Genomic DNA, 223,597 nt, shown 5'->3' with positions numbered 1-223,597 from the left:
CCGGGCTACGTCGGGTTCGACCAGGGCGGCCTGCTGACCGAAGCCGTCACGAAGAAGCCGCATTGCGTGCTGCTGCTCGACGAAATCGAGAAGGCGCATCCGGACATCTTCAACGTGCTGCTGCAGGTGATGGACCACGGCACGCTGACGGACAACAACGGCCGCAAGGCGGATTTCCGCAACGTCATCATCATCATGACGACGAACGCGGGCGCCGAGTCGATGCAGAAGGCGACGATCGGTTTCACGACGCGCCGCGAAACGGGCGACGAGATGACCGACATCAAGCGCCTGTTCACGCCGGAGTTCCGCAACCGCCTGGATGCGATCATCAGCTTCCGCTCGCTCGATGAGGAAATCATCATGCGTGTGGTCGACAAGTTCCTGATTCAGCTCGAGGAACAGCTGCACGAGAAGAAGGTTGACGCGCTCTTCACCGACGCGTTGCGCAAGCATCTCGCGAAGCACGGCTTCGACCCGCTGATGGGCGCGCGGCCGATGCAGCGGCTGATCCAGGACACGATCCGGCGCGCGCTGGCCGACGAACTGCTGTTCGGCAAGCTCGTCAACGGCGGTCATGTGACCGTCGACGTCGACGAAAGCGACAAGGTGCAGTTGTCGTTCGACAAGCTGGCGAATCCGCCGCACAAGCCGAACGAAGAGACGGTCGAAGTCGAGTAAGCGATCATTCGTTGTTCATGCGAACGGCGCGGGAAGTTCTCCGCGCCGTTTCGTTTTATCCGGCGCCGGCGGCGCGATGGTGGTGCAGGGGAGTGGTAACGCAGTGACACAACAACAACGGTCGTTCGACGATATCGTCGCGCGCGAACAAGGGTTGCGCCACGCGCTGACGTCGGGGCAGATGGCGATGATCGCGATCGGCGGCGCGATCGGCACGGGGCTGTTCCTCGGCAGTGGGTTCGCGATCGGGCTCGCCGGCCCGAGCGTGCTGGTTTCCTATGCGATCGGCGCGCTGATCGCGCTGCTGCTGATGGGCGCGCTCGCGGAAATGACCGCCGCGCATCCGACGGCCGGCTCGTTCGGCGCGTATGCCGAGCATTACGTCGGCCCGCTCGCGGGCTTCCTGGTGCGCTATGCGTACTGGTTCGCGGTCGTGTTCGCGATCGGCACCGAGATCAGCGCGATCGCCGTGTTCATGAAGTACTGGTTCCCGGCCGTGCCCGGCTGGTACTGGGTGATCGGCTTCTCCGCGCTGCTGATCGCGGTGAACCTCGCCAGCGTCACGCTGTACGGGACGGTCGAATACGCGTTCTCGTTGCTGAAGATCGCGGCGATCGTCGTGTTCATCGTGCTCGGCGCGTTTCTCGTGTGGTCGGCGCCGGCCGCATCGGGCATTGGTTTCGCGAACTACACCGCGCACGGCGGCTTCATGCCGAAGGGGCCTTGGGGTACCTGGGTCGCGGTGATCGTCGCGATTTTCAGCTACATGAGCATCGAAGCCGTCGCGATCGCGGCCGGCGAGGCGCGCGATCCGCAGCACGCGGTCGCGCGCGCCTTCCGCTCGACCGTGTTCCGGCTCGTGCTGTTCTACCTGCTGACGCTGTCGCTGATGCTGGCGATCGTGCCGTGGACGCAGGCCGGCACCGACGAAAGCCCGTTCGTGAAGGTGATGGCCGCGACGCACGTGCCGTATGCGGCGGGCGTGATCAACTTCGTGCTGCTGATCGCGGCGCTGTCGGCGATGAACAGCCAGCTCTACGTGACGACGCGGATGATGTTCAGTCTGTCGCGCGCGCGCCTCGCGCCGGCGGTATTCGGCCGGCTGGGCGCGAACGGCGTGCCGCGCGCCGCGCTATGGATTTCGACGAGCGGCGTCGCGGTGGCCGCCGTGCTGGTTGCGCTGGCGCCCGACACCGCGTTCACGGTGATGATGGCGATCGCGATGTTCGGCGCGCTGTTTACGTGGCTGATGATCTTCGTCACGCACCTGCGCTTCCGTTCGAAGTATCGGGGCCCTACGCTCGCGTTCCGGATGTGGGGGCACCCGTTCGGCAGCCTGCTCGGCGCGGCGCTCGTCGCGGCGATCCTGCTGACGACCGCTTTCACGCGCGAATTCCGGATGACGATGGTGGTCGGCATCGTATTCGTCGTGCTGCTGACGCTCGCTTACGCGCTGCATTACCGGCATCAACACGCGCGCTGACCGCGCGGCCCCGTTTTTCGTGCTGCGTGGCTCAGTGGCGGCCGGTGCTGCCGAAGCCGCCTTCGCCGCGATCGCTCTCGGCGAATTCGTGGACGATGTTGAACTGCGCCTGCACGACCGGCACGATCACGAGCTGCGCGAGCCGTTCGAACGGGTTCAGCACGAATTCGGTCTGGCCGCGGTTCCACGTCGAGACCATCAACTGACCCTGATAGTCGGAGTCGATCAGGCCGACGAGATTGCCGAGCACGATCCCGTGCTTGTGGCCGAGGCCCGAGCGCGGCAGGATCAGCGCCGCATAGCCGGGATCGGCGAGGTGGATCGCGAGGCCCGTCGGCACGAGCGTGGTTTCGCCCGGCTTCAGCGTGACCGGGGCGTCGAGGCACGCGCGCAGGTCGAGGCCGGCGCTGCCGGCGGTCGCGTAGGCGGGCAGGTAGTCGCGCATGCGCGCGTCGAGAATCTTCAGGTCGAGTTTCATGCGGTCGTCGAATCGGTCGGGAAGGGCGCGGCGGCCAGTGCCGCCGCGCGGGATCAGATCAGGCGGTTGTCGGGCAAGCGCTTCGCGATTTCCGCGACGAGCGCATGCGCGAGTTCGTCCTTGGGCGCGCGCGGCAGGCGCGTGAGGCCGGCGGCCTCGAACAGCACGACTTCGTTGTCGTCGCGCCCGAACGTCAGCGGGCCGAGGTTGCCGACGAGCAGCGGCACGTTCTTGCGCTTGCGCTTCTCGTCGCCGTGCACGTCGAGGTCGCCGCTTTCGGCCGCGAAGCCGACGCAGAACGGCGCATCGGGCAGCGCCGCGACCGACGCGAGGATGTCGGGGTTCTCGACGAACGCGAGCGCCGGCATCTTGCGGTCGGCCGTCTTCTTCATCTTGTGCTCGGCCGGCTGGTCGACGCGCCAGTCGGCGACCGCCGCCACCGCGATGAAGATGTCGGCATCGGCCACCGCCTGCATCACCGCGTCGTACATTTGCTGCGCGGTCTGCACGTCCTGGCGGGTCACGCCCCACGGCGTGTCGAGCGCGACCGGCCCGGCGACGAGATGCACGTCGGCGCCCGCCTGCTGCGCGGCGCGCGCGAGCGCGAAGCCCATCTTGCCGCTGGAGCGGTTCGTCAGGCCGCGGACCGGGTCGAGCGGCTCGAACGTCGGGCCGGCCGTGATCAGCACGCGCCGGTGCGCGAGCACCTTCGGCGCGAAGTGCGCGACGATCGCTTCATAGATCGCCTCGGGCTCGAGCATGCGGCCGTCGCCGACTTCGCCGCATGCCTGCGCGCCCGAGTCCGGGCCGAGCACCGATACGCCGTCCGCGCGCAGTTGCGCGGCGTTGCGTTGCGTGGCCGGGTTCTGCCACATCTGGCGGTTCATCGCGGGCACGACGAGCAGCGGGCAGTCGCGTGCGACGCACAGCGTCGACAGCAGGTCGTCGGCGAACCCGTGCGCGAGCTTCGCGAGGAAATCCGTCGACGCGGGCGCGATCACGATCGCGTCGGCTTCGCGCGACAGGTCGATGTGCGCCATGTTGTTGTCGATGCGCGCGTCCCACTGGCTCGTATAGACGGGCCGCCCCGACAGCGCCTGCATCGTGACGGGCGTGATGAACTGGGTGGCGGCGTCGGTCATCGCGACCTGCACGGTCGCGCCGGCCTTCACGAGCAGCCGCGTGAGTTCGGCGATCTTGTAGCAGGCGATGCCGCCCGTCAGGCCGAGAACGAGGTGTTTTCCTGCGAGTTCTGCGTGTGCCAACTCAGGCCTCCTGGGGTCAAACGGAACGGCCGGCGCGAAGCCGGCCGTCGACACGGAGTATGCGCGCTCAGCGCGAGCCGCGCACGCGCCGCAGCTCGTCGTAGACCAGCAGCACCGCGCCCACCGTGATCGCGGAATCGGCGAGGTTGAACGCCGGGAAGTGCCACGCGCCGAGATGGAAATCGAGGAAGTCGATCACGTGACCGTAGACGAGCCGGTCGATCACGTTGCCGAGCGCGCCGCCGAGGATCAGCGCGAGCGACAGGCTGAACAGGCGTTGCTGGCCGTGACGGCGCAGCAGGAAGCAGATCACGAGCGTCGCACCGATGCCGAGCGCGGTGAACGCCCAGCGCTGCCAGCCGCTCGCGGCCGACAGGAAGCCGAACGCGGCGCCGCGGTTGTACACCAGCACGAGATTGAAGAACGACGTCAGCGCATGCTGCGCGCCGTACGCGAACGTTTTCAGGATCGCGATCTTCGACAACTGGTCGAACAGGATCACGATCAGCGAAATGCCGAGCCAGGGCGCGAGCGCGCCGCTGGCCGGTTTCGACAGGGTCTTCGCCATATTTATGCAGCGCTCCGGATTTCGCCGTTTTCAAACAGGTTCGAGAAGCAGCGGCCGCACAGCGTCGGATGATCGGCGTGCGCGCCGACATCTTCGCGGTAGTGCCAGCAGCGTTCGCACTTCTGGTACTTCGACGCGGCCACGTCGACGCTTTCCTGCGCGTCGTCGTCGACCTTGACGACCGTCGCGGCCGACGTGATCAGCACGAACTTCAGATCGTCGCCGAGGCTCGTCAGCGCGTCGTAGCGCGCGCCGCTCGCATGCACGGCCACTTCGGCCTGCAGCGACGAACCGATGCGGTTCGCGGTGCGCGCTTCCTCGAGCGCCTTCGTCACGTTGCCGCGCACGTCGCGCAGCAGCGCCCACTTCTCGATCAGCGCGGCCGCGCCGGCAACTTCCGGATACGCATAGTAGGTCTCCGTGAAGATCGTGTCGCTCGCCGGCTGGAACACCTTCCACGCTTCTTCCGCCGTGAACGACAGGAACGGCGCGAGCACGCGCAGCAGGCCTTGCGTCAGGTGGTACAGCGCCGTTTGCGCGGAACGGCGCGCGCGCGAATCGGCGGCGCTCGTGTACAGGCGATCCTTCAGCACGTCGAGGTAGAAGCCGCCGAGATCCTCCGAGCAGTACGTCTGCAGCTTCGCGACGACCGGGTGGAACTCGTACTTCTCGTAGTGGCCGAGCAGTTCCGTCTGCAGTTGCTGCGAGAACGCGACCGCGTAGCGGTCGATCTCGAGCCATTCGTCGACCGGCACCGCGTGCTGCGCGAAGTCGAAATCCGACAGGTTCGCGAGCAGGAAGCGCAGCGTGTTGCGGATGCGGCGATAGCCTTCGGTCACGCGCTTCAGGATTTCCTCGGAAATCGCGAGTTCGCCCGAATAGTCGGTCGACGCGATCCACAGACGGATGATTTCCGCGCCGAGGCGGTTCGCGACTTCATGCGGGTCGATGCCGTTGCCGAGCGACTTGCTCATCTTGCGGCCTTCGCCGTCGACCGTGAAGCCGTGCGTGAGCAGGCCCTTGTACGGCGCGCGGCCGTCGAGCATCGATGCCGTGAGCAGCGACGAGTGGAACCAGCCGCGGTGCTGGTCGGAGCCTTCGAGGTACAGGTCGGCCGGGAACTGCAGCTGATCCTTGTGCGAGCCGCGCAGCACGTGCCAGTGCGTCGTGCCCGAGTCGAACCACACGTCGAGCGTGTCGCGGTTCTTTTCGTACAGGTTCGCGTCGTCGCCGATCAGCTCGCGCGGGTCGAGCGATTGCCATGCTTCGATGCCCGACTGCTCGACGCGCTTCGCGACTTCCTCGAGCAGCTCGAGCGTGCGCGGGTGCAGCTCGCCGGTTTCCTTGTGCACGAAGAACGCCATCGGCACGCCCCACTGGCGCTGGCGCGACAGCGTCCAGTCGGGACGGTTCGCGATCATGCTGAACAGGCGCTGCTTGCCCCACGACGGGTAGAACGCGGTCGCGTCGACGCCTTCGAGCGCCGTCTCGCGCAGCGTCTTGCCGCCGTCGCGCGGCGCCACGTCCATGCCGGCGAACCATTGCGACGTCGCGCGGTAGATGATCGGCGTCTTGTGGCGCCAGCAGTGCATGTAGCTGTGCGTGTACTTCTCGCTGCGCAGCAGCGAGCCGGCCGCGTTCAGCGCGTCGACGATCTTCGGGTTCGCGTCCCAGATCGACAGGCCGCCGAACAGCGGCAGCGACTCGATGTAGCGGCCGTCGCCCATCACCGGGTTGATGATGTCGGAATCGGTCATCCCGTGCGCCTTGCACGACTGGAAGTCCTCGATGCCGTACGCGGGCGACGAGTGCACGACGCCCGTACCCGTATCGGTCGTCACGTAGTCGCCGAGGTAGACGGGCGCGGTGCGCTGGTAGCCGGGGTGGGCCGACGCGAGCGGGTGGTGGAAGCGCAGGTTCGCGAGCTTCACGCCGGGCGCGGTCGCGACGACGCGGCCGGTCAGCTTGAAGTCGGCCATGCAGGCTTCGACGCGCTCCTGCGCGATGATCAGCAGCCCGCGCTCGGTGTCGACGAGCGCGTAGACGATTTCCGGGTGGAGGTTCAGCGCCTGGTTGGCGGGGATCGTCCACGGCGTGGTGGTCCAGATCACGATGCCGCCTTCGGCGCGCGGCAGCGCCGGCAGGCCGAACGCGTGCGCGGTCTTTTCCGGCTCCGCGAACGCGAACATCACGTCGATCGTCGGGTCGGTGCGGTCCTTGTACTCGACCTCCGCTTCCGCGAGCGCCGAGCCGCAGTCGAAGCACCAGTTCACCGGCTTCAGCCCGCGATACACGTAGCCCTTCTCGATGATCTTGCCGAGCGCGCGGATCTCTTCCGCCTCGTTCACGAAGTTCATCGTCTTGTACGGGTTGGCCCAGTCGCCGAGCACGCCCAGGCGCTTGAAGCCGACCTTCTGCTTCTCGATCTGCTCGGTCGCGTACGCGCGCGCCTTGCTCATCACTTCGGCCGCCGGCAGCGACTTGCCGAACTGCTTCTCGATCTGGATTTCGATCGGCATGCCGTGGCAGTCCCAGCCCGGCACGTACGGCGCGTCGAAGCCGGCCATGTTGCGCGACTTGACGACGATGTCCTTCAGGATCTTGTTGACCGCGTGGCCGAGGTGGATGTCGCCGTTCGCATACGGCGGGCCGTCGTGCAGGATGAACTTCGGCCGGCCCTTGCTGGCCGCGCGGATCTTGTCGTAGATGCCGCGCTCTTCCCACTCCTTGACCCACTGCGGCTCGCGCTTGGGCAGGTCGCCGCGCATCGGGAACGGCGTGTCGAGCAGGTTGACCGGATACTTGGCCTGCGGTTTCGAATCGGCTTTCTTGTTGCTCATGATGGGATCGCTATCTAAATCGGGGGACGCTCGGGCGTCGTGAATCGGGTAGGCGCGCGAGCAGGCGCGCGAGGGTGCGGCGCCAGGGCGCCGCCGTCCGGATCAGCTAATTCGGTCGGTGGCCGACGTCGCGAAGCCCGTCGCCCGGCTGCCCGGCGCACGGTCGCGCTCGACGAAGTACGCGCGCGCGTTCGCGACGTCCAGCGCGATCGCGCGCGACAGCGCCTCGAGATCGTCGAACTTCGCCTCGTCGCGCAGCTTCTTCAGGAATTCGACACGGATCAGCTTGCCGTACGCGTCGCCGTGCCAGTCGAGCAGGTGGACTTCGAGCAGCACGCGGCCCGAATCGTCGACGGTCGGACGCAGCCCGAGGCTCGCGACGCCCGGCAGCGGCTCGGGGCCGAGGCCGTGCACCTGCACGACGAAGATGCCCGCGAGCGCCGGCCGCTTGTGCGCGATCGGCAGGTTCAGCGTCGGGAAGCCGAGATCGCGGCCGAGCTTCAGCCCGTGCGCGACGTGGCCGCTGATCGCATAGCCGTGGCCGAGCGCCTGTGCGGCCGCGTCGAGATCGCCCGCGGCGAGCGACGCGCGCACGCCGGAGCTGGAAATGCGCGTGCCGTCGCTGCCGGCCACCGTGCCCATCTGCTCGACCTCGAAGCCGTGCTGCTCGCCGGCCGCCTTCAGCGTATCGAAGGTGCCCGCGCGCTTCGCGCCGTAGCAGAAATCGTCGCCGACCATCATCCAGCGCGTGTGCAGGCCGTTCACCAGCGTGCGCTCGACGAACGCCTGCGGCGACTGGCTCGCGAACGTGTGGTTGAAGTGCTCGACGACGACGCGGTCGACACCGTGCTCGCGCAGCGCCTCGAGCTTGTCGCGCAGCATCGCGATGCGCGGCGGCGCGCCGGCCGGATTGAAGAATTCGCGCGGGTGCGGCTCGAACGTCATCACGCACACGGGCAGGCCGCGCGCGTCCGCCGCCGCGCGCACGCGCGCGAGCAGGGCCTGGTGGCCGCGATGGACACCGTCGAAGTTGCCGATCGTCAGCGCGCACGGGGCGCGGCTCTCGGCGTTGGGCAGGCCGCGGAAGACTTTCACGATAGCGGATGCAGCGTCGGGGAATGAGCGGTGGAATGCCGCAAAGCAGAAGATTATAAACGTTCGGGCGGGCCGACGGCCGAGAAGGCGGGAAACGCGAGGGCGAATGGTAAAATTCGCGGATGAAAAAACTCGTGATCCTGATTTCCGGTCGCGGCAGCAACATGGAGGCCATCGTCCGCGCGTGCGCGCAGGAACGCTGGCCGGCCGAGATTGCCGCCGTGATCGCCAACCGGCCCGATGCGGCCGGACTGGCTTTTGCCGCGTCGCACGGGGCGGCGACGGCGGTGGTCGACCACCGGTCGTTCGACGGCCGCGACAGCTTCGACGCGGCGCTCGCCGCCGAGATCGACCGTTTCTCGCCCGATCTCGTCGTCCTCGCCGGCTTCATGCGCATCCTGACGCCCGCATTCGTCAGACGATACGAAGGCCGGCTGCTCAACATCCATCCGTCGCTGCTGCCGAGCTTCAAGGGCATCCACACGCACCAGCAGGCGCTCGACGCCGGCGTCGCGCTGCATGGCGCGAGCGTGCATTTCGTCATTCCGGAGCTCGACAGCGGCGCGATCGTCGCGCAGGGCGCGGTGCCCGTGCGCGCCGGCGACGACGCGGCCGCGCTCGCGCGGCGTGTGCTGGCTGTCGAGCATGTGCTGTATCCGCGTGCGGTGCGCTGGTTCGTCGAGGGGCGGCTGCGCCTCGAGAACGGCCGCGCAGTGGTGGCGCCCGACGAGGCGCGCTGGATTTTCGCGGATCAACCGCATACCGAAACGAGTGAGGGCGTATGAAGCTGCACGGATTCCTGATCGGCCAGACCGAGACTTTGCTGGCCGAGGTGCTGAAATTCGCCGGCCCCGCCGACGCGACGACGAGCCGGTTCTTCCGTGCGCACCCGAAGCTCGGGCATGCGGAGCGCGGCGTGATCGCCGAGGCCGTGTTCGCGGTGCTGCGCCGGAAGATGGAGTTTTCGCATCTGGCCGAGAGCGGCACCGGCACGCCCGCGCGGCGCCTCACGCTGCTGGGCCTGATGCAGACGGTCGGTCGCAATGCGCTGAAGCCGTTCCTGTCCGACACCGAGTCGGCATGGCTCGAACACGTGTCGAAGATCGATCCGGCGAGCCTGCCGGTGCGCATTCGCACGAACCTGCCCGACTGGATTCACCAGGCGCTGTCGGCCCGTTTCGACGCCGAGGAGCTCGCGCAACTCGCCGCCGCGCTGAACTACCCGGCGCCGCTCGACCTGCGTGCCAACGCGCAGAAGGCGACCCGCGACCAGGTGATCGACGCGCTGCGCGCGAGCGGCATCGATGCGGGCGCGACGCCGTTCGCGCCGTTCGGCGTGCGCGTGGTCGGCAAGCCGGCGCTGACGCGCCTGAAGCTGTTCGAGGAAGGCGCGATCGAGGTGCAGGACGAAGGCAGCCAGCTGCTGTGCTCGCTGGTCGCGCCGCGGCGCGGCGAAATGGTCGTCGATTTCTGCGCGGGCGCGGGCGGCAAGACGCTCGCGCTCGGCGCGATGATGCGCTCGACGGGGCGCCTCTATGCGTTCGACGTGTCGGAGAAGCGCCTCGCGAAGCTGAAGCCGCGCCTCGCGCGCAGCGGGCTGTCGAACGTGAACCCGGTGCTGATCGACAGCGAGCACGACGCGAAGATCAAGCGGCTCGCCGGCAAGATCGACCGCGTGCTGGTCGACGCGCCGTGCAGCGGCCTCGGCACGCTGCGCCGTAATCCCGACCTGAAGTGGCGCCAGACGCGCACCGCGATCGACGAGCTGACGCCGAAGCAGGCGTCGATCCTCGCGAGCGCCGCGCGCCTCGTGAAGAAGGGCGGCCGGCTCGTCTACGCGACCTGCAGCGTGCTCGATGCCGAGAACGAGCGCATCGTCGAACAGTTCCTCGCCGATCATCCCGAGTTCGTGCTGGTGCCGGCGCAGAAGGTGCTGGCCGACCAGCGCGTCGAACTCGAGACGGGCGACTACCTGTCGCTGTGGCCGCACCGTCACGCGACGGACGGCTTCTTCGCCGCGGTGCTCGAACGCCGCGCCGCGCAGTAACGGCTGGCCGGACGGACGATGGAGAGTCTGCAGAGCCGCCTGCTGTCGCGCCGGCTGGCATCGGTGATTCGCGATTTCCACCAGCCGGTGATGATCTGGCAGGCGGCGATTCTCGTCGGTGCGCTGTGTCTCGCGTGGGTGGCCGCGCGCTTCGTGCACGCTCGGATCGATGCGCGGCGCCGGGCGGCCGGACGCGCGCCGGGCGCGGGCGCGCAAAGCCTGAAGCGTGCGTTGTTTCCGTTATTCGGCGGCGTGTTCGTCGGCGGCGCGCAGCTCGCGTTCGAGCCGTTCATGTCGACGTCGCTGCTGTCGCTCGCGCTCGTGCCGCTGTTCGGCATCGGGCTGATCTACGTGCTGTTCTTCTTCGCGCGGCGCGTGTTCGCGCGCGACGGCCACACGCACGCGTGGCTGTCGGTCGTCGAGAAGATCGTGTCGACCGTCGTGTGGGCCGCGATGGTGATGACCGTGCTCGGCATCCAGCGCGACGTGCTCGGCTGGCTCGACAGCGTGCAGTTCCGGGTCGCGACCGCGCACCTCACGCTGCTGTCGGTGATCTCCGGCGCGCTGTGGGTGTGCGTGACGCTGATGGTCGCGATGTGGCTCGGCTCGGTGCTCGAGGATCGCCTGTCGCGCGCGAGCACGCTCGATGCGAACCTGAAGGTCGTGCTGTCGCGGGTCGGCCGCGCGCTGCTCGTGTTCGCGGCGATCCTGATCGGGTTGTCGCTCGTCGGCATCGACGTGACGGTGCTCGGCGTGTTCGGCGGCGCGGTGGGCGTCGGCCTCGGGTTCGGGCTGCAGAAGATCGCGAGCAACTACGTGTCGGGCTTCATCATCCTGCTCGACCGCTCGCTGCGGCTCGGCGATGCGATCAGCGTCGGCGGGCTGCAGGGCGTCGTCACGCAGATCCGCACGCGCTACACGGTCGTGCGCGGCCTCGACGGCAACGAGACGCTGATCCCGAACGAGAAGCTGATCACCGACGTCGTGCAGAACCAGTCGTCGTACCTGACGCGCGGCTACGCGAAGGTCGCGGTGCAGGTCGCCTACACGAGCGACGTCGAGCAGGCACTCGCATTGCTTGCCGAAGCCGCGAAGGACGTGCCGCGCGTGCTGGCCGAGCCGGCGCCGACGCCGTACCTCGCGAGTTTCGGCGCGGACGGGATCGACCTGGAGCTGGGCTTCTGGATCGAGGATGCGGCGAAAGGCACGTCGGGCGTGCGTTCGAGCGTGAACCGCAACATCTGGCGGCTGTTCGGCGAGCACGGGATTTCCATTCCGTTTCCGCAGCGCGAAGTGCGCGTGGTCGGGCTGCCGGACGGCTTTCCCGCGGCCGGCGTGGCGGCCGGGCGCGATCCGGCTGCCGCCAACGGTGCGCTGGACGCTCGCGCGCCGGCGGCGTAGCGCTCGGGGCCGGTCAATCGTACCGATTTCGCGGTCGAAACCGGATCGCGGGCCTTTCCCAGTCCGCCCATGGACCGCGCGGATTGCGTGAGGGCAAGAAAATGTTCATTTTTTACAAAGACTTGGAACGGTTGAAGTAAAATTCTGGTCTACACGCGGTATGCTTTCATTCTTCTGACGCCAACGGGCGTCGCTCTCATCACAGGTAACTGCCTTGTTGAATTCCCTGCTCGATTTTCTTTCCCACGGGCTCCTGCATTTTTCGTGGTGGCAGGTCGCGTTGTTCGCGCTCGCCGTCACGCACGTCACGATCATCGGCGTGACGGTCTACCTGCACCGCTGCCAGGCGCACCGCGCGCTGGAGCTGCATCCGATCGCGAGCCACTTCTTCCGCCTGTGGCTGTGGATGACCACCGGCATGCTGACCGGCCAGTGGGCCGCGATTCACCGTAAGCACCACGCGAAGTGCGAGACCGAGGAAGATCCGCACAGCCCGCAGACGCGCGGCATCTGGAAGGTGTTCCTCGAGGGCGCCGAGCTGTATCGCGCGGAAGCGAAGAACGAAGAGACGATGCGCAAGTTCAGCCACGGCACGCCGAACGACTGGATCGAACGCAACGTCTACTCGAAGTACCCGATTCTCGGCGTGAGCCTGATGATGGTCATCGACGTCGCGCTGTTCGGCGTGCTCGGCCTGACCGTGTGGGCCGTGCAGATGGTGTGGATTCCGTTCTGGGCGGCGGGCGTCGTCAACGGCTTCGGTCACTTCTGGGGCTATCGCAACTTCAACTCGGCCGACGCGAGCACGAACCTGTTCCCGTGGGGCATCGTGATCGGCGGCGAGGAACTGCACAACAACCACCATACGTTCGCGACGTCGGCGAAGCTGTCGAACAAGTGGTACGAGTTCGACATCGGCTGGATGTACATCCGCATCATGTCGGCATTCGGTCTCGCGAAGGTGAAGAAGGTCGCGCCCACGCCGCGTCTGAACAAGCCTAAGACGGTGCTCGACCAGGAAACGCTGCAGGCCGTGCTGTCGAACCGCTACGAAGTGATGGCGCGCTACGGCAAGGCCGTCAAGCGTGCCTACCGCCAGGAGCTTGCGCACCTGAAGGAACTCGGTTCGAGCGAGAAGTACCAGCTGATGCGCAGCGCGCGCAAGTGGTTCCACAAGGACGCCGACGGCCTCGACGAGCCGCAGAAGAAGCTGCTGCCGGAAATCTTCGCGAACAGCCAGAAGCTGCATACGTACTTCCAGCTGCGCCAGGATCTCGCCGCGATCTGGGACCGTTCGACCGCGTCGCGCGAACAGCTTCTCGCGCAATTACAGGATTGGTGTCATCGCGCAGAACAAAGCGGCATCAAGGCGCTGCAGGAATTCGCGACGCGCCTGCGCCGCTACGCCTGATTCGAAATCGATTAGAATCTCAGGACGTCACAAACCCCGCGTTGGCGGGGTTTTTTCATTTGGGCGGCTGGTTTTTGCAGGATGGCCCAGGCGCCGGAATTGGTGTGAAGTTTGGGCGCCGCGTCAGGGCCGAAAAACCGCTCACGCCGACCGCGAAGCATGGGACCCAAGTAAGCGCTGAAGCGCCAACTTGGGCCGACCGCGTAGCATGGGGCCCAAGTAAGCGCTGAAGCGCTAACTTGGGCCGACCGCGTAGCATGGGGCCCAAGTAAGCGCTGAAGCGCTAACTTGGGCCGACAGGAGATATGGAGATGCAATCGACGATCAAATCCGTCGAGTACGACCGGCCGGTGTCGGCAGGCACCGTCTGTAGCGTCGGGCAAGCATGGGCCAAGGTGCCCGATGCGCCGTCCGCCGAGGAGCGCGCTGCGCTGAAGGCGCGCATCAAGGCATTGCTCACCCGTGAAAAGGCCGTGCTCGTCGCCCACTACTACGTGGATGCCGAACTGCAGGAACTGGCCGACGAAACGGGCGGCTGCGTGGCGGATTCGCTCGAAATGGCTCGCTTCGGCCGCGATCACGACGCGCAGACGCTGGTCGTCGCCGGCGTGCGCTTCATGGGCGAGACCGCGAAGATCCTGAGCCCGAACAAGCGAATCCTGATGCCCGATCTCGACGCGACCTGTTCGCTCGACCTCGGCTGCCCGGTCGACGAATTCTCGGCGTTCTGCGATGCGCATCCGGACCGTACCGTGGTCGTCTACGCGAACACCAGCGCGGCCGTGAAGGCGCGCGCGGACTGGATGGTCACGTCGTCCATCGGCCTCGAAATCGTGGCCGACCTGCACGCGCGCGGCGAAAAGATCATCTGGGCGCCGGACCGCCATCTCGGCAGCTATATCCAGAAGAAAACCGGCGCCGACATGCTGCTGTGGCAAGGCTCGTGCCTCGTCCACGACGAGTTCAAGGGCATCGAGCTCGACCTGCTGCGCGCCGAATATCCGGACGCGAAGGTGCTCGTGCATCCGGAATCGCCGGAAAACGTCGTCGCGCAGGCCGACGTCGTCGGCTCGACCACGCAGCTGATCGACGCGGCCGTCAAGTTCGACGCGAAGCGCTTCATCGTCGCGACCGACCTCGGCATCCTGCACAAGATGCAGCTTGCCGCGCCCGGCAAGACTTTCATCGCCGCGCCGACGGCCGGCAACAGCGCGACCTGCAAGAGCTGCGCGCACTGCCCGTGGATGGCGATGAACGGCCTCGCGAACCTCGCCGACGTGCTCGAGCGCGGTCACAACGAGATCTTCGTCGATCCCGCGATCGGCGAACGCGCGCGCTTGCCGATCGACCGGATGCTCGAATTCGCGGCCGCGCACAAGAAGCGCGTGCAGGCGAGCGGCGACCTGCAGCGCGACCAGCAGCTGTTCGCGAACGTGGGGGCCGCATGAGCAACGCCGTCTCCCCGCTGTTCGACGCCGTCCGCGCCCAATACGGGGCGGCATTCGACGAAGCGATCGCGCGCAACGTGGCCGACGCGATCGCCGAGGACGTCGGTGCCGGCGACCAGACCGGGCGGCTCGTGCCGGCCGCCGAGCGCCGCCGTGCGCGGATCATCGTGCGCGAGGAAGCCGTGCTGTGCGGCGTGCCGTGGTTCGAGGCCGTGATCGCGCGGATCGATCCGTCGATCGTCGTGCAATGGCGCTATCGCGAAGGCGACCGGATGATGCCCGATTCGGCCGTGTGCGAACTCGAGGGGCCGGCGCGCGCGTTGCTGACGGCCGAGCGCAACGGGCTGAACTTCCTGCAGCTGCTGTCGGGCGTCGCGACGGCGACGCGCCGTTACGTCGATCGTGTCGAAGGTACGCGCGCGAAGATCCTCGATACGCGCAAGACGCTGCCGGGGCTGCGGCTCGCGCAGAAGTACGCGGTCCGGGTGGGCGGCGGCGAGAACCAGCGTCTCGCGCTGTACGACGGCATCCTGATCAAGGAGAACCACATCGCGGCGGCAGGCGGCGTCGGTGAAGCCCTCGATGCGGCGTTCGCGCTCGAATCGGGCGTGCCGGTGCAGATCGAAGTCGAGACGCTTGCGCAGCTCGACACGGCACTCGCGCATGGCGCGCAATCGGTGCTGCTCGACAACTTCACGCTGGACATGATGCGCGAAGCGGTACGCGTCGCGGCCGGCAAGGCCGTGCTCGAAGTGTCCGGGGGCGTCAATTTCGATACGGTGCGCACGTTCGCGGAGACGGGCGTCGATCGCATCTCGATCGGCGCGCTGACGAAGGACGTGCGGGCGACGGACTATTCGATGCGGATCGTCGACTGACCGATTCGCGTCCGATCGGACAAAAAGGCCGTTGGCGCGCAAACGCCAACGGCCTTTTTCTTGTGCGGCCGCAGCCGGGAAGGGCGGCGCGCCGCTCAGCGGCGCGAGCGCGGCGTGAGCACGCTCGGCAGCGCCTTCGGCAGCGTATGCGGCCAGTCGCGGCTGTAGTGCAGCCCGCGGCTTTCGCGGCGCGAGTACGCGCTCTTCACGATCAGCGTTGCCACGTCGACGAGGTTGCGCAGTTCGAGCAGATCGCGCGTCACGCGGAAGTTCGCGTAGTACTCGTGGATTTCGTCGCGCAGCAGCGACAGCCGGTGCTTCGCGCGTTCGAGACGCTTGTCGGTGCGCACGATGCCGACGTAGTTCCACATCAGGCGGCGCAATTCGTCCCAGTTGTGCGCCACGACGACTTCCTCGTCCGCGTCCGACACGCGGCTTTCGTCCCAGGCGGGCAGCGCGGCCGGCGTGTCGGCGTCGAAGCCGGCGGCCTCGATCGCCCCGGCTGCTGCGCGGCCGATCACGAGACATTCGAGCAGCGAGTTGCTCGCGAGCCGGTTCGCGCCGTGCAGCCCCGTGTACGACGTTTCGCCGACCGCATACAGGCCGGCGAGATCGGTGCGGCCCGCGAGATCGGTGACGACGCCGCCGCACGTATAGTGCGCGGCCGGCACGACGGGGATCGGCTGTTTCGCGATGTCGATGCCGAATTCGAGGCAGCGCGCATGGATCGTCGGGAAGTGCTCGCGCAGGAATGCTTCCGGCTGATGGCTGATGTCGAGATACACGCAGTCGATCCCGCGCTTCTTGATCTCGAAGTCGATCGCGCGTGCGACGATGTCGCGCGGCGCGAGTTCGGCGCGTGGATCGTGCGAGGGCATGAAGCGCGTACCGTCGGGCAGCTTCAGCAGGCCGCCTTCGCCGCGCACGGCTTCCGAAATCAGGAACGATTTCGCGTACGGATGGAACAGGCAGGTGGGGTGGAACTGGATGAATTCCATGTTCGACACGCGGCAGCCGGCACGCCATGCCATCGCGATGCCGTCGCCGGTCGCGGTATCGGGGTTCGTCGTGTACAGGTAGACCTTGCCCGCGCCACCGGTGGCGAGTACCGTGTGCGGCGCCTCGATCGTGATCGTGCGGTCGTTGTCGACGTCGAGCGCATACAGGCCGTGACAGCGGCGGCCGGGCAGCCCGAGCCGGTCCGACGTGATCAGGTCGATCGCGTGGTGGTTTTCGAGGAACGTGATGTTCGGATGCTGGCGCGCCCGCTCCGACAGTGTCGCGAGCACCGCATGGCCGGTCGCATCGGCCGCATGGATGATCCGGCGGTGGCTGTGACCGCCTTCGCGCGTCAAGTGAAAGCCGAGTTCGGCCGCGTCGTCCTTCGTGAACGGCACGCCTTGCGAGATCAGCCATTCGATCGCTTCGCGGCCGTGCTCGACGATGTAGCGCGTCGCGCCTTCGTCGCACAGGCCGCCACCGGCGACCAGCGTGTCGTCGACGTGGTTCTCGATGCTGTCCGCCGAGTCGAGGACCGCTGCGATGCCGCCCTGCGCGTTATCGCTCGCCCCCTCCATCATCGAACGTTTCGCGATCAGCGCGACACGTCGCGTGCTGGCCAGATTGAGTGCGACCGACAGCCCTGCCAGGCCGCTGCCGACGATCGCCACGTCGAATTTCATGCTGCATCTCCATCGTTACGCTTTTTGATCTTGCGTTCCGTCGGCTGTCGCCGCGGAAAGGGGAGAGCATACCGCGTCGGGGGCCCGCGCGTGCGCGCAAAACAAAAAGCCCCGCATGTGCGGGGCTTTTCGGTCACCGTCAAGCTGGCAGAAACCGGAGATTACTTGATCTTGGTTTCTTTGTATTCCACATGCTTGCGGACGACGGGATCGAACTTCTTGATCGCCATCTTTTCCGGCATGTTGCGCTTGTTCTTCGTGGTCGTGTAGAAGTGACCCGTACCAGCGGTCGACTCGAGCTTGATCTTGTCGCGGGCGCCTTTTGCCATGATTGTGCTCCTTGGGCTTAGGCTTCGCCGCGTGCGCGCAGGTCAGCGAGCACGGAATCGATGCCGTTCTTGTCGATCAGGCGCAGGCCGGCGTTCGAGACGCGCAGACGCACCCAGCGGTTTTCGCTCTCCACCCAGAACCGGCGGTTTTGCAGGTTCGGCAGGAAGCGGCGCTTCGTCTTGTTGTTGGCGTGGGAAACGTTGTTGCCGCTCATCGGCGCTTTCCCAGTTACTTGGCATACGCGTGCCATGAGAGCACTCCTAATACGCTAAATTCGGGGTTCGATCGCCGGTGAAGGTTCCATCGCACCGCCACGTGATCCATGGCTGCACTCAGAACGCCGTAGCCCTTACAGACAAGGCCCTTCGATGGCTAGAACTGGTTGGAAAAAAGACAGACGGCGATTCTAGCAGAAAAAGTTCAGAAAAATCAAACCTAATTTCGCTTCGCCGTTGCGGCGCCCTGGGACGGGCTGCCGCGCCACAGTCTACAGCCAACCAGCCCGCGCGAACGAGAAAGTATCGCTGACGCCGACGACGACGTGATCGAGCAGCCGCACGTCGACGAGCTCGAGCGCGTCTTTCAGCACGCGCGTCAGGCGGCGGTCTTCCGCGCTCGGCTGCACCGCGCCCGACGGATGGTTGTGCGCGACGATCAGCGCCGCGGCGTTCTGTTGCATCGCGCGGCGCACGATCTCGCGCGGATAGACGGCCATCCGCGTGAGCGAGCCGCGCGCGAGTTCCTCCATGTCGATCATGCGGTTGCGGGCGTCCAGATAGACCGCGACGAATACTTCGTGCGGGAGCGTGCCGATCTTCATTCGCAGGCAATCCTCGACGGCGCCGGGCGAATCGATCTGCATGCCGTCCCGTGCCTTCTCCTCCAGCATGCGCCGGGCGATCTCGGTGACCGCGACCAGCCGCGCGGAGCGCGCGGGGCCGATGCCGGGGTGTGCCTCGAAATCGTCGGCGCCCGCTTCGAGCAATCCGCGCAGCGACTTGTACTGCTTGATCAGATCGCGGGCGATGACGAATACGTCGTGACCGGGCTTGCCCGTGCCGAGCAGCAGCGCGATCAGTTCGTCGTCGGTCAGCGCGGCCGGCCCGCGTTCCAGCAGCCGCTCGCGCGGCCGCTCCGGCCGCCAGTCGCCCGGGCGGCGCCTGCGCCGGTTGATCGGGATGACGCGGGCGGGCGGATCGGCCGGCGCATCGGTGGTGTCGCGGCATTGGGCCGACGGCAGGATGAGGCGGGGTGACAGCATGGTCTGAACTCCATTGGCGGCGGGCGGCGTGCGCGACGTCGTCGCACTTTCCGCCTTGCACGCTCAGGTGACTTACAATATTGGCTTTGCGCCGGGCCATTCGGCCGTAGCGGGCGCCGACCGAACGAGTAATTCATGAGCCTCATCGATCTATCCGAAGTGAAGCCCGGTTCCCACGTCACGTTGCATTACCGGCTGGCACTGGCCGACGGCGCCGACATCGTCAACACCTTCTCGGACAAGCCGGCCACGCTGTTGCTGGGCGCGGGGCAACTGGCGCCGTCGCTGGAACAGATTCTGCTCGGGCTCAGGGTCGGCGACCACTCGACTTTTCAGCTAGCGCCCGATCAGGGGTTCGGCCCCCGCAATCCCGACATGCTTCAGCGCGTGACGCTGTCGACGCTGCGCGAGAACGGGATGGTCGGCGACGATTTCACGCCGGGCGAGCTCATCGAGTTCAACGCACCGGATGGCGGCCGCTACGCGGGGGTGCTGAAGGAAGTCAGCGAGACCTCGGCGCTGTTCGACTTCAATCATCCGCTCGCGGGCCAGGCGCTCACGTTCGAAGTGAAAATCATCGGAATCCTGTAATCATGAGTACCACCGATACGCTGTCCGCGCAGACCGTCGCCGCCGACGCCGAAATCCTGCTGGCCCAGCCGCGCGGTTTCTGCGCGGGCGTCGACCGCGCGATCGAGATCGTCGAGCGCGCCATCGCGATGCACGGTGCGCCGATCTACGTGCGTCACGAAATCGTCCACAACAAGTACGTGGTCGAGGATCTGAAGAAGAAGGGCGCGATCTTCGTCGAGGAACTCGAGGAAGTGCCGGCCGGCAACACCGTGATCTTCAGTGCGCACGGCGTGTCGAAAGCCGTGCGCGACGAGGCGGACGTGCGCGGGTTGCGCATTTACGACGCAACCTGCCCGCTCGTCACGAAGGTGCACGTCGAAGTGGCGAAGATGCGCCAGGACGGCGTCGACATCGTCATGATCGGACACAAGGGCCATCCCGAGGTCGAAGGCACGATGGGCCAGGTCGAGCGGGGCATGCATCTCGTCGAAAGCGTCGAGGACGTGCAGAAGCTCGAGCTCGCCGATCCCGAGCGCATCGCGCTCGTCACGCAGACGACGCTGTCCGTCGACGACGCGGCCGAGATCATCGGCGCGCTGAAGGCGAAGTATCCGAAGATCCGCGAGCCGAAGAAGCAGGACATCTGCTACGCGACGCAGAACCGGCAGGATGCGGTGAAGTTCATGGCGCCGCAGTGCGACGTCGTGATCGTGGTCGGCAGTCCGAACAGCTCGAACTCGAGCCGGCTGCGCGAAGTGGCCGAAAAGCGCGGGGTGGCCGCGTACATGGTCGATGCGCCGGATCAGATCGATCCGGCATGGGTTGCCGGCAAGCGCCGCATCGGCGTGACGGCCGGCGCGTCGGCGCCCGAAGTGCTCGCCCAGGCCGTGATCGCGCGGCTGCGCGAGCTCGGCGTGCGCAACGTCCGCGCACTCGAGGGCATCGAGGAAAACGTGTCGTTTCCGCTGCCGCGCGGGTTGAACCTGCCGCCCGCGGCCTGATTGCCGCATCGCACCCAGCGGAATACCGAAGCGCGCCCGTCGGCGCGCTTTTTTTGTGCCTAGAAATTCACATCGCAACCGTTATTCCCAAGCATGGTGCAACCCGGTTGCTCCGGGCGCGCCCAATCGTGTCTCAAAATTGGTTGCAATGCAGGAAAACCCCATCGAATCAGGATTATTGGCGTCCTATAAATGGAGTTACAATGCGCCCGTTTTCAAGCCGGAATGGCTTTGAAACGGGTTTTGGCAAGGCGCGGGAGACCATTCGATGCATGTGAAGTTGGCTTACGCCGTGTCCGTCGCCGCACCGGTTGCAATGTTTGCCGGCTGCAGCAAAAAGAGCGACGGCGGGGCGGCCAGGGAGGCTGCGGTGTACGCGGCACCGGCGGCCACCGGCGTGCGCGTCGCCGGAACCGGACCTGCGGCGCCATCGGCGCGCCGTATCGCGCAACTGGGCAGGGACAAGGAAAACGGGGCACGTTTGACGATCGAGGAAATCAACACGCATGGCCTGGCGATCGGGCCGGCAGCGGGCATGCAGGTTGTAGCGCGGCAAGTGGCGGGTCCACGGATGGCGGACGATCGCGGCGCTGCCGGTAGCGTGCCGAAGCCATTGTCTCCCCTTCAATTCGATTCGACGAAACAGCGCGCTGCCGCGACCGACCGTGTCGCGGCGCGCAGCCTGGTTCGTACGATGGATTCCGATGCAGTCCTGACGAAAGTCGGGCGCGCCCGTCGCAACGCCTTCCCGGGCGACGCGGCGCGGAATCCGATCCGTCCTGGCGCGATGCTTGCATGGCACTGGACGGGCCAAGGCACGGATGCCGGGAAACCGGATGACGGCCGTCTCGGCATGCTGCCCCACGACTTCAAGGAGGCCACGAACACCGTCCTCGACGTCGTGACGATTTAGCGACGGGACTCATGACGGCACCGGAACAGTGCGGTGCCGTTTTTGTATCCGCTCCGGCGGCAGGTCCGGCCGTACAGGCCGGGCGGCGCGCGCCGGGACGATCCACCCTTACCGGTATCGACTAGTACCCGCAGTGCCGCCGAGAAGGCGCGATTCCTCGCTTACCCGCGGGGCGCAACGTCCTCCGGCAGCACGGGCCAAGGAGCTTTAAATGGATATTTTCGTCCAGCAGGTTCTCAACGGGCTGGTGCTCGGCAGTGTGTACGCCATCATCGCGTTGGGATACACGATGGTGTACGGCATTCTCGGCATCATCAACTTCGCGCACGGCGACGTGCTGATGATCGGCGCGATGGTCGCGCTGTCGGCCATCACCGTGCTGCAGAACCACTTTCCCGGACTCGGCAACGTCGCGACGCTGACGATCGGCCTGGGCATCGCCGCGGTCGTCTGCGCGTTCGTCGGCTTCACGATCGAGCGCGTCGCGTACCGGCCGCTGCGCCGCGCGCCGCGCCTCGCCCCGCTGATCACCGCGATCGGCGTGTCGATCCTGCTGCAGACGGCCGCGATGATCATCTGGTCGCGCAACCCGCTGCCGTTCCCGCAATTGCTGCCGACCGACCCGATCAACGTGATCAAGGCCACCGACACGACGCCCGGCGCCGTGATCTCGGTCACCGAAATCGTGATCATCGCGGTGGCGTTCATCGTGATGGGCGGCCTGCTGCTGCTCGTGCACAAGACCAAGCTCGGCCGCGCGATGCGCGCGATCGCCGAAAGCCCGAATACGGCAAGCCTGATGGGCGTGAACCCGAACTTCGTGATCTCCGCCACGTTCATGATCGGCTCCGCGCTCGCCGCGCTGGCCGGCGTGATGATCGCGTCCGAATACGGCAACGTGCACTTCTACATGGGCTTCATCCCCGGCATGAAGGCGTTCACGGCCGCGGTGCTCGGCGGGATCGGCAACCTCGGCGGCGCGATGGTCGGCGGCGTGCTGCTCGGCCTGATCGAGCAGCTCGGGGCCGGCTACATCGGCAACCTCACGGGCGGCGTGTTCGGCAGCAACTACCAGGACGTGTTCGCCTTCGTCGTGCTGATCATCGTGCTGGTGTTCCGTCCGTCGGGCCTGCTGGGCGAACGTGTCGCGGACCGCGCGTAACGGAAGGGGAGCAAACAACATGACATCCATTCAACCGATCGAATCGTCGACGTCGCTCGTCGAAGAGCGCAACACCGCCAAGACCGTCGTCATCGGCCTGCTCACTGCCGTCCTCGTGATCGCCGCGCCGATCGTGATCGGCTCGGCCGGCGGCAACTACTGGGTCCGCGTGCTCGACTTCGCAATGCTGTACGTGATGCTCGCGCTGGGCCTGAACGTGGTGGTGGGCTTCGCCGGCCTGCTCGACCTCGGCTACATCGCGTTCTACGCGGTGGGCGCCTATACGGCCGCGCTGCTGAGCTCGCCGCACCTGACCTCGCAGTTCGAGTGGATCGCGGCGCTCGCGCCGAACGGGCTGCACGTGCCGTTCCTGATCATCGTGCCGATCGCGATGGCGCTCGCGGCGACCTTCGGGATCCTGCTCGGTGCGCCGACGCTGCGCCTGCGCGGCGACTACCTGGCGATCGTCACGCTCGGCTTCGGTGAAATCGTCCGGATCTTCATGAACAACCTCGACCGTCCGGTGAACATCACCAACGGCCCGAAGGGGATCACGGGCATCGATCCGGTGCACGTCGGCGGCTTCAACCTGTCGCAGACGCACTCGCTGTTCGGCTTCCAGCTGCCGTCGGTGTACATGTACTACTACCTGTTCGTGCTCTGCTCGCTGCTGGTGATCTGGGTGTGTACGCGTCTGCAGCACTCGCGTATCGGCCGTGCGTGGGCCGCGATCCGCGAAGACGAGATCGCCGCGAAGGCGATGGGCATCAACACCCGTAACGTGAAGCTGCTCGCGTTCGCGATGGGCGCGTCGTTCGGCGGCCTGTCGGGCTCGATGTTCGGCGCGTTCCAGGGTTTCGTGTCGCCCGAGTCGTTCACGTTCTGGGAATCGATCGTCGTGCTCGCCTGCGTGGTGCTGGGCGGCATGGGCCACATCCCGGGCGTGATCCTGGGTGCGGTGCTGCTCGCGATTTTCCCGGAATTCCTGCGCTCGACGATGAGCCCGCTGCAGCATGCGCTGTTCGGTCATGACATCGTCGATACGGAAGTGATCCGTCAGGCGCTGTACGGCCTCGCGATGGTCATCATCATGCTGTACCGCTCGGAAGGCCTGTGGCCCGCGCCGAAGCATGAGGACAAGATCGCGAAACTGGCGAAGCGCAACAGCAAGAAGCCGGTGCGCGCTTAACCTACGGACAAGGGGATAACCACATGAGCGACAAGCAAATCCGACTGTCCGTCTCGGGCGTGAACAAGCGCTTCGGCGGGCTGCAGGCGCTGTCCGACGTCGGCCTGCAGATCAAGGAAGGCGAGATCTACGGGCTGATCGGCCCGAACGGCGCCGGCAAGACCACGTTCTTCAACGTGATCACGGGCCTCTACACGCCGGACTCCGGCGACTTCAAGCTGGACGGCCAGAACTACACGCCGACGGCCGTGCACCAGGTGGCCAAGGCCGGCATCGCGCGCACGTTCCAGAACATCCGCCTGTTCGGCGGGATGACGGCGCTCGAGAACGTGATGGTGGGCCGCCACGTGCGCACCAAGCACGGGCTGCTCGGCGCGGTGTTCCAGACGCCGGCCGAACGCCAGGAAGAGCGCGAGATCAAGGAACGCGCGATCGAGCTGCTCGACTACGTCGGCGTGCTGCAGTACGCCGACTACACGTCGCGCAACCTGTCGTACGGTCACCAGCGTCGTCTGGAAATCGCCCGTGCACTGGCCACCGACCCGAAGCTGCTCGCGCTCGACGAGCCGGCAGCCGGGATGAACGCGACCGAGAAGGTCGAACTCACGCGCCTGCTCGACAAGATCCGCTCGGACGGCCGCACGATTCTGCTGATCGAGCACGACGTGAAGCTCGTGATGGGGCTGTGCAACCGGATGACGGTGCTCGATTACGGCAAGGTGATCGCCGAGGGTCTGCCGCAGGACGTGCAGAAGAATCCGAAGGTGATTGAGGCATATCTCGGCGCAGGGGTGCACTGATGGCAGCGGCAATGTTGAAAATCAAGGGCTTGCAGGTCAACTACGGCGGCATTCAGGCCGTCAAGGGCGTTGACATGGAAGTCCGTCAGGGCGAGCTCGTGACGCTGATCGGTGCGAACGGCGCCGGCAAGACCACGACGATGAAGGCGATCACGGGCCTGAAGCCGTACTCGGCGGGCGACATCGAGTACGACGGCACGTCGATCAAGGGCATCCCGCCGCACGAGCTGCTCAAGCGCGGCCTGGCGATGGTGCCGGAAGGCCGCGGGATCTTCGCGCGGATGTCGATCATCGAGAACATGCAGATGGGCGCGTACCTGCGCAACGACAACGAGCAGATCAAGAAGGACGTCGACCGGATGTTCGGCTTCTTCCCGCGCCTGAAGGAGCGGGCGACGCAGCTCGCGGGCACGCTGTCGGGCGGCGAGCAGCAGATGCTGGCGATGTCGCGCGCGATTCTGTCGAAGCCGAAGCTGCTGCTGCTCGACGAGCCGTCGATGGGTCTGTCGCCGATCATGGTCGAGAAGATCTTCGAAGTGGTGCGCGAGATCTCGAAGGAGGGCATCACGGTGCTGCTGGTCGAGCAGAACGCACGCCTCGCGCTGCAGGCGGCCGACCGCGGCTACGTGATGGATTCGGGCATGGTCACGATGGAAGGCGACGCGAAGCAGATGCTCGACGATCCTAAGGTGCGCGCCGCGTATCTGGGCGAGTAAGCGATCGAATGAACGGGGCCCGGCCGCGCATGGCGCAGCCGGGCTGTCGAAAAGCCGTCACGGGAAACCGTGGCGGTTTTTTTTCGTGTGGCGGGATTCCGATCGTGCCGACCGACGCGCTCCGCGATCCGCTGCCGGACGCGGGGCCGATCGCGCGCCGAATCGCGCCGCGGCCGGCGGCGGTCTTACGCGGCCGGCAGCGTCTTGCCGAACGAGATGCGCTCCTCGACGCGATAGCCGAGCGCCGCATAGAAGCGGCATGCGTCGTCGTTGCCGGGCAGCACCTGCAGGTTGATCTTCAGGCAGCCGCGCGCGGCGAGCGCGCGTTCCGCATGCGCGATCAGCGCGCGGCCGACGCCGAGCCGGCGCGCGTCGTTCGCGACGCCGAACGAGTAGAGCCAGCCGCGATGTCCGTCGAAACCGGCCATCAGCGTGCCGACGACGCGCGCCCCGCACGTCGCGACGAAGAACAGTTCCGGCTGCGTCGCGAGCTTCAGCTCGATCGATCGCAGCGGATCGCGGTGCGGCGGCGCGCCGGCTTCGTCGTAATGCGGGAACGCGTCGCGCCATACCGCGAGCACGGCATCGGTGTCGGCGCGTTCGAACGGGCGGATAGCGACAGCATCGGCGACGGCATCCATCGCGGCGGTCTCCTTACAGCGTGTCGAGGATCGACCGCAGCATCGCCATCATCTGGTCGATCTCTTCGGTCGTCACGTTGAGCGCGGGCATGAAGCGCAGCAGGTTCGGCCGTGCGGCGTTCAGCAGCAGGCCGTCGGGCTGCATGTCGCGCGCCTTCTCGACGATCTGCGGGCCGATGTCCTTGCCGAGCAGCAGCGCGCGCAGCAGGCCTTCGCCGCGTTCGCCCTCGAAGCCGCGTTCCTCCGACAGCTCGAGCAGCTTGCGCTTCAGATACTCGCCGCGCGCACGCACGCCTTCGAGGAAGCCGGGCGCGACGAGCTGCGAGATCACCGAATAGCCGACCGCCGTCATCAGCGGGTTGCCGTTGTACGTGCCGCCCTGGTCGCCGGCCTCGAATACCGCGACGTCGGCCTTCGACAGCAGCGCGCCGAGCGGTGCGCCGCCGCCGATGCCCTTCGCGAGCGTCATGATGTCCGGCTCGATGCCGGACAGCTCGTACGCGAACAGCGTGCCCGCGCGGCCGCAGCCGCTCTGCACTTCGTCGACGATCAGCAGCAGGTTGTGCTGCTTCGTCAGCGCGCGCAGCGCCTGCATGAATTCGCGCGTCGCCGGGATCACGCCGCCTTCGCCCTGGATCGGCTCGAGCATGACGGCGACGGTCTTGTCGGTGATCAGCTTCTCGACCGAGTTGATGTCGTTCAGCTCGGCCTTCGGGAAGCCCGGCACCTGCGGCGCGTAGATCGTGTCCCAGCCCGGCTTGCCGCTGGCCGACATCGTCGCGAGCGTGCGGCCGTGGAAGCTGTGGTCGAACGTGATGATCTCGTACGCGCCGTCCTTGAACTTGCGGCCCCACTTGCGCGCGAGCTTGATCGCGCCTTCGTTCGCCTCGGCGCCGCTGTTCGTGAAGAACACCTTGTCGAACACGCTGTGCTGCGTGAGCAGGCCCGCGAGCTTCGCCATCGGCTCGTTGTAGAACGCCGGCGACGGGTTCAGCAGCTTTTCGGCCTGCGTCTTCAGCGCCTCGACGATGCCGTCGTTGCAGTGGCCGAGGCTGTTGACGGCCCAGCCCTGGATGAAGTCCAGATAGCGCTTGCCCGTGTGATCGTAGAGCCACGAACCCTTGCCGTGCGTAAACACGATGTCGGGGCGGTTCGTGATGTACATCAGCGAGTCGATCGGGTAATCGTTCAGGGGCATGGCAGCAGACTCCAGCGGGCGTTGAAAGGGAAACGGGCAATAAAAAAGCCACGGAAGGCCGTGGCTGGTGGGTCGAACAGCTTGTGCGTAACCGGTGAAGCGGAGGAGGGTTACGCGCGAGTCCGTGACGAGCCGGCGGCATCCGGGCGGAGCGGCGAGCGGCGACGTCGGAGAGCGGACAGGAAGCGGTTCATGTGCGCAAGCATAAGGCATCCCGCGCCCCACTGTAAACCGCCGCGATGCCACGGATGTGACACGGGCGGCGCGCAGCGGGGCGCGTTCAGGCGCCCGGCGCTCAGACCGGATGCGCGAGATCGGCGGCGCTCGTGAACGAGTCCGCGTAGAACTCGTCGGCCGGCAGCGCGTGGTGCTGCGTGAAATCGCGCTGCGCGGATTCGACCATCACGGGCGCGCCGCACGCGTACACCTGGTGGCCGGACAGATCGGGCAGGTCCTCGATCACCGCGCGATGGACGAAGCCCGTGCGGCCGGTCCACTGGTCGGCGTCGTCCGGTTCGGAGAGGACCGGCACGTACTTGAAGTTCGGGATCTCGCGCGCCCATTGCTCGGCGAGCTCGGCGAGGTAGATGTCCTTCTTGCGGCGCGCGCCCCAGTAGAGCGTCATCGGGCGCGTGATGCCCGAATGCTTCACGTGCTCGATGATCGCCTTGATCGGCGCGAAGCCGGTGCCCGACGCGAGCAGCACGATCGGCTTGTCGGAATCCTCGCGCAGGAAGAACGTGCCGAGCGGGCCTTCGAAGCGCAGGATGTCGCGCTCCTTCATCGCGCCGAACACGTGGTCGGTGAACTTGCCGCCCGGCATGTGGCGGATGTGCAGCTCGATCGGGCCTTCCTCGTGCGGCGCGTTCGCCATCGAGTAGCTGCGGCGCGAGCCGTCCTTCAGGATGAACTCGACGTACTGGCCCGCGAGGTACTGCAGGCGTTCGTTGGCAGGCAACTGCAGCTTCACCACCATCACGTCGTCCGCCTTGCGTTCGAGCGCGGCGATGCGGCACGGCAGCTTCTTGACCTGCACGCCGTCGACGCCGGCGATTTCACGCACGTCGATCTCGAGATCGCATTGCGCCTTCGAGCAGCACAGCAGCGCGAGGCCGCGCGTGCGTTCGTCGTTGGACAGCGCCGACGCGGCGTGCGGGCCCTGTTCGATCTGGCCCGACACGATCTGGCCCTTGCAGGAACCGCACGCGCCGTTCTTGCAGCCGTACGGCAGGTGGACGTTCTGGCGCAGCGCGGCCGCCAGCACGGTTTCGTCCGACTCGACCTGGAATTGCCGGCCGCTTTGCTTGAGAGTGACGTTGAATGCCATAGAACCAAACTAGAACAAAATGGGGGGACCGTGCATGTCGCGCACGGCAGCTACAATGCAAAACCGTTGCGCGTCGCGCAACGGCGGCTACTGAATCTCGCAACCAACATGATCGCGACACGAATCCTGCGCCGGCCGCGCGTATTGATCGTCGGCTGCGGCGACGTCGGCATGCGCTGCGTCGCGCAATGGCGTGACGCGCGCCCCGACCTGCGCATCCTCGCGCTGACGAGCCACCCGGCTCGCCGCAGCGAATTGCGCGCCGCGGGCGCGACGCCGATCGTCGGCGATCTCGATCGCCCGGCGACGCTCCGTCGCCTCGCGGGCGTCGCCCGCACGATCCTGCATCTCGCGCCGCCGCCATCCGACGGCCGCGACGACCGGCGCACGCGTGCGCTGATCGCCGCAACGTCCATGCCCGCGCGTCGGCCGTCTCCGACGGCACCGGCGGTCGGCCGGCTCCGACGGCTGCGCACCGTGGCGCGACAGGCCGGCGCGCCCGTTCGGGCAGCGCGTATTGTACCCGACGGTCTTCGCGCGCCGAGGCTCGTCTATGCCAGCACGACGGGCGTCTACGGCGACTGCGGCGGCGCGCGCATCGACGAAACGCACCCGCTGCGCCCCGCGAACCCGCGCGCGTTCCGGCGCGTGTCGGCCGAGCGGCAACTGCGTGCGGCGACGGTGCGCGGCGTGCTGTCCGCGCGCATCGTGCGCATTCCGGGCATCTACGCGGCGAACCGCCTGCCGGTTGCGCGGCTCGAGCGCGGCACGCCGGCGCTCGAGCCGGCCGACGACGTCTACACGAACCACATCCACGCGGACGATCTCGCGGCGATCCTGCGTCGTGCGGCCGAGCGCGGCAAGCCGGCGCGCGTCGTGCACGCGTCGGACGACACCGAACTGCGGATGGGAGAGTATTTCGACCGGGTCGCGCAGGCGCTGGGTCTGCCGAGGCCGCCGCGCGTGAGCCGCGCGGACGCCGAACGCCTGCTCGAGCCGACGCTGCTGTCCTTCATGCGCGAGTCGCGGCGCCTGTCCAACGCACGGCTCAAGGCCGAATTGTGCGTGACGTTGCGCTATCCGACCGTAGACGATTTCCTTCAAACGCTCGCGCCGGGCAGCGCGTCAGGTGAGCGCCGGTAACGCCTCGATCAGCAGGAAGCACAGCAGCGCACCGATCAGCGCGCCGATCAGGTTCGGGTGATATTTGTGCTTCAGATGCATCGTGGCCAGCAGCCCGCCGATCACGATGACGCCGATGACCGCGAACGCGATCATCACGGACGACAGTTCGAAAGAATGGTTGATGTTCATGATGTCTCCCCCTGCATCGCCGCTCTTGCAGCTTGTGATTTCAGTATAGCGGGGGAACCTGCGGCCGAGAGGCGGCCGGACACCGAACGGTCGTGCGGATTTTCCCTTACAGGGTTTCGACGGGATTGCGCAGCGCGGAAAGGTCGGCTTCGTCGAGCCAGCGCCATGCGCCGGGCGCGAGATCGGCCGGCAGCGTGAAGCCGCCGATGCTTTCGCGGTGCAGCAATTCGACGCGGTTGCTCGCTGCCGCGACCATCCGCTTGACCTGGTGGTACTTGCCTTCGAGGACGGTCAGCGCGAGCGTGTGCGGGGTGCGGGCGTCGGCGGCGACGGCCGCGATCGGCTTCGGCTCGCCATGCAGTTGCACGCCGGTGCGCAGCGCGTGCAGTTGCGTGTCGTCGAGCGGGTGGCGCACGGTCGCGACGTAGGTCTTCGGCACCTTCCGCTTCGGCGACGTGTACGCGTGCACGAACTGGCCGTCGTCCGACAGCAGCAGCAGGCCGGTCGTGTCCTGGTCGAGCCGCCCGACGCACTGCACGCCGCGCGCGACGAGCGGCGCCGGCAGCAGGCTGAAGACGCTCGCATGGTGCTGCGGATCGCGCGAACACTCGTAGCCGGCCGGCTTGTTGAGCGCGAGATACGCGCGCGCATGGAACGGCCATGCGGCCTCGTCGACCTCGAACACGAGGCCGTCGGTGTCGAAGGTGGCGTCCGGGTCGGTCGCGGCGGCGCCCGCGACGGCGACGCGGCCCGCCTCGATCAGGCCGCGGCACTGGCGGCGCGAGCCGAAGCCCTGGGTGTAGAGAATGCTTTCGAGATCCATAGCGCGCGCATTTTATCAAGCGGCGGCGTAGGGCCGGCATGAACGCGCATGCGCTGGTAAGCTGCCGGAACGCCGTGCGGTGCGCGGCGCCCGCCCATTCTTCACGGACAGTTCATGCGTTTCGATTCATTCCCGTTCGGCCGCCACGCGGCCGCCGTCATCGTCGCAGCAACCGTTTCGTCGGCCGCGTTCGCGCACGCGCATCTCGCGAAGAGCGACCCGGCGTCGGGCGCGATGCTGGCTGCCGCACCGGCCGCCGTCACGATCGACTTCACCGAGCCGCTGGAGCCCGCATTCAGCTCGATCGTCGTCGTCGACGCCGACGGCAAGACGGTGTCGAACGGCCGCGCGCGCATCGACGCGTCGAACCGCAAGCGCATGACGGTGCCGCTCGCGGCGCTCGCCACCGGCGCGTACACGGTGAAGTGGGTGGCCGTCGCGACCGACGGGCATCGCACGCAGGGCGCGTACGGCTTCGGCGTGAAGTGACGCAACGGGGGCGGCAGGCCTGTGCCAGGGTTGCTGCCCGCCTCTATCCGACAGGGAGTCTTCCGCATGAATCCGACGACGCTCGACGCACTCGCCGATTTCCCCCGTCAACTCGAAGCGCATTTCGCGGCCGTGCCCGACGGCTATGCGCGCTGGACGCCCGACGACTGGGCCGGCATACCGAGCGAGCATTTCTCGCCGCTCGGGCAGCTCTGCCACGTGCGCGACATCGAGATCGACGGCTATCACGTGCGGCTGCGGCGCATGCTCGACGAAGACCGGCCGCTGCTCGTGTCGATCGACGGCGACGCGCTCGCGGTTCAGCGGCGCTACGACGACGCGTATGCGTCCGACGTGCTCGCGGCGATCCGCGACGCACGGCGCGAGACGCTGGCGCTGCTGTCGCGCCTCACGCCCGAACAGTTCGAGCGTACCGGCGAATTCGACGGCTACGGCTCGCTGACCGTGCGCGGGCTCGTCCATTACCTGTGCAGCCACGACCAGCAGCATCTGGCCGGCATGCAGTGGCTGCTCGGCAAGATCGACGCGGCGCTGTACGCGCGCTGAGCCGGCCGCCGGCCGCGCGATCGACAGCGGAATCCGGCGTCGCCGTCGGTGCGGAAGACCTCCTTGCGCGGCTTCGACTGGATCGATTTTCTGGATAATCCATCCAGCCGCGGCCGGCTGATCGGCGGGGCGCGTGTGCCTACACTCCTAGCTTCGTTCAACGAAAAAAGGAGTCAACCGTGGCAACTCATACGCTCGCAGACAAGGTCGTCCTGATCGCAGGCGGTGCAAAGAATCTCGGCGGCCTGATCGCCCGGGACCTGGCGGGCCACGGCGCGAAGGCGGTGGCGATTCACTACAACAGCGCGGCGTCGCAGGCGCAGGCCGAGGAAACGGCCGCCGCGGTGCGCGCGGCCGGCGCGGAGGCCGCAACGTTCCAGGCGGACCTGACGACGGCGGCCGCGGTCGAGAAGCTGTTCGACGACGCGAAGCAGCGCTTCGGCAAGATCGACATCGCGATCAACACGGTCGGCAAGGTGCTGAAGAAGCCGTTCACCGAGATCAGCGAAGCCGAGTACGACGAGATGTTCGCGGTCAACAGCAAGTCGGCGTTCTTCTTCATCAAGGAAGCCGGGCGGCATCTCGAGGATCACGGCAAGCTCGTCACGCTCGTGACGTCGCTGCTCGGCGCGTTCACGCCGTTCTACGCGGCGTACGAAGGATCGAAGGCGCCGGTCGAGCACTTCACGCGCGCGGCGTCGAAGGAGTACGGCGCACGCGGCATTTCGGTGACGGCCGTCGGGCCGGGGCCGATGGACACGCCGTTCTTCTATCCGGCCGAAGGCGCCGACGCGGTCGCGTATCACAAGACGGCCGCCGCGCTGTCGCCGTTCAGCAAGACGGGGCTGACCGACATCGAGGACGTCGTGCCGTTCATCCGCCATCTCGTGACCGACGGCTGGTGGATCACGGGCCAGACGATCCTGATCAACGGCGGCTACACGACCAAGTAACCGGGGGCCGCTTGCGGCCGCGCGGCGCACCGCACTGGCGCGTTTGCGTGGACAATGGACGGGCGCGCGGCGGCGCGGTCGCGCGCCCGTTTTCTCCGTGCCGCCGAAGCCGGCCGCGATGCGCGGCGGCCGGCGGCGACCGCCGTTCGAACCCGGGTTTCCCGCCGATGGACAAGCTGGATCAGGTCAGGATCTTCCTGCAGGTTGCCGAGATGGGCAGCTTCATCAAGGCCGCGCATGCGCTCGACGTGCCGCGCGCGACCGTATCGGCGGCCGTCCTGCAGCTCGAGACGGCACTCGGCACACGGCTGCTGCACCGCACGACACGCCAGGTGCAGCTGACCGCCGACGGCGCGCTGCTGGTCGAACGCGGCCGGCGCCTGCTCGCGGAAGCCGACGACCTCGACCGCCTGTTCCGGCGCCGCGACCGCGACGTGGTCGGGCGGCTGAACGTCGACGTGCCAAGCCGGATCGCGCGCCGCGTCGTGGCGCCCGCGCTGCCGTCGCTGTTTCGCCGCCACCCGAAGCTGCAACTGTCGCTCGGCTCGACGGACCGCGCGATCGATCTCGTGCAGGAGGGCGTCGACTGCGCGATCCGCGTCGGGCGGCTCGCGGACAGCAGCCTCGTCGTGCGGCCGCTCGGGCAGTTCACGCTGATCAACTGCGCGAGCCCCGACTACCTGCGCGAATGCGGCGTGCCCGAGCATCCGGATGCGCTCGCGCGCGGGCACTGGGCGATCGGCTATGCGTCGCCGACGACGGGGCGCGAGCTCGGCTGGGAATACTGCGCCAACGGGCAGCGGCACGTGCTGACGCTGCCGAGCCGCGTGATCGTCAACAACGCCGAAACCTATATCGCCAGCTGTATCGCCGGAATGGGGCTGATCCAGATTCCGCGCTTCGACGTCGAGCATCTGCTGGCAAGCGGCGCGCTCGTCGACGTGATGCCCGGCCATCGCGCCGAGCCGATGGACGTGTCGGCCGTGTATCCGCACCGGCGGCACCGCTCCCGGCGGCTCAACGCGTTCGTCGAGTGGTTCGGGGAGTTGATGGCCGATGCATTGAACGGCGCGGGCGCGAGCAGCAGCGGCGATTGAAGGCGACAACGCGCGGGTTTCCGCGGGCCGTGCCGCCGTTCGTCGGCCCGTGCGCCGAGCGCGCCGCGGGCGCTCAGGCGGCGAAGTGCCGTGTGCGCCCGGTGGCCCGTACCGCGTCGATCAACGCGGCGCCGACGCCCGCGGGCTTCGACGCGAACGCGTAAAAGCGCGCGGCCGGCAGCGCCGGCAGGCCGTCTTGCGGCCCGCACGCGCGCAGGCCGTCGCGCAACTGGCTGCGCGCGAGCGCCGTGACCGCGAAGCCGGCGAGCGCGGCCGACATGCAGCCGGCCATGCTCGCGCTTTCGAACAGCACGCGAAACGGCCGTAGCGCCGCCGCGAGCGCGGAAACCGCGGCTTCCCGGTACACGCACGGCTCCGGAAACAGCGCGAGCGGCACGCGTTCCTCGGCGTCGAGCGCCGTATCGGCCGCGAACGCCCACACGAGCGGCTCTTCCCACAGCAGCTCGCCGGGCGTGTCGACCTGTCGGCATTGCTTGCCGAACACGACGTCGAGCCGGCCGAGCGATTGCTCCCGCAGCAGCGACGCGGTGATGCCGACCTTCAGTTCGATCGAGGTGTGCGAATGGTTGTCGCGGAACGTGCGCAGCACCTGCGGCAGCCACGTGCAGGCGAAATCCTCGGACGCCCCGACCCGCAGCGGCCCGTGCGCCGGCGCGCCGCGCAGCCGGGCGCGCACTTCGCGCTCCATGTCGACGATGTTGCGCGCGTACGCGTACAGCGTGTCGCCGGCCGGCGTCAGCGCGATCCGGCGGGTCGTGCGCGCGAGCAGCACGGTGCCGGCCGCCTGTTCGAGCCGCTTGATGTGGCCGCTGACGGCGGACGGCGTCAGCGCGAGGCGCTCCGCGGCCGGCGCGAACCCGCGGCTGTCGACGACTTCGAGAAACGTGCGCAGCAACGCGATGTCGAGCGCGGTCGAGGCGGGCGAGGGCGACGGTTCCATGGATCAATTCGACGCAATATATGAGTAATGAATGATGATACTCCGTGAATCGTGATGAAAGGCCGGCCTACCATCGTATGTTCAAGCCCCTTTGGCGGAGTACACGATGACGACCTATGCGCATGCGACGACCGCGTCGCTCGACATTGCCTATCTCGAATGGAACCCGCGCGGCGAACGCGTGGCCGTGCTGCTGCATGGCTGGCCGGACAGCCCGGTCGGCTGGGAGCCGGTGGCATCGGCGCTCGCCGCGCGCGGCTATCGCGTGCTGGCGCCCGCATTGCGCGGCTTCGCGCCGACGCGCTTTCGCGACGCGTCCGTGCCGCGCAGCGGCCAGCTCGCGGCGCTCGGGCGCGACCTGCTCGAATTCGTCGATGCGCTCGGTATCGAGCGGCCCGTGCTGGTCGGGCACGACTGGGGCGCTCGCGCGGCCGCGAACGCGTGCGGGTTGCAAGACGGTGTTGCATCCCAGCTCGTGATGCTGTCGGTCGGGTACGGCACCAACGATCCCGCTCAGCCGCTGTCACTGCAGCAGGCGCGCAACTACTGGTATCACTGGTTCATGGCGACGCCGCGCGGCGAGCAGGCGCTGCGCGACGATCGGCGCGCGTTCGCGCGCCTGATGTGGGATACGTGGTCGCCGCCGGGCTGGTATCGCGACAGCGATTTCGACGCAGCGGCCGTCGCGTTCGACGGGCCCGACTGGATCGACGTCGTGCTGCATTCGTATCGGCAGCGCTGGGGCTTCGCGCCGGGCACGCCGGCCTATGCCGACGACGACGCGCGGCTGAACCCGGCGCCCGTGCTGGCGGTCCCGACGCTCGTGCTGCATGGCGGCGCGGACGCCTGCAATCATCCGGACAGCTCGGCCGGGCGCGAGCGGTTCTTCGCCGGGCGCTACGCGCGGCAAGTGCTGGACGGCGTGGGGCACTTCCCGCAGCGGGAGGCACCGGCGGCGGTCGCGGACGCGATTCTCGGGTTCTGCGAGCCGGGTTGACGCGCGCCGGCCGGCCCGGCGCGCGAAGGATCAGCCGCCGACGCGCGGCGCGAGCAGGTCGGCGAGCCCGATGTTCCTGAACATTTCGCGGCGAATGCGATCGCCGACGCGGAACACTTCCTCGGCACCGTCCTGCGACGGATCGACGAACACGCGGTAGGGGCGCTTGCCGGCCGGCGCCGCGACGAGCTCGGCAATCGCCGTGGCGACGGCGCCGGCGTCGGCGTCCGCCGGCTCGAGCGCGGCGAGGCCCGTCAATGCCTGGTCGGCGACGCCCGCGTACGGCCCGCTGTCGTAGGCGGCCTGCACGGCGGTATCGGCCGGTTTGCCCGCGTGGAGAAAGTGATTCGTGCCGCGGGTGAACGCGCCCGGCACGACGATCGACGTTTCGATGCCCCAGCGGGCGAGTTCGGCCGCGTAGGACACCGCGAGCGAGTCCATCGCGGCTTTCGCGGCGAAGTAGGGCGCGAGGAACGGTGGGGTGCCGCCGCGCGCCGACGAGGACGACACCCACACGAGCAGGCCGCGGCCTTGACGGCGGAGGTGCGGCAGCGCCGCGCGGTTCACGCGCTGGGTCGACACGACGTTGACGTCGTAGAGCTGCGCGAGCTGTTCGGGCGTGAAGGCTTCGGCCGGCCCGAACACCATGTGGCCCGCGTTGTGGACGACGACGTCCAGACGGCCGTGGTCGGCGATCACGCGCTCGATTGCGGCATCGATCGATGCGTCGTCGCCGACGTCAAGTTCGATGGTGCGCAGATCGACGCCGTGTTCTTGCGCATAGGCGGCGACGGCGGCGGCGCGCGGCGCGTTGCGCCCGGCGAGCTCGCGCATCGACGCGTAGACCGTGTGACCGGCGCGGGCGAGCGCCTGGGCCGTCAGCAAGCCGAAGCCGCTGGACGCACCGGTGACGAGGACGACTTCCTTCATGAGCGATCTCCTGGCGAAAAGACGAATGGCCGCGAGCGGTCGGTCAGCACATGCCGCCGTTGGCGCGCAGGATCTGGCCGTTGATCCACGCGCCGTCGGGGCCGGCGAGGAATGCAACGACGCGCGCGATGTCGTCGGGCTGGCCGAGCCGCTCGAGCGGGTTCAGCTTCGCGAGCCGATCGACGAGTTCCGGACTCTTGCCCTGCAGAAACAACTCGGTCGCGACGGGCCCCGGCGCGACAGCGTTCACGCGGACGCCGCGCCCGCGCATTTCCTGCGCCAGCACCTGCGTGAGGCTTTCGACCGCCGCCTTGCTGGCGACGTACACGCCGTAAGTCGGCATGCGCATGCCGATCACGCTGGTCGACAGGTTGATGATGCGTCCACCGTCGCGCACCCGCCTGGCCGCTTCGCGGCAGACGTTGAACGTGCCTTTCACGTTGATCGCGAACGTTTCGTCGAACAGCGCATCGTCGCAGTCGGCGATGGCCGCCAGCTTCATCACGCCCGCGGAATTGACCACCACGTCCAGGCCGCCGAATGCGTCGTGGGCGCCGTCGAACAGCGCGGCCACGGCCGCCGGGTCGGCGACGTTCGCCTGCACCGCGACGGCATGGCCGCCGTCGGCGACGATCGCGTCGACCACTTCGCGGGCCGGGCCGGCGCTGCCGGCATAGTTGACGACGACCCGGAAGCCGTCCCGGGCGAGCTGGCGGGCGATTTCCGCGCCGATGCCGCGCGACGAACCCGTGACGAGGGCGACCTGTTCCGATGTGCTCATGTCCTGCTCCTGGTGAATGGGTGAATGCCGTTCGATCCGGCGACAGGACTACTGTAGGCTTCCTCGATCAATAAAAATAATGAATAATGATAAGTAGATGAATGACTAAAAGTATGTCTCATGGGATTCGACAGCAGGTTGCTCAGTGGTATCGGCGTGCTCTCGGCGGTGATCGAGGCTGGCACCTTCGCGCGGGCGGGCGAGGCGATGGGGCTGACGCAACCGGCGGTGAGCCGCGCGGTCGCGCGGCTGGAAGAGCGGGTCGGCATCCGGATCTTCAACCGGACGGCGCGCGCGATCACGCTGACCGACGAAGGGCGACGCTTTTACGAGGCGGTCGCGCCGCTGCTGGCCGGTATCGAGGAGGCGGCGCTCGACGCCGGCCAGGCGAAGGCGCGCGTGAGGGGGCGGCTGCGGGTCAACGTTGACGGCACGTTCGGCCACTACGTGCTGGCGCCGCGGATGGCGGAATTTCTCGACCGCTTTCCCGATCTGTCGGTCGAGATCAGCGTGCGGGACCGGATGGGCGACCTCGTCGCCGACGGCTTCGACGTGGCCGTGCGCTTCGGCATCCCGGAGCCGTCGTCGTATCGAGCGCGACTGCTGCTCGAGACGCGCGTGCTGACCTGCGCGTCGGCGGCCTACGTCGCGCGTCACGGCGAGCCGCGGCACCCTCGGGATCTCGCGGACGGTCACCGGTGCGTGCTGATCCGCGATCCGGTGACGGGGCGACCGTACGAATGGGAATTTCATCGCGGCAAGGAAGTCGTGCCGGTCGACGCCGCCGGCAGGCTGATGGTCAACGATACGGGCGGGCTGCTCGGCGCGTGCCTGGGCGGCGTCGGCATCGCGCAACTGCTCGAGCTCTATGCGCGGGACATCCTCGCCGAAGGGCGGTTGGTCCTGCTATTACCGGAATGGACCGACGAGACCTTCCCGCTTTACGCGTATCACCACGCGTCGAACCTCGTTGCCGCGAAGGTGAGGGTGTTTCTCGACTTCGTCCGCGAGTTGACGGGCTGAGGACGGCAGGCCGCTGTCGGTCACTCGACGCGGTGAGGAACGCGCGGCCAAAACAAAAAACCCGCGAAGCGGCGAGCTTGCGCGGGTTTCGACAGTGGCAGCACGGGATGCTGCGAAAGACTGGTGCCAGGGCCGGAATGAAATTATTCGCTGTGAGGCCCGTATTGTAAGGGGATTGCTTGGAGGGTGTTGTGGAGTTGCCCCCGGAGTTGCCCCCGCGCTGCCGGCGCAGCCACTATACGGACAGATCAAGGTCCATTCTTGCCTCGCCAGACGCGAAATTTTCTGGAGAGTTGGAGATAACGGCTCAACTCGGCCTGTCTGCCTTATCTGGCGGGGCTTTGGTCATCTCCAAGTGTATCTCCAACACACCTATTTTTCTGGAGATAAGTTTGGAGATAAGCGTCGAATGCATCGAGCCACGTCGACCAGCTCGGGAATTGCCCCGCCGTCTGGGACGCTGCGCGCAAAGAATTTCCCGTGCCGCCACTCCTCCGCGCGCAGAAACAGAAACGGGCCTTGCGGTCCGTGAAAAGTGAACTTGGTAGGAGAGGCGTTACGCCGCGTCGCGTACCCGCATGATTGTCTGGCGGCTCGTGCCGAATTGTCGGGCGAGCGCGGCCACGCTCGCCCCCGCGTCCAGCTCGCGCAGCACCTCCGCTCGCTGTTGGTCCGACAGGGCGGACGGCCGTCCCATCGCCTTGCCTTCTGCCTTAGCGCGAGCGATGCCGGCATGCGTTCGTTCGATCAGCAGATCGCGTTCGAACTCGGCCACCGCGTTCAACACCTGCATCGTCATCCGGCCGGCCGCACTCGTCAGATCGACGCCGCCCAAGGCGAGACAATGAACCCGGATACCGCGCTCGGCCAAACCCTCGACCGTGGCCCGCACATCCATTGCATTGCGGCCGAGCCGATCGAGCTTCGTCACGATCAGCACATCGCCTTCTTCCATCCGGTCAAGTAACTTTGCGAAGCCCGGCCGCTGATCGGCGCTCACGCTCCCTGAGATGCTTTCCGACACGACGCGGCGCTTGTCGACCGAGAAGCCGGCCGCCTCGATCTCGCGTAGCTGGTTCGCGGTGGTCTGGTCGGACGTGCTGACGCGGGCATAAGCGAAGGTTCGGGACATATCGGGCACTCAATCTGTACGAAATAGATGTCCGAATATAAACGCCTGTCCAAAATACTTCAACCCTTATTTTTGGACAGGGCGGAAAGGGGTTGTCCGAAAGGGATCGGTTTTGGACAGGCGCATTTGATTGGAGGCCGATTGCCTTCTGGTCGGTCGCTGGGACAGACAGGAAGTGCCACTATTCGAACTACAACAACCAACCCGTTTGAGTCCTTAGGCACTTCCTCGTGACGACGGCGGGTTTCAAGTCTCAAACGGTCGCTGCCTCCGATCGATTAGCATATGGCGATGTCGCCGTTGAAGCGGGCTGCAAATTCGCTCCGATTACGTCTAATATGAGGGCCTAGCAATGATCACAGAAGCCAAATTCAATCGACTCTCCATTGCGGTTCGTGATTTCGAAAAGTGCATAGAATTTGCGGAAGAAGCGAAAGGCCACTCTCAATCTAGCCTTGCATACGAAGCAATCGTCTTTGCCGCAATCGTGTGCTATTACAGGCCATTTTCGCCAAACGAAAGGGGGCCGGCTGAGGCGACCTCGAAGCTGGAGCTTGGTGACTTCGGAAACTTGACAGCGCCTGAGATTGAACTGCACGAAAAATGTAAGGAATTGCGTAACAAAGCGATTGCACATTCAGAATACAAGTACAACCCCACACGTCTTGATACGTCGAGCGGTGTCATAGCAACCATGCCGTTCTCGTTGGCCCAACATGAACCAAATTTGGCAGCCCTATCGACCTTGGCGAGAAAACTAGCCGAGGAGTGCCATCATATGCGAGCAGACTATGTTTGCAGTCGTCGAAATTCTGCCGGATTGGAGTCCGTTCCGGGCACGAATCCTGACGGGAAACGCACCTCTGCCCGCGCAAATTCGACGTAAGACATTTAGAGGAGGGTTTCGATGTTCGGCTGGAGCAAGCGTTCGGACCTACGGCTCAGGTGAGCGGCGCTTAATGGCCGAATTTGGTCCGATGCAAGATGGATGGCCGGTCCGCCACAAGTCGGGCGGCATCCGCCTCAGATCGACCCGCTGCAGCCGTTCGTCGCCGTCACAGCGTTGACCGATTTCACGTTCGAGCACTCATCGGTTGGCGCATCGGTGCCGACCTAACTCTGAAGGCTCCCGCGTCCTGCTGTCGAGCGAAGCAGTGTCTGGCTATACTCTTACTCGCGTACGTTGTTCGGCCTTGCTCGGGGGCGGAATGAATCGATCAAGTGATCCGTACTCGCGGTTAAATAGAATGCTCAATAATCGAGATACTGAGGAAGTGCGCAATGTTGCGAGAAGAACTTAGCAAGATTAAAAGTGCGATCGAAGTATCGCGTTCGGTTGTCTTGAAACTGCCGACAAGATTTGGTTTCAAAGAGCATGATATATACGATTTTAGCGGATTCCTGTCTTTTTTTGATTGGACGCTTAGTGATCGGCCGGTAAAAATAGATATGTCTGAGTGCAAAACGGCCAACTACCAAGCACTCTCCCTATTGGTTTTGTACGCATGGCAGCTTCGTTCCCAAGGTTGCCGCGTCTCGTTTGCCGAATCCGAGGACGGCGAAGGTCCTGGAGCGATGTGGCGCCTGATGGGCGCGAGGGGGCTATTTTCCGTCTTGCCGAATGAAACGCAACGGTTTAATGGTGCGAAGTTTAAGCCATTATTTGCCGTGCGCAACGCAGAAGATTTTAAGCTGGTTATAGAGTCGGCGGAATCGTACACAAAAGATTTTAATGTTGAATATGGCAGCACTCTTCGATATGTTCTTGGTGAGTTGCTTTATAACACCATGGAGCACGGGAAACGATATGCAGGAGAGGCTTTAAAAAATATCCGCATACCGTCGATTGTGCAGTTCACATGGTACAAAAAGAGAAACGAGATACACTTTATTATCGCGGATATTGGTATTGGTGTTAAAGCCCATCTCGAGCAGGCGTATCCAGGGCAGGAATCAGACGAGGCCGCGATAAAGTTAGCGACAAGGGCGAAGGTTTCTGGAACCTTCGGCAGAAACGATCCGTATCGCAATAAAGATAATGCGGGCATGGGTCTTTACATCTCGACGAATATCATAAGACGTCTAAATGCCGACATGTATGTCGTGTCTGGTAACGGGCTCGTGCATGTGTCTCCGCGAGACGTCACGGGACGAACGATGGCGCAGTCTTGGCCCGGCACGTTCGTTCTGGTTACTCTAAAAATTGAAGATAACCCGACGTTTTTCCTGCACAAGCTGATGCAAGAGTTTCGAGAGGCGGCGACAAAGGAGCAAAGTGCTGCTGACACTCAAGAGGCTGACGAACGCTTCTATTTGAGCATCTTCAATTATTTTGGTAGCTACGCCGAAGATAAGGAGGCGGCCATAAAGTTCCGCGATACGCGACTTTTTCCAGCCGTCGAGTCTGGGAAAATAATACTGGTAGATTTTGAGAGAGTTACAAGCTCACCTCATAGCTTCTTGAGCGCTTTGCTAGCGTCTCCGATAAAAGTAATGGGTCTTGCCGCTTTCAAACGAATCAAGATAGTAAATGCACCTCCAGAAATCCGCGAAACAATTGACTTTATTTTTGATGACAATACCTGACGCGTTTTGGGTGTACGTGCGCGCTCCTGCGGAAGGCTGATCCAGCTCGCACGTGTTATACCGATGCTGACATGAATTCGAGGGAGCGGCCGAAGCCGAACGCGGCCGGCCACTGCCCTGTGATGCACGACCGGTGCAGATCGAGCCACCTAGGTCGGCCAAGATTTTTGAATGCGGACGCTCAAGATCCACTCGATTGATAGGGTGAGCAGCCCGCGGACTGGATTCCGCATATTGCTCTCCCCTCGGCGACTGTAAGCCAGCGTTTTTCAACGGCGATTGCTCGGTGAAGCAGACGGTGACAGTTTGCACAGAGTAGAGCCAGGTCAGAGAGGCGCGTGATTCGGATGCCCGTACTTGACAGTGGAATGAGGTGATGGGCTTCGAAATGAGCCTCCTTAAGTGCCGTATTGGTAGAAGGCGGCGGAGCGCCACACATTTCGCAGAACAACTTCCCGCTGCCACGCCTTGATGACAATAGCCGCTCCCTCAACTTTGGTTCTCGCTCCCGGCGCGAATGTAACTCGGTGACTAAACGCCCCTCCGTGAACTCGGTATCGAGGACCAATGGTCCGGCGGACTCGGATGCAGTGAGGCCAGCGCGGATTAGGTTAGCCAGTGATTTCACCGCTGCGGATGATGCCCCAAACTCTGACCACACGGCACGATCTGTTTCTGACACGTTCCCTAACCCTTTGCCAGTTGCAATCTGCCGTAAATTTTGAAGTTTGAATGCCACACCATCTGGATTTCGAAAAGACTCCTTCCTTGATGCCTCTGCGTGATAAGGAAATCGACGAAGGACTTCGGATAGCGCCTTTACTCGTTCATCGGAGCTGGATGGAATCCTTCCATCCAGATCGAAGTAGAGATCAAGCGCGAGGATTGTCTCGTCGCGCGTCCATTTTGGATTCCCATGTCCGTGCGTGCGGGCCATAGCTACCGTGTCCTATATCGATAATTGGCGATCGTACTCGTTGTACCGGACATCCGATCATTGCTCAACCGGCGACCTCTCCCTGGCCGGTGGTCTGCTGGTCCCCTTGCCGGTTCGAATTTCCGCAACCGACCTGTTGCAGCCGCTGAGCTTTAAGGAAAGCTGGCACTCAACGTCATAGCTCAGCGGACGACAAAAAAGCGCAACTCCTTGGCCGAACAGTGACACCATGTATTACGGTCTTAGATAATCCGAGACAAATCTTTTATGGGGGCAGACCTTTCGATATAATTGCGGTACTTGTTAGCACCTAATCGAACACGGCTCTAGGAATCTGTGGGCGATGCAAGGAAAAAAGGCGGGGAATGCTCAGTCGTTGAGCATATTTCGTCGCGCTGACGAGAGGGTGCCGGGGATGTGCTACCAACACATCCCGCCGGCGATTTTTGGCTTGGCTGCCTGTTCCATAATTGGAGGAACCACAAGAGCCACCGCGCCTAGGAAACGCATAGCTCTTGTTAGGACGAATGATACCGCGCGCGGCGCGCCGTGCAAAGTAACTTTGCAAAGTTACTTTGCGCGTCTCCCCCGAACTTCATTGCGCCCGTACTTTGATAGTACGGCGTGGTTTATTGCTGCCGCTTTCCTCCTTCTTGCGGAACAGGCCATTTCTGAACAGAAAATGGCTCTTAAGATTCTTCGACTTATTGGTGTGCTGGATTGCGTCGGCGTCAAGAAAACGACGCTGTATCGCTGGATTCGTGAAGGCAAGTTTCCAGCGCCGGTCCAGTTAGGGGCCAGGAGCGTCGGCTGGCGCGCGCAAGACGTCCAGAACTGGGTCGAATCCCGCCAATCGACGCGGGAGCAAGCATGAGCGCGCCCTCCCTTATGATCGATCGCGGCGGCCCGTATGGTCGCGCTATGGGCGCGGCCGTCGGGGCGCGCGATGCCGCGTTCGTGCGTTGCCGCGACGCCCGCCTCCGCAAGCTCGCAGGAATCCTCGATGACATCGAGGGTTGCTTCTGGAATCGTGGCGATGACGCCGGGAAGGTCGTAGCGATCGCCGTCACGCTCGCCTCGACGCTCGCGCTCGAAGCCCCGCACCTGACGACAAAGCAACTTGGCACCGCCTGCGAGAAGTTCGTCCAGGCGATCGCGGCTGCTGAGCAGGATTCGGCGAACTATCGTCGTCGGCAGTATCGACAGCTGCGGAAGGCCTATCGTGCGCTTTACAACGACATTGATGCGCAGTGCACGGACGGGACGCGCCGCTTGCAAGTTAGTGCCCTGCTGCGCGGTGTCGCGCTCGGCCAATCACTGGCGCAGGGCAGCTCGCGACTGGATATCGAACAGCTTAAGCTGGCGACCGCCGTGCTCAAGGGGGAGGCCGCCTGATGCTCGCCCGAAGTCGCTTTGCACTAGGCAATATACGGCGTGGGCGTCGCGATTTGCGTCGTCCAGCATCGCGCGGTATCCTGTGCGCGTCGCTGAGACAACAGCGACCGGGATTTGCAGCCCGACAGTTCCAAGGCGGACGACCGCCGCAGTGCGGTTTTTTTACGTCCGTGTGCCTTCGCGCGCCTCTACGATCAATGGGTGGGCGACGGTGGGGAGGCTTCGGCCTGCCGGTTCCCTTGGACGCCGGTCTGCAAACCCTGCCGTCTGCCCGCCCACCCCAATTTGCAGTGGGGAGCGGGTTCAACCCGTCCAAGGAGGTCGCACCCAATGCGCCAGTCGTCGCACGCCCATACCGGGCAGCAATCCCACCTCATTCAATCCATCGTCCGCGCAGCACTGCGCGACGCAGCAACCGCCAGCACGTATCAAGACGCGCTCGACGCAACCGGCGCGGCATTGGCCGCGATTGCGGCGCTCGTCCGTGCGGAGGTGCGCCATGGCTGAGCTGCGCTGCAAGATTGGCGATCTGGCGATCGTCACGAAGTGCGATGCGCGCTCGCGTATCGGCATGCTGGTCGAGGTGGCATCGGCTCGTCCGACGCCCGATCACGATTGGCGTGTGCGGATCTTGGGCGGCCCCGTCACGGGGCGCAGTGTCTACGGTCGGCGGTCCGGCGATTTCACGCACGCAGCCGTCCACGACTGGAACCTCACGCCGATTCGCGGCGAAGCGGAGCTGGATTGCACGATCGACGTCGGGCAACTCCTCGCGTCGATTCTGGAGGTGCGCCATGTCTGAATTCCGCCTGCCGAACGAAGTCAAGATGATCGCCATGTGTGCGGCCCAGCAGTTCGCCCAGCTCGAAGCGCTATTCGATGCCGTCCGTTCGCATCTTGCGGAGGGCACCTACGAGCGGGCGCTCGTCGACATGGGGCAAAGCGTCGCGAGCCGGTATTCGGCCGAAATGCGCCGCACTGCGCAGCCGGAGGTGTGCCATGACTGATCAGCGCATCCGAACCGCGGTTGTCGACGGATTCGACAACGCACCGCCGTTGGATACCGGCGCACCGATTGAGCTGCAATTTGCCGTCGACCTGGGCGCGATCTGCGCTGACGCATGGCTCGACCTGAAAGGCGACGTGCGGCTGCACGACTACGCGGCGCATCAAGCCGCTGCGTTCGCGCGCGGCATGGAAGCCGCCATGCAGGACGCGGGCGACGTCGACGCGCACCGCGTGACGATCAGCCGCCAAGCGTTCGCGGCCGGCCTGATGGGGCGCGTGCAACAGCACCTGTTTGCGGCGCTCGGCCTCGTCACGCGCGAACCGCGCACGACGCACTGAGGGGCGGTCATGGCAAAGACGAACAAGAGTGCCGTGCAACCGCTCGCGTCGCACTTCGTGGCCGAGGTGAATCGCCCCGATCGCAACCGTATCGGCACGCGGATCAGTGACGCCATGGAGCTGCTGGACAGTCTGCATTGGGCGGCTGACAAGGCCATGTCCGATGACGACTATTGGCTTGTGCTGAGCCTGTTCCGCGCGTCCCTGCCGTCGATCGGCGCGGCGCTGGAGGCGGCCAACGACGCCCTTGGCGAGTCGCGGCTCGGCCGCAACGTCTACAGCAACGACGTCACGGCCGGTGGGGCGGTTCTGTCGGTGCCTCGCGCGGCCGGCTGACGCTGCGCCGCTAGGCATCGCCGCATCATTCAATTCTTCGCGCGTCGGGTAGCTGCTTTCCCGATATGGACTACTAATCGGGAGTCTGCCGACGCGCGTCCAGTGGGAACCTATGAGTAACGCACCCATGTCCGAATTCGAGCGGGCGAGAGTCGCGCTCGGCTATGTTCCGCCCGACGACCGCGACACGTGGCGTCAGGTGGGAATGGCGCTCAAGGCCGAGTTTGGCGAGGAGGGCTTCGCCCTCTGGAACGAATGGAGCCAAGGCGCGCAGAACTACAACGGCAAGGACGCGCGCGATGTGTGGAAGTCGTTCAAGGGCGGCAAAATCACCATCAACACGCTGTTCCACCTCGCCAAGGTCGGCGGGTTCGATCCGCGTGCGCATCGAGCGAAGCCGGTTGATCCAGCGGAGCGCGAGCGGCAGAAAGCCGAGCGCGCGGCCCGAGAAGCGGCCGAGCTGGCCGAACTGACCGAGAAACAGCAAACCGCGTCGGCGCTCGCCGAATCGATCTGGTCGGCGGCCGCGCCCGCGCCGGCCGATCACCCGTACCTCGTTCGCAAGCGCATTCCGGTCGACGCGCTGCGCGTCTATCGCGGCGGCTTGTGCATCGGCACGGCCGCATGCGACGGCGCCCTCGTCATCCCGGCGCGTGACGCGAACGGGAAGCTGTGGACGCTGGAGTTCGTCCTGACGGACGGCCAGAAACGCTATCTACCGAACGGCCGCAAGGCGGGCTGCTTCTCGTTGATCGGCGGCCCGCTATCTTCCGCGCCGTCCACGCTGCTGATTGGCGAGGGTTACGCTACGTGCGCGACGCTCGCGGCCGCGACCGGTTATCCGGCCGCCGTCGCGTTCGACGCCGGCAACCTGCACGCCGTGGCAACGGCACTGCGCGGCCAGTATCCGGACGTCCGCATCGTCGTATGTGCGGATGACGATCACACGACGAAGGGCAATCCGGGCGTGACGAAGGCCCGCGCGGCGGCCGAGGCCGTCGCCGGCATCGTGGCGGTGCCCGACTTCGGCTCGAACCGCCCGGCGGCCGGGACCGACTTCAACGACCTGGCTGCGCACGTCGGCCCGGATGCGGTGGCCGCCGCCGTGCGGGCAGCGCTCGCGCCGGCCGGCTCGGCTGACGTCGGCAAGGGCAAGGCCGCTCCAGCCGCCGCGAAGCCCGCCAAGCGCCCCAAAACGGCCCGCGCGCAGGACGGCAAGTCGCGGTTCGTCGTCGACGACAAGGGCGTGTGGTTTCACGGCTTCAACAATCAGGGCGATCCGCTCCCGCCGCATTGGGTCAGCACGCGGATCGACGTGATTGCGGAGACGCGAAACGAGATGAACAGCGAGTGGGGCTACCTGCTCGAATTCACCGACCGCGACGGCATCCTGAAACGGTGGGCGGTGCCGGCCGGCCTATTTGCCGGCGACGGCACGGAGTTGCGCCGCATGCTGCTCGATATGGGCGTGAAGCTCGGCGTCACGCAGATCGCCCGCACGCAGATCGCCAACTATATCCAGATGGCGCAGCCGGACGCGCGCGTGCGCTGCGTGCCGCGCGTCGGCTGGCATCACGGCGCGTTCGTGCTGCCCGATCGCGTCATCGGCACCGGCAAAGAGGCGCTGATCTATCAAGCCGACACGCCGATCCAGAGCCAATTCAAGGAGCGCGGCACGCTAGAGGACTGGCGACGCGAGGTCGCAGCCTACTGCGTCGGCAATAGCCGGCTGCTGTTCTGCGTCGCTACCGCCTTCGCTGGTCCGCTGCTGCACTTCTCCGGCCTTCAATCGGGCGGCTTTCACCTGCTAGGAACGACGTCGAAAGGCAAGTCGACGGGCGGCGTTATCGCCGCGTCCGTGTTCGGCTCGCCGGACTATGTGCGGAGCTGGAAGGCGACCGACAACGCGCTCGAAGCGGTCGCGACGCAGCATAGTGACGCGCTGCTGATCCTTGATGAAATCGGGCAGGTCGAGCCGCGTCTGGTCGGCGATGTGATTTACATGCTCGCGAACGAGTCGGGCAAGGCGCGCGCGTCGCGTAGCGGCTCGGCAAAGCCGGTTCTCACGTGGCGGCTGCTGTTCCTGTCGAACGGCGAAAAGAGCGTGTCCGCGCTGATGGCTGAGGGCAACAAGCCCATGAAAGGCGGTATCGAGGTGCGCTTGCCTGCGATTCCGGCCGAGGTCGGCGAAATGGGCGTCGTGGAGAAGCTGCACGGCTTTCCGACGCCGGCCGCGCTGATCGAGCATCTAGAGCGGCACGCCGGCATGCACTACGGCACGGCGGGGCCGGCCTTCATCGAGTGGGCGTCGTCGCAGGCCGGCGAGCTGGCCGAGCATCTGCGCATGCGCGTCGATGAGCTGGTCGGTCAATGGGTGCCGGACGGTTCGCATTCGCAGGTCGCGCGCGTCGCCAAGCGGTTCTGCCTCGTTGCGGTGGCCGGCGAGCTGGCGACGGCGCACGGGCTGACCGGTTGGCCGCAGGGCGAAGCGGTCGAGGCCGCGCGTCGCTGCTTCGAAGGCTGGCTCGAACTGCGCGGCGGCACGGGCAACTCGGACGAGGCCGAAGCCGTGCGGCAGGTGCTGCACTTCCTCGTCGCACACGGCGACAACCGTTTCGTGTGGATGAACCGCGCGCAGGACGACCATCGGCCGAACGCGCCGCATCGAGCGGGCTGGAAGCGACTTGTGAAACACGACAGGAGCAGCATCGCGATTGAGTCGAATCAAGCCTATTACGCGGAGTTCGGCGACAAGATGAGCGCCGAAGATGCGGAGTGCGTCGAGACGGAATACCTGATCGAGTCGACCGTGTTCCGTAAGGATGTGTGCGCCGGCTTCGATCACAAGATGGTCGCGAACGCGCTGATAAAGCGTGGTGTGCTGAGGCCCCGCACCGACGGCTATCCGTACCGACGTGAGCACATTCCGGGACATGGCCCGGCCATGGTCTACCGTGTGCTGCCGTCGATCTTCACGCTCGAACTGTGAAAGACGCCGCCGCCGTCCGGGAGGGCGGTGGCGGTCATTCCTTTGCGCGGCATTTTTCGCCCGTGCGTCAAAGTTACTTTGAGCGATACGCACCAGATGGAACTGGGCGGGCGGCTGCCGCGAATCTTGCCGCAGCCGTAACAATCCAGCCCGGTTTATCTCCAGTATCTCCAGCGTTCTCCAAATCGTTTGGAGACACACGAAGCCTTACCCCACAAGGCTTTGCGGCCGATTCAGGCGTTTATCTCCAAATCTCCAACTCGTTTTGCACTGAGCGGACGGGCATTGACCGACTGCATCAACCTTGAAGCCAAGCCGGGCGCGGCTCTCCGGGATTCCAAGGGCATTGACGACGTGTTTTCGAGGGAGGTGTCCGCGATGCGCCCCGATCGGGCATTGTTGCGCCTGCCGCAAGTGTCGGGGCGGGCGGAAAGCGGGGGACCCTGCGTCTAGGGCAAAGACGCGGGGGCTCACACCCGCGTGTTTTTCCTACTCCCGGCGCGCCTAAGGGGGGTCATATTCATACCGACATGCAGGGAGCCGGCAGTGCGATGCCAACTCTGAGAAATCGGTGGGAGGTGCGCAGCAAGGGGGTCATACGCGTGGCGGCACGGGTCTATCTTGCCGCCGCGATCGGAATGATTTCCGCCCCGGCTTTGAGCTTGTCGAGGTAGTCCGCCCACTGTTGCATCATCGAGCGTCGTGCCTTGATGAACTTTGTTCGGTTGTACGCCCGCCCAAGGCTGTCAGGGACCGTATGCGCTAGTTGGTGCTCGATCACTTCCGGCTTTTCCTCCAACTCTTCATGCAGGATCGTCCGTGCCATTGCCCGGAAGCCGTGACCGGTAATCTCGGTGCGAGTGTCGTAGCCGAGCCGACGAAGGGCTGCATTGATAGCGGCCTCGCTCATCGGCCGATTTCGGTCGCGAGCACCGGGGAATACGTAGACGCCTTCGCCGGTCAGGGCGTGAAGCTCGCGCAAAATCGTGACAGCCTGCGCGGCCAGGGGAACAAGGTGATCCGTTTTCGTTTTGTTGACGAAATAGCGCCATTCGCCTTTGTCGAGGTCGAATTGCGCCCATTCTGCCTTTCGCAACTCACCCGGCCTAACGAACAGCATGGGGGCTAGCTTGAGCGCGCAGAGAACCGGGAACGTGCCTGTGAAGCCGTCGAACGCGCGAAGCATCTCGCCCACTTTCTCCGGCTCAGTGATTGAGGCAAAGTGTGTTGTCTGCGCGGGCGGGATTGCATCTACCAGATCGCGGGCCGGATCGGCCTTGCAGTGCCCCTCTTTGATGCCGTAGCGGAATACCCGGCTAATCTCGCTGCGGATGCGATGGGCGGTAAATCTGGCTCCACGCCCGTCTACGCGCTTCAGCACGGCCAGTATCTCCGGGGCGTCGATTTCAGCGATAGGGCGCTTGCCGAGCCATGGGAATACATCGTTCTCCATGCGGGCGAGCGTCTTGGCATGCTGCGCTGGCTCCACGGTCGTCTTGCGCTCGGCCATCCAGCCACGGGCGACAACCTCAAACGAATGGGCCGCCGCGAGCAGGCTGGCCCTTTTTTCCGCCTTCTTCGCTTCACCCGGATCGATGCCGGCAGCGAGCTTTTCACGGGCTTCGTCGCGCTTCTTCCGTGCGGTCGCCAATGTAACTTCCGGGTAGACGCCGAGCGAGTAGCGCTTTTCCTTGCCCCCAAATCGGTATTTGAGGCGCCACCACTTGCCCCCGCTCGGGGCGACTTCCAGATAGAGGCCGCCTCCGTCGAACAGGCGCACGGGCTTGTCGGCAGGCTTGGCGTTCCGGATGGCTGTATCGGTTAATGGCACGGGGGCAACTCCTTACAGGTGAGGCAATTTCGGATGGGTTGCCCCCAATGTTGCCCCCGCTTGCCCCCGGCTGTCTACGCACCACACGGCACTTTGCCGGAATGAAAAAACCCGCGAAGCCTTGTGCTGTCGCGGGTTTTGGGACTTCCGGGAATTTCTCGGAACTATGTCATGGTGCCCAGGGCCGGAATCGAACCGGCACGCCTTGCGGCGGGGGATTTTGAGTCCCCTGCGTCTACCAATTTCACCACCTGGGCTTGATCCTGGCCGCGCATGGTCGTACGCGGCGAAACGCGAATTATGGCGGAAAACCGGATGCCGGGCAAGCTGCCCGGCATCCGCACGCAAGTCACTGGCTCAGGTAGACGAAGCGACCCTGCTTCACGACGCCCATCACGCTCGCGCGCTGATCGAGCCCGACGTGATCCTTGTCGCTCGTATTGACGACGCCGTTCGGCACGACGAGTTCGTGCGCGCGTTCGAGCTCGCGGCGCAGCGCCGTGCGGAACGCGGGCGTGCCGGGCTGCGCGGTTTTCAACGCACGGCCGACCGCATCGGCCAGGCGCGGGTACACGCCCGCCGCGTCGCCCGCGAACTGCGTGACCGTGCCGGCGCCGTACTTCGCCTCGTACGCGTCGACGAACGCGAGCGCGGCCTGGCGGGCCGGATGGTCGGCCGGCAGCGTGCGCGCGACGACGACCGGCTGGGTCGGGAACAGCGTCCCGTCGACGTCCTTGCCGCCCAGCTTGATGAATTCCGGCGTCGCGATCCCGTGGGTCTGGTAGACGGGCCCCTTGTAGCCGCGCTCGATCAGCGTGCGCTGCGGCAGCACGGCCGGCGTGCCCGAGCCCGCGATCAGGATCGCATCGGGCTTCGCCGCGATGAGCTTCAGCGCCTGGCCCGTGACGCTCGCGTCGGTGCGGTTGAAGCGCTCGGTCGCGACCACGCGAATCTTGCGCAGCTCCGCGAAGCGCGTGAATTCGTTGAGCCAGCTGTCGCCGTAGCTGTCGGCGAAGCCGATGAAGCCGACCGTCTTCACGCCGTGGTTGGCCATGTAGCGCGTCATCACGTCGGCCATCGCGCGGTCGCCCTGCGCCATCTTGAATGCCCAGGTCCGCGCGCCTTCCTGCGGCTCGACGATCGCGCCGGAGCCGACCAGCGTGATCATCGGCGTCTGCGCGGCGGCCACCGCGTCGAGCGCCGCGAGCGCGGCCGGCGTGATGTTCGGCCCGACCACGACGTCGACGTGATCCTCGTCGACCAGCTTGCGGATGTTGCGCACCGCGTTGCCCGGGTCGGACGCGTCGTCGAGCACCGTGACATGCACGGGCTGCCCGGCGATCGTCTTCGGCCACATCAGGATCGCGTTCTTGCTCGTGATGCCGATCGCGGCGGCCGGGCCGGTGGACGACAGGTCGACGCCGACCTTCAGGTCGGCATGCGCGGCCGCGCAGGCCAGCACGAGGGCGGCGCCGGCGGCGCGGCGCAACGAGGCGGGAAGCCGTGGCAGGGCGGGAAGCGTCATGCGGGAATCTCCGTCGGGCAGCAAAAAGGGGCGCGATATGCGCCCTGTGTTTATACACGCGGGCTCGAGAAAACGCCGGGACGCCCCGGGTTCTGCCGAGCCCCTCGGGGCCTGGGCGCGCTTACAGCTCGTACGATTCGGATTCGCCCTTGAGCGCCTGTTCGATCAGCTTGCGGTTCAGCGTCGGCGACAGCAGCTCGACCAGCGTATACACATAGCTGCGCAGGTAGGCGCCCTGCTTGAGCGCGACGCGCGTCACGTTGCTGCCGAACAGGTGGCCGACCGGAATCAGCCGCAGGCCGCGGTCGCGCTCGGGATTGAACGCGATGTCGGCCATGATGCCGACGCCGAGTCCGAGCTCGACATAGGTCTTGATCACGTCGGCGTCGATCGCCTCGAGCACGATGTCCGGCGACAGCCCGCGCAGCGCGAATGCATGGTTGATCTTCTTGCGGCCCGCGAACGCGTCGTCGTACGTGATCAGCGGGTACTGGGCGAGATCGTCCAGCGTGACCGGCTTGCGTTCGAGCAGCGGGTGGTCGGCCGGCACGACGGCCGCATGATGCCACTGGAAGCAGGGTAGCGACACGAGCTCCTTGTAGTCGGAGATCGCCTCGGTCGCGATCGCGAGATCGGCCTGGTCGTGAATCACCATCTCGGCCACCTGCGTCGGGCTGCCCTGCAGGATCGACAGGTGAACCTTCGGGAAGCGCTTCTTGAATTCGGCGATCGCGGCCGGCAGCGAGTAGCGGGCCTGCGTGTGGGTCGCCGCGATGGTCAGGTTGCCCTGATCCTGCGCCGCATAATCCTTCCCGACCCTTTTCAGGCTTTCCACTTCCTGCAGGATCCGCTCGACCGATGCAAGGATGATCCGCCCCGGCTCGGTGAGCGAGCGCACGCGCTTGCCGTGCCGCGTGAAGATTTCGACGCCCAGCTCGTCCTCGAGCTCGATGATCGCCTTCGATACCCCCGGCTGCGACGTGTAGAGCGCCTTGGCGGCTTCGGTGAGGTTGAAATTCTGCCGGACGGCCTCGCGCACGAAGCGAAATTGGTGCAGGTTCATTTATAACCCTTCCGCATATCAACAGAATTTTTTAGTCGTTTGAAATATAAGGCGAGTTTATTACGATTCACCGGAGTTTTTCAAATATGGATATCTGTTTTCGTCATTAGCAATCCAGCCGGCAGCGGTTGGCGGCGGTGACGACGGAACGGAGATTCGGGCGCGACGTGGCTAGGACGTCGCGCGGTCACCACGAAAACCCTGGGGTCCCCGAATGTATCAGTACGACCAATACGACCAGACGATCGTCGACGAACGCGTCGCGCAGTACCGCGATCAGGTGCGCCGCCGGCTGTCGGGCGAGTTGAGCGAAGACGAGTTCCGTCCGCTGCGTCTGCAGAACGGCCTGTACATGCAGCGCCACGCGTACATGCACCGCATCGCGATTCCGTACGGCAACCTGCGCAGCGACCAGTTGCGGATGCTCGCGCGCATCGCCCGCGAGCACGACCGCGGCTACGGCCACTTCTCGACGCGCTCGAACATCCAGTTCAACTGGATCCAGCTCGAGGACACGCCCGAGATCCTCGCGAAGCTCGCGTCGGTGCAGATGCATGGCATCCAGACGTCGGGCAACTGCATCCGCAACATCACGGCCGACCAGTTCGCTGGCGTCGCGCAGGACGAAGAGATCGATCCGCGCCCGTGGGCCGAGATCCTGCGCCAGTGGTCGACGTTCCATCCCGAATTCGCGTGGCTGCCGCGCAAGTTCAAGATCGCGGTGTCGGGTTCGAAGCATGACCGCGCGGCCGTGCAGATCCACGACCTCGGCGTGTACCTGAAGAAGAACGCGCAGGGCGAGGTGGTCGCGAGCATTCTCGCGGGCGGCGGCCTCGGCCGTACGCCGATCGTCGGCGCGGTGATCAAGGAAGACCTGCCGTGGCAGCACCTGCTCACCTACTGCGAAGCCGTGCTGCGCGTGTACAACCGCTATGGCCGCCGCGACAACCTTTACAAGGCGCGGATCAAGATCCTCGTGAAGGCGCTGTCGCCGGCGAAGTTCGCGCAGCAGGTCGAGGAAGAGTGGCAGCACCTGAAGGACGGCCCGTCGACGCTCACGCAGGCCGAACTCGACCGCGTGTCGCGGTACTTCCAGCCGCCCGTCTACGAGAAGCTGGCCGACACCGACGCGTCGTTCGAACAGCACCTGCTCGAGAACAAGGCGTTCGCGCGCTGGGTCGAGCGTAACGTCGCGCCGCACAAGGTGCCGGGCTATGCGGCCGTCACGCTGTCGCTGAAGGATCACCGCGTGGCGCCGGGCGACGCGACCGACGCGCAGATGGATCTGGTCGCCGACTGGGCCGACGCGTACTCGTTCGGCGAGCTGCGCGTGTCGCACGAGCAGAACCTGATTCTCGCGAACGTGAAGAAGCGCGACCTGTTCGCGCTGTGGGAAAAGGCGAAGGCGGCCGGTTTCGCGACGCCGAACATCGGCCTGCTGACCGACATCATCGCGTGCCCGGGCGGCGACTTCTGCTCGCTCGCGAACGCGAAGTCGATCCCGATCGCGCTGGCGATCCAGCAGCGTTTCGACGATCTCGACTACGTGTACGACCTCGGCGACCTGTCGCTGAACATTTCCGGTTGCATGAACTCGTGCGGTCACCACCACGTCGGCAACATCGGCATCCTCGGCGTCGACAAGGACGGCGCCGAGTGGTACCAGGTGTCGCTCGGCGGCGAGCAGGGCACGGGCCGCAACGGCGCGCGCCTCGGCCGCGTGATCGGGCCGTCGTTCTCGGCGGAAGAAGTGCCCGACGTGATCGCGAAGCTGATCGATACGTTCGTCGAGGCACGCATCGACGGCGAGCGCTTCGTCGATACGTACGATCGCATCGGCATCGCGCCGTTCAAGGAGCGCGTGTATGCGGCGCGCCAGGCAGTGAACGCGTAACCAACCGGGTAGAAGGAATTTGCAGATGGCTTCGATTATCAAGAACCGCGCAGTGATCGACGACGCATGGCAGGTCGTGCGCGCGGCGGAAGACGGTACGCTGCCCGCGGTCGACGCATTGCCGGCCGGCAAGGTGCTGGTGCCGTTCGCGTTGTGGCAGGCCGAGCGCGCGGCGCTCGTCGCCGCGAAGACGAAGGACGAACTCGGCGTGTGGCTCGCGTCGGATAGCGAACCGGCCGATCTCGTGGCCGACTTCGGCGCGATCTCGCTGATCGCCGTCGACTTCCCGCGCTTCGCGGACGGCCGCGGCTACAGCATCGCGCGCCTGCTGCGCGAGCGGCATGGCTGGACCGGCGAGCTGCGCGCGATCGGCGACGTGCTGCGCGACCAGTTGCTGTACATGTCGCGTTGCGGCTTCGACGCATTCGCGGTGCGGGCCGACAAGGACATCCACGACGCGCTGAACGCGTTCACGGAATTCACGCAGCGTTACCAGGGCGCGTTCGACGAGCCGGCGCCGCTGTTCCGCCGCCGCGCGGCCGCGGCCGACACCAAGGTGAGCGCATGAGCACCGCGACCGCCACCGCGCTGACGCCGGAACTCGCCGCGAAGGTCGAGCGCCTCGACGCGCTGCTCGCGCGCATCGGCGAGCGTCACGACAAGGTGAAGTTCGCGAGCAGCCTCGCCGCGGAAGACATGCTGCTCACGCACGCGATCCTGTCGAAGGGCGTGCCGATCGGCATCTTCTCGCTGAACACGGGCCGCCTGCACGCGGAAACGCTCGGCATGATCGACCGCGTGCGCGAGCGCTACGGCTACGAGATCGAGCAGTTCCACCCGCGGCAGGACGCGGTCGACCAGTATGTGGCCGAGCACGGCCTGAACGCGTTCTACGAGAGCGTCGAGCTGCGCAAGTCGTGCTGCCATATCCGCAAGGTCGAGCCGCTGAACCGCGCGCTGGCCGACGTCGGCGCGTGGGTGACGGGCCAGCGTCGCGAGCAGTCGGTCACGCGCGCGGAGCTGCACGAGGAAGAACAGGACGAAGCGCGCGGGATCGCGAAGTACAACCCGCTCGCCGACTGGACGGAAGCCGACGTGTGGGCGTACCTTGACGCGTTCGACGTGCCGGTCAACCCGCTGCATGCGCGCGGCTATCCGAGCATCGGCTGCGAGCCGTGCACGCGGGCGATCCGCCCCGGCGAGGACAGCCGCGCGGGCCGCTGGTGGTGGGAGTCGCGCGACACGAAGGAATGCGGGCTGCACGTCACGACGATCACGCCGATTCCCGCGAATGCCGACGCCGGCGCCGCGCACTGAAAGCCGACAAGAAACCGAATATTGCGCCGCCCGCGACAGCGGGCGGCACGAACCCAGAAGAGAAGGACTGAAATCATGAGCACGACGCTCGAGCAATCCGCCTTTGCCCCGCCCGCCGGCGCCGACAGCCGCATGGGCCACCTCGACTGGCTCGAAGCCGAGTCGATCCACATCCTGCGCGAACTCGTGGCCGAATGCAGCAAGCCGGCGCTGTTGTTCTCGGGCGGCAAGGATTCGGTCGTCGTGCTGCATCTGGCGCTGAAGGCGTTCGGCCTCGGCGCGAACCGCAAGACGACGCTGCCGTTCCCGCTCGTGCATATCGACACGGGCCACAACTACGAGGAAGTGATCGACTTCCGCGACCGCCGTGCGCAGGAGCTCGGCGCCGAGCTCGTGGTCGGCCACGTCGAGGATTCGATCAAGCGCGGCACGGTCGTGCTGCGCCGCGAGACCGATTCGCGCAATGCCGCGCAGGCCGTCACGCTGCTCGAGACGATCGAGCAGCACGGTTACACGGCGCTGATCGGCGGCGCGCGCCGCGACGAAGAGAAGGCGCGTGCGAAGGAGCGCATCTTCTCGTTCCGCGACGAATTCGGCCAGTGGGATCCGAAAGCCCAGCGCCCGGAACTGTGGAGCCTGTACAACGCGCGCCTGCACAAGGGCGAGCACCTGCGCGTGTTCCCGATCTCGAACTGGACCGAGCTCGACGTGTGGCAGTACATCGCGCGCGAAAACCTCGAACTGCCGTCGATCTACTACGCGCACCAGCGCGAGATCGTGCGCCGCAACGGGCTGCTCGTGCCGGTCACGCCGCTCACGCCGATGCGTGATGGCGAGACGAGCGAGCTCGCGCAGGTGCGCTTCCGCACGGTCGGCGACATCAGCTGCACGTGCCCGGTCGAGAGCGACGCGGACGACGTCGAGAAGATCATCGCCGAGACGGCGGTGACCGAGATCACCGAGCGCGGCGCGACCCGGATGGACGACCAGGCGTCCGAAGCCGCGATGGAACAGCGCAAGAAGCAAGGTTATTTCTGAAGCACACGAGGACATTCACATCATGAGCATCATCGAGAACACCGAAGACCTCGGCGTGCTGCGCTTCATCACCGCGGGCAGCGTCGACGACGGCAAGAGCACGCTGATCGGCCGCCTGCTGTACGACAGCAAGGCCGTGCTGTCCGACCAGCTGTCCGCGCTGTCGCGCGCGAAGAACAAGCGCACGGTCGGCGACGAGCTCGACCTCGCGCTGCTGACCGACGGCCTCGAAGCCGAGCGCGAGCAGGGCATCACGATCGACGTCGCGTACCGCTACTTCGCGACCGCGAAGCGCAAGTTCATCATCGCCGACACGCCGGGGCACGAGCAGTACACGCGCAACATGGTCACGGGCGCGTCGACCGCGCACGCGGCGATCATCCTGATCGACGCGACGCGCGTGACGATCGAGAACGGCGTCGCCGATCTGCTGCCGCAGACCAAGCGCCACAGCGCGATCGTCAAGCTGCTCGGGCTGCAGCACGTGATCGTCGCGATCAACAAGATGGACCTCGTCGACTACAGCGAGGCGCGCTTCAACGAGATCCGCGATGCGTACGTCGCGCTCGCGAAGCAGCTCGGCCTGACCGACGTGCGCTTCGTGCCGGTGTCGGCGCTCAAGGGCGACAACATCGTCGGCGCGAGCGAGCGCATGCCGTGGTACGCGGGCGAGCCGCTCCTCGACGTGCTCGAGTCGCTGCCGGTCGAGACGCAGGCGCATGACGCGCTGCGCTTCCCGGTGCAGTGGGTCGCGCGCCAGGACGGCAGCTCGGCCGACGATTTCCGCGGCTACATGGGCCGGATCGAGTCGGGCGAAGTGAAGGTCGGCGACACGATCGTCGTGCTGCCGTCGAACCGCACCGCGACGGTCGCCGAGATCATCGCACCGGTGCCGGGCGGCACCGCGGCCGTGCCGCATGCATTCGCGGGGCAGACGGTGACGATTCGCGTCGAGGAAGACGTCGACGTGTCGCGCGGCGACATGTTCGTCACGACCGCCGAGCCGGTCGAGCCGGCGAAGAAGCTCGAGGCCGACCTGTGCTGGTTCGACGAGGCGCCGCTGTCGCCGCAGCGCAAGTACCTGCTGAAGCAGACCACCAGCACGGTGTTCGCGAAGATCGGCGCGGTCAAGCAGGTGCTCGACGTGCATACGCTGTCGCACGCGACCGACCGTCAGGAGCTGAAGATGAACGACATCGGCCGCGTGGCGCTGACGCTGCAGAAGCCGATCGTTTGCGACACGTACGATGCGCACCCCGGTACGGGCGCGTTCGTGCTGATCGACGAGGCGACGCATCACACGGTCGCCGCCGGCATGATCCGGGCGTTCTCGGCATAACGCGCATGAGCGGCATGACCGGCGTTCAGCGCCGCCCACGCGGCGGCGCGCGCCGGCCGGCATCCGCATGAGCATGAGCACGACTAGCGAAGCGACAAACATGGGCAAGGTGTATCTGATCGGAGCAGGGCCGGGCGCCGCGGACCTCATCACGGTGCGCGGCATGCGGCTGCTCGAGCAGGCCGACGTGGTGCTGCACGACGCGCTCGTCGAGCCGGCGATGCTCGACTACGCGCCGAACGCGCGCAAGATCGCCGTCGGCAAGCGCTGCGGGCAGCGTTCGACCGCGCAGCACTTCATCAACAAGCAGATCGTCGACGCGGCGCGCGAGCATGCATGCGTCGTGCGGCTGAAGGGCGGCGATCCGATGCTGTTCGGCCGCGCGGAAGAGGAAATGCGCGCGCTCGAGGCGGCAGGCATCGACTACGAGGTCGTGCCGGGCATCACCGCGGCGCTGGCCGGCGCGGCGACGCTGAAGCGGTCTCTGACGCTGCGCGGCGTGTCGCGCAGCGTCGCGTTCGCGACGCACAGCCGCGCACCGGGCAGCGACGAGATCCGCGAGGCCGCGCGCGCCGATTCGATCGTCTACTACATGGGCCGCGACAGCGCGCCCGGCATCGCACAGCAGCTGATCGACGCGGGCCGTGCACCCGCGACGCCGGTCGCGATCGTCGAGGCGTGCAGCACCGCGCGCGAGCGCACGCTGACGCTGACGCTCGCGCAGATGGCCGCGGGCGACGCGCAGGCGTGGCTCGACCCGGCCGAACCGAGCCTGCTGATGATCGGCGATGCGTTCGCCGAACGCGTACGGATCGCGAAAGAGGGCGACGCGTTGCGCAATGCCGCTTGAGTCGGCGGAGCGGTCCGCGCGACAGGCGATGCGGCGATGGGTCCGATAGGTGAAAAAAAAGCGCTGGCTACCGAAGCCAGCGCTTTTTTGTTTGGGCTCGCCGCTACGGCTCGCCGCTACGGCTCGCCGCTTCGCTCACGCGTCGCGTTCGATCTGCTCGATGCAGTAGCGCGCGACCGCGTCGAGCACGCCGTCGTCTTCGCCGACGGCTGTCGCGCAGCGGATGTCGACGCCCGGATGCGCGGCGCGGCATGCGTCGACGAGTTGCGGCAGATCGCGGCGCACGTGGCCGCCCTGGCCGAAAAAGACCGGCACCACGGTGATGCGCGTGCAGCCGGCCGCGGCTTGCGCGGCCACGGCCTCACCGAGCGACGGCGTCATCAGTTCGAGGAACGCGAGCGACACCTGCGTGGCGGGGGAGCCGGCGCCGCGCAGCCGCGCGGCGAGCCGCTCGAACGGCTCGGCCCAGCGCGGATCGCGGGCGCCGTGGCCGAACAGGACGATACCGTGCGAATGCATGTCGAAGCCTCCGTCGCGACGCGGCGCTCAGTGCCGGTCGACCCACTTGAGCGCGAACAGGCCGAGCGCGAGATAGATGAGGCCCGGCGTCGCGGCGGTCAGCGGCGCGGGCCACGTGTTCAGCGTGCCGATGTGCGAGAACAGCGTGTTGAGCAGCTGGAAGCTCATGCCGAGCATGATGCCGCCGAACACCTTCACGCCGACCACGCCGGCCCGCGTGTGCAGGTACGCGAACGGCAGCGACAGCACGAGCATCACGAACACCGCGAACGGATACAGCAGCTTGCGCCACAGCGCGATGTCGTAGCGCTGCGTGTCCTGCTGGTTCTCGCGCAAGTGCTGGATGTAGCGGAACAGGTTGATGATCGACATGCGCTCCGGCGACACGAGCAGCACCGACAGGATCTGCGGCGTCAGGTCGGACCGCAGCCGGTATTCGGGCAGCGACACCTGCTGCGACCGGTACACGGGGTTCAGCGCATCGGCCGGCTGGCCGCTGACCGGCTTGATCGGCGTCAGCTCGGTTTCGGTCACGCCCGTCAGCAGCCAGTGGCCGGGCGGCTCGTAGCGGCCGGTCTGCGCGATCCGCACGTTCTGCAGCTGGAATTTCGAATCGAATTCGTAGATGCGCACGTTGCTGATCGTCGAGTCGGGCGACAGGCTGCCGACGTTGACGAAGCGCGTGACCTGCTCGCCGTTCTCGCGGGCCGCGAGCGTGTCCTTTACCCACACGCCCGACTGGAAGTTCGACGACACCGACGCGCCGAGCGCCTGCAGCCGCACGCGCTCGGACAATTGATCCGCGTACGGCCCGACGAATTCGCCGATCAGGTAGGTGACGATCACGAGCGGCACGCCGATCTTCAGCAGCGAGCGCAGCGCCTGGTTGGTCGCGAGGCCCGACACGCGGAAGATCGTGAATTCAGAGTTCGCGGCCATCTGCGCGAACACGTAGATCGCGCTGATCAGCGCGGCGACCGGAATGATCTCGTAGAAGCGCGACGGCGTCTGCAGCGCGACGCGCAGCACCGCGTAGCCGAACTTGTAGTTGCCGTGCCCGACCGAGTTCAGCTCGCTGATCAGGTCGAAGAAGAAGAACAGGCCGGAGAACGCGAACAGGATGAAGATGAACGTGACGTAGATCTGTCGCGCGAAGTATTTTTCATAGAGCCGCATCGATCATGCTCCCGAGCGGCCGAACAGCGCGCGTGTCAACAGCGGACGATTGCGCACGCGCAACCAGAAAATGAACGCGACGATCGCCGCGACGAGCACGTGCAGCCCGACGAGGCCGACGCCGAACGACATCTTGCCCTGCTCGATCTGCGCCTGCACGACGTTCAGCAGGTTCGAGTACGTGAGGTAGATCAGCACGGCCATCACGAGATTGATCGTGCGGCTGCGGCGCGGGTTCTGGTACGAGAGCGGGATGCCGAGCACCATCAGGTTGATCGCGATCAGCGGCAGCCCCGCGCGCCACGCGAATTCCGCGAGGTTGTCGCGCGTCGGGTTGCGCAGCAGGTCGGGCGTGGGCGTGCTGTTGGTGGTCTGCACGTTGACGACCGGCTTGCTCGTGATCTTCACGCCGTAGCGCTCGAACTCCATGATCTTGAAGTTCGGCTGGCCGGGCGTGCCGTCGTAGCGGCGGCCGTCCTCGAGGACGACGAAACGATCGCCGTCCTTCGAGGTTTCCGTGTGGCCCGTCTGCGACACGACCACGTTGAGCTTGCCGTTTTCCGTCGACGTGACGAATACGTTCTGCACCTTGCTCTGGTCGGGCGACATCTTCTCGATGAAGAACACGCGATGATTCGCGGCCGATTCGCGGAACTGGCCGGGCGCGAGCAGCGAGATCTCGTCGCGCTGCTGGAAGCGCGCCTTGATCATCTTGCTCTGCTGGTTCGACCACGGCCAGCCGACGAACGCGAAGAAGGTGATCAGCAGGATGATCGGCGTGGCGAACACGCCGATCGGCTTGATGAGGCGCGTGAGGCTCACGCCCGACGCGAGCCACACCACCATTTCGGAGTCCCGGTACCACCGGGTCAGCACGAACAGGATGGACACGAACAGCGTGACGACGAGCATCACGGCGAGGTAGCCGATCACGGTCAGGCCGATCAGCACGAGCACGTCGCGCGGATCGATTTCGCCGGACGCGGCGTAGCCGACGATGCGAATCATCATCGTCGTGAGCATGATCGTGAGCAGCACCATGAACACGGCGCCAGCCGTATACGCAAGCTCGCGCTGGAGGGAGCGTTCGAAGATCATTCTTGATGAGAAGAGGGCGGGAGGCTGCGCACGCGTGGTGGAGCGCTCGCGCCGCCACGGGAAAAATAGCGGATAATTGCGGCTTTCATCCTTAGCCCAGATTTTATCCGAGGACAAGCGCGATGGACTTTAGCATAAAAGGCTGTGATTGGAGCAAAGGCGAGGCCAAGGGGTTCCTGACCGGGAAGTCCGACTGCATCGTGCTCGGCATCTTCGAGGCGCAGACCCTGTCGGGCGCGGCGCTCGACATCGACACGGCCACCAAGGGATTGATCTCGCGCGTGGTGAAGGCCGGCGACATGGACGGCAAGCGCGGCAAGACGCTGTTCCTGCACGAAGTATCGGGCATCGGCGCGTCGCGCGTGCTGCTCGTCGGGCTCGGCAAGCAGGATGCTTTCAATCAGAAAGCCTATAACGACGCGGTCACCGCCGCGTGGCGCGCGCTGTTGGCGACCAAGGTCGTCCAGGTCACGTTCTCGCTCGCGCAACTACCGGTCGACGAGCGCAGCTCCGACTGGGGCGTGCGCGCCGCGATCCTCGCGCTTCGCAACGAGACCTACCGCTTCACGCAGATGAAGAGCAAGCCGGAACCGGCGTCGCACACGCTCAAGCGCGTCGTGTTCAGCGTCGACCCGGCGGACGAGAAGGCCGCGAAGGTTGCGATCAAGCAGGCCGTCGCGCTCGCGAACGGGATGGATCTCACCCGCGATCTCGGCAACCTGCCGGGCAACGTCTGCACGCCGACCTATCTCGGCAACACCGCGAAGAAGATCGCGAAGGATTGGGGCCTGAAGGCCGAAGTCCTCGGGCTCAAGCAGATCCAGGCGCTGAAGATGGGGTCGTTCCTGTCGGTCGCGCGCGCGTCGGTCGAGCCGCCGCAGTTCATCGTGCTGCACTACCAGGGCGCCGCCGCGAAGGCCGCGCCGGTCGTGCTGGTCGGCAAGGGCATCACGTTCGACACGGGCGGCATCTCGCTGAAGCCGGGCGAGGGCATGGACGAGATGAAGTACGACATGTGCGGCGCGGGCTCGGTGCTCGGCACGATCCGCGCGGTCGCCGAGATGGGCCTGAAGATCAACGTCGTCGCGATCGTGCCGACCTGCGAGAACATGCCGGGCGGCAACGCGACGAAGCCGGGCGACATCGTCACCAGCATGAAGGGTCTGACGATCGAGGTGCTGAACACCGACGCCGAAGGCCGCCTGATCCTGTGCGACGCGCTCACGTATGCCGAGCGCTTCAAGCCGGCCGCCGTGATCGACGTCGCGACGCTGACGGGCGCGTGCGTGATCGCGCTCGGCGCCCACAACAGCGGGCTGTTCTCGACGAACGACGCGCTCGCGGGCGAACTGCTCGACGCGTCGCGCGAGGCGAACGACCCGGCATGGCGCATGCCGCTCGACGACGAGTACCAGGAGCAGCTGAAGTCGAATTTCGCGGATCTCGCGAACATCGGCGGGCGTCCGGCCGGCGCGGTGACCGCGGCGTGCTTCCTGTCGCGCTTCACGGAGAGCTATCCGTGGGCCCACCTCGACATCGCGGGCACCGCATGGAAGGGCGGTGCCGCGAAGGGCGCGACGGGCCGTCCGGTGCCGCTGCTCGCGCAGTTCCTGATCGATCGCGCCGGCCAGTGATGGCGGTACCGACGACGCAGCGGGTGCGCGGGCAATGACGCGGATCGATTTCCACTCGAACGTCGGCGATTCGCTCGCGTATGCGTGCCGGCTGCTGCGCAAGGCCTATCAGGCCGGGCAGCCGGTCGTCGTGCTCGCCGAGCCCGCGCGCCTGCGCGCGCTCGACGAGCGGCTCTGGACGTTCTCGCCGCTCGATTTCATCCCGCATTGCGGCGTCGACAGCGAGCACGCAGCCGGCACGCCGATCGTGCTGGCCGCCGATCTCGATCGCGCGCCGCATCACCACGTGCTGCTGAACCTCGGCGCGACCGTGCCCGCGCAGTTCGCCCGCTTCGAGCGCCTGCTCGAAGTGGTCGGCAACGCGCCGGACGAGCTGGCCGCGGGCCGCGACCGCTACCGGTTCTACCGCGACCGCGGCTACGCGCTGAACAATTACAAGCAGGGCGGCTAGCCGCAACCGTCGACGGAGTGTTCCCGTGACAGAAGCCGATTCATCCTCGATCCCGACGCTGACCGACGTGCTGGTGCCGGGCAAGCCGGCGCCGGCTCGCTCGTCCGCATCGGCCGCCGTGTCCGCGTCGGCCGCACCCCTGCCGCACGACAGCGCGGCGATTCCGGTGCTCACCGACGTGATCGTCCCCGGCGCAGGCGCCGCGCCGGCTGCCCCGAAAACCGAAGCCGACCCCGAATCCGTCGTCGTCGAACCCGTGCCGACGCCGCACGTCCCGGCTGTCGAGTTGCAGGGAGACGTGGTGACGCCTGCGGATGCGGGCGAGACCGATGCGCCGGCCGAACCGGGCGCCGCCGGGCACGTGGTTGCCGAAGAGGCGGCGGCGATGACGGCGCCGCTGCGCTCGTCGCTGGTCGATGAGGGGTTGCCGCAGCCCACGTTCGCCGCGATTGCGCGCGAGGCGGCCGTGCACGCGCCCGAGACGGCAGTGCCGGACGCGGGGCCGTCGGGCACCGCACCGCTGCCGGACGCACCCGCCGCGGCCGCGCTCACGCCCGAGGATGCGCAGCACATCGCCGAGCGGCTGCGCCATCGCCTGACGAACTATCTGACCGGGGCGGGGCGCGAGGCCATCGAAGCGCGTTGTCGCGATGCGCTGCATGAACATTCGGCCTGGCTGGTCGGCCAGGTCACGCGCGAAGTCGCGCTCGCACTGGAAACCGAGGTGATGGACTGGGTGCGCGATGCGGTCGATGAAGAAATCGCCCGCCGTCGCGCCGGGCATGCCGGCTGAACGGCCTCGTTCGCGGCGGTGAAAAAGAGGAAAGGGCCCGGTAAGGGCCTGCGAAGCCGGCGGTGAGGCGCCGGTCCGCCGGTCAGGGCGGCCCGCCTGCAACGCCCTGCACGGCATGGGCACGCCGCGCGGGTATCCGCGTCAGCGTACCGACAGCACCCACTGGGCAAGCGTGTGCGCTTCGGCGCTCGTCAGTTGCGTATTGGCGGGCATCGGCACGCTGCCCCATACACCGACGCTGCCTTTCACGATCGATTGCGCCAGATAATCGACGGCGTCGCCGCGCGCCGCGTACTTGCCGGCGATGTCGTTGAACGACGGCCCCATCAGCGGCTTGCCGACGGCATGGCAGGCCATGCAGTTCTTGCGTTGCGCCAGCGCGAGCCCGCCGGCCTGGTCGGCACGGGCCGCCGCCGCGCTGCCGGTCAGCAGCGTGGCGAGCAGCACGCGCAATATCGTCTGTTTCATGCGATTCTCCGCCGGCGGGGACGGCCGGCTTCATGGTTCGCGCATTATAGAAGCAAAGGGGAAGCACGTTTTGCGCGTTCCCCGGCCGCCCCGTTTATCGGGGTCGTATGCGATGCGCGCCCCGTATCAGCCTGTGACCGCCCCCTGGTTCGCCGGCCGGGCAAGCGCCGCGAATTTCGCGAGCACCCCGCGCGTATAGCGCGGCGCCGGCTGTTGCCACGCGGCGCGGCGGCGCGCGAGTTCCGCATCGTCGACGTTCAGTTGCAGCAGCAGCCGGTGCGCGTCGATCGTGATCGAATCGCCTTCCTGCACCAGCGCGATCGTGCCGCCGACGAATGCCTCCGGCGCGACGTGGCCGACCACCATGCCCCAGGTGCCGCCCGAGAAGCGGCCGTCCGTGATGAAGCCGACCGATTCACCGAGCCCCTTGCCGATGATCGCGGAGGTCGGCGCGAGCATTTCCGGCATGCCCGGGCCGCCTTGCGGGCCGAGGTAGCGCAGCACGAGGATGTCGCCCGCGCGGATCCGGTCGCCGAGGATCGCGTCCATCGCGCTCTGCTCGTCGTCGAACACGCGCGCCGGGCCCGTGATCACCGGGTTCTTCAGGCCGGTGATCTTCGCGACCGCGCCGTCTTCCGCGAGATTGCCCTTCAGGATCGCCAGATGGCCTTCCTTGTACAGTGCACGGTCGATCGGGAAGATGACGTCCTGATCCGCGCGCGGCACGGCCGGCACGTCCTTCAGTTCGTCGGCGATCGTGCGGCCGGTGATCGTCATGCAGTCGCCGTGCAGCAGCCCCGCATCGAGCAGGATCTTCAGCACCTGCGGAATCCCGCCGGCCCGGTGCAGGTCGGTCGCGACGTACTGTCCCGACGGCTTCAGGTCGCAGATCACCGGCACGCGCTTGCGGATGCGCTCGAAGTCGTCGATCGTCCAGTCGACCTCGGCCGCGTGCGCGATCGCGAGATAGTGCAGCACCGCATTGGTCGAGCCGCCGGTGGCCATGATCACCGACACCGCGTTCTCGATCGATTGCTTCGTGATGATGTCGCGCGGCTTCAGGTCGCGCTTCACCGCCTCGACCAGCACGCGCGCCGATTCGGCGGCCGAATCGACCTTCTCCTGGTCGGGGTTCGCCATCGTCGACGAATACAGCAGCGACATCCCGAGCGCCTCGAACGACGAGCTCATCGTGTTCGCGGTGTACATGCCGCCGCACGAACCCGACGTCGGGCACGCGTTTTTCTCGACGCCTTCGAAATCCTCCTGCGACATCCGGCCCGCGGTGAATTCGCCGACGGCCTCGAACGCCGACACGATCGTCAGGTCGCGGCCTTTCCAGTTGCCCGGGCGGATCGTGCCGCCGTACACGTAGATGCCCGGCACGTTCAGGCGCGCGAGCGCGATCATGCCGCCCGGCATGTTCTTATCGCAGCCGCCGACCACCACGACGCCGTCCATCCACTGGCCCTGCACGCAGGTTTCGATGCAATCGGCGATCACTTCCCGCGACACGAGCGAGTACTTCATGCCTTCGGTACCCATCGACATGCCGTCCGAAATCGTCGGCGTGCCGAAGATCTGCGGATTCGCGCCGGCCGCCTTCACGGCCTCCACGGCCGCGTCCGACAGCCGCTGCAGGCCGGAATTGCACGGCGTGATCGTCGAATGGCCGTTGGCGATGCCGATCATCGGCTTGTCGAAATCGTCCTTCTGGTAGCCGAGGGCGTAATACATCGAGCGGTTCGGCGAACGGGCCACGCCTTGCGTGATGTGCTTCGAGCGGCGGTTGTACGACATGGGGAGCTCCATCGTTGTTTTGGCGACGCCGGCGCGAACGACGTGCCGGTTCGGATCGGTCAAGAATGGAGTGTCCGGTTTGGGATGTCCAATATATTATTCATAGCCTATTAAGTCGTTTTGCGAATGAGTTGAACATGGCCGAACCCACGCCCGACCTGCGCCAGTGGCGCTATTTCGCGACCGTCGCCGACGAGCGCCATTTCGGCCGCGCGGCCGAGCGCCTGTCGATGACGCAGCCGCCGCTGTCGCAGGCGATCCGCGCGCTCGAGGATGCGCTCGGCGTCGCGCTGTTCGTGCGCACCAAGCGCTCGGTGGCGCTGACGGCGGTCGGCGCGGCGCTGCTGCCGGACGTGCGCCGGCTGCTGGCGTCGGCCGATGCGCTGCCGCCGCTCGCGCGGCGGCTCGCGCGCGGCGAGGCCGGCTCGCTGTCGCTCGCGTTCGTGTCGACCGCCGATTACGGGCTGTTGCCGTCGTTGCTGCGTGCGTTTGGCGCGCGCTATCCGCAGGTGCGGCTGCAGCTCGCGGAAGCGACGAGCGACGTGCAGATCGACGAACTCGTCGCCGGGCGCATCGACGCCGGGCTCGTGATTCCGCCCGTGCCGCCGCGTCATGCGGCCGGGCTGTCGTACCTGCCCGTCGTGCGCGAGCCGCTGGTGGTCGCGATGCCGGCCGGGGCGTCCGACGCGCCCGAGGACGCGCCCGTGCAGCTCGCCGAGGTCGCCGCGTTGCCGCTCGTGATCTTTCCGCGTCGTTTGGCGCCCGGCTTTTATGACATCATTACGGGCTGCTACGGCGCGGCGGGGGAAACCCCGCGCATCGGCCAGGAGGCAATCCAGATGCAGACGATCGTCAGCCTCGTGTCGGCCGGCATGGGCGTCGCACTGGTGCCGCAATCGCTGCGTAACCTGCGGCGCACCGGCGTGGTCTACCGGCCGCTTGCCGGCGTGGCGCCGGTCGTCGAGACGGGCCTCGTGTGGCGCACCGGCGACGTGAGCCCCGTGCTCGCCGGCTTCATCGACGTCGTGCGCGCGCAGGGCCTCGCCACGTGACGTGAACGACGGCGCGCGATCGCCGTCCAATGCGCGGTCCTGCATGTGTGCGACGGCCGCACCGTATTCGAAAACTTCTTCGCTAACCCATGATCATTCACCCGAATTTCGACCCCGTAGCGATCCATCTCGGGCCGCTGGCCGTGCGCTGGTACGGCCTCATGTATCTCGTCGCCTTCATCGCGGCGATCGTCGTCGGCCGGATCCGCCTGAAGCTGCCGCACGTCGCGGCGCAGGGCTGGACCGCGAAGGACATCGACGACATGATGTTCTACGGCGTGCTCGGTACCGTGCTCGGCGGCCGGCTCGGCTATGTGCTGTTCTACAAGGCCGATTTCTACTTCTCGCATCCGCTCGACGTGTTCAAGGTGTGGGAAGGCGGCATGTCGTTTCACGGCGGCTTCCTCGGCGTGACGCTCGCGATGGCGCTGTTCGCGTGGCAGCGCAAGCGACACTGGCTGCAGGTCACCGATTTCGTCGCGCCGATGGTGCCGACGGGGCTCGCGGCCGGGCGGCTCGGCAATTTCATCAACGGCGAACTGTGGGGCCGCGTGACCGATCCGACGGCGCCGTGGGCGATGTTGTTCCCGGGCGCGATGCGCGACGATGCGGCATGGCTGCCGAAACATCCGGAACTCGTCGAGAAGTGGCATCTCGCCGACGTGTTCATGCAATACCAGATGCTGCCGCGCCATCCTTCGCAGCTCTATGAAATCGCGCTCGAAGGTATCGCGCTGTTCTTCGTGCTGTTCCTGTTCGCGCGCAAGCCGCGGCCGATGGGCGCCATATCGGCGCTGTTCCTGATCGGTTACGGCCTCGCACGTTTCACGGTCGAGTTCGCGCGCGAGCCCGACGACTTCCTCGGTCTGCTGGCGCTCGGCTTGTCGATGGGGCAGTGGCTGTCGTTGCCGATGATCGTCGCAGGTATCGCGATGATGGTCTGGGCGTATCGCCGCCGCGCGGCGAACGCGAATGCGGCCGCATGAGGCGGCTGCACGAGGTGGCTGCATGACGCGGTATCGATGCACGCGCGATCGGCGCGAGCATCGATACCGGATGCGGATGAAAAACGCCGGCCCTCGGGCCGGCGTTTTGCGTTTCGGCGACTGCGCGATGCGCGTTACTTCATCTGCACGGAGCCGTTGACGGTGACCGACACGGTGGCCTTGCCGCCTTCGACCGCGATCGGCGCGCTCATCTTCGCGCTGTCCATCGGCGCCGCGGCCATCGCCATCATGCGCGGGTACGGCTGCACGTTGCGGCCGCTGCCGACGTTCACGTCGCGGATCGTGTAGCTGCTGTAGCCGAACGCCTTCGCGGCTTCGTCCGCGCGGGCGCGGAACGACTTGATCGCCTCGGTCGTGAGCTTCTGCTCGGCCGCGCGCTGCGCTTCCGGCGACAGCGAGAACTCGACGTTCGCGACCTGCATCAGGTTCGACAACTGGCCTGCCAGCTTCGACGCCGCGGCGAAATCGCGCGATTCGAGCGCAACCTCGGTGCGGCCGCGCCATGCGGAGATCTTGCCGTCGCGATCGGTGCTCGGATACACGGAGAACGCGCCCGTGTGCGCGGTGACGCCCGATACGCCCTTGGCCTGCGACAGGGCCGCGTCCGCACGCTGGTTCAACTGCGCGGTGAGGCTGCCCGGGTCCTTGGCCTGCTGCTCGTAGAACAGCGTGATGTGGATGATGTCCTGTGGTACGTCGGCGCTCGCCTGCGACGAGAGCGACAACACACCCGCCGGCTCCGGAAAGTGCGGGTTCGCCGTCTGGGCGTGTGCGGCGGGCGACGCGAGCGTCAGCGCGACGGGGACGGCGGCGGCGAGGGCGAGCGACAGCGCGAGTGCGGATTTCTTGGTCATTGTTGGACTCCTTGTGCGAGGGCGCGCACGCGGATCACGCGTGCGCGACGCGGGCGTGCCGCGCGACGAGAAAACGACAGCCGGCCCGATCGGCCGACAGCGGTTGCTTAGGCCGCGCGAACGTGCCGCGAGTTCCGTGACGGCAGGGTGTACTGACCAGATTTGACCTTTGGCGCGCGCCTACTTCATCAACTTTTCGGTGATGAACCGCCATTCGGCACGCGTGACGGGCGTGATCGACAGCCGGTTGCCACGCGCGAGCACGCGCATGTCGGCGAGCTCGTCGTGCTCGCGCAGCGCGGCGAGCGGCACGAGCGGCGATTTCTTCACGAAGCGCACGTCGACGAGCAGCCAGCGTGGCGCTTCCCGCGTCGATTTCGGGTCGTAATAGGGGCTTTTCGGATCGAACTGCGTGGGATCGGGGTAGGGCGTCGACGATACTTCGGCGAGGCCGGCGATGCCTGGCTCGGGGCAGCTCGAGTGATAGAACAGCACGCCGTCACCGATCTTCATCGTGTCGCGCATGAAATTGCGCGCCTGATAGTTGCGCACGCCGGTCCACGGCAGCGAGCGCTGCGGTGCGTTGGCGAGATCGTCGATGCTTGCTTCGTCCGGTTCGGACTTCATCAGCCAGTATTGCATGGTCGTGATCGGCGCAGAAGGGGCATGAGGGCCTGCTTGCATGCGCGCGCCGCATGCAAGCAGGCCCTCAAAAAGGAAACGGCATCGGGAGTTCCCGATGCCGTTGGATAGGCCCCCACCTTGGCCGCTAGGCCGGCATCCTGAACCTGAGGTTCAGAATTGGTCGCAGTTAGCAGCACTTCGGGTACATCAGACAGAGTGACGCGCGCGCCCGTGCTACAAATTTCCGCAACCGTGCACATGGCATTGGTTCAAGGAATATATGACCTTGGCGAACCAGGCAGGGAAGCTGACTGAACTGTGATTCGATGCGCCAATTTGACCACCGTTGACCGCCGAGATCAAGGGGAATCGACACATCGTTTGAAACGTTACTGCGTCTCGTGCTGTGCGAGCACCGCGCCGAGCTGTTCGTTCATCTGGTGCATTGTACGACGGATTTCCTCCGCCGGAAATGCTTCACCGTGCCGCACGCTCGTTTGCAAGCGCAGCAATTCCGAGGCAAGCGACAGCGCCGCCATCACCGCGATGCGATCGGTGCCGCGCACCGAGCTGTTCGAGCGGATTTTCGACATTTCGGCGTCGACGCGCGCGACCGCTTCGAGCAACGCCGCTTCGGTCTCGGCCGAACAGGCGAGCCGATAGGCCTGACCGAGAATCGAGACTTCGATCTGCTTGGTGCTCATGCATGTTCTCCGTGGCTGGCCGCGTCATCGCCATCCGTGCGCGCCTGCGCATCGAGCAGGTCGAGCTGGTTGTCGGCTTGCTCCGCACTCTTCGAGCGCGGCAGCTTTTCGAGAATCGCGTTCAGTTTCACCTGGGCGTCGTCGATCTTCGCCGACAGCGTGTCGCGCTCGGCCGCGAGCGCATTGCGTTCGTCGCGCAGCTGCGCGAGTTCCGCGCGGACCGTATCCGCTTCCGCGCGCAATTGCGCGACCTGCTCCTCGAGCGCGAGCCGTTCCGAGTGATAGCGCTTGTTCAGCGAAATCAGACGGCCAATATTTTGAGACAGGGTTTCGAGTTCGTTGAGCATTTGCTGCGTCCTCTAAAGACCCAGCATTTTAGCGCGGAATACCGCGCAATCCGACATCTGTATCGTTTCCAGTCGTAACACCCCTGCTTCTTGCCGCGAATGGGCGCGTCCCGCGCGGGTCCGGACGCTTCCTTGACGCTCGCGCGACCGGCTCCTAAACTGGCGCCGCCTCGGTGCTCGCGCGCAGGACGCGCGGTTAAACGGGAAGCAGGGTGCGGGCTCCACGAGCGCGCCAACCTGCGCTGCCCCCGCAACGGTAAGCGGCCGCGTCGCGTGACGCAGGCCGGCTCGGGCGCGTTTCGCGTGCAGTTCGCATGCGGGCGCGGGCCACTGCGCGTCATCGCGCGGGAAGGCGAGCCGGACCGCCGCCAGCCCGGATACCGGCCGAGACGGGGAGCCCGCACGGGCTCCATGACGCGCGGCCTGCGGGGAAGCGGGGCGCGCAATGTTTCACGGAACGTTCTTCGATGCCGACCCCAATCGTCCGCCACGCGCCCACGTCGCGCCCGGCCGACTCCCGCAAGCGGATGCGCCGCGCGTCGTGCGTGCGGCCGTGCGCGGCATGAACGCCGCGCGCGCCGCCGCCATCTGGGCCGCGCTGGCCGCCACGGTCGCGCTGCTGTTCGTCGCGTCGCTGTCGATCGGCAGCGTGCCGATGTCGCCGTGGCAGGCGCTCGCGTCGCTCGTGCCGCATGGCGGCGATACCCTCCTTGCCGATATCGTGACGACGCTGCGCCTGCCGCGCGCGCTCGCGGGTTTCGCGTGCGGCGCGCTGCTCGCGCTGGCCGGCGCGTTGTTGCAGGTGCTGCTGCGCAATCCGCTCGCCGAGCCGTACGTGCTGGGCGTGTCCGGCGGCGCGGCCGGCTTCGCGCTCGTCGCGATGATCGCGGGCGGCGCGTGGTGGCTCGTCGACGCATCGGCGTTCGCGGGTTCGCTCGTCTCGGTCGCGCTCGTGCTCGGTCTCGCGAGGCGCGAGGTGTGGCGCGGCGAATCGCGCGATGCATCGCCGCGGCTGCTGCTCACGGGCGTCGTGATCGCGGCGGGGTGGGGCGCGCTCGTCACGCTGTTGCTGTCGCTCGCGCCCGACGCGCGGCTGCGCGGCATCATCTTCTGGCTGACGGGCGACCTGAACGGCGCGACGGCGCCGTGGTTCGCGTGGGGCGCGCTGCTGCTGTGCGCAGGCGTCGCGCTGCCGGCCGCGCCGCAACTGAACGTGCTGCTGCGCGGCGACGCCACCGCGCAAGCGCTCGGCGTACCGGTCGCGCGCCTGCGCGTGCGGATCTATCTCGTCGCGTCGCTGGCCGCCGCGGCCGCCGTGACGACGGCCGGCACGATCGGCTTCGTCGGCCTCGTCGTGCCGCATGCGTTGCGGCTCGCGTTCGGCAACGACCAGCGGATGCTGCTGCCGGCCGCGATGCTCGCGGGCGGCGGCGGCGTAATGGCGGCCGACCTGCTCGCGCGCACCGCGATCGCGCCCGCGCAATTGCCGGTCGGCGTGATGACCGCGTTGATCGGCGTGCCGGTGTTCCTGTGGATGTTGTTGAGGAGACCGATGCGATGACGGGTGCCGCACTGAACGCCGCTGCCGGCGACATGCGCTACACGGCCGTCGACCTGACGCTGAAGGCCGGCGCGCGCACGCTGCTCGACGGCTTCACGCAGGCGTTCCGCCCCGGCGAGATCTGGTGCGTCGCCGGGCCGAACGGCGCCGGCAAGACGACGCTGCTCGCCACGCTCGCGGGATTGCAGCCGCCCGCCGCAGGACACGTCGAGATCGACGGCCGGCCGCTTGCCGCGTGGCGCCCCGAACGACTCGCGCAGCGCCGCGCGCTGATGCCGCAGCAATTACACGATGCGTTCAGCGCGACCGTGTTCGACACGGTGCTGCTCAACCGCTTTCCGTATCTCGGCGGCTGGGGCTGGGAGCGCGACGGCGACCGCGCGGCCGCGCGCGCTGCGCTCGCGACGTTCGACCTCGCCGCGCTCGCGTCGCGCGACGTGATGTCGCTGTCGGGCGGCGAGCGGCAGCGGGTCGCGCTGGCCGCGACGCTGTGCCAGGATGCGCCGCTGATGCTGCTCGACGAACCGCTCGCGCATCTCGACCTGCATCACCAGATCGACTGCCTGACCGCGCTGGCTGCGTGGCTCGCGGCCGGCTCGCGCACGGTGATGTTTTCGTGTCACGACCTGAATCTCGCGCGGCGTTTCGCGACGCATGCGCTGTTGCTCGACGGCCGCGGCCATGCGTGGGCCGGCCTCGTGCACGACGTGCTGACGCCCGAGCGCGCGAGCGACGCGTTCGGCTATCCGCTCGTGCTGATCCGCGAGAACGGCCGCGATGCGCTGCTGCCGGCGTGGCCTGCGCGACCATGACCTTTCCTGTTCCGACTTTTCCGATGCGCGGCGCATGCCGCGCGCACGACACGGCTCCTCGATGACGACTCCGACCCAATTCCCGCCCGCGATCGCGCCGCTCGACGACGCATTGCGCCAGCGCCTGCAGCATGTGATCGACCACAAGACCAAGCCGCCCGGCAGCCTCGGCCAGCTCGAGGCGCTCGCGCTGCAGATCGGCCTGATCCAGCGCTCCGAGCGGCCGGTCGTGCAGCGTCCCGTGACGATCGTGTTCGCGGGCGACCACGGGATCGCGGCCGAAGGCGTTAGTCCTTACCCGCAGGCGGTGACCGCGCAGATGGTCGCGAACTTCCTGGCCGGCGGCGCGGCGATCAATGCATTCTCGGGCGTCGCGCAGAGCACGCTCGAGATCGTCGATGCGGGCGTCGCGTCGCCGCTGCCGCTGTCGGACCGGCTGGTGTCGCTGCCGCTCGCGCGCGGCACGCGCAACTTCGCGGCGGAGCCGGCGATGACGCGTGAAGAAGCGATGACGGCGCTGGCGGCCGGCGCGGCGCGTGTGCGCGTGCACGCATCGCTCGGCACGAACGTGATCGGCTTCGGCGAGATGGGGATCGCGAACACGTCGTCGGCCGCCTGCCTGATGAGCCGCCTGCTCGACGTGCCGATCGACGCATGCGTCGGGCGCGGCACGGGGCTCGACGACCAAGGGCTCGCGCACAAGCGCGCGGTGCTCGGCCGCGCGCTCGTCAAGCACTCGCATGCGATCGCGCCGCTCGACGTGCTCGCGACGTTCGGCGGCTTCGAGATCGCGATGATGACGGGCGCGTATCTCGCGGCCGCGAGCGAGCGGATGACGATCCTCGTCGACGGCTTCATCGCGACCGCCGCGCTGCTCGTCGCCGAGCGCATCGCGCCCGGCGTGCGCGACTACTGCGTGTTCTCGCATACGTCGCACGAGGCCGGCCACCGGCGCATGCTTGAACATTTCGGCGCGAAGCCGCTGCTCGCGCTCGACCTGCGGCTCGGCGAAGGCACGGGCGCCGCGCTCGCGCTGCCGCTGGTGCGCGCGGCGGCCGCGTTCCTCGCCGAGATGGCGAGCTTCGAATCGGCCGGCGTCGACAATCGTGACGCCTGAGCGCGCGCGCGGCTTGCGGGCCGAACTGCGCTACTTCTTCGTCGCGCTCGGCTATTTCACGCGCGTGCCCGTGCCGCGCTCGATCGGCTACGCGGCCGGCGATCTCGATCAGGCCGCGCGTTATTTCCCGCTCGTCGGCGCCTGCGTCGGCGCATGGGGCGCGCTCGTCTATCTCGTTGCACTGCGGGCGCTGCCGGCATCGATCGCGGTCGGGCTGTCGATGGCCGCGACGCTGCTCGCGACCGGCGCATTCCACGAAGACGGCCTCGCCGACAGTTGCGATGCGTTCGGCGGCGGCTACACGCGCGACGACGTGCTGCGCATCATGCACGATTCGCGGATCGGCACGTTCGGCGCGGTCGCGCTCGTGATCGCGCTCGGGCTGAAATGGCAGGCGCTCGCGTCGATGCTGCCGCTGCGCGCCGCATGGACGATGATCGCCGCGCATGCGGCGAGCCGCGCGATGGCCGTGAGCCTGCTGACGACGCTCGACTACGTGCGGCCAGAAGGCAAGGCGAAGCCGGTCGCGCAACGGATGGGCGCACGCGCGGCGTGCGTCGCGGCGGTGTTCGGATTGCCGTGGCTGTTCTGGCCGGACTGGCGCATGGGCGTTGCCGCATGCGTGGCGCTCGTGCTGGTGCGCGCGTGGCTGGCCCGCTATTTCGTGAAGCGGATCGGCGGCTATACGGGCGACTGTCTCGGCTTCGCGCAGCAACTGGGCGAACTGGCGATCTATCTCGTGGTGCTCGGATGGACGTCGTCCTGATCCGTCATCCGGCCGTGGACATCGAGCCCGGCGTTTGTTACGGGCGCAGCGACGTGCCGCTCGCCGAATCGGCTGATGATGGCGCACGGGCCGTGCGCGCGCATCTGGCGGAACTGGGGGTGCCGTCGCCGGAACAGGTGTGGACGAGCCCGCTGACGCGCTGCGCATCGGTGGCCGAACGGCTCGCGCGGGTGTTCGACGCGCCGCTGCGGCGCGATGGCGATTGGCAGGAAATGGATTTCGGCGCGTGGGAAATGCGGCGCTGGGACGATATCGACCGTGCGGCGCTCGATGCGTGGGCGGCCGACCTGATGCATGCCTGCGCGCACGGCGGAGAAAGCGTCGCGCGATTCGCCGCGCGGGTTGCACGGCAGGCGGATGCGCTTGCTGCGTTCGACGGGCCGCAATGGATCGTCACGCACGCGGGCGTGATCCGCGCATTCGCGTCGCATGTGCTGCGCATACCGCTCGATACGTTGCTCTCGCGGCCGGTGCCGACGGGCGGAGTTGTGTGGCTGCGCATGGAGGATGCCGCGCGAACGTGGGAAGTCGTGCACTGGGACGCATAGGCGCACTTGCGTCTGCATGTGAACGACGCTCTGTCTCGCACACCGTACGCATCCGGGCATCGGTGCGCGATGCATCCGCAGCCCGCGGGAAATCAGCGCGCCGGCCGCCGCGCACGCGCGGCATCCAGATCCTCGCACAGCGCGGCCGCGCCTTGCGCGATCCGCGGCGACGGCCGCGTCAGCAGATCGCCGTCGATCGCGAACAGGTTGTTGCGCGCCACGGCCGTCAGCGCGGGCCACGCGCGCCAGCGCGCGAGGCTCGGCAGCGGTTCGTTCGAACGGGTCGCGCCGGCGCTCGTCGTCACGATCGCTTCCGGATTCGCGGCGAGCACGGCCTCGTCGGTCACGGCGGGCGCCAGCGGCTTGAGCGACGCGAACACGTTGCGGCCGCCGCAGAGTTCGAACACTTCGTTGATCAGGTGCGTGCCGTTGAGCGTCGTCAGCGGGCGATCCCACACCTGGAAGAACATCGTGACGGGCGCGCGTGCCGCGTAGCGTGCGCGCAGGGTGGCGATGTCCCGTGTCAAGGCGCTCGCGGCGGCATCGGCGGTCGATTGCGTGCCGAGCAGCGTGCCGAGCCGGCGCAACGACGACGACACGTCGTCGAGATGTTTCGGTTCGCTGAAGAACAGCGGGATGTGCAGTGCGCGCAGTGCGTCGGTCTGCCGCTGCGCGTTGCCGTGCCGCCAGACGACGATCAGGTCGGGCTTCAGCGCGGCGATGCGTTCGAGGTCGAGCGCCTTGTTGTCGCCGACGCGCGGCACCGCTTGCGCGGCGGGCGGATAGTCGCTGTACGTGACGGTGCCGACGAGCTTCGCGCCGCCGCCGGCCGCGTAGACGAGTTCCGTCGCGTGCGGCGCGAGGCTGATCACGCGCTGCGCGGGCGCGGGCAGCGTGACCGTATTGCCGGCGTCGTCGCGGGCCGTGACGTCGGCGTGGACGAGCGGCGCGTGGGCGAGCGCGGCCAGCAGCGCGGCCGGCGCAAGCCGGCGGAACCGGCGGAACCGGCGCGGACTCATGCCGGGCCCCGCTGCAGCAGCGGCACGCAATGCGCGAGCGCGTCGCCGAGGCGCTGCCATTCGGCTTCGCTGCCCGGCAGGCCGACGCGCACGCTCGACGGGGTCGGGAAGTGCCGCGTCCAGATCCCGCGCGCCGCGAGCGCCGCATGCAGCGCCGCGGCGCGCGGGTCGTCGGTCCAGCTGAAGAGCGGCGTCGCGCGAACCGTGAAGCCGTGCGCGCGCAGCAACGCGGCCAGTCGTTCGCCGTCGGCCGCAAGCCGCTCGCGGGCGGCAGCTTGCCACGCGCGGTCGGCGAACGCCGCGGCGACCGCGTGGCGCGCGGGGCCGCCGACCGTCCACGCACCGAGCCTGTCGCGCAATGCGACGATTTGATCGGGGCACGCGAGCACGAAGCCCGCGCGGATCCCGGCGAGCCCGAAGAACTTGCCGACCGAGCGCAGCACGACGAGCCCAGGACGATCGACGTGCGGCGCCAGCGACGGCGTCGCGCCCGTATCGGCGAACGCTTCGTCGACGATCAGCGTGCCGCCGCGCGCGGCCAGTTGCGCATGCCAGCCGAGCAGGCGCCCGGTCGGCACGCATTCGGCGGTCGGATTGTTCGGGTTCCCGACGATGACGTGGCGCAGCGTCGCGGGCAGTGTATCCGCGCGGATGTCGAGCGTGACGACGCGATGGCCGTGGCGCGCGAACGCGGGCGCGTATTCGCCATACGCGAGCGCCGCGACGCCGGCCTCGCCGGCCGGCAGCAGCGCGGGCAACGCGCGGATCGCGGCTTGGCTGCCGGCGACCGGCAGCACGTGCGCGGCATCGGGTGCGTGGTAGTACTGCGCGGCGCAGGCCGCGAGGCCGTCGCCGTCGTCGGGCAGCCGGCGCCAGGCGTCGGCCGGCACGGGCGGCACGGGATAGCCGACCGGATTGATGCCGGTCGACAGGTCGAGCCAAGCGTCGTACGGAATGCCGTGGCGGCGGGCGGCCTCGTGCAGGTTGCCGCCGTGCGCGATGGATGAATCAGACATGATGGGTGGCCATGACGAGTGCGCCGCTCGCGACCAGCAGCGCGAGCCACAGGGCGAGCGTGCGCGTGACGAGCGACAGCGCGGCGACGATGTGAAGGGCGGTTGCCGTGGCGCCGGTGCCGAGCGCCGGGCGATCCTCGATCTCGCCGTGATAGACGGCCGGCCCGCCGAGCTGCACGTTCAGGCTGCCGGCGCCCGCGGCCATCACGGGGCCCGCGTTCGGGCTGTCCCAGTGGCGCGCCTGCGTGCGCCAGCAGCGCCACGCGGAGGCCGTGTCGCCGAGCAGCGCATAGCTCGCGGCGGTGAGGCGCGCGGGAATCCAGTTCAACGCGTCGTCGATGCGTGCGGCGGCCCAGCCGAAGGTCAGGAAGCGCGGCGTGCGGTAGCCCCACATTGCGTCGAGCGTGTTCGCGAGCCGGAACAGCAATGCGCCGGGGCCGCCCGCGACGACGAACCAGAAGAGCGCGCCGAAGATCGCGTCGTTGCCGTTCTCGAGCGCCGATTCGACGGCCGCGCGCGACAGCGCTCCTTCGTCAGCGTTGCTCGTGTCGCGCGACACGATGCGCGCGGTCAGCGTGCGCGCCGCGTCGAGGTCGCGCCGCAGCAGCGCGGCGGCGATCGGCGCGACGTGGTCGGCGAGGCTCTTCGCGCCGAGCGCGAACCACAGCAGCGCGACGTGCAGCGCAGCCGCGAACGGCCACGGCAGCACGGCGACGAGCCATGCCGCGACGGCCACCGGCGGCACGACCGCCGCGAGCCACGCGGCGACGCCGACCACGCGGCCGCGCCGCCCCGTGTTCAGCGCGGCTTCGATGCGCGCGGCGAAGCGGCCGAACGCGACGAGCGGATGCCAGCCGGCCGGCTCGCCGATCGCGCGGTCGACGAGCGCGGCCGCGACCGCGAGCATCGCGACGACGGGCAGCGACAGCATCAGCATGACGGGGCGCCCGCCTTGAGGTCGAGCGGCAGCCCGGCAACCAGCAGCGTGACGCGCGTCGCGAGCGCCGCCACGCGCTGGTTCAGGCGGCCGAGCTCGTCGACGTAGCGGCGCGTGACGGAGCCGAGCGGCACGACGCCGAGCCCGATCTCGTTGCTGACGACGATCACCTTCGCGCGCGCGCCGCGCAACGCGCGTTCGAGCCGCTCGACCTGCGCCGCGTACTGCGCATCGTCGAGCGGTTCGCCGTCGGCCGGGCACAGCAGGTTCGTGAGCCACAGCGTCAGGCAGTCGACGAGCAGGCATGCGTGCGGATCGTCGAGCCGCGCGAGCGTGCCCGCGAGATCGACCGGCGCGTCGGCGAACCCCCAGTCGGCCGGCCGGCGCGCGCGGTGATGCGCGATGCGCTGCGCGAATTCGGCATCGGCGGCGGTCGCGGTCGCGATGTAGGTGACGGGGCGGCCGCTGTCGGCGGCGAGCCGCTCGGCATGCGCGCTCTTGCCCGAGCGCGCGCCGCCGAGGACGAAGGTGAGGTCGTGCGGAATCATCGCGTGATTGTAACGGCGCGGGCGACCCGGCGCGGGCGATAATGCCGCCTTTGCTTCGCGACACCTTTCACACGATGAATGCACCCGAGCCGCGGCCGCGCGGCACGCTGATGATCCAGGGCACGACGTCCGACGCGGGCAAGAGCACGCTCGTCGCGGGCCTGTGCCGCCTCGCGCGCCGCGGCGGCGCGCGCGTGGCGCCGTTCAAGCCGCAGAACATGGCGCTCAACAGCGCGGTGACGGTCGACGGCGGCGAGATCGGCCGCGCGCAGGCGTTGCAGGCGCTGGCCGCCGGCGTCGCGCCGCATACGGATTTCAATCCGGTGCTGCTGAAGCCGACGAGCGACCGCGGCGCGCAGGTGATCATTCACGGCAAGGCGCGCATGAACCTCGACGCGCGGGCGTATCACGACTACAAGCCGGTCGCGTTCGAGGCGGTACTCGAGTCGTATGCGCGCCTGCGCGCCGGTTACGACACGGTGATCGTCGAAGGCGCCGGCAGCCCGGCCGAGATCAACCTGCGCGACGGCGACATCGCGAACATGGGCTTTGCCGAGCGCGTCGATTGCCCGGTCGTGCTCGTCGCCGACATCGATCGCGGCGGCGTGTTCGCGCATCTGGTCGGCACGCTCGCCTGCCTGTCGGACAGCGAGCGCGCGCGTGTGCGAGGCTTCGTGATCAACCGCTTCCGCGGCGACCTCAAGCTGCTCGAACCGGGGCTCGACTGGCTGCGCGCGCGCACGGGCAAGCCGGTGTTCGGCGTGCTGCCGTATCTGCACGGGCTGCTGCTCGATGCCGAGGACATGCTGCCCGCGCAGGCGCGCAGTGCCGCCGCCCGCAGCGATGCGGGCGTGTTGCGCGTCGTCGTGCCCGCGCTGCCGCGCATCAGCAACCACACCGACTTCGATCCGCTGCGCGCGCATCCGCAGGTCGAATTCACGTACTGGAAGAGCGGCCCCGTGCCCGACGCCGACCTGCTGATCCTGCCCGGTTCGAAGAGCGTGCAGCGCGATCTCGCGTGGCTGCGCGACGCGGGCTGGGACGCGCTGATCCGGCGCCATCTGCGCTACGGCGGCAAGGTGATCGGCATCTGCGGCGGCATGCAGATGCTCGGCCGCACGCTCGACGATCCGCTCGGCCTCGAAGGCGCGCCCGGCAGCGTGCCGGGGCTCGGGCTGATCGATTTCGACACGACGCTGCAACCCGACAAGACGCTGAAGAACGTGACGGGGCACCTCGCGCTGCCGGGCGCGGCGGCCGTGCACGGCTACGAGATCCACATGGGCGACACGCGTGGGCCGGCGCTCGCGACGCCGGCGCTGACGCTGGCCGCCGATGTCCCGGGGGAGGGCGCGCGTCCCGACGGCGCGATGTCCGCCGACGGCCAGATCCTTGCGACCTACGTGCACGGGCTGTTCGACGCGCCCGACGCCTGCGCGGCGCTGCTCGCGTGGGCGGGGCTCGACGGCGCGGCCCGCATCGATTACCCGGCGCTGCGCGAGGCGTCGCTCGAGCGGCTGGCCGACACGTTCGCCGAGCACCTCGATCTCGACGCGCTGTACGCCGAGTTTCGCTGAGTCCGCGCCGGTCCGCCCTCGCTTTTTCCGCGCCATCGCGTACAACGAAGGAGGGCGGAGGTCCGCCCGAAGGAGGGTGACGATGAGGGCTCGATGGTGGTGGAGCGTACTGCTTGCGGCGCTGCTGGGCGTGTCGTCGGCGGCGCATGCGTGCGATTCGTATGCGCCGGGCGGTGGCCAGTCCGGCGGCGATGCCACGCCAGGCAAGAGCGGTTACTGAGCGGGACGCAGGGCATGATCGGTCATGCCCTTTTTTTTTCGCGTCAATTCGTTCCAAAGGAGAATCAATTTAAGCCGGTTGGCGTGTTTATCGGCCGAATCGATTCGAATAGAGTGCGATCCATTCCCCTCCACTCACGAAGGACTCCGTCATGAACACCAACCGCCTGAACGATTTCGCCGCGACGCTGCTGCGCGTCGCCCTCGGCGTGCTGTACCTCGCGCACGTCGCGCAGAAAGTATTCGTCTTCACGCTGCCGGGCACCGCGCAGTTCTTCGCGTCGATCGGCCTGCCGGCCTGGCTCGCGTACCTGACCACGTTCGTCGAACTGGCGGGCGGCCTGGCGCTGCTCGCGGGGTTCCGCGTGCGCATCGCCGCGCTGGTGCTGCTGCCGTTCATGCTCGGCGCGGTCGCCGCGCACCTGCCGAACGGCTGGAGCTTCGCGTCGCCGCACGGCGGCTGGGAATATCCGGCATTCTGGGCCGTCACGCTGGCCGTGCAGGCCCTGCTGGGCGGCGGCGCGTTCGCGATCGGCGCGCGGGAAGCCGCGGTCCAGCGCGCGTAACGTGAAGGAAGGCAGACGAAAGGGGCACAGGTTCGGCGCGACCGGTTCCGGTCACCCCCCGTTTGCCGATATCATCGCTCCCTGTATCCGCAATCGAGCGGCGCCTGCCATGCGGCCGGCGCCGCGCGGCTTTTTCGGGGGAATTCATGACGGTCATCGTGGTGGCGAATCCGAAGGGCGGCGTGGGCAAGAGCACGCTGTCCACCAATCTAGCCGGCTATTTCGCGGCGCAGGGCGCATGGGTCGCGCTGGCCGACCTGGACCGGCAGCAGTCCGCGCATGCGTGGCTCGACCTGCGGCCGGCCGGCTTGCCGGCGATCGAGGCGTGGGAACTCGATCCGGAGGCGCCGTCGAAGCCGCCGCGCGGGCTCGAATACGCGGTGATCGACACGCCGGCCGGCCTGCACGGCACGCGGCTCAGCGTCGCGCTGCAACTGGCCGACAAGGTGATCGTGCCGCTGCAGCCGTCGATGTTCGATATTCTCGCGACGCAGCAGTTTCTGGAACGTCTCGCCGGCGAGAAGGCCGTGCGCAAGGGCAGCGTCGAGGTTGGGATCGTCGGGATGCGGGTCGATGCGCGCACGCGCTCGTCCGACCAGCTGCACCGGTTCGTCGAAGGGCTCGGCCTGCCGGTGCTCGGCTACGTGCGCGACACGCAGAACTACGTGCAGATCGCCGCGCACGGCCTGACGCTGTGGGACGTCGCGAAAAGCCGCGTCGAGAAGGATCTCGAGCAGTGGCGGCCGATCGTCGAATGGGCCGAGCGCCGCGCGCCGAAGGCCGTGAAGGCTTCCTGAGCGCCCGGGCCGTCCCGGCCGGCGCGACACCCAATGAGAAAGGGCCGGATCCCGTGGCGTACGGTATCCGGCCCTTCGGCGGCAAACGGCAGCGCCGCAGCCGCGCGCCGCGGCCCGCGGGCGTGCCGCTCGGCTTACGTCCAGTTCTGCGTCGGCACGTGATCGCGATGGCCCTTGATCTTGTTGCCTTCGTCGATGAACACGAGCTTCGGCTTCCAGCCGGCCTGCAGTTCGGCTTCGTCGACCATCGCGAACGCCGCGATGATCACGAGGTCGCCCAACTGCGCGCGGCGCGCGGCCGAGCCGTTCAGCGAGATCATCCCGCTGCCGCGCTCGCCCTTGATCGCGTACGTCGAGAAGCGCTCGCCGTTGTTGATGTTCCAGATGTCGATCCGTTCGTTTTCGATGAGGCCCGCCGCTTCGAGCAGGTCTTCGTCGATCGCGCACGAACCTTCGTAGTGCAGTTCGCAGTGCGTGACCGCCGCACGGTGGATCTTCGATTTGAGCATGTGGCGCTGCATGGGGTCTCCGTGATGCGTCGTGAGAGGCGCGGGCGGGCCGGCCGTCAGATTTCCAGGTTGTCGATGAGGCGGGTCGCGCCGAGCTTCGCGGCCGCGAGCACGACGAGCGGCTCGCCGGCTTCGAGTTCGGCGGCGCTCGGTGCGATCAGGTTCGCGCGGCGGCGGATCGCGATGTAGTCGGGCGCCCAGCCGCGTTCGGCCAGGTGCGTGTGCGCGTGCTGCTCGAGCTTGCCGAGGTCGCGTTCGCCGCCGAGCACGCTGTCGCGCACGCGCTGCAGCGTTTTCGCCAGTTCGGGCGCTTCCTTGCGCTCGTCGGCCGTCAGGTAGCGGTTGCGCGACGACAGCGCGAGGCCGTCCTCGTCGCGCACGGTCTCGGCCGCGACGATGTCGACCGGCAGCGCGAGCTGCTGGCACATCCGGCGCACGATCATCAACTGCTGGTAATCCTTCTTGCCGAACACGGCGACGCGCGGCTGCACGCAGGACATCAGCTTCGTGACGACCGTGCATACGCCGGCGAAGAAGCCCGGACGGAACTCGCCCTCGAGTATCCCGCCCAGGTCGTCCGGCGGCAGCACGCGATACTCCTGCGGCTCAGGGTACATGTCGCGCTCGGTCGGCGCGAACAGCACGTACACGTTTTCCTGCTGCAGCTTCTCGATATCGTCCTGGAGCGTGCGCGGGTACTTGTCGAAATCCTCGTTCGGGCCGAATTGCAGCCGGTTGACGAAGATGCTCGCCACGACCGGGTCGCCGTGCTGGCGCGCGAGGCGCATCAGCGACAGGTGCCCTTCGTGCAGGTTGCCCATCGTGGGCACGAACGCCGTGCGGTTCTGTCCGCGCAGCTGGTCGCGCAGTTCCTGGATCGAGCTGATGACTTTCATGATCGGGTAACGGGTTCCTCGCGCAGGCGCGCGTTGACGCCGCGGCAGCGGCGTCGGGGTCGAAGCGGAGAACGCCGGCGCGCGGGCGGCGCATCGGGCGTCGGCGGATTGTAGAGGATTTGGCCGCGCGACGCATCGATAAAAGAACGATCGTTCACTTTATATCGGGACGTGCGGGACACCCGCCGGACGGCCTTCCGCCGCGGCGAAGCGCGAGCGTCGGGACGAACCGGGAACGGGAAGCGGCGGGGGCGGCCCTTACGCGGGCAGGTATGCGAGACGCACGTAGATCGGCGCGAACGGCTCGGCCTGCGTGATCTCGAGCAGCGATTCGCGCGCGAGTTCGAGCATCGCGATGAAGTTCACGACGACGACCGGCACGCCGCGCGACGTGTCGAACAGGTCGGCGAATTCCATGAAGCGCGCGTTCTGCAGCCGGCGCAGGATCAGGCTCATGTGCTCGCGCACCGACAGCTCCTCGCGGGAGATCTTGTGGTGCTGGACGAGCTTCGCGCGCTTGAGCACGTCGGCCCACGCGGCGCGCAGGTCGTCCGAATTCACGTCGGGAAAGCGCGGCGTGACGCTTTGCTCGATGTACACCTCGGCGCGCAGGAAATCGCGGCCGAGCTGCGGCAACTGGTCGAGCCGCTGCGCGGCGAGCTTCATCTGCTCGTACTCGAGCAGCCGGCGCACGAGTTCGGCGCGCGGATCCTCGGCTTCCTCGCCGGTGTCGGCCTTCTTGACCGGCAGCAGCATCCGCGACTTGATTTCGATCAGCATCGCGGCCATCAGCAGGTACTCGGCCGCGAGCTCGAGGTTCGACGTGCGGATCTGGTCGACGTAGCCCAGATACTGTGCGGTGACCTGCGCCATCGGGATGTCGAGCACGTTGAAGTTCTGCTTGCGGATCAGGTACAGCAGCAGGTCGAGCGGGCCTTCGAACGTCTCGAGGAACACCTCGAGCGCATCGGGCGGGATGTAGAGATCCTGCGGCAGCTTGAAGAGCGGCTCGCCGTACAGGCGAGCGAACGCCGCGACACCGTCGACCGTGTCGGGCGTCGAATCGGCGCCCGCGGGCGCGGCGATCGCGTCGTCCTGCCGGGCGGCGCTGGCCTCGTCGGCGGCGCTCACGTCGTCAGAAGTTCTGGTAGTAGACGTACGGCGTCTGCTTCACGCGCGATTCCTGCTGCTCGGCGCGCTCCTCGAGATCGATCGGCTGCTTGTCCCACAACAGGGAACGGCCCTTGCGCTGCTCTTCCTCGAGCGTCGGCTTCTGCTGCTTGAGCTGGTTCAGGAACTGCGTGACGTCGGACTGGTACGGCATGGCTGGATCTTCCGTTTCGGGCGGCGCACGATGCGCCGGATTCACGATGGCGGGATTTTACCGCATCGCGGGGAACAGCCGGCGCCAATCGCGCGTCGAATCGGCGGGCCGGTGCCGACAGGGATCGTGCGGCGGCCGTGCCCGGGGCTGGCATTCTTTCACAATCGTTTGGCTGTGACGCCAGCGCCCTGTGGTCAAATACAGGGTTTTCCACGAAACCGTAACAAACCAGCACGGCGAGGTCATATTTGGCGGGGCAGTCGAACCATCGAGCACACACGGCGCATGATGCAGGCCCGCGCGCGGCGCGCGATCACGCCGGCGCCGCGGCCCGCGTCGCGCGGGCGGCCCTCGCGGGCTGCCTGGCCGCGTGCTTCGCGCTGCCGGCCCATGCGAAGTACGACGTCGACATCGACGCGCCGCGCTCGATCCGCAAGCTCCTGAAGACGCATCTCGACATTGCCCGCTTCGCGAAGCGCGACGACATCAGCGACGACCAGTTCGACTTCCTCGTGACCGCCACGCCGCAGCAGGTGCGCGACCTGGCCGCGACGGCCGGCTATTTCTCGCCGATCGTGCGCACCGACGTGCGCACCCGCGACGGCAAGCGCGACGTGCGCATCGCGGTCGATCCGGGCAAGCAGACCGTCGTGTCGACGGTCGGCCTGACGTTCAAGGGCCCTGTCGAAACCGAGGATCCGAAGCAGGAAACCGCCACGCGCTTCGCGTTCTCGATGAAGCCTGGCGACCCGTTCACGCAGTCCGACTGGGACGACGCGAAGAGCGCGGCGCTCCGGCAACTGCAGTCGCGCCGCTATCTCGGCGCGAAGATCGCGTCGTCCGAGGCGCGCATCGATCCGCGCACGCAGCGCGCGACGCTCGCGGTCGCGTTCGACAGCGGCCCGACGTTTACGATCGGCAAGGTCGACGTCGACGGCGTGCGCCGTTATCCGGAAAGGATCGTCACGAACGTCAATCCGCTGTCGGAAGGCGAGATCTACGACGTGCGGCGGATCGCCGAATTGCAGCGGCAACTGCAGAACACGCCGTACTACGCGAGCGTCGCGATCGACGTCGGCGACGATACGTCGAAGCCCGAGCGCACGCCCGTGCACGTGAAGGTCAGCGAATTCCCGTACAACAACATTCGCGGCGGCGTTGGCTTCGCGACCGATACCGGGCCGCACGTGCAAGGTTCCTATACGTATCTCGATACGTTCGGCGCCGCGTGGCCGCTGACCGTGTCGGGCCGGGTCGACCAGATCCAGCAGTACGGGCAGGTGCAGCTGTCGATGCCGCCGGGCGAGAAGGGCTGGACCAACAGCGTGCTCGCGTCGTACACGAACACCAACGTGTCGGATACGCGCATCTACAGCGCGCGGGTCGGCGTGCAGCGCACGCGCACCGGCCAGTTCATCGACTATGCGTATTCGCTGATGTACTACCAGGACCGGCTCGACCAGAACGGCGCGGGGCCGACCACGAGCCGCGCGCTGGTGCCGCAGTGGGCGTGGACCCGCCGCAACGTCGACGATCCGCTGTTCCCGCGCTCGGGCAACCTGATTCACGCGGAGGCCGGCTTCGCGGTCAAGCACGTGCTGGCCGACGAAACCTTCATTCGCGGCTACGCGCGCGGGCAGCAGTATCTGCCGATCGGCAAGCGCGACCTGTTCGTGTTCCGCGCGGAGCTCGGCGGCGTGTTTACGAGCGGCAGCTCGTCGGGCGTGCCGGCGTCGCTGCTGTTCCGCGCGGGCGGCTCGAATTCGGTGCGCGGCTACGGTTACCAGAGCATCGGTAACAGCGTCGCCGGCTCCGTTTTGCCGACCAAGTACCTGATGACGGGGACGGCCGAATACCAGCACTGGTTCAACCGCGACTGGGGCGCCGCGACGTTCTTCGACATCGGCACCGCGACCGATGCGTGGGGCGAGCGCGTGTTTTATCCGGGCGTGGGCGTCGGTGCGCGCTGGCGCAGCCCGGTCGGCCCGATCAACGTCGACGTCGCGTACGGCTTGCGCAACCATAGCGTGCGCCCGTACCTGACACTCGGCATCGCTTTCTGAACCTGTCGCCCTGTTCACGACGACACGCACGACGAACCGCATGACGAAGGACCCGAACGACACGCCGCCGCCTCACGATCCGGATTCGCCCGACGGCGCGCCCGATACGCCGCCGCGGCCGCCGCGCGCGCCGCGTCGCGGCCGCGCGCGGCGTGTTCTCGCGTGGACGTTCGTGTCGCTCGTGCTGCTCGTCGTGCTGGCGGTGGGGCTCGTGGTGGGGGCGGTGACGACGGAGCGCGGCACGCGGCTCGCGTGGCAGGCGGCCGGCAAGGTGCTCGGCACGCGGCTCGCCGGCACGCTCGACGGCGGCTCGCTCGCGACCGGCGTGCGCTTGCGCGGGTTCGCGTGGACGAGCCCCGACGGCACCGGCACCGAGGTTCGCATCGACCGGCTCGACGGTCGCTGGGCGCTGACGCGCGCGCCGTGGCGGCTGTCCATCGCGTATCTGCGCGCCGGCACGATCGACGTGCGGATCGCGCCGGGGCCGTCGACGCCGAGTACGACGCCGCAGAACCTGAGCCTGCCGCTGCAGGTGCGGATCGACGACCTGCGCGTTGATCGCCTCGCCATTCACGACGGCGGCTCGACGACGCAGCTCGACCATCTCGCGCTGAACGGCCGCAGCGACGGCCGTCATCATGAACTCGTGCTCGACGGCGTCGATACGCCGTACGGCGCGCTGACCGCGCGCGCGAAGCTCGACGGCGTGAAGCCGTTCGCGCTGACGGGCGAGGCGACCTACGCCGGCAAGCTGTCCGACGAACCGGTCGACGCGCGGGCCCGTGTGTCGGGCTCGCTCGAGGCGCTCGTCGCCGACGTCGACGCGAGCGGGATGAAGCTGAACGGGCGCGCGCACGTCGAGGCCGCGCCGTTCGGCCCGGTGCCGCTCACGCGTGCGTCGCTCGCGTTCGACCACGTGAACCCGCAGGCGCTGTCGCCCGGCGCGCCCGCGGCCGATCTCGCGGTGCGCGCGGAACTCGCGCCGGTGAGCGCGCCGGCGGGCTCCGCGCCCGCGAAGGGCTTCGCGGTGACGGGCCCGGTGTCGATCGTCAACGCGAAGCCGGGCACGCTCGGCGACCATCTGCTGCCTGTGATCGACGCGCACGCGACCGTGCATCTCGACGCGCACGCGCAGCGCATCGACGGCCTCGCGCTGAAGCTGATCCGCGACGGCAGCGTGACCGGCGGCGGTACGCTCGCGGGCGGCAAGGGCCGCTTCGACCTGAAGGTCGCGAACCTCGACCTGAACGCGTTCGTCGCCGAGCTGCGGCCGATGCGCCTCGGCGGCCCGCTTGGCGTAACGCTCGCGGGCGACGTGACGACCGTCGATTTCAACCTGAACGACCCGAAGCTCGCGCTCGGCGCGCGCGCCAAGGTCGCGCTGACGCGGCAGCAGACCGTGCTGACCGACACGCGCGTGACGGCCGGCAAGGGGCGCATCGACCTGACGGGCGTGTTCCGCCACGACGCGCATTCGACCTATGACGCGAAGGCGACGCTGACCGCGTTCGATCCGCTGCTGCTCGCCGCGGCGAGCGCGCCGAAGGCGGGCGGCGGCAAGGCGCCGGCGAAGGCCGCCAAGGCGCCGGCCAAGCGCGGCGAGACGCGCGTGTCGGGCACGCTGACCGCGTCGGGCGCGTTCGCGCCGCAAGTGTCGACGAAGGCGACCTTCAAGCTCGCCGACAGCCTGTACGACGGCGTGCCGCTGACGGGCGCCGGCGTCGTGCAGCTCGCCGGCTCGCGGATCCTGCCGAGCAACGCGAACCTGTCGATCGCCGGCAACCACGTCGACCTGCGCGGCAGCTTCGGCGCACCCGGCGACCGGCTGCGCTTCGTCGTCGACGCGCCGCAGCTCGACCGGCTCGGCTTCGGTGTCGAAGGGCTCGTGCAGGCGCAGGGCGACCTGACCGGCAGCTTCGCGCATCCGAACGTGACGGCCACCTACAAGGCCGAGCACGTCGTCGTCGGCTCGAACCGGATCGGCACCGCGCAGGGCCGCGCGGACATCCGCGACGGCGCGCACGGCGCCCTCGTGTTCACGGCCGACGCGGCCGACATCGCGCTCGGGTCGTTCCAGTTGAAGTCGTTGCGCGCGAACCTCGACGGCACGCGCGCGAAGCACACGCTCGACGCATCGGCGCTCGGGGCGGCCGGCGGCCGCGTGATCGACCTGACGCTCGCGGCGAACGGCGGTGTGGTCGAGACCCGCGACGGCATGCGCTGGGACGGCACCGTCACGCGGCTCGCGAATCGCGGCACGCCGGCGCTCGCGCTGCAGGCGCCGCTGACGATATCGGCCGGCGCCGGGCGCGTGACGCTCGGCGCGACGCGGCTGACGCTCGAAGGCGCGGCGATCGACCTGAAATCGTTCGTGTTCGATCGCGGCCAGATGCGCTCGGCGGGCGCCGTGACGGGCGCGTCGGTCGCGCGTTTCCTCGAGGTGCGCCAGGCGCTGACCGGCCAGCGGCCGCCGGTGCGGACCGACGTCGTGCTCGATGCCGACTGGGATTTCTCGCTCGGCGCGAACGCGACGGGCTACGTGCAGGTGAAGCGCCGCGGCGGCGACGTGACGATCGAGACCGGGCGCGGCATCGCGTCGCTCGGCCTGACCGACCTGTCCGCACGCGCGAGCTTCGCGCCCGGCAACCGGCTCAACGTGACGGCGCTCGCGAAGGCGAGCCGGATCGGCACGCTCGACGCGAACGTCGCGGTGCCGTTCGCGCTGCGCGACGGCGTGTTCGGCATCGTCGACGACGGCCCGCTGTCGGGCCGCATCGACGCCGACATCCCGGCGCTGAAGACGACCGGCAACCTGTTCGGGCCGAGCTACCTGCTCGGCGGGCGCGCGGCGCTGAAATTGACCGTCTCCGGCACGCCGGTGAAGCCGAACCTGTCGGGGACGCTGACCGGCGACGAGTTGTCCGCGACGCTGATCGATCAGGGCGTGCAGTTGAAGGACGGCATCGTGCGCGTGAAGCTGTCGGACAACCTCGTCGAATTCCAGCAGGTCGAGTTCCACGGCGGCGACGGCACGCTGCGCGCGCTCGGCCGCGTGCGCCTCGACGGCGAGGCGCCGGACCTGACCGCGAGCATCGTCGCGGACAAGCTCGAACTGTTCGCGGCGCCCGACCGCAAGCTGTCGCTGTCGGGCAAGGCCACCGTCGCGAACGACGGGCCGCGCGGCGCGCTGTCGATCGACGGCAAGTTCGTCGTCGATCGCGCGCTGTTCGACCTGCCCGAGCAATCGGCGCCGCACCTGTCCGACGACGTCGTGATCGTGCAGCCGGACGGCACGGTGCGCGGCGAGACGCCGACCGGCACCGCGGCCGCGAAGCCGAAGCCGGTCGACAACAAGCCGGCGCCGTCGCTGGCGCCGCGCGCGAACATCGACGTCGGCCTCGGCAACAACTTCCGCTTCAAGGGCCACGGCGCGGATCTCGGGCTGCGCGGCACGATCACCGTGATGAGCGCGCCGGGCGTGCCGCTGCGCGCGGTCGGCAACGTGCGCGTGACGGAAGGTTCGACGTACACGACGTTCGGCCGCAAGCTCGCGATCGAGAACGGTTTCTTCACGTTCAACGGCCCGGTGTCGAACCCGGGCGTGAACATCCTCGCGATGCGGCGCAACCAGGAGGTCGAGGCCGGCGTGCAGGTGGTCGGCACGATCCAGTCGCCGACGGTCAAGCTCGTGTCGGAGCCGAACGTCACCGACAACGAAAAGCTGTCGTGGCTGCTGTTCGGGCACGGTACCGACCAGGGCAACAACGTCGGCCAGCAGGGCGCGATGACGGCGGCGCTCGGGCTGCTCGGCAGCGTGACCGGCAAGCGTGTCGCACAGACTTTCGGTCTCGACGAGGTGTCGGTCGGCCGCAGCGAAGTCGGCCTGACCGATCCGCAGGTCGTGCTGGTGTCAAAGGCGATCAACGAGCGCTTCGTGCTCGGCTTCGAGCAGGGGCTGCAATCGGCGAGCAACGCGTTCAAGGCGACGATCAACCTGACGCGCTTCTGGTCGGTGTCGGCGTACGGCGGCACGTTCCAGGGTGTCGACCTGAACTACACGCGGCGCTTCGATCGGTGGTTCGGGCAGCGGTGAGGGCGGGCAAGGCGTACCGGGCGACGATAAAAAAGCCCCGCACGATTCGCATCGTGCGGGGCCTTTTCGCGCCGGCAGCAGCGCGTTGCGCTTACTTCACGCGCATGCCCGGCTTCGCGCCGCTGTGCGGCTCGAGGATGTAGAGGCCCGGTTCCGCCTTCTCGTCGGTGGCCGATGCGGCGAGCACCATCCCTTCGGACAGGCCGAACTTCATCTTGCGCGGCGCGAGGTTCGCCACCATGACCGTCAGCTTGCCGACGAGCTGCTCGGGCTGGTACGCGGACTTGATGCCCGAGAACACGTTGCGGGTCTTTTCCTCGCCGACGTCGAGCGTGAGCTGCAGCAGCTTGTCCGAGCCTTCGACGGCCTGGCACGCGACGATCTTCGCGATGCGCAGGTCGATCTTCGCGAAATCGTCGATCGAGATCGGCGCGTCGTCGGCGCCATTCGCGGCGGCCGGCTTCGCGTTCGCCTTCGCGTTGTTCTTCGCATCCTTCGCGGCGTTCGCGCTCGCGGCGGCCGCACCCGTTGCCCCGGCCTGCAGTGAATCGCGGTTCGCGGCCAGCAGCGCTTCGATCTGCTTCGCATCGACGCGCGTCATCAGATGCTGGTACGCCTTGATCGGCTGCGCCGACGACAGCGGCTTCGCGGCATCGGCCCACGCGAGCGGCGCGATCCCGAAGAACGCTTCGACCGCTTCGGCGACGCGCGGTATCACCGGCTTCAGCGCGAGCGACAGCAGGCGGAACGCCTCGAGGCTCACGCTGCAGGTTTCGTGCAGCGCGACCGCGTTGGCCGGATCCTTCGCGAGATCCCACGGCTTCGCGCCGTCGACGTACGCGTTCACTTCGTCCGCGAGCTCCATCGTGTGGCGCAGCGCGCGGCCGTATTCGCGTGCTTCGTAGCTCGCGGCGATCTGCGCAATCGCATCGCGCAGCTTCGCGACGAGCGGATGGTTCATCGCGCTGTCCTGCACGCGACCGTCGAAACGCTTGATCAGGAAGCCGGCCGCGCGGCTCGCGATGTTCACGTACTTGCCGACGAGATCGCTGTTCACGCGCGCCTGGAAGTCGTCGAGGTTCAGGTCGATGTCTTCCATCGTCGCGTTCAGCTTCGCGGCGAAGTAGTAGCGCAGCCACTCGGGGTTCAGGCCCGTGTCGATGTAGCTCTGCGCGGTGATGAACGTGCCGCGCGACTTCGACATCTTCGCGCCGTCGACCGTCAGGAAGCCGTGCGCGAACACGTTGGTCGGCGTGCGGTGGCCCGAGAACTCGAGCATCGCGGGCCAGAACAGCGTGTGGAAGTACAGGATGTCCTTGCCGATGAAGTGGTACTGCTCGGCCTTCGAGCCGGGGCGGATCCACGCATCGAAATCGACGCCGTTGCGCGCGCACAGGTTCTTGAAGCTCGCGTAGTAGCCGACCGGCGCGTCGAGCCACACGTAGAAATACTTGCCGGGCGCGCCCGGGATCTCGAAGCCGAAGTACGGCGCGTCACGCGAGATGTCCCAGTCGGCGAGCTTGGCTTCGCCGGCGTCGCCGAGCCATTCGCGCATCTTGTTGGTCGCCTCGGGCTGCGCGAGGCCGCTCACCCATTCGCGCAGGAACGATTCGCAGCGCGGGTCGGACAGGCGGAAGAAGTAGTGCTTCGAGGTCTTGCGCACCGGCGTCGCGCCCGACACGACCGAATACGGGTTCAGCAGCTCGGTCGGCAGGTAGGTCGAGCCGCACACTTCGCAGCTGTCGCCGTACTGGTCCTTCGCGTGGCACTTCGGGCACTCGCCCTTGATGAAGCGGTCCGGCAGGAACATTTCCTTGACCGGATCGTAGGCCTGCTCGATTTCGCGTTCGGCGATCAGGCCGGCTTCCCGCAGCGCGAGATAGATCTTCTCGCTCAGCACGCGGTTCTCGTCCGAATCGGTCGAGTAGAAGTTGTCGAACGACACGCCGAAGCTGTCGAAGTCGCGCTTGTGCTCGGCCCACACGCGGTCGATCAGCTGCTTCGGGGTCAGGCCTTCCGCCTCCGCGCGCAGCATGATCGGCGTGCCGTGCGTATCGTCGGCGCCGATGTAGTAGACCTCGTGGCCATGCATTCGCAGCGTCCGCACCCAGATGTCGGTCTGGATGTACTCGACCAGGTGGCCGATGTGGATCTGCCCGTTGGCATAGGGCAGGGCGGACGTAACGAGGATCTGGCGGCCGCCTTGCGGCGCCGCAGCCTGCACGGAAGTGAGGTCGGATGCGGACATAGGGTCTGGAGAAGAACAGCGGGAAAAACGACGGGAAACTGCGATTCTAGCAGGGGCGCGGACCAGCGCGGCGAGCATGCGCCGCGACGGGGCGGCAGCGGGGACGAGGCCGCACGTGCGGCGTGCCCGGCCGTGTTGTGCTGCGCTGCAGCACGAATTCGGCGGGCAAAAAAAACCGGGGCGGATACGGCCCCGGAGCAACAACGACAAGAGGAGAATGGTGACGCGCCGGCAACACCAGCCGCGTACCGTAAATACTGACCACGGCCCGCGACAGAAGTTCGAAAATTTTTTCGATTTGTTACCGGCCCCGCCCAAAGCCTTGCCGGGCGGGGCTGTGCGGGAAGGATACCCGCACGTTTCCCCTCGTGGCCGTGCTTACTGATGCTGTTGCGGCGCGCGCAGATAGATCTCGACGCGGCGGTTTTGGGCGCGACCGGCTTCGGTCGCGTTGTCCGCGATCGGGTTCGACGGGCCCATGCCTTGCGCCGACAGACGACCGCCGTTCACGCCGCGCTGCACGAGCGCGTTCACGACGCTTTGCGCACGGTTCTGCGACAGCGTCTGGTTCAACTGCGCCGAGCCCGTGCTGTCCGTGTAGCCGACGATCGACGCCGTCAGTTGCGGGTTCTGGTTCAGCGTCGTCGCGAGGTCGTTCAGCAGCGGCGTGAACGCCGGCGTGATCGCGTACTGGTTCGTCGCGAACGTGACCGAGCTCGGCACGTTCAGCTTCAGCGAGCCGTCCGGCTGCTCGGTGACCTGCGTGCCCGTCTGCGCCGCCGACGGCGCGAGCTTGTTCTTGATCGCTTGCCAGTTGTAACCCGTCACGCCGCCAACCAGTGCGCCGACGCCCGCGCCGATCGCCGCGCCCTTGCCGCCGCCGGCCAGTGCGCCGATCCCTGCGCCCAGCGCCGCGCCCGTGCCGGTGCCGACGGCCGTATTGTTGCCTTGCTGCGTGGCGCAGCCTGCGAGCAGTGCGCCGGCGAGTGCGAAGACGGACAGGCGAGTCGCGATTTTCATGTTCATCTTGGATTCCTCTCTTGGTTGAACGAGTCGACAACGACGACAAACAACAGTTATGGCTCCCTGCGCGGGCCGTCCGAAAAAGGAGGGCCGGCCTGCGCTCGCGGCAGCCGCCGAGGCGCTCGCATGCCCTGTCCGTCAGCGGGGCTGTTCGGGCGGGGCGACGCGTCAGCCTCTACAATATAGGCGGTGAATGGCCGATTTGGCCCTATAGCATGCCGCACGCGAAGAGTGCGCCGGGTCGCGCGTTCGCGCAATGGCGTGCAACAGATTCTTTCACTTTTCCCGATTTTCGCAGCGTAATTTGATATTTTTTGACGTTTGCGCGCGAGAAAAACGTTTTCACGGAGTCTTGATGAGCATTGACCGGGCACAAGTCGACGCCGCGCTGGCGGCAGTCGTCGACCCCAATACCGGCCGCCCGTATGCGGCGAACAAGGGCGTGCGCAACGTCGCGATCGACGGCGACGTCGTGGCGCTCGACGTGGTGCTCGGTTATCCCGCGCGCAGCCAGCACGACGACGTGCGCGCGCGCGTCGCCGCGGCGCTCCAGGGCGTGCCGGGCGTGCGCGACGCGCGCGTCGCCGTGTCGCAGGAAATCGTCGCGCATACGGTGCAGCGCGGCGTGAAGTTGTTGCCGAATGTGAAGAACATCGTCGCGGTCGCGTCGGGCAAGGGCGGCGTCGGCAAGAGCACGACGGCCGTGAACCTCGCGCTCGCGCTTGCCGCGGAAGGCGCGTCGGTCGGCATACTCGACGCCGACATCTACGGCCCGTCGCTGCCGACGATGCTCGGCATCCACGGCCAGCGCCCCGAGTCGCCCGACAATCAATCGATGAACCCGCTCGTCGGCCACGGCTTGCAGGCGAACTCGATCGGCTTCCTGATCGAGGAAGACAACCCGATGGTGTGGCGCGGCCCGATGGCGACGTCCGCGCTCGAGCAACTGCTGCGCCAGACCAACTGGCGCGAGCTCGACTACCTGATCGTCGACATGCCGCCGGGCACCGGCGACATCCAGCTCACGCTCGCGCAGCGCGTGCCCGTCACCGGCGCGGTGATCGTCACGACGCCGCAGGACATCGCGCTGCTCGACGCGAAGAAGGGACTGAAGATGTTCGAGAAGGTCGGGATTCCGATCCTCGGCATCGTCGAGAACATGAGCATCCACATCTGCTCGAACTGCGGCCACGAGGAGCACATCTTCGGCGCCGGCGGGGCCGAGCGGATGGCGAAGGATTACGACGTGAACGTGCTCGGCAGCCTGCCGCTCGACATCGCGATCCGCGAGCGCGCCGACAGCGGCACGCCGACGGTCGCGGCCGATCCCGAAGGCGCGCTCGCGCGTCGCTACCGCGACATCGCGCGCGGGGTCGCGCTGGCGATTGCCGAGCGATCGCGCGACATGACGTCGAAGTTCCCGTCGATCGTTGTTCAAAATACGTAAAACCCTTGCGGGGCGGGGCCTTACGCTGTTTACGGCGCCGCGAGGCGCGGTATCATGGCGACTTTTCCCGGGTCCCTTTACCCGCCCGGCGCGGCCGCCGTGTCAAACGGCCGCCAGCCGGCATGAGGATCGAATGAAACAACGACATCACGGCGTGCGCGCCGGCCGCGCGCGGCGCGCGCTGCTGGCCGCCGCCGCGCTGGGCCTGCTGGCCGGCTGTACCTCCTTTTCCTCGTCGCACGAAAAACGGGCCGACGCGCAACTGCAGCCGACGGTCGGCTCGCAGGCGCGCGGCGCGGTGACATTCGTCGAGCGCCCGGACGGCGTGCAGGTCACCTACAACCTGGTCGGCCTGCCGCCGAACAGCGATCACGCGCTGCAGGTGCACGAACGCGGCGACTGCAACGCCGGCGACGGCTCGAGCGCAGGCCCCGTGTTCGCGCCGGCCGCCGACCGGCTGCGCGCCGGGGCGCGCGTCGCCGGCGATCTCGGCAACATCCATGCGGACGCGAACGGCGTCGCGGCCGGCTTCATCGTCGCGCCCGATCTGGCCCTCGATGGCGTGCGCTCTGCGATGAACCGGGCGGCGCTGGTGCACCGCGACTCGAGCGACCCGGCGTTCGCGCAGCATGGCGCGGGGCCCGCGCTGGCGTGCGGCGTGATCCGTTGACGGCCGCCGCGTGCGTGGCCCGATGATCGCGTAAAATGTGCGCCTTTCCCGGCCGCCGCTTCGCGGGTAAGGCCCCCACCGACTGTCACGCAGCGTTTCCAGGCACCCTGAATATGCAACGACCCCAACGCTCACTTCGTTCGTTGTCCCCCGACGGGACGGCCAGCCGCCCACGGCCGGCTTTGCAAAGCCGGCCGGCTGCGCAGGCGCAGAGCGGTGCTCTGCGAATTCCCTGCTACGCCCTTGGGACGGCCCGGCGGAGGCTGGCATGAGCATCAAGTCCGACAAATGGATTCGGCGCATGGCCGAAGAGCACAAGATGATCGAGCCGTTCGTGCCCGATCAGGTCCGCGCGTCCGAGGACGGCCGCCGGATCGTCAGCTACGGCACGTCGAGCTACGGCTACGACATCCGCTGCGCGGACGAATTCAAGATCTTCACGAACATCAACTCGACGATCGTCGATCCGAAGAACTTCGACGAGGGTTCGTTTGTCGATTTCAAGGGCGACGTGTGCATCATCCCGCCGAACTCGTTCGCGCTGGCCCGCACCGTCGAATATTTCCGCATCCCGCGCACCGTGCTCACCGTCTGCCTCGGCAAGTCGACCTACGCGCGCTGCGGGATCATCGTCAACGTGACGCCGTTCGAACCAGAATGGGAAGGCTACGTCACGCTGGAATTCTCGAACACCACGCCGTTGCCCGCGAAGATCTACGCGAACGAAGGCGTCGCGCAGGTGCTCTTCTTCGAAAGCGACGAGGTGTGCGACGTGTCGTACGCCGATCGCGGCGGCAAGTATCAGGGGCAGCGCGGTGTCACGCTGCCGAAAACCTGATCTGGTTGCATAACGTCTCACCAGTTTCCGGGTGACCGCTGCGCGTGACGCGCCGCGGTCGTTCTTTTTGGAGAATCGCCCATGAAGTTTCGTTTCCCCGTCGTCATCATCGACGAAGATTTCCGCTCCGAGAACATCTCGGGCTCCGGCATCCGGGCGTTGGCCGAAGCGATCGAGAAGGAGGGCGTGGAAGTCCTCGGCCTCACGAGCTACGGCGATCTGACGTCGTTCGCGCAGCAATCGAGCCGCGCGTCGTGCTTCATCCTGTCGATCGACGACGACGAACTCATGCTCGGCGAAACCGGCCCGGACGGCGAGCTGCCCGAGCTCGCGACCGCGATCATCGAGCTGCGCGCGTTCGTCACCGAAGTGCGCCGCCGCAACGCGGACATCCCGATCTTCCTGTACGGCGAGACGCGCACGTCGCGCCATCTGCCGAACGACATCCTGCGCGAACTGCACGGCTTCATCCACATGTTCGAGGACACGCCGGAGTTCGTCGCGCGCCACATCATCCGCGAGGCGAAGGTCTATCTCGATTCGCTCGCGCCGCCGTTCTTCAAGGAACTGGTCAAGTACGCGGACGAAGGCTCGTACTCGTGGCACTGCCCCGGTCACTCGGGCGGCGTCGCGTTCCTGAAGAACCCGCTCGGCCAGATGTTCCACCAGTTCTTCGGCGAGAACATGCTGCGCGCGGACGTCTGCAACGCGGTGGACGAGCTCGGCCAGCTGCTCGACCACACGGGCCCGGTCGCGGCGTCCGAGCGCAATGCGGCGCGCATCTTCAGCGCCGACCACCTGTTCTTCGTGACCAACGGCACGTCGACGTCGAACAAGATCGTCTGGCACGCGACGGTCGCACCCGGCGACATCGTGCTGGTCGACCGCAACTGCCACAAGTCGATCCTGCACGCGATCACGATGACGGGCGCGATCCCCGTGTTCCTCACGCCGACGCGCAACCATTTCGGCATCATCGGGCCGATCCCGCGCGACGAATTCAAGCCGGAGAACATCCGCAGGAAGATCGAGGCGAACCCGTTCGCGCGCGAGGCGATGCGCCAGAACCCGGACATGAAGCCGCGCATTCTGACGATCACGCAGAGCACGTACGACGGCGTCGTCTACAACGTCGAGATGATCAAGGACCTGCTCGGCGACCTGCTCGACACGCTGCACTTCGACGAAGCGTGGCTGCCGCACGCGACGTTCCACCCGTTCTACCGCGACATGCACGCAATCGGCGACGGTCGTCCGCGCACCGGCGCGCTCGTGTTCGCGACGCACTCGACGCACAAGTTGCTCGCGGGCATCTCGCAGGCGTCGCAGATCGTCGTGCAGGATTCGGAGAACCGCACGTTCGACAAGCACCGCTTCAACGAGGCGTACCTGATGCACACGTCGACGAGCCCGCAGTACGCGATCATCGCGTCGTGCGACGTCGCGGCCGCGATGATGGAGCCGCCGGGCGGCACCGCGCTCGTCGAGGAGTCGATCGCCGAGGCGATCGACTTCCGCCGCGCGATGCGCAAGGTCGACGCCGAATACGGCGACGACTGGTTCTTCAGCGTGTGGGGCCCGGACAACCTGTCCGAGGAAGGCATCGGTTCGCGCGACGACTGGATGCTGAAGCCGAACGACCACTGGCACGGCTTCGGCCCGCTCGCGGAAGGCTTCAACATGCTCGACCCGATCAAGGCGACGATCATCACGCCGGGGCTCGACGTCGACGGCGAGTTCGGCGAGACCGGCATTCCGGCCGCGATCGTCACGAAGTACCTGGCCGAGCACGGGATCATCGTCGAGAAGACCGGGCTGTACTCGTTCTTCATCATGTTCACGATCGGCATCACGAAGGGCCGCTGGAACTCGATGGTGACGGAGCTGCAGCAGTTCAAGGACGACTACGACAACAACCAGCCGCTGTGGCGCGTGTTGCCGGAATTCGTCGCGCAGCATCCGCGCTACGAGCGCGTCGGCCTGCGCGACCTCTGCACGCAGATCCACGACGTGTACCGCGCGAACGACATCGCGCGCCTGACGACCGAGATGTACCTGTCGGACATGGAGCCGGCGATGAAGCCGTCGGACGCGTTCGCGAAGCTCGCGCACCGCAAGATCGACCGCGTGCCGCTCGACGAGCTCGAAGGCCGCGTGACGAGCATCCTGCTCACGCCGTACCCGCCGGGCATTCCGCTGCTGATCCCGGGCGAGCGCTTCAACAAGACGATCGTGAACTACCTGCGGTTCGCGCGCGACTTCAACGAGCGCTTCCCGGGCTTCCACACCGACATCCACGGCCTCGTCGCGGAAGAGGTGAACGGCCGCGTCGAGTACTTCGTCGACTGCGTGCGCGACTGATGGCGACGCATGGACGAATCCGGACGATGCGCGCGGCGCTGGCCGCGCTCGTCGTCTGGGCGGCAGGATTGACGGGGCTCGCGGGAGCCGGTGTCGCCCATGCGGAAGTCGCGGCGGCCGACCCGATCGACGTCGCGATGCGGCAATGCCTCGCGCGGCGCGACCGGTCTTCGCCGGCCGGGCAGATCCAGTGCATGGGCGAGGCGCAGCAGCAGTGGCAGGCAGTGATGGACGGCGCGTACCAGCGCCTGTTGAAGGATGCGCCGGCCGACGCGAAGCGCGGCTGGCAGGACAGCCAGCGCCGCTGGCTCACGTGGCGCAAGGACGAGGTGCTGCTGCTGAAGGCCGTATACGACACGACACGCGGCACCGCGTATGCGATGTCGAGCGCCGACCTGCAACTGCAGCCGGTGCGCGATCGCGCGCTGGCGCTACGCGGGGCGGCCGATCGCTATGCGCCGCCGCCCGCTGCCGTGCCGGTCGCGGCGACGAGCGGTGCGCAGGGCGGCGCCAAGCCGGCGAACGCGCCCCGCGAGCCGGCGCTGCGCCGCGTGCGGCCGTGTGCGCAGGATGCCGCGTGCGAGCATGCGCTGTTCGACCTGAACCGCTATTACCAGAAGCTGCGCCGCAAGATGCCCGCGCATTCGGCCGCGACGCTCGGGCGCGCGCAGCGCGCGTGGGTGGCGTTCCGCGATGCGACGGCGCCGCTCGTCGGCGAGGACGGGCGCGTCGACCTGATCGGCGCGCGCATCGCGACGATGAAGCGGCTGTCGGAGACGGCCGGCAATCGGTAACGGCTGCCGCGCCGCTGCCGAGCCGGCGACACGACAAAACGGGCACCCGAGGGTGCCCGTTTTGCATGGCGCGGTGTATCGCCTACGCCGGCTGCGACATGCCCTGCAGCCCGAACCACGACGGCACGAGCGCGAGCGCGTCGTCGAGCGACGCGAGCACGTGCAGGCTCAGCGCGACGATCTCCGGCGTCGGCGCCTTCAGGTCGGGCACGGTGACGACCGCCGCGCCGGCGCCGGCGGCCGACAGCGCGCCGAAGTCGCTGTCCTCGAACGCGATGCACGCGTGGGCTGGCACGCCGAGGCGTTCGGCCGCGAGCCGGTAGACGGCAGGGTCGGGCTTGCCGCGCGCGACTTCGTCGCCGCCCGCGACCGCGCGGAAGAACGGCAGCACGCCGACCGCGTCGAGCCGCGCGCGGATCACGTCGCCCGCGGACGACGACGCGACCGCGCACGGAATGCCGGCCTGCGCGAGCGTGTCGAGCAGCGCAAGCGCGCCCGGCTTCAGCGGAAACTTCGGATGGGGCTCCGGGGCGGCGAGCTGCTCGCGCACGCGGACGCGCACCGCGTCGAACGTAGCGGGGTCGCCGATCAGCCGCGCGAGGATCACCTGGCCTTCGGCGAACGAGCGGCCGACGATCTGCAGGTAATCGATCTCGGTCAGCACGACGCCGTGCGCGTTCGACACGTCGATCCACGTGTTCATGATGGTCCGCTCGGAATCGACGAGCAGGCCGTCCATGTCGAAGAGCGCGGCGGAGAAGGTCATCGGGAGCATCCGTGAAGCGGTGAAGCGGGGAAGGCGACGAGCGGCACGATGGCCGCCCGAATGAAAAACGGACGCCGCGGGCGTCCGTCCGGAACCGCGGGCCGTTACTGGCCCAGCGCGGCGCGGGCAGCCTTGGCGGCTGCACGCACCTGGTCGGGCGCGGTGCCGCCCGGGTGGTTGCGGCTCGCGACCGACCCTTCGAGCGTCAGGTAGCCGAACACGTCGTCGCCGATCAGGTGCGCGACGTTCGGCAGTTCCTGCTTCATTTCGTCGAGCGTCAGATCGGCGAGGTCGATGCCGCGATCGTCGCAGATCTTCACCGCGTGCGCGACGGCTTCGTGCGCGTCGCGGAACGGCAGGCCGCGCTTGACCAGGTAGTCGGCGAGGTCGGTGGCGGTCGAGAAGCCCTGCAGCGCGGCCGCGCGCATTGCATCCGGCTTCACGGTGATGCCGGCGACCATCTCGGCGAAGATCCGCAGCGTGTCGGCGACGGTGTCGACCGTGTCGAACAGCGGTTCCTTGTCTTCCTGGTTGTCCTTGTTGTACGCGAGCGGCTGGCCCTTCATCAGCGTGAGGAGCGCCATCAGGTGGCCGTTCACGCGGCCGGTCTTGCCGCGCGCGAGCTCGGGCACGTCGGGGTTCTTCTTCTGCGGCATGATCGAGCTGCCGGTGCAGAAGCGGTCGGCGATGTCGATGAAGCCGACGCGCGGGCTCATCCACAGCACGAGCTCTTCGGAGAAACGCGACACGTGCGTCATCACGAGCGCCGACGCCGCCGTGAATTCGATCGCGAAGTCGCGATCGGACACCGCGTCGAGCGAGTTCGCGCAGATGCCTTCGAAGCCGAGCGTCTTCGCGACCGCGTGGCGATCGATCGGATAGCTGGTGCCGGCGAGCGCGGCCGCGCCGAGCGGCAGGCGGTTCACGCGGGTGCGGCAGTCGCGCATGCGTTCCGCGTCGCGCGTGAACATCTCGACGTATGCGAGGAGATGGTGGCCGAACGTGACCGGCTGCGCGACCTGCAGGTGCGTGAAGCCCGGCATGATCGTGTCGGCGTTCTGTTCCGCGAGGTCGATCAGCGCGCCGCGCAGGTCGTTCAGCAGGCCGCCGATGCGGTCGATCTCGCCGCGCAGCCACAGGCGGATGTCGGTCGCGACCTGGTCGTTGCGCGAGCGGCCCGTATGCAGGCGCTTGCCGGCATCGCCGATCAGTGCGGTCAGGCGCGCCTCGATGTTCAGGTGGACGTCTTCCAGGTCGAGCTGCCATTCGAATTCGCCACGCTCGATCTCGCCCTTGATCTGCGCCATCCCGCGTTCGATCGCGGCCAGGTCGTCGGCGCTGATGATCTTCTGCGCGGCGAGCATGTTCGCGTGCGCGAGCGAGCCGGCGATGTCGACGAGCGCGAGGCGCTTGTCGAAAAACACCGACGACGTGTAGCGCTTGACCAGCTCCGACATCGGTTCCGAGAAGCGGGCCGACCAGGCCTCGCCCTTTTTGTGCAGTTGGGACGTCATGGCGATTCTTCGAAGGGGAGTTGGGCGGCCGTGCGCCGCCGAGGGAATCCCGCGATTCTAACATTCGCGAAGCGGGCGGCCGGCGCGCGCTAGCGCGGGCTGCAGGTCAGCGGGCCGATGCGCGGCAGCGTGCCGTCGTCCGGCCGCCGGTACGCGAATTCGACGGTGCAGTCGCGGCCGCCGCCGGAGATCTCCAGGTGGTTGTTCGCGACGAGGCCGTCGACGAAGGTCAGGCCGTCGTAGCCGACGATCGTGCGCTGGCCGCTTTCGACGTGGCGGACCTCGAGCCCCGGCGGAAGCGGCGTGCCGTCCGACGCGCGCAGCGCGATCGACGCGGCGCTGTAGCGCGTGATGGCGAAGTGCGCGAGCACGCCGGAGCGGGCCTGCGGCACGACGTCGAGCGTCGTGTCGGCGATCCGCGCGTCGGCCGGCAGCGCGCTGCCGTCGATCGCGATGCGATTGTTCTGGTACGCATTCAGGTCGGGCACCAGCAGGTAGCCGGCGTGGTCCGTCGCGCCGATCAGCCGGTTCTGGTGTAGCACGGGCACGCGCCCCGTGTCGGTCGAGACGAGCGCGAAGCCGTCGTCGACGCGGCGCGCCGTCATCACCCGGCCATCCATCAGCACGAACGCGCCGGTGACGTCGACCGCCGCGTTGGCGCGCCCGTCGAACGATTGCGCGAGCAGCGTGAGCTGGCCGGCGCGGCCGAGATACTGCAGCTGGCCCTGCCCGTAGCGCGTGCCCGCTTGGGTGCCGGCCTGCACGTTCCAGCCGAAGCCGCCGCCGTAGTCGGGCGGCCGCGATGCATTGAGCGTGTAGGTCGATTCGCCGTTCTGCCGCCCGGCGTTCGCGGAGACAGACGTGTTGCCGCCCAGCCCGATGCTCAGGCTCACGAAGAAGCCGCGCGCATCGCGTTGCCGGAAGTCCTGGAAGCCGCTGAACGTGATCGAGGTCAGCCCGCCCAGATTGACGAGGTAAGCGATCGAGCCGATCCGCGACGCGGCGACGCCCGGATACTCGAGGGCCAGATAGCTGAACGACAGCGTTTGCGCGCGCAGGAACGGGAACGACACCGTCACGCGATCGGTGGCGCGCGAGACCGGCACGCCTTCGCGGCTGCCCAGGTCGACGTAGTCGCCGAATGCGCGCAGGGTCTGCGCGTCGATCGAGAAGCGCGGCGTCACGTACTGGTAGCCGACGCCCGCCTGCACGCCGGTGCTGCCCGGCGCGCTGAGCGCCAGCGACGCGTTCGCCACGCCGCGCTCGCCGAGGCGTGCGAGCACGCCGGCGCCGGCGTTGTAGACGCCGGCCGTCGCTTCCCCGTGCGCTTCGACGGTCAGCCGCTCGCTGATCCCGTAGCGCAGCGAGCCGCTCGCCGCCGGCGTGCGCGCGTAGTCGAACGAATCGGTGCCGTACGCGCGGCGCAGGAAACCGGCTTCGACCGAATAGCTGGCGAGGCCGGGGGCCAGCAGGCGCGTATCGACGTACAGCGGAATCGACGTCGCGATCGAGCGGCCGAGCGCGTCGCGCGTGACGACCGTCGCGTTGCCCGCGCCGGTGATGCCCGGCACGCTGTTGATCACGAATGGCCCGCTCGGCACGTCGCCGCTGAACTGGCGCACGTTGTTGACGTACAGGTCGACCGACGTCGGCACGACCGCGCTGCCGGACAGCGCGGGCACCGGAAACGTGACGAGGTCGGGGCGCAGGCCGAAATTGCTGCGCCACTGCACGCCGCCCAGGCGCAGCGAGCGCGTCCAGGACAGCGACGACGAAATCGTGTCGCCGACCTGGGTCGTCGTGAGCGTGCGGGGATTCGAGCGGGTCCAGGACGTGTCGTAGCGCACGTAGCGCCGGCGGTCGTCGTACAGGTACGCGATGCCGGTGCTGCTGAGTACGCCGGCCGGATCGAAATAGCGCGCCTCGCTCCAGACCGCGAGCGGCGCGCGTGCGACGGTTTGCGCGTAGGCATCGTAGTTCAGCACGAAGCCGCGGCCGGACGTCGCCGGCGGCGCGGCGGCGAGCGCGCGCGTATCGAACGTGTGCGGAATGCGCAGTGCATCGGGCACGCGCAGGTCGAGCGTCTGCCGCCTGGCGTCGTAATCGTAGTGCAGCCCCGCGAGCGTATCGAGCGCGACGAGCGTGTTCGACGGTGCGTTCGCGGGGCCGCCGGTCGCGATGCCCAGATCGTTCAGGTCGGCGGAGCCCGCGTACAGCCGCCCGTCGATCTGCCGGAACCGGGCGATCCGGTGCGTCGGTTCGCCGTTGAGCGACACGTCGAGATACAGCCCGTCGGCTTGCGCCGCGGCTTCGGACACGGCGGCGGCCGGCATCGGCGCCGGCTGCGCGCATACGGCGGGCGCGCGCAGCGCGAGTATCAGCGCCAGCGCGAGCAGCGCGGCGGTGGGTCGGGCCGGCCCGGCGTGTCGCACGGGGCAGTCGGCCCGGAGGATCTTGCTCGGCGTCGGCACGGGCAACGTCGTGCGATCCTGCCCGGGTGGCTCAGGGCACCGGCAGCCGGGCTTCGACCGGCTGCGCGTTGACGGTCGCCTGGATCTTGACGAAGGGCGCGCCGGCGTCGAGCTTGAGCGGCCAGCGTCGCGTGCTGCCCGCGAGCGCATAGCCGAGTAGCCCGCGCGTGATCTCGTGGACGCCGCCTCGCGCATCGACCAGCCGGACCGCGGAAATCTGCGCCCGCCGTCCGCCGCGATTGTCGACCGCGAGCCGCATGCCGGTCCCGTCGGATTCGATGCGCCAGTCGAGGCGCGGGGACGCTTGCGCGGCGTCGGGCTCGACGAATACGGGCACGGAATAGCGCAGCCGGATCGTCACGCCGTTGTCGACCGGCGCGCCCGGCGCGGGCAGTTCGTCGATCAGCACGCGATAGCTCTCTTCTGCGGCCGGCGTGCCGCGGCTCGTGCGCACGAGCCGGATCAACTGCTCGGCGTTCGCGTCGATCTGCAGCAGCGGCGGCGACGCGGCGAGCGCGTCGCTCGGCGTCATCACGTCGGTGCCGTTTTCCTGCGTCCAGCGATAGGTGCGGACCTGGCCGTAGATCGGCCGCCCGCCCGGGTTGCTGAGCGTCATGCTCGCGGCTGCCGCCGAAGGCGGCAGCTCGATCGTCACGGGCGTGATCTGCAGCGTGGCGGCATGCGAAACCGCCGCCGCCCACCCGACGCACAGCGCGGCAAAGGCGCGCGGGAACAATCGCACGGCCCGTCAGAAATAGACGGTGGCGGTGACCGAGGCCTGGTAGGTGTCGGGCTTCGGCGTCGCTTGCGCGGGTACCTGGCCGTACACGTTCAGCACCTGCGCGGAACCGGTGCCGGTGCCGCCGACCGTGTCGGTGCCTTGCGTGTTGCCCCAGATCGTCGAGTGGCCGGAGTCCTGGTAGAGCTGGTAGCCGACCGTCGTGCCGGTATTGCCCGTCGTGGTGCCGCCCATCAGCCGGCTGGCGACGGTCGAGCCGGTTACCGCGCCGGCGTCGAGTCCGATGTTGTAGGGTGTCGAGTTCGTGCAGGTGACGGAGACCGTCGTCTGCTGGTTGACCGTCGACGCGAGCACGCCGGTGGTGCCGAATGCAAGCGGGTTCGCGGCGATCGTGCAGTTCGCCTGGATCGTGAGCGTGACGTTGAATTGCGCGGTGGCCGTGCCGTTCGAATAGACTGCGGCAACGGTGACGGGCTGCAGCACCGGCGCGAATGCGAACGTGGCTGCGAGCATGGCTGAAAAAACACGACGTCGGGAATCTATCATTATGATTGTCTCCTGCCGTTCAAGGGGTCGCCCGGCCGCGGAGTGCCTGCCGCGTGGTCTGTTGCCGGTCGCCGTTACCGCTCTGTCGTTGGTGGAAGACTACTCCACGGCTTTGGTCGCGCGCAATGGAGAAAACGCCGACCTGGCATGCATTGCCCGGGGGGCGGACGGATTCCATCGGCCTATTTGACACGGATCAAGTAACAGTGCGAACGATCGATGCGCGGATGGATACGATGAGGGCGCGGCCGGATCCGCGAACCCGATCGTCCGGACGTTTTTTTCGGGGGAGATGCATGGAGGCTGACGGCTTCGATCTGGCGCGCCGCTGGATGCGCGCGCTCGCGTCCCTGCTGCTGGCGGCGCTGCTCGGCATGCCCTGGATGCCGGCGCGTGCGGATACGTGCACGGTGACGCCGCCGGTGCCGAGCTTCGGCTCGGTCAGTCCGATCACGCAACAGGCCTACACGACGACCGCCACGATGACCGTGAACTGCACGTGGGACGCGCTGAGCCTGAACACCGGCGTGCTCGTGTGCGTGAACCTCGGCGGCACCAGCCCGCGCTACCTGAGCAACGGGGCGAACCAGATGCAGTACGACCTGTATCAGGACGCCGGCTATTCGCAGGCCTGGGGCGCCGTGAGCAGCGGCACGACGCCGATATCGCTGACGTTGACGAAACCGGCGCTCGGCACGTCCGCGAGTGCGAACGTGACCATCTATGGCCGCATCGCGCCGAACCAGCCAACCGTGCCGACCGTGAACAACGGCAGCACCGTCTATACACAGAGTTTCAGCGGCAACCAGGCCGCATACAGCTACAGTTTTTCGCTGCTTGGCGTGCTGCCGACACCGTGTGTGTCGCAGTCGACGGCCGGCACGATGACGGTTACCACGACCGCCACCGTCATCAACAACTGCATCATCAGCGCGACCGGCGTCGCGTTTCCGCCCGCAGGCGTGCTGGCGTCCGCGCTGACCGCCAGCGGCTCGATCAGCGCGCGCTGCACGAACGGCGACGCATTCCGGATCGCGTTGAACGGCGGCGGCAGCGGCAACGTCGCCGCACGCACGATGCAGCGCGCGGGCGGCGGGTCGGTCAGCTACCAGCTCTATCAGGACAGCGGCTTCACGCAACCATGGGGCGACGGCACCGCCGGCACGTCGATGGCGACCGGCACCGGCAGCGGGTTCGCGCAGGCGATCACCGTGTACGGCCGCGTGCCCGCGCAAGCGACGCCGGCGCCCGGCAACTACAGCGACACGATTACCGCGACGATCAGCTTCTGAGCCGCGCTCAGTCGCGCACCAGCACGACGAGCTTCAGGTCCTCGCGGTGCGCGGGTTTCAGCGTGATCTGCTGGTACACGAGGCGGCCGTCGGCCGGATGGTCGAATTCGCGCCGCCCGCCTTCGCGCTCGAACACGTCCTGCGACGCCCAGTACTGCGCGAACGCGTCGCTGCCGGCCGTCAGCGCGTCGATCAGCGCGCGCGTCGGCGCGTCGGTCAGGTGGCGGATCGCGTCGGCGCGGAATTCGGCCGCGAGCCGCCGCGCGCGGGTTTCCCAGTCGACGATCAGCGTGCGTGCAGCCGGCGACATGAACGTGAAGCGCAGCAGGTTGCGGTCGTGCTCGCCATCGAGCCAGCCGGAAAAGAGCGCGGCGGCCGGCGGGTTCCACGCGAGCGCGTTCCATTGGCGGTCGAGCACGTAGGCGGGCGTCGCGATCGCGGCGACGGTCGCGGCGAGCGTCGGCGGCAGGTCGCCGCCCGCGACGTCGGGCTCGGCCGGGTCGCGCTGCGCGGCCAGCTCGAACAGGTAGGCGCGTTCGGCCTTCGACAACTGCAGCGCGACGGCGATCCGGGCGAGCGCGTCGGCGGAGGCCGACACGGGCCGGCCCTGTTCGATCCACGTGTACCAGGTCGGGCTTACGCCGCACAGTTGCGCGACTTCCTCGCGCCGCAGCCCCGGCGTGCGGCGGCGCGGGCCGGGCGGCAGGCCGACGGCCTGTGGCGACAGCCGCTCGCGATGGGCGCGGATGAATTCGCCGAGCGCGCGGGCGGGCGTGGCGTCGAGCGGCGGGACGAGGGCGGAGGACGGCTGGTTCATGCGGAAACGGCGAAGTGGAAGCGAAGACGCGGCAACGATCGAACGATCAGACAGGTGGATCGAATACCAGAATAACTGCTTAACTTGTACTGGTACAAATGCAGGCCTATTGTAGCGGCTCGCGCGCTGGCAGGGCAGCGGGCGTCCCCCACAATACGTTGCACGGGGCCGGATCGCGCGCGCAAGCGTGGGGTTCGGCCGACGGCATCAAGGAAAGGAGCGAACGATGAAACACCACGAGCAGGTCGCCGACGCGTTCGGCACGACGGCCGCCGCCTATCTGACGAGCACGGTTCATGCGACGGGCGCCGACCTGCGGGCGCTCGCCGACGCGGTGCGCGCGACGCCCGACGCCGCGGTGCTCGACCTCGGTTGCGGTGCCGGCCACGCGAGCTTCGCGGTCGCGCCGCACGTGCGCGAGGTGGTCGCGTACGATCTCGCCGCGCCGATGCTTGCGACCGTCGATGCGGCCGCGCGCGAGCGCGGGCTCGCGAACATCCGCACGCAGCAGGGCCCGGCCGAGCGGCTGCCGTTCGACACCGCGACGTTCGACTGGGTCGTGAGCCGGATGAGCGCGCACCACTGGCACGACCTGCGCGCGGCGCTCGCCGAAGTGCGCCGCGTGCTGAAGCCGGGCGGCCGCGTGCTGATGATCGACATCGCGGGCAACGACCATCCGCTCCTCGATACGTACCTGCAGGCCGCGGAAGTGCTGCGCGACGCGTCGCACGTGCGCGACTACCGCGCGGACGAATGGCTCGCGATGTTCCGCGCCGCCGGTTTCGACGCGCGGGTGCACAGCCGCTGGCGTCTGCCGATCGATTTCGACACGTGGGTCGCGCGCATCCGCACGCCGGCCGACAGCGTCGCCGGCATTCGCGCGCTGTGGGCGCATGCGCCGGACGAGGTGCGCGGCTACTACGCGGTGCAGGCCGACGGGTCGTTCGAGCACGACGCGTTGCTGATCGACGCGCACTGAGCGGGCGGCGCGCGCCGCGCCGTTTCGCGATCGCATGAAAAAAGCCGCGATACGCACGAACGCGTATCGCGGCTTTCGTTATCCCGGCCGGCGCGAAACCGCGCCCGCGCCGCCCGCGGATCAGCCGGTGTTGCGCAGGCCGGCCGCGATCCCGTTGATCGTCAGGTGAATCCCGCGGCGCAGCCGCGCGTTCGTGTCGCCCGCGCGGTGACGCTTGATCAGCTCGACCTGCAGGTGGTTCAGCGGATCGAGATACGGGAAGCGGTTCTTGATCGAGCGCGCGAGCAGCGGGTTGGTCGCGAGGCGGCCTTCGTGCCCGGTGATTTCAGCGAGCGCCCGCGACGTGCGCTCCCATTCCGCGACGATCCGCTCGAACACGTGCTTGCGCAGCTTGCGATCGGGCACGAGCTGCGCATAGCGCGACGCGACCGCGAGATCCGTCTTCGCGAGCACCATGTCCATGTTCGACAGCAGGTTCGAGAAGAACGGCCAGGTCTTGTTCATCTTCTTCAGCAGCGTGACGCGTTTCGCGCGTTCGGCGTCGTCCCCGGCGCCGTCGAGATACGCGCTCACCGCGCTGCCGAAGCCGTACCAGCCGGTCAGCAGCAGCCGGCACTGGCCCCACGAGAAGCCCCACGGAATCGCGCGCAGATCCTCGATCTTGCGCTGCTTCGGGTCCTGCAGCTTGCGCGACGCCGGGCGGCTGCCGATATTCAGCTCGGCGATCTCGGTGATCGGCGTCGACGCGAAGAAGTAATCGGTGAAGCCCGGCGTTTCATAGACGAGCGCGCGGTACGCGGCCATCGCCGAGTCGGACAGCGTCTGCATCGCGGCCTCGAACGCGGGCAGTTGCGCCGGTGCGTTCGACTGCGGCAGCAGCGACGCCTCGAGCGTCGCGGCGACGACCGTCTCGAGGTTGCGCCGGCCGATCGACGGGTTCGAGAACTTGCTCGCGATCACCTCGCCCTGTTCGGTCAGGCGGATCTGGCCGTTGACGGTGCCCGGCGGCTGCGACAGGATCGCCTGGTAGGTCGGGCCGCCTCCGCGGCCGACCGTACCGCCGCGCCCGTGGAACAGCCGCAGCGTGATCTTGCGCTCGCGGAACAGGTCGACGAGCGCGAGTTCCGCGCGATACAGCTCCCAGTTCGACGTGAGGAAGCCGCCGTCCTTGTTGCTGTCCGAGTAGCCGAGCATCACTTCCTGCTCGGCGCCCTGGTGCGCGATCAGCGCGTCGATGCCCGGCAGCGCGAAGTAGTCGCGCATGATGCGTGACGCGTCGCGCAGGTCGGGGATCGTCTCGAACAGCGGGATCACCATCAGGCTGTTCTTCGCGTCGCTGCCCGGCACGCCGAGCGTGCCTTCGAGCAGGCCCGTCTCCTTCTGCAGCAGCAGGACTTCGACGAGGTCGCTGACGGTTTCCGTATGCGAAATGATGTAGTTGCGCACCGCACGCGCGCCGAATTGCGCGCGGACCTCGCGCGCCTTCTCGAACACGCCGAGCTCGCTTTGCGCGAGCGCCGAGTATTCGATGTACGGCGAGCGCAGCGGGCGCGGATCGGCGAGCGCGGCGAGCAGCACGCGCAGCTTGTCTTCCTCGGCGAGCGCCGCATAGTCGGCCTCGACGCCCGCGCGCGCGAACAGCTCGGCGACCACCGCCTCGTGGATGTCGGAACTCTGGCGCAGGTCGATGCTCGCGAGATGGAAGCCGAACACTTCGGCCGCGCGCACGAGCGGCGCGAGGCGCGGCGCGGCGAGCGACGCGCCGTGGTGTTCGTCGAGCGATGCGGTCAGCACCTTCAGGTCGGCGACGAACGCTTCCGAATCTTCATACGGGACCGCACGCACGGGCGGCGCGCCGCGGCCGGCGCTGCGCACCGGCACCGTACCTTCGCCGAGACGCACGCGCGCGCTCGCGGCGAGCCGCGTATAGATGCCGATCAGCGCGCGGCGATACGGTTCGTCGACGCGGTGCGGCGACTGGTCGGGCGACGCGGCCGCGAGCGCCTTCACCGCGTCGTTCGCGCCGACCAGCAGGTTCGACACCGACAGCTCGGCGCCCAGCTTGTGCACCTGTTCCAGATAGTGTTCGAGGATCACCGCGGCCTGACGGTTGATCGCCTCGTCGAGCGTCGCGGCGGTCACGTTCGGGTTGCCGTCGCGGTCGCCGCCGATCCAGCTGCCCATCTGGAAGAACGCGGGCACGCGGGCCGACAGGCCGTGCTCGGCGAGCGCGGCCTCGATGTCGCCGTACAGCGCGGGCAGTTCGTCGAGGAACGTCGCGCGGTAGTACGACAGCGCGTTCTCGATCTCGTCGCCGACCGTCAGGCGCGCGTCGCGCAGCATGCGCGTCTGCCACAGCGCGGTCACGCGCGCGCGCAGCATCGCTTCGTTGTACTGGCGCTCGCGCGCGGTCAGCTCCTGGTCGCGCTCGGCGAGCAGGCGCGCGATGTCGTGCTGCGCGTCGAGGATGCTCTTGCGCTGCACTTCGGTCGGATGCGCGGTCAGCACCGGCACGATCAGCGCATCGTCGAAGAAGCGCTGCAGCAGGCGCTTCGACGCGTTGCCGGTGGTTTTCAGCTGGTCGAGCGCGTACGCGACCGTGCCGGGCTGCGGCGCGGAGCCGGCCAGCGCGTGGATGCGGCGGCGGCGGTTGTGGTGGCGGTCTTCCGCGATGTTCGCGAGGTGCGAGAAATAGCTGAACGCGCGTACAACGCTCACCGTCTGCTCCGGCGTCAGCTTGCGCAGCTTCTTCTCGAGCGTCTGCGCGGCTTCGCTGTCGTCCTCGCGGCGGAACTTGACCGCGGTCTGGCGGATCGTCTCGACGACGTCGAACACCGTATCGCCTTCCTGTTCGCGCACGACGTCGCCGAGCAGGCGGCCGAGGAAGCGGATGTCCTCGAACAGCGGGCGGTCCTTGTCGTCGCGCGCGCGGGTGCCGGCCTTCGGCGCGACGGCGTCGCGGGCCGCAGGGCCGGCAGCTTTCGTCGTGCGTTTTGTCTGACGTATCGCGTCTTTCGGTTTCGTTGCCGTTGGTTTCGTTGCCGCTTTCGCACGGCCGTTCGCGGCGGTGGCGACGGTGTCCGTCGAGGCGTCGGAGGAGGACAGGGCAGCATTGCGGCGCGCCGTACGCGCCGATCCGGAAGACTTCACGATGGGTTTCCTTGGGAAAGCTCGAGTCAAAAGGAACTGCGGAAACTGCGGGAACTGCGGTCAAGCAACCAGCTACGTGCGGCACATCCGCACAACGGCGCCGCGACCCGCACGGAAGCAGGCCGGGCGCAGGCTCCGGGCCCGGGCGGGCCGGAGCGTGCGTGCTACCATTGTTCGATCTTCAATCCCGTCCTTCGATGTTCCAGCAATGAATTCCGAGACCCCCGCGGCCGGGCCGCAACAGGCACGACCGCCCGCGACGTTGACGATTGCTTCGCGCGAGAGCCGCCTGGCGATGTGGCAAGCCGAACATGTGCGTGATGCGCTGCGCAAATTATATCCAGCTTGTGACGTGAAAATCCTCGGGATGACGACGCGCGGCGATCAGATTCTCGATCGCACGCTGTCGAAGGTCGGCGGCAAGGGCCTGTTCGTGAAGGAACTGGAAGCCGCGCTGGCCGACGGCCGCGCCGATCTCGCGGTGCATTCGCTGAAGGACGTGCCGATGGCGCTGCCCGACGGCTTCTCGCTCGCCGCGATCATGGCGCGCGAAGACCCGCGCGACGCCTTCGTGTCGAACGACTACGCGTCGCTCGACGCGCTGCCGGCCGGCGCGGTCGTCGGCACGTCGAGCCTGCGCCGCGAAGCGATGCTGCGTTCGCGCTATCCGCATCTCGAGGTCCTGCCGCTGCGCGGCAACCTCGACACGCGCCTCGCGAAGCTCGACCGCGGCGACTACGCGGCGATCATCCTCGCGGCCGCCGGCCTGAAGCGCCTCGGCCTCGAAGCGCGGATCCGCGCGCTGCTCGACGTCGAGGCGAGCCCGCCCGCGGCCGGCCAGGGCGCGCTCGGCATCGAGATCGCCGCGCATCGCGACGACGTCGCCGCGTGGCTCGCGCCGCTGCACGACACGCAGACCGCGCTCGCGGTCGAGGCCGAGCGGATGGTGTCGCGCGCGCTCGGCGGCAGTTGCGAGGTGCCGCTCGCCGCGCACGCGGTGTGGCGCGCGGGCGAGCTGTACCTGACGGGCCGTGTGTCGACCACCGACGGCAAGCGCGTGCTGACGGCCGAGGAGTGCGGCGCGGTCGTGACCGTCGCCGATGCGCTCGCGCTCGGCCGCGCGGTGTCCGACGAACTCGAGGCGCAAGGCGCGCTCGACATCGTCCAGGCGCTGCTCGCGAGCTCGCCGGCCGCGGGCAAGGGCGACGCCTGATGGCGGGCGGCGCGCGCGCGTTCACCGCTGTCCTGACGCGTCCGGACGGGCAGTCCGATGCGCTGGCGTCGCAACTGGCCGACGCCGGCTGCGACGTGCTCGAATTCCCGCTGATCGATATCGCGCCGGTCGACGATCCGGCGCCGCTCGACGCCGCATTCGCGGCGCTGGCCGACTACGCGCTGGTGATTTTCGTGTCGCCGAACGCGATCGACCGTGCGCTCGCGCGGTACGACACGATCTGGCCGAACGCGCTGCCGGTCGGCGTGGTCGGGCCCGGCAGCGTCGCGGCGCTCGCTCGTCACGGCATCGCGGCGCCCGCGCATCGCGTGATCGCGCCGCAGGCGCCGGCCGATGGCGGCGTGCCCCATTACGATTCGGAAAGCCTGTTCGCGAGCATCGAGGCCGCGTTCGGCGGCGCGCAGGCGCTGGCGGGCAAGCGCGTGCTGATCGTGCGCGGCGACGGCGGGCGCGAATGGCTCGCCGAGCGCCTGCGCGAAGCCGGTGCGGACGTCACGCTCGTCGCGGCCTACCGGCGCGTCGTGCCGGAGCCGCGCGTCGGCGCGTGGGAGCGCGTGCACGCGCTGCTCGACGGCCAGCCGCACGCATGGCTCGTCACGAGCTCGGAAGGCGTGCGCAACCTGCACGAGCTCGCGCGGGCCCATCTGAACGATGCCGAGATCGACGCGCTGAAGCATGCGCCGCTCGTGACGCCGCACCCGCGGATCGAGCAGACCGCGCGCGCATTGGGTTTTGATAGGATTACGCTGACCGGCGCGGGCGATGAGCGCATCGTCCGCGCGTTTCGAACGATGGCCGACGAGGCCGTCCAACCGGCGACAGCCGTACCGGTGACTAAACGCATGACAGATACCAACGATTCCAAAAGCGTCGCTTCCCAGCCGGCCGCTGCATCCGCACCGCCGTCCAGCCCTCCTTATCTCGCGTCCGAGCCGCGTGCGCGCCGCGGCGGCAGCGCGGTGCTGTGGCTCGTCGTCGTCGTGCTCGGCTGCGCGGCGGGTGTCGGCGGCTACGCGCTGAACCGCAAGATCGACCGGCTCGACGGCACGTTCGTCGCCCGTCAGAAGGCGCTCGACGCGCAAGCGGCCGAAACGCGGACGAAGACCGAGCAGGCGCTCGCCAGCACGCACCAGGTCGACACGCAGCTCGCGCAGCTCGACGGCAAGCTCGCCGATGCGCAGAGCGCGCAGCAGGCGCTGCAGCAGCAATACCAGGACCTGTCGCGCAACCGCGATGCGTGGATGCTCGAGGAAGTCGACCAGATGCTGTCGAGCGCGAGCCAGCAGCTTCAACTGACCGGCAACACGCAGCTCGCGCTGATCGCGCTGCAGAACGCCGACGCGCGTCTCGCGACGTCGCAGAGCGCGCAGGCCGTCACGGTGCGCAAGGCGCTCGCGCAGGACATCGAGAAGCTGAAGGCCGCGCCGGCGGCCGATCTCACCGGGCTCGCGATCAAGCTCGACGATGCGATCGCCAGGATCGACGCGCTGCCGCTGTCCGGCGAGGCGATCGTGCCGCACGCGGCGCCGAAGGCCGCGCCGGCCGACGCCGCGTCGTCGGCCGCCGCCGGCGAGCCGCGCTGGAAGGTGTGGTGGCACGGCTTCTCCGCCAGCCTCGGCCAGCAATTGAAGGGCCTCGTGCAGGTGCGCCGGATCGACAACGCGGACGCGATGCTCGCGTCGCCCGACCAGGGCTACTTCGTGCGCGAGAACGTGAAGCTGCGCCTGCTCACCGCGCGGCTGTCGCTGCTCGCGCGCAACGACGGCGCGATGAAGGCCGACCTGCACGCCGCGCAGGCGTCGCTCGCGAAGTATTTCGATCAGGCGTCGAAGGACACGCAGACCGTCGAGGATCTGCTCAAGCAGGTTGACGGCGCAGCGCTGACGGTCGCGGTGCCGAACCTGAACACGAGCCTGAACGCCGTTCAGCAGTTCAAGAGCCGGGGGTAACGATGACGCTTCGAGGAATCGTCTGGCTCGCGATCCTGTTCGCGATCGCCGCGGCGCTCGCCACCGTCGGCCGTTTCGACGCGGGGCAGGTGCTGCTCGTCTATCCGCCGTACCGGGTCGACGTGTCGCTGAACCTGTTCGTGATCGCCATCGTCGTGCTGTTCATCGTCGTGTACGCGCTGCTGCGCATCGTGCGCAACATCTGGCGCATGCCGCAGCGGGTCGCCGCGTATCGGGCGCGTTCGCGCAACGAGAAGGCCCAGGCGTCGCTGCGCGATGCAATCTCGAACCTGTACGCGGGCCGCTTCTCGCGTGCGGAGAGGGCCGCGCGCGAAGCGCTGGCGGTCGACGCGAACCTGGGCGCCGCGAGTCTCGTCGGGGCCACGGCCGCGCACCGCATGCACGAATACACGCGCCGCGACGAGTGGCTGTCGAAGGTCGACGCGCCCGAATGGCAGGATGCACGGCTGCTCGCCGCGGCCGACATGCGCGCGGACGCCCGCGACGCGGACGGCGCGCTCGCCGCGCTGGCCGACATGCAGGCCGGCGGTAAGCGCATTCATGCGCAGCAGGTCGCGCTGCGGGCGCAGCAGCAACTGAAGAACTGGGCCGAGGTGCTGAAGCTCGCGAAGGCGCTCGAAAAGCGCGAGGCGCTGCATCCGGCCGCGGCCGTGCGGCTGCGCCAGCAGGCGGCGGAAAACCTGCTGCGCGAACGTCGGCACGACGCGGACGCGCTGCTCGAGGTATGGCAGTCGCTGTCGACGGTCGAGCGCCAGTCGCCGCGCCTGGCCGATCTCGCGGCCGAGTTGCTCGTGCCGCTCGAGCGCCGCAACGAAGCGCGCCGCATCGTCGAGGACGCGCTCGCGCACAACTGGGATGCGCGCCTGCTGCGCCGTTACCCGGACACGGCCGGCGCCGATGCGCTGCCGCTGATCCAGAAGGCCGAGGGCTGGAAGAAGGATCATCCGGAAGACGCCGACCTGCTGTTCGCGCTCGGCAGGCTCTGCCAGCAGCAGCAGCTGTGGGGCAAGGCGCAGTCGTTCCTCGAATCGGCATTGAAGCTGGCCGACAACGAGGCGCTGAAAGTGCGTGCGCATCGTGCGCTCGCCCGCCTGTTCGAGCAGCTCGGCGAAACCGACAAGGCCGCGAAGCACTACCGCGAAAGCGCGCTGGCGATCACCGTGGTCTGATGCGGCGCTGCGGTGCACGCCCCGAATGCCGATCGGCCTTCGGGGCTTTTTTTCGTCCGCCGGGCGGCCGCCGGGACGCAGGGTGCCGTCATCCGGCCGGTGCGGGCCTGGCCTGCCCGGAATCGAAAACGCCCCGGCGGCCGGATGATGCCGGCCGTCGGGGCGATCTCGCGAGCACCGGCCATCGACCGGCGTATTCGGTCGTTCGCGGTGCGCCGTTACAGGCCGCGCATCACTTGTCGACGAGCCGCTTCGGCACCGACAGCGCAAGCAGCCCGCCGAGCACGAGGAACCCGGCCAGCATGTACATGCCCGCATCGTTGGTGCTCGTCGCCTGCTTGAGCCAGCCCATCAGGTACGGGCTCAGGAAGCCCGCGAGGTTGCCGATCGAGTTGATCATCGCGATGCCGGCGGCGGCGGCCGTGCCGCCGAGGAACGCGGTCGGCAGGCTCCAGAACAGCGGCAGCGTCGTCAGGATGCCGATCGTCGCGAGCGTGAGGCCGAGCATCGCGAGCGCGGTCTGGTGCGCCCAGATCACCGACAGCACGAGGCCGAGCGCGCCGATCGCGGCCGGAATCGCGAGGTGCCAGCGGCGTTCGCGGCGCTTGTCCGCGCTGCGCGCGATCAGGATCATCGCGACCACCGCGGCCGCATACGGCACCGCCGACAGCAGGCCGATCATGACGGTGTCGGTCACGCCGGTCGCCTTGATGATCGTCGGCAGCCAGAAGCCGACGCCGTAGAGCCCCATCACGAACGAGAAATAGATCAGCGCCATCAGCCAGACACGCGGGCTCGACATCACGGCGCCGAGCGGCAGGTCCTCCTTGGTGGCTTCCTCCGCGTCGACGTTGCGGGCGAGCAGCGCCTTTTCTTCGTCGGTCAGCCACGTCGCCTTCGCGATCCGCTCGTCGAGCGTGAAGAACACGAGCACGCCGGCGAGCACCGACGGAATGCCTTCGAGCAGGAACAGCCATTGCCAGCCGTGCCAGCCGCTCACGCCGTCGAACGCCTTCAGGATGAAGCCCGAGATCGGCCCGCCGATCACGCCGGACAGCGCGACTGCCGTCATGAAGAACGTGGTCATCCGGCCGCGCCGGTGCGCGGGATACCAGTAGGTGAGGTAGAGGATCACGCCGGGGAAGAAGCCCGCTTCGGCGACGCCGAGCAGGAAGCGCATCACGTAGAACATTGCGGGCGTCGTGACGAACATCGTCAGGATCGAGATCACGCCCCACGTCGCCATGATGCGGGCGATCCACACGCGGGCGCCCACCCGGTGCAGGATGATGTTGCTCGGCACCTCGAACAGGAAATAGCCGAAGAAGAAGATGCCGGCGCCGAGCCCGTACACGGTATCGCTGAGGTTCAGGTCGCTCGCCATCTGCAGCTTCGCGAACCCGACGTTCACGCGGTCGAGATACGCAACCACGTAGCACAGCAGCAGGAGCGGCACGAGCCGCCACGACACCTTGCGGTAGGTTGCTTCCTCGAATGCGCCGGACGAGCCCGGCAGCGATTGCGTCGATGTTGCCATGTTGTCTCCTGTCGACCCGGGCTGACGCTTGAGCGGTTACCCGGATCCCATGCTGTGCGGTCGATCGAAGGCCGCGCTCGGGCGCGTGCCTGGATCCGATGCACCGCTGTCCTTGTAATGGGCCGGAGCAGGCGCGGTGGTGCCCGATCCGGTTTCGTGCGAAGCAATGCGGGCTCATCGTATGGCCCGGTGCGACTAGATGCAGCGCCCGCCGTCGACTTCGAGGCACACGCCGGTGATGAATTCGGCTTCGTCGGACGCGAGGTACAGCGCGGCGTTCGCGATGTCCTGCGGCGTCGAGAAACGGCCGAGCGGGATCGTCGCGAGGAAGCGGCGGCGATTTTCCGGGGTGTCCTCGCAGCCCATGAACTCGGTCATCAGCGCGGTTTCGCCCAGCACCGGGTTGATGCAGTTCACGCGGATGCGATCGGCGCCAAGCTCGGCCGCGAGCGATTTGCTCGCGGTGATCATCGCGCCCTTCGTGCTGTTGTACCAGACGAGGCCCGGGCGCGGCCGCACGCCGGCCGTCGACGCGACGTTCACGAACACGCCGCCGCCCTGTGCGCGGAAATACGGGACGAAGGTCTGCACGCACCAGAACAGGCTCTTCATGTTGACCGCGTACACGCGGTCGAATTCGGCTTCCGTCACGTCGAGCACGGGCTTGTTGCGATGCGTGGTGCCCGCGTTGTTCACGACGATCTGCACCGCATGGAAATCGTCGAGCGCGGCCTGCAGCAGCGCGCGCCAGTCGTCCTCCTTCGACACGTCGCCGGCCACCGCGATCGCCTTGCCGCCTGCGAGCGCGATCTCGCTCGCGACGCGCTCGGCCGCCGCGCCGTTGAGATCGTTGACGACGACGTTCGCGCCTTCGCGCGCATAGGTCTTCGCGATGCCTTCGCCGAACCCCGAGCCGCCGCCCGTGACGATGGCCGTCTTGCCGCTCAACCGCATGGTGTGTCTCCTGTGTTTGTCATGAGAGTCGTCGTGTGCCGCGTGCCGCGCGTTCAGCCGTGCCGGATCGCGATCGTCTTCAGCGCGGTGAAGCCGTACAGCGCCTCGAAGCCTTTCTCGCGGCCATGGCCCGAATGGCCGACGCCGCCGAACGGCAGCTCGACGCCGCCGCCCGCGCCATAGTTGTTGATGAACACCTGCCCCGCGCGCAGACGCCGCGCCAGCCGCATCTGGCGTGCGCCGTCGCGTGTCCAGATGCCCGCGACGAGGCCGTACGGCGTGCCGTTGGCGAGCGCGACGGCTTCGTCCTCGTCGACGAAACGCATCGCCGCGAGCACGGGACCGAACACTTCTTCCTGCGCGAGCCGGTGCGACGGCGGCACGTCGCGCAACAGCGCGGGTGCCTGGTAGAAGCCGGTTTCGGGCGCGTCGGCGACGACCTGCCCGTGCGCGGCCATCGGAATGCCGTCGTGCTGTGCGTCGGACAGGAAATCCCACACGCGTTGCTGCTGCTTCGCGTTGATCAGCGGGCCGCAATCGAGATCGGCGCGGCTCGGGCCGACGCGCAGCCCGTTGAACGCGGTGGCGAGGCGCTCGACGAGCGGCTCGTACACCGCGCGCTCGATCAGCACGCGGCTGCCGGCCGAGCAGGTCTGCCCGCCGTTCTGCACGATCGCGGACACGAGCACGGGCAGCGCCGCGTCGAGATCGGCATCGGCGAACACGAGTTGCGGCGACTTGCCGCCGAGTTCGAGCGTGACCGGCACGTGGTTCTCGGCCGCCATCTGCGCGACCAGCTTGCCGGTGGCCGGCGAACCCGTAAACGAGATATGGTCGATGCCCGGATGGCGCGCGAGCGCGGCGCCCGCTTCGTGGCCGTAGCCGGTGACGATGTTGAGCGCGCCGGCCGGCAGCCCGGCCTCGGCGGCCAGCTCGGCGACGCGCAGCACGGACAGGCACGCGTCCTCGGCCGGCTTGACCACGCATGCGTTGCCGGCCGCGAGCGCCGCGCCGACGCTGCGCCCGAAGATCTGCATCGGGTAGTTCCACGGTACGATATGGCCGGTAACGCCGTGCGGCTCGCGCACGGTCAGCACCGTGTAGCCGGCCTGGTAGGGGAGGGTTTCGCCGTGCAGCTTGTCGGCGGCGCCCGCGTAGAACTCGAAGTAGCGCGCGAGCGCGGCTGCATCGGCGCGCGCCTGCTTCAGCGGCTTGCCGGTGTCGCGCGCCTCGATCGCGGCGAGTTCCTCGAGATGGTCGGCCACGCGTGCCGATAGCCGCATCAGCACGCGGCCGCGTTCGGCGGCGCTTGCCGCGCCCCACGGGCCTGCGAACGCGTCGCGGGCCGCGGCGACTGCGCGTTCGATGTCGGGCGCCGTGCCGCGCGCGATCGTCGCGAATGGCTGGCCGTCGGACGGATCGACGACCGCGATGGTTTCCAGTTGCGCGGGCAACGTCCATTCGCCCGCGATGAAGTGCTTCGCTTCTTCCATGTCTCCTCCGGTCGACCCAAGTTAGCGCTTTAGCGCTTACTCGGGTCCCATGGCGTGGTTGGGTGGAGTTAGCGCTTCAGCGCCTACGTGGATCCCATGCAAAGCCGTTTGCGCTTCGGCACTTTACCCGGCTTCCGTGCCGTGTGGTCCACGCACACCGCCGCCGGCTCGACGGCCGGACATCCGGAACGATTATCGCGCCGATCGTCATCCGGACGCCACCGGTCGATTGGCTATAATGGCGCATTCCTTTTCGGGGGCGCCGCGGCGGTGCATCGGCCGCGGCGCCCTGTCCCGAATTCCCATCGACCTACAGAGAGTGCTCATGAGCTTCAATCATGTTCCGGCCGGCAAGGACCTGCCGCAAGATTTCAACGTGATCATCGAGATTCCCGCGCAAAGCGATCCGGTGAAGTACGAGGCGGACAAGGAACTGGGCCTCCTCGTCGTCGACCGCTTCATCGGCACGGGCATGCGCTACCCGGTGAACTACGGCTACATCCCGCAGACGCTGTCGGGCGACGGCGATCCGGTCGACGTGCTGGTGATCACGCCGTTCCCGCTGCTGGCCGGCTCGATCGTGCGTTCGCGCGTGCTCGGCATGCTGCAGATGACCGACGAGTCGGGCGTCGACGCGAAGCTGGTCGCGGTGCCGCACGACAAGATCTGCCCGATGACGGCGAACCTGAAGACGATCGACGACGTGCCCGAGTACCTGAAAGACCAGATCAAGCACTTCTTCGAGCAATACAAGGCGCTCGAGAAGGGCAAGTGGGTGAAGGTCGAAGGCTGGGCCGGCATCGAAGCCGCGCACAAGGAAATCACCGACGGCGCCGCGAACTACAAGAAGTAAGCGGCGTGCCGGCCGCTGGCCGGTGCGTACGGAGCGCAAACCGCGCGTGTCTCGTCAGGAGGCCGCGCGGTTTTGTTTTGCGCGGGCGGTTTTCCGGCTGGCGGATGGGGAGGCAGGCGGGGGCGTGGCCGCTGCTTTCTTCGCGCGTTTCGCGCGGGGCGGGGCAACGGACGGAGCGATTGCTGCGGCGGTTTTCGTGGCCGATGAACGGCGGCGGGCCGGTGCGGAAGCGGCGTCCTCGCGTACGTTCGCGGCGAGTTTGCCGGCGGCGGCTGGCGCCTTCCCGTTTGACGACGCGGAAGGCGGCTGGCCGGTTTTCTTGACCGGTGTGCCACGCGCCGAGGTCTTTTTTGCGGCTGCATCGCCGTCGGTTTTTGCGCGTTTCGCGTCCGGAGCGGCTTGATTTGCTTTCGTCGACTTCGACGCTTGTTTGCCCTTCGCAGGCTTCGCCGTGCTCGCGGCCGTTGCAGACCCGACAACGTTCCCGGTCTTCACCTTTTTCCCGGCAACCTGTTCCGTGGCAGCCGTCTTCGCCGCATCGTCGACGTTTTCCGCCTGCCCCTTCTTCCGCCCGCGCGCCGTCGCCTTCGTGTCGCCGCTCTCGTCGAGCGTGATCACCACCGGCACCACCGATTCGAGCGTCCGCAAGCCAGCCGCCAGCTCGCGCTTTTTCGCGGGCGTGAGCCGCTTCACCCAGTATTCGGCGCGCGACGCGCTCGACCGGTCGGGCAGCGGAAACGACGCGAGCACCGCGCGCGGCTTGCGCGAGCGCGTGTAGCGCGCGCCCTTGCCGGACGCGTGTTCGTCGAAGCGCGCGGCGACATCGGTCGTGATGCCCGTGTAGACGCTGTCGTCGGCGCATTCGATCAGATACAGAAACCAGGACATGGCGGGGCGGCGGGATGCGAAGCCGCCAGTGTCTCAGAATTTGCGCGTGCTCCGGTGCGCGACGTGGGGCGACGTGATGCGGCTCGCCGTCAGGTACCGCGCCGGAACGGATCGTGTTCGCGCAGTTCGTCGACGTACGCGTGGATATGCTCGGTCTCGCGTTCGAGAAAGCGCGCGACCGCATCGGAAAACGCCGGATGCGCGAGCCAGTGCGCGGAATGCGTGACGGTGGGAAGGAAGCCGCGCGCGAGCTTGTGCTCACCCTGCGCGCCGCCTTCGAACGTGTCGAGCCCGGCCTCGATGCAGAATTCGAGCAACTGGTAGTAGGCCGTTTCGAAATGCAGGCAGGGCACGTGCTCGATCGCGCCCCAGTAGCGGCCATACAGCGTGCCGCCGCCGTGCTCGCCGCGCCGGTACACCGCGAGCGCGCTCGCGATCGGCTGGCCGTCGGCTTCCGCGATCACGAGCAGCAGGTTCTCGGGCATCGTCGCGCCGATCGTGCGAAAGAAGTCGAGGTTCAGGTACGGGCTCGAATAGTGCTCGCGGTAGGTCTGCCGATAGCAGCGCGAGAAGAAGCGCCAGTCGGCGTCGGTGATTTGATCGCCGGCGAGCCGCCGGAACGTCACGCCCGCGTCGTGCACCTTGCGCCGTTCCGCGCGGATATTCTTGCGCTTCTTCTGCTCGAGCGTGCCGAGGAAATCGTCGAAGTGGCGGTACCCGTCGTTGAGCCAGTGAAACTGCACGCCCTCGCGCAGCATCATGCCCATCGATTCGAGCAGCCGCGCTTCATCGCCGGTCGGGAACAGCACGTGCAGCGACGACACGTCGCTCTGCTCGGCGAACGCGAGCAGCGTGGCCGCGAGCCGGCGGCGCGCGTCGTCGCTGGCCGCGAGCAGCCGCGTGCCCTGCACCGGCGTGAACGGCACCGCGCACAGCAGCTTCGGGTAATAGGGCAGGTTGTTGCGCTGGTACGCGTCGGCCCATGCCCAGTCGAACACGTATTCGCCGTACGAATGCTGTTTCGCGTAGACGGGCGCGGCGGCCGCGAGCCGGCCCGTGTGCGTGTCGGTCAGCGTGACGAAGTGCGGCGACCAGCCGGTGTCGTCCACCGCGCAGCGCGCGACGTGCAGCGCGTCGAGGAATTCGTGGCGCAGGAACGGCGTGGGCTGCGCGTCGCGCGCGAGCAGCGCGTTCCATTCGTCGGCCGGCACCTCGGCGGGGGACGACAGGATGCCCGTGCGATAATCGATGCGTTCGTGTTTCAAGCGTGAATCCGTACCGTTGGATGTTGCCGGTTGCGGGCCGTCGCGGCCCGCGCCCGGATCGATTTCGTCAGCCGTTCAAGGCGCGCCGCCGGGCTGCGCCGCTCCCGCCATGAAGACCCGACTCGCTCTCGCCCAGATCAACGTCACCGTCGGCGATTTCGCCGGCAACGTCGCCCGCATCGTCGCGGCCGCGCGCGCCGCGCACAACGATGGTGCGCAACTGATGGTCGCTCCCGAACTCGCGCTGTCCGGCTATCCGCCGGAAGACCTGCTGCTGCGGCCCGCGTTCTACGCGGCGGCGGCCGCCGCACTCGATGCGCTCGCCGACGCGCTGAAGGCGTTCGACGGGCTCGCGGTGCTGGTCGGGCATCCGTTGCGCGGACCGGGCAGGGGGGCGGGCAGCGGACCGGGCAAGGGGGCGGGCAGCGCGTCAGCCGTCGATGGTAATGCAAACCGCCCGATCGAGCGCGGCGTGCCGCCCACCGATACCTTCAACGCGGTGTCGCTGATCGTCGGCGGCGAGATCGTCGGCACCTACCGCAAGCAGGATCTGCCGAACGCCGAGGTGTTCGACGAGAAGCGCTACTTCGCGACCGACACCGAGCCGCTCGTGTTCGAGCTGAACGGCGTGAAATACGGCGTGATCATCTGCGAGGACGCATGGCATGCGTCGGCCGCGCAGATCGCGAAGGCGGCCGGTGCGCAGGTGCTGCTGATCCCGAACGGCTCGCCGTACCACATGAACAAGGAAGCGGTGCGCATCGACATCCTGCGCGCGCGGATTCGCGAGACCGGGCTGCCGATGGTCTACGTGAATCTCGTCGGCGGCCAGGACGAGCTCGTGTTCGACGGCGGTTCGTTCGTGCTCGACGGCGAGGGCGCGCTCGTCGCGAAGATGCCGCAGTTCGACGAAGGGCACGCGATCGTCGAATTCGACGGCGCGCGGCCGCTGCCCGGCGCGATCGCGCCCGAGCTGTCGACGCATGCGCAGGTGTATCGCGCGCTCGTGACGGGCGTGCGCGACTACATCGGCAAGAACGGCTTTCCCGGCGTGCTGATCGGGCTGTCGGGCGGCGTCGATTCGGCGCTGGTGCTGGCCGTCGCGTGCGATGCGCTCGGGCCCGAGCGCGTGCGCGCGGTGATGATGCCGTCGCGCTTCACGGCCGACATCTCGACCACCGATGCGGCGGAGATGGCGCGGCGCGTCGGCGTGCGTTACGACGAGATCGCGATCGCGCCGATGTTCGATGCCTTCCGCGCCGCGCTTGCCGATGAATTCGCGGGCCGCCCCGAGGACGCGACGGAGGAGAACATCCAGGCGCGCATCCGCGGCACGCTGTTGATGGCGCTGTCGAACAAGTTCGGCTCGATCGTGCTGACGACCGGCAACAAGAGCGAGATGGCGGTCGGCTACTGCACGCTGTACGGCGACATGGCCGGCGGCTTCGCGGTGATCAAGGACATCGCGAAGACGCTCGTGTACCGGCTCTGCCGCTATCGCAACGAAACGACCGACTACGGGCGGCGCGACGTGATCCCCGAGCGGATCCTGACACGCGCGCCGTCGGCCGAACTGCGCGAGAACCAGACCGACCAGGACAGCTTGCCGCCGTACGACGTGCTCGACGCGATCATGCGGATGTACATGGAAGAAGACCGGCCGCTCGCCGAGATCGTCGCGGCCGGCTACGCGCAGGCCGACGTCGAGCGCGTGACGCGGCTCATCAAGATCAACGAATACAAGCGCCGCCAGGCGCCGATCGGCATCCGCGTCACGCACCGCGCATTCGGGCGCGACTGGCGCTACCCGATCACCTCGCGCTTCACCGAACGGCTCGATTGAGCGGTGCTGGGCCGGATGCGGCCCGCCGGCTTACAATCGGGATCGCGATTTTTCACCCAAACGAGCATTGAGGGACAACCATCATGAAACGCATCACCGCCATCATCAAGCCGTTCAAGCTGGACGAAGTCCGCGAAGCGCTCGCCGAAGTGGGTCTCACGGGTCTGACCGTGACGGAAGTGAAAGGCTTCGGCCGCCAGAAGGGCCATACCGAGCTGTATCGCGGCGCGGAATACGTCGTCGATTTCCTGCCGAAGATGAAGATCGAGGTGGTCGTCGCGGAAGCGCAGGTCGATCAGGTGATCGACGCGGTGATCGGCGCGGCGCGCACCGGCAAGATCGGCGACGGCAAGATCTTCGTGTCGGACGTCGAGCGCGTGATCCGCATCCGCACCGGCGAAGAGAACGAAGCGGCCGTCTGAGCGCCGCGTCCGCGCCGTTCGATCACTTCCCGGCCGCTTCGGCCGATCGGGCCGCGGGTCGCACGCATCCGCCGCCCAAGAAAAAACGGTGCGGATACCCGGTTGGGTACCGCACCGATACGCGCCTCTCGCAGCAGCGTGGAAAACGTTGTCGAATCGTTCTTTGACGGCGCCTGATCAGAACAGATGCTGGATACCGGCGTAGACGCCGGTCTGGCTGCCGCCCGGATGCGGGTTGCCGGTCGACACGGCGGTGCCTGCATTGTTCGCGTTCAGGCCGAAGTTGGCCGTCGAGCTGTTGCGCACCGTGGCGACCTGGACGTCGAACAGCGTGCGCTTCGAGATGTTGTACGAGCCGCCGACCGTGTAGATGTTCGCGTTGCCGCCGCCGTGGTTCGCGTTCACGTGATACACGGCCGCGATCAGCGCCGCTGCCGGCGTGGCTTGCCACGTTACGCCGCCCCACACCTGTTGCGTACCGGTCACGCCGGCGTTCGCTGCCGGGCCGCCGCTGCCGTCGGCGCGCGATGCCTGGTAAGCCGCCTGAACCTTGAACTGGCCGAGGAACACGTTCACGCCCGCGAAGTATTCACGCGAGTAGTTGAACACGTCCGAGAAGCGGCCGTTGCTGTCGCGCGTTTCGTCGTAGATGCCGCGCAACTGGAACAGCGAGTTCGTATAGGTGACCTGACCGCCCATGGCACGGCCGGGCGCGCCGGCCGTCGTGTTGCCGTTGAAGCTGGTCGAGTTCGAGAACGAGAACTGGCCGTAGAAGTCGAGGCCGTAGACCGACGGCGACTGGTACGACACGTTGTTGCTGGTCTTGTTCCAGTTGCGGCCGCGCACCAGCGAGGCCGTCGACCAGGCCGACTGGCCGAACGGGTCGAAGTCCCACACGCCGTTGGCGATCGCGAGTTCGCGACCCAGCAGCAGCGTACCGTAGCGGTCGTTCGAGATACCGACGGTCGCGAAACGATCCCAGATCGAGCCGCTCGTGCCGAGGCCGCCGTTCATCGTGTTGAACGCGCCTTCGAGGTGGAACAGGATCTTGTTGCCGCCGCCGATGTCCTCGCTACCCTTCAAGCCCCACAGGCTCGTGCCCCAGTCGCCGCTCTCCGCACGGTAGCGATGGCCGTCCTGCAGGCCGTTCATGTACTCGAGGCCGGCATCCAGGCGGCCATACAGCGTGACGCTGCTCTGCGCGTGCGCCGTCACCACCCCAGCAGCCATCAGCGCGGCCGCGACCAAAGCTTTCTTCATCATCTCCTCCATACCCTGTCAAAAAGTCAACCCAGACTGCACGAGATGCCCGGAGCGCGAGCGCCGGGCAAAAGCGGGATAACCAGGGAGACCTCGTGCAGGGCCGGTAAGCGCGGCACGCGGGCAAGCAGACGGAAAACCGTTGAGCGGTCCCGCGCAGCCGGGTCGGCCTGCGGGGTCTCCTTGTTGTGTCGTGAAGCTAAACTACATTTCACGAACTTCGTTTTGCTACTTTGGTTACTAATTTAGCAAAAATACAATTTTGTGGCGACGGAAATCGTTGTTTGACTAACCGCTGTCGCCAAATTGCCATGCAACACGGTACGCGACAGGTGTCCCAAGGGTCCTCGATTCCCGGAAAACCCTTGTGCCACAAGGGAAACGTGGTTTCCGCAGGCGTGGGTCAAGGATTGCCACTATTGACGTTGCCAGGGCGCCGGCGTAAGCGCGAAAGTCGCGAAATTGGTAAGTATTTCGTAATGATTCGGGCGATTGCCGCCATCGCCGGTCGACGCCGGGAACGTCCGTGCTGCCGCGTGCCGCGCTCAGTTCGGGCTCGGCCGCGCGTCGAGCAACTGCGCGCGAATCCAGCGGTGCGCATCGGTGCGCGCATGTTTCGCGTGCGAGTAGACCTTCACCGTGTAACGCGGGATCTCGAACGGCGCGGGGAAGATGCGGATCGGCGCCGCGTGCCGCAGCGCCTGCGCGGCGCGGTTCGGCACGGTCATCAGGAGTGCCGACTCCGCGATCACGAACGGCGCGGCCAGCACGGTCGGCAATTGCACGGCCACGTGCCGCGCGAGGCCGAGGCGATCGAGCACGTAGTCGACGACGCCGCGCGACTCGTTCCACGGCGTGACGACGACGTGGCGAGCCGCCAGATACTGGTCGAGCGTCAGCCGCCGGCGGATGTCCGGATGCGCGGCGCTCGCGATCACGACGTAGTCGTCGGAGAACCAGTCGAAGTCCTCGATGCCCGGCGCGTCGGCCGCCGATTCCTCGTGGTAGCCGAGCGCGAAGTCGATACGGCCGGCCGCGAGCTCGTCGACGGAAATCTTGCGGTCCGAATGGACGACGCGAATCCGCAGGTGCGGCGCCACGTGCTGGATGCGGGCCAGGAACGCCGGCAGTACCGCGAACGCCGTGTAGTCGGTCGCGGCGAACACGAACGTGCGGTCGCTGTGCGCCGGATCGAAGCGGCGCGCGCGGGCGAGCCCCTTCGACATCGCATCGAGCGCGTCGCCGGCCCACGTGGCGATGTCGTCGGCGCGCACGGTCGGCTGCATCTCGTTGCCGAGGCGCACGAACAGCGCATCGCCGATCGCGTCGCGCAGCCGCGCGAGCGCGTGGCTCAACGCCGACGGGCTCAGCGCGAGTTCGTGCGCGGCCGCCGCGACCGACCGGTGGCGGTACAACGCGTCGAACACGAGCAGCAGGTTCAGGTCGAGGCGGCGCAGATCGGGATGCATCATGTTCAGGTCTGGATGAAGAAACTGCACTTCCTGCAGGCACGGCGCGAACGTAGCATGACGGTTCGAACGGCGCCAGTGCGGTTGCGCGGCGCCGCTTGTCCGTTTCACATCCGGGCCGGAGGAGGGCTCAACCCGTGCAAATCGATATTCGCTCCGCGACCGTCGCCGACGTGCCGCTGATCCTGCGCTTCATCACCGAACTGGCCGTCTACGAGAAGGCCGAGCACGAAGTCGTCGCCACGCCCGAATCGCTCGAACGCAGCCTGTTCGGCGAAGGCTCGCCGGCGCGTGCGCTGATCTGCGAGGTCGACGGCGAGCCGGCCGGGTTCGCCGTGTATTTCTTCTCGTATTCGACGTGGCTCGCGCGGCAGGGGCTGTATCTGGAGGATCTGTACGTGTCGCCGCGTTTTCGCGGCGCCGGTGCGGGGCTGCAACTGCTGAAGGCGCTCGCGCGGGTCGCGGTCGAGTCGGGCTGCGGGCGTTTCGAATGGAGCGTGCTCGACTGGAACGAGCCGGCGATCCGCTTCTACGAGCGCGTCGGCGCGGCGCCGCAGAGCGAATGGGTGCGCTACCGGCTGGCGGGCGACGAGCTGCGCGCGTTCGCCGACGGCGCGCCGGTGAGCGCCGCGTGACGGGTAAACGCAAAACGGGCGCCGCGCGGCGAACCGCGGGGCGCCCGTTCGGGCGTGGCGGGTGACGGGCGTTACTTGAGGCTGCCCGACAGGAACGCGCGCAGGCGCTCGCTCTTCGGATGCGCGAGCACCTCGGCCGGCACGCCTTCCTCCTCGACGCGGCCCTGGTGCAGGAACATCACGTGATTCGACACGTTGCGCGCGAAGCCCATCTCGTGCGTGACGACGATCATCGTGCGGCCTTCCTCGGCCAGCTTCTGCATCACCTTCAGCACTTCGCCGACGAGTTCCGGGTCGAGCGCGGAGGTCGGCTCGTCGAACAGCATCACGTCAGGATGCATCGCCAGCGCCCGCGCGATCGCCACCCGCTGCTGCTGGCCGCCCGACAAATGCGACGGATACTGTTTCTCGACGCGCGGCGCGAGGCCGACCTTCTCGAGATACTCGCGCGCACGCTCCTCGGCTTCCTTCTTCGGGATGCCGAGCACGTTCACCGGCGCTTCCATCACGTTCTCGATCACGTTCATGTGCGACCACAGGTTGAAGTGCTGGAACACCATCGACAGCTTGGTGCGCACGCGCTGCAGCTGCTTCGGATCGGCCGCGCGCAGCGCGCCCGTCTTGTCGAGCGCGGTGCGCACTTCCTCGCGATCGACGAAGATGCGGCCCGCGTTCGGCTGCTCGAGGAAGTTGATACAGCGCAGCATCGTGCTCTTGCCGGAGCCGGACGAGCCGATCACGCTGATCACGTCGCCCGAGTTCGCCTTCAGCGACACGCCTTTGAGCACCTCGTTGTCGCCGTACCGCTTGTGGAGATCGTCGACGAAAAGCTTCTGGGTCTGGGAGTTCATCAGTAATCCTGCGAAAACTTACTTGCCTTGCGGGCGCAGATACGCGAGCCAGCGGCGCTCGGCCTGGCGGAACAGCCACACGAGCGTGAACGAGATCACGAGGTAGAGCAGGGCGGCGATGCCGAACGCGTGGAACGACATGTAGGTCGCCGAGTTCACGTCGCGCGCGATCTTCAGGATGTCCGGCACGGTCGCGGTGAAGGCCACCGTCGTCGCGTGCAGCATCAGGATCACTTCGTTGCTGTACAGCGGCAGCGCGCGGCGCAGCGCCGACGGCAGGATCACGCGGCGATACATCGTGAACGGGGACATCCCGTACGCGCGCGCGGCCTCGATCTCGCCGTACGACGTCGCCTTGATCGCGCCCGCGAAGATTTCGGTGGTGTACGCGCAGGTGTTCAGCGTGAACGCGAGCAGCGTGCAGTGCATCCCGTCGCGGAAGAACGCATCGAGCATCGGCGTGCCGCGCACGGCCTGCAGGCTGTAGAGGCCCGTGTAGCAGAGCAGCAGCTGCACGTAGAGCGGCGTGCCGCGGAACACGTACGTGTACAGCCACACGGCGCCCGACAGCCATTTCTTCTTCGACACGCGCGCGACCGCGAGCGGCACCGACAGGCAGAAGCCGAGGCCGATCGACACGACCAGCAGCCACAGCGTGATCGCGACACCGGTGATGCGATAGCCGTCGGTGTACAGATAGTTGCGCCAGTATTCTTGGATGAGTTCGATCATAGGTCAGCCTTGCGGACGCCGGTCGAGTAGCGCTTTTCGAGCCACATCAGCACGAAGTTCGAGATCGTCGTGATGGCGAGGTAGACGGCGCCCGCGATCAGCGTGAAGAAGAAGAACCGCAGCGTGCCCTTGCCGGCGTCCTGCGACGCCTTCACGACGTCGGCCAGGCCGATGATCGACACGAGCGCGGTCGACTTCACGAGCACCTGCCAGTTGTTGCCGATGCCCGGCAGCGCGAAGCGCATCATCTGCGGGAACATGATCCGCGTGAATACCTGCCAGTTCGTCATCCCGTAGGCGCTGCCGGCCTCGAGCTGGCCGCGCGGCACGGACAGGAACGCGCCGCGGAACGTCTCGGTGAAGTACGCGCCGTAGATGAAGCCGAGCACGAGCACGCCGGCGAGGAACGGGTCGATGTCGATCTGGTCCCAGCCGAGCGCGTCGGTCGCCATGTTCAGCCAGATCTGCAGGCTGTAGAACAGCAGCAGCATCAGCACGAGATCGGGAACGCCGCGGATCAGCGTCGTGTAGACGGTGCCGACGCCGTTCGTGACGCGGTTGCGCGACAGCTTCGCGCCGGCGCCGAGCAGCCCCAGCAGGAACGACAGCGAAAGCGAAAGCACCGCCAGTTTGACGGTTTGCCAGGTGCCGGCGAGGATCAGCGGGCCGTAGCCTTGTAGAAACATATGGGGTCCCTGGTGTGGTCCCTGGGGGCGCACGCCGTGCGCCGCGAAAGACGCGCCCGCCAAGCTGCGCGGAACGCCCCGTGCGTATCATGACCGTCCGCCCCGGCAACGGTGCCGGGTCTACCCGTCGCGAGCGGCGGGCAAGGGGCGGGCGGCGCGTGGTTGACTGCCTGTACTGCCCGGACGCGGGGCCGCCCCCGCATCCGCTGCTTCTTCTTGTCCGCGTTCAGCGGGCCGGTGCCGAATAGACGCTGAACGAGAAGTACTTGTGCGACAGCCGGTCGTACGTGCCGTCCTTGTGCATGTCGGCCAGCGCCTGGTTGATCCTGAGCTTCAGGTCGGTATCTTCCTTGCGCAGGCCGATCGCGGTGCCGTCGCCGATCGTCTTCGGATCCTTCACTTCCGGCCCGGCGAACGCGAAGCCCTTGCCGCGCGGCGTGCGCAGGAAGCCGTAGTCGGCCTGCAGTTCGTCCTGCAGCGTCGCGTCGAGGCGGCCCGTGCCGAGATCGGCATAGACCTGGTCCTGGTTCTGGTAAGGAACGATCGTCACGCCCTGCGGTTCCCAGTACGCCTTCGCGTACGATTCCTGCGTCGAACCCTGCTCGACGCCGACGCGCTTGCCTTTCAGCGACGCGACCGTCGGCCGCAGCGGCGAGCCGGCCTTCGCGATCATCCGTGCGGGCGCGTCATACACCTTGTCGGAGAAGTCGATCTGCTCGCGGCGCTTGTCCGTGACCGTCAGCGACGACACGATGACGTCGTACTTCTTCGCTTTCAGCGCCGGGATGATTCCGTCGAGATCCTGCGCCACCCACACGCATTTCACGTTGATCCGCTTGCAGATTTCCTTGGTGAGATCGACGTCGAAACCGACGATCTCGCCGCTCGGCGCGGTCGACTCGAACGGCGGGTAGCTGGCGTCGACGCCGATCCGCACGGTCTTCCACTCCTTCGCGAAGGCGCTGCCCGCCACGAGGGCGAGGGCGGCGCACAGGGCGGCCTTCTTCATTTCCATCCTTCTGTTGCTGACTTTCCGGGGGCGCTCGCGGCCGGTCGGACCGGGCGCCGCGGCGTATTCTAGACGGCCAAAAATCGCCGATAGGCGCTCTGGCGTGGGCGGCCGCCTCGAGGGCGAACGCCAAAAGGGCGGTATTTTACCCGAACGCGATACCCGGAAAACGGCAATCCGGCGCGATCGACCGATTCCTCGATTCGGCTGTTGCGGCAGTCGTGGCATTCGCAACGAATATTCGGGCAATTGGTGGCGTGCTTGCAACAATGAGGTGCATTGGCGGCGGATTGTGGCGCGTTCGGCGTCCCCCTACAGTGGAGGTAAACCCGAACAGAACACCTGCGCCCCCGAGCGTCCACCTCCATGTTCCAGATCCTGCGCGCCGAAGACCGCTGGCACACGCGCCACGGCTGGCTCGAATCGAGTCACAGCTTTTCATCCGCCTGCCGCACCGGGCATGAGCCCGCGCCGGTGCGTCCGCCCGTCGGCGCGTTGTGCGTGCTGAGCGAGGACATGATCGCGCCGACGCGCGGTTTCGGGATGCAGCCGCGCCGCGACGTGGAGATCGTCACTTACGTACTGGATGGCGTGCTTGCGCACCGCGACAGCCTCGGCTGCGGCGCGATCGTTCGAACCGGCGGAATCCAGCGGATGAGCGCCGGCACGGGGCTTGTGCACAGCGAAACCAACGCGTCGCGCGACCGGCCGCTGCACCTGTTGCAGATCTGGCTGCAGCCGGCCGGGCGGGGCGGGCGGCCCGATTACGAGGCGCGGCGTTTCGCCGACGACGAGAAGCGCGGCCGGTTGAGGCTCGTCGCGGCGCCCGACGGCGGCGACGGCGCGCTGTCGATACGGGCGGACGCGCGCATCTTCGCGGGGCTGATCGACGGCGACGAGACGACGGCGTTCGACGTGCCGGCCGGGCGCAGCATCTACGTGCACGTGGCGCGCGGCGAGGTCGAGGTCAACGGCCGCGCGCTGGCGGCCGGCGACGGCGCGCGGATCGGCGGGGCGGACGCGGTGGCGTTCGCGCGCGGCCGGCTGGCCGAGGTGCTGCTGTTCGACGTCGCCTGAAACGAAAAAGGGGACGCAGGCCGATGCCTGCGTCCCCTTCGGCGCCGCTGCGCAACGCGGCCCGCCCGCTTACTGCGCCGGCGCCGACGCGCCCTTGGCGGCCGCGCGATGCTGCTCCCAGCGCGCCTTCATCTTCTCGTGGCGCTGCTCCATGTTCGCGAACTGCTGCTTGAGCGCCGTGCTGACCATCGTCTTCTGCTGGTCGTTCAGCCCGTTGTAGAACGTGAGCCATGCGGCGGACGTCTGCTCGCGCAGTTGCGCGTTCTGCGCCTCCGCCTGCTGGCGCGCCGAATGCATCGCGCTCAGGTCGAGGATCGGCTGGTTCTGCTGCGCCTTGAACTGCTCGCGCATCTGCTCGTGGCTCTTGCGCATCGCGTCACGGTTCTGCTTCATCGTGTTGACGGCCGCTTGCCATTGCTGCTCTTGCGACGCATTGAGCTTCAGCTGGTCGTGCAGTTTCATGATCGCGCCGAACGGGCCGCCTTCATGCTCGCCGTGCATCCGGTGCATGCCGGGGCCGCCCGGCGGCGGCATGTCGTTGGGCTGCGCGGCATGCGCGGTGCCGAATGCGAGAGCGAGCAAGGCGGCGGCCGCGATGGCCACGCGGGAAGTCTTCTTATACATTTCAGAAACTCCTTGAATCCAAAGGGTCCGACGATGCGGTGCCGGGAAAGCCGGGTACCGCATCCGGTAAGACGCAGGTTAGCGATGCAGGCCCCGGCGGGTGTTACGCGGGGTGGCGGCCGGGTTACCGTGCATTACAGTTCCCTTGCGCGGTAACCCGCAGTAACCCTTTCGTCCCTTTGTTTCGTTCTTCGACTCCACCCTCGCGCGGTAAACTTCGAGCCATGACTACCCAGATCCTCATCGTCGACGACGACCAAGAACTCCGAGACCTGCTGCGCGACTATCTCGTGCGCCAGGGGATGGAAGTGTCCGTGCTGCACGACGCGGCGACGCTCGAGAAGCGCCTCGAGCGCGAGCGGCCCGACCTCATCGTGCTGGACCTGATGATGCCGGGCGTGGACGGCCTGACCGCGCTGCGCCAGTTGCGCGCGGCCGGCGACGACATCCCCGTGATCATGCTGACCGCGCGGGCGGACGACGTCGACCGCATCGTCGGGCTCGAGCTCGGCGCGGACGACTACCTCGGCAAGCCGTTCAACCCGCGCGAGCTGCTCGCGCGCGTGCAGGCCGTGCTGCGCCGCCGCCGCGCGACGCCGTCGGCCGCCGCCCCCGAGCAGCGCGAGCCGTTCGCGTTCGGCCGCTTCCTGCTCGACTTCCAGGCGCGCACGCTGTCGGTCGACGGCAAGCCGGCCACGCTGTCGAGCAGCGAATTCGCGCTGCTGAAGATCTTCGTGAACCATGCGCTGCGCACGCTCACGCGCGAGCGGCTGCTCGAGCTGCTGCACGGGCCCGAGTACGACGGCACCGACCGCGGCATCGACGTCCAGGTATGGCGCCTGCGCCGCATCCTCGAAACGGATCCGTCGACGCCGCGCTTCATCCAGACGGTCCGCGGGCGCGGCTACGTGTTCGTGCCCGACGGCGAGGCCCATGCGCAAACCCATTGATTCACTGTTCGGGCGGCTGGCGCTGCTCGTCGTCGGCGTCCTGCTGCTGTCGCACTTCGCATGGTTCTTCGCGATGCGGCTCGAGCGCAACCAGATGCAGACGCGTTATGCAGTCGAGGAGGCCGCGTTCCTCGTCGATGCGGTGCGCCAGCACGTCGCGCGCACGCCCGACCAGCCGCTGCCGTCGCGCGTGAGGCTCGTGTCGCCGGACAGCGCCGACGTGCCGAAGGGCGGCGATTCGGGGCTGCCGCCGCCGCTGAAGCGGTTTCGCGACGACGTGAGCGAGCGCATGCCGCCCGGCACGCAGGTCGAGATCGGCGCGCCCGGCCATCCGCCGGTGCTGTGGGTGAAGGAGCCGGCCGACCGCAACTGGATCGTGGTGCCCGTGCAGCCGCTGCGGCCGCCGCGCTCGCTCGACCGGATGCTGCTGTGGCTCGGCACGATCTTCTCGGCCGGCGTGATCGCCGCGCTGTTCGCCGCCTGGCAGTTGCAGCAGCCGCTGCGCTCGCTCGCGCGCGCGGTCGCGCGTTTCGGCCGCGGGCAGCCGGTGCCGCCGCTGCGCGAACGCGGCCCGCGCGAGCTGCGCCAGCTCACGCGCGGCTTCAATCAGATGGTGGAGCAGGTGTCGCAGGCCGAGAGCGATCGCGCGGTGATGCTGGCCGGCGTCGCGCACGACCTGCGCACGCCGCTCGCGCGGATGCGCCTGCGGGCCGAAATGATGGACGACGCGCGGCTGCGCGACGGCGTCGTGCGCGACGTCGACTCGATGTCGCACATCGTCGACCAGTTCCTGGTATTCGCACACGGCGGGGCCGACCGCAGCGAGCCGGTGCCGGTCGATCAGGCCTGCGAGCGGATCGCGCGCAGCTATCGTGCGGTCGCGCCGAACGCGCCGACGGTCCAGACGCGGCTGGAAGCCGATCCCGGCTTCCGGCTGCCGACGGCGACGCTCGACCGGATCCTGTCGAACCTGCTGGACAACGCGCATGCGTACGGTGCACCGCCCGTATTCGTCGAGACGGCGCGCACGCCGGCCGGCTACGTGCTGTCGGTCAGCGACAGCGGCGGCGGCATCGCGCCGCGCGACCTCGCGGCCGCCACGCGGCCGTTCGTGCGGCTCGATCCCGCGCGCGGCGGCAACGGCCACAGCGGGCTCGGGCTCGCGATCGTCGAGCGGCTCGTGCTCAGGCTGGGTGGCGCATGCGACATCGGCAATCGCCCCGAAGGCGGCCTGCGTGTGTCGATGACGTTCCCGTTCGAGGCCGTGCCGAAGGACGAACCTCACGAACAAGCCGCATGAGCGGCTGCGGCGCCTGCCCGGCCGGGCAGGCGCCGCGCGGCTTCATTCGCCGAACAGCGTGCCGAGCGTCTCGGCCGCATTGCTGTCGATCGTGTTGTAGGTCACCGTGGTGGCCTCGAAGATATAGACGGTCGTATACCGGCCGAGGCGCTCCAGGATTTCCTCCTGCAGCGATTCCGGCACGACGTTCATGTTCAGGTACCATGCCGTGGACGACAGCCGCGTCTGGAACGACCCGTACTCCTGCATCAGTTCATAGAACGCGTCGGCATCCTGATCGCGACAGACGATCACCAAGTTTCCTGCCATTCCCTTCCTCCCGCTCGTCGGTCGATCCCCGTGGCCTGTTGACAGAGGGCCGTGCACATTGCCGCGACACGGCCGAACCGGACCCGGGGGCTAGCCCCGATCATACCTGCTTCGCCGTATCCGGCTGCTGATGCCGCACAGGGTTTGTGGCCGCATGCGGGTGGCGGGTTCACGGCCGGGCCGGATCACGGCATAATTCGGGCCTGCGTGCCGGCCGCAGGACCGCGACCGGGCCGTTCCGTACCGCGCGCCCGCCATCCGCCCATGCGCCGGGCACGATCCCTGCGCTGCCCGCGCCGTCCCGGACGGTTGTGCCTGAAATACAGGTTGGTGTAGTGTCGTGCCGTCGCGGCCCGGCTCGACCGGCCGCGGCCGCGTGTGCGCGCACGGCGCGCCGCGCGCGCGAAATCGCCAGTCAATCGAATTACCGCGCCCGTGCGCTTTGCCATGAATCAACATCGACTGCCGGCTTCGTTCGGCCTTACCGGGGAGGGCGCCTGATGAACGTCGGATTCTTCAATCCGAACCGGACCGCCAACGCATCCGCGTGGCGCGTGCTGCCGAATCGGTGGGACTTCATCGCCTTTCCGCTGATCATCTGCCTGATCGCGATGGCGGTGGTCGGCTTCCACGAAACGATGGCGCCGATCGGCGTGCTGCAGACGCAGAAGATCTCGCTCGATCCGTCGAACCTGCCCGAATACGCGCTGCGCACCACGCTGCGGATGCTCGCCGCGATGGTCGCGTCGCTCGCGTTCACGCTCGTCTACGGCACGCTCGCGGCCAAGAGCCGCCGCGCGGGCATGGTGCTGATCCCGATCCTCGACATCCTGCAGTCGGTGCCGGTGCTCGGCTTCATCTCGTTTACGGTCACGTTCTTCCTCGCGCTGTTCCCGAGCCGCGTGCTCGGCGCCGAGCTGGCCGCGATCTTCGCGATCTTCACGAGCCAGGCGTGGAACATGACGTTCAGCTTCTACCAGTCGCTGCGCACGGTGCCGCGCGACCTGGACGAAGTGTCGCGCGGCTTCCACCTGACGTCCTGGCAGCGCTTCTGGAAGCTCGAGGTGCCGTTCTCGATGCCGGGCCTGATCTGGAACATGATGATGTCGATGTCGGGCGGCTGGTTCTTCGTCGTCGCGTCGGAGGCGATCACCGTCGGCAACCAGACGATCACGCTGCCGGGCATCGGCGCGTATCTTGCACAGGCGATCTCGGACAAGAACTTCGGCGCGATCGGCTGGGTGATCCTGACGATGACGGTCGTGATCCTCGCGTACGACCAGTTCCTGTTCCGCCCGCTCATCGCGTGGGCCGACAAGTTCCGGATGGAGAACACCGCGTCGGGCGATGCGCCGCAATCGTGGCTGCTGGACCTCGTGCGCCGCACGCGGCTGATTCATCAGCTGCTCGTGCCGGCCGGCTGGTTCTTCGCGAAGGCCGCGCGGATTCCGCTGCGCCTGCCGCTGTCGGGCGCGATGCGCTTCACGCTGCCGAAAGTCGAGAAGAAGGCGTCGCGCACGGTCGACATCGCGTGGGCCGGGCTCGTGCTGATCGGCACCGCCTATATCGTGTGGCGCGTCGTCAGCTTCGTCGCCACCGGCGTGACGATGGCCGAAGTCGGCCACGTGCTCGTGCTCGGGCTCATCACGCTGCTGCGCGTGGTCGTGCTGATCTCGATCGCGTCGGTGATCTGGGTGCCGATCGGCGTGTGGGTCGGGCTGCGCCCGAAGCTGGCCGAGAAGCTGCAGCCGCTCGCGCAGTTCCTCGCCGCGTTCCCGGCGAACCTGCTGTTCCCGGTGTTCGTGATCGTGATCGCGCGCTTCCACCTGAACGCGGACATCTGGCTGTCGCCGCTGATCGTGCTCGGCACGCAGTGGTATATCCTGTTCAACGTGATCGCCGGTGCGACGTCCTACCCGAACGACTATCGCGAAGCGGCGACCAACTTCCGCATCCGCGGCTGGCAGTGGTGGCGCCAGGCGATCCTGCCCGGCATCTTCCCGTACTACGTGACGGGCGCGATCACCGCATCGGGCGGCGCGTGGAACGCGAGCATCGTGTCCGAAGCCGTGCAGTGGGGCAGCACCCGGATCGAGGCGCACGGCCTCGGCGCCTACATCGCGCAGACCACCGCCGCCGGCGATTTTCCGAAGATCATCCTGGGCATCGCCGTGATGTCCCTGTTCGTCACCCTGTTCAACCGCCTGCTGTGGCGCCCGCTGTATGCCTTCGCCGAAGCGAAGCTGCGGCTCGACTGAGACCGATTGAGAGCGAAACGCGATGCACAATCCGAATGCTGTAAACGCCCCCGTCCAGACGTCCCAGCCGCCGCGCCCCGGTGAAGAAATCCTGCGCGTCGAGCACGTCTGCCGCGGTTTCAACAAGACACAGGGCGAGCTGCTCGTGCTCGACGACGCGAACCTGTCGCTGCGCGAAGGCGAGATCGTCGGGCTGCTCGGCCGGTCGGGTTCGGGCAAGTCGACACTGCTGCGCATCATCGCCGGGCTGATCGAGCCGACCGGCGGCGAAGTGACATACCTCGGCAAGCCGCTGCGCGGGCCGGCCGAGGGTGTCGCGATGGTGTTCCAGACCTTCGCGCTGTTCCCGTGGTTGACCGTGCTGCAGAACGTGGAAGCCGGGCTCGAAGCGCTCGGCGTCGGCGCGCGCGAGCGGCGCGAGCGCGCGCTCGCGGCGATCGACCTGATCGGTCTCGACGGCTTCGAGAACGCGTACCCGCGCGAGTTGTCGGGCGGCATGCGTCAGCGCGTGGGCTTCGCGCGCGCGCTCGTCGTCGATCCGACGATCCTGCTGATGGACGAGCCGTTCTCCGCGCTCGACGTGCTGACCGCCGAGACGCTGCGTACCGATTTGCTCGATCTGTGGACGCAAGGCCGCATGCCGATCAAGTCGGTGCTGATCGTCACGCACAACATCGAGGAAGCGGTGTTCATGTGCGACCGCATTCTCGTGCTGTCGTCGAACCCGGGCCGCGTGATCGCGGAGATCAAGGTGCCGTTCAAGCACCCGCGCAATCGTCTGGATCCGGCGTTCCGCAAGCTCGTCGACGACATCTACGCGAAGATGACGGCCCGCCAGACCGGCGAGGCGACGAAGAAGGGGCTCGAACTCGGCAGCTGGCTGCCGCAGGTGTCGACCAACCTGATGGCCGGCCTGATCGAGACGCTCGCGATGGCGCCGTACCACGGCCGCGCGGACATGCCGGAAATCGCGCGCACGCTGCACCTCGAGGTCGACGACCTGTTCCCGATCGCGGAAGTACTGCAGTACCTCGGCTTCGCGGACGTGCGCGAAGGCGACGTGTTCCTGACGCCGCCGGGGCGCGTGTTCGCGGAGTTCGGTACGCAGGAACGCAAGCTGATGTTCGCCGATCACTTGCTGAAGCACGTGCCGCTCGCCGCGCGGATCAAGAAGGTGCTGAACGAGCGCCCGGGCCATCGCGCGCCGCGCGTGCGCTTCGAGCAGGAGCTCGAGGATTTCCTGTCGGACGGCGCGGCCGAGGAAACGCTCGACGCGGTGATCGACTGGGGGCGTTACGGCGAGATCTTCTCGTACAACGACCAGACCGAGATCTTCAGCCTCGAGGACGTCGAGTCCTGATGCGATCGGGGTGATTCCGACGCGTCCCGCTGGAATCGCCCCGATGCTCCCGGCAGCGTGATTCGGCTGCCGCGACCGCCCTCGGCATTCGCAACGAGCGCCGGACGAGGGATCACCCAATTGTCGGATCGCGCTCCTGCTGGAAGCGCCGCGGATGGCATTCGCCGAGGATGCCGCGGCCGGCTTCGCTCTTCGGCCGCAACGCTTCGTTCACTTCCGCCGCCTTTTTCCCCTTCACCACGCGTTGAATGCCTGCCGCATTGGTGCGGAGTGCCTCGATCGCCGCGCGATCACGCGCGTCCATCGGCAATAAATATCAGGGATCGATCAACCGATCGACCGGAGGGGATTTCGGCGCGGAATACTAAATACTGACAAGTGGTTATGAATTTCCCTACGGTTTGATATATTTGGCGCCTTCAAGGCGGCTGAGAGCGCCTTGTTGGTGCGATAGCGTCCAGATCGCGGCGGGTTCGCCCGACAAAAAGAACGAGGTCAATGATGAGTTTCGCAGGAAACGGAAACCCCGCCGGGATGAGCGGGGGCGGCGCGGCCTTGGCCGGCGGTTTGACGAACCTGGGTTCGCTTGCCGGCATGGCGGGCCAACTGGGGGCGCTGACCGGCATGCCGGGCGCGGGGCTGCTGGGCGGTGCCGCGAGCGCGGTGCAACTGGCGCAAACAGGCTTGTCGCTGATGGGCAAGGCTCCGGAGTCGATCGCCGAGGCCATCAACAGCCTGACGGGCGCGCTCCCGCGCCTGACCCAGGACAATCGCTTCATCACGATCGAAACGCCGCTCGGCCCGGACGTGCTGCTGGTCAGCGCGGCGGTCATCGATGAACACGTCAATCAACTGACCGAAACACATCTCGACCTGCTTTCCCATCGCAACAATATCGAACCGCAGGAAATCGTCGGGCAGCGGGTCAAGATCACGCTCGAGCCGCAGAGCCGCAACTTCAGTCTGACGCGTGTCGTGACGTCGGCGGCCGATATCGAGACGAAGCGATATTTCGACGGTTACGTCGCATCGTTCGGCCGCGTCGGAAAGTCGGGTTCGGTCACCCGCTATGAAATGTCCGTCGTTCCGTGGTTCTGGTTTCTCACGCGCTCGACCGATTGCCGGATTTTCCAGAACCAGACGCCGCAGGACATCCTGAGCGACATTTTCCGCGAGATGGGTTTCTCGGATTTCGAGTTCGCGATGCAGGGCGAACGTCCGAAACTCGAGTACATCGTCATGTACGACGAGTCCTACTACAGTTTCTGCTCGCGCCTGATGGAGCAGGAAGGGCTGATCTGGACGATTCGCTACGAACAGGACAAGCACATCCTCGTGATCGGCGACACCAACGCGGTGTTCCAGCCGATTCCGAACCTGAAGACGATTCCGTACGAAGCCAACAGTGCCGCCAGCGAGCAGAACGGCATCGATCGATGGGATGAGGCGTTCAGTTTCCGGGTCGGCAAGATCACGTACCGGGATTTCAACTACAACCAGCCGTCGTCGCAACTAATGCATGTCGAGGTGCCGACCGTCAATCTGAAGCACTCGAACATCCAGACGACCGAGCGTTACCAGTTCCATTCGTTGTATGACCACGGCGATGACGGGCAGCGTTACGCGTGCTACGCGATGGAAGCGGAAGAAGCGCTCGCGCACCGTTTCAACGGCGCCGGTCACGCGCACGGGATGACGACGAGCGGCCGCTTCACGCTGGTCAATCACGGCACGTCCGCCTACAACAACAAGGACTTCGTGATCCTGCGCGTTCGTCACCAGGTGGCGAACGACTATACCCAGCAGACCTCGAAACTGCCGTACCACAACACGTTTACGTGCCTGCCGATCGACATTCCGTTCAGGCCGGAGCGGCGTACGCCCAAGCCGCACATGCAGGGCACCCAGTCCGCGATCGTGGTCGGGCCGAAGGGCGAGGAAATCCACACCGACGGCAGCCGGGTCAAGCTGCATTTCATGTGGGACCGCCGCGGCAAGCTCGACGGTTCCGATTCGATGTGGGTGCGCGTATCGCAACCGTGGGCAGGCAAGGGCTGGGGCGGTTCGGCGATTCCGCGGATCGGCCAGGAGGTGCTCGTCTCGTTCAATCAGGGCGATCCGGACAACCCCATCGTCGTCGGCCGCGTGTTCAACGGCGAATCGGGCAACCCGTATCACGGCAGCGGCGGCCAGACGATGGGGATGCGCAGCCAGACGCACAAGGGCGAGGGTTTCAACGAACTGCGGTTCTCGGATGTGAACGGCGCCCAGGAAGTTTTTCTGCATGCGCAGAAGGACATGAAGACCATCGTCAAGGATAGCGAATCGCATACGGTCGAATCCGGCGCGCGGAACGTGTCGGTGCTCAAAGGCGACGAGAGCAAGCACATCGCGGAAGGCAGCCTGTCGGAAAAGATCGCGAAGGCGCGCTTCACGACGGCCAACACCGTCGGCGTGCAGGCGCTCGCGGGCGATGCCGGGCCGGGCAAGCAGAGCTATCAGGCGACGGACGAGATCGAGCATCGGGTCGGCGCGAGCATCGTGACGCTGAAGCCGGACAGCATCAAGCTGTCCCACGGCGCCTCGAGCATCCTGATCAATCAGAGCGGCATTTTCCTCGATGGCCCGGTGATCCATCTGAACCAGGGGCTGTTCGTCACGCCCGAGCAGGCGATGGCGATCGAGTGGGCCAATCAGCAGGCGGTCATCGCGGCGGGTCTCGCGTCAGCCGATCCGAAGGTGCAGGCCGCGGCACGCAAGCTTCAGGCGACGGTCAAGGCGCAACAACTGGCGAAGCTCGCGGAAGCGGTGTACACGCCCGGGACGGCGCCGCCGGGATGGAAGAACGTGTCGAACGACCCCGAAGCGCTGAAGAAGTTCGGCATGCGGCCGCAGGATCTGAAGATTCCCGGCAGCAATTTCGGCGCGCAGGTCTATGCGCCCGATCCTGCGGTGTTCGGCGACAGCATGAAGCCGACGCTGGCCTTCAAGGGCACGCAGCCGACGGTCAAGGAGGACTGGTCGAACAACCTCAGCCAGGGGCTGGGCGACAATTCGCCGTACTACGATCGCGCCGTGACCCTCGGCAAGAAGATCCATGGTTCCGGCAATGCGGGCGGCCTCGACCTCACAGGCCATTCGCTCGGCGGCGGGTTGGCGTCGGCTGCATCGCAGGCGAGCGGCGCGGGCGCGACCACTTTCAACGCGGCAGGCCTCAATCCTGAAACGTTGCCGCTGTACGGCGCCACGCCGCGGGCGTCGTCGATCACGAACTATCGCGTCGACGGCGACATCCTGACGGGCTCGCAGGAGGGCGGGCTCGGCCCGATCAGCGAGGTGACGTCCCACCTGATGCCCAAGGCGGTCGGCGAGCAGATCACCATTCCGGGCACCAGCGTGACGACGGTCCAGCGGCACATGATGGGCCAGGTGACGAGCGGGCTGAATACGACCGTCGCCGAGCAGCAATCGTCGCTGCTGAGTCAACTTCAGGGACATTGATGAAATACAGCAAGGTCATCGCCGCAGGCGCGGTTGTCGCGGTCATCGGTTTGTCGTCGCCGTTCTGGTGGCCGACTCAAGCACAGGAAACAAAAATGGCAGACTTCAAACGTTACCCGCCCGAAGACTTTTTCACGGGACAGCAACTCGAGCTGGCGCGTGCCATTCGCGACGGGAATCTGGCGCAGGTCAAGGCGCTCGCGCCGCATGCCGATCTCGCTGCGCTGGGCAACAAGAAGGCCAGCCTGCTGTCGTTCGCGGTGCAGGAAGCCGTGCCGGTGAAGGCGGATGCCGCCAACGTGCGCCTTCAGATCGTCAGCGAACTGGTCCGGGACGGCGCGAAGCCCGAACAGCCGTTCGGCGAGAATGGCGCGAACGTCGCGTATCTGGCCGCGCGGGCCGACACGCCGAACCTGCTCAAGGCGTTGCTGGCCGGCGGCATGAATCCCGATCTCAAGTACGACGGCGATACGCCGCTGCTCTTCGCCACCTGCAAGGACACACTGTTGCCGCAAATGCGCCTGCTGGTCGAGCACAAGGCGAACGTCAATGTGCGGGATTCGATGAAGGAAACCGCGCTCTACGAAGCGACGCGCCTGCGGCAATGGGACGTCGTCGATTATCTGCTCGCGCACGGCGCCGATCCGTCGGTGAAGAACGACAACGGTCTCGCGTACGCGAAGGTCCTCGGCGACGAGTTGCAACAGACGCCGAAAGGCTCGCCGCAGCTGGGTCGCATCGAAGCCATCCACAAGCGTCTGGTCGCGGCCGGCGTGCAGTAACGTTGCCCCGTGACGGTTGCGTCGGCTGCGACCGTGCAGCCGGCGCACAGTTTCAATCCGGCGCCTGCCGCGGCGGGCACGCCGAACCGAGAAGAGCATGTCCGAATATCAGATGAACGATGCCGTCATTCAGTTGCCGGCGCACTTCAAAGACAAGACGATTCACCTGTTTACGGTCGATGAAACGGGGAGCGGTAGTAGCGGATTCACTTTCGTGGTGTCCCGCGCGCCGATGGAGCCGGACGATACGGTCGACACGTTCGTGACGCGGCTGGTCTCGGAGATGCGCAAGTCGCTGCCGCGTTTCGAATTGAAGCATCTGGAAAACCGGGAAATCGACGGCGAAACCGCGCGCGAAATCGATTATCGCTGGGTGTCGGAAGGCGCGCCGCTGCATCAGCGCCAGACGGTCGTGATGTCGCCGAAGGGCGGGCGCGAACGCGTGGCGATCAGTTTCATCGGCACCTGTCCGAAGTCGTTCACGGAGGACAAGAGCAAGGAATACAAGCGCCTGCTCGCGAGTGTCGTGCTGGCCCGGCCCGATCGGGCGGCCTTCGCGCCGAGGGCGCTCGGCCAGGACGAGGCCGGCATCGTGTTCGTGCTGCACGAGCCGAGCGCGACGCTGTACGCGCTCACGGGCATGGCCGAACTGTACCGGCACGACGTCACCGAAATGTTCGACGACACCGCGTTCTTCGGCCCGGGCGGTGAGCCGCTGGCGCTGCAGCCCGCCCCGGACGGGCAAGCGGCGTGGCGCGCGATGGACGGCCGTCAATTCGCGCTGTGGACGGCGGATGTGCGCGAGCACGCATCGCTGAGCGATCGACTTGACGGTGTGACGGCGGTGAAGGGCATGACCGGCATGCAGAGCGTCGAGGCCGTGCGTGCTTATCTGACCGCGGTTACGAACGCGGGCTGACGGGGAGCGGGCGTGGATACATTACTGGCGGCTGCGCGGTTGGGCGATCCGATCGCGCATACGGCATCCAAGGGATGGATGATCGCCGGGCTGATCGCGGGTGCGGTGATCGGCGCCGTCGCGGTGGTCGCGACGGGAGGTGCTGCGTTGACGGTCGTCGCTGCAATCGCGGCGGGCGCTGCCGCGGGCGGCGGTCTCGGCGAAGTGCTGGGCACGATGTCGTGGGCGCCGCGACATGTCACCGGAAGTCTCATAAAGGGTTCGCCCAACGTGTTCATCAACAGTCGCGCGGCGATGCGGGCCATCCTGAGCCAGGGCCTGTGCAGCGACCATGCGGGGCCGCCGCAGGTGGTCGCGCAGGGTTCGTCGACGGTGTTCATCAACAGCCAGCCGGCGAGCCGCAAGGAAGACCGGATGATGTGCGGCGCGTTGATCAACGACGGATCGCCCAACGTGTTCATCGGTGGCCCGGCGGTCGGCGAGTTCAATCCCGAGATCCCGGCGTGGGTGAACTGGACGATGGCCGCGGTGGGCATTGCTGCTGCGGCCGTTCTTGCGGGGCCCGCGCTGGCGCTGCTCGGTGCGGCCGGCGGCTTTCTCGGCGGCGAAGTCGGCGGATGGCTGGGCGGGAAGATCTTCGGCGAGGGTTCGGACGGGCAGAAGTGGTCGATGCTTGGAGGAAGCTTGCTGGGCGGATTCGGCGCGGGGAAGGGCGCCAGGCTCGTCGGCGGCGCGAGAGGAGCGGGCTCCGCGGCTGGCGAACTGTCGGCGCTGGAAGCGGCCGAAGGTGCGGCAGGGGCGACGGAGCAGCCGACGATTTCGCTGTTCGGTGTGCGTGGCGGCGGCCGGACGCCCGACGCAGAAGGCGTTCTGCACGAGTATCAGTACACTGGCCACGTCGGGTATTCATTCGACGGCGGCAAGACGATTTGGGGTTTTGGACCGGCAGTCGGGGATGCGACCGCGGCGGATGTATTCGCCAATCTGAAGTCATCCGGCAGTTATCCGGGGCAACTGACCCAGGACCAGGCAGCATTCTCGCTGATTGCGGAAAATCCACTGCCTGCCCGTGGCGGGGCCGGCACGCTACAGACCGTGTATGAGCAGAAGATACCTGTCACGCAGGAGCAGTACGAATCAATTCTGGCGGCACACGAGGAACTGGTGGCGCGCGGGCCCATGGACGACATCCGGTATCAATGGCCGCCCAAGTCTGGCGGCGCATGGCCGGAAAACAACTATAACTGTGCGACGTTCCCCGGCCGCCTGGGTATCCCGATTCCGGAAACGACCGGAAAATTGCAGTACTACATGCCCGAACTCGAGAAAGTCGGGACACCGTGGAAGCCGTGACATCAGATTCTATGAGTGAGAAAAAGGGTCTCTATACCGTAGCAGTGGAATCGTACGATCTGGTGCTCGTATCCGTCATCGATTCTCCGAGTCCGCATGTTTTTCGGGCGAAGGTAGAGCGCATCTATTCCAGCGGAAAGGGCATCACGCCGGATAATCTCGGGGCGGAAATCGTGTTCAACGGCGGTCCGCCGACTTGGGGCAACGTGGCACTTCAAGCCGGCGAGCGTGCTCTTCTGTTCGTGAGAGCGCAGGCCGGTGCGTTGAACGAGTATCCGTCGCGCGGGCACATGGTCCTGGAAGACATGGACGGTGAATTGGGCGCCAGATTGCATGTTCCGGAGCTGTGGCTGCGTGAGGATGTGCCGGAGGCGGTGAAGGCTGCGGCGAGTCAGCATCCAACATGGCGGAATGCGTCGATCGTCAAGTTCAGTGTGCTGGAAACTTATCTGAACGGCTTGATCGCGAGGGCCGGGCGTTGAGCCGGGGCGGTTTCCGGACAGCGAAGCGGATAATGCAAGTGCGAAGTTTTTGGAGCTGAATCGAATGACCGATAAGAATCCCGATTTTTCACCGATGCGCATGCGGGCACGCGGATTCGTGTCGCAGGGCCGTATCGAGGACGCGCTCGGGTTGTACGGCGACATCCTGAAACTAGCGCCGGAAGACGCGGCGACGTATGCCGATCGTGGCACGACCTTCGCGATGATCAAGAAGACCGATCTCGCGCTGAACGATCTGAACCGGGCCATCGAACTGGGCTATACGGATCCGTCGGCGTATTGCACGCTCGCGACGATTTATCTCGAAGGCGGCGCCTACCAGAAGTCGCTCGATTACTTCGACCGGGCGCTGAAGCTCAATCCCGACCAGCCTTTCGTCTATTTCAATCGCGCCAGGGCATACGAGACGCTGGGTGATATCAAAGCGTCGATCGCCGATCTGGAGCGGTGCCTGACCTACAACCCGGACGATGCGCTGTCCGCGAAGATCAAGGAAAGGGTGGCGCAGCTTCGCACGCGTCTATAATCACCGTAGCTCGCGAGTACGCAAAACGGCAGGGGCGCCACGCACGATGCGCGGCGCATCGCACCGTTACTGCAAATTCCCCCACCGATCGACTGCCGGTTCCGCCGACGCCCACTTCCAGTGCGTGCCTTGCTGGCACGCATTCGCGAAATACCAGTCGGCCTTGTCGCCGTCCTTCACCGAGAACGCGAATTCCTTGCACAGCGCGAGCGCCGACGAGTACGCGCGCGTGACGCGCACTTCGCCTTCGCCGTTTTCCAGCGGCAGCGTGTTCTTCACCTTCCACGGCTTCACTTCACCGACGGCGAGGCTGCCGGCCGTCTTGGCGATCGCGTCCTGCTGGTTCTGATGAAGCTGCTTCATCGTGCGGTTGACGGCTTCGTCGGTCGCGGCCTGCACGGCAATCCCGACGCCCACGCCGACCGCCGGGTTCGCGGTGACGAGGCCCGTCGCCGCGCCGGCCAGCGCACCGCTCGCCGCGCCGACCGAGCCGCAGCCCGACAGCGCGAGTGTCGCCGCGCACAGCGCGCCGATCGCCGCGATATGGATCGCCACGCTCATTGCAGCGCGCCCCAGCGCTCGGTCGCCGGTTCCGCCGACGCCCATTTCCACACGGGGCCGTCGCGGCAGATGGTGGCGACGTAGAACGCCGATTGCGCGGGCTTGTCGGCCTTCGCCGGCGTATCGACCGCGAACACGATTTCCTTGCAGTCGAGCGGGCCGACGCTGATCATCCGGCTGACCGTCACGCGGCCCTGCTCGTCGTCCTCGATCGGGAACGAATGGTGCGTCGACCACGGCGCGACGCCGCCGACGTCGAGCGGACCGGCCGCCTTCGCGATCTGGTCTTGCGTGTAGCGGTGCGCGACGCGTTGCGTGTACTGGACGCCCGCCCGTGCGCCGGCGACGGCGCCGAGGCCGATGCCGGTGGCGACGGCGGCGTTGTTGGTGACCTTGGAGGCGATCGCGGCGCCCGCGATACCGGCGCCGGCCGTCGCGCCTTCGCTGTACAGCGAATTGCAGCCGGACAGCAGTGCGGCCGCGGCGATCACGGCCAGCACGACGCGCGCCGGCGTGGCCCGGCGCGGCGATTCGAAGCGAATGTTCATCCCTGAGTGCAAGTCCTGTCTGGGTGAGCGGCGACGCATGCACGCTCCTGATGCCGCGTCATTGTTTCGCAATTGTCATGGGGAAACTGCAAAGCTTTGACAAATCGCCGTGCGGCTGGCCGCGTGCGCGCGGGCGGCGTTATTGTCGAATAGATGAACGACGAGGGGTCGAAACGTTACAAATTGAAGGTAATTGTTACCTTCGGATGCGATCGCGCGACCTAGACTGTTTTGTCATGGAATGTTTCTACGACGGCCTCGAGCCGCGCCGCATATGAGACACCCAGCCATGCGCCGTTCGAAACGGTTGTCACACCGGCCACCCGACGCGGCGGCCGGCCATCCGGAAGGCCGCCCGCGTCCGCGGACCGACGCGCCATCGGCCCCGCCCGCGGGCGCGCCGGACGAGGCGCCGTCGGACGGCGACCACAACCAGGGTGGTGCTCGCCCGGAAGGGCTCGACTATCAACGCGACCTCGGTCAGGAGCAGGACGCTTGATACGGTCGTCGCCGCATTCCACCGCCGTATTTCATTGCAATTCTCGGAACTGAGTCGCCGCGCGGCCGCCTTCGGGCCGCCGCGCCTGCTTTGGCGCGCGTCGCGCGTCAGCCAATCGGATCGAGGAGGGGAAATCGCATGAGCAGATTGATCGTGGTATCGAATCGTGTCGCCGCCGGCGAGGACACGCGCCCGAGCGCGGGCGGCCTGGCCGTCGGCGTGATGGACGCGCTGCGGGAAACGGGCGGCGTCTGGTTCGGCTGGAACGGCGAGATCGTCGGTGCGCCGGACGCCGAGCCCGCGATCCAGCGGGACGGCAACGTGACCTACGCGACGGTCGGGCTGACCCGGCGCGACTACGACCAGTACTACCGCGGCTTCTCGAACGCGACGCTGTGGCCGGTGTTCCATTACCGCGGCGATCTCGCGCGCTTCGACCGGCAGGAGTACGCCGGCTACCTGCGCGTGAACGCGATGCTCGCGAAGCAGCTCGCGGCGCTGTTGCGCCCGGATGACCTGATCTGGGTGCACGACTACCACCTGCTGCCGTTCGCGCACTGCCTGCGCGAGCTCGGCGTGAAGAACCCGATCGGCTTCTTCCTGCATATCCCGTTTCCGTCGCCCGACGTGCTGCGCCTCGTGCCGCCGCACGAGGAACTCGTCAAGTTCATGTGCGCGTACGATGTCGCGGGCTTCCAGACCGAGGCCGACAAGCAGGCCTTCACCGACTACATCGAGCGGCGCGGCATCGGCGCGGCGAGCGACGACGGGATGCTGCATGCGCACGGCCGCGTCGTGAAGGTCGCGGCCTATCCGATCGGCGTGCATCCCGACGCGATCGCGCAGGCAGCGATCCAGTACGGCGCTCGCAAGCCGGTGAAGATGCTGCGCGAGGCGCTGGGCGACCGCAAGCTGGTGATGAGCGTCGATCGCCTCGATTATTCGAAGGGGCTCGTCGAACGCTTCCAGTCGTTCGAGCGGATGCTCGCGAATGCGCCGGGCTGGCAAGGGCGCGTGTCGCTGCTGCAGATCGCGCCGCCGACGCGTTCCGACGTGCAGACCTACCAGCAGATCCGCGAGACGCTGGAAGGCGAGGCCGGCCGCATCAACGGCCGCTTCTCGCAGCTCGACTGGACGCCGATCCAGTATCTGAACCGCAAGTACGAGCGCAACCTGCTGATGGCGTTCTTCCGGATGTCGCAGGTCGGCTACGTGACGCCGCTGCGCGACGGGATGAATCTCGTCGCGAAGGAATACGTCGCGTCGCAGGATCCGGCCGATCCGGGCGTGCTCGTGCTGTCCGAGTTCGCGGGCGCGGCGGCCGAGCTGACCGGCGCGCTGCTCGTCAATCCGTACGATCTGTCGCAGATGGCCGAGGCGCTCGAACGCGCGCTGTCGATGCCGCTCGCGGAGCGGCAGGCGCGTCACGAGGAGAACCTCGCGCGGCTGCGCGAGAACGACCTGTCGGTCTGGCGCGACACGTTCGTCGCCGACCTGCGCAGTGTCGCGGCGGCGGCGTCGGTCACGCGGCGCGCGGGCCAGCGGGCCGCGCATGCGTGAGTTCGCGCAGCGTGCGGCGAGTGACGACGAAGAAGCCGACGACGCAACCGGCCGCTTCTTCGTCGTGACGGGCGGCCCGGGTTCGGGCAAGAGCACGTTGCTCGATGCGCTCGAGCGCGCCGGGTTCGCACGTTCGCAGGAAGCCGGGCGCGGCGTGATCCGCGACCAGATGGCCGTCGACGGGCCGGCGCTGCCGTGGCGCGACCCGGCTGCGTTCGCCGAGTTGATGCTGAGCTGGGAGATGCGGTCCTACCATCTCGCGCGGCACGCGCGCGGGCCGGTGTTCTTCGACCGCGGCGTGCCGGACGTGATCGGCTATCTGAAGCTGACCGGATTGGCGGTACCCGCGCACGCGGAAGCGGCGGCGCGGCGTTTTCGTTATCACCGGCGCGTGTTCATCGCGCCGCCGTGGCCCGACATCTATGCGCAGGACACCGAGCGCCGGCAGGATTTCGCGGAAGCGGTGCGGACCCATGACGCGATGGTCGATTGCTATACGTCGTACGGCTATCGGCTGATCGAATTGCCGCGCGCGAGCGTGAAGGCGCGCGTGCGCTTCGTGATGGACACGCTCGACGCCGCATGACACCCGCCGCGGGTGCGGCGCGCGACGGTGTCAGGCCGCCGGGTCCGGCGGCGGCGACGCGATGCGCAGCAGGCTGACGACCGCGGCCACCGCCGCGAACACCGTGGCGACATAGAGTGCGATCGTCGGCCCGCGATCGGGCGCGAGCCCGAAAATCAGCGCGACGAGCGCGGCGCCGAACGTCTGGCCCGTCAGGCGCGCGGTGCTCAGCATGCCGCCGGCGCCGCCGCTGCGCTCGCGCGGCGCCGACGACAGCATTGCGCGGTTGTTCGGCGACTGAAACAGTCCGAAGCCCGCGCCGCACAGCGCCATCCGCCACACGATGTCGACCGTGCCCGGGTGCGCGCCGATCGTCGCGAGCGACAGCAGCCCGGCTGCAAACAGCGCAAGCCCGATCCCGCCGAGCATGCCGGCCGAATAGCGGTCCGACAGCACGCCCGCGAGCGGCGCGGCGAACACGATCACGAGCGGCCACGGCGTCATGTAGAGGCCCGTCTCGACCTGCGAGAAGCCGAGCGAATGCTGCAGCCAGAACGGCAGCGCGACGAACGCGAGCATCTGCGACGTGAACGACGCCATCGACGTATAGATCGACAGCGCGAACATCGGGATGCGCATCAGGTCGACGGGTAGCAGCGGCGCCGGCTGCGACAACTGACGCTTCACGAAGAAGTAGCCGACCACGCCCGCGATGGCCAGTTCCGCCGCGACGTACGCATGACCTTCGCCGTGACCGAGCCCGTCGACGGCCGTGATCAGGAGGCCGAACACGCACGCGTTCATCAGCGCGCTCGGGAAGTCGTACGGCGCGTCGTGCAGCGGGTTGGCCGGCAGCGCGCGCAGGCTGCCGAGCACGGCCGCGATGCCGATCGGCACGTTGACCGCGAAGAGCCACGGCCACGACGCGAACGACAGGATCGCGGACGCGACCGTCGGGCCGATCGCCGACGACAGCGCGACCACCATCGCGTTGATCGACAGCCCGCGCCCGAGCATCGAGGACGGGTAGATCATCCTCACGAGCGCCGCGTTGACGCTCATGATGCCGGCCGCGCCGAACCCCTGGATCACGCGCATCACCGCCAGCATCGGCAGCGAGCCGGCCAGCGCGCAGCCGAGCGACGCCGCGGTGAACAGCGCGAGCCCGGCGATGTAGATGCGGCGATAGCCGATGCGCTCGCCGAGCGACGCGAGCGGCAGCAGCGTGATCGTGACCGCGAGCTGGTACGCGTTGACGATCCAGATCGACGCGGCGTCGGACGCGTGCAGGTCGCGCGCGATGGTCGGCAATGCGACGTTCGCGATGGCGCCGTCGAGCACGGCGAGCGTGATGCCCAGGGCGACGCAGACGATCGCCCAGTAGCGTTGCGGAAGCGGCAGGCCGGTATCGGCGTTCATGGCGGGAGCGAGAGCAGGGTTGTCCGCGCACCCGCTTGCCGGTTGCGTGCGCAACCATGTACGCGGTGGGCGGCGATGAACGGCCCGGCCGGCGCGGCTGCACCGGGGCGGGGCCGGTCGAGTGTATCACCGGGCCGCATCGTGCGACGGCGAGCCGCGCATTGGCCGGCTGGCGCGCGCATTCAGCCTTCGAAGTCGAGGCCGCCGAGCCGCACGAGCGGCTCGGCCTGAGTGCGCGACGCGAGATCGATGTCGCGCGCGCTTTGCCATGCGCCGAGCTTTCTCGGCAGCGCGGCGAGGTAGTGCTCGAAGCGTTGCAGGCCGTCGGGTTCCATCAGCCGCTCGATCTCGTCGGTGTCCCACGTCAGTTCGAGATTCAGCGGATGCACGAAGCCGCTCACGTGCTCGTGCGGCGCGCTGCGGATCTGCACGCGCGTCGGGTGCCCGTGCCCGCCATAGGGGACGACGTCGGCCCGCACGTGGTCGGCGAAGAACGCGGCGATCGCCTGCGCGATGCGCGGCGCGAATTCGGTATCGAAACGGCGGGCGGTTTCGGGCTGCATGAAGGCGTCTCCTGTGTGCCGAAAATCGTAGCACGGCGACGACGCGTTTCGGCGTGGGCAATACCGGTAATCGCGCGTTACCACTTGCTGCATCTATTACGGCCGCGTCCCGCCACAATGCATCGCATCCAGTACCACTTCGCGTGGGAGTCCATCATGAAAAAGATTGCCGCAGTGTGTGTCCTCGCCGGTTCGCTCGCCGTCGCGGGGCCGGCGTCCGCGCATGGCCGCGACGGCGGCGCCGTCATCGGCGCATTGATCGGCGGCGCGGTGCTCGGCGCGATCGTGACGTCCGCGATGAATCCGCCCGTCGCGTATCAGGCGCCCGTGTACCAGGCGCCGGCCTATCAGCCGCCGACGTACTACCAGGCGCCCGCATACCAGCAGCCGGCCTATCCGACCTACCAGCAGGCGCAGTACCAGGACGACGGCCCGAACTATTGCTACGACCGCTACCAGCGCGCGTACGTGTGCGGTGCGCCCGTGTCCGGCGGCTACGCGCGGCCGGCCGGCTGGTAAGCGCGCGGCGTTCCGCGTGCGATCGCGGTTCCGGACCGGTCGGCCGGCGTGCGCCGCCGTTCGCTTTGCCGGGCCGGACGACGAAAGGCCCTCGCTCGATGCGAGGGCCTTTCGTCGTTTGCGTGGCCATTCTGTGGCCGGAGTAATGCGCCGCCGGCCATCGGCGGGCCGTGCGTGGATACAAACGGTTGCAATTGAACGTCAGTGGCGATGACCGCCGCCGTCGCCGCGACCGTGTCCGCCGCCACCGCCTTCGTTCCAGTCGCCACGGCGTCCGCCGCCGCGCCACCAGCCGTTGCCGCGGTTGCCGCGGTCGCCGTCCCAGCGATGGTAGTCGCGCCGGCCGCGATCCCAGTCGCGTCCGCCGCCACCGCCCCAGATGTTGACCGTGCCGTACACCGGGGACGGGGCGTACGCATAGCCGGGATCGGAATAGTAGGGCTGCCCGTAGCCGTATCCGGCGTCCGGGGCGACGACGCAGCCGGCCAGCAGGGTAGCGACGCCGGCGGCAGCAATGAGCTTGAGCATGATGTTCTCCGTTGATTCCGCTATAAGTACCGCGCTCGGGGATTGCCGGCTGTTTGCAATTGTGTCGCCAAATTACAGCTCCGTAAGGTCTTGCGACGAAAGTGTTAGCATCCGGGGCTCATTGGTTTTTCAGGAGCACATCGATGAAATTCGCGATCCGGGCCGCGCTGGCCGCCTTCTGCGTGACGACCGCCGCCGCAAGCGTGGCCGCGCCTGCCTCCGCGCCTGCCGTATCCGCCGAGTCGATCAAGATGTTTCCGCAGGCAGCGGCCGGCCAGCAGCGCGCCGTGATCGCGCTGCCCGCGCTCGAGAACGAAGGCGATGCGCGCGTCGAGCTGATGATCGGCAAGACGTTGCAGACCGACTGCAACCAGCATTGGTTCGGCGGCGAGCTGACCGCCGAGGATGTGAAGGGGTGGGGCTACACGTATTACCGGCTCACCGACGTGAAGGGGCCGGCATCGACGTTGATGGCGTGCCCGGGCCAGGCGCCGCAGCAACGGTTCGTACAGGTGCGCGGCGACGGTCAGCTGCTGCGCTACAACAGCCGCCTGCCGCTCGTCGTCTATGTGCCGGACGGCTTCGACGTGCGCTATCGCGTGTGGCATGCGTCGAAGGACGTGCAGCAGGCTGCGAAGCAGTAACCTTTCTTTCGGCGGTGTCCTGCCGCTATCTATACACCGGCCGCGCTGCTCGTGCCGACGAGCGCCGGCCATGCGGCCAGCGCGGCCTGCGCGACGGCCTCCAGATCGCGGCGGCTCGCGCCGTCGCGCGCCTGGATCGACATGCCTTGCTGAACCGTCACGTAGTAGCGGGCGATTGCGTCGAGGTTCGCGTGCGTTGATATTTCGCCTGCCGCGACGCCTTGCACGAAGCGTTCCCGCAGCGCGTCGACCGTGCCCTCGCGCATCGCGATCAGCGTTTGCCGGACCATATCGGAACGTTCGGCCGGATGCAGCGCCGACAGCACGATCAGGCAGCCGGCCGGCTTCGAGCGCCGCGTGAACACGCGTGCCGTATCCATCAGGTAGCTGCGCACGGCCTCGTACGCGCTGGCCGCCCGTTCGACGCCGCCCCAGATTTCCCGCCCCTCGGTTGCGCGGTAATGCTCGAGCGCTTGCCGGAACAACGCTTCCTTGCTGCCGAAGGCCGCATACAGGCTCGGCGACGCGATGCCCATCGCGGCCGTCAGGTCCGTCATCGACGCCCCTTCGTAGCCGAGACGCCAGAACACCTCCATCGCGCGATCCAGCGCCGCTTCCTTGTCGAAGCTTCTCGGTCGGCCTCGTTCAGCCATTGTGTCCGTTCCTTCGTCGATATCTGTATCGATCGATAAAATAAATCAATTGACTGCGCGGTGCAACGTGCCACATTCTGTGTCGGTCATTACATAAATTGGGAAAGGAACCGACATGAATCGACTTCAAGGCAAGCGTGCACTCATCACGGGCGGCAGCCGCGGCATCGGCGCGGCGATCGCGAAACGGCTGGCGGCCGATGGCGCGGACGTGGCGATCACGTATGAAAAATCCGCCGAACGGGCGCAGGCCGTGGTCGCCGGCATCGAGGCGCTGGGCCGCAAGGCCATTGCGATCCAGGCCGACAGCGCCGATCCGGTTGCCGTGCGCGACGCGGTCGATCGTGCGGCGCAGGCGTTGGGCGGCCTCGACATTCTTGTCAACAACGCGGGGATTTTCCGGGCCGGCGCGCTGGACGACCTCACGCTCGACGATATCGACGCGACGCTGAACGTGAACGTGCGCGCGGTGATCGTCGCGTCGCAGGCGGCGGCGCGGCATCTCGGGGAGGGCGGGCGCATCGTATCGACCGGCAGTTGCCTCGCGACGCGCGTGCCCGATGCCGGGATGAGCCTTTATGCGGCGAGCAAGGCCGCGTTGATCGGCTGGACGCAGGGGCTCGCGCGTGATCTCGGCTCGCGCGGCATCACGGTCAACGTCGTGCATCCGGGGTCGACCGATACCGACATGAACCCGGCCGACGGCGAGCATGCCGATGCGCAGCGTGCGCGGATGGCGATTCAGCAGTACGGCAAGGCCGACGACGTGGCCGCGCTCGTGGCGTTCGTCGTCGGGCCGGAAGGGCGGTCGATCAACGGGACGGGGCTGACGATCGACGGCGGCGCGAACGCGTAAAGGCCGATGCCCGGCGTGAGTTGGCCGGGTGGGAGGCGTGTGTTCGTGTGCCCGTTACTGGCAGCCGAGGCGCTGGTGCTCGGCTTCCAGGTCGGCTCGTTTGTCGTAGGCGCGCAGTTCGTTGCGCGGCTTGCCGTCCGGGCCTGTTCCTCGCACGACCTTCTGGCCGCGGTCGGGCGAATGCGTGACCGCGTCGATGCCGGCGGCGAGTTCCCGGCAGCGGGCGTCGGGGGAGGTGCTTTCCGGGTGCGGGGCTGCCGAAGCCGTGACGTTGGCGATGCCGGGGCTGACGTAGCGCTGTTTGGCGGGAGCCGAGCCGGTGTCGGCGGCGTTTGCCGCGGCGGTCATCGCTGAAAGCGCGGCGAGCGCCGCGATCGTTCGAATCATTCGAGAATTCCTTGTGTTGAACCGAAGAAGGTTCGGAATTCTACGCAATGTTCGGTGCATGTCCGCGGCGAACGGGCGACGTGCGATTGTGTGTCGCACGTCGTGGCGAGCGCTCGATTGCACCATCTTCGTGTACCGCGCCGCGCGCGCAAGCAATATTCCCCAGACAGCAAAAAGCCCGCTTGCTTTCGCAAAGCGGGCTTCGGTATTTGGTTGCGGGGGTAGGATTTGAACCTACGACCTTCGGGTTATGAGCCCGACGAGCTGCCAGACTGCTCCACCCCGCGGCGCGAAGTGTACTTGGGTCGGTGCGCGGAGTCAAACGATTCGTGCAATGACGGGCTGATGTCATATCGGGCCTGTTCCTTGAAACCCCTGTCACGCAGGGAAGCCGATGCGTACAGCCGAAAATTTTTCACACTCGCCACAATATTCGCGCGCCTGAAACGTCTTCAGATGCATGGAACCGCCACCCACTTCGCAAACGATGACCGACCCAGACCGCGACATCACTGCGACAGTGATGCGTGAGCGAACGAGGCTAGGGAACTTCATTCGGCGCCGGATCCGCGACCCGGACGATGCCGAGGACGTTCTGCAGGATGTGCTTCACGAATTCGTGCAGGCTTATCGGCTTCCGGCGCCGATCGAACAGGCGAGCGCGTGGCTGTTCCGTACCGCGCGCAACCGCATCATCGATCGTTTCCGCAAGAAGAAGGAGCAGCCGCTGACCGATCTACTCGATGCCGACGACGAAGCGGATAGCGAGTATCGCCTGGATCTCGCGCTACCGGCACACGATGCCGGCCCTGAAGCGCTCTACGCTCGCACGCTGCTGCTCAAGGCGTTGCAGGATGCGCTCGACGAGTTGCCGACGAATCAGCGCGAGGTTTTCATCGCACACGAACTGGAAGGGCTGTCCTTCAAGGAGCTGGCCGCGCAGAGCGGCGTGACGCTCAATACGCTGCTCGCGCGCAAACGCTACGCGGTCCTGCACCTGCGTGCTCGACTGCAACCCATTTATGACGAACTGGATATCTAGAGGAGTCGACGGATGAATTTTCGAATCAGATGTGCGGGCAAGGCGCTGCTCGTGGTGGTCGCCATCGGCGTGCTCGGATGGGTCGTCATGATGCTGTGGAACTGGGTGATGCCGGCGCTATTCGTCGGCGCCCGGACAATCGACTTCGCCCATGCGCTGGGCCTGCTCGTGTTGAGCCGCATCCTGTTCGGCGGATTCCGCGGACACCGCGGCTGGCACGGCCGGCGCCACTGGCGCAAGTGGGAAGCCATGACGCCCGAAGAACGCGAGCAATTCCGGACCGCATGGCGGTCGCGTGGCAAGCGGCCTACCGGGGAGTGACCATGCGCGAGAAATCAACGGCCGACTGCAAGCAGAAGGCGGGCGTGATTGCGCCTGTCGTCGATCTGAAACGTTGTGAAGGCAAGGGCGATTGCGTCGCCGTCTGCCCTGAAAACGTGTTCGAGGTCCGGCGCATCGATCAGGCCGATTATCTCGATCTTGGCCTGATGCATCGCTTGAAGCTGCGCGTGCACGGAATGAAAGTCGCGTACACGCCGAATGCGGACGCGTGCAGATCATGCGGGCTTTGTGTGACGGCGTGCCCTGAACGGGCGATCACGCTTGCCCGACGGGCATAGCATCGCTCGTGCTTGCCGACGATCGAACGGCAGCGCAGGGAGCCTGACGGCGGACTGGCAGTCGATGGATACGCCGTCTACGTCATCAACTTCGTGAAGGAATGGACTTGGCTTCGACCACCAACGCTCTTTTGCAACGGCTTCATGAAGAAAGCCGGAGCGAAATCATCGCCCGCGCACGCGCGCAGTTCCAGGGGCCGAACGAGGCGTTTCCGACGCTCGTCGACGAATACGAAGCGCTCGCCCCGAGGTTGCGAGGACGGTTTCTCGAAACGTTCGGCCTGTTCACCGAGGATTTCGAATCATCGGGAGGCAGTGCGCTATCGTTGGCTGTGTCGGCGGAAACGGGAAGGTTTTTGCGCAACATGGTGCTGTCGCAACGGCCGAGCAGAATCCTCGAGCTCGGCAGTTCCTGCGGCGTGTCGACGCTGTATTTCGCCGATGCGCTGCGCACGTTGGGCCGTGGCGTGGTCATTGCAACCGAATGCGATGCGCTCAAGTGTGCGCGTTTGCGGGCTCATGTCGAAGCTGCGGGCCTGGATGCCTATGTCGACGTGCGGGAGGGCGATGTATTCGAGACGGTTGCCGAGCTGGAAGGGGGCGTCGACATGGTGTTTATCGACGTATGGGCAGACGCGTACTTGACGCTGTTCAGACAGATCGAGCGCTTGCTGCGGCCCGGAACGGTCGTGCTGGCCGACAACATGTACACGGCCGAGGAAGCCGTTCGACCGTACAAGCACTACCTCGACGAAGATCCGCGGTTTTCGACCACGACGCTGGATTTTGAGTCGGGGGTGGAGTTTACGGTCGTTGTGGCTTGAGGGAAGGTTCTTGCGAAGCCGGGGCAGTATCGGCTTGGCTGGTCCCCCGACAGAATTCATGTCTATATGGCAGAAAAGATTCGAAGAGGCATAGGCTGGAAAAAGACCCCCAAAACAACCCCCTGACATTCGAAGCAGTGAAGAGCGGCAGGCAGGCCTATGGTCAAGCGGGTCTGTTGCGATCAACTTGCTAGGCAAATGCATCGCGAAGAAAGGCGACACTTGCAAGCAAGGTCGCCTTTTGGGGGCCGGCCGTGACGCCGTCCGTTTCATGCCGCTTCGAGATTGCTTCCGCACCAAGCATCGATGCGCGCGACGACGATCCGATACTTGAGGCCGAATCGCAACCCGGACGAGACCGTGTCCTTGGCCACTTGATGTACCGAGTTGACGTCGAGAGTGCTGTCACAAAAATACTCAGCAGGGGGCAGTGCGAATTTTGCGCCGCCTTTCGCTGGAATTGTCGTCCGGAAACCGGCACGCCGCATACGGTCATGCAACTGCGTATAGTCCGAACTTTTAGGATCGCGAAGTAGTTCAACTCGCGTTAGGTACCACGTCATAGTTACACCTTTCGAGAATGTGTAGATCAAGAGCGGACCCCCGAACCGAGGATCCGCCGGACAACCCCTTACTTACCGGCTCGGGGCCGAGCGCCAGTGCTTGCAGACATGCTCCAACCGCCCGAAGCGGAAGCGCACGTACTGGCTCACACTGACGACTTTCGGACGTACGTTCTGATTGAACATAGTCACCTCGTCATGTTGAGGCGCGCTGTGTTTTTTCTTGTTGCACTCGAGCGTCCCGAGATCTACAATCCCGTTGCCTTTGACGTATCGAGCCCGGTGGCGAAACAACGCTTACCGACACCGCTCATGGGGAGCTAGAGCGCCAACTCTAGCCCTCCAATCAAATCAGCCGTTCATTCCGCAGGTTCTTCAATCGGTTCTCGGCAGCTGGCGCACTTACGCCACATCGCTGCTGAATCAGCTGCGAATTTCCTCCCAGAGCCTGGACAACTGCGACCGGCATTAGCAATTCGGCAGTCAGATTGTTCGCCTGCCACTCGCTGTCTTCCCACCATTCGTGTTGTCCGAGCACCGCGCCACGGTGCAGAGTAACAGCGTGATCGAGCACGATGTGGCTGAACTCATGGACAACCGTGTACCGCGAAAACGCGCTCCCTTCAGACAACTTGTCGTAGACGTCCGCTCGGATCACGATGAGCTTGCGCTCTGGAATCGCGAAAGCGGCAGTCTCGACAAGCTCGGGCGAGTCATCCGGGTGAAACGTGTACTGCGCGCGGTGCAACACGTTCTCCAGCAGATGACTCGCATCGAGATAAAAGGGATCGCTTTTGAAACAGCCTTCGCTCACAAGCATGGGGCGAAGTTCGTCCGCAACCGCGCGCAACTGCACGCGGTTGCGCGGCGCGACTTTGTACCCCGACGGGCGTTTAGGCCCGACTCCCTGACTACTCAGAACGACCATTTTTGACCTCGCGTCTCAGCCAATTCATCACTTCATCAGGAACCCCAGCACCCTCCGTCAATCGTCGCGCAAAGGCGGCAACCAACACTTTCTCGTCCCCACCGAGCGACGAGACGGGCACGATGTCGACCGATTTCGCAGCCGAATCTTGCAGCTCGTTCCACTGCTCTTTCGTCAATTTCCCTTGAAAGAACCGAAGCGAGTCTTCCGCGATCTTCGCGGTCAGTTGTTTATCGCCCAGTTCGATCGAACTCAAATAAGCAGAGCTGACGCCAAGCGCATCAGCCATAGACTTCAACGTAAGCCCCAGTTCCAGTCGGAGCTTTCTTACGCAAAGTCCGAACGGGGTAAGCTTCATCACAAGTTCTCCAGTGTTCGACGCCTAGGTGTCGATGTCGTCCTCTCGGTTAAGCTGTAAGCCAATCAGCTTACATGGTGAAGTATATGCCGATTTGGAGGCTTGTCAACCAATTGGCTTACGCGGAGATCGTGCCGGTGTTGCATTTTCGCAACACATGGGCATGGACGGCTGAATTAATCTCGCCGCAGCAGTCTGGAAGTCGTCGGGAATCCGTGCCGGGACGGATAGATTGGGAGCATGCCTCTTTCAACGGTAGTGCCGGGGCGGACGAGGCAGGTGCTTCAAAGCGGCTCGCGTGTACCAACTCCGACGGTCAAGCCACGGCTGGATCTCGCGAGCGCATAAGAAGTGACTCGACCGCCGGTGTGAGCGGGTCAGTCGAGCCTTCGCGGTCGTCGTATAGGGTGCCGAGTACGAGCAGAACGGCGGAGCGCACCTGACCAGGCACTGTGCTCGGGGTATTACCGTCTTCCAGCGCCCAGTTGTCGGGGATTTCCTTTAGTTTCAGGTAATCCACAACGATGTCGCTGGCAGCGTCGATCAGATCCTTGATCGCGTCGTCATCGTCGCCGGCTTCGACGCGTAGATGCGAGAGCGCGCGGTTGAATGAGACGAGCTGCTTAATTGCCATTCGTTGGCTCCGTTGATTCAGGCATGCTGGCCGCCGTGGCGCTACTCGGCGCTGGATTCTTGTCGCGTTCGGCGAGCGCACGCAGCGAGTAATTCTGTTGCTGGAGGTAGGGCGTATCGCCGCCCGGAACCGGCGCCATGTTCTCGGCAGCGCGCGCCTCGTTCGGGGCCATCCAGCCACCGCCTACGGCTTTTGAGTGCGCGTCATATCGCGCGGCCGGATCCATGCGCAACAGCCCGCGCACATCAACGTCAAACCCCTGACCGTCCGGGACTTCGAAGCCGTCATCGAGACAGAGCTCGAGCTCTTCGATTGGGGCTTGCAGGCAATCGGTGTAGTACGACTGTTCGAGCGCGCCGATGTTGGCCGCCGTCTTGGAGCCGGTCGGGTCGGCACCGATCTTGTAGAGCGGGACGTGATAGCAGCGTGCGACGTCCTCAACGGCCCAACGCAGTTGTTCAACGAGCTGAGCATCCGTCGCGGTCATCATGACGGTTTCGTACTTCAGCCCGTCACCCACCACAGCCAAACGGCCTGCGTTTTCGCCGCCGTAGTTCGTTTCCCAATGGGTCTTCAGCCGGTTCGCGGTTTCGTCGCTGATCTTGCCGGGCGCGGACAGGATGCCGCCAGGCCGCGACATGTTGCCGAAGAACTTCCGGCTGTTCTGCTGGATACGGTTTCCCATCGTGCCGGCCGCGGCTGCTGCCACGATCGGCGATACACCAATGAGCGGATGCCACGGGCAGATACCGCGATCGTGGATGATCTCCGACGCCGGGATGGTGAGTTTCTCGGGCAGGCCGCGTAGCGGATCGGCGGCGACCTGATAGAACACCGCACCGCTGGGCGCGACGAGCGGAACAACGCGCGTCGGGTCGAGCACGTACATCGCAATCACGTTGCGCAGCATGTCGCGAACGAGCAATACATACGTGTTGCCGACAAGCAGCTTCGACACCTGCCACGCCTTCACGAACTGGATTCGGTTCTGATACGGGTTCGGCCGGCGCAGCGGCCCCGTGAAGCGGGGTGCGCTGGCCTCCTGCCAGATATTGCCGATCTGCTTCACGTACCGGATGCCGAGCTTCGAAATGTCCGATGCGATGCGATCTACGCACGCGTAGACGGCCGAGAACGCGAGCAGGTCGTGACGGCTATCGACACCCATCCCAGCCTGCCATGCGCCTGGGAACGGCTCGCGCACGACACCGGCAATCGCACCGCCGCCGCCGACCGGAACAGGTGGGGCGGCTTTCCGCATCCACGAGAAAAGCCGCATCAGCCCTCCGGCCGCATGTCGCGGCGCTTGTACGTCGAACGCTTCGCCGCCGGCTCGCGGATCTTCCCGAGCAGAATCAGCAGCTCGACGTGCTTCGGGTCGCCGACCTCGATCCGCTCGCCGACGTGCCGTGTGCGCCCCGCATACGGGAACGCCACGACTACCTCATAGGTTTGCATGGCGTTCTCCGCTTACGCACCGTCGGTCGCCGCGTCGCCGTAGGCTGCGCCGGAAATGTACTGAACACCTTCGAGCCGGCGGCGCTTCCAGTTGATGAACCGCTCGGCCTTCATGGCGATGAAGCCGTTCTGCCACAGCGACACCAGTTCCGTAGCGCCAGCGACGGGTGCGCTATCCATTTGCAGGGACGCTTCACGGCTCACGTCGAGCGTTACGCCGCCATCGTCCGCGAACAGGATTTCGCTCGCCTTCGCGAGAACGATGTTGTCGCCGACCGTTTGCGAGAGGATCGCCGGCAGACCGAAGAACGTGCCGCCGGCCATCGTCAGGCCCGGAAACTCCGGTTGGCCCACGACATTCAGCATCAGCGAGAGCGAGAGAGCCGTCGTTTCCGACATGATCCAGACCGCGCCTGCGACCGACAGATTGGCCTTGATGAACGCCTGGAACACTTTCTTTACGTCTGCGCGCACGGCTTCCGCATCCGTGCCGGATGCCGGAATCGCCTTGACGCCGTTCGTGATCGACGCGGGCGACAGGCCATTCGCGCCGGCTTCAACAGCCGGGTCGATGAACTGCCCGTCGAGGAATTGGCTGATCGTCGAAATGAGATCCTGTTGAACGATGCCTTCGGCGCTCGGCGTCGAGAAACGCGCAAGCTCTTCCGTGATTGCGACGATGCCGGCCACCTTCGAGAAGCCGAGCGTCGTCGTGTTGAACGCCAGCGCCGACACCGACGCGGGCTTGCCTTCGCCGACCCAGCCGGCCGACGACCCCGTTGCCTGGCCGGAAACGCGAATATTGAACGGCACGCGACGGAAGCCTTCGATTCGACCTACGATCGTAGCCGGGCGCAGGAGTTCGATGAACTCGCCGGCCATGTTCTGATATTCGACGAGCGGCGCGGCCCACGACGGGTCCGTCGTCGTGCCGGCGGCGACGGCCGCCTTGAGCACCGTTTCAACCTCCGGCGTCGAATCCTTCCATTGCTTCGCGATCTCGGCCGCTTGCATGAGGTTGCCCTTCGAGCGGGCGAGTGCGATTGCGTAGCGCGTGAACGCCGTGCCCTTGGTGACGTTCGGCGTCACGATGACGGGTGAGTGCGCCGCCGGGCCGCCCGCGACTGGAACGGCCGACTTGGCTTCGATCGCTTGCTGTTCTTTGAGGCGCGTTTCGTGGGCGTCGAGCGACTTCAGCTCGGCGTCGAGCTGGTCGTATTCTGTCGACTCGGCTTCGTTCAACGTGCGGCCACCGTCTGCGTCAGCGCCGTCCATCAGCGCCTTTTTGCGTGCGATGTGTTCCGCTCGCTTCTTCGCGAGAGCCTTGAGTCGTTCAGCAATGGTCATGTCGGATTCCTTGATGGTGGGAGCACTCAAACGCACGACGGGCGCTCCCGCACGGGACTTGTCATGCGCCTTGATCGATTGAACTGCCGCATCAGCGTTTGCCGGGATCGTCACGGCGCTGAGTTCGAACAGTTCACAGGATTTGATGAGGAAGCCGCCCGTCGCCTTGTCGTACACGGCGTCGAGAGGGCGGAATCCGATGGACAGGCCCGGAACCAAGCCGGCCTTGATGAGGTTGTATGCCTCGTCGATGTACGCGGCAGTGCCGGGCGGGGCGATCGTCGCTACAACCTCTGCGCCGGCCGCGGTGATCGTCATTTTGTTGACGGTGCCGATCGGTTTGCTCGGGTCGTGCTGCCACAGCAGTGGGAAGGGCGTTTTGAACTGGATGCCTTCTGGAACGACGGTATCGCCTACGCGATCCGGCGTCGGCGTCGAGGCGATGCCCTTGAGCACCCGCGAACCGTCGTCGAGGTTCTTCACCTCGAACCGCGAGAACGCTTTATTCGAAGCCTTCGCGGTTTGCTTGGTGATAAATTTCGAAATTTGTCGATTCATTGGCGTTTGATTGCGTGAATATTGCCATTATCACGCATAAAGTGCCAATGTCAAGGCTAAATAAAGAACATTTGAGGCTCGATTTCGGATTCTGTCGCATTTTGTTGCGTGGCGCCGACTGCCATCGCCAAAGCCACCATGCCGTCGATGCGGCCCGTCGATTTCTGTTTCGTGAATTTGCGGTTGCCCGCCGGATCGGAAACGGCGACCGTGTTCACGGCACACATTTGCAAGACGGGGTGTCCGCCGTGTCGGAGCTTGCGCGCGAGCAGCCGCGCTTCTAGCTCGCGGATAGCTGGCGACATGGAAACGAAGCCTTGGCCAAATTCAACGAACCGGCTCAACTCTTCATCCGTGAAGCCGACCCGTTCAAGCCACGGTTTCAGGAATCGCATGTTGTACCGGTCGAACGCGAGCGCGCGCACGTTACAGCGATCGAACACGATGCGAAGGTGCTCGGCGACAAATTCGTATTCGATGGCGCTGCCTGGCGTCGTCTGGAGTAAGCCGTCACGCGCCCACACGTCATAGGGAACGCGATCGGCGCGCGCCTTCGCCTCGAGACCGTCCTCCGGGAGCCAGAATGTCGGATGAACGTCGCCGGCCTCCGACAGCAACACTAGCGCCGTCAGGTCACTCACGCTCGATAGATCGAGGCCGCCATAAACGTCCTCGCCGTCCAGCTCGGCCGGTTCGCCTGCGTTCTCCATCCAGATCGCGCGCGCAATGAACGGATTGCGTGCCTCGACGCGCTGATTCAAGACCAAGTTGCGATAGGCCGACTCGCGACTCGGCAGGCGCTTCGCGTCCGACGCCATGCGACGCACCTCTTCGCGGTTCATGAATACGTCGAAATGCGGGTTCGCCAGCCGAATCGCCTCATCGCTGAACGGGTCCATGTCCAGCGGCGCGGTATAGAGCGCCACCTTCAGACGCGGATCGGCGCCGCTGAGCGCGTCGTCGATGAGCAGGCTGAGCAGGTCGCCATCGGTGGGGGCCTGCGTACTGATGACGATCGACAGCGGGCTTTCCTGGGCTGCGCTTGCCGTTTCCAGTGCCTCGTAAAGTTGGGAGCGCGGGCCTTTGACCTGGCCAAGCTCGTCGTGGATCGTGAGTGCGGGACTCAGGCCGAATTTCGTCGCAGCGTCGGCCGACAGCGCCTTGTAGATCGTGCCGAGGTCGTGACACAGCAGCTCCTTCGCCGTGTCGCGGATGGTGACGTACTGCGACAGATCCTCGGACATGCGGACAACCTTCGCTGCGAGTTCGAACAGCACGGCCGCCTGGTCGCGGGATTGCGCTGCGCTGTATAGCTGGCTGTTCGGCCGCGCCTCCGGGCCGACGAGGTGAAGCAATACGAGGAACGCTGAGAGGGCCGTTTTGGCGTTCTTGCGTGCCATCGAGAGGATGAATGTGCGCGTCGGCGTGTCGTAGATTCGCTTGATCCAGCCGCGTTGCTCTTTCGTGAGCTTGACGGGCTGCCCGACGAGTCGGCCTTCAGGGATGCGGCAGTGTTCCTCAATCCATCGGATGTTGCGCTCGCCGCGAGAGACGCGCTTTACGCGGGGAGTTCCCATGGTTTCCTTGCCTTCTTCTGATTCGCCAGTGAACGACCTACTGTCGTCGGATGCTCGACGGCCTGCCGCGTGATGCGCAGTCGCGTCGCAAGCGACGAGGCCGCGCGACTCTCGCGCTCCGACATTGCGAGCAGTCGGTCGTAGCGTTTCAGACCATCGTCGTCCGCGAGCCATGCGCGTTCGAAATTCAAAACCTCTTCTGCCAGTACGCGAGCATTCGTGACGTGACGACAGTACATTTCGAGCAGCGGCGCATGGGTCGCGGTGAACGCGCTTGCCGGTTGATCGTTGACGACCTCCGTCCAGACCGTGCTCTCGCCGTCACTCAGGTGGAGGGGTGCCGCAAGGCGCTGTTCGGCCGCAACCGGCGCGGCTGTCGCTGTTACGATCGATGCTGCGGATTTCCGTCCGCGTTGAGCCATTTTTTACCTTTTTTGTCCACGTTTATGAAAGCGAAGGGGGCGGTCGGTTTCCGGGGCTTTGTAGCGCGGAAAATCGACCGCCCCCCACGGCTGCTGTCGCAAGTCACGACCAACTGCTATCGAGCGGCAGGCCGTCAGGCCCGAACGCCTTGCGCCGCTCCCGATGGCCGAACTGCTGTCGCGTCACCTGGTCATGATGATCGGCACACAGCCCGCGGAGGTTGTCGTCCGCGTCGGTGCCGCCATGCTCGAGCGGCTTGATGTGGTCCACGACAGCCGACGCGCGCACAACGTCCTGATCAGCACACAGCACGCAGATGGGGTCGCGCTGGAGGATGCGGGCGCGGATCTTCATCCACTTGCTGCCACGCGTGCGCAGTTGGACACGTGCGCTCATCGCGTCGACCTCGGCGGAGACAGCGGCAGGAATCGTCGTGACGGCTGCGTGCGCATCGTGCCCGCGCTGATCCAGCAGTACAGGATTCGCTCCAATTCGCCGCGCGCGGCCAGCGCGTGCGCAACAGTCGCATCAATTTGCTCGATGGGGCAGTGCTTGGACTTAGGCGCAGTAGTAGCCAGAGGTATGTCTCTGGATTGCATTTAATTGCTCGAATTATGGATTTCAAGCAATTATCTGTCACATCGCGGACGTTTACAACAGGCGAGGCGGAGAGGAGGGGGATCGTTACCGTAACGTTTCAGCGACGCGTGGCGGCATTTACCGGGGGGATAAGTGAGCCTTACCGGGGGAGAGGGGTGAGATTTGGAAGGTGTCGAATATTGCACCCTTTTCCTTGCGCTGGATTGCACCCTTTCGCGCACGGCCTTGCGGGCAAAGGGTTTGTGGGAGATTGACGCGTATTTGTACCGGTCACACAGACCCAATTTCCGCCGGAACAGTCCCAATTTCGCCCGAAAGGGTGCCGTTTTTGCACCCTTTGCGCCCCGATTTTGTACCCCCTGTGGATAACTCAGAGGCGGGATCAATCACCGCGCGGAAGCCAGCCGTTCTTGTTACGAGGAGGTACCGGAAGTCCCATTTCCTTGAGCACGGCGAGCAGATTCGATTGGACTGATGGACCCCATCCGTCGAAATTCGCGTTCCAACACGTGTTGCAAACTGGCGCATTGCCGTAGAGTTTCGCGACCCTGCCATCGTAACGATGTGGGCCGAACTGGAACTGTCGTCCGCATGAAATGCAGGGATACATGATTTGCGTAGCATCCATCGCACGCTCCGGAAAAACTCGTAGGTATGGCAATACTATAAAGCAGTACATTTTCTGTACAGGGGATTACGAGGCCGAAAAATGATAAAAAAACGCCCGAAACCCCTTATGAAACGGGCGCTCCGGGCGTTTTCGCTCCCTGTTCGTTTTCTGTACTGGAAAGGGGTCTCCCTGTTCAGTTTCTGTACTGGAAATTCTGCGGTTCGGGTACGGTTTCTGTATTGGACGGGTACGGTTTCTGTACAGGGGATTTTTTCCTGCTCTGTTGCTTCTGCCTTCCCTCCGTTCGAAGTCTTTCCAATCCTTCGGTGAGCGCTCGCTCGGCTTCACGTACCGACGCAAAAGCCCGGTAGTCGTGAGTAGCCTTTATCGCCTGTACGCCGGTTTTCGGCTGCTCGTACACTTCCACGTCTGTGAAGCGGTAGAGCGACGGCACGCGGCTACCTTGCCGCAAGCCGCCTTCGATCGTCACGGCAATGAAACCGAGCGCACGCAGCTCGTACAGCGCCTTGGCGAGCGTCGTCGGGGCCGTCCATCCCTTATGCTTCATCAGCGACAGGGAAGCCCCGATGCTGCCGTTGTTCGAGCCGTTGAGCGTCATTCGCATATCTACGTACAACTTCACTGCAGACGGGCCGAGAACGCGCCACGCTGGGGTATTGAGCAGCGAGTGATAGATTCGAACGTGCGGCCCGAGCGGATCGGACCACGCTTTCTTTGCCATCAGCCCTCCCGTGCGGCCAGCGTCAGCCCTTGAATGATCTGCGCGCGCAGCTCGGGGCGGATGCTGATTCCCTGCCGGGTCGGAACGAAGTCGCCGACTCGGTCGACAACCATCAGGCGCACGTCGATATACCTCCGGCCCATGTGCCAGTGGTGGGCGATGCGGATACGCTGCGTGGCGTTTTTCTGTACCTCCAACACGGTGCGATCATTGTCGTATGTACTCATGCGCCTCCCGTGCCTTGTGAGGATTGCTTAGGGGTGTGTCGCCGCGAAGAATCTGTTGCGACGCGGACGGCCCGGTCGCGCAATTCATAATCGGCCTCGCTCGCGATGAAGGCCATCTGTCCGATCGCATCCACCTGTCGGGCAATGGTCCACAGGAGGGAGGGCACGGTGCTTTCTTGGAAACAGCCGACGCGTTTCCCGCGCTCCTTCCTCAAGTCCTCGGCAACAAAGTTTGCGATTCCGTCGAGCGTATCGCGCAAGGCGCCGGCCTCATCGGGAGCTGTTGCGGACGAGAGAAATTCGAGTTCTTCGGTCGAGGCGGATTTCATGTCGAAGCGACCGTAAAAGAACGACAGCAGGCCGGCGGCGTCAGGTCGCCTATCAAGCATGGCGTGCCTCCGCTTCGATTGATTCGGCCGTTTCCAGCGCATCGCTCAGCTTGGTTCTGAGTACCGACGTGAGTAGGCGAATCGTCTCGATGGACCATTCATGCTCGCCATCGTCGTACTTCTCGAAAAGCCACTTGATGCAATGAGCAGCGGATCCGCAGTCGAGCAGGGTTTCGACGAGGGCGAGCTCGGGGCTTTGCTTCGTTGTGGCCTTGCTCATGCGGACACCTCCACCACGCCGATTTCGACCTTTTCGGCTAGCGTGCGCAGCATGTCGAAGAACGCATCGATACGCGTTTCGTTCATCGCCTCGAAGAATTGATGGCGGGCGACACACAGGCCCATCGTGAGCGCGGACAATGCTTGCGCGTCGCGAATGAGTTGATGGCGGGCGTCGATATTCATACCAACACCTCCGCACGCGAAGCCATGCGCAGTTCGCTAAGCTCAATCGCGGTGCGCTGAGCAACGTCACGGCCAATGTCGCACATGACGCATGCGCGCATTGTGATCTGTGCCTCGCTTTGGATCACGTTGAACAGCTCTTCAAGCTGTTGGAGCTTGCCGCCGAGATCTTCCAGCGCTTGACCGTCGATGAGCAACTTAGCCATGCGACACCTCTTCCTGACGGCAGAGTTCGGCGAGCTGGCACATTGCCGAGCCGAGCAGGTCGAGAGCGTCGAACACGGTCGGCGCGACCGTGGCATCACGCAGTGCGCGATTGATGATTTCGAGTGCGGTTGGATTCATGCGCGCACCTCCGTTGCTTCATCAGTGGCGCTGGGCGCTGCGGTGAGCGCACCGCTGTCGACATGACTGGTATGCGTTATGACTTGTCCACTTCGACCGTTGCACCGCACGCTCGCATTCGCGCTAGCACTCGTTCGAATGTCTGCGGATCGAGTTCCAACTGAGCCATCGCGAAGAACAGCATATGCATACCCATTTCCCGGCTGTTGTTCGCATCCGCCGCCATGTACTTCCGCCACTGACGGCCGGTCGATACGCCGAACAGCTCCGCCATTTCCGTGCTGCTTTTCCCGAGCTCCTGTTTGAGGCGCTCCATGTCTTCCGGCGAGGGGGGAGTGTAGGTAATCATTTTTTTGAGGCGCGAGCAGGCGCGCACGAAGGTAAGTCTTCATGATGGGCATCCTTTCGGAGAAGCGGTCCTCGCGGAGTGCGCGAACCTGAACGGCCAATGTAGGCCCTTTGGGTACCTTTGTCAATTCCTCGGAAAGCTGCGTGGGCATCATGCGACTCTGCCTTCGCCCAGGATCGCGGCAATTTCCTCGGCGACCTCTGTCGGGTTTCTGTAGCCCGTCAGGCGGTAGCGCAGCACGCGGGCCGTCTTGCCGAAGCGGGTCGGTACGGTTTCCCATTGGCCCGTAATGAGCCAACCTTCTGCGCGCAGCGTCGAGATCGTCGTATTCAGGCAGTGGTCGCCCATGCGCTCAGCGTCGAAACGATTCAGCGAGATTCCGCGACGCAACTCGAGCAACACGCGATCGATTTTGCCGAGCGGCTTTTGGGCGAGCGTCGTGTTAACATTCGCGTTCGAATTGAGATTCTTTTTGTCTTGGCTGGCCTGCGGGTCGGCCATTTTTTTTGTTTGCATGGCTCAGACCTCCGCACGGTAGTTTGCGGGATCGGAGAGCCAGCGGTGAATCTCGCGGTTCGGCCACGCAATACAGCGCTGCGAGCCGAGCTGAACGCGCCGCGGAAAACGACCGGCGATTTCACGCAGCCGGATTGACTCGCGCGAGAGTGGCACGAACGCTTTGAGATTCTGCCAGCGCGAGTATCCGTCGAGCGGCAATGCTTGGGGCGGGGTGGTGGGCGCCTGGGTGATCGATTGTGCGGAAGTTGTATTGGCAGCCATGATGGAAACCTCGTACAAGGTTGTTGAACATGGCAGCAGTTAAATATGTTGCGCCCGATGCGGGTGCCGGCTGGCAAAACTCGGTGCCAGTTGGCAAATCGATCAGGCTTCGCTGAGCAGGTTAAGGCCCGCCTTGATACTGGCCCTGATCGATGACGATCCCGTGCCTTGTCGCTTGGCATCTGGCAGGGCGTCGAGAATTTCCGTGACAGCGTCGGCAATTCTTGACGAGTTTGGATTGTCCCCCTTCCTATAGCGATTCGATGCGCTCGCTAGAGCAAGAGCGAGAGCGCCGATTTGCTTGTGAAGGGACGCGCGCTCTCGATCTCCAAGATCGGACGGTGCAGAAGCGCCAGTGCCGGTGCGGTCATCGTTCAACAGATTGCGGAGATCGGCGCTACCGATTCGAAACGTATCCGGAGAGGGAAACTCCAAATCGACGATGAAATCCCGCGCGTTGTTTGACCCTGCCGGCCGAGAAGGCATCCTTCGAAGTACCTGCAACAGAGAGTCGTTGTCTTGATCGAGCAGTAGGATTCCGTCCGCGAATTCAATTTTTCCTAACCGATCGCCGTCGAAGATTTCTTGGCGGTCCTTCCTCGCGTTGACGGCAATACGGTGGAAACCGTCAAGCAAGCGGACATGATCGGCAAGTGGCGACCAGAATTCCCGCTGAGCTGGAGTAAGCCTGCGTCGTTGCGGGAGCATCGTTTGATCCGGAACTATGCCGAAGCAGTGACTACCCCTGGCAATGGGCATTGCGTATCGTCCGGTTGCGTCCCACCACACTGCGATCTCTCCCGCATAGACGCGGTCGAGGACATCGATCTCCGTGATCTCTTCGCCGAACGATTCTCGCAAGACTGATGCTGCCTGCGCGACGGTGAACCATCGCTTAAAGGAACCCAACTCCCGCATTGCTAGCCCTGAAGCAAAGCCCTGTTTAGGAACCGCGCCAACCGGGTAGGGCACCCGGCGTTCGCCCCGTCGAGCTAGGCGCGGTTTGACTTTTGGCGTGCCGTCAGATGGCCACCGTGGCCATTGATTGTAGATTGGAATACTGTTTTTTTGTACAGGTGCGGCAATCAGGCATTGGATGATGCGAAGGGCAGTCGTGGCACTGGGATAATGCTCGTCTACGACACTCAGTTTGCTCAGGCGTTGCCCCGAACGCACGTCACGGTTGCTCGGCCGCCTCAATCCGAAGCGGTCATGCGTATCTCGTTTTCGGTAACGTCTGCTGTTGGGTCGATACGTGTCATACAAGAAAATAGAAATGTGAATCTGCCTCCTTGGCATCAAGTTCGTTGCCAAAAAGGTGCTGCCACAGTTTAAAATCAAAAATGTGCGCTATCGAGCAGCGCACACCATAAAAGATATCGACTGCTTTATTTATACAATCTGCGGGGAGAGTATGGCAACGCCTAAGGTATTTATTAGCTCAACGTGCTATGACTTGAAATATATCCGTGAAAATCTCAGGTATTTCGTCAGAACGCTGGGTTACGATCCAATTCTTAGCGAAGATGGGTCAATCTTTTACAATCCGATTCAGCACACTCATGATGCATGTTTGACGGAGATTCCGAATACTCAACTTTTTGTCTTGATAATTGGGGGGCGTTATGGTGGAAAATTTCACGACAGCGACACCTCAATCACAAATGCAGAATACCGAGAGGCGGTTCGGCTGAAAATACCAGTCTTTGCATTGGTTGAAAGTGGTGTGTATGCCGAGCACAATTTGTATCAGAAGAACAGAAAGAACACGGAGATAGATCTGGAAAAGCTGGATTTTCCATCCGTTGACTCTACAAAAATATTTGAATTCATTGATGAGGTGCGGGGGAATTCGATAAACAATGCATTGGTGCCTTTTAGGGATTTTGGTGATATAGAGGCATACTTGCGTCAGCAATGGGCGGCGATGATGTTCGATTTTTTGAACACTAGAAATGAGGAGCGTCGGGTATCCGACACTCTTGCAGCATTGGGTGGGATGAATGAGAGAATCGAAATGCTTTCAAAACAAATCCTTGCCTCTGTAGGTACGAAGGAGGCGAAGATTGAGGCCGAGCTTTATGAAGAGATGATCGGATCGGAAGCGATTCGAGATCTTTCATATTGGCGTCTTAGGCCCACTCCCGCGGATGTTCTGACAAACGAAACTTTTAAATTGTGTGCCGATTCTCTGGGTGTCTGCTTTACTGTTAATGATGATGACGATGGGTACTCCCTGAGTTCCGCGCCAGATCCAACCATTTCCAGGCCGAAATTTGATTCTGACAGCCGAGAGTACTTGAAGTTGCGCAAGAGCTTGATAGATGTTCTGCAAGCGGCGGACGTGAATGTCGAAACATACGTTGGCAGCAAGCTCGATTCCAGTGGGAAAGGCAAAGAGGATGTTCAGCCTCGTATTGGACTAGGTAGAAAATCGAAGCTTGGTTGAATCATTGGAGCGCGGGCGATTGCTCTTAGTTGCTTGGCAGTCGCTCCAACATTCTATCGCGTACTGCCACGGATGGTAGGCCATGGCCGAACCGGGGCGATTCTTGTTTCGATCGATCCCGATTTTTCGGCGTCAAGCGGACTGTTTCACCATTTCTGCGTCGAGCTCTGAGCGCAATGTGACGGAGGCGATAATCAAGTCATTAATTCTTTGCGAATAGCTGTCTTGCCGATTTGGTTTTCTTGCAGCAGTATATTTGTGCTGGTCTTCAGTTCGTCGAGGTGGTCGGCCCAATGTTGCATCATCTTGCGACGTTCTGGCAGATACTCGGCGTGAACGTAGGCTGCGGTTACCTGGTTGCGTTCTGCGTGTGCCATCTGACGCTCGACGACGTCGCGGCTGTATCCAAGCTCACGCAGCGCCGTTGCTGCAAGGCCGCGGAAGCCGTGCCCAGTCATGCGTGACTTGTAGCCCATCCGATAGAGCGCATAGAGCATGGTGTTGTTCGAGATATGGCTCCGGCCCTGTACGCTGTAGAAGACGAAACGTTGCTGACCGTTGATTTCGCGCAACTGTTTCAGAACGTCAATTGCCTGCCGGGAAAGCGGCACGATGTGCGGGTCACGCATCTTCATTCGCTCGGCCGGTACGCGCCATTCTGCGGCGTCGACATCAATCTCGGGCCACTCGGCCTGTATCATTTCTTTCGTCCGCACGAACGTCAGCGCCATGAACCGCAAGGCGAGCCGCGTGACTAGATCGCCAGAGTATTCGTCAATGTCGCGCATGAGCTGCGGGATCTCGGTCGCCTTCACTCGCGCCATATGCTGTACGCCGGTGCTCTTCTTCAATACCGTTTCCGCGTCGATGTCGGCTGCCGGGTTTCGAGTACAGCGGCCGGTCATGATGCCGTACTGAAACACGGCACGCGAACGCTGTAGCACCCGCTTGGCCGTCTCGCGCACCCCGCGCGATTCGACGGTGCGGATGATCGCCAGCAACTCGGGAGCATCGATGCTCGCGATAGGGCGGGCGCCGAGTCGAGGAAACACGTCGACTTCGAGGCAGTTGATGACCTTGCCTGCGTACACCTCGGACCAGCCGCCACGCTGAGTTTCAAACCATTCACGAGCGACGATTTCGAACGAACTGGCGGCGGCCAGCTGCGCAGCGCGCTTGTCGGCTTTCTTGGCTTCGCCCGGGTCGATACCTGCGGCAAGCTTTTCGCGCGCGTTATCGCGGCGAGCGCGTGCCTCCGCGAGCGATACGTCCGGATACGTGCCGAGCGCCAGGCTCTTCTCTTTGCCGTCGACGCGGTACTTGAGAACCCATCGCTTGCCGCCTGCCGGCGTTATCAATAGCAGCAGTCCGCCGCCGTCATAGAGCTTCTGTTGTTTCTCAGCAGGCTTGGCTGTGCGGACCTTGAGGTCTGTGAGCGCCATGTACTGGTGCCTCGGGGGTTGTTTGACGGGGGTGTTTTGCGAAGCCCCCAAAACAACCCCAAGACGGGGGTTGTTTCCACTGGGGGTAGCTGGTGGAAGTTTGCAACAAAAAACCCCGCACAGCCAAGCGTGACGGGGTTCTTGTGGCGAAGCTAGTGAAACTTTGGAGGGTTTTTGGTCCCCCCGACAGGAATCGAACCTGTATCTAGCGCTTAGGAGGCGCTTGTTCTATCCATTGAACTACGGGGAGAGCCAAGTCCGGACAATCGCGCGAAAAAACGCGAACCGGACGGCGGAGTGGACAGCGCGCAGAGTATAGCAAACGCGCGGCGCGTCGGCGGGGCGGAATGCACCCGCGACGCGCGTATCGCGTAATCACCCGCGATCGGAACGGGAAATCAGAAATCGACGACGACGAAATCTTCCTTGCCCACGTCGCACAGCGGGCAGCGCCAGTCGGCGGGAATGTCGGCGAAACGCGTGCCGGCCGGGATGCCTTCGTCGGGCAGCCCTTCCGCTTCGTTATAGACCCACCCGCAAATCAGGCAGACCCAGCTCTGGTATTCGGTTACTTCACTCATGTTGCGCTCGGGATAATGGAATTCGGCGATGCCGTCCGCAGCCCTCGCCAGCGGACGAAACGCGCCATGGTACCGGAATTTCGCCGAACGCCAGCGTAACGTCGTTTTAAACGTACGCATCGCGAACAACCGGCGCCATCGCGTCGGCCGGGCATGCGGTGTATGCTTCGTGGGCCTGTCAATCTGAAGGAGGAAACGATGCTCAACAGAAAGTGGATCGCGGGTGCAGTCTGTGTCGCGGCGATGGCCGTATCGACGCTCGCACGCGCCGAAGCGCGTGTGTTCTTCGTCGAGCCGAAGGACGGCGCGACGGTGTCGAGCCCCGTGCACGTGAAGTTCGGTCTCGAAGGCATGGCGCTCAAGCCGGCCGGCGACATGACGCCGGATACCGGTCATCATCACTTGCTGATCGACGGCAAGCCGGTGCCGAAGGGCGACGTGATTCCGGCGACCGACCATTCGCTGCATTTCGGCAAGGCCCAGACCGAAACCGACGTGAAGCTGCCGCCCGGCCAGCACACGCTGACGCTCCAGCTCGGTGACGGCGCGCACCGTTCCTACGGTCCCGAATTGAGCTCGACGATCACGGTCAACGTGAAATAATCGCGGATTCCGCGCTGGCGCCCACGGCGCCGCGTGCGGGGTCCGCCGATCGGCCGGCCGCGGGCATCCGGCCGGCATTCGCCCGTTTCCGCGGGCATGCAAACCGCGGCCCGCCTCCGCACCGGAAGCCGGCCGCGCCTTGCTCACGGCACCGCGCCGACACGCTTCAAGCGCGCCCCGCGGCGCTCGTCCATCCAGCCGAGCCGATGCCAGCGTCCGCGCCCGGTACAATGGGCGCTTCCGATTTCTCTCTTCGCCGTTTCCCCATGTCGCTCTATTCCATTACCGGCGCGCAGCTCGCGTTCGGTCACGTCGCGTTGCTCGATCACGCGGATTTCTCGCTGGAAGCCGGCGAGCGGGTCGGCCTGATCGGCCGTAACGGCGCGGGCAAGTCGTCGCTGCTGAAGATCGTCGCCGGTCTTGCCAAGCCCGACGACGGGCTGATCACGCGCCAGCAGGAGCTCGTGACCGTCTACGTGCCGCAGGAGCCCGAGTTCGAGCCGGGCGCGACGGTGTTCGACGCGGTCGCGTCGGGGCTCGCGCATACGCGCGAACTGCTCGAAGAATACGATTCGATCGCGCACCGCCTCGCGGAGATACCGGAAGGCGCCGAGCACGATGCGCTGCTCGCGCGGATGAACGCGCTGCAGTCGTCGCTTGATGCGCACGACGCATGGAACTGGCGCACGCGCGTATCGATGACGCTCGCGCAGATCGGCCTGCAGGACGGCGACGCCAGCGTCGACGCGCTGTCGGGCGGGATGCAGAAGCGTGTCGCGCTGGCCCGTGCGCTGGTGCTGCAGCCGGACGTGCTGCTGCTCGACGAACCGACCAACCACCTCGATTTCGACGGCATCCGCTGGCTCGAGGAGTTGCTCGTCGCGCAGCGCGCGGGCCTCCTGTTCATCACCCACGATCGCGCGTTTCTCGATCGCGTCGCGACGCGCATCGTCGAGCTCGATCGCGGCCGGCTGCTGTCGTATCCGGGCAATTTCTCGGCATACCAGACGCGCAAGGCGCAGCAGCTCGAAGTCGAGCGCGTGGAAAACGAGAAGTTCGACAAGTTGCTCGCGCAGGAAGAAGTGTGGATCCGCAAGGGCGTCGAAGCGCGCCGAACGCGCAGCGTCGGGCGCATCGCGCGGCTCGTGCAGATGCGCAACGAACGCGCGGAGCGCCGCAATGCGCAGGGCAACGTGAAGCTCGACGTCGCGCAGGGCGAGAAGTCCGGCAAGATCGTCGCGGAGCTGACCGACGTGACGAAGCGCTACGGCGGCCGCACGGTGGTCGACCGCTTCTCGACGACGGTGATGCGCGGCGACAAGATCGGCTTCGTCGGCCCGAACGGCGCCGGCAAGACCACGCTGCTGAAGCTGATCCTCGGCGAGCTGAAGCCCGACGAAGGCACGGTGCGCACCGGCACGAACCTGCAGGTCGCGTATTTCGACCAGATGCGCGCGCAGCTCGACCAGGAAAAGAGCCTGGCCGATACGATCAGCCCCGGCAGCGAATGGGTCGAGATCGGCGGCGTGCGCAAGCACGTGATGAGCTATCTCGGCGATTTCCTGTTCGCGCCGGAACGCGCGCGTTCGCCGGTGAAGTCGCTGTCGGGCGGCGAGCGCAACCGGCTGCTGCTCGCGCGCCTGTTCGCGCGTCCGGCCAACGTGCTGGTGCTCGACGAACCGACCAACGACCTCGACATCCCGACGCTCGAACTGCTCGAAGAGCTGCTGGCCGACTACGACGGCACGGTGCTGCTGGTCAGCCACGATCGCGCGTTCCTCGACAACGTCGTGACCTCGGTGATCGCGGCGGAGGGCGACGGCAAGTGGCGCGAATACGTCGGCGGCTTCACCGACTGGCAGATCCAGAGCGAGCGCTCGGAGCAGCTCGCGCAGCAGGAAGCGGCGAAGCGCGCGGTCAAGGAGGCGGCGCCCGCGAAGGACGAACCGGCGAAGAGCGCGGCCGGCCGCAACGCGCAGCGCACGGTGAAGCTGTCGTTCAACGAGCAGCGCGAACTCGATTCGCTGCCGGAGAAGATCGCCGCGCTCGAAGCGGAGCAGAAGACGATCAATGCGCAGCTCGAGGACGGCGCGATTTTCGCGAAGGATCCGCAGGAAGGCACGCGCCTGACCGAGCGGTTCGCGGCGATCGACGACGAATTGCTCGCCGCGCTCGAACGGTGGGAAACGCTCGAGGCGAAGCGCAAGCCGGCGTGACGCGCACGGCGCGCGCCGATCCCGAGATTGGCGCGCCACGCGGAACCAGTAAAATACCGCGCGTCCAGGGTCGCGCCGCGCACGCCGCGCGCCCGCTTTCGGAGCAGTTCAAGCACACCGTTGTTTCGATTCGCTTTTTTACGGAACTCAACGTTTTGTCCACGACGTTATCCACACGAGGTGTGGACAACGTCCCGATGAATGACGAAATTCAGCGCCTATGTCAACGAAGAAACCCAGCGCGGCCTATAGCGAAGCATCGATCAAGGTGCTCAAGGGTCTCGAGCCGGTCAAGCAGCGGCCCGGCATGTACACCCGTACCGAGAATCCGCTGCACATCATCCAGGAAGTCATCGACAACGCGTCCGACGAGGCGCTTGGCGGCTACGGCAAGCAGATCACGGTCACGCTGCATGCGGACCAGTCGGTCTCGGTCGAGGACGACGGCCGCGGTATCCCGTTCGGCATGCATCCCGAAGAAGGCGTGCCGGTCGTCGAGATCGTGTTCACGCGCCTGCACGCGGGCGGCAAGTTCGACAAGGCCGCGGGCGGCGCCTATACGTTCTCGGGCGGCTTGCACGGCGTCGGCGTGTCGGTGACGAACGCCCTCGCGACGCGTCTGGACGTGACGGTCTGGCGCGACGGCAAGATCGCCGAGCTCGGCTTCGCCGACGGCGACGTCGTGAAGCCGCTCGCCACGCAGGCGGCGGGCCGCGGCGAGAAGAAATCCGGCACGCGCGTGCAGGTGTGGCCGAATCCGAAGTACTTCGATTCGCCGAACCTGCCGCTCGGCGAGCTGCAGCGCCTGCTGCGCTCGAAGGCCGTGCTGCTGCCGGGCGTCGAGGTCGTGCTCGTCAACGAAAAGACGGGCGAGCGCCAGACCTGGAAGTATGAAGACGGCCTGCGCGGCTACCTGCTCGACGAAATGAACGGCAGCGAGCTGCTGATCCCGCTGTTCGAAGGCGAGCGCTTCGCCGACTCGCGTTCGACCGACGAAACCTTCGCCGAGGGCGAGGGCGCGTCGTGGGTCGTCGCATGGAGCGAGGAAGGCTCGCTCGTGCGCGAGTCGTACGTGAACCTGATCCCGACGCCGGCCGGCGGCACGCACGAGTCGGGGCTGCGCGACGGCCTGTACCAGGCGGTGAAGAGCTTCGTCGAACTGCACAACCTGCAGCCGAAGGGCGTGAAGCTGCTCGCGGAAGACGTGTTCGCGCGCGTGTCGTTCGTGCTGTCCGCGAAGGTGCTCGATCCGCAGTTCCAGGGGCAGATCAAGGAGCGGCTGAACAGCCGCGACGCGGTGAAGCTCGTGTCGTCGTTCTCGCGTCCGGCACTCGAACTGTGGCTGAACCAGCACGTCGAGCACGGCAAGAAGCTCGCCGAACTCGTGATCAAGCAGGCGCAGGCGCGCACGCGCGCGGGCCAGAAGGTCGAGAAGCGCAAGAGCTCGGGCGTCGCGGTGCTGCCCGGCAAGCTGACCGATTGCGAGACCGAAGATATCGCGCGCAACGAACTGTTTCTCGTCGAGGGCGACTCGGCGGGCGGCTCCGCGAAAATGGGCCGCGACAAGGAATACCAGGCGATCCTGCCGCTGCGCGGCAAGGTGCTGAACACGTGGGAAACCGAGCGCGACCGCCTGTTCGCGAACAACGAGGTGCACGACATCTCGGTCGCGATCGGCGTCGATCCGCACAGCCCGGACGACACCGTCGACCTGTCGAACCTGCGCTACGGCAAGATCTGCATCCTGTCGGACGCGGACGTCGACGGCTCGCACATCCAGGTGCTGCTGCTCACGCTGTTCTTCAAGCATTTCCCGCAACTGATCGAGCGCGGCCACGTGTACGTCGCGCGCCCGCCGCTGTTTCGCGTCGATGCGCCCGCGCGCGGCAAGAAGCCCGCGCAGAAGCTCTATGCGCTCGACGACGGCGAGCTCGAAGCGATCCTCGACAAGCTGCGCAAGGACGGCGTGCGCGACACGCAGTGGAGCATCAGCCGCTTCAAGGGGCTCGGGGAAATGAGCGCCGAGCAACTGTGGGACACGACGATGAATCCCGACACGCGCCGCCTGATGCCGGTGAAGCTCGGCGAGCTCGACTACGAGGCGACCGTCGCGCGGATGACGATGCTGATGGGCAAGGGCGAGGCAGCCGCGCGGCGCGGCTGGCTCGAGGAAAAGGGCAACGAAGTCGAAGCGGACATTTAGTGCAGTGTTCGACGCCAATCGGCACTGATGCGCTGCGGCTTCGCGCCCGGCGGCGTCGCAAATCCTCGCGATGCGTCCGGCATCGCTGCGGTTTGCTTCTTGCCACGAACGCGAATCCGCTGGCGCATCAGCACCGCTTGACATCGAACACTGCACCGCCGCTTCCGCGCGGCCGGGCGTGACGCCCGGCCCGGCCTCACGCCACTTACGAATACGGAATTCAGATGGACGACAACACTTCCGATCTCTTCGCCAGCCCCGACGCGCCCGAGAGCGACGCGCTGACGCTCGGCAACTACGCGGAGCAGGCATATCTCAGCTACGCGGTCAGCGTCGTGAAAAGCCGCGCGCTGCCCGACGTGTGCGACGGTCAGAAGCCGGTGCAGCGCCGGATCCTGTTCGCGATGAACGAAATGGGCCTGGGGCCCGACGCGAAGCCGGTGAAGTCGGCGCGCGTGGTCGGCGACGTGCTCGGTAAATACCACCCGCACGGCGACCAGTCGGCGTACGACGCGCTCGTGCGGCTCGCGCAGGATTTCTCGCTGCGCTATCCGCTGATCGACGGGCAGGGCAACTTCGGCTCGCGCGACGGCGACGGCGCGGCGGCGATGCGTTACACCGAAGCGCGGCTCACGCCGATCTCGAAGCTGCTGCTCGACGAAATCGACCAGGGTACGGTCGACTTCATGCCGAACTACGACGGTTCGTTCGAGGAGCCGAAGACGCTGCCGAGCCGCATGCCGTTCGTGCTGCTGAACGGCGCATCGGGCATCGCGGTCGGCCTCGCCACCGAAATCCCGTCGCACAACCTGCGCGAAGTCGCGGCCGCGGCGGTCGCGCTGATCCGCAATCCGAAGCTTACGCACGCGGAGCTGATGAACCTGATTCCCGGCCCGGATTTCCCCGGCGGCGGCCAGATCATCTCGAGCGACACCGAAATCTCGGCGGCGTACGAAACGGGCCGCGGCAGCCTGAAGGTGCGTGCGAAGTGGAAGATCGAGGATCTCGCGCGCGGCCAGTGGCAGCTCGTCGTGACCGAGCTGCCGCCGAACACGTCGGGCCAGAAGGTGCTCGAGGAAATCGAGGAGCTGACCAATCCGAAGCTCAAGCTCGGCAAGAAGACGCTGACGCCCGAGCAGCTGAACACGAAGAAGGCGATGCTCGACCTGCTCGACGCGGTGCGCGACGAGTCGGGCAAGGAAGCAGCCGTGCGGCTCGTGTTCGAGCCGAAGTCGCGCACGATCGACCAGACGGAATTCGTGAACACGCTGCTCGCGTACACGAGCCTCGAATCGAACGCGACGCTGAACCTCGTGATGATCGGCGCCGACGGCCGGCCGGGCCAGAAGGGCCTGCTGACGATCCTCGACGAATGGGTGAAGTTCCGCCAGCTGACGATGACGCGGCGCACGCGCCACCGTCTCGCGAAGGTCGACGACCGCATCCACATCCTCGAAGGACGGATGATCGTCTTCCTGAACATCGACGAGGTGATCCGCATCATCCGCGAGTCGGACGAGCCGAAGGCCGCGCTGATGAGCGCGTTCGGCCTCAGCGAGCGGCAGGCCGAGGATATCCTCGAAATCCGGCTGCGCCAGCTCGCGCGGCTCGAGAAGATCAAGATCGAGAAGGAACTCGAAGCACTGCGCGACGAGAAGGCGAAGCTCGAGGAACTGCTCGCGAACGAAAGCGCGATGAAGCGGCTGATGATCAAGGAGATCGAGGCCGATGCGAAGCAGTACGGCGACGATCGCCGCACGCTGATCCAGCAGGAAAAGCGCGCGACGTTCGAGGCGAAGGTGGTCGACGAGCCGGTGACGGTGGTCGTATCGCAGAAGGGTTGGGTGCGTGCGCTGAAGGGCCACGGGCTCGACCCGGCCGGCTTCACGTTCAAGGCGGGCGACCACCTGTACGCGGCATTCCAGTGCCGCACGCCGGATCGCCTGATCGCGTGGGGCAGCAGCGGCCGCGTGTATTCGGTCGACGTGTCGGTGCTGCCGGGCGGGCGCGGCGACGGCGTGCCGGTCACGTCGCTGATCGAGCTCGAATCGGGCTCGCACCTGATGCACTACTACGCGGCGCCGGCCGACCAGCAACTGCTGCTCGCGTCGAGCAACGGCTTCGGCTTCCTCGCGAAGGTCGGCGACATGGTGAGCCGCGTGAAGGCCGGCAAGTCGTTCATGACGATCGATACGGGCGCGGTGCCGCTCGCGCCGATGCCGGTGCTGCCGAACGCGACGCAGGTCGCGTGCCTGTCGAGCGGCGGGCGCTTGCTCGTGTTCGGGATGGACGAGATGAAGACGCTGTCCGGCGGCGGGCGCGGTGTGATCCTGATGGCGCTCGACGACAAGGAAACGCTCGTGCAGGCGCTGGCGATCGATCCGGCCGGCGTCGTGCTGATCGGCACGGGCCGCGGCGGCAAGGTGCAGGACGAGACGCTGTCGTACGCGGGGCTCGCGCCGCACATCGGCAAGCGCGCTCGCAAGGGCCGCGCGCCGGACACGAAGCTCAAGGTCGTCACCGAGCTGCGTCCGCTGCTCGGCTGACGTCGCGCGGTCGTACGGTTCGTCCGGAACATCCGGTTCGGCCGCGGTCGCAGGCCGCACGTCCGCTTCGGCGGGTGTGCGGCTTTTTCTTTTAGGCGAGGGATTCGGGTAAGCAAGCGTGGCGCTGTCACGCGGAATTTGCAAAATAGTGTGAAATCGCGCCGAGGGCCTGAACCGCCGCGCGGCTGGCGGGTCGAACGTCGCTTGATGCCGCGTGCGACGCGGCCGTTCGCTGCACCCCCACTCATCACAGGATCGTCCCCATGTCCCACGCCGTTGCCGTCGCGCTGTTTCTTCACCTGCTGGCCGTCGCCGTGTGGGTGGGCGGGATGGTCTTCGCGCACTTCTGCCTGCGCCCGGCGCTGTCCGACCTGTCGCCGCAGCTGCGGTTGCCGCTGATCGAAGGCGTGTTCGGCCGCTTCTTCAACTGGGTTTCAGGGGCCGTGATCGTGATCCTGCTGTCCGGCGGCTTCCTGCTGATGAGCTTCGGCGGCGCGCATGCGACGTGGTCGCTGCATGCGATGGCGGGGCTCGGCGTCGTGATGATGCTGATCTTCGGGCACATCCGCTTCGCGCTGTTTCCGCGCATCCGCCGTGCGGTGCAGGCGCAGAACTGGCCGGACGGCGCGCGCACGGTGAACGCGATGCGCCTGCTCGTCGTCGTGAACCTCGTGCTCGGCGTCGTCACGATCGGCGCGGCCGTGCTGTCGCGCGGTTTCTGACCGGCCGGCGTCAGGCCGCTGCCCTCCGTCGCGGGCCCGGCGGCACGCGCCGCTACGCGGCCAGCATCGCATCGAGCAGCCATGAACCGGCCGGGCCGAGCGGCCGGTTGCGCGACCAGACCGCATCCACCCGCACGCGGCGCGGCCACCCGCGTGCACGCAGCTCGCACAGGCGGTCGCGCGCGAAGTGTTCGACCATCCAGCGCGGCAGCTCCGCCCAACCGAACCCCAGTACCGCCATCTCCAGCAGCATCAGGTAGCTCGGCGCCAGCCAGTGCTGCGTGCCGACGACGATCCGGTCGTCGGTGCCGCGGCTTTCGGTCGTCACGTAGGTATTGAGGCGCAGTTCGCGCACGTCGCGCAGCGCCGCATGCGGCACTTCGGCGTCGCCGTATTCGGCGAGCGCATGCGTGCGGCCGACGAACAGCCCGATCTCCGATTCCTCCGCCACCGTCGCCGCGCCGATATCGGCCGGGTAGGCCGCGCGGGCGGCCATCAGCCCGAGTTGCGCGCGGCCTTGCTGGATCAGGTCGAGCACGTCGTCGTGCTCGGCGATCTGGCATTCGAGTTCGAGCGCCGGAAAGCGCCGTTCGAGCGCCATCAACGTTTCCTCGTAGCGCTTCGACTGGTACGTATCGGACACGACGAGCGTGAGCCGCGCTTCCTCGCCGCGCGCGAGGCGGGCGGCCGTGCGATCGATCGCCGCGCTGGCCTCGAGCGCGCGCTGCACCTGCGGCAGTAGCGCGCGGCCGGCCTCGGTGAGCGTCGGCGCGCGCGTCGAGCGATCGAACAACTGCACGCCGAGATCGATTTCGAGATTCGCGATCGCTTCCGACACGGTCGACTGACGCTTGCCGAGCTTGCGGGCGGCGGCCGTAAACGAGCCGAGCAGCGCCGCTTCGACGAAGGCGAGCAGGGCTTCGGGGGCGTGGTGCATGCGGTGCTCCAGGCAGCGTTATATCGGTAAAACCGATGATATCAAACTGGATTGGTACGGTATCGCCGATCAGAATGGCCGGCATGGATCAGCTAACGCATGGGAGCGCATCATGAAACAGATCAATAAAACGGTGACGGAGCGCCTGCTGCACGCGCTGACGTTCGAACTGGTGGCGATCGCGCTGTGCGCGCCGATCGGCGCGTGGCTGCTCGACATGCCGGTGTCGCACGTCGGCGTGCTGACGGTGATGGTGTCGCTGATCGCGATGGCGTGGAACATGACCTTCAACGCGCTGTTCGACCGCTTCGAGCGGCGCGCCGGGTTGTCGCGCACGCTCGGCATGCGGATCGCGCACGCGGTGACGTTCGAGCTCGGCCTCGTCGCGATGGTGGTGCCGGTTGCCGCGTGGTGGCTGAACGTGAGCCTCGTCGAGGCGCTGCTGCTCGACCTCGGCATCGTGCTGTTCTTCCTGCCCTACACGTTCTGCTTCAACCTCGCGTACGACGCGCTGCGCGCCCGCTGGATGGCACGCCGGGTCGCCGTGCAGGCCGGTTGAAGCGGCAACGCGGGCCGCGCCGGGCAGGGCGACGGCCGCCGCCCGTCAGTGCGCGGCCCACAGCCACACGCTGCATGCGACGGCGACCGCGCCGTACACGGCATAGACGGGCACCTTGAAGCGCGTGAAGCACAGCGTCGCGAAAGCGCCCGTCAGCCAGTAAACAGGGTCGGCCGGCTCGCGATGCAGGATCTTCACGACGGCGACGACGAGAAAGCCCGTCGTCGCCGCGCGCAGCAGGCGCATCCCGTGCTCGAAGCGCGAATGGCGCTTGAGCCGGAGCAGGTGGTTCTGCGCAAATACGACGAGGCATCCCGACGGAATGAACAGCGCGGCCGTGGCGAGCAGCGCACCGATCCAGCCGTCGGTCAGGTAGCCGAGAAACGGCACGACGTTCAGCAGCGGCCCCGGCGCGACCGGCGACAGCGCGAAGGCGAGCGTGAAGTCGTGATCGGAGATGCCCGTCGCCGGCGACACGAACAGCGTCTTGAGCACCGGCAGCGCGGAGAAGCCGCCGCCGAACAGCGTCATGCCGGCGCCCGCGAGGCGCGGCCACAGCAGGTCCGCCTGGTAATCGCCCGGCAGCGGCAGCGCGAACAGCACGACGAGCACGCCGAGCAGCACGAGCAGGCCGCGGTCGCGTTTCGACAACGTGAAATCGACCGCGTCGCGTTGCGACGGCCCCGTCAGCCAGCCTGCTGCAAACGCGGCGAACAGAATCCCGACGAAAGCGGCCGGACTATGCGCGAAAGCGAGCAGAATCGTCGATAGCGCGGCGATCGTCTGTTCGAGCCGCGTGCGCGCGAGCGAGCGCACCTGCTTGACCCACGTGACGCCGATCAGCGCGGCGAGCACCATCCCGAAGTGATTGATCAGCATCGGCGCGGCGAGCGAGCGCACGAGCGGCGTCTGATAGAAGATCGCGAACAGCGTCATCAGGATCGAGAACGGCAGCACGCTCGCGATGCCGGCGACCCATGCGCCGGCGCGACCGTGCAGCGTCTGGCCGACCTGCACGGCGACGTTGCAGCCGACGGGGCCCGGTACGAGCCATGCGAGCGCGACGAGATCGCCGAAGACGTGCGGCTCGATGCGCTGCAGCCGCTCCACGTAGTGGCGTTCGAGTTGCGCCATCATCGAAAGTCCGCCCCACGAGACGGCCGAAATGCCGGCGACGACCTTGAACAAGGCCCATAGGGATGCGGGTGCCTCTTCGACACGCGCGGTCGCTTCGACTTCGACGGTTGTCATGATTGTGTGGTTGGCGCAGGGCCGGATCTCTCGCGTAGGGCCGCGCCGGCGGCCCGCCGACACGTCGGCCCTCCCGATTGTCCGCCGCGCATCGTGACACTACCATGCGCGAAAACGCTAGTTAATGAACTAAACGATCGGATCGGAAAACGTAACAATTGCGGCGGCGCGCAACCCGCGCCGCGGCGGCAGCGGTGTGGTGTTCAGCCGCCCGTGCTGCCGGTCGCGCGTTGCGCGACGACGTTCAGGCGCTCGCCGCGCACGCCGAAGCGTGCGATCAGCGCGGGAATCGCGTCGGCCGGCACCGGGCGCGAGAACAGGAAGCCCTGCGCCTCGATTTCGCCGAGCGCGGACAGCCACGTGATCTGCTCCTCGGTCTCCGTGCCCTCGACGACGACGGTCAGCCCGAGCGAGCGCGCGAGATGCACGATCGACGACACCATCACGCACACGCTGCGATCGTTCGGAATCGCCTGCACGAACGAGCGGTCGACCTTCAGCGTGTCGACGGAGAAGCGGTGCAGGTACGACAGCGACGAATAGCCGGTGCCGAAATCGTCGAGCGCGATCCGGATGCCGAGCTTCTTCAGCGCGACGATCTTCTCGGACACGAGTTCCGGATATTCCATCATCGCGGTTTCGGTGATCTCGATCTCGAGCCGGTTCGCGTCGATGCCGGTGTCGTGCAGCGCCTGCGAGATCGTCTCGATCAGGTCGCCGCGCCAGAACTGCACGGGCGAGATGTTGACCGCGAGCGTCAGCGTGTCGTGGCCCTCGTCGCGCCAGCGCGCGATCTGCTCGCATGCGGTGCGGATCACGAAGTCGCCGATCGGCACGATCAGGCCGGTCGATTCGGCGATCGAAATGAATTCGTTCGCGGAGATCACGCCGTGCTCGGGATGGTCCCAGCGCGCGAGCGCCTCGAAGCCGGTGATCGTGCGGTGCGTGAGGTCGATCTTCGGCTGGTACGCGAGGAACAGCTGTCCCTCGGCGAGCGCGACGCGCAATTGCTGTTCCCAGCGCATCAGGTGGTCGGCGCGATGCGACAGGTGCGGCGCATAGAACTGGTAGCAGTTCTTGCCGGCGTCCTTCGCGCTGTACATCGCGAGGTCGGCCTTTTTCAGCAGGTCGATCTCGCTTTCGTTCGCGACGGTGTGCAGCGCGATGCCGATGCTCGCATGCAGCACGAACGAGCTGCCGCGTACGTCGAACGGCTCGCTGAACATCCGGATGATCGCTTCCGCGAGCCGCACCGCGCGCCGCTCGACGTCGTCGCCCTTCATCACGACGACGAACTCGTCGCCGCCGATGCGCGCGAGCGAGCCTTCGTCGCCGACCGCATCGGCCAGGCGCGACGCGGTCATCTGCAGCACGATGTCGCCGGCGTTGTGGCCGAGCGTGTCGTTGACGGTCTTGAAGTTGTCGAGATCGATGAACAGCAGGCCGAGCCGCGACAGGCTCGCGGGCATCGACACGTCGTTGCGCAGCCCGCGCAGCGTCGCATAGCGGTTCGCGAGGCCGGTGAGCAGGTCGTATTCGGCAAGCTGGGTCATTTCGCGCTCGCGGCCGAGCAGCTTGCCGATCAGGCCGGTCGCGACGCCGAAGAACGCGAGCATCGCGAGCGTGATGAAGCTCGTCATCAGCAGGTAGACGTTGCGCGTGTGGGTGTAGTCCGCGAACTCTTCGGTCTGCGACAGCCCGACCATCACCGCGAGCGGGTAGCCGTCGAGGTGGCGGTACGACACGATGCGCGTCACGCCGTCGATCGGATCGATGATCGTGCCGGTCACGCGCTCCGCGATCGGGTAGACGCCCGACGCGGAGAACGCGCCCGGCGCGTTGTTCACCGAGCCCGTGCGCCGCGCGAGCACGGCGCCCGTGTCGGACACGACCGCGATCACGCCTTCCTTGCCGATGGCCGCGTTGTTGTAGAAATCGTTCGTGAAGTAGCTCGGGTCCTCCGACACCACGACGATGCCGGCGAAGCTGCCGTCCGGATTGTTCAGGCGCCGCGTCATCTGCAGCGTCCAGTGGCTCGACACGCGGCCGAGCACGGGCTTGCTGATGAAGAGGCGATCGTCGTTGTGCGCGAGGTGGACCTTGAAGTGCTCGCGGTCGGACAGGTTGATCGGCTGCGGATGGAGTTCGGCGGTGTTCGCGAACAGGATGCCTTTCGCGTTGACGAGCGACACCTGGATCAGCGTATCGCTCGGCACGACGCCTTTCTCGACGGCGCTCGCGAGATTGAAGCGCGCCGGCGATTTCTCGAATTCGAACTTGACGAAGCGGGTGATCTGGTCGACCTGGTGGATCGCCTTGACCGTATGCTGCTCGAGCGCGGACGACAGGATCGCCGCGGAAGCCGCCGCTTCCTTGTACGCACTGTCCTTTTCAACGGACAGGCGCGCGATGATCACGGCCCACAGCAGCGCGAGCGCCAGCATCCCGAGCAGCGGGATGGCAAACAGCGCACGCCGGCGCGACTTGCGCGGCGCGCGCAGCGGCCGGTTCGGCGGCGTGTGGTTGGACCGGGCGGAGCTCATCGAAGAGGGTGGCGTCCTGCTCGCGTGCGCCATCCGTCTGGATGGCCGGCTATGGTTCGGATTGTCCCGACGTCTGTTCGTTCGCGGGACGCGCAACCATGGACAGACCTCCGAAACAACGGATTAGGCCCGATATTACTGGTTGGAACGTTTTTGCGATAGTTGGGCAAAGCGCGGGGCGCCGGACGCGCCCGTACCATCGCACATCGCGAAATGTCAGTGGGGTGAACGGAACGTGCCGTCGACGACCGTGACGACTTGGCCGCCGATCCAGGTCGTGCCGTCTTCGTCGTAGCGGACGAAGACGCGGCCGTCGCGGCCGATCGCCGTGCCCTGGCGGGCCGTATACGACGGGCCGGGGCGGCGTTCCTGCCGCGTCAGCAGCCCGGCCAGCGCGGCGTTCGCGCTCCCGGTGACGGGATCCTCGCCGGGCGTGCCGAACGTACCGCCCGTCATCAGGCAGCGGATCTCGAACGTCGCGGGGCCGCCTTCGGCGTGCGGTGCATAGGCGGCGAGGCCGTCCACGCCGTAGCGGCGGGTCAGTGCCGCCAGTGCGGCCGGATCGGGCGACAGGCCGATGCACGCGTCGGCCGACTTCAGCCGCACGACCAGCCACGGCGCGCCGTTGTCCACCGCGCACGGCTCGGCATCGAGGTCGAGCGCGTCGCTGCGCAGCGCGGCGGCCAGTGCCGCGTAGTCCGAACGGTCGAGCGGCGTGACGCGCGCCGGCGGCGCGGCGAACGCCCAGCCGCCGGCCTGCTCGCGCAGCGCGACCCGGCCGACCCCGCACTGCTGGATCAGCCGGCCCGGCGTGCGCGGCCGCGCGCCGCTTTCGAGGAACGCGTGCGCGGTGCCGAGCGTCGGGTGGCCGGCGAACGGCAGTTCGCCGCCCGTCGTGAAGATCCGCACGCGATAGTCGGCTTCCGGATCGGTCGGCGTGCAGAGGAACGTCGTTTCCGACAGGTTCGTCCAGCGGGCGATCTCGAGCATGGTGTCGTCGCCGAGCGAATCGGCGTCGAACACCACGGCGAGCGGATTGCCCTTGAACGGCGCCGACGTGAACACGTCGACCTGCTTGAAGCGAACCAGACGGCCGGCCATCGCGACGCGCGCGTTACGCGACTTCGGCGATCAGTTCGATCTCGACGCACGCGCCGAGCGGGATCTGCGCGACGCCGAACGCCGAGCGCGCATGCTTGCCCGCGTCGCCGAACACTTCGGCGATCAGCTCCGATGCGCCGTTCGTCACGACGTGCTGTTCGGTGAAGTCGAGCGTCGAGTTGACGAGGCTCATCAGCTTGACGATGCGCGTGACCTTGTTCAGGTCGCCGGTGTGCGCGTGCAGCGTCGCGAGCAGGTCGATCGCGATCGAGCGGGCGGCCGCCTTGCCGTCTTCCGTTTGCAGATCCGCGCCGAGCTTGCCGGCCCAGACCTTGCCGTCCTTCTTCGCGATGTGGCCCGACAGGTAGACCGTGTTGCCGCTTTGCGCGCTCATCACGTAGGCGGCGGCCGGTGCGCCGGCGGTCGGGAGCTCGATGCCGAGCGACTTCAGTTTGTCGTAGACGTTAGCCATGCGTTCGATTCCTCGTAGAGAGTCGTGACAGGGAAAAAGGGGATCAGAGGCGCTCGCCGAGGCGCTCGCGCAGCAGCTTGCCGAGACGCGCGACGCCTTCCTCGATCTTCTCGGGCGGCACCGTCACGAACGACAGGCGCAGCGTGTTCTGCTGCGCGTTCTCCGCGAAGAACGGCGCGCCCGGCACGAAGGCGACGTGGTTGTCGACGGCTGCGGCGAGCAGCTTCATGCTGTCGATCTGCGCGGGCAGGTTCACCCAGATGAACATCCCGCCTTCGGGGCGGTTCCACGTGACGCCTTCCGGCATGTGGCGCGCGAGCGCGCCGAGCATCGCGTCGCACTGCGCGCTGTACAGCTCGCGGATCGTCGGGATGTGCTCGTCGAGGAAGCCGTCCTTGATCACTTCGTGCGCGATACGCTGCGTGAGCGTCGGCGTGTGCAGGTCGGTGGCCTGCTTGGCCTGCACGAGCTTGAAGTGAAGCTCCTCGGGCGCGATGATGTAGCCGATCCGCAGGCCCGGCGCGAGCACCTTCGAGAACGTGCCGAGGTGCACGACGTGGTCGGGCGCCATCGACAGCATCGTCGGCAGCGGCTCGCCCTGGTAGTTCAGCGCGCCGTACGGGTCGTCCTCCAGCACCGGGAACGGGCTCGACTGCGCGAACGCGGCGAGCGCGCGGCGGCGCTCGACGGGCAGGCGGCGGCCGGTCGGGTTCTGGAAGTTCGGCTGCGCGTACAGCAGGCGCGCGCCTTGCGTGAGTTCGGGCGTGAGGCCTGCCGGCAGCAGGCCCTGCTCGTCGGTGGGCACCTGCACGTAGCGCGGCTCGTACAGCGAGAACGACTGCAGCGCGCCGAGGTAGGTCGGGGTTTCGACGAGGATCGGGCTGTTCGGGTCGATCAGCGCCTTGCCGAGCAGGTCGAGCGCCTGCTGCGAGCCGGTCGTGATCAGCACCTGCGACACGCGCACGCCGTAGCGCTCGGCGATCCACTCGCGCAGCGGCAGGTAGCCTTCGGTCGCGCTGTACTGGAGCGCGGCGGCCGGCGCGTCGCGCAGCACGCGGTCGGCGGCGGCGCGCATGCGTTCCGCCGGGAACGTCGCGGGAGCGGGCAGACCGCCGGCGAACGAGATGACCTCGGGGCGTTCCGTGACCTTCAGGATCTCGCGGATCGCAGAGCTCGTCAGCTTGCGGGCGCGTTCGGAAAGCTGCCAGTGCGGCGGATGCAGGTCGCTCGGATTCATAGTCTCCTCGTTCGGATATCGTGGTCAGTCAAGAAAGGTCGTTCGGGCGGATCGCTTCGACGCCGCCGGGTGGGCGAGCGCGAGCACGATGAAGCCTTCGCGGCTGGGTAGGCAATACCGATCAGGCAAAACGTCCATTATGGCGCACCTCATCAGCCGGCGCGAGCGGGGCGCGGTGCCGTGGCCACCGCCGAGCGGCGCCCGAGCACCACGGTCGCGATCACGGCCGCCGCGAACAGCCACGTGGACGGCGTGACCGTTTCGCCGAACAGCAGCGCGGAAAAGGCGATCGTGAAGAAAATCTGCAGCAGCTGCACTTGGCCGACGCGCGCGGTGCCGCCCATCGCGAGCCCCGCGTACCACGCGAAAAAGCCGATGAATTGCGAAAAGAGGGTCACGTACCCGAACGCGAGCCACGTGCGCAGGGCGAGCGGGCCCGGATGCGCGGCGTGCTGCGTCCACGCGAGCCAGCCGACCGGCAGCACGAGGAACGGCGCCGACACCACGAGCGCCCAGCAGATCACCTGCCAGCCGCCGATCTGGCGCGCGAGGCGCGCGCCTTCCGCATAGCCGAGCGCGCCGATGCCGACCGCGACGAGCATCAGCGCGTCGCCGGCCTGCACGGTGCCGCCGCCGTCGCGCAGCGCGAACGCGATCACGAGCGCGCTGCCGGCCACCGCGCTGGCCCAGAACGCCTTCGACGGCCGTTCGTGCGACAACCACGCCGCGTACAGCGCGACGAACAACGGTTGCAACCCGTTGACCACCGCGCCGTGCGAGGCCGGCACCGATTTCATCGCCCAGGCGGAGAACACCGGATACGCGATGATCACGCCGGCCGACGTGATCGCGAGGCTCTTCAGTTGCGCGCGGGTCGGCAGCGGCTCGCGGCGCCACCACAGCAGCAGGCCGGCCGGCACGGCGGCGGCGAGCGCGCGGCCGAGGCCGTTGAGCAGCGGATTGAGTTCGGATACGACGATCCGCGTCATCGGCAGCGTCAGGCTGAAGATCATCACGCCGATGAGGCCGAGCAGCATGCCGCGGGTTTCGCGCGAATTCATTCGTGGGTGTCTCCGTCTTGCTGGGTGTGTGTAATGGAACGGGCGTCAGCGAGCTCAGCGCAGCGTGCGCGTGCCCTGCGGCGTGTCGAATTCGGCGACGAGCGCGGGCGGGCCGTCGGTGGATTCGACGTCGAGCAGGTGCGCGGCGCCGAGCCAGTCGAGTTGCTCGCGGATCGTATCCGCACGCGGATGGGCGCCCTTGAGCGCCTTCAGCGCGACGCCGTCGTTCGGCAGCGAGTCGGCCGGATGGCGCGGGCTGTCCCACTGGATCAGCGACGGCACGAGGCCGTCGCCCGCGCCTTGCCATGCGGGGAAGCTGCCGTCGTCGGGCACCGTGAGGCCCCAGCTCAGGTCGCCGCGCCGCATCGCGACGACGGGCGCGATGCGGGCCGGGTACTGGCGCTGCCACAGCGCAAGCTGGCGCGGGCGGTCGACGCGGGCGACCCAGTGCGCGAGAAACGGGCCCTGCGCGAGCCGAGCCTGAATCGCCGGATCGTCGAGCCCGAACAGCCGCGCGCGCGGCGGCTTCGCATCGTCGCCCGGCGCGGGCGCATCGGGGTCGATCGCGATCACTTCGAGGTAGAGCCCGCCCCACGCGCCGAACAGCGCATTGTGGGTCCGCATCAGCGGGTGGCGGCCGCCGCCGGCCGGTTCGATGCCGAGCGCGTCGGCGACATGGCGCACGCCTTCGTCGAGGGTGCGCGCGGCAATCACGAGATGGTCGAGTGTCAGGGAGCGGGCTGGCATGAGCGTCGGTCGGGAAGCGAAAGTGTCATGGTAGGCGGACGACGTACCGGGCGGGGGCCGGGCCGGCCGGCGCACCGGCCGCGATGCGGGCCGGCGGGCGCGGCGCCTGGTATGGCGCGGCCGGAACGGCGGCCGCACGATCGCCATTCCGGTCAACTGTAATCGTCGCTACCGGCACAGTAACGGTACAATCGGCGCGATAGCCTTCGGTACAGTTGGAGCCGCCGCCCATGTCCACCATGTCCACCGTCCCACTCGCCCAGATTCCCGCGCCGCACGACACCGCCACGCTCACGCTCGTCGACCAGCTGGTCCAGTGGGCGCGGCGGCGGATCGACGAACGCGTGTTCCGTCCCGGCATGCGCATGCCGTCGATCCGCAAGCTCGCGCTCGACAAGGGCGTGTCGCGCTTCACCGTCGTCGAGGCCTACGAGCGCCTCGTCGCGCAGGGCTACCTCGACTCGCGGCGCGGCTCCGGCTTCTACGTGCGCGAGCGCACGGGCGCCGGCCCGCAGCCGGCCGACGGCGTCGCGCGCGTGGCCGAGGCCGCGCCCGTGCACAACACGATCGACGTCGTCTGGCTGCTGCGCAACATGCTGCACACCGTCAGCCCGGAGAAGGGCCCGGGCCTCGGCTACCTGCCGGGCCGCTGGCTCGACGGCGAGCTGATCACCGGCGCGCTGCGCGCGCTCGGGCGTCAGTCGGGCGCACAGATGCTCGGCTTCGGCACCGCGCAGGGCTTCCTGCCGCTGCGCCAGCAACTGCAGACGCGTCTGGCCGAAGTCGAGATCGGCGCGAAGCCCGAACAGATCGTGCTGGTGTCAGGCATCACGCAGGCGATCGACCTGATCTCGCGGATCTACATGCGGCCGGGCGACGCGGTGATCGTCGGCGATCCCGCGTGGTTCCAGATGTTCGGCCGTTTCGCGGCGCAGGGCGCGCAGCTCGTCGGGATGCCGTATACGCCCGACGGCCCCGACCTCGACGCGCTCGAAACCCTGGTGCAGATGTGGCGGCCGAAGATGCTCGTGATCAACTCGGTGCTGCAGAACCCGACCGGCACGTCGCTGTCGGCCGCGCAGGCGTTCCGGATCCTGAAGCTCGCGGAGGCCTACGATTTCCTCGTCGTCGAGGACGACGTGTACGGCGACCTGTGCCCGCCAAGCTATCCGGCCACGCGCCTCGCGAGCCTCGACCAGTTGAAGCGCGTGATCTATCTCGGCAGCTATTCGAAGACGCTCGCGGCGAACCTGCGGGTCGGCTACGTGGCGTGCGCGCCGGAAATCGCGAAGGCGGTGACCGACCAGAAGATGCTGGTCGGGATGACCACGCCCGAGCTCAACGAGCGCGTGCTGTACAAGATCCTGACCGAAGGGCATTACCGGCGCCACGTCGAGCGGCTGCGCGCGCGGCTCGACGGCGTGCGCGACAAGACCGCGCGGATGCTCGAGCGCACGGGGCTCGGGCTCTTCACGATGCCGGCGGCCGGGATGTTCCTGTGGGCCGATACGGGCGTCGATTCGGACGCGCTCGCGGCGGTCGCGCACGAAGCCGGCTTCCTGCTGACGCCGGGCAGCCTGTTCTCGCCGCAGCAGTCGCCGTCCACGTGGATGCGCTTCAACGTCGCGAATTGCGGCGATCCGGCGCTGCCGGGGCTGCTGGCGGGCTATATCGACTCGGCGGTGCGGCGCGCGTCGTGACGCGGAATGGGGGGAGGCCCGCTTCGCGAGCCGCCGCGGAGGGCGGCGGTCCTTCAAACGGTGCGTTCCCTGACTGGAGGCCGCGTCGCATGGACTCGGGCCGCTTTGCCGCTGCGCGGCACGTTTTGCGGGTTACTGCTTAACGCGCTTCATGCTGCAACGCAATACGTCCGCGCTATCGCTGTTGTACCCGTCCAGGTTCCTGTAGCCCTTCGCGATCCAGTAATCCGGGTAAGCCGGGTCGAAATCAAGCGATATCACGCCGAAACCACAGGGCTGTCCCTTCAGCAAGAAGGCGATTTTCGGTTGGGCCGCGGTCGGATCGCTTTCGATCACTCGATAGGGGCGCTTCGCGCAATGCGCGAAAGGCGTGCGCCATTCGATCGTTTTTTCGGTCACACGAAGTTGGCCGTCGCATTGCCGGCCGTGACCGACGAACGTCCCGGCAAGCGGCTGATTGCCGGCCTGCGCCACACCTGCCAGCAGCGCGGTAATAAGGCCCAACGCCTGGGCGATTCTCACGGCGAGCATACGGGTTCCTTGCCCTGCTGAATGGTTGCCAGCGCGTAATCGAGCTTTTTTGCGTAAGTGCCGGGTGCTTTCGTGTTGTAAAGCCGACCGACGTTTGCCGTAGTCATCGGCTTCCAGCCTATGATGACTTTGCGTATCGCCGCCTTCTGATATTTCAGGAGTTGTCCTGGGCGCAAAGTGCCAACACCCGGATTGAGTGCGCGTAGCGTGTCGATTGTCGAGCCCTGTTGTCGGGCAATTTTGTCGAGGCTATCGCCAGGTCTGACGGAAATTTCGTACGTGCGTCGATCCGGGTCCGGAACGCTTTGCATGGAGAAATTCGCCAAGCGCATGAGCAGATAACCGATAGCGGCGCGGATGTTGTAAGCGGGCACGGCGCGTGCATTCGCGCGGGTCAGCCGCGATTGGGTCGACGCCGGCAAGATAAGATCGCCCCCTTCCTTGCCTGACAACAAACCGTCCAGCCCTGGATCGTCGTACATGCCGATCTGCATGGGGTTCGATGCCCATAATGGATCTCCGGCGCCGGTCTCGACCCACGCCATCGCCTTGATGAGCCGCCAGTCCAACGGACGGTAACCCGCCACACCGGCAAGGTGCCGATTGTATTCGCCTACTGCTGCCCGAAGCTCGCAATCGTAGATCTGCCATTTTGGATCGTCAGCCGCCGACTTAATGCCATCTTGCCATTTCTCGTAACCGGTTTTCGCTGGTGAGGCTATGGTCATATCGGGTTGTCTCAATATTTAATGTCATAGGTCATGGCGCCGATTCGGCGTCCGCTCGGACGCGGGGGCCGTGACGATCCGGCGCTGCCGGCGTTTTCGCCCCACCACCGCCAGGCGCCGATGCAGTCGCTCGGCCAGGATCCGGGGCGCGTGCGACATTTGAACAAATTTCCGTCCGCGGCAACATCGGACACGTTCGAATCTATGCGGATCGGTAACCGGATCGGTCGGCCGCGCAGCCGGCATGCGCGATCCGCTTGCCGCGATCACCCGAGGCCCTTGAAATCGAGTCGTTCGTCCCCAGATGAGCGCGCAAACCCGCTCGGCACGGCATGGCGGGGGCGCCTATCAAGTTCAAGTAAGAGGAAACAGCATCCATGGCACATGAAACGATGAGCTTTCAGGCAGAGGTCAAGCAACTCCTCCACCTGATGATTCATTCGCTCTACAGCAACAAGGAAATCTTCCTGCGCGAACTGGTGTCGAACGCGTCCGACGCGGCCGACAAGCTGCGTTTCGAAGCGCTCGCGGACAACGCGCTGTACGAGAACAATCCTAACCTGCGCATCCGCATCGGCTTCGACAAGGCCGCGCGCACGATCACGATCGACGACAACGGCATCGGCATGAGCCGCGACGAGGCGATCGCGAACCTCGGCACGATCGCGCGTTCGGGCACCAAGGAATTCTTCACGAAGCTGTCGGGCGACCAGCAGAAGGACGCGGCGCTCATCGGCCAGTTCGGCGTCGGCTTCTACTCGGGCTTCATCGTCGCGGACAAGATTACCGTCGAGACGCGCCGCGCCGGCCTGCCGGCGAACGAGGCCGTGCGCTGGGAAAGCGCCGGCGAGGGCGATTTCACGATCGACGCGATCGAGCGCGCGCAGCGCGGCACGACGATCACGCTGCACCTGCGCGAAGGCGAGGACGATCTGCTGTCGTCGCACCGCCTGAAGTCGATCATCCAGAAGTACTCCGACCACATCGCGCTGCCGATCCTGATGCGCAAGGAAGAGTGGGATCAGGAAAAGGGCGAGATGGTCCTGAAGGACGAGGACGAAACCGTCAACCAGGCGAGCGCGCTGTGGACGCGTTCGAAGAGCGACGTCACCGACGAGCAGTACACGCAGTTCTACCAGCACATCGCGCACGACCACCAGGATCCGCTCACGTGGACGCACAACCGCGTCGAGGGCCGCAGCGAATACACGCAACTGCTGTTCGTGCCGGCGCGCGCGCCGTTCGACCTGTGGAACCGCGACTATCGCGGCGGCCTGAAGCTGTACGTGAAGCGCGTGTTCATCATGGACGACGCCGAGCAACTGCTGCCGCAATACCTGCGATTCGTGAAGGGCGTCGTCGATTCGGCCGACCTGCCGCTGAACGTGTCGCGCGAGATCCTGCAGGAAAGCCGCGACGTGAAGGCGATCCGCGAAGGCGTGACCAAGCGCGCGCTGTCGATGCTCGAGGAACTCGCGAACGCGGAAGACGACGCCGGCAAGGAGAAGTACAAGACGTTCTGGCGCGCATTCGGCCAGGTGCTGAAGGAAGGCGTCGGCGAGGATCACGCGAACCGCGAGCGCATCGCGAAGCTGCTGCGCTTCGCGTCGACGCACGGCGACACCGACGCGCAGGACGTATCGCTCGCCGACTACGTGTCGCGCATGAAGCCCGAGCAGAGCAAGATCTACTACGTGACCGCCGATACGTGGCAGGCCGCGAAGAACAGCCCGCATCTGGAAGTGTTCCGCAAGAAGGGCGTCGAGGTGCTGTTGCTGACCGACCGCGTCGACGAATGGATGCTGTCGTTCCTGCATGAGTTCGACGGCAAGCCGCTCGCGAGCGTGGCCCGCGGCGATCTCGATCTCGGCGAGCTGAACGACGAGGAGAAGAAGGCGCAGGAGCAGGCCGGCGAGGCGATCAAGCCGGTCGTCGAGAAGATGAAGGAAGCGCTCGGCGACAAGGTGAAGGAAGTGCGCGTCACGTTCCGCCTGACCGATTCGCCGTCGTGCCTCGTCGCGGACGACAACGACATGAGCGGCTACCTGCAGCGGATGCTGAAGGCGGCCGGCCAGAACGCGCCGGCGATGCAGCCGATCCTCGAGATCAATCCCGAGCACGCGCTCGTGAAGCAGTTGAATGCCGACAGCGCCGATTTCGGCGACTGGTGCCATCTGCTGTTCGATCAGGCGCTGCTGGCCGAAGGCGGCATGCTCGACGATCCGGCGAGCTTCGTGAAGCGGACCAACGCGCTGCTGCTGTCGCGCGCCGCGTGAACGCGCGCATGCGATTCGACGGCGCGCAGGCCGGCTGGCGCGAGACGCCGCGGCCTGGCTGCACGCTCGACCAGCGCGACTGGCTGACGCGCGGCGGATCGCTGACCGCGCATCTCGCGCGGCTCGGCCGCGTGAACGTGCGCGTGACGCGCGAGGCCGTCGACCGTCCGTGGTTCGACGAGCCGGACGCGCTCGCCAGTTCGCCGCGCGCGCCGATGTGGGTGCGCGAGGTGATCCTGTCGGTCGACGGGACGCCGTACGTCGCCGCGCACAGCATCGCGCCGCTCGCGGCCAGCAAGGGTGTGTGGCAGGCCATGCGGCGGCTGCGCACGCGGCCGCTCGCGGAGCTGCTGTACAGCGATCCGCAGGTCGAGCGCTCGGCGCTCGTCAGCCGGCGCGTGATCGCCGGTCATCCGTTGTATGCGCTCGCGAGCCATGCATTGCAGGGTGCGCGCGCGCCGCATGCGTTTGTCGCGCGGCGCTCGGTGTTCCAGCGTCACGGCAAGCCGCTGATGGTGACCGAGTGCATGCTGCCGGCGCTGTGGCGTCATCTCGCCGCGCACGGCGACGGGCCGCGATCCGTCGGGCCGTACGGAGACGCGTGAGATGCTGCAAGGCTTTCCGCCGGTCGTCGCGCCGAATACGCACACGATGATCCTCGGCAGTTTTCCGGGCGAGGCGTCGCTCGACGCCGCGCAGTACTACGCGCATCCGCGCAACCAGTTCTGGCGGCTGCTCGGCGCGGTGCTCGGCGAACCGACGCTGCATGAACTGCCGTACGACGCGCGGCTCGAGCGCGTGCTGTCGCACGGCATCGGCATCTGGGACGTCCTCGATGCATGCCATCGGCAAGGCAGTCTCGATTCTGCGATCCGGAATGCGAAGCCGAACGACTTTGCGTCGTTGCGCGAGCATGCGCCGTTGCTGAAGAAGGTGTGTTTCAACGGGAAGACGGCGGGGCGCTTTGCCGACGTGATCGGGCGGGCCGGGTATGAAACGCTGGTGCTGCCTTCGTCGAGCCCGGCGAATGCGATGCTGTCGTTCGAGCAGAAGCTGGAGCAGTGGCGCGGGATTCGTCCCTGAAGCTCGTTGATTCAGCGTATCCCGCGAAGCAGTATCAGGTGGACGGCAGCAGGTGGTCGAGTAGAGATACGGTTTCAATGAGTTCAGCAGTGAGCCGAACCAACTCGGCGGTCAGACTCGCTGGAAGATCTATGTTGCCCTCGTATTCGGCCGCATTGCGCCTGCGATGGCAGGTATCGAGCACGCGCCATTTTTCGGTCGGCCAGCCGATCGTGTGTTCGAGACACTGAAAGACCAGATATCGGTCGTCGCTCCGGTATCCGTGAGCCCGTAACGCGGCGCGTGACGCGGCGTGAGCGGCATCGTAGGCGAGGATGAACTGGCTCTCCGTTGCCATTCCGTTACTGCTTGTGACGGTATCGAGCAAGGTTCGAGCGAGGCCGAGCAGATGCTCGAATTCGCCGCGGTTCGCCGGAAGGGGTTTGAGTTTTCCGATGCGTACGAGGTTATCCAATGCGGTCAATGTCGTCCTCGGTTCCTATAATCATCAGCTTCGGTTGGCGCAGCACTTCCGCGAGGAACGGATGACTTTTGCGTTTCCGTTCGAGAAATTCCTCGTGAGTGTATTGTGTGATCTGGACCGAGCGGCCGAGCTGTCTTTCAGCCGATTCGAGTGCGGCCATGATTTGTCCATAGCTGAGCGTCTCACTGACCAACATAACATCGACGTCGCTACCGGCGTGGTCGCTGCCTTGGGCAACCGAACCGTATACAAAGGCGAGTTGTATCTCTGAGGTCAGCGGTGACAGCGCTTCGCGGAGCACCTCGACGACCCCGAAGGTTTTGAGGATGATGAGACGCAGCTCGCTGAAAATGGGGCTGCCGGCGAACGCTCGCACCTGTTTGAGATTGGCGATGCGTCTGGTTTCGATGAGGCCACCTTTTTCGAGACGATTCAGTTCACGCTGGACGCTGGCACTACCGAGACTGGTCAGCCGGATCAACTCCTTGACGTGAAACCACTGTTCGGGCTGCCCAAACAGGCAGGCCAGAATGGGTTGCTGTGCACTGGAAAAGAGGGCGTCGCCGAGCTTTGTCATAAGCCGTGAGAATAGCACGATCGAGCCAGAATTTAGCACGATCGAGCCAAATTTTAGCTCGATGAGCGACCGTTTCGGCGGATCTAGATAGCAGGGATATCGCGAGACGTTGGTGATGGCCACGGCGAGCCGTGATGGGCCAGATGTCAAATTGACCAAAATACCAACCAGTTCTGGCGGCTGCTCGGCGCGGTGCTCGGCGAACCGACGCTGCATGAACTGCCGTACGACGCGCGGCTCGAGCGCGTGCTGTCGCACGGCATCGGCATCTGGGACGTCCTCGATGCATGCCATCGCCAGGGCAGTCTGGATTCCGCGATCAGGAACGCGAAGCCGAACGACTTCGATTCGCTGCGCGCGCATGCGCCGTTGCTCAAGCGCGTGTGCTTCAACGGCAAGACGGCCGGGCGGTTCGCCGACGTGATCGGCGAGGCCGGGTACGAGACGCTCGTGCTGCCTTCGTCGAGCCCGGCGAATGCGATGCTGTCGTTCGAGCAGAAGCTCGAACACTGGCGCCGAATCGTGCTTTGATCGGCCGGCGCTGCCGGTAGCCTGGACGGCCCGCGCATCGGAGCGATCGAAACGACGCTGTCGTCAGGTGGCGAATACGACTTCGATGTGCCCTTCGGCTTCCGACCGACGGTCGGGCCCGACGACGATCCGCACGTCGCGTCCGAGCTTCGCCAGGCATTCGAGCATCTTCATTTCGCTCACGCCGCGAAACTGCCCGCGCAGCATGTTCGACAGCTTCGGCTGAGGGACGCCGAGCAAGCGTGCCGCGTGCTGCTGCGTCCATTGGCGCGCCTTGATGATTTCCGCGATCTTCGCGGCGAGTTGGGCCTTCACCCGCATTTCATCGGCATCGCGCATGCCCAGGTCCGCGTAGACGTTCCCGCTGCCCTGTTCGATTTCGATCATCGCCTTTCTCCTGTTGCGTGTGCTTCGGCTGCTTTCAGACGCGCGCGGATCAGATCGTTGTCCGGCTTCGGTGTCGCGATGCCGCTCGGCGATTTCTTCTGGAAACAGTGCAGCACGTAGACGCTGTTTCCAAGCTTCACCGTGTAGACCGCGCGGTACGTGCCGTTGTCTTCCGATTCCACGATCTCCAGTACGCCGGCCGAGCCGAATCCCGCCAAGGGCTTGGCCTGATCGTGCTTGCGCCCTGTCTGCGCCAGATACAGCGCATAGCCGAACGTGTGCTGCACGGTTTCGGGCATGACCTTCAATCCTTGCGCGCCGAGCCGAGCCAGTACAGCGGTTTGATGTATGGATCCATCGACGAATTTATCCCTATTTGGGTATATTTTCAAGGGCCGCGCAGGCATTCGGCGCGGCCGTTCGAATGCGGTGTCAGGAGCGGGCAGGCGAGAAGTGGCCACCGACGGGCGGTGGCGGTTCAGCGATCGGATGCTGCCGACGGGAAATGCGATGTGAACTCCCGGCCGGGCGGCCGTTGCTTCACATTGTTGCGTCGCGTGGAGAGTCGAGACAATTCAGCCGTTCGACAGAGCGCCGTCGCGGCGCATCGATGACGGAAGGAAGGGCGTGGCTGACGAACCGCGACGCATGGGCTTGCGTGTCGCGTCGACGCTCAGTCGTCGTTGCCCCATCGCCAGCGGGGCTGCTCGCCCTTGAGCCAGCACACCGCAGTCAGCAGCGCGACCAGCACCACGAACGCCCATGTCGCCTGCAAGTCGCCCGAATGGCCGGTCGACCGACCGCTCTCGCCACCGGCGGGCCCAGACCCCCACCAATGCTATCCTCTCGTCCGCTCATCCAGCGTCACCCAGCATCACCCAGCGAGATTCAACCATCATGACCCGACTGATCAAGCGTGCGTCCGCCGAGGCGCGCGCGTTCAAGCAACGCCAGCCGTCCGCGTACAACGGCTCCGAAAAACTCCAGCCGCCGCGCGTGAAGCGCCGCCCGGACATCGACGAACACGACGACGTGCCGGTGCTCGAAGCGCCGCGCAAGCCGCGCTTCGCGCCCGTTACGTTCTCCGAAGAAGGCGGCGTGCGCTTCCTGCACTTCGGCACCGAGTGGGTGCAGGGCGCGATGCGGATCTCGAAGCCGCTGCATATCGAGCTCGAATACGCGCAGCAGATGATGGCGTGGCTGCTGTTCCTCGAAACGCCCGAGCGGATTGTCCAGCTCGGGCTCGGCACCGGCGCGCTGACGAAGTTCGCGCATCGTTTCCTGCCGCACGCGAAGGTCGAGGCCGTCGAGCTGAACCCGGCCGTGATCGTCGCCGCGCGCACGATGTTCGCGCTGCCGCCCGACGACGCACGCCTCGTCGTGCATGAAGCCGACGCATGGGATTTCGTCAACGATGCGGCCAACCGCGGCACGACCGGCGCGATCCAGATCGACCTGTACGACGCGACCGCGCGCGGCCCCGTGCTCGACAGCGTCGCGTTCTACCGCGCGGTGCGCGGCTGTCTGGCCGATGCCGGCATCGCGACGATCAACCTGTTCGGCGATCACCCGAGCTTCGTGCGCAACATGAAGCACCTGAACGCGGCGTTCGATCACCGCGTGATCGCGCTGCCGGAAGTGCACGACGGCAACCGGATCGCGATCGCGTTTTCGGGCCCGGCGCTCGACGTGCCGTTCGCGCAGCTCGACGTCCGCGCGAAGCTGATCGAGGACACGCTGAAGCTGCCCGCGCGCAAGTGGGTGAAAGCTTTGAAAGCAACGACCGGCGCACGCGACACGTCGTTCGCGATCTGACGCCGGAGGCACCGGCGCGGGCCGGTGCATCCACGCGACAAGGGGCGGATCACCTCGGGTTCGCCCCCGCTTGACCGCGTGCTCGCGGCTCCTATACTGGCGCGAAGCCAGGGGAGCCGCAGCCTACCCGTATTGCCGCTCCTCTCGGCGCCGTACCCGCTCAACAAGATCGATAACCGGGATAGAAGAGGAGACGTCATGGCTCACGATGCCGACGCCAACCGGGCCGCCAAGCGCTGGCTCTGGCTGCTGGTGCTGCCGCTGATCGCGATGGTCTGGGTGCCGTCGTACAGCAAGATCGAACCGCAATGGCTCGGTTTTCCGTTTTTCTACTGGTACCAGTTGCTTTGGGTCTTCATCAGCGCGGTGATCACCGCGTTCGTGTACTTCAAGACCAAGAACGCGTGGAAGGCGAGCGGCACGCAAGGAGGTGCGCAATGAATCTCGGCGCGACTTTCGTCTTCGTCCTGCTGTTCATCGGCGTCACGATCATCGGTTTCCTGGCCGCGAACTGGCGGCGCGGCGATCTCGCCCATCTCGACGAATGGGGCCTCGGCGGACGCCGCTTCGGCACGATCGTCACGTGGTTCCTGCTCGGCGGCGATCTCTACACGGCCTATACGTTCGTCGCGGTGCCAGCGCTCGTGTTCGGCGCCGGCGCGATGGGCTTCTTCGCGCTGCCGTACACGATCCTGATCTATCCGTTCGCGTTCGTCGTGTTCCCGAAGCTGTGGAGCATCGCGAAGCGGCACGGCTACGTGACGGCCGCCGATTTCGTCAACGCGCGCTACGGCAGCCGGATGCTCGCGCTCGCGATCGCGGTGACGGGCATCGTCGCGACGATGCCGTACATCGCGCTGCAGCTCGTCGGCATCGAGGTGGTGATCGGCGCGCTCGGTTTCGACACGACCGGCTTCGTCGGCGACCTGCCGCTGATCATCGCGTTCGCGATCCTCGCCGCGTACACGTACACGTCGGGGCTGCGCGCGCCCGCGATGATCGCGATCGTGAAGGACGTACTGATCTACATCACGATCGCGGCCGCTGTCATCGTGATTCCCGCGAAGCTCGGCGGCTTCGGGCACATCTTTTCCGCGGTGCCGCCCGCGAAGCTGCTGCTGAAGGCGCCCGACGCGGCGAGCCTGAACGGCTACAGCGCGTACGCGACGCTCGCGGTCGGCTCGGCGCTCGCGCTGTTCCTGTATCCGCACTCGGTCACGGCGATCCTGTCGTCGTCGTCGGGCAACTCGATCCGCCGCAACATGGCGATGCTGCCCGCATACTCGTTCGTGCTCGGCCTGCTCGCGCTGCTCGGCTACATGGCGCTCGCCTCCGGCGTGAAGGACATGCCGCAATACGCGCCGTACTTCAAGGCGTTCGGCCCGAACTTCGCGGTGCCCGCGCTGTTCCTCGAGTACTTCCCGTCGTGGTTCGTCGGCGTCGCGTTCGCGGCGATCGGCATCGGCGCGCTGGTGCCGGCGGCGATCATGTCGATCGCGGCCGCGAACCTGTACACGCGCAACATCCACCGCGAGTTCGTGAACCGCAACATGTCGCACGACCAGGAAACGCACGTCGCGAAGCTCGTGTCGCTGATCGTGAAGGTGGGCGCGGTGGCGTTCATCCTCGGGCTGCCGCTGACCTACGCGATCCAGCTGCAACTGCTCGGCGGGATCTGGATCATCCAGACCCTGCCGGCGATCGTGCTCGGCCTGTACACGCGCGTGCTCGACCATCGCGGGCTGCTCGCCGGCTGGGCGGCCGGCATCGTCTGCGGCACGTGGATGGCGATCTCGCTGAAGCTGGCGAGTTCGATCTTCACGATCCACCTGTTCGGCCTCGCGATTCCCGGCTACGCGGCCGTGTGGTCGCTGGTCGTGAACCTGGTGGTGTCGGTGGTCGTGAGCGTGCTGGTGCGCGCGATCGGCATGGCGCATGCGGAGGATCGCACGCGGCCTGAGGATTATCTCGACGTCGTCGAGGGTTGATACGGGCCGAGCGCGGCGGCGTGCCGCGCACGCGCCGCGCGGCAACGAAAACGCCCGCCACCGTGAGGTGGCGGGCGTTCGTTCCTGCGTCAGCCCTGTGCGCGTTTCGCGAGTTCCTCGCGCTGCGACAGGTCCTCGACGTTGACCATCCAGTGCACGCCGAAACGATCCTTCGCCATCCCGAAGCCGAGCGCCCAGAACGTCTTGCCGAACGGCATCGTCACTTCGCCGCTGTCCGCGAGCGCATTGAACAGCTTCTGGCCTTCGTCGACCGTTGCCGGGTTCAGCGACAGCGAATAGCCGGCGTGCGCGGCGCCGGCCGGCTGGCTGCAGTCCCCGTCCGAGCACATGATCATCGAGTCGCCGATCGTGAAGCTCGCGTGCATCACCTTGTCGGCCATCTCCGGCGACATCGGGTAATCGGGATTCGGCGGTGCGTCCTTGAAGTGCATCTTGAACACCGTCTTCGCGCCGAGCGCCTTTTCGTAGAACTGAAGGGCTTCGTCGGCACGACCGTAGAACGTCAGGTACGGTTGAACTTGCATCGTTGTCTCCTGTGGGCCGGGCAGGCGGATCGGCGCCGGCTCGGGTACTGCGGGGATTGACCGGGACGAGCGCGACGGGATGCGGCCGCCGCACTCGTGACGTGGATTGTAGTGCGCGTGCTCGACGATGGAATGAAAAATAAAAACGGCCGCGAACAGGCAGTTCGCGGCCGTTCGTCGTGTCTGTTGACGGCTGTTGTCAGTCTTGCTGACAGATCAACACCCGTCACGCACGCGCGATTCAGCGCAGCGCGTCGATCAGCTTCTCGAGCTTCACCGCGTCGGCGGCGAACACGCGGATGCCTTCGGCGAGTTTTTCGGTCGCCATCGCTTCGTCGTTCAACTGGAAGCGGAACGATGCCTCGTCGATCGCGACGCGCTCGGACGGCTTGTCCTGCAGCGTGTCCGGCGACAGCTTGCGGGCGACCGTCTCGTTGCTCTCCTGCAGCTTCTGCAGCAAATCGGGACTGATCGTCAGCAGATCGCAGCCGGCGAGTTCGGTGATCTGGCTCGTCGTGCGGAAGCTCGCGCCCATCACTTCGGTCTTGTAGCCGAACGTCTTGTAGTACGTGTAGATGCGGCGCACCGATTGCACGCCCGGATCGTTCGCGCCGCCGTCCTTCGCTTCATTCCATTCCGCGCCGGCCTGCTTCTTGTACCAGTCGTAGATGCGGCCGACGAACGGCGAGATCAGTTGCGCGCCGGCTTCCGCGCACGCGGCGGCCTGCACGAGCGAGAAAAGCAGGGTCATGTTGCACTTGATCCCTTCCTTCTGCAGCACCTCGGCCGCGCGAATGCCTTCCCACGTCGACGCGAGCTTGATCAGGATGCGCTCGCGGCCGACGCCGGCCGCTTCGTACAGCTTGATGAGCTCGCGACCCTTGTCGATCGAGCGCTGCGTGTCGAACGACAGGCGTGCGTCGACCTCGGTCGACACGCGGCCCGGGATCAGCTTCAGGATTTCGGTGCCGAATGCGATCAGCAGGCGGTCGATGATGAAATCGGTGCTTTCGTTGCGGTGATCGCGGACGGTTTTCTCGAGGATCGGCTTGTACGCATCCTTCTGGACGGCCTTCAGGATCAGCGACGGGTTCGTGGTCGCGTCCTGCGGCTTGTATTGCGCAAGCTGCTGGAAGTCGCCCGTGTCGGCGACGACGGTCGTGTACTGCTTCAGCTGGTCGAGTGCGGTAGTCATGGCGATTCGGAAGAAGAGCGCGGGGCGCCGGGTTCTCACGGGCCGCGCGAGCGCGGCGGCGAAGCGAAGCGGCGCCGGGCGCCGCTTCCGATCCATCATTTTAGGCCCGATTCGTGTCGGGCACGTTTTGGCGTGCCGGGCGCGCGCCGCGGCAGGCTGCGAGCCGCGTCACGCGGGGCGCCGCGCGTTCAGGATCACCTGCGTGACGACGCCCGCGACGAGCCCCCAGAACGCGGAGCCGATCGACAGCAGCGTGAGGCCCGAAGCCGTGACCATGAACGTGACGAGCGCCGCTTCGCGCTGCTTCACGTCCTGCATCGCGTTCGCGAGCCCGCTCATGATCGAGCCGAACAGCGCGAGCGCCGCGACCGACACGACGAGCGCCTTCGGCAGCGCCGCGAACAGCGCGGCGATCGTCGCGCCGAAGACGCCGGCGATCAGGTAGAACGTGCCGCACCACACGGCGGCCGTGTAGCGCTTCGCATGATCCTCGTGCGCTTCCGGGCCCGTGCAGATCGCCGCCGTGATCGCCGCGAGGTTCACGCCGTGCGAACCGAACGGCGCGAGCAGCAGCGACGCGAGGCCGGTCGTCGCGATCAGCGGCGACGACGGCGTCGAATAGCCGTCCGCGCGCAGCACCGCGATGCCCGGCACGTTCTGCGACGCCATCGCGACGACGAACAGCGGAATGCCGATGCTGACGATCGACGCGATCGAGAACGCGGGCATCGTGAACACGGGCTGCGCGAGCGCGATGTGGAAGCGGCTGAAGTCGAGCAGCCCGAGGCCGCCGGCCACCGCCGTGCCGACGATCAGCGTCGTCGGAATCGCATAGCGCGGCGCGAGCCGCTTGACGATCAGGTAGGTGAAGAACATCGCGAGCACGAGCGCGGTCTGGAACTGCGCGGCGCGGAAGATCTCGATGCCGATCTCGAACAGGATGCCCGCGAGCAGCGCGGCCGCGATGCCGGCCGGAATGCGCTTCATCAGCGTGTCGAACAGCCCGCTCACGCCGACGGCCGTCAGCAGCAACGCGCACACGACGAACGCGCCGATCGCCTCGCGGTAGGGCACGCCGGGCAGCGACGCGATCAGCAGCGCGGCGCCGGGCGTCGACCACGCGACGACGACGGGCGCGCGAAAGCGCAGCGACAGGCCGATGGTCGTCAGCGCCATGCCGATCGACAGCGCCCAGATCCACGACGAGATCTGCGCGTCGGTGAGGTGGGCGGCGCGGCCGGCCTGGAACATCAGCACGAGCGAGCTCGTGTAGCCGGTCATCATCGCGACGAAGCCGGCGACGAGCGCGGACACGGACGTATCGGCGAAAAAGCGGCGGCCGCCGGCGCGGCTGGCGCTCGCGGTGGGCGAAAGGTTCATGCTCTCTCCGGGGCGGCCGCTCGGATGCGGCCTGGGTATCTGCGGGTGGGTGTCGTTACTTGCTGAGTGCGCGCATCGCGGTTTCGAGGCCCGCGAGCGTGAGCGGATACATGCGCTGGCCGAGCACGTCGCGAATGATCGCGATCGATTGCCGGTATTCCCATAGCCGCTCGGGCTCCGGGTTCAGCCATGCATGGTGGGGGAACTGGTCGGCGAGACGGCGCAGCCACACGGCGCCGGCTTCCGGGTTGTTGTATTCGACCGAGCCGCCGGGCTGCAGCACTTCGTACGGGCTCATCGTCGCGTCGCCGACGAAGATCAGCTTGTAGTCGGGCGTGAACTTGTGCAGCACGTCCCACGTCGCGGTGCGCTCCGAGTGACGGCGCCGGTTGTTCTTCCACAGGTGGTCGTACACGCAGTTGTGGAAGTAGAAGAATTCGAGGTGCTTGAATTCGGCCTTCGCGGCCGAGAACAGCTCTTCGGTGCGCTTGATGTGGTCGTCCATCGAGCCGCCGACGTCGAGCAGCATCAGCACCTTCACGTTGTTGTGGCGCTCGGGCACCATCCGCAGGTCGAGCCAGCCGGCGTTCGCGGCCGTGCTGCGGATCGTGCCGGGCAGGTCGAGCTCCTCGGCCGCGCCTTCGCGCGCGAAGCGGCGCAGCCGCCGCAGCGCGACCTTGATGTTGCGCGTGCCGATCTCGACCGAATCGTCGTAGTCGCGGTAGGCGCGCGCCTCCCACACCTTCACCGCGGTGCGGTTGCCGTTCGACGGGCCGCCGATGCGCACGCCTTCCGGGTTGTAGCCGCCGTGCCCGAACGGCGACGTGCCGCCCGTGCCGATCCATTTGTTGCCGCCTTCGTGGCGTTCCTTCTGCTCGTCGAGCAGCGCCTTCAAGCGCTCCATCAGCTTGTCGAGGCCGCCCATCGCGTCGATCTGCGCCTTCTCCTCGGCCGACAGCTCGCGCTCGAGGCGCTTCTCGAGCCAGTCGAGCGGGATGTCGAACGCCTCGGACGGCAGGGCGGACACGCCGTGGAAATACGCGCCGAACGCCTGGTCGAACTTGTCGAAATATTGCTCGTCCTTGACGAGCGTCATCCGCGCGAGGAAGTAGAACGCGTCGATCGACGGCGAGATCAGCCCGGCCTTCAGCGCTTCGAGCAGCGTCAGGTATTCCTTCACCGAGACGGGCAGCTTGGCTGCGCGCAGCGCGTAGAAGAAATTGAGCAGCATGGCCGGGCCTTCGCGGGTGAGGGGGATTACCGGTTGTGCCGGTTCATGTAGACGAGCCGTTCGAGCAGGCTCAGATCCTGCTCGTTCTTCAGCAGCGCGCCCGCGAGCGGCGGCACGATCTGCTTCGCGTCCGCGCCGCGCAGCGCGTCGGCCGGGATGTTCTCGGCGAGCAGCAGCTTCAGCCAGTCGAGCAGCTCGGACGTCGACGGCTTCTTCTTCAGGCCCGACACGCCGCGCAACTCGAAGAAGCTCTCGAGCGCCGCGCGCAGCAGTTCCTCGCGGATGTTCGGGAAGTGCACCGCGACGATCTTCTGCATCGTCGACGGGTCCGGAAACTGGATGTAGTGGAAGAAGCAGCGGCGCAGGAACGCGTCGGGCAGCTCCTTCTCGTTGTTCGACGTGATGATGACGAGCGGGCGGTGCTTCGCGCGGACCGTCTCGCGCGTCTCGTACACGTGGAATTCCATCCGGTCGAGCTCGCGCAGCAGGTCGTTCGGGAATTCGATGTCGGCCTTGTCGATTTCGTCGATCAGCAGCACGCTCGGGCGCTCGGCGTCGAACGCCTGCCACAGCACGCCCTTGACGATGTAGTTCGCGATGTCCTTCACGCGCGCGTCGCCGAGCTGCGAATCGCGCAGCCGCGATACGGCGTCGTATTCGTACAGGCCCTGCTGCGCCTTGGTGGTCGACTTGATGTGCCACTGCAACAGCGGCATGTCGAGCGCGGCGGCCACTTCCTCGGCGAGCATGGTCTTGCCGGTGCCGGGCTCGCCCTTGATCAGCAGCGGGCGTTGCAGCGTCAGCGCGGCATTGACCGCGAGCTTCAGATCGTCGGTGGCGACGTACTGCGAGGACCCTTCGAAACGCATGGCGGCGCTCTTCTTCATCGGGAAAAAAACCCAGTATAAGTCAGAAGGGCTGTGCGGGCGGGCCGCGCCCGCGTATCGTTGCGGGGCTACGGCGGGGCGAGCCGGGGGCGCCGTATGGACGCGTTCCCCGCCGACGCGGTACAATCTGGCCGTTTTTTTTGGCCTGCGTGGCGACCGACAAGCAAAACGGCGCGGGCCGTTGCCGCTTCGGCGCCAGTTTCCCCTCAAGCTAGGTTACAAGAGCTATGAACAAATTCGTCGGCAAACACGTCGTTGTCGCAGCGCTCGTGGCGCTCGCGGGCAGCGCGCAGGCGGCCGGTGTGGTCGGCAACCCGAAGGACGGGGCGAGCAAGGCCGCCATGTGCATCGGTTGCCACGGCATCCAGGACTACCGCGCGGCGTACCCGGAGGTCTACCGGGTGCCTGTCCTCGGCGGCCAGAACCAGCAATACCTCGAGAACGCGCTGAAGGCCTACCGCAAGAAGGATCGTCACTTCCCGTCGATGAATGCGATCGCCGGCTCGCTGACCGACCAGGACATCGCGGATCTGTCGGCGTACTACGCCGCCCAGAAGGCCGACACGAAGGACAACCCCTACAAGTAAAGCGCGCGCCGCCGATCTCTCCGGCGGGACAGGAGCATTCATGAACAACGCATTCAAGACGGCGGCGGTTGCACTGGCGGCCGGCCTCGCGATCGGTACCGCCCACGCCGCGGACATCTCGAAGGGCAAGGAACTGGTCGAATCGCACAACTGCGCGGCCTGCCACGGCGCGCAGCTGAACAAGCCGATCAACGCGGAGTACCCGCGTCTGGCCGGCCAGCACGCCGACTATCTCGTGTGGGCGATGCGCCAGTACCAGATGGGGCTGACGAACCCGCTGCTCGGTCGCAACAACGCGATCATGCAGGCGCAGGTCCAGAACCTGTCGGTCAGCGACATGAAGGACATCGCGTCCTACATCGAGTCGCTGAAGGAAACCGACCTCGTATTCAAGAAGTAAGCGCGACGGGCCTCACGGGCTCGCGCAGCAAGCATGCCCCGCCTCGGCGGGGTATTTTTTTGCCCGCTTCACGGGGCCGCCGGCGCGGGCCGGGGTGCCGGCCGGCGCACTTAGTCGCGCGACGCGCGGCGCAGGATGCGCTGCAGGTACGCGTCGGTATCGGGCGGTGTGTTCGTCCGCTGCGCCTCCCAGATCGTCTCGCCGAGGCATTCCATGATCGCGTGCTGCGCATCGTGGGTCGAGTCGAGCTTCGCGGCCAGCTTGTCGTGCGCGGCGCGGATGCCGGGCGGCTGGTCGATCGACAACTGCTCGCTGATCGCGAGGTGCATCGACAGGTGCAGGAACGGGTTCGTGCGGCCTTCCTCGGGCGTGTAGTTGCGCGCCGCCGCGCCGTCGGCGTCGGCCAGTTCGTCGTGGTATTCGGGATGCTCGACGATCCAGTCGGCTGCGATCGCTTCCAGCGGCGTCAGGATCTCGCCCGCGCGCTGTTTGCGCCAGGTCTCGGTGAAAAAGCGACGCACGTCGTCGCGGCTTGGATTGAACATGGTGGGGAAACGTCGTGATTCGGGCGGCGTCATGCCGCGTCGGGCATTGTACGCCGGCGCGGCGGACGGCGCTGGTGGCCTCGGGCGGCTGGAGGCGGGCGGCACGGCGCGGGTCGTTGCGGCCGCCCGTCGCGCAACGGGTAAGCGCGGGCTAGGCTCGCCGCCGCCGCGCCGCTACACTCCGACGATTCCCGTCACGGCGCCTTGCTCGCCCGCTTTGACCATGACCGCCACCGTCCGCTCATCGTCCGCCGCCCTGCAGGGCGCGCTCTACGTCGCGTTGTCCGCCGCCGCGTTCGGCGCGATGGCGATTTTCGGCCGCTATGCGTACGCGGCCGGCGTCGACGTGCTCGGGCTGCTGATCGTGCGCTTCGCGATCGGCGGCGCGGTGCTCGCCGCCATCGCGCGGCAGCGCGGCGTCGCATGGCCGCGCGGCCGCGCGCTCGTGCCGCTCGTCGCGATGGGCGCGCTCGGCTACGTCGGGCAGTCGTTCTGCTATTTCAGCGCGCTGCAGCACGCGCAGGCGAGCCTCGTCGCGCTACTGCTGTACCTGTATCCGGCGTTCGTCACGCTGCTGGCCGCGTGGTGGCTCGGCGAGCGGCTGACGCGCGCGAAGGCCGTCGCGCTGGTGCTGTGCGTCGCGGGTTCGGCGCTGATGGTCGGCGGCGGGCACGGCGAGCCGCTCGGGATCGCGCTCGCGCTGGCCGCCGCGGTGATCTACTCGCTGTACATCGTCGGCGGCACCAAGGCGACGCGCGGCGTCGATCCGCTCGCGACCACCGCGATCATCTGCCTGTCGGCCACCGCGACGCTCGTCGCGATCGCCGTCGTGCGAACGGCGGCGTTCGGCGCGCCGCCGCGGTGGCCCGCGACGGCCGGCGGCTGGGCATCGATGCTCGCGATCGCGCTGGTGTCGACGGTGGCGGCCATGCTCGCGTTCTTCGCCGGGCTCGAGCGGCTCGGGGCCGCGCGCACGTCGATGCTGTCGACGCTCGAACCGGTCGTGACGGTCGCGCTCGCGGCGCTGCTGTTCGGGGAAGCGTTGTCGCCGCTGCAGTGGGCCGGCGGTGTCGCGATTCTGGCGGCCGTGCTGGCGCTCGTGCGCGCGGGCGGCGCGGCCGCCGACGACGCGACGGCGACGTCCAACGCCTAGTCGGGAAGGGGGGGCGCCGCCAACGCCGCGGCGGGGCCGGCCGGTTGTCGCGCGTGGCCCGGGCGGCCGGCGCGGCGCGTCGATACGTCAGCCGCGGCTGATGCTCACTCGTTGGGCGGTGGCGTCTTCGGCCGGAATTCGCACAGCGGTTCGATCGCGCAGTGCCAGCATTCGGGCCGGCGGGCCTTGCATACGTAGCGCCCGTGCAGGATCAGCCAGTGATGCGCGTCCTGCAGGAATTCCTTCGGCGTGAACTTCTCTAGCGCGGCTTCGACGGCCCGCACGTCCTTGCCCGGCGCGAGACCGGTGCGATTCGCGACGCGGAAGATATGCGTGTCGACCGCGATCGTCGGCTGGCCGAACGCGGTGTTCAGCACGACGTTCGCGGTCTTGCGGCCGACGCCCGGCAAGCCTTCGAGCGCTTCGCGATCGGCCGGCACCTCGCCGTCGTAGCGCTCGAGCAGGATCCTGCACGTCGCGACGACGTTCTTCGCCTTGGTGCGATAGAGGCCGATCGTCTTGATGTACTCGGTGACGCCTTCCTCGCCAAGCGCGACGATTTGTCGCGGGGTATTCGCGACCGGAAACATTTTCCGCATCGCCTTGTTGACCGACACGTCGGTCGCCTGCGCGGACAGCATCACGGCGATCAGCAGTTCGAACGGCGTCGAGTATTCGAGCTCGGTGGTCGGATGCGGATTGAGGCTCTGCAGCGTTTCGTAGATCGCGCGTCGTTTGCTGGCGTTCATGGAGCGTTCTGGTCGGGCGGCGTGGACGGGCCGTCCGGATCGTCGTTGCCTGCGTCGTTGTCGTTGTCGTTGTCGTGGTCGCCGCCGCCCGACGCCGCATCGGCGTCGCGCTGCGCCTGCTGTTCGGCGAGCCGCTTGCGGCGGGCCTCGGCCGCGTCGATCTGCGCCTGGACGGCCGCGCTCACGCCTTCGGTGTTCTTCGGCCCGGCGCCTTGCCCGGACAGTTCTTCCTTCTTCTTGCGCGCGCGTTCGAGCGCGGCGGCGATGATCGCGCGTTTCTTCGCTTCGGCGTCGTCGGCCGGTGCGGCGGCCGGCGCGCCCGGCTGCACGGCGGAGGGTTCCGCGGCCGGCTTCGCGGTACTCGCGGCGCGGCGGGCCGCGGCGCGCGCTTCGGCGGCCTCGCGCTCGCGACGCTGGCGCGCGAGCCGCAGATCGTGGCGCTCGCGCGCGGCGTCGGCCTGCTCCTGCGACCACGCATCCCAGCCCGTGCGATCGCCGGTCACCGGCAGCATCGCGATGCAGTCGACCGGGCACGGCGGCACGCACAGGTCGCAACCCGTGCACAGCGACGCGACGATCGTGTGCATCTGCTTCGGCGCGCCGACGATCGCGTCGACCGGGCACGCCTGCATGCACAGCGTGCAGCCGATGCACAGGTTTTCGTCGATGAACGCGACCGCGCGCGGATGTTCGCTGCCGTTCACGGGGTTCAGCGGAATCACCGGCTTGCCGAGCAGGCGCGCGAGGCGCGCGATGCCTTCGGCGCCGCCGGGCGGGCACTGGTTGTAGTTCGCGTCGCCGGCGGCGATCGCCTCGGCGTACGGACGGCAGCCGTTATAGCCGCACTTCGTGCATTGCGTCTGGGGAAGCAGATCTTCGATGCGATCCGCGAGTGTTTTGGAATCGGTCACGGTGACAACAGGCTGACAACGGGCGCCGCGGCGCCGAATGGCTCTCGGCCGCGTCGGGCGCGGCCGGAAAGGTTTGCCAAAGCTCGATTATCGCCGATTTCCCGCATTGCGCTGGACGCCGTCTATGCGCATAATCGAACCGCTTTTTTGCAGGGGCTCAGCAGGAGGGTGGCCGCCCGCGGCGCGCCCGTTCCAGGGCGGCCGGCGCCGAGGCGGTGGGGGTGCCGGTCCGGATCAAGCGGCTCACATAGCAAAACGCCACCATGAATCAGCCAAAAATCAAAAGAGATCCTGAAGGTACGCGCCGCCGCATCCTGATGGCGGCGGCCGAAGAGTTCGCGAATGGAGGGCTGTTCGGCGCGCGCGTCGATCAGATCGCGCGCCGGGCCGAAACGAACGAGCGCATGCTGTATTACTACTTCGGCAGCAAGGAGCAGCTCTTCACCGCCGTGCTCGAACACGCGTTCTCCGCGCTGACGGAGGCCGAGCGCGTGCTGGATCTCGACGGCGTCGCGCCGGTCGAAGCCGTCACGCGGCTCGCGCATTTTGTGTGGGATTACTACCGCGACCATCCGGAGCTGCTGAGGCTCATCAACAACGAGAACCTGCACGAAGCGCGCTATCTGCACAAGTCGACGCGGATCCGCGAGATGATGTCGCCGATCGTCGCGAAGCTCGGCAACGTGCTGATGCGCGGCCAGAAGGCCGGGCTGTTCCGCAGCGACGTCGATCCGCTGCGCTTCTACGTGACGCTGTCGGGGCTCGGCTACTACATCGTGTCGAACCGCTTCACGCTCGCCGCGACGCTCGGCCGCGACTTCACCGATACCGACGAGCGCGCGGAGATGGTCCGGATGAACACCGAGGTGCTGCTCGCGTATCTGCTGCGGCGCTGACGCGACGCATGGAGGAGCCGGTGCGCCGCTCGTTCGCGGCCGCGCCCGGATAAGAAAACGCCGCCGTGCGCAAGCTACGGCGGCGTTTCTGCGTCGGAGCGGTGTGTCAGGCGGCCTTGCGGGCTCGCATGGCTTTGGTGCGCGGGCTGCCTGCCGCGCGCTTCGCGGCCGGCGCGGCCTTGGCGGCGGGCGCGACCGTCACGGCCGGCGCCTTCGCGCGCGTGCCGCGCGTGCGTTTGGCGGCGGTGGCGCGCACCGCCGTTTCCGGTTCCGGCTCCGGCTTGGCGGCCGGCACGACGCCGATCGCGGTCGCATCCTGCGCATCGACGGGCAACTTCGCCGCGCCGTTCTTCGGCTCCGGCGCATGCTCGCGAATGAAGTCGCGCAGTTGCGGGTAGATGATCGTGCGCCAGCGGCGGCCCGAGAAGATCCCGTAGTGGCCGCACTTCTCGGCGGTTAGGCTGCGGCGATCGTCTTGCGGGATGCCCGTGCACAGCTCGTGCGCGACGTGCGTCTGGCCGCTGCCCGAGATGTCGTCGAGTTCGCCCTCGATCGTCATCAGTGCGGTGTGCTTGATGTCCTGCGGCCGCACGCGCTCGCCTTCGACGTCCCACGTGCCTTCCGCGAGCCGGAATTCCTGGAACACGACGCGGATCGTCTCGAGGTAATACTCGGCGGCCATGTCGAGCACCGCGTTGTACTCGTCGTAGAAGCGGCGGTGCGCTTCGGCGTCGTCCTCGTCGCCGCGCAGCAGGCTCTGGTAGAAATCCCAATGCGATTGCGCGTGCCGCTCCGGGTTCATCGCGACGAAGCCCGTGTGCTGAAGGAAGCCCGGATAGACCTGGCGGCCTTCGCCCGGATAGTTCGCGGGCACCGTGTGGATCACGTTGTTCTCGAACCACGAGGTCGAGTGCTGCGTCGCGAGCGAGTTCACGGAAGTGGGGCTGCGGCGCGCGTCGATCGGGCCGCCCATCATCGTCATCGTGAGCGGCGTGTCCTCGCCGCGGCTCGCCATCAGCGAAATCGCCGCGAGCACCGGCACCGTCGGCTGGCATACCGAGATCACGTGCAGGTTGCGCGCGCCGATGTGACGGATGAATTCCTGGATGTACGCGATGTAGTCGTGCAGGTGGAACGGGCCGACCTCGACCGGCACCATCCGCGCGTCGATCCAGTCGGTGATGTAGACCTTGTGATCCTGCAGCAGCGTGCGCACCGTGTCGCGCAGCAGCGTCGAATGGTGGCCCGACAGCGGCGCGCAGACCAGCACGACCGGTTCATCCTTCAGTTGCGTGACGGCGTCGGCGTCGTCCGAATAGCGCTTGAAGCGCAACAACCGGCAGAACGGCTTCTCGATGATCGTCTGCTCGACGATCGGGATGTTGTGGCCGTCCTTGACGATCTGGTGAATGTTGAATTCCGGCTTTTCGTAGTCCTTGCCGAGCCGATACATCAGCTCATAGGCGGCCGCCATCCGCGGTGCGCCGGGCATCAGCGAGAACGGGCTCGACGGATTCGCGAACGACTTCGACGCGGCCTGAGCCCAGGCCGTGAGCGGGCTCAGCATGGCCCGCTGGAATTCGTGCAATTGGTAAAGCATGCAGACTACTCCCGCGTGGGGGACGGTGCGCAAGGGCGGCGTGGGGCGTCGCGGCGTGCCGTGTGGGTCAGCGACCGGCCATGTTGCAATGCAGCCGGACAATCGTGTCGATCATATCGGACAACGATCGGTGTTGCAATGCAACATTTCCTCGGATTTTCATCAAAGCTTTGCGAATTGACGATCTCTGAACAAGGCTTCCCGGCCGCCGCTCAGCGGCCGGTGGCCACGGCCGGCGCGGGCTGGCCGGCCGCGCGCGCCATCGCGTCTTCGTGGTGCATCAGGTTCATCGCGGTATGCACGAGCGCCACGTGCGAGAACGCCTGCGGGAAGTTGCCGACGAGCCGGCCGGCCACCGGGTCGTATTCCTCCGCGAGCAGCCCGAGGTCGTTCGACAGCGCGAGCAGCCGGCTGAACAGCCGATGCGCGTCGTCGATCCGGCCGAGCAGCGCGTAGCTGTCGACCAGCCAGAAGCTGCACGCGAGAAACGTGCCTTCGCCGGGCGGCAGGCCGTCGTCGTATTCGGTCGTGCGGTAGCGCATCACGAGCCCGTCGTGCAGCAATTCCCGTTCGATCGCATCGACCGTGCCGACGATGCGCGGATCTTCCGGCGGCAGGAAGCCGAGCTGCGGCAGCAGCAGCACGCTCGCGTCGAGCTCGTCGCTGCCGTAGCTCTGCGCGAACGCCTGCTTGCCTTCGTGCCAGGCGTTCGCGCAGACGTCCGCGTGGATGCGTTCGCGCAGCGCGCGCCAGCGGTCGAGCGAGCCGGGCAGTCGGAACATTTCCGCCGACTTGATCGCGCGGTCGAACGCGACCCACGCCATCACCTTCGAGAACGTGAAATGGCGGCGGCCGCCGCGCGTTTCCCAGATCCCTTCGTCGGGCTCCTGCCAGATCTTCTCGAGATGGTCGAGCAGCGCGCACTGCACGGACCAGACCGTGTCGTCGGCCTGCAGGCCGCCCACGCGCGCGAGGTGCAGCGCGGCCATCACCTCGCCGAACACGTCGAGCTGGAGCTGGTTCGCGGCGCCGTTGCCGACGCGTACCGGCAGCGAATCCTGGTAGCCGGGCAGCCAGTCGAGCTCCATTTCCGGCAGCCGGCGCTCGCCGGCGATCCCGTACATGATCTGGATCTGCTCGGGCGAGCCGGCCATCACGCGGCCGAGCCACGTGCGCCATGCGCGCGCCTCGTCGTAGTAGCCGCCGCGCATCAGCGCGAGCAGCGTGATCGTCGCGTCGCGCAGCCAGCAGTAGCGGTAGTCCCAGTTGCGGTTGCCGCCGATCTTCTCGGGCAGCGACGTGGTCGGCGCGGCGACGATACCGCCGGTCGGCTCGTACGCGAGCGCCTTCAGCGTGATCAGCGAGCGGCGCACGGCGGCCGCGTAGCGGCCCTGCACCTGGCAGCGGCCCGACCATTCGAGCCAGTAGTTCTCCGTGCGCGCGAGCATCGACAGCGGGTCGCGCGCGGGCGGCAGCCGCATGTGCGACGCCGCGTAGCCGAGCGAGAACGGCACGCGCTCGTCGGCGCGGACCGTGAATTCCGCGAGCGTATGGAGGTTCTTGCCGGTGAGCGGCACCGGCGTGCGCAGCACGACGGTATCGGGGCCGGCGATGGCCTTCATGCCGTCCTCGCGGGTCAGTTGCGTGACCCACGGAATCGAGAAACCGTAGTCGAAGCGCAACACGAGCTCCATGCGCATCTTCATCGTGCCGTGGCGGCCGACGACGATCCGCACCAGTTCGGACCAGCCGTTGCCGGGCGGCATGAAGTCGATCACGGTGACGGCGCCGTCGGCGCTTTCGTAATCGGTTTCGAGAATCAGCGTGTCGCCGCGGTAGCGGCGCGTCGTGTGCGTGATCGCGGCGTCGGCGGCCGGAGCAAGCAGCCAGCGGCCGTGCTCGGGCGTGCCGAGCAGCGCCGCGAAGCAGGCGCCCGAATCGAAGCGGGGCCAGCACAGCCAGTCGACGGAGCCGTCTTTTGCGATCAGCGCGGCCGTGTGGCCGTCGCCGACGAGGGCGTAGTCTTCGATCAGGGCGGGCATGGGCAGGCGATCCTTGGGTATTCGAATTCACAATGCGGACGTCGGCGGCCCGGACTTCACGCCCGGGCGCCGCGCCCCGTATACTCGGCCGGGCGGCGGAGCGCATGAACGGCCGGCGTTTCGTCCTATCTCAACACTTGAAGCGACTCGATGCAAGGAGGATTCAATGCCCAACCGTTTACGGAAGCGTGACGCACGCGCTTCGACACGAGGGTTCCCGCTTAGGTTCGCTCACTGGATGAAAGGTTTCGCGATCGTGCTTTCCCTGTCCGCGACCCATGCATTCGCGCAGCAATCGTCCGCCCCGGCCGACGGCGTCTACAACCTGCTCGTCGGCACCTATACGGGCGGCGGCAGCGACGGGATCTACGTTTACCGCTTCGACACCAGGACCGGCAGCGTCGCGCCGGTGTCGTCGGCGAAGACCGTGAATCCGTCGTA

222 protein-coding genes, 3 tRNA genes, 1 other RNA gene, 2 pseudogenes and 1 riboswitch (2 of these 229 running past the window's edge) are annotated in these 223,597 nt (G+C 66.6%); of the genes and pseudogenes, 109 read left to right on the top strand and 119 right to left on the bottom strand.

What is annotated here, in order from left to right; all coding sequences use genetic code 11:
• Together clpA and CFB52_RS13155 are read left to right on the top strand one after the other, a co-directional pair.
• Positions 1–681, top strand: partial view of an ATP-dependent Clp protease ATP-binding subunit ClpA gene (gene clpA / locus CFB52_RS13160; RefSeq protein ID WP_059576869.1) — the 3' end only. It extends 1,620 nt beyond the left edge of the window; only the last 681 of its 2,301 coding nucleotides appear in the window; its start codon lies off the left edge, out of view; its stop codon occupies positions 679–681.
• A gap of 103 nt (positions 682–784) precedes the next feature.
• Positions 785–2,164: an amino acid permease gene (locus CFB52_RS13155; protein WP_099316955.1), complete on the top strand. Its 1,380-nt coding sequence runs from the start codon at positions 785–787 to the stop codon at positions 2,162–2,164.
• A 31-nt stretch (positions 2,165–2,195) separates the two neighbouring features.
• Here the strand turns inward: CFB52_RS13155 and dut are convergent, their stop codons facing one another.
• From dut to CFB52_RS13130, 5 genes are all read right to left on the bottom strand, one after another.
• Positions 2,196–2,642: a dUTP diphosphatase gene (gene dut, locus CFB52_RS13150; RefSeq protein WP_099316743.1), complete on the bottom strand. Its 447-nt coding sequence runs from the start codon at positions 2,640–2,642 to the stop codon at positions 2,196–2,198.
• Positions 2,643–2,695: 53 nt separating this feature from the next.
• The gene (gene coaBC, locus CFB52_RS13145; protein WP_059576862.1) at positions 2,696–3,907 is read right to left on the bottom strand and encodes a bifunctional phosphopantothenoylcysteine decarboxylase/phosphopantothenate--cysteine ligase CoaBC; all 1,212 of its coding nucleotides are present in this window, start codon (positions 3,905–3,907) and stop codon (positions 2,696–2,698) included.
• A 67-nt stretch (positions 3,908–3,974) separates the two neighbouring features.
• A complete protein-coding gene (lspA, locus tag CFB52_RS13140; RefSeq protein ID WP_099316742.1) occupies positions 3,975–4,475 on the bottom strand; it encodes a signal peptidase II in 501 nt (166 codons plus the stop codon).
• Between the two features lie 2 nt (positions 4,476–4,477).
• The gene (gene ileS, locus CFB52_RS13135) at positions 4,478–7,315 is read right to left on the bottom strand and encodes an isoleucine--tRNA ligase (RefSeq protein WP_059576856.1); all 2,838 of its coding nucleotides are present in this window, start codon (positions 7,313–7,315) and stop codon (positions 4,478–4,480) included.
• A 102-nt stretch (positions 7,316–7,417) separates the two neighbouring features.
• Entirely contained in the window at positions 7,418–8,410 is a 993-nt protein-coding gene (locus tag CFB52_RS13130) for a bifunctional riboflavin kinase/FAD synthetase (protein ID WP_059576853.1), read from the bottom strand.
• A gap of 122 nt (positions 8,411–8,532) precedes the next feature.
• Between CFB52_RS13130 and purN the strand changes: the two genes are divergently transcribed.
• From purN to nadC, 6 genes are all read left to right on the top strand, one after another.
• Positions 8,533–9,195: a phosphoribosylglycinamide formyltransferase gene (gene purN, locus CFB52_RS13125; RefSeq protein WP_059646210.1), complete on the top strand. Its 663-nt coding sequence runs from the start codon at positions 8,533–8,535 to the stop codon at positions 9,193–9,195.
• A complete protein-coding gene (locus CFB52_RS13120; protein WP_059646213.1) occupies positions 9,192–10,457 on the top strand; it encodes an RsmB/NOP family class I SAM-dependent RNA methyltransferase in 1,266 nt (421 codons plus the stop codon). Before purN ends, CFB52_RS13120 begins: the two co-directional genes overlap by 4 nt.
• An 18-nt stretch (positions 10,458–10,475) precedes the next feature.
• On the top strand, positions 10,476–11,858 hold the full coding sequence (locus tag CFB52_RS13115) for a mechanosensitive ion channel family protein (RefSeq protein WP_099316741.1): 1,383 nt from the start codon (positions 10,476–10,478) through the stop codon (positions 11,856–11,858).
• A gap of 214 nt (positions 11,859–12,072) precedes the next feature.
• Entirely contained in the window at positions 12,073–13,269 is a 1,197-nt protein-coding gene (locus CFB52_RS13110) for an acyl-CoA desaturase (RefSeq protein WP_059576842.1), read from the top strand.
• 311 nt (positions 13,270–13,580) lie between these two features.
• Positions 13,581–14,717 carry a quinolinate synthase NadA gene (nadA, locus tag CFB52_RS13105; protein ID WP_099316954.1) on the top strand — a complete coding sequence of 379 codons (1,137 nt, stop codon included), beginning with the start codon at positions 13,581–13,583 and terminating at the stop codon, positions 14,715–14,717.
• Complete coding sequence (gene nadC, locus CFB52_RS13100; RefSeq protein ID WP_059576839.1) at positions 14,714–15,595, top strand: carboxylating nicotinate-nucleotide diphosphorylase; 882 nt, start codon at positions 14,714–14,716, stop codon at positions 15,593–15,595. The genes nadA and nadC overlap by 4 nt, the downstream gene beginning before the upstream one ends.
• Before the next feature lie 95 nt (positions 15,596–15,690).
• On the opposite strand, the gene nadB is transcribed toward nadC, so the two are convergent.
• The 4 genes from nadB to radC form a co-directional block, all read right to left on the bottom strand.
• The gene (gene nadB / locus CFB52_RS13095; protein ID WP_059576836.1) at positions 15,691–17,277 is read right to left on the bottom strand and encodes an L-aspartate oxidase; all 1,587 of its coding nucleotides are present in this window, start codon (positions 17,275–17,277) and stop codon (positions 15,691–15,693) included.
• Between the two features lie 161 nt (positions 17,278–17,438).
• Positions 17,439–17,606, bottom strand: a complete 168-nt coding sequence (gene rpmG / locus CFB52_RS13090; protein ID WP_006478046.1) for a 50S ribosomal protein L33 — start codon at positions 17,604–17,606, stop codon at positions 17,439–17,441.
• A gap of 17 nt (positions 17,607–17,623) precedes the next feature.
• Positions 17,624–17,857, bottom strand: coding sequence for a 50S ribosomal protein L28 (gene rpmB, locus CFB52_RS13085; RefSeq protein ID WP_004186391.1), 234 nt, complete (start codon positions 17,855–17,857; stop codon positions 17,624–17,626).
• Positions 17,858–18,094: 237 nt separating this feature from the next.
• Entirely contained in the window at positions 18,095–18,868 is a 774-nt protein-coding gene (gene radC / locus CFB52_RS13080; RefSeq protein ID WP_099316740.1) for a DNA repair protein RadC, read from the bottom strand.
• Between the two features lie 135 nt (positions 18,869–19,003).
• Between radC and CFB52_RS13075 the strand changes: the two genes are divergently transcribed.
• From CFB52_RS13075 to CFB52_RS13045, 7 genes are all read left to right on the top strand, one after another.
• Positions 19,004–19,459, top strand: a complete 456-nt coding sequence (locus CFB52_RS13075) for a peptidylprolyl isomerase (RefSeq protein ID WP_006488950.1) — start codon at positions 19,004–19,006, stop codon at positions 19,457–19,459.
• A gap of 2 nt (positions 19,460–19,461) precedes the next feature.
• Positions 19,462–20,442, top strand: a complete 981-nt coding sequence (gene ispH, locus CFB52_RS13070; RefSeq protein ID WP_059576830.1) for a 4-hydroxy-3-methylbut-2-enyl diphosphate reductase — start codon at positions 19,462–19,464, stop codon at positions 20,440–20,442.
• Between the two features lie 268 nt (positions 20,443–20,710).
• Positions 20,711–21,355, top strand: coding sequence for a hypothetical protein (locus tag CFB52_RS13065; RefSeq protein WP_059576828.1), 645 nt, complete (start codon positions 20,711–20,713; stop codon positions 21,353–21,355).
• Positions 21,356–21,566: 211 nt separating this feature from the next.
• Positions 21,567–22,517 (top strand): branched-chain amino acid ABC transporter permease, encoded by a 951-nt coding sequence (locus tag CFB52_RS13060; protein WP_006478051.1) that lies wholly within the window; start codon positions 21,567–21,569, stop codon positions 22,515–22,517.
• A 19-nt stretch (positions 22,518–22,536) separates the two neighbouring features.
• Positions 22,537–23,706, top strand: coding sequence for an ABC transporter ATP-binding protein (locus tag CFB52_RS13055; RefSeq protein WP_059576825.1), 1,170 nt, complete (start codon positions 22,537–22,539; stop codon positions 23,704–23,706).
• A gap of 23 nt (positions 23,707–23,729) precedes the next feature.
• The gene (locus tag CFB52_RS13050) at positions 23,730–24,506 is read left to right on the top strand and encodes an ABC transporter ATP-binding protein (RefSeq protein ID WP_059576822.1); all 777 of its coding nucleotides are present in this window, start codon (positions 23,730–23,732) and stop codon (positions 24,504–24,506) included.
• Positions 24,506–25,222, top strand: coding sequence for an ABC transporter ATP-binding protein (locus CFB52_RS13045; RefSeq protein WP_059576820.1), 717 nt, complete (start codon positions 24,506–24,508; stop codon positions 25,220–25,222). The genes CFB52_RS13050 and CFB52_RS13045 overlap by 1 nt, the downstream gene beginning before the upstream one ends.
• Before the next feature lie 185 nt (positions 25,223–25,407).
• Here CFB52_RS13045 and CFB52_RS13040 read toward each other — a convergent pair whose 3' ends face one another.
• From CFB52_RS13040 to CFB52_RS13030, 3 genes are all read right to left on the bottom strand, one after another.
• Entirely contained in the window at positions 25,408–25,863 is a 456-nt protein-coding gene (locus CFB52_RS13040; protein WP_099316739.1) for a GNAT family acetyltransferase, read from the bottom strand.
• A 13-nt stretch (positions 25,864–25,876) separates the two neighbouring features.
• Positions 25,877–27,061, bottom strand: a complete 1,185-nt coding sequence (locus CFB52_RS13035) for an acetylornithine transaminase (protein WP_099316738.1) — start codon at positions 27,059–27,061, stop codon at positions 25,877–25,879.
• A 295-nt stretch (positions 27,062–27,356) separates the two neighbouring features.
• The gene (locus tag CFB52_RS13030) at positions 27,357–28,388 is read right to left on the bottom strand and encodes a CDP-6-deoxy-delta-3,4-glucoseen reductase (RefSeq protein WP_006478058.1); all 1,032 of its coding nucleotides are present in this window, start codon (positions 28,386–28,388) and stop codon (positions 27,357–27,359) included.
• 108 nt (positions 28,389–28,496) lie between these two features.
• Between CFB52_RS13030 and CFB52_RS13025 the strand changes: the two genes are divergently transcribed.
• Positions 28,497–29,531, top strand: coding sequence for an NAD-dependent epimerase/dehydratase family protein (locus CFB52_RS13025; protein WP_099316953.1), 1,035 nt, complete (start codon positions 28,497–28,499; stop codon positions 29,529–29,531).
• On the opposite strand, the gene CFB52_RS13020 is transcribed toward CFB52_RS13025, so the two are convergent.
• Both CFB52_RS13020 and CFB52_RS13015 read right to left on the bottom strand, forming a co-directional pair.
• Positions 29,514–29,702 carry a hypothetical protein gene (locus CFB52_RS13020; RefSeq protein ID WP_011546000.1) on the bottom strand — a complete coding sequence of 63 codons (189 nt, stop codon included), beginning with the start codon at positions 29,700–29,702 and terminating at the stop codon, positions 29,514–29,516. The genes CFB52_RS13025 and CFB52_RS13020 overlap by 18 nt on opposite strands.
• 106 nt (positions 29,703–29,808) lie before the next feature.
• On the bottom strand, positions 29,809–30,525 hold the full coding sequence (locus CFB52_RS13015) for a 16S rRNA pseudouridine(516) synthase (protein WP_059576807.1): 717 nt from the start codon (positions 30,523–30,525) through the stop codon (positions 29,809–29,811).
• A gap of 114 nt (positions 30,526–30,639) precedes the next feature.
• On the opposite strand from CFB52_RS13015, the gene copC reads away from it, so the two are divergent.
• The 4 genes from copC to CFB52_RS12995 all read left to right on the top strand — a co-directional run bounded on the left by copC (position 30,640) and on the right by CFB52_RS12995 (position 33,631).
• On the top strand, positions 30,640–31,014 hold the full coding sequence (gene copC / locus CFB52_RS13010; RefSeq protein WP_059576805.1) for a copper homeostasis periplasmic binding protein CopC: 375 nt from the start codon (positions 30,640–30,642) through the stop codon (positions 31,012–31,014).
• Positions 31,015–31,080: 66 nt separating this feature from the next.
• Positions 31,081–31,581, top strand: a complete 501-nt coding sequence (locus CFB52_RS13005) for a DinB family protein (protein WP_059576802.1) — start codon at positions 31,081–31,083, stop codon at positions 31,579–31,581.
• 179 nt (positions 31,582–31,760) lie between these two features.
• Complete coding sequence (locus tag CFB52_RS13000; RefSeq protein ID WP_006478064.1) at positions 31,761–32,534, top strand: SDR family oxidoreductase; 774 nt, start codon at positions 31,761–31,763, stop codon at positions 32,532–32,534.
• Between the two features lie 167 nt (positions 32,535–32,701).
• Complete coding sequence (locus tag CFB52_RS12995; RefSeq protein ID WP_060311862.1) at positions 32,702–33,631, top strand: LysR family transcriptional regulator; 930 nt, start codon at positions 32,702–32,704, stop codon at positions 33,629–33,631.
• A 73-nt stretch (positions 33,632–33,704) separates the two neighbouring features.
• Here the strand turns inward: CFB52_RS12995 and CFB52_RS12990 are convergent, their stop codons facing one another.
• On the bottom strand, positions 33,705–34,592 hold the full coding sequence (locus CFB52_RS12990) for a LysR family transcriptional regulator (protein ID WP_099316737.1): 888 nt from the start codon (positions 34,590–34,592) through the stop codon (positions 33,705–33,707).
• Positions 34,593–34,698: 106 nt separating this feature from the next.
• On the opposite strand from CFB52_RS12990, the gene CFB52_RS12985 reads away from it, so the two are divergent.
• Positions 34,699–35,589, top strand: a complete 891-nt coding sequence (locus CFB52_RS12985) for an alpha/beta fold hydrolase (protein WP_099316952.1) — start codon at positions 34,699–34,701, stop codon at positions 35,587–35,589.
• A 30-nt stretch (positions 35,590–35,619) separates the two neighbouring features.
• On the opposite strand, the gene CFB52_RS12980 is transcribed toward CFB52_RS12985, so the two are convergent.
• Together CFB52_RS12980 and CFB52_RS12975 are read right to left on the bottom strand one after the other, a co-directional pair.
• Positions 35,620–36,519, bottom strand: a complete 900-nt coding sequence (locus CFB52_RS12980; RefSeq protein ID WP_099316736.1) for an SDR family oxidoreductase — start codon at positions 36,517–36,519, stop codon at positions 35,620–35,622.
• A 43-nt stretch (positions 36,520–36,562) separates the two neighbouring features.
• Positions 36,563–37,300 (bottom strand): SDR family oxidoreductase, encoded by a 738-nt coding sequence (locus tag CFB52_RS12975; protein ID WP_099316735.1) that lies wholly within the window; start codon positions 37,298–37,300, stop codon positions 36,563–36,565.
• A gap of 120 nt (positions 37,301–37,420) precedes the next feature.
• Here CFB52_RS12975 and CFB52_RS12970 point away from each other — a divergent pair, with 120 nt between their 5' ends.
• Positions 37,421–38,323, top strand: a complete 903-nt coding sequence (locus tag CFB52_RS12970) for a LysR family transcriptional regulator (RefSeq protein WP_099316734.1) — start codon at positions 37,421–37,423, stop codon at positions 38,321–38,323.
• Positions 38,324–38,879: 556 nt separating this feature from the next.
• Here the strand turns inward: CFB52_RS12970 and CFB52_RS12965 are convergent.
• Positions 38,880–39,455: a recombinase family protein gene (locus CFB52_RS12965; protein WP_013699112.1), complete on the bottom strand. Its 576-nt coding sequence runs from the start codon at positions 39,453–39,455 to the stop codon at positions 38,880–38,882.
• 352 nt (positions 39,456–39,807) lie between these two features.
• On the opposite strand from CFB52_RS12965, the gene CFB52_RS34205 reads away from it, so the two are divergent.
• Both CFB52_RS34205 and CFB52_RS12960 read left to right on the top strand, forming a co-directional pair.
• The gene (locus CFB52_RS34205; RefSeq protein ID WP_144029739.1) at positions 39,808–40,341 is read left to right on the top strand and encodes a hypothetical protein; all 534 of its coding nucleotides are present in this window, start codon (positions 39,808–39,810) and stop codon (positions 40,339–40,341) included.
• Between the two features lie 395 nt (positions 40,342–40,736).
• A complete protein-coding gene (locus CFB52_RS12960) occupies positions 40,737–42,041 on the top strand; it encodes an STAS-like domain-containing protein (protein WP_081075313.1) in 1,305 nt (434 codons plus the stop codon).
• Between the two features lie 181 nt (positions 42,042–42,222).
• On the opposite strand, the gene CFB52_RS35370 is transcribed toward CFB52_RS12960, so the two are convergent.
• Positions 42,223–42,480, bottom strand: coding sequence for an HNH endonuclease (locus tag CFB52_RS35370; RefSeq protein WP_373680957.1), 258 nt, complete (start codon positions 42,478–42,480; stop codon positions 42,223–42,225).
• Between the two features lie 1,096 nt (positions 42,481–43,576).
• Here CFB52_RS35370 and CFB52_RS12950 point away from each other — a divergent pair.
• From CFB52_RS12950 to CFB52_RS12910, 8 genes are all read left to right on the top strand, one after another.
• A complete protein-coding gene (locus CFB52_RS12950) occupies positions 43,577–43,852 on the top strand; it encodes an AlpA family transcriptional regulator (protein WP_017432796.1) in 276 nt (91 codons plus the stop codon).
• Positions 43,849–44,373 (top strand): hypothetical protein, encoded by a 525-nt coding sequence (locus tag CFB52_RS12945; protein WP_060010192.1) that lies wholly within the window; start codon positions 43,849–43,851, stop codon positions 44,371–44,373. The genes CFB52_RS12950 and CFB52_RS12945 overlap by 4 nt, the downstream gene beginning before the upstream one ends.
• Before the next feature lie 330 nt (positions 44,374–44,703).
• Positions 44,704–44,880 (top strand): hypothetical protein, encoded by a 177-nt coding sequence (locus CFB52_RS12935; protein WP_099316733.1) that lies wholly within the window; start codon positions 44,704–44,706, stop codon positions 44,878–44,880.
• Positions 44,873–45,175, top strand: coding sequence for a hypothetical protein (locus CFB52_RS12930; RefSeq protein ID WP_099316951.1), 303 nt, complete (start codon positions 44,873–44,875; stop codon positions 45,173–45,175). Before CFB52_RS12935 ends, CFB52_RS12930 begins: the two co-directional genes overlap by 8 nt.
• A complete protein-coding gene (locus CFB52_RS12925; protein WP_099316732.1) occupies positions 45,168–45,380 on the top strand; it encodes a hypothetical protein in 213 nt (70 codons plus the stop codon). Before CFB52_RS12930 ends, CFB52_RS12925 begins: the two co-directional genes overlap by 8 nt.
• Positions 45,373–45,720 carry a hypothetical protein gene (locus CFB52_RS12920; protein ID WP_009908645.1) on the top strand — a complete coding sequence of 116 codons (348 nt, stop codon included), beginning with the start codon at positions 45,373–45,375 and terminating at the stop codon, positions 45,718–45,720. The genes CFB52_RS12925 and CFB52_RS12920 overlap by 8 nt, the downstream gene beginning before the upstream one ends.
• Positions 45,721–45,729: 9 nt before the next feature.
• Positions 45,730–46,056 (top strand): hypothetical protein, encoded by a 327-nt coding sequence (locus tag CFB52_RS12915; RefSeq protein WP_099316731.1) that lies wholly within the window; start codon positions 45,730–45,732, stop codon positions 46,054–46,056.
• A gap of 127 nt (positions 46,057–46,183) precedes the next feature.
• Positions 46,184–49,045, top strand: coding sequence for a DUF927 domain-containing protein (locus CFB52_RS12910; protein ID WP_180278210.1), 2,862 nt, complete (start codon positions 46,184–46,186; stop codon positions 49,043–49,045).
• Between the two features lie 616 nt (positions 49,046–49,661).
• On the opposite strand, the gene CFB52_RS12900 is transcribed toward CFB52_RS12910, so the two are convergent.
• From CFB52_RS12900 to CFB52_RS12885, 4 genes are all read right to left on the bottom strand, one after another.
• The gene (locus CFB52_RS12900) at positions 49,662–50,876 is read right to left on the bottom strand and encodes an integrase arm-type DNA-binding domain-containing protein (RefSeq protein ID WP_050012082.1); all 1,215 of its coding nucleotides are present in this window, start codon (positions 50,874–50,876) and stop codon (positions 49,662–49,664) included.
• Between the two features lie 172 nt (positions 50,877–51,048).
• Positions 51,049–51,133: transfer RNA gene (locus CFB52_RS12895), tRNA-Leu, on the bottom strand.
• A 92-nt stretch (positions 51,134–51,225) separates the two neighbouring features.
• Positions 51,226–52,401 (bottom strand): ABC transporter substrate-binding protein, encoded by a 1,176-nt coding sequence (locus CFB52_RS12890; protein ID WP_099316729.1) that lies wholly within the window; start codon positions 52,399–52,401, stop codon positions 51,226–51,228.
• 121 nt (positions 52,402–52,522) lie between these two features.
• On the bottom strand, positions 52,523–53,464 hold the full coding sequence (locus CFB52_RS12885) for a CysB family HTH-type transcriptional regulator (RefSeq protein ID WP_027785173.1): 942 nt from the start codon (positions 53,462–53,464) through the stop codon (positions 52,523–52,525).
• Between the two features lie 214 nt (positions 53,465–53,678).
• Between CFB52_RS12885 and CFB52_RS12880 the strand changes: the two genes are divergently transcribed.
• From CFB52_RS12880 to cobA, 6 genes are all read left to right on the top strand, one after another.
• Positions 53,679–55,358 (top strand): nitrite/sulfite reductase, encoded by a 1,680-nt coding sequence (locus CFB52_RS12880; protein ID WP_089465064.1) that lies wholly within the window; start codon positions 53,679–53,681, stop codon positions 55,356–55,358.
• 25 nt (positions 55,359–55,383) lie between these two features.
• Entirely contained in the window at positions 55,384–55,926 is a 543-nt protein-coding gene (locus CFB52_RS12875) for a DUF934 domain-containing protein (RefSeq protein ID WP_060010210.1), read from the top strand.
• Positions 55,923–56,675: a phosphoadenylyl-sulfate reductase gene (locus CFB52_RS12870; RefSeq protein ID WP_059646263.1), complete on the top strand. Its 753-nt coding sequence runs from the start codon at positions 55,923–55,925 to the stop codon at positions 56,673–56,675. Before CFB52_RS12875 ends, CFB52_RS12870 begins: the two co-directional genes overlap by 4 nt.
• Positions 56,676–56,750: 75 nt before the next feature.
• Complete coding sequence (cysD, locus tag CFB52_RS12865) at positions 56,751–57,713, top strand: sulfate adenylyltransferase subunit CysD (RefSeq protein ID WP_059576774.1); 963 nt, start codon at positions 56,751–56,753, stop codon at positions 57,711–57,713.
• Positions 57,714–57,735: 22 nt separating this feature from the next.
• Entirely contained in the window at positions 57,736–59,052 is a 1,317-nt protein-coding gene (locus tag CFB52_RS12860; RefSeq protein ID WP_059576771.1) for a sulfate adenylyltransferase subunit 1, read from the top strand.
• Positions 59,053–59,152: 100 nt separating this feature from the next.
• On the top strand, positions 59,153–59,902 hold the full coding sequence (gene cobA, locus CFB52_RS12855; RefSeq protein ID WP_059576768.1) for a uroporphyrinogen-III C-methyltransferase: 750 nt from the start codon (positions 59,153–59,155) through the stop codon (positions 59,900–59,902).
• Positions 59,903–60,037: 135 nt separating this feature from the next.
• Here cobA and CFB52_RS12850 read toward each other — a convergent pair whose 3' ends face one another.
• From CFB52_RS12850 to lptF, 3 genes are read right to left on the bottom strand one after another with little or no spacing between them, the layout of a single operon-like run.
• Positions 60,038–60,421, bottom strand: coding sequence for a sirohydrochlorin chelatase (locus CFB52_RS12850; protein WP_099316728.1), 384 nt, complete (start codon positions 60,419–60,421; stop codon positions 60,038–60,040).
• A gap of 27 nt (positions 60,422–60,448) precedes the next feature.
• Entirely contained in the window at positions 60,449–61,597 is a 1,149-nt protein-coding gene (gene lptG / locus CFB52_RS12845; RefSeq protein ID WP_059576762.1) for an LPS export ABC transporter permease LptG, read from the bottom strand.
• Positions 61,598–61,600: 3 nt separating this feature from the next.
• Entirely contained in the window at positions 61,601–62,695 is a 1,095-nt protein-coding gene (gene lptF, locus CFB52_RS12840; RefSeq protein WP_059576759.1) for an LPS export ABC transporter permease LptF, read from the bottom strand.
• Between the two features lie 122 nt (positions 62,696–62,817).
• On the opposite strand from lptF, the gene CFB52_RS12835 reads away from it, so the two are divergent.
• From CFB52_RS12835 to CFB52_RS12825, 3 genes are read left to right on the top strand one after another with little or no spacing between them, the layout of a single operon-like run.
• Positions 62,818–64,329, top strand: coding sequence for a leucyl aminopeptidase (locus tag CFB52_RS12835; protein WP_060010213.1), 1,512 nt, complete (start codon positions 62,818–62,820; stop codon positions 64,327–64,329).
• A gap of 34 nt (positions 64,330–64,363) precedes the next feature.
• Positions 64,364–64,780 carry a DNA polymerase III subunit chi gene (locus CFB52_RS12830; RefSeq protein WP_006484796.1) on the top strand — a complete coding sequence of 139 codons (417 nt, stop codon included), beginning with the start codon at positions 64,364–64,366 and terminating at the stop codon, positions 64,778–64,780.
• A gap of 25 nt (positions 64,781–64,805) precedes the next feature.
• Positions 64,806–65,573 carry a DUF2486 family protein gene (locus CFB52_RS12825; protein WP_099316727.1) on the top strand — a complete coding sequence of 256 codons (768 nt, stop codon included), beginning with the start codon at positions 64,806–64,808 and terminating at the stop codon, positions 65,571–65,573.
• Between the two features lie 141 nt (positions 65,574–65,714).
• On the opposite strand, the gene CFB52_RS12820 is transcribed toward CFB52_RS12825, so the two are convergent.
• A complete protein-coding gene (locus CFB52_RS12820; protein ID WP_099316726.1) occupies positions 65,715–66,041 on the bottom strand; it encodes a c-type cytochrome in 327 nt (108 codons plus the stop codon).
• Positions 66,042–66,167: 126 nt separating this feature from the next.
• Positions 66,168–67,841 (bottom strand): dihydroxy-acid dehydratase, encoded by a 1,674-nt coding sequence (gene ilvD, locus CFB52_RS12815; RefSeq protein WP_099316725.1) that lies wholly within the window; start codon positions 67,839–67,841, stop codon positions 66,168–66,170.
• 137 nt (positions 67,842–67,978) lie between these two features.
• On the opposite strand from ilvD, the gene CFB52_RS12810 reads away from it, so the two are divergent.
• Complete coding sequence (locus CFB52_RS12810) at positions 67,979–68,893, top strand: LysR substrate-binding domain-containing protein (protein WP_059646287.1); 915 nt, start codon at positions 67,979–67,981, stop codon at positions 68,891–68,893.
• 89 nt (positions 68,894–68,982) lie between these two features.
• A complete protein-coding gene (gene lgt / locus CFB52_RS12805) occupies positions 68,983–69,879 on the top strand; it encodes a prolipoprotein diacylglyceryl transferase (protein WP_059576743.1) in 897 nt (298 codons plus the stop codon).
• Between the two features lie 134 nt (positions 69,880–70,013).
• On the opposite strand, the gene CFB52_RS12800 is transcribed toward lgt, so the two are convergent.
• From CFB52_RS12800 to CFB52_RS12780, 5 genes are all read right to left on the bottom strand, one after another.
• Positions 70,014–70,754 carry an SIMPL domain-containing protein gene (locus tag CFB52_RS12800; RefSeq protein WP_059576741.1) on the bottom strand — a complete coding sequence of 247 codons (741 nt, stop codon included), beginning with the start codon at positions 70,752–70,754 and terminating at the stop codon, positions 70,014–70,016.
• Between the two features lie 180 nt (positions 70,755–70,934).
• Positions 70,935–71,396, bottom strand: a complete 462-nt coding sequence (locus CFB52_RS12795) for an EVE domain-containing protein (RefSeq protein WP_059576737.1) — start codon at positions 71,394–71,396, stop codon at positions 70,935–70,937.
• Between the two features lie 108 nt (positions 71,397–71,504).
• Positions 71,505–71,686: non-coding RNA, 6S RNA (gene ssrS, locus CFB52_RS12790), on the bottom strand.
• Positions 71,687–71,767: 81 nt separating this feature from the next.
• Positions 71,768–72,082: a cell division protein ZapA gene (locus CFB52_RS12785; RefSeq protein WP_011352906.1), complete on the bottom strand. Its 315-nt coding sequence runs from the start codon at positions 72,080–72,082 to the stop codon at positions 71,768–71,770.
• Positions 72,079–72,429, bottom strand: coding sequence for an ATPase (locus CFB52_RS12780; protein WP_006478092.1), 351 nt, complete (start codon positions 72,427–72,429; stop codon positions 72,079–72,081). Before CFB52_RS12780 ends, CFB52_RS12785 begins: the two co-directional genes overlap by 4 nt.
• 154 nt (positions 72,430–72,583) lie before the next feature.
• Positions 72,584–72,833: riboswitch (cobalamin riboswitch) on the top strand.
• 41 nt (positions 72,834–72,874) lie between these two features.
• On the opposite strand from CFB52_RS12780, the gene CFB52_RS12775 reads away from it, so the two are divergent.
• From CFB52_RS12775 to cobC, 5 genes are all read left to right on the top strand, one after another.
• The gene (locus CFB52_RS12775; protein ID WP_099316724.1) at positions 72,875–73,990 is read left to right on the top strand and encodes an iron ABC transporter permease; all 1,116 of its coding nucleotides are present in this window, start codon (positions 72,875–72,877) and stop codon (positions 73,988–73,990) included.
• Positions 73,987–74,802 (top strand): ABC transporter ATP-binding protein, encoded by an 816-nt coding sequence (locus tag CFB52_RS12770; protein ID WP_099316723.1) that lies wholly within the window; start codon positions 73,987–73,989, stop codon positions 74,800–74,802. Before CFB52_RS12775 ends, CFB52_RS12770 begins: the two co-directional genes overlap by 4 nt.
• A gap of 61 nt (positions 74,803–74,863) precedes the next feature.
• A complete protein-coding gene (gene cobT, locus CFB52_RS12765) occupies positions 74,864–75,919 on the top strand; it encodes a nicotinate-nucleotide--dimethylbenzimidazole phosphoribosyltransferase (protein WP_099316950.1) in 1,056 nt (351 codons plus the stop codon).
• Entirely contained in the window at positions 75,909–76,685 is a 777-nt protein-coding gene (locus CFB52_RS12760; RefSeq protein ID WP_060010224.1) for an adenosylcobinamide-GDP ribazoletransferase, read from the top strand. Before cobT ends, CFB52_RS12760 begins: the two co-directional genes overlap by 11 nt.
• A complete protein-coding gene (cobC, locus tag CFB52_RS12755) occupies positions 76,670–77,254 on the top strand; it encodes an alpha-ribazole phosphatase (RefSeq protein ID WP_060010228.1) in 585 nt (194 codons plus the stop codon). Before CFB52_RS12760 ends, cobC begins: the two co-directional genes overlap by 16 nt.
• Before the next feature lie 92 nt (positions 77,255–77,346).
• Here the strand turns inward: cobC and CFB52_RS12750 are convergent, their stop codons facing one another.
• Genes CFB52_RS12750 through cobU form a run of 4 tightly spaced genes read right to left on the bottom strand, consistent with a single transcriptional unit; the run spans position 77,347 to position 80,774 of the window.
• The gene (locus CFB52_RS12750) at positions 77,347–78,273 is read right to left on the bottom strand and encodes a cobalamin-binding protein (protein WP_099316722.1); all 927 of its coding nucleotides are present in this window, start codon (positions 78,271–78,273) and stop codon (positions 77,347–77,349) included.
• Entirely contained in the window at positions 78,270–79,289 is a 1,020-nt protein-coding gene (gene cobD / locus CFB52_RS12745; protein ID WP_059576717.1) for a threonine-phosphate decarboxylase CobD, read from the bottom strand. The genes CFB52_RS12750 and cobD overlap by 4 nt, the downstream gene beginning before the upstream one ends.
• Positions 79,282–80,226, bottom strand: coding sequence for an adenosylcobinamide-phosphate synthase CbiB (gene cbiB / locus CFB52_RS12740; RefSeq protein ID WP_099316721.1), 945 nt, complete (start codon positions 80,224–80,226; stop codon positions 79,282–79,284). The genes cobD and cbiB overlap by 8 nt, the downstream gene beginning before the upstream one ends.
• Complete coding sequence (gene cobU, locus CFB52_RS12735; RefSeq protein WP_099316720.1) at positions 80,220–80,774, bottom strand: bifunctional adenosylcobinamide kinase/adenosylcobinamide-phosphate guanylyltransferase; 555 nt, start codon at positions 80,772–80,774, stop codon at positions 80,220–80,222. Before cobU ends, cbiB begins: the two co-directional genes overlap by 7 nt.
• Before the next feature lie 74 nt (positions 80,775–80,848).
• Between cobU and CFB52_RS12730 the strand changes: the two genes are divergently transcribed.
• The 4 genes from CFB52_RS12730 to CFB52_RS12720 all read left to right on the top strand — a co-directional run bounded on the left by CFB52_RS12730 (position 80,849) and on the right by CFB52_RS12720 (position 83,933).
• Positions 80,849–82,351 carry a cobyric acid synthase gene (locus CFB52_RS12730; protein ID WP_099316719.1) on the top strand — a complete coding sequence of 501 codons (1,503 nt, stop codon included), beginning with the start codon at positions 80,849–80,851 and terminating at the stop codon, positions 82,349–82,351.
• Positions 82,352–82,433: 82 nt separating this feature from the next.
• A complete protein-coding gene (locus CFB52_RS34610) occupies positions 82,434–82,571 on the top strand; it encodes a hypothetical protein (protein ID WP_180278209.1) in 138 nt (45 codons plus the stop codon).
• A 151-nt stretch (positions 82,572–82,722) separates the two neighbouring features.
• Positions 82,723–83,136, top strand: coding sequence for a DoxX family protein (locus CFB52_RS12725; RefSeq protein WP_099316718.1), 414 nt, complete (start codon positions 82,723–82,725; stop codon positions 83,134–83,136).
• A 146-nt stretch (positions 83,137–83,282) separates the two neighbouring features.
• The gene (locus CFB52_RS12720; protein ID WP_099316717.1) at positions 83,283–83,933 is read left to right on the top strand and encodes a ParA family protein; all 651 of its coding nucleotides are present in this window, start codon (positions 83,283–83,285) and stop codon (positions 83,931–83,933) included.
• Between the two features lie 134 nt (positions 83,934–84,067).
• On the opposite strand, the gene panD is transcribed toward CFB52_RS12720, so the two are convergent.
• From panD to CFB52_RS12700, 4 genes are all read right to left on the bottom strand, one after another.
• Positions 84,068–84,454, bottom strand: coding sequence for an aspartate 1-decarboxylase (gene panD, locus CFB52_RS12715; RefSeq protein WP_006484038.1), 387 nt, complete (start codon positions 84,452–84,454; stop codon positions 84,068–84,070).
• A 44-nt stretch (positions 84,455–84,498) separates the two neighbouring features.
• The gene (panC, locus tag CFB52_RS12710) at positions 84,499–85,338 is read right to left on the bottom strand and encodes a pantoate--beta-alanine ligase (RefSeq protein ID WP_059576698.1); all 840 of its coding nucleotides are present in this window, start codon (positions 85,336–85,338) and stop codon (positions 84,499–84,501) included.
• A 258-nt stretch (positions 85,339–85,596) separates the two neighbouring features.
• The gene (locus tag CFB52_RS12705) at positions 85,597–86,469 is read right to left on the bottom strand and encodes a ScpA family protein (protein WP_012329011.1); all 873 of its coding nucleotides are present in this window, start codon (positions 86,467–86,469) and stop codon (positions 85,597–85,599) included.
• Positions 86,470–86,473: 4 nt separating this feature from the next.
• Positions 86,474–86,662 (bottom strand): DUF3460 family protein, encoded by a 189-nt coding sequence (locus tag CFB52_RS12700; RefSeq protein ID WP_006484044.1) that lies wholly within the window; start codon positions 86,660–86,662, stop codon positions 86,474–86,476.
• Between the two features lie 248 nt (positions 86,663–86,910).
• Between CFB52_RS12700 and CFB52_RS12695 the strand changes: the two genes are divergently transcribed.
• Together CFB52_RS12695 and CFB52_RS12690 are read left to right on the top strand one after the other, a co-directional pair.
• Positions 86,911–88,725, top strand: a complete 1,815-nt coding sequence (locus tag CFB52_RS12695) for an autotransporter assembly complex family protein (protein WP_099316716.1) — start codon at positions 86,911–86,913, stop codon at positions 88,723–88,725.
• Positions 88,726–88,765: 40 nt separating this feature from the next.
• Positions 88,766–92,818, top strand: a complete 4,053-nt coding sequence (locus tag CFB52_RS12690; RefSeq protein WP_099316715.1) for a translocation/assembly module TamB domain-containing protein — start codon at positions 88,766–88,768, stop codon at positions 92,816–92,818.
• 91 nt (positions 92,819–92,909) lie between these two features.
• Here CFB52_RS12690 and metG read toward each other — a convergent pair whose 3' ends face one another.
• Positions 92,910–95,066, bottom strand: coding sequence for a methionine--tRNA ligase (gene metG / locus CFB52_RS12685; RefSeq protein ID WP_059576690.1), 2,157 nt, complete (start codon positions 95,064–95,066; stop codon positions 92,910–92,912).
• 378 nt (positions 95,067–95,444) lie between these two features.
• Positions 95,445–96,092, bottom strand: a complete 648-nt coding sequence (locus CFB52_RS12670; RefSeq protein ID WP_059576687.1) for an OmpA family protein — start codon at positions 96,090–96,092, stop codon at positions 95,445–95,447.
• Positions 96,093–96,444: 352 nt separating this feature from the next.
• On the opposite strand from CFB52_RS12670, the gene apbC reads away from it, so the two are divergent.
• From apbC to CFB52_RS12645, 5 genes are all read left to right on the top strand, one after another.
• Positions 96,445–97,536 (top strand): iron-sulfur cluster carrier protein ApbC, encoded by a 1,092-nt coding sequence (gene apbC, locus CFB52_RS12665; RefSeq protein WP_059646323.1) that lies wholly within the window; start codon positions 96,445–96,447, stop codon positions 97,534–97,536.
• Between the two features lie 133 nt (positions 97,537–97,669).
• Positions 97,670–98,206 (top strand): superoxide dismutase [Cu-Zn], encoded by a 537-nt coding sequence (sodC, locus tag CFB52_RS12660; protein ID WP_059576681.1) that lies wholly within the window; start codon positions 97,670–97,672, stop codon positions 98,204–98,206.
• A 268-nt stretch (positions 98,207–98,474) separates the two neighbouring features.
• On the top strand, positions 98,475–99,044 hold the full coding sequence (gene dcd, locus CFB52_RS12655) for a dCTP deaminase (RefSeq protein ID WP_006398615.1): 570 nt from the start codon (positions 98,475–98,477) through the stop codon (positions 99,042–99,044).
• Between the two features lie 81 nt (positions 99,045–99,125).
• On the top strand, positions 99,126–101,405 hold the full coding sequence (locus tag CFB52_RS12650) for an arginine/lysine/ornithine decarboxylase (protein WP_060966788.1): 2,280 nt from the start codon (positions 99,126–99,128) through the stop codon (positions 101,403–101,405).
• On the top strand, positions 101,405–102,199 hold the full coding sequence (locus CFB52_RS12645; protein WP_099316714.1) for a lysozyme inhibitor LprI family protein: 795 nt from the start codon (positions 101,405–101,407) through the stop codon (positions 102,197–102,199). Before CFB52_RS12650 ends, CFB52_RS12645 begins: the two co-directional genes overlap by 1 nt.
• An 82-nt stretch (positions 102,200–102,281) precedes the next feature.
• Here CFB52_RS12645 and CFB52_RS12640 read toward each other — a convergent pair whose 3' ends face one another.
• The 5 genes from CFB52_RS12640 to CFB52_RS12620 all read right to left on the bottom strand — a co-directional run bounded on the left by CFB52_RS12640 (position 102,282) and on the right by CFB52_RS12620 (position 108,235).
• Complete coding sequence (locus tag CFB52_RS12640) at positions 102,282–102,965, bottom strand: HAD family phosphatase (protein WP_099316949.1); 684 nt, start codon at positions 102,963–102,965, stop codon at positions 102,282–102,284.
• A gap of 104 nt (positions 102,966–103,069) precedes the next feature.
• Complete coding sequence (argH, locus tag CFB52_RS12635; RefSeq protein WP_099316713.1) at positions 103,070–104,479, bottom strand: argininosuccinate lyase; 1,410 nt, start codon at positions 104,477–104,479, stop codon at positions 103,070–103,072.
• 89 nt (positions 104,480–104,568) lie between these two features.
• The gene (locus CFB52_RS12630; RefSeq protein ID WP_099316948.1) at positions 104,569–106,911 is read right to left on the bottom strand and encodes a fimbria/pilus outer membrane usher protein; all 2,343 of its coding nucleotides are present in this window, start codon (positions 106,909–106,911) and stop codon (positions 104,569–104,571) included.
• Between the two features lie 70 nt (positions 106,912–106,981).
• Positions 106,982–107,692 carry a molecular chaperone gene (locus CFB52_RS12625; RefSeq protein WP_099316712.1) on the bottom strand — a complete coding sequence of 237 codons (711 nt, stop codon included), beginning with the start codon at positions 107,690–107,692 and terminating at the stop codon, positions 106,982–106,984.
• A gap of 6 nt (positions 107,693–107,698) precedes the next feature.
• On the bottom strand, positions 107,699–108,235 hold the full coding sequence (locus CFB52_RS12620; RefSeq protein WP_059576666.1) for a spore coat U domain-containing protein: 537 nt from the start codon (positions 108,233–108,235) through the stop codon (positions 107,699–107,701).
• 296 nt (positions 108,236–108,531) lie between these two features.
• Between CFB52_RS12620 and CFB52_RS12615 the strand changes: the two genes are divergently transcribed.
• A complete protein-coding gene (locus tag CFB52_RS12615) occupies positions 108,532–109,527 on the top strand; it encodes a spore coat protein U domain-containing protein (RefSeq protein ID WP_059576663.1) in 996 nt (331 codons plus the stop codon).
• A gap of 7 nt (positions 109,528–109,534) precedes the next feature.
• Here CFB52_RS12615 and CFB52_RS12610 read toward each other — a convergent pair whose 3' ends face one another.
• Positions 109,535–110,344, bottom strand: coding sequence for a helix-turn-helix transcriptional regulator (locus CFB52_RS12610; protein ID WP_059576659.1), 810 nt, complete (start codon positions 110,342–110,344; stop codon positions 109,535–109,537).
• Positions 110,345–110,570: 226 nt separating this feature from the next.
• Between CFB52_RS12610 and CFB52_RS12605 the strand changes: the two genes are divergently transcribed.
• Positions 110,571–111,323, top strand: coding sequence for a class I SAM-dependent methyltransferase (locus CFB52_RS12605; protein ID WP_099316711.1), 753 nt, complete (start codon positions 110,571–110,573; stop codon positions 111,321–111,323).
• 120 nt (positions 111,324–111,443) lie between these two features.
• Here the strand turns inward: CFB52_RS12605 and ppc are convergent, their stop codons facing one another.
• Positions 111,444–114,473 carry a phosphoenolpyruvate carboxylase gene (gene ppc / locus CFB52_RS12600; RefSeq protein WP_099316710.1) on the bottom strand — a complete coding sequence of 1,010 codons (3,030 nt, stop codon included), beginning with the start codon at positions 114,471–114,473 and terminating at the stop codon, positions 111,444–111,446.
• Between the two features lie 208 nt (positions 114,474–114,681).
• On the opposite strand from ppc, the gene hemC reads away from it, so the two are divergent.
• From hemC to CFB52_RS12585, 3 genes are read left to right on the top strand one after another with little or no spacing between them, the layout of a single operon-like run.
• The gene (gene hemC, locus CFB52_RS12595) at positions 114,682–115,686 is read left to right on the top strand and encodes a hydroxymethylbilane synthase (protein WP_099316709.1); all 1,005 of its coding nucleotides are present in this window, start codon (positions 114,682–114,684) and stop codon (positions 115,684–115,686) included.
• Complete coding sequence (hemDX, locus tag CFB52_RS12590) at positions 115,686–117,656, top strand: fused uroporphyrinogen-III synthase HemD/membrane protein HemX (RefSeq protein ID WP_059576648.1); 1,971 nt, start codon at positions 115,686–115,688, stop codon at positions 117,654–117,656. The genes hemC and hemDX overlap by 1 nt, the downstream gene beginning before the upstream one ends.
• Before the next feature lie 2 nt (positions 117,657–117,658).
• Positions 117,659–118,846, top strand: a complete 1,188-nt coding sequence (locus CFB52_RS12585) for a heme biosynthesis protein HemY (protein ID WP_099316708.1) — start codon at positions 117,659–117,661, stop codon at positions 118,844–118,846.
• Positions 118,847–119,078: 232 nt separating this feature from the next.
• On the opposite strand, the gene CFB52_RS12580 is transcribed toward CFB52_RS12585, so the two are convergent.
• From CFB52_RS12580 to CFB52_RS12570, 3 genes are all read right to left on the bottom strand, one after another.
• Positions 119,079–120,383: an MFS transporter gene (locus CFB52_RS12580; protein WP_059576642.1), complete on the bottom strand. Its 1,305-nt coding sequence runs from the start codon at positions 120,381–120,383 to the stop codon at positions 119,079–119,081.
• A 195-nt stretch (positions 120,384–120,578) separates the two neighbouring features.
• Positions 120,579–121,337, bottom strand: a complete 759-nt coding sequence (locus tag CFB52_RS12575; RefSeq protein WP_034208109.1) for an SDR family oxidoreductase — start codon at positions 121,335–121,337, stop codon at positions 120,579–120,581.
• Positions 121,338–121,390: 53 nt separating this feature from the next.
• Positions 121,391–122,830 carry an aldehyde dehydrogenase family protein gene (locus CFB52_RS12570; RefSeq protein WP_059576639.1) on the bottom strand — a complete coding sequence of 480 codons (1,440 nt, stop codon included), beginning with the start codon at positions 122,828–122,830 and terminating at the stop codon, positions 121,391–121,393.
• A 325-nt stretch (positions 122,831–123,155) separates the two neighbouring features.
• Here CFB52_RS12570 and ppa point away from each other — a divergent pair, with 325 nt between their 5' ends.
• Positions 123,156–123,683: an inorganic diphosphatase gene (gene ppa, locus CFB52_RS12565; RefSeq protein ID WP_006489643.1), complete on the top strand. Its 528-nt coding sequence runs from the start codon at positions 123,156–123,158 to the stop codon at positions 123,681–123,683.
• 54 nt (positions 123,684–123,737) lie between these two features.
• Here the strand turns inward: ppa and CFB52_RS12560 are convergent, their stop codons facing one another.
• Complete coding sequence (locus CFB52_RS12560) at positions 123,738–124,571, bottom strand: GIY-YIG nuclease family protein (protein ID WP_059576636.1); 834 nt, start codon at positions 124,569–124,571, stop codon at positions 123,738–123,740.
• 89 nt (positions 124,572–124,660) lie between these two features.
• The gene (locus tag CFB52_RS12555) at positions 124,661–125,836 is read right to left on the bottom strand and encodes a GNAT family N-acetyltransferase (RefSeq protein ID WP_059576635.1); all 1,176 of its coding nucleotides are present in this window, start codon (positions 125,834–125,836) and stop codon (positions 124,661–124,663) included.
• Between the two features lie 109 nt (positions 125,837–125,945).
• Between CFB52_RS12555 and CFB52_RS12550 the strand changes: the two genes are divergently transcribed.
• Positions 125,946–127,679, top strand: a complete 1,734-nt coding sequence (locus CFB52_RS12550; RefSeq protein WP_059576632.1) for an NAD+ synthase — start codon at positions 125,946–125,948, stop codon at positions 127,677–127,679.
• Between the two features lie 83 nt (positions 127,680–127,762).
• A complete protein-coding gene (locus CFB52_RS12545; RefSeq protein ID WP_006398637.1) occupies positions 127,763–128,101 on the top strand; it encodes a P-II family nitrogen regulator in 339 nt (112 codons plus the stop codon).
• 177 nt (positions 128,102–128,278) lie between these two features.
• Here the strand turns inward: CFB52_RS12545 and CFB52_RS12540 are convergent, their stop codons facing one another.
• Positions 128,279–129,364, bottom strand: a complete 1,086-nt coding sequence (locus CFB52_RS12540) for a porin (RefSeq protein ID WP_059576905.1) — start codon at positions 129,362–129,364, stop codon at positions 128,279–128,281.
• Positions 129,365–129,906: 542 nt separating this feature from the next.
• Positions 129,907–130,833 carry a LysR family transcriptional regulator gene (locus CFB52_RS12535; RefSeq protein WP_179231737.1) on the bottom strand — a complete coding sequence of 309 codons (927 nt, stop codon included), beginning with the start codon at positions 130,831–130,833 and terminating at the stop codon, positions 129,907–129,909.
• A gap of 134 nt (positions 130,834–130,967) precedes the next feature.
• Between CFB52_RS12535 and CFB52_RS12530 the strand changes: the two genes are divergently transcribed.
• On the top strand, positions 130,968–131,465 hold the full coding sequence (locus tag CFB52_RS12530) for a GNAT family N-acetyltransferase (RefSeq protein ID WP_059646352.1): 498 nt from the start codon (positions 130,968–130,970) through the stop codon (positions 131,463–131,465).
• A gap of 71 nt (positions 131,466–131,536) precedes the next feature.
• Here the strand turns inward: CFB52_RS12530 and CFB52_RS12525 are convergent, their stop codons facing one another.
• The 4 genes from CFB52_RS12525 to CFB52_RS12510 all read right to left on the bottom strand — a co-directional run bounded on the left by CFB52_RS12525 (position 131,537) and on the right by CFB52_RS12510 (position 134,743).
• Positions 131,537–132,316 (bottom strand): ABC transporter ATP-binding protein, encoded by a 780-nt coding sequence (locus CFB52_RS12525; RefSeq protein ID WP_060311936.1) that lies wholly within the window; start codon positions 132,314–132,316, stop codon positions 131,537–131,539.
• Between the two features lie 18 nt (positions 132,317–132,334).
• A complete protein-coding gene (locus CFB52_RS12520; protein WP_059576621.1) occupies positions 132,335–133,048 on the bottom strand; it encodes an ABC transporter permease in 714 nt (237 codons plus the stop codon).
• On the bottom strand, positions 133,045–133,734 hold the full coding sequence (locus CFB52_RS12515) for an ABC transporter permease (RefSeq protein ID WP_099316707.1): 690 nt from the start codon (positions 133,732–133,734) through the stop codon (positions 133,045–133,047). The genes CFB52_RS12520 and CFB52_RS12515 overlap by 4 nt, the downstream gene beginning before the upstream one ends.
• A gap of 226 nt (positions 133,735–133,960) precedes the next feature.
• Positions 133,961–134,743, bottom strand: a complete 783-nt coding sequence (locus CFB52_RS12510; protein WP_059576902.1) for an ABC transporter substrate-binding protein — start codon at positions 134,741–134,743, stop codon at positions 133,961–133,963.
• 366 nt (positions 134,744–135,109) lie between these two features.
• Here CFB52_RS12510 and CFB52_RS12505 point away from each other — a divergent pair, with 366 nt between their 5' ends.
• On the top strand, positions 135,110–135,820 hold the full coding sequence (locus CFB52_RS12505) for a pirin family protein (RefSeq protein WP_059576618.1): 711 nt from the start codon (positions 135,110–135,112) through the stop codon (positions 135,818–135,820).
• 69 nt (positions 135,821–135,889) lie between these two features.
• Here CFB52_RS12505 and CFB52_RS12500 read toward each other — a convergent pair whose 3' ends face one another.
• Positions 135,890–136,444, bottom strand: a complete 555-nt coding sequence (locus tag CFB52_RS12500; protein ID WP_059576616.1) for a periplasmic heavy metal sensor — start codon at positions 136,442–136,444, stop codon at positions 135,890–135,892.
• A 224-nt stretch (positions 136,445–136,668) separates the two neighbouring features.
• Here CFB52_RS12500 and CFB52_RS12495 point away from each other — a divergent pair, with 224 nt between their 5' ends.
• A complete protein-coding gene (locus tag CFB52_RS12495; protein ID WP_006493394.1) occupies positions 136,669–137,394 on the top strand; it encodes a response regulator in 726 nt (241 codons plus the stop codon).
• Positions 137,378–138,694 carry an ATP-binding protein gene (locus tag CFB52_RS12490; protein WP_059576612.1) on the top strand — a complete coding sequence of 439 codons (1,317 nt, stop codon included), beginning with the start codon at positions 137,378–137,380 and terminating at the stop codon, positions 138,692–138,694. Before CFB52_RS12495 ends, CFB52_RS12490 begins: the two co-directional genes overlap by 17 nt.
• 42 nt (positions 138,695–138,736) lie before the next feature.
• On the opposite strand, the gene CFB52_RS12485 is transcribed toward CFB52_RS12490, so the two are convergent.
• Positions 138,737–139,003, bottom strand: a complete 267-nt coding sequence (locus tag CFB52_RS12485; protein WP_011545926.1) for a hypothetical protein — start codon at positions 139,001–139,003, stop codon at positions 138,737–138,739.
• A 500-nt stretch (positions 139,004–139,503) separates the two neighbouring features.
• On the opposite strand from CFB52_RS12485, the gene CFB52_RS12480 reads away from it, so the two are divergent.
• Together CFB52_RS12480 and CFB52_RS12475 are read left to right on the top strand one after the other, a co-directional pair.
• Positions 139,504–141,261, top strand: a complete 1,758-nt coding sequence (locus CFB52_RS12480; RefSeq protein ID WP_027813839.1) for an ABC transporter permease subunit — start codon at positions 139,504–139,506, stop codon at positions 141,259–141,261.
• A 22-nt stretch (positions 141,262–141,283) separates the two neighbouring features.
• Positions 141,284–142,621, top strand: a complete 1,338-nt coding sequence (locus CFB52_RS12475; protein ID WP_059576606.1) for an AAA-associated domain-containing protein — start codon at positions 141,284–141,286, stop codon at positions 142,619–142,621.
• Between the two features lie 112 nt (positions 142,622–142,733).
• On the opposite strand, the gene CFB52_RS12470 is transcribed toward CFB52_RS12475, so the two are convergent.
• Positions 142,734–142,931: a hypothetical protein gene (locus CFB52_RS12470; protein ID WP_124659349.1), complete on the bottom strand. Its 198-nt coding sequence runs from the start codon at positions 142,929–142,931 to the stop codon at positions 142,734–142,736.
• Between the two features lie 191 nt (positions 142,932–143,122).
• On the opposite strand from CFB52_RS12470, the gene tssI reads away from it, so the two are divergent.
• The 6 genes from tssI (at position 143,123) to CFB52_RS12440 (ending at position 150,205) form a co-directional block, all read left to right on the top strand.
• Entirely contained in the window at positions 143,123–146,122 is a 3,000-nt protein-coding gene (tssI, locus tag CFB52_RS12465; RefSeq protein ID WP_099316946.1) for a type VI secretion system Vgr family protein, read from the top strand.
• A 95-nt stretch (positions 146,123–146,217) separates the two neighbouring features.
• Entirely contained in the window at positions 146,218–146,904 is a 687-nt protein-coding gene (locus CFB52_RS12460) for an ankyrin repeat domain-containing protein (RefSeq protein ID WP_226094006.1), read from the top strand.
• A 97-nt stretch (positions 146,905–147,001) separates the two neighbouring features.
• Positions 147,002–147,823 (top strand): DcrB-related protein, encoded by an 822-nt coding sequence (locus CFB52_RS12455; RefSeq protein WP_059576595.1) that lies wholly within the window; start codon positions 147,002–147,004, stop codon positions 147,821–147,823.
• 12 nt (positions 147,824–147,835) lie between these two features.
• On the top strand, positions 147,836–149,176 hold the full coding sequence (locus CFB52_RS12450) for a PAAR domain-containing protein (protein ID WP_196485245.1): 1,341 nt from the start codon (positions 147,836–147,838) through the stop codon (positions 149,174–149,176).
• 11 nt (positions 149,177–149,187) lie between these two features.
• Positions 149,188–149,658: a hypothetical protein gene (locus CFB52_RS12445; RefSeq protein WP_089465043.1), complete on the top strand. Its 471-nt coding sequence runs from the start codon at positions 149,188–149,190 to the stop codon at positions 149,656–149,658.
• Between the two features lie 49 nt (positions 149,659–149,707).
• Positions 149,708–150,205: a tetratricopeptide repeat protein gene (locus CFB52_RS12440; RefSeq protein ID WP_124659348.1), complete on the top strand. Its 498-nt coding sequence runs from the start codon at positions 149,708–149,710 to the stop codon at positions 150,203–150,205.
• Between the two features lie 66 nt (positions 150,206–150,271).
• On the opposite strand, the gene CFB52_RS12435 is transcribed toward CFB52_RS12440, so the two are convergent.
• Complete coding sequence (locus CFB52_RS12435; RefSeq protein WP_099316706.1) at positions 150,272–150,766, bottom strand: hypothetical protein; 495 nt, start codon at positions 150,764–150,766, stop codon at positions 150,272–150,274.
• On the bottom strand, positions 150,763–151,314 hold the full coding sequence (locus CFB52_RS12430) for a hypothetical protein (RefSeq protein ID WP_059576580.1): 552 nt from the start codon (positions 151,312–151,314) through the stop codon (positions 150,763–150,765). The genes CFB52_RS12435 and CFB52_RS12430 overlap by 4 nt, the downstream gene beginning before the upstream one ends.
• 289 nt (positions 151,315–151,603) lie before the next feature.
• On the opposite strand from CFB52_RS12430, the gene CFB52_RS12425 reads away from it, so the two are divergent.
• From CFB52_RS12425 to CFB52_RS12415, 3 genes are all read left to right on the top strand, one after another.
• Complete coding sequence (locus tag CFB52_RS12425; protein WP_081066494.1) at positions 151,604–151,813, top strand: hypothetical protein; 210 nt, start codon at positions 151,604–151,606, stop codon at positions 151,811–151,813.
• A gap of 138 nt (positions 151,814–151,951) precedes the next feature.
• Complete coding sequence (otsA, locus tag CFB52_RS12420; protein WP_060311941.1) at positions 151,952–153,373, top strand: alpha,alpha-trehalose-phosphate synthase (UDP-forming); 1,422 nt, start codon at positions 151,952–151,954, stop codon at positions 153,371–153,373.
• Positions 153,366–153,959, top strand: coding sequence for an AAA family ATPase (locus CFB52_RS12415; RefSeq protein WP_099316945.1), 594 nt, complete (start codon positions 153,366–153,368; stop codon positions 153,957–153,959). The genes otsA and CFB52_RS12415 overlap by 8 nt, the downstream gene beginning before the upstream one ends.
• Positions 153,960–153,989: 30 nt before the next feature.
• Here the strand turns inward: CFB52_RS12415 and CFB52_RS12410 are convergent, their stop codons facing one another.
• Entirely contained in the window at positions 153,990–155,357 is a 1,368-nt protein-coding gene (locus CFB52_RS12410; RefSeq protein ID WP_059576575.1) for an MFS transporter, read from the bottom strand.
• Between the two features lie 182 nt (positions 155,358–155,539).
• Complete coding sequence (locus CFB52_RS12405) at positions 155,540–155,920, bottom strand: DUF5594 family protein (RefSeq protein WP_099316705.1); 381 nt, start codon at positions 155,918–155,920, stop codon at positions 155,540–155,542.
• A gap of 117 nt (positions 155,921–156,037) precedes the next feature.
• On the opposite strand from CFB52_RS12405, the gene CFB52_RS12400 reads away from it, so the two are divergent.
• The gene (locus tag CFB52_RS12400; RefSeq protein WP_099316704.1) at positions 156,038–156,439 is read left to right on the top strand and encodes a hypothetical protein; all 402 of its coding nucleotides are present in this window, start codon (positions 156,038–156,040) and stop codon (positions 156,437–156,439) included.
• 201 nt (positions 156,440–156,640) lie between these two features.
• Here CFB52_RS12400 and CFB52_RS12395 read toward each other — a convergent pair whose 3' ends face one another.
• Positions 156,641–156,967 carry a hypothetical protein gene (locus CFB52_RS12395; RefSeq protein WP_059576567.1) on the bottom strand — a complete coding sequence of 109 codons (327 nt, stop codon included), beginning with the start codon at positions 156,965–156,967 and terminating at the stop codon, positions 156,641–156,643.
• A gap of 143 nt (positions 156,968–157,110) precedes the next feature.
• On the opposite strand from CFB52_RS12395, the gene eco reads away from it, so the two are divergent.
• Positions 157,111–157,611: a serine protease inhibitor ecotin gene (eco, locus tag CFB52_RS12390; RefSeq protein WP_059576564.1), complete on the top strand. Its 501-nt coding sequence runs from the start codon at positions 157,111–157,113 to the stop codon at positions 157,609–157,611.
• A 29-nt stretch (positions 157,612–157,640) separates the two neighbouring features.
• Here eco and CFB52_RS12385 read toward each other — a convergent pair whose 3' ends face one another.
• Positions 157,641–158,264, bottom strand: a complete 624-nt coding sequence (locus tag CFB52_RS12385) for a TetR/AcrR family transcriptional regulator (RefSeq protein ID WP_099316703.1) — start codon at positions 158,262–158,264, stop codon at positions 157,641–157,643.
• A gap of 115 nt (positions 158,265–158,379) precedes the next feature.
• On the opposite strand from CFB52_RS12385, the gene CFB52_RS12380 reads away from it, so the two are divergent.
• Positions 158,380–159,120, top strand: coding sequence for an SDR family NAD(P)-dependent oxidoreductase (locus tag CFB52_RS12380; protein WP_059576558.1), 741 nt, complete (start codon positions 158,380–158,382; stop codon positions 159,118–159,120).
• A gap of 54 nt (positions 159,121–159,174) precedes the next feature.
• Here the strand turns inward: CFB52_RS12380 and CFB52_RS12375 are convergent, their stop codons facing one another.
• Both CFB52_RS12375 and CFB52_RS12370 read right to left on the bottom strand, forming a co-directional pair.
• The gene (locus CFB52_RS12375) at positions 159,175–159,507 is read right to left on the bottom strand and encodes a hypothetical protein (RefSeq protein WP_059576556.1); all 333 of its coding nucleotides are present in this window, start codon (positions 159,505–159,507) and stop codon (positions 159,175–159,177) included.
• A gap of 210 nt (positions 159,508–159,717) precedes the next feature.
• Positions 159,718–159,794 (bottom strand) — tRNA-Met (locus tag CFB52_RS12370).
• 173 nt (positions 159,795–159,967) lie between these two features.
• Here CFB52_RS12370 and CFB52_RS12365 point away from each other — a divergent pair.
• From CFB52_RS12365 to CFB52_RS12350, 4 genes are all read left to right on the top strand, one after another.
• Positions 159,968–160,549, top strand: coding sequence for an RNA polymerase sigma factor (locus CFB52_RS12365; protein ID WP_081059372.1), 582 nt, complete (start codon positions 159,968–159,970; stop codon positions 160,547–160,549).
• 12 nt (positions 160,550–160,561) lie between these two features.
• Positions 160,562–160,870 carry a hypothetical protein gene (locus tag CFB52_RS12360; RefSeq protein WP_099316702.1) on the top strand — a complete coding sequence of 103 codons (309 nt, stop codon included), beginning with the start codon at positions 160,562–160,564 and terminating at the stop codon, positions 160,868–160,870.
• A gap of 2 nt (positions 160,871–160,872) precedes the next feature.
• On the top strand, positions 160,873–161,169 hold the full coding sequence (locus tag CFB52_RS12355) for a 4Fe-4S dicluster domain-containing protein (RefSeq protein WP_081066492.1): 297 nt from the start codon (positions 160,873–160,875) through the stop codon (positions 161,167–161,169).
• Positions 161,170–161,270: 101 nt separating this feature from the next.
• Entirely contained in the window at positions 161,271–161,993 is a 723-nt protein-coding gene (locus CFB52_RS12350) for an O-methyltransferase (protein WP_373453010.1), read from the top strand.
• 909 nt (positions 161,994–162,902) lie between these two features.
• Here CFB52_RS12350 and CFB52_RS12340 read toward each other — a convergent pair.
• The 20 genes from CFB52_RS12340 to CFB52_RS34600 all read right to left on the bottom strand — a co-directional run bounded on the left by CFB52_RS12340 (position 162,903) and on the right by CFB52_RS34600 (position 175,585).
• Positions 162,903–163,484: an ImmA/IrrE family metallo-endopeptidase gene (locus tag CFB52_RS12340; RefSeq protein WP_099316700.1), complete on the bottom strand. Its 582-nt coding sequence runs from the start codon at positions 163,482–163,484 to the stop codon at positions 162,903–162,905.
• On the bottom strand, positions 163,468–163,842 hold the full coding sequence (locus tag CFB52_RS12335) for a helix-turn-helix domain-containing protein (RefSeq protein WP_099316699.1): 375 nt from the start codon (positions 163,840–163,842) through the stop codon (positions 163,468–163,470). Before CFB52_RS12335 ends, CFB52_RS12340 begins: the two co-directional genes overlap by 17 nt.
• Before the next feature lie 316 nt (positions 163,843–164,158).
• Positions 164,159–164,476, bottom strand: a complete 318-nt coding sequence (locus tag CFB52_RS12330; RefSeq protein ID WP_099316698.1) for a head-tail connector protein — start codon at positions 164,474–164,476, stop codon at positions 164,159–164,161.
• Positions 164,466–165,755 carry a phage portal protein gene (locus tag CFB52_RS12325; RefSeq protein WP_099316697.1) on the bottom strand — a complete coding sequence of 430 codons (1,290 nt, stop codon included), beginning with the start codon at positions 165,753–165,755 and terminating at the stop codon, positions 164,466–164,468. The genes CFB52_RS12330 and CFB52_RS12325 overlap by 11 nt, the downstream gene beginning before the upstream one ends.
• A complete protein-coding gene (locus tag CFB52_RS12320) occupies positions 165,755–165,934 on the bottom strand; it encodes a hypothetical protein (protein WP_099316696.1) in 180 nt (59 codons plus the stop codon). The genes CFB52_RS12325 and CFB52_RS12320 overlap by 1 nt, the downstream gene beginning before the upstream one ends.
• A gap of 12 nt (positions 165,935–165,946) precedes the next feature.
• The gene (locus CFB52_RS12315) at positions 165,947–167,839 is read right to left on the bottom strand and encodes a phage major capsid protein (protein ID WP_099316695.1); all 1,893 of its coding nucleotides are present in this window, start codon (positions 167,837–167,839) and stop codon (positions 165,947–165,949) included.
• A gap of 56 nt (positions 167,840–167,895) precedes the next feature.
• Positions 167,896–169,416 (bottom strand): terminase large subunit, encoded by a 1,521-nt coding sequence (locus tag CFB52_RS12310; RefSeq protein WP_099316694.1) that lies wholly within the window; start codon positions 169,414–169,416, stop codon positions 167,896–167,898.
• Positions 169,398–169,838: a hypothetical protein gene (locus CFB52_RS12305; RefSeq protein WP_099316693.1), complete on the bottom strand. Its 441-nt coding sequence runs from the start codon at positions 169,836–169,838 to the stop codon at positions 169,398–169,400. Before CFB52_RS12305 ends, CFB52_RS12310 begins: the two co-directional genes overlap by 19 nt.
• Before the next feature lie 103 nt (positions 169,839–169,941).
• Positions 169,942–170,235, bottom strand: a complete 294-nt coding sequence (locus CFB52_RS12300) for an HNH endonuclease (RefSeq protein ID WP_099316692.1) — start codon at positions 170,233–170,235, stop codon at positions 169,942–169,944.
• Between the two features lie 1,007 nt (positions 170,236–171,242).
• Positions 171,243–171,791 (bottom strand): hypothetical protein, encoded by a 549-nt coding sequence (locus CFB52_RS12295; protein WP_099316691.1) that lies wholly within the window; start codon positions 171,789–171,791, stop codon positions 171,243–171,245.
• Positions 171,791–172,018, bottom strand: coding sequence for a PC4/YdbC family ssDNA-binding protein (locus tag CFB52_RS12290; RefSeq protein ID WP_099316690.1), 228 nt, complete (start codon positions 172,016–172,018; stop codon positions 171,791–171,793). Before CFB52_RS12290 ends, CFB52_RS12295 begins: the two co-directional genes overlap by 1 nt.
• Positions 172,015–172,407, bottom strand: a complete 393-nt coding sequence (locus CFB52_RS12285; RefSeq protein ID WP_099316689.1) for a hypothetical protein — start codon at positions 172,405–172,407, stop codon at positions 172,015–172,017. Before CFB52_RS12285 ends, CFB52_RS12290 begins: the two co-directional genes overlap by 4 nt.
• Positions 172,400–172,627, bottom strand: a complete 228-nt coding sequence (locus CFB52_RS12280; RefSeq protein WP_099316688.1) for a hypothetical protein — start codon at positions 172,625–172,627, stop codon at positions 172,400–172,402. The genes CFB52_RS12285 and CFB52_RS12280 overlap by 8 nt, the downstream gene beginning before the upstream one ends.
• Positions 172,624–172,812, bottom strand: a complete 189-nt coding sequence (locus CFB52_RS12275; protein WP_099316687.1) for a hypothetical protein — start codon at positions 172,810–172,812, stop codon at positions 172,624–172,626. The genes CFB52_RS12280 and CFB52_RS12275 overlap by 4 nt, the downstream gene beginning before the upstream one ends.
• The gene (locus CFB52_RS12270; RefSeq protein ID WP_099316686.1) at positions 172,809–173,018 is read right to left on the bottom strand and encodes a hypothetical protein; all 210 of its coding nucleotides are present in this window, start codon (positions 173,016–173,018) and stop codon (positions 172,809–172,811) included. The genes CFB52_RS12275 and CFB52_RS12270 overlap by 4 nt, the downstream gene beginning before the upstream one ends.
• The gene (locus CFB52_RS34605) at positions 173,011–173,157 is read right to left on the bottom strand and encodes a hypothetical protein (RefSeq protein WP_180278208.1); all 147 of its coding nucleotides are present in this window, start codon (positions 173,155–173,157) and stop codon (positions 173,011–173,013) included. Before CFB52_RS34605 ends, CFB52_RS12270 begins: the two co-directional genes overlap by 8 nt.
• Before the next feature lie 76 nt (positions 173,158–173,233).
• On the bottom strand, positions 173,234–173,506 hold the full coding sequence (locus CFB52_RS12265; RefSeq protein ID WP_306532409.1) for an XRE family transcriptional regulator: 273 nt from the start codon (positions 173,504–173,506) through the stop codon (positions 173,234–173,236).
• A gap of 150 nt (positions 173,507–173,656) precedes the next feature.
• Positions 173,657–174,022 (bottom strand): helix-turn-helix domain-containing protein, encoded by a 366-nt coding sequence (locus CFB52_RS12260; RefSeq protein ID WP_099316685.1) that lies wholly within the window; start codon positions 174,020–174,022, stop codon positions 173,657–173,659.
• 3 nt (positions 174,023–174,025) lie between these two features.
• Positions 174,026–174,286 (bottom strand): AlpA family transcriptional regulator, encoded by a 261-nt coding sequence (locus CFB52_RS12255; RefSeq protein ID WP_099316943.1) that lies wholly within the window; start codon positions 174,284–174,286, stop codon positions 174,026–174,028.
• Positions 174,287–174,388: 102 nt separating this feature from the next.
• A complete protein-coding gene (locus CFB52_RS34600) occupies positions 174,389–175,585 on the bottom strand; it encodes a hypothetical protein (protein WP_180278207.1) in 1,197 nt (398 codons plus the stop codon).
• 115 nt (positions 175,586–175,700) lie between these two features.
• Between CFB52_RS34600 and CFB52_RS12245 the strand changes: the two genes are divergently transcribed.
• Positions 175,701–176,735 carry a DUF4062 domain-containing protein gene (locus tag CFB52_RS12245; protein WP_099316684.1) on the top strand — a complete coding sequence of 345 codons (1,035 nt, stop codon included), beginning with the start codon at positions 175,701–175,703 and terminating at the stop codon, positions 176,733–176,735.
• Positions 176,736–176,929: 194 nt separating this feature from the next.
• Here the strand turns inward: CFB52_RS12245 and CFB52_RS12240 are convergent, their stop codons facing one another.
• From CFB52_RS12240 to CFB52_RS12230, 3 genes are all read right to left on the bottom strand, one after another.
• Positions 176,930–178,177: an integrase arm-type DNA-binding domain-containing protein gene (locus tag CFB52_RS12240; RefSeq protein WP_257220204.1), complete on the bottom strand. Its 1,248-nt coding sequence runs from the start codon at positions 178,175–178,177 to the stop codon at positions 176,930–176,932.
• 175 nt (positions 178,178–178,352) lie between these two features.
• Positions 178,353–178,427, bottom strand: a tRNA-Arg gene (locus CFB52_RS12235).
• 148 nt (positions 178,428–178,575) lie between these two features.
• Positions 178,576–178,758, bottom strand: a complete 183-nt coding sequence (locus CFB52_RS12230) for a rubredoxin (RefSeq protein WP_006478164.1) — start codon at positions 178,756–178,758, stop codon at positions 178,576–178,578.
• A 198-nt stretch (positions 178,759–178,956) separates the two neighbouring features.
• On the opposite strand from CFB52_RS12230, the gene CFB52_RS12225 reads away from it, so the two are divergent.
• The 5 genes from CFB52_RS12225 (at position 178,957) to CFB52_RS12205 (ending at position 187,048) form a co-directional block, all read left to right on the top strand.
• On the top strand, positions 178,957–179,361 hold the full coding sequence (locus tag CFB52_RS12225; RefSeq protein WP_059583762.1) for a DUF4399 domain-containing protein: 405 nt from the start codon (positions 178,957–178,959) through the stop codon (positions 179,359–179,361).
• A gap of 230 nt (positions 179,362–179,591) precedes the next feature.
• The gene (locus CFB52_RS12220) at positions 179,592–181,577 is read left to right on the top strand and encodes an ATP-binding cassette domain-containing protein (protein WP_179231736.1); all 1,986 of its coding nucleotides are present in this window, start codon (positions 179,592–179,594) and stop codon (positions 181,575–181,577) included.
• A gap of 220 nt (positions 181,578–181,797) precedes the next feature.
• Positions 181,798–183,780, top strand: coding sequence for a DNA topoisomerase IV subunit B (parE, locus tag CFB52_RS12215; RefSeq protein WP_059583758.1), 1,983 nt, complete (start codon positions 181,798–181,800; stop codon positions 183,778–183,780).
• A 224-nt stretch (positions 183,781–184,004) separates the two neighbouring features.
• Entirely contained in the window at positions 184,005–186,326 is a 2,322-nt protein-coding gene (gene parC, locus CFB52_RS12210) for a DNA topoisomerase IV subunit A (protein ID WP_099316683.1), read from the top strand.
• Positions 186,327–186,589: 263 nt separating this feature from the next.
• Complete coding sequence (locus CFB52_RS12205; protein ID WP_099316682.1) at positions 186,590–187,048, top strand: CopD family protein; 459 nt, start codon at positions 186,590–186,592, stop codon at positions 187,046–187,048.
• Between the two features lie 52 nt (positions 187,049–187,100).
• On the opposite strand, the gene CFB52_RS12200 is transcribed toward CFB52_RS12205, so the two are convergent.
• The gene (locus CFB52_RS12200) at positions 187,101–187,985 is read right to left on the bottom strand and encodes a LysR family transcriptional regulator (RefSeq protein ID WP_060966809.1); all 885 of its coding nucleotides are present in this window, start codon (positions 187,983–187,985) and stop codon (positions 187,101–187,103) included.
• A gap of 112 nt (positions 187,986–188,097) precedes the next feature.
• Here CFB52_RS12200 and CFB52_RS12195 point away from each other — a divergent pair, with 112 nt between their 5' ends.
• Positions 188,098–188,544 carry a multidrug/biocide efflux PACE transporter gene (locus CFB52_RS12195; RefSeq protein WP_059583771.1) on the top strand — a complete coding sequence of 149 codons (447 nt, stop codon included), beginning with the start codon at positions 188,098–188,100 and terminating at the stop codon, positions 188,542–188,544.
• A 45-nt stretch (positions 188,545–188,589) separates the two neighbouring features.
• On the opposite strand, the gene CFB52_RS12190 is transcribed toward CFB52_RS12195, so the two are convergent.
• The 7 genes from CFB52_RS12190 to CFB52_RS12155 form a co-directional block, all read right to left on the bottom strand.
• Positions 188,590–189,795, bottom strand: a complete 1,206-nt coding sequence (locus CFB52_RS12190) for a chromate transporter (protein ID WP_099316681.1) — start codon at positions 189,793–189,795, stop codon at positions 188,590–188,592.
• A gap of 203 nt (positions 189,796–189,998) precedes the next feature.
• Positions 189,999–192,338 carry an EAL domain-containing protein gene (locus tag CFB52_RS12185; RefSeq protein ID WP_059583751.1) on the bottom strand — a complete coding sequence of 780 codons (2,340 nt, stop codon included), beginning with the start codon at positions 192,336–192,338 and terminating at the stop codon, positions 189,999–190,001.
• A gap of 216 nt (positions 192,339–192,554) precedes the next feature.
• On the bottom strand, positions 192,555–193,439 hold the full coding sequence (locus CFB52_RS12175; protein WP_060966812.1) for a PhzF family phenazine biosynthesis protein: 885 nt from the start codon (positions 193,437–193,439) through the stop codon (positions 192,555–192,557).
• A 13-nt stretch (positions 193,440–193,452) separates the two neighbouring features.
• Entirely contained in the window at positions 193,453–193,911 is a 459-nt protein-coding gene (locus CFB52_RS12170) for a RidA family protein (RefSeq protein WP_006478174.1), read from the bottom strand.
• A 43-nt stretch (positions 193,912–193,954) separates the two neighbouring features.
• Positions 193,955–195,148 (bottom strand): PLP-dependent aminotransferase family protein, encoded by a 1,194-nt coding sequence (locus CFB52_RS12165; protein ID WP_059583748.1) that lies wholly within the window; start codon positions 195,146–195,148, stop codon positions 193,955–193,957.
• 152 nt (positions 195,149–195,300) lie between these two features.
• Positions 195,301–196,209 carry a DMT family transporter gene (locus CFB52_RS12160; RefSeq protein ID WP_059646429.1) on the bottom strand — a complete coding sequence of 303 codons (909 nt, stop codon included), beginning with the start codon at positions 196,207–196,209 and terminating at the stop codon, positions 195,301–195,303.
• 54 nt (positions 196,210–196,263) lie between these two features.
• Complete coding sequence (locus tag CFB52_RS12155) at positions 196,264–196,956, bottom strand: VOC family protein (RefSeq protein WP_060966815.1); 693 nt, start codon at positions 196,954–196,956, stop codon at positions 196,264–196,266.
• A gap of 239 nt (positions 196,957–197,195) precedes the next feature.
• Between CFB52_RS12155 and CFB52_RS12150 the strand changes: the two genes are divergently transcribed.
• Positions 197,196–198,656: a PLP-dependent aminotransferase family protein gene (locus CFB52_RS12150; protein WP_059583742.1), complete on the top strand. Its 1,461-nt coding sequence runs from the start codon at positions 197,196–197,198 to the stop codon at positions 198,654–198,656.
• Positions 198,657–198,788: 132 nt separating this feature from the next.
• On the opposite strand, the gene CFB52_RS12145 is transcribed toward CFB52_RS12150, so the two are convergent.
• Positions 198,789–199,187, bottom strand: coding sequence for a hypothetical protein (locus tag CFB52_RS12145; protein ID WP_059583741.1), 399 nt, complete (start codon positions 199,185–199,187; stop codon positions 198,789–198,791).
• A complete protein-coding gene (locus CFB52_RS12140; protein WP_059583739.1) occupies positions 199,175–199,915 on the bottom strand; it encodes a LysM domain-containing protein in 741 nt (246 codons plus the stop codon). Before CFB52_RS12140 ends, CFB52_RS12145 begins: the two co-directional genes overlap by 13 nt.
• 377 nt (positions 199,916–200,292) lie before the next feature.
• On the opposite strand from CFB52_RS12140, the gene htpG reads away from it, so the two are divergent.
• Genes htpG through CFB52_RS12125 form a run of 3 tightly spaced genes read left to right on the top strand, consistent with a single transcriptional unit; the run spans position 200,293 to position 203,274 of the window.
• Positions 200,293–202,191, top strand: coding sequence for a molecular chaperone HtpG (htpG, locus tag CFB52_RS12135; protein WP_099316680.1), 1,899 nt, complete (start codon positions 200,293–200,295; stop codon positions 202,189–202,191).
• An 8-nt stretch (positions 202,192–202,199) separates the two neighbouring features.
• On the top strand, positions 202,200–202,796 hold the full coding sequence (locus CFB52_RS12130; RefSeq protein ID WP_060312136.1) for a chorismate lyase: 597 nt from the start codon (positions 202,200–202,202) through the stop codon (positions 202,794–202,796).
• A gap of 1 nt (position 202,797) precedes the next feature.
• Positions 202,798–203,274 (top strand): DNA-deoxyinosine glycosylase, encoded by a 477-nt coding sequence (locus tag CFB52_RS12125; protein ID WP_059583736.1) that lies wholly within the window; start codon positions 202,798–202,800, stop codon positions 203,272–203,274.
• A 34-nt stretch (positions 203,275–203,308) separates the two neighbouring features.
• On the opposite strand, the gene CFB52_RS12120 is transcribed toward CFB52_RS12125, so the two are convergent.
• Both CFB52_RS12120 and CFB52_RS12115 read right to left on the bottom strand, forming a co-directional pair.
• Positions 203,309–203,737, bottom strand: coding sequence for a hypothetical protein (locus tag CFB52_RS12120; protein ID WP_034174483.1), 429 nt, complete (start codon positions 203,735–203,737; stop codon positions 203,309–203,311).
• Positions 203,721–204,314 carry a nucleotidyltransferase domain-containing protein gene (locus CFB52_RS12115; protein WP_059583734.1) on the bottom strand — a complete coding sequence of 198 codons (594 nt, stop codon included), beginning with the start codon at positions 204,312–204,314 and terminating at the stop codon, positions 203,721–203,723. Before CFB52_RS12115 ends, CFB52_RS12120 begins: the two co-directional genes overlap by 17 nt.
• Positions 204,315–204,479: 165 nt before the next feature.
• Here CFB52_RS12115 and CFB52_RS12110 point away from each other — a divergent pair.
• Positions 204,480–204,845: pseudogene (locus tag CFB52_RS12110) on the top strand (DNA-deoxyinosine glycosylase); the annotation flags it as partial.
• A gap of 63 nt (positions 204,846–204,908) precedes the next feature.
• Here the strand turns inward: CFB52_RS12110 and CFB52_RS12105 are convergent.
• Together CFB52_RS12105 and CFB52_RS12100 are read right to left on the bottom strand one after the other, a co-directional pair.
• Positions 204,909–205,232, bottom strand: coding sequence for a helix-turn-helix domain-containing protein (locus CFB52_RS12105; RefSeq protein ID WP_059583733.1), 324 nt, complete (start codon positions 205,230–205,232; stop codon positions 204,909–204,911).
• Positions 205,229–205,590: pseudogene (locus CFB52_RS12100) on the bottom strand (type II toxin-antitoxin system RelE/ParE family toxin). Before CFB52_RS12100 ends, CFB52_RS12105 begins: the two are co-directional and overlap by 4 nt.
• 539 nt (positions 205,591–206,129) lie before the next feature.
• Here CFB52_RS12100 and CFB52_RS12095 point away from each other — a divergent pair.
• The 3 genes from CFB52_RS12095 to mctP all read left to right on the top strand — a co-directional run bounded on the left by CFB52_RS12095 (position 206,130) and on the right by mctP (position 209,035).
• A complete protein-coding gene (locus CFB52_RS12095) occupies positions 206,130–207,047 on the top strand; it encodes a spermidine synthase (RefSeq protein ID WP_099316679.1) in 918 nt (305 codons plus the stop codon).
• A 198-nt stretch (positions 207,048–207,245) separates the two neighbouring features.
• Positions 207,246–207,488, top strand: coding sequence for a DUF3311 domain-containing protein (locus tag CFB52_RS12090; protein WP_006490660.1), 243 nt, complete (start codon positions 207,246–207,248; stop codon positions 207,486–207,488).
• Positions 207,485–209,035: a monocarboxylate uptake permease MctP gene (mctP, locus tag CFB52_RS12085; RefSeq protein ID WP_059583724.1), complete on the top strand. Its 1,551-nt coding sequence runs from the start codon at positions 207,485–207,487 to the stop codon at positions 209,033–209,035. The genes CFB52_RS12090 and mctP overlap by 4 nt, the downstream gene beginning before the upstream one ends.
• Before the next feature lie 89 nt (positions 209,036–209,124).
• Here the strand turns inward: mctP and CFB52_RS12080 are convergent, their stop codons facing one another.
• From CFB52_RS12080 to CFB52_RS12060, 5 genes are all read right to left on the bottom strand, one after another.
• Complete coding sequence (locus CFB52_RS12080) at positions 209,125–209,580, bottom strand: VOC family protein (RefSeq protein WP_099316678.1); 456 nt, start codon at positions 209,578–209,580, stop codon at positions 209,125–209,127.
• A gap of 241 nt (positions 209,581–209,821) precedes the next feature.
• The gene (tal, locus tag CFB52_RS12075; protein WP_059583766.1) at positions 209,822–210,775 is read right to left on the bottom strand and encodes a transaldolase; all 954 of its coding nucleotides are present in this window, start codon (positions 210,773–210,775) and stop codon (positions 209,822–209,824) included.
• Between the two features lie 168 nt (positions 210,776–210,943).
• A complete protein-coding gene (locus CFB52_RS12070; protein WP_099316677.1) occupies positions 210,944–212,155 on the bottom strand; it encodes a benzoate/H(+) symporter BenE family transporter in 1,212 nt (403 codons plus the stop codon).
• Positions 212,156–212,210: 55 nt separating this feature from the next.
• Positions 212,211–213,386: a VWA domain-containing protein gene (locus CFB52_RS12065; RefSeq protein ID WP_060311987.1), complete on the bottom strand. Its 1,176-nt coding sequence runs from the start codon at positions 213,384–213,386 to the stop codon at positions 212,211–212,213.
• Positions 213,387–213,412: 26 nt separating this feature from the next.
• Positions 213,413–214,255 (bottom strand): MoxR family ATPase, encoded by an 843-nt coding sequence (locus CFB52_RS12060; protein WP_099316941.1) that lies wholly within the window; start codon positions 214,253–214,255, stop codon positions 213,413–213,415.
• Positions 214,256–214,500: 245 nt separating this feature from the next.
• On the opposite strand from CFB52_RS12060, the gene CFB52_RS12055 reads away from it, so the two are divergent.
• Both CFB52_RS12055 and CFB52_RS12050 read left to right on the top strand, forming a co-directional pair.
• Complete coding sequence (locus CFB52_RS12055; RefSeq protein WP_006478192.1) at positions 214,501–214,860, top strand: cytochrome c; 360 nt, start codon at positions 214,501–214,503, stop codon at positions 214,858–214,860.
• A 40-nt stretch (positions 214,861–214,900) separates the two neighbouring features.
• Positions 214,901–215,260: a cytochrome c gene (locus CFB52_RS12050; protein ID WP_006490657.1), complete on the top strand. Its 360-nt coding sequence runs from the start codon at positions 214,901–214,903 to the stop codon at positions 215,258–215,260.
• Positions 215,261–215,370: 110 nt separating this feature from the next.
• Here the strand turns inward: CFB52_RS12050 and CFB52_RS12045 are convergent, their stop codons facing one another.
• Positions 215,371–215,838 (bottom strand): DUF1841 family protein, encoded by a 468-nt coding sequence (locus tag CFB52_RS12045; protein ID WP_371090871.1) that lies wholly within the window; start codon positions 215,836–215,838, stop codon positions 215,371–215,373.
• A gap of 190 nt (positions 215,839–216,028) precedes the next feature.
• Here CFB52_RS12045 and CFB52_RS12040 point away from each other — a divergent pair, with 190 nt between their 5' ends.
• A complete protein-coding gene (locus tag CFB52_RS12040; RefSeq protein ID WP_060311989.1) occupies positions 216,029–216,958 on the top strand; it encodes a DMT family transporter in 930 nt (309 codons plus the stop codon).
• A 104-nt stretch (positions 216,959–217,062) separates the two neighbouring features.
• On the opposite strand, the gene nth is transcribed toward CFB52_RS12040, so the two are convergent.
• Positions 217,063–217,707 carry an endonuclease III gene (gene nth, locus CFB52_RS12035; protein WP_006478196.1) on the bottom strand — a complete coding sequence of 215 codons (645 nt, stop codon included), beginning with the start codon at positions 217,705–217,707 and terminating at the stop codon, positions 217,063–217,065.
• Positions 217,704–218,618, bottom strand: coding sequence for an electron transport complex subunit RsxB (gene rsxB / locus CFB52_RS12030; RefSeq protein WP_099316676.1), 915 nt, complete (start codon positions 218,616–218,618; stop codon positions 217,704–217,706). The genes nth and rsxB overlap by 4 nt, the downstream gene beginning before the upstream one ends.
• A gap of 263 nt (positions 218,619–218,881) precedes the next feature.
• Between rsxB and CFB52_RS12025 the strand changes: the two genes are divergently transcribed.
• Positions 218,882–219,514, top strand: a complete 633-nt coding sequence (locus CFB52_RS12025; RefSeq protein WP_059583716.1) for a TetR family transcriptional regulator — start codon at positions 218,882–218,884, stop codon at positions 219,512–219,514.
• A gap of 106 nt (positions 219,515–219,620) precedes the next feature.
• Here the strand turns inward: CFB52_RS12025 and CFB52_RS12020 are convergent, their stop codons facing one another.
• Together CFB52_RS12020 and CFB52_RS12010 are read right to left on the bottom strand one after the other, a co-directional pair.
• The gene (locus CFB52_RS12020) at positions 219,621–221,114 is read right to left on the bottom strand and encodes a polyhydroxyalkanoate depolymerase (protein ID WP_059583714.1); all 1,494 of its coding nucleotides are present in this window, start codon (positions 221,112–221,114) and stop codon (positions 219,621–219,623) included.
• A gap of 212 nt (positions 221,115–221,326) precedes the next feature.
• A complete protein-coding gene (locus tag CFB52_RS12010; protein WP_089465028.1) occupies positions 221,327–223,156 on the bottom strand; it encodes a glycoside hydrolase family 15 protein in 1,830 nt (609 codons plus the stop codon).
• A 166-nt stretch (positions 223,157–223,322) separates the two neighbouring features.
• Between CFB52_RS12010 and CFB52_RS12000 the strand changes: the two genes are divergently transcribed.
• Positions 223,323–223,597 carry the 5' end (the start) of a lactonase family protein gene (locus CFB52_RS12000; RefSeq protein ID WP_099316675.1) on the top strand. The gene runs 973 nt beyond the window's last position, so only the first 275 of its 1,248 coding nucleotides appear in the window; its start codon is at positions 223,323–223,325; the stop codon falls past the right edge of the window.

The sequence above is a fragment of the Burkholderia sp. AU18528 genome, assembly GCF_002223215.2.
GTDB lineage: Bacteria > Pseudomonadota > Gammaproteobacteria > Burkholderiales > Burkholderiaceae > Burkholderia > Burkholderia semiarida.
The sequence above is the reverse complement of the archived record's forward strand: the minus strand, read 5'-3'. Positions and strand labels throughout refer to the sequence as shown.

Bases quoted from the DNA above. Each gene is read 5' to 3' on its own strand.
- CFB52_RS12560 (WP_059576636.1), bottom strand. From the start codon at position 124,571: ATGTCCTGGTTTCTGTATCTGATCGAATGCGCCGACGACAGCGTCTAC.
- argH (WP_099316713.1), bottom strand. From the start codon at position 104,479: ATGACGTCCCAACTGCACAAAAAGGGCGAGGCCTGGTCGGCCCGCTTC.
- CFB52_RS12910 (WP_180278210.1), top strand. From the start codon at position 46,184: ATGTCCGAATTCGAGCGGGCGAGAGTCGCGCTCGGCTATGTTCCGCCC.
- CFB52_RS12645 (WP_099316714.1), top strand. From the start codon at position 101,405: ATGGCGACGCATGGACGAATCCGGACGATGCGCGCGGCGCTGGCCGCG.
- CFB52_RS12095 (WP_099316679.1), top strand. From the start codon at position 206,130: ATGACCCGACTGATCAAGCGTGCGTCCGCCGAGGCGCGCGCGTTCAAG.
- CFB52_RS12835 (WP_060010213.1), top strand. From the start codon at position 62,818: ATGGACTTTAGCATAAAAGGCTGTGATTGGAGCAAAGGCGAGGCCAAG.
- CFB52_RS12770 (WP_099316723.1), top strand. From the start codon at position 73,987: ATGACGGGTGCCGCACTGAACGCCGCTGCCGGCGACATGCGCTACACG.
- CFB52_RS12460 (WP_226094006.1), top strand. From the start codon at position 146,218: ATGGCAGACTTCAAACGTTACCCGCCCGAAGACTTTTTCACGGGACAG.
- cysD (WP_059576774.1), top strand. From the start codon at position 56,751: ATGAGCACGACGCTCGAGCAATCCGCCTTTGCCCCGCCCGCCGGCGCC.
- CFB52_RS35370 (WP_373680957.1), bottom strand. From the start codon at position 42,480: ATGTGTGGCGCTCCGCCGCCTTCTACCAATACGGCACTTAAGGAGGCT.
- CFB52_RS13045 (WP_059576820.1), top strand. From the start codon at position 24,506: ATGGCAGCGGCAATGTTGAAAATCAAGGGCTTGCAGGTCAACTACGGC.
- CFB52_RS12400 (WP_099316704.1), top strand. From the start codon at position 156,038: ATGCATCGCATCCAGTACCACTTCGCGTGGGAGTCCATCATGAAAAAG.
- CFB52_RS12425 (WP_081066494.1), top strand. From the start codon at position 151,604: ATGCGCCGTTCGAAACGGTTGTCACACCGGCCACCCGACGCGGCGGCC.
- cobA (WP_059576768.1), top strand. From the start codon at position 59,153: ATGGGCAAGGTGTATCTGATCGGAGCAGGGCCGGGCGCCGCGGACCTC.
- CFB52_RS12925 (WP_099316732.1), top strand. From the start codon at position 45,168: ATGTCTGAATTCCGCCTGCCGAACGAAGTCAAGATGATCGCCATGTGT.
- CFB52_RS12240 (WP_257220204.1), bottom strand. From the start codon at position 178,177: ATGGCGCTCACAGACCTCAAGGTCCGCACAGCCAAGCCTGCTGAGAAA.
- CFB52_RS12025 (WP_059583716.1), top strand. From the start codon at position 218,882: ATGAATCAGCCAAAAATCAAAAGAGATCCTGAAGGTACGCGCCGCCGC.
- CFB52_RS12355 (WP_081066492.1), top strand. From the start codon at position 160,873: ATGCGCGAGAAATCAACGGCCGACTGCAAGCAGAAGGCGGGCGTGATT.
- copC (WP_059576805.1), top strand. From the start codon at position 30,640: ATGCGTTTCGATTCATTCCCGTTCGGCCGCCACGCGGCCGCCGTCATC.
- CFB52_RS12270 (WP_099316686.1), bottom strand. From the start codon at position 173,018: ATGGCTAAGTTGCTCATCGACGGTCAAGCGCTGGAAGATCTCGGCGGC.
- CFB52_RS12360 (WP_099316702.1), top strand. From the start codon at position 160,562: ATGAATTTTCGAATCAGATGTGCGGGCAAGGCGCTGCTCGTGGTGGTC.
- parC (WP_099316683.1), top strand. From the start codon at position 184,005: ATGGACGACAACACTTCCGATCTCTTCGCCAGCCCCGACGCGCCCGAG.
- CFB52_RS12300 (WP_099316692.1), bottom strand. From the start codon at position 170,235: ATGAGCGCACGTGTCCAACTGCGCACGCGTGGCAGCAAGTGGATGAAG.
- radC (WP_099316740.1), bottom strand. From the start codon at position 18,868: ATGCTGTCACCCCGCCTCATCCTGCCGTCGGCCCAATGCCGCGACACC.
- purN (WP_059646210.1), top strand. From the start codon at position 8,533: ATGAAAAAACTCGTGATCCTGATTTCCGGTCGCGGCAGCAACATGGAG.
- CFB52_RS34600 (WP_180278207.1), bottom strand. From the start codon at position 175,585: ATGCCAAGGAGGCAGATTCACATTTCTATTTTCTTGTATGACACGTAT.
- tal (WP_059583766.1), bottom strand. From the start codon at position 210,775: ATGACTACCGCACTCGACCAGCTGAAGCAGTACACGACCGTCGTCGCC.
- CFB52_RS12230 (WP_006478164.1), bottom strand. From the start codon at position 178,758: ATGAGTGAAGTAACCGAATACCAGAGCTGGGTCTGCCTGATTTGCGGG.
- CFB52_RS12080 (WP_099316678.1), bottom strand. From the start codon at position 209,580: ATGCAAGTTCAACCGTACCTGACGTTCTACGGTCGTGCCGACGAAGCC.
- CFB52_RS12325 (WP_099316697.1), bottom strand. From the start codon at position 165,755: ATGCGGCTTTTCTCGTGGATGCGGAAAGCCGCCCCACCTGTTCCGGTC.
- CFB52_RS12550 (WP_059576632.1), top strand. From the start codon at position 125,946: ATGAAGACCCGACTCGCTCTCGCCCAGATCAACGTCACCGTCGGCGAT.
- CFB52_RS12415 (WP_099316945.1), top strand. From the start codon at position 153,366: ATGCGTGAGTTCGCGCAGCGTGCGGCGAGTGACGACGAAGAAGCCGAC.
- CFB52_RS12445 (WP_089465043.1), top strand. From the start codon at position 149,188: ATGAGTGAGAAAAAGGGTCTCTATACCGTAGCAGTGGAATCGTACGAT.
- CFB52_RS12190 (WP_099316681.1), bottom strand. From the start codon at position 189,795: ATGACAACCGTCGAAGTCGAAGCGACCGCGCGTGTCGAAGAGGCACCC.
- CFB52_RS13015 (WP_059576807.1), bottom strand. From the start codon at position 30,525: ATGGATCTCGAAAGCATTCTCTACACCCAGGGCTTCGGCTCGCGCCGC.
- CFB52_RS12165 (WP_059583748.1), bottom strand. From the start codon at position 195,148: ATGAATCCGAGCGACCTGCATCCGCCGCACTGGCAGCTTTCCGAACGC.
- CFB52_RS12605 (WP_099316711.1), top strand. From the start codon at position 110,571: ATGAAACACCACGAGCAGGTCGCCGACGCGTTCGGCACGACGGCCGCC.
- CFB52_RS12980 (WP_099316736.1), bottom strand. From the start codon at position 36,519: ATGAAGGAAGTCGTCCTCGTCACCGGTGCGTCCAGCGGCTTCGGCTTG.
- CFB52_RS13050 (WP_059576822.1), top strand. From the start codon at position 23,730: ATGAGCGACAAGCAAATCCGACTGTCCGTCTCGGGCGTGAACAAGCGC.
- CFB52_RS12040 (WP_060311989.1), top strand. From the start codon at position 216,029: ATGACCGCCACCGTCCGCTCATCGTCCGCCGCCCTGCAGGGCGCGCTC.
- CFB52_RS12410 (WP_059576575.1), bottom strand. From the start codon at position 155,357: ATGAACGCCGATACCGGCCTGCCGCTTCCGCAACGCTACTGGGCGATC.
- nth (WP_006478196.1), bottom strand. From the start codon at position 217,707: ATGAACGCCAGCAAACGACGCGCGATCTACGAAACGCTGCAGAGCCTC.
- CFB52_RS12090 (WP_006490660.1), top strand. From the start codon at position 207,246: ATGGCTCACGATGCCGACGCCAACCGGGCCGCCAAGCGCTGGCTCTGG.
- CFB52_RS13030 (WP_006478058.1), bottom strand. From the start codon at position 28,388: ATGGCATTCAACGTCACTCTCAAGCAAAGCGGCCGGCAATTCCAGGTC.
- CFB52_RS12920 (WP_009908645.1), top strand. From the start codon at position 45,373: ATGACTGATCAGCGCATCCGAACCGCGGTTGTCGACGGATTCGACAAC.
- CFB52_RS12285 (WP_099316689.1), bottom strand. From the start codon at position 172,407: ATGCTTGATAGGCGACCTGACGCCGCCGGCCTGCTGTCGTTCTTTTAC.
- otsA (WP_060311941.1), top strand. From the start codon at position 151,952: ATGAGCAGATTGATCGTGGTATCGAATCGTGTCGCCGCCGGCGAGGAC.
- CFB52_RS12750 (WP_099316722.1), bottom strand. From the start codon at position 78,273: ATGAGTCCGCGCCGGTTCCGCCGGTTCCGCCGGCTTGCGCCGGCCGCG.
- CFB52_RS13005 (WP_059576802.1), top strand. From the start codon at position 31,081: ATGAATCCGACGACGCTCGACGCACTCGCCGATTTCCCCCGTCAACTC.
- panC (WP_059576698.1), bottom strand. From the start codon at position 85,338: ATGAAAGTCATCAGCTCGATCCAGGAACTGCGCGACCAGCTGCGCGGA.
- CFB52_RS12545 (WP_006398637.1), top strand. From the start codon at position 127,763: ATGAAACGCATCACCGCCATCATCAAGCCGTTCAAGCTGGACGAAGTC.
- CFB52_RS12020 (WP_059583714.1), bottom strand. From the start codon at position 221,114: ATGCTTTACCAATTGCACGAATTCCAGCGGGCCATGCTGAGCCCGCTC.
- apbC (WP_059646323.1), top strand. From the start codon at position 96,445: ATGAGCATTGACCGGGCACAAGTCGACGCCGCGCTGGCGGCAGTCGTC.
- sodC (WP_059576681.1), top strand. From the start codon at position 97,670: ATGAAACAACGACATCACGGCGTGCGCGCCGGCCGCGCGCGGCGCGCG.
- CFB52_RS12700 (WP_006484044.1), bottom strand. From the start codon at position 86,662: ATGCCGTACCAGTCCGACGTCACGCAGTTCCTGAACCAGCTCAAGCAG.
- dcd (WP_006398615.1), top strand. From the start codon at position 98,475: ATGAGCATCAAGTCCGACAAATGGATTCGGCGCATGGCCGAAGAGCAC.
- CFB52_RS12225 (WP_059583762.1), top strand. From the start codon at position 178,957: ATGCTCAACAGAAAGTGGATCGCGGGTGCAGTCTGTGTCGCGGCGATG.
- CFB52_RS12055 (WP_006478192.1), top strand. From the start codon at position 214,501: ATGAACAAATTCGTCGGCAAACACGTCGTTGTCGCAGCGCTCGTGGCG.
- CFB52_RS12945 (WP_060010192.1), top strand. From the start codon at position 43,849: ATGAGCGCGCCCTCCCTTATGATCGATCGCGGCGGCCCGTATGGTCGC.
- CFB52_RS12585 (WP_099316708.1), top strand. From the start codon at position 117,659: ATGACGCTTCGAGGAATCGTCTGGCTCGCGATCCTGTTCGCGATCGCC.
- CFB52_RS12870 (WP_059646263.1), top strand. From the start codon at position 55,923: ATGAGCACCGCGACCGCCACCGCGCTGACGCCGGAACTCGCCGCGAAG.
- CFB52_RS12070 (WP_099316677.1), bottom strand. From the start codon at position 212,155: ATGAACCTTTCGCCCACCGCGAGCGCCAGCCGCGCCGGCGGCCGCCGC.
- CFB52_RS12340 (WP_099316700.1), bottom strand. From the start codon at position 163,484: ATGGTCGTTCTGAGTAGTCAGGGAGTCGGGCCTAAACGCCCGTCGGGG.
- CFB52_RS12280 (WP_099316688.1), bottom strand. From the start codon at position 172,627: ATGAGCAAGGCCACAACGAAGCAAAGCCCCGAGCTCGCCCTCGTCGAA.
- CFB52_RS12730 (WP_099316719.1), top strand. From the start codon at position 80,849: ATGAATGCACCCGAGCCGCGGCCGCGCGGCACGCTGATGATCCAGGGC.
- CFB52_RS13060 (WP_006478051.1), top strand. From the start codon at position 21,567: ATGGATATTTTCGTCCAGCAGGTTCTCAACGGGCTGGTGCTCGGCAGT.
- CFB52_RS12170 (WP_006478174.1), bottom strand. From the start codon at position 193,911: ATGGCTAACGTCTACGACAAACTGAAGTCGCTCGGCATCGAGCTCCCG.
- cobT (WP_099316950.1), top strand. From the start codon at position 74,864: ATGACGACTCCGACCCAATTCCCGCCCGCGATCGCGCCGCTCGACGAC.
- CFB52_RS12365 (WP_081059372.1), top strand. From the start codon at position 159,968: ATGGAACCGCCACCCACTTCGCAAACGATGACCGACCCAGACCGCGAC.
- cbiB (WP_099316721.1), bottom strand. From the start codon at position 80,226: ATGCTGATGCTGTCGCTGCCCGTCGTCGCGATGCTCGCGGTCGCGGCC.
- CFB52_RS12970 (WP_099316734.1), top strand. From the start codon at position 37,421: ATGGGATTCGACAGCAGGTTGCTCAGTGGTATCGGCGTGCTCTCGGCG.
- CFB52_RS34605 (WP_180278208.1), bottom strand. From the start codon at position 173,157: ATGAATCCAACCGCACTCGAAATCATCAATCGCGCACTGCGTGATGCC.
- CFB52_RS12200 (WP_060966809.1), bottom strand. From the start codon at position 187,985: ATGCACCACGCCCCCGAAGCCCTGCTCGCCTTCGTCGAAGCGGCGCTG.
- dut (WP_099316743.1), bottom strand. From the start codon at position 2,642: ATGAAACTCGACCTGAAGATTCTCGACGCGCGCATGCGCGACTACCTG.
- CFB52_RS12985 (WP_099316952.1), top strand. From the start codon at position 34,699: ATGACGACCTATGCGCATGCGACGACCGCGTCGCTCGACATTGCCTAT.
- CFB52_RS12395 (WP_059576567.1), bottom strand. From the start codon at position 156,967: ATGCTCAAGCTCATTGCTGCCGCCGGCGTCGCTACCCTGCTGGCCGGC.
- ppa (WP_006489643.1), top strand. From the start codon at position 123,156: ATGAGCTTCAATCATGTTCCGGCCGGCAAGGACCTGCCGCAAGATTTC.
- CFB52_RS12990 (WP_099316737.1), bottom strand. From the start codon at position 34,592: ATGGAACCGTCGCCCTCGCCCGCCTCGACCGCGCTCGACATCGCGTTG.
- CFB52_RS12620 (WP_059576666.1), bottom strand. From the start codon at position 108,235: ATGATAGATTCCCGACGTCGTGTTTTTTCAGCCATGCTCGCAGCCACG.
- CFB52_RS12310 (WP_099316694.1), bottom strand. From the start codon at position 169,416: ATGGGAACTCCCCGCGTAAAGCGCGTCTCTCGCGGCGAGCGCAACATC.
- eco (WP_059576564.1), top strand. From the start codon at position 157,111: ATGAAATTCGCGATCCGGGCCGCGCTGGCCGCCTTCTGCGTGACGACC.
- CFB52_RS12830 (WP_006484796.1), top strand. From the start codon at position 64,364: ATGACGCGGATCGATTTCCACTCGAACGTCGGCGATTCGCTCGCGTAT.
- CFB52_RS13040 (WP_099316739.1), bottom strand. From the start codon at position 25,863: ATGGATGCCGTCGCCGATGCTGTCGCTATCCGCCCGTTCGAACGCGCC.
- CFB52_RS12500 (WP_059576616.1), bottom strand. From the start codon at position 136,444: ATGTATAAGAAGACTTCCCGCGTGGCCATCGCGGCCGCCGCCTTGCTC.
- ispH (WP_059576830.1), top strand. From the start codon at position 19,462: ATGAGTACCACCGATACGCTGTCCGCGCAGACCGTCGCCGCCGACGCC.
- CFB52_RS13020 (WP_011546000.1), bottom strand. From the start codon at position 29,702: ATGAACATCAACCATTCTTTCGAACTGTCGTCCGTGATGATCGCGTTC.
- CFB52_RS12155 (WP_060966815.1), bottom strand. From the start codon at position 196,956: ATGCCAGCCCGCTCCCTGACACTCGACCATCTCGTGATTGCCGCGCGC.
- CFB52_RS12785 (WP_011352906.1), bottom strand. From the start codon at position 72,082: ATGAGCACCAAGCAGATCGAAGTCTCGATTCTCGGTCAGGCCTATCGG.
- CFB52_RS12520 (WP_059576621.1), bottom strand. From the start codon at position 133,048: ATGATCGAACTCATCCAAGAATACTGGCGCAACTATCTGTACACCGAC.
- CFB52_RS12930 (WP_099316951.1), top strand. From the start codon at position 44,873: ATGGCTGAGCTGCGCTGCAAGATTGGCGATCTGGCGATCGTCACGAAG.
- CFB52_RS12850 (WP_099316728.1), bottom strand. From the start codon at position 60,421: ATGCATTCGCACGGTATCGTCCTGTTCGGCCACGGCGCCCGCGATCCG.
- CFB52_RS12010 (WP_089465028.1), bottom strand. From the start codon at position 223,156: ATGCCCGCCCTGATCGAAGACTACGCCCTCGTCGGCGACGGCCACACG.
- metG (WP_059576690.1), bottom strand. From the start codon at position 95,066: ATGTCCGCATCCGACCTCACTTCCGTGCAGGCTGCGGCGCCGCAAGGC.
- nadC (WP_059576839.1), top strand. From the start codon at position 14,714: ATGAGCAACGCCGTCTCCCCGCTGTTCGACGCCGTCCGCGCCCAATAC.
- CFB52_RS34610 (WP_180278209.1), top strand. From the start codon at position 82,434: ATGAGGGCTCGATGGTGGTGGAGCGTACTGCTTGCGGCGCTGCTGGGC.
- tssI (WP_099316946.1), top strand. From the start codon at position 143,123: ATGAGTTTCGCAGGAAACGGAAACCCCGCCGGGATGAGCGGGGGCGGC.
- nadA (WP_099316954.1), top strand. From the start codon at position 13,581: ATGCAATCGACGATCAAATCCGTCGAGTACGACCGGCCGGTGTCGGCA.
- CFB52_RS12690 (WP_099316715.1), top strand. From the start codon at position 88,766: ATGACGAAGGACCCGAACGACACGCCGCCGCCTCACGATCCGGATTCG.
- CFB52_RS12065 (WP_060311987.1), bottom strand. From the start codon at position 213,386: ATGCTGCTCAATTTCTTCTACGCGCTGCGCGCAGCCAAGCTGCCCGTC.
- CFB52_RS12260 (WP_099316685.1), bottom strand. From the start codon at position 174,022: ATGCAAACAAAAAAAATGGCCGACCCGCAGGCCAGCCAAGACAAAAAG.
- CFB52_RS12780 (WP_006478092.1), bottom strand. From the start codon at position 72,429: ATGCTCAACGAACTCGAAACCCTGTCTCAAAATATTGGCCGTCTGATT.
- CFB52_RS12305 (WP_099316693.1), bottom strand. From the start codon at position 169,838: ATGGCTCAACGCGGACGGAAATCCGCAGCATCGATCGTAACAGCGACA.
- CFB52_RS12965 (WP_013699112.1), bottom strand. From the start codon at position 39,455: ATGTCCCGAACCTTCGCTTATGCCCGCGTCAGCACGTCCGACCAGACC.
- CFB52_RS12570 (WP_059576639.1), bottom strand. From the start codon at position 122,830: ATGGAAGAAGCGAAGCACTTCATCGCGGGCGAATGGACGTTGCCCGCG.
- ileS (WP_059576856.1), bottom strand. From the start codon at position 7,315: ATGAGCAACAAGAAAGCCGATTCGAAACCGCAGGCCAAGTATCCGGTC.
- CFB52_RS12435 (WP_099316706.1), bottom strand. From the start codon at position 150,766: ATGAGCGTGGCGATCCATATCGCGGCGATCGGCGCGCTGTGCGCGGCG.
- CFB52_RS12375 (WP_059576556.1), bottom strand. From the start codon at position 159,507: ATGATTCGAACGATCGCGGCGCTCGCCGCGCTTTCAGCGATGACCGCC.
- CFB52_RS12875 (WP_060010210.1), top strand. From the start codon at position 55,384: ATGGCTTCGATTATCAAGAACCGCGCAGTGATCGACGACGCATGGCAG.
- CFB52_RS12350 (WP_373453010.1), top strand. From the start codon at position 161,271: ATGGACTTGGCTTCGACCACCAACGCTCTTTTGCAACGGCTTCATGAA.
- CFB52_RS12775 (WP_099316724.1), top strand. From the start codon at position 72,875: ATGTTTCACGGAACGTTCTTCGATGCCGACCCCAATCGTCCGCCACGC.
- CFB52_RS12795 (WP_059576737.1), bottom strand. From the start codon at position 71,396: ATGCAATACTGGCTGATGAAGTCCGAACCGGACGAAGCAAGCATCGAC.
- CFB52_RS12610 (WP_059576659.1), bottom strand. From the start codon at position 110,344: ATGAACCAGCCGTCCTCCGCCCTCGTCCCGCCGCTCGACGCCACGCCC.
- mctP (WP_059583724.1), top strand. From the start codon at position 207,485: ATGAATCTCGGCGCGACTTTCGTCTTCGTCCTGCTGTTCATCGGCGTC.
- parE (WP_059583758.1), top strand. From the start codon at position 181,798: ATGTCAACGAAGAAACCCAGCGCGGCCTATAGCGAAGCATCGATCAAG.
- CFB52_RS12885 (WP_027785173.1), bottom strand. From the start codon at position 53,464: ATGAACCTGCACCAATTTCGCTTCGTGCGCGAGGCCGTCCGGCAGAAT.
- CFB52_RS12890 (WP_099316729.1), bottom strand. From the start codon at position 52,401: ATGACGCTTCCCGCCCTGCCACGGCTTCCCGCCTCGTTGCGCCGCGCC.
- CFB52_RS12670 (WP_059576687.1), bottom strand. From the start codon at position 96,092: ATGAACATGAAAATCGCGACTCGCCTGTCCGTCTTCGCACTCGCCGGC.
- CFB52_RS12315 (WP_099316695.1), bottom strand. From the start codon at position 167,839: ATGAATCGACAAATTTCGAAATTTATCACCAAGCAAACCGCGAAGGCT.
- CFB52_RS13055 (WP_059576825.1), top strand. From the start codon at position 22,537: ATGACATCCATTCAACCGATCGAATCGTCGACGTCGCTCGTCGAAGAG.
- CFB52_RS12255 (WP_099316943.1), bottom strand. From the start codon at position 174,286: ATGGCTGCCAATACAACTTCCGCACAATCGATCACCCAGGCGCCCACC.
- hemC (WP_099316709.1), top strand. From the start codon at position 114,682: ATGAATTCCGAGACCCCCGCGGCCGGGCCGCAACAGGCACGACCGCCC.
- CFB52_RS12535 (WP_179231737.1), bottom strand. From the start codon at position 130,833: ATGATGCATCCCGATCTGCGCCGCCTCGACCTGAACCTGCTGCTCGTG.
- lptF (WP_059576759.1), bottom strand. From the start codon at position 62,695: ATGATCTTCGAACGCTCCCTCCAGCGCGAGCTTGCGTATACGGCTGGC.
- CFB52_RS12335 (WP_099316699.1), bottom strand. From the start codon at position 163,842: ATGAAGCTTACCCCGTTCGGACTTTGCGTAAGAAAGCTCCGACTGGAA.
- CFB52_RS12820 (WP_099316726.1), bottom strand. From the start codon at position 66,041: ATGAAACAGACGATATTGCGCGTGCTGCTCGCCACGCTGCTGACCGGC.
- CFB52_RS12475 (WP_059576606.1), top strand. From the start codon at position 141,284: ATGCACAATCCGAATGCTGTAAACGCCCCCGTCCAGACGTCCCAGCCG.
- CFB52_RS12320 (WP_099316696.1), bottom strand. From the start codon at position 165,934: ATGCAAACCTATGAGGTAGTCGTGGCGTTCCCGTATGCGGGGCGCACA.
- htpG (WP_099316680.1), top strand. From the start codon at position 200,293: ATGGCACATGAAACGATGAGCTTTCAGGCAGAGGTCAAGCAACTCCTC.
- CFB52_RS12800 (WP_059576741.1), bottom strand. From the start codon at position 70,754: ATGACCAAGAAATCCGCACTCGCGCTGTCGCTCGCCCTCGCCGCCGCC.
- CFB52_RS12575 (WP_034208109.1), bottom strand. From the start codon at position 121,337: ATGCGGTTGAGCGGCAAGACGGCCATCGTCACGGGCGGCGGCTCGGGG.
- CFB52_RS12935 (WP_099316733.1), top strand. From the start codon at position 44,704: ATGCGCCAGTCGTCGCACGCCCATACCGGGCAGCAATCCCACCTCATT.
- CFB52_RS13025 (WP_099316953.1), top strand. From the start codon at position 28,497: ATGATCGCGACACGAATCCTGCGCCGGCCGCGCGTATTGATCGTCGGC.
- CFB52_RS12485 (WP_011545926.1), bottom strand. From the start codon at position 139,003: ATGGCAGGAAACTTGGTGATCGTCTGTCGCGATCAGGATGCCGACGCG.
- CFB52_RS12195 (WP_059583771.1), top strand. From the start codon at position 188,098: ATGAAACAGATCAATAAAACGGTGACGGAGCGCCTGCTGCACGCGCTG.
- rpmG (WP_006478046.1), bottom strand. From the start codon at position 17,606: ATGGCAAAAGGCGCCCGCGACAAGATCAAGCTCGAGTCGACCGCTGGT.
- CFB52_RS12290 (WP_099316690.1), bottom strand. From the start codon at position 172,018: ATGAGTACATACGACAATGATCGCACCGTGTTGGAGGTACAGAAAAAC.
- cobU (WP_099316720.1), bottom strand. From the start codon at position 80,774: ATGATTCCGCACGACCTCACCTTCGTCCTCGGCGGCGCGCGCTCGGGC.
- CFB52_RS13075 (WP_006488950.1), top strand. From the start codon at position 19,004: ATGAGCCTCATCGATCTATCCGAAGTGAAGCCCGGTTCCCACGTCACG.
- rpmB (WP_004186391.1), bottom strand. From the start codon at position 17,857: ATGGCACGCGTATGCCAAGTAACTGGGAAAGCGCCGATGAGCGGCAAC.
- lptG (WP_059576762.1), bottom strand. From the start codon at position 61,597: ATGCGGCTCTATGAAAAATACTTCGCGCGACAGATCTACGTCACGTTC.
- CFB52_RS12220 (WP_179231736.1), top strand. From the start codon at position 179,592: ATGGGCGCTTCCGATTTCTCTCTTCGCCGTTTCCCCATGTCGCTCTAT.
- CFB52_RS12125 (WP_059583736.1), top strand. From the start codon at position 202,798: ATGCTGCAAGGCTTTCCGCCGGTCGTCGCGCCGAATACGCACACGATG.
- CFB52_RS12725 (WP_099316718.1), top strand. From the start codon at position 82,723: ATGAACACCAACCGCCTGAACGATTTCGCCGCGACGCTGCTGCGCGTC.
- CFB52_RS13065 (WP_059576828.1), top strand. From the start codon at position 20,711: ATGCATGTGAAGTTGGCTTACGCCGTGTCCGTCGCCGCACCGGTTGCA.
- CFB52_RS12105 (WP_059583733.1), bottom strand. From the start codon at position 205,232: ATGATCGAAATCGAACAGGGCAGCGGGAACGTCTACGCGGACCTGGGC.
- CFB52_RS12050 (WP_006490657.1), top strand. From the start codon at position 214,901: ATGAACAACGCATTCAAGACGGCGGCGGTTGCACTGGCGGCCGGCCTC.
- CFB52_RS12115 (WP_059583734.1), bottom strand. From the start codon at position 204,314: ATGACAAAGCTCGGCGACGCCCTCTTTTCCAGTGCACAGCAACCCATT.
- CFB52_RS12880 (WP_089465064.1), top strand. From the start codon at position 53,679: ATGTATCAGTACGACCAATACGACCAGACGATCGTCGACGAACGCGTC.
- CFB52_RS12455 (WP_059576595.1), top strand. From the start codon at position 147,002: ATGTCCGAATATCAGATGAACGATGCCGTCATTCAGTTGCCGGCGCAC.
- lspA (WP_099316742.1), bottom strand. From the start codon at position 4,475: ATGGCGAAGACCCTGTCGAAACCGGCCAGCGGCGCGCTCGCGCCCTGG.
- lgt (WP_059576743.1), top strand. From the start codon at position 68,983: ATGATCATTCACCCGAATTTCGACCCCGTAGCGATCCATCTCGGGCCG.
- CFB52_RS12275 (WP_099316687.1), bottom strand. From the start codon at position 172,812: ATGAATATCGACGCCCGCCATCAACTCATTCGCGACGCGCAAGCATTG.
- CFB52_RS12330 (WP_099316698.1), bottom strand. From the start codon at position 164,476: ATGGCAATTAAGCAGCTCGTCTCATTCAACCGCGCGCTCTCGCATCTA.
- CFB52_RS12060 (WP_099316941.1), bottom strand. From the start codon at position 214,255: ATGCGTTTCGAAGGGTCCTCGCAGTACGTCGCCACCGACGATCTGAAG.
- CFB52_RS13115 (WP_099316741.1), top strand. From the start codon at position 10,476: ATGGAGAGTCTGCAGAGCCGCCTGCTGTCGCGCCGGCTGGCATCGGTG.
- CFB52_RS12505 (WP_059576618.1), top strand. From the start codon at position 135,110: ATGTTCCAGATCCTGCGCGCCGAAGACCGCTGGCACACGCGCCACGGC.
- CFB52_RS12915 (WP_099316731.1), top strand. From the start codon at position 45,730: ATGGCAAAGACGAACAAGAGTGCCGTGCAACCGCTCGCGTCGCACTTC.
- CFB52_RS12495 (WP_006493394.1), top strand. From the start codon at position 136,669: ATGACTACCCAGATCCTCATCGTCGACGACGACCAAGAACTCCGAGAC.
- CFB52_RS12430 (WP_059576580.1), bottom strand. From the start codon at position 151,314: ATGAACATTCGCTTCGAATCGCCGCGCCGGGCCACGCCGGCGCGCGTC.
- CFB52_RS12540 (WP_059576905.1), bottom strand. From the start codon at position 129,364: ATGATGAAGAAAGCTTTGGTCGCGGCCGCGCTGATGGCTGCTGGGGTG.
- ilvD (WP_099316725.1), bottom strand. From the start codon at position 67,841: ATGTCGTACAACCGCCGCTCGAAGCACATCACGCAAGGCGTGGCCCGT.
- CFB52_RS12150 (WP_059583742.1), top strand. From the start codon at position 197,196: ATGTCCACCGTCCCACTCGCCCAGATTCCCGCGCCGCACGACACCGCC.
- CFB52_RS12960 (WP_081075313.1), top strand. From the start codon at position 40,737: ATGTTGCGAGAAGAACTTAGCAAGATTAAAAGTGCGATCGAAGTATCG.
- CFB52_RS12995 (WP_060311862.1), top strand. From the start codon at position 32,702: ATGGACAAGCTGGATCAGGTCAGGATCTTCCTGCAGGTTGCCGAGATG.
- CFB52_RS12615 (WP_059576663.1), top strand. From the start codon at position 108,532: ATGGAGGCTGACGGCTTCGATCTGGCGCGCCGCTGGATGCGCGCGCTC.
- CFB52_RS12130 (WP_060312136.1), top strand. From the start codon at position 202,200: ATGCGATTCGACGGCGCGCAGGCCGGCTGGCGCGAGACGCCGCGGCCT.
- CFB52_RS12295 (WP_099316691.1), bottom strand. From the start codon at position 171,791: ATGGCAAAGAAAGCGTGGTCCGATCCGCTCGGGCCGCACGTTCGAATC.
- CFB52_RS12265 (WP_306532409.1), bottom strand. From the start codon at position 173,506: ATGATTACCTACACTCCCCCCTCGCCGGAAGACATGGAGCGCCTCAAA.
- CFB52_RS12140 (WP_059583739.1), bottom strand. From the start codon at position 199,915: ATGACCATAGCCTCACCAGCGAAAACCGGTTACGAGAAATGGCAAGAT.
- CFB52_RS12860 (WP_059576771.1), top strand. From the start codon at position 57,736: ATGAGCATCATCGAGAACACCGAAGACCTCGGCGTGCTGCGCTTCATC.
- CFB52_RS12045 (WP_371090871.1), bottom strand. From the start codon at position 215,838: ATGACGCCGCCCGAATCACGACGTTTCCCCACCATGTTCAATCCAAGC.
- CFB52_RS12205 (WP_099316682.1), top strand. From the start codon at position 186,590: ATGTCCCACGCCGTTGCCGTCGCGCTGTTTCTTCACCTGCTGGCCGTC.
- CFB52_RS12385 (WP_099316703.1), bottom strand. From the start codon at position 158,264: ATGGCTGAACGAGGCCGACCGAGAAGCTTCGACAAGGAAGCGGCGCTG.
- CFB52_RS12405 (WP_099316705.1), bottom strand. From the start codon at position 155,920: ATGCAGCCCGAAACCGCCCGCCGTTTCGATACCGAATTCGCGCCGCGC.
- CFB52_RS13120 (WP_059646213.1), top strand. From the start codon at position 9,192: ATGAAGCTGCACGGATTCCTGATCGGCCAGACCGAGACTTTGCTGGCC.
- CFB52_RS12640 (WP_099316949.1), bottom strand. From the start codon at position 102,965: ATGACCTTCTCCGCCGCGCTCTTCGACATGGACGGCCTGCTCGTCGAT.
- CFB52_RS12810 (WP_059646287.1), top strand. From the start codon at position 67,979: ATGGCCGAACCCACGCCCGACCTGCGCCAGTGGCGCTATTTCGCGACC.
- nadB (WP_059576836.1), bottom strand. From the start codon at position 17,277: ATGAAATTCGACGTGGCGATCGTCGGCAGCGGCCTGGCAGGGCTGTCG.
- CFB52_RS12975 (WP_099316735.1), bottom strand. From the start codon at position 37,300: ATGAGCACATCGGAACAGGTCGCCCTCGTCACGGGTTCGTCGCGCGGC.
- CFB52_RS34205 (WP_144029739.1), top strand. From the start codon at position 39,808: ATGATCACAGAAGCCAAATTCAATCGACTCTCCATTGCGGTTCGTGAT.
- CFB52_RS12515 (WP_099316707.1), bottom strand. From the start codon at position 133,734: ATGTTTCTACAAGGCTACGGCCCGCTGATCCTCGCCGGCACCTGGCAA.
- hemDX (WP_059576648.1), top strand. From the start codon at position 115,686: ATGGCGGGCGGCGCGCGCGCGTTCACCGCTGTCCTGACGCGTCCGGAC.
- CFB52_RS12160 (WP_059646429.1), bottom strand. From the start codon at position 196,209: ATGAATTCGCGCGAAACCCGCGGCATGCTGCTCGGCCTCATCGGCGTG.
- panD (WP_006484038.1), bottom strand. From the start codon at position 84,454: ATGCAGCGCCACATGCTCAAATCGAAGATCCACCGTGCGGCGGTCACG.
- CFB52_RS12490 (WP_059576612.1), top strand. From the start codon at position 137,378: ATGCGCAAACCCATTGATTCACTGTTCGGGCGGCTGGCGCTGCTCGTC.
- CFB52_RS12480 (WP_027813839.1), top strand. From the start codon at position 139,504: ATGAACGTCGGATTCTTCAATCCGAACCGGACCGCCAACGCATCCGCG.
- cobD (WP_059576717.1), bottom strand. From the start codon at position 79,289: ATGTCTGATTCATCCATCGCGCACGGCGGCAACCTGCACGAGGCCGCC.
- CFB52_RS12525 (WP_060311936.1), bottom strand. From the start codon at position 132,316: ATGAACTCCCAGACCCAGAAGCTTTTCGTCGACGATCTCCACAAGCGG.
- CFB52_RS12185 (WP_059583751.1), bottom strand. From the start codon at position 192,338: ATGAGCTCCGCCCGGTCCAACCACACGCCGCCGAACCGGCCGCTGCGC.
- CFB52_RS12145 (WP_059583741.1), bottom strand. From the start codon at position 199,187: ATGCTCGCCGTGAGAATCGCCCAGGCGTTGGGCCTTATTACCGCGCTG.
- CFB52_RS12720 (WP_099316717.1), top strand. From the start codon at position 83,283: ATGACGGTCATCGTGGTGGCGAATCCGAAGGGCGGCGTGGGCAAGAGC.
- CFB52_RS13035 (WP_099316738.1), bottom strand. From the start codon at position 27,061: ATGCCCCTGAACGATTACCCGATCGACTCGCTGATGTACATCACGAAC.
- CFB52_RS12510 (WP_059576902.1), bottom strand. From the start codon at position 134,743: ATGAAGAAGGCCGCCCTGTGCGCCGCCCTCGCCCTCGTGGCGGGCAGC.
- CFB52_RS12380 (WP_059576558.1), top strand. From the start codon at position 158,380: ATGAATCGACTTCAAGGCAAGCGTGCACTCATCACGGGCGGCAGCCGC.
- CFB52_RS12580 (WP_059576642.1), bottom strand. From the start codon at position 120,383: ATGGCAACATCGACGCAATCGCTGCCGGGCTCGTCCGGCGCATTCGAG.
- CFB52_RS12175 (WP_060966812.1), bottom strand. From the start codon at position 193,439: ATGGCCGGCCGTCTGGTTCGCTTCAAGCAGGTCGACGTGTTCACGTCG.
- cobC (WP_060010228.1), top strand. From the start codon at position 76,670: ATGGACGTCGTCCTGATCCGTCATCCGGCCGTGGACATCGAGCCCGGC.
- CFB52_RS12650 (WP_060966788.1), top strand. From the start codon at position 99,126: ATGAAGTTTCGTTTCCCCGTCGTCATCATCGACGAAGATTTCCGCTCC.
- CFB52_RS12245 (WP_099316684.1), top strand. From the start codon at position 175,701: ATGGCAACGCCTAAGGTATTTATTAGCTCAACGTGCTATGACTTGAAA.